We start from the raw sequence: 225,232 nt of genomic DNA on the forward strand, positions 1-225,232 counted from the left end.
GAGCTTCGGCGCATTGTCGGCCAACGCCAAGGAAGCACTGGGTCGCGGCGCAACCATCGCGGGGACCAGCACCACCACCGGCGACGGCGGCATGACCCCGGAAGAGCGTGGCCAGTCGCAGCATCTGGTCTACCAGTACCTGCCATCGCGTTACGGCATGAACCCCGACGATCTGCGCAAGGCCGATGCCATCGAAATCGTCCTGGGGCAGGGCGCCAAACCCGGTGGCGGCGGCATGTTGCTGGGCATGAAAGTCACCGAGCGCGTGGCCGGCATGCGCACTTTGCCGGTCGGCGTCGATCAGCGTTCTGCGTGCCGTCACCCGGACTGGACCGGCCCCGACGATCTGGCGATCAAGATTGCCGAGATTCGCGAGATCACCGACTGGGAAAAACCGATCTACGTCAAGATCGGTGCCAGCCGTCCTTACTATGACGTGAAACTCGCCGTGAAAGCCGGCGCCGACGTGATCGTACTCGACGGCATGCAGGGCGGTACGGCGGCGACTCAGGAAGTGTTCATCGAACACGTCGGCATTCCGATTCTGCCTGCCATCCCGCAGGCGGTTCAGGCATTGCAGGAAATGGGCATGCACCGCAAGGTGCAATTGATCGTTTCCGGCGGCATCCGCAACGGCGCCGACGTGGCCAAGGCCATGGCGCTGGGCGCTGATGCTGTGGCAATTGGTACAGCCGCGTTGATTGCCCTGGGCGATAACCATCCGCGGCTCGACGAAGAACTGAAAAAGATCGGCTCGGCAGCGGGTTACTACGACGACTGGCAGAACGGCCGCGACCCGGCGGGCATCACCACGCAGGACCCGGAACTGTCCAAACGTCTCGACCCGGTCGAAGGCGGGCGGCGTCTGGCCAACTACCTGCGCGTGCTCGTCCTCGAAGCCCAGACCATGGCCCGTGCGTGCGGTAAATCACACCTGCACAACCTCGACCCGGAAGACCTGGTGGCGCTGACCGTCGAATCAGCCGCCATGGCCCGAGTGCCCTTGGCCGGGACGTCGTGGATTCCGGGTTCTGGTTCTGGTTACTGATTCGATAACGTGCTTATCGACCGCGATGGCACCGGCTGACGCCATAACGTGCTTATCGACCGCGATGGCACCGACTGACGCCATAACGTGCTTTTCGAACGCGATGGCACCGACTGACGCCATAACGTGCTTTTCGATCACGATGGCACAGACGACGCAGAGTGCGACGTTAGTGACGGCTGAGTCCTGGCGCTGATCCGGGGGTAGCCTGGCAGGACGCCAGGCTAGCCGCACCGGACCATGGATGGTCCGTTGCGGCGACCCCCGGATCAGTGACAGGGCGAAGGAACCCGACGAAGTCGGGCCGGAAACAGGAGCGAGGGGGTTTGGTTACTTTGGCCCGTCAAAGTAACTCGCCGAGGGGCGAAAAGGTGACCTGAGTCGAACCTCAATGCATCTGAAGTCGCAGAACCGCTGTGTGACGCAGAGCGTCACGAACTGCATTACCACGCGGAGCGTGGGAACGAGAACCTTGGTGGTTTAAGCCCCGCTTTCGGGCTCATCGGACTTATATATAACGCCATTCGCGCAACGAGAGCTTGCCCCCAAAGAGGCCGAAGAGCCTCGCCTGTCTCGATGACCTTCCTTGCTGCCAGACACTTTCCATTCATTTGCGGGAGCTTTGAACATGGTCAATCGTCTACACGGCAAATCCCTTACAGCTTTACTCGCACTAGGCGCCTTTGCTCCGATTGCGCAGGCAACTGACGCCCCCGTACTGAACACCGGCAGCACGGCATGGATGATCACCGCAGCCGTGCTGGTGCTGTTCATGTGCCTTCCGGGGCTGGCACTGTTTTACGGCGGGCTGGTGCGGGCCAAGAACATGTTGTCGCTGTTCACCCAGTGCTTCGGCATTGCCGGAGTGGTCGGCGTACTGTGGTTCATCTACGGCTACAGCATGGTGGTGGATACCAGCAACATGGTCGAAGGGCAGGTGAGCTTCAACAGCTTTGTCGGCGGACTGAGCCGCGCGTTTCTGGCCGGCATGACTCCCGACAGCCTGGTCGGTGACATTCCGGAAGGCGTGTTTGTGACCTTCCAGATGACCTTCGCCATTATCACGCCTGCGCTGATTGCCGGAGCCTTTGCCGAACGCATGAAATTCTCGGCCGCGCTGCTGTTCATGGCGCTGTGGTTCACCCTGGTGTATGCGCCGGTGGCGCATATGGTCTGGGGCGGGGCAGGTGCACTGATGCACAACTGGGGCGTGCTGGACTTTGCCGGTGGCACCGCCGTGCACATCAATGCCGGTGTCGCGGCACTGGCGGCGTGTCTGGTGCTGGGCAAACGCAAGGGCTATCAGAATACCCCGATGCCTGCACACAACCTGAGCCTGACCATGGCTGGCGCGGCGATGCTTTGGGTCGGCTGGTTTGGTTTCAATATCGGCTCCGGTGGCGGCCTGAACGGCACCTCAGGCATCGTCATGCTCAACACGCAGGTGGGTGCCTGCGCCGGAATACTCGGCTGGATGTTCACCGAGTGGTTCAAGGTCGGCAAACCCAGCGCGCTGGGCCTGGCAAGCGGCGCGTTGGCGGGTCTGGTCGGCATCACCCCGGCGTGTGCCTACGTCGGAGTCGGCGGAGCACTGGCGATTGGCGTGCTGTGCGGGGTGTTCTGCTACCTGAGCGTGACCGTCCTGAAGAAACGCCTGGGTTACGACGACAGCCTCGACGTGTTCGGCCTGCACGGCATCGGCGGCATGATCGGTGCCGTGCTCACCGGCGTGTTCTGCGTGCCGGCAATGGGCGGGCTGGTGCCGGACGTGACCATGGGAGCCCAGGTGATTGCCCAGATCAAAGGCGTGTTGTTCACCACGGTATATTGCTTCGCAGTCAGCTGGATCATCCTTAAGGCCGTGCAGGCACTGATCGGCCTGCGTGCTCATGAATCAGTGGAGGAAATGGGTTTGGATCTGGCCGAGCATAATGAACGGGCTTATAACCATTGAAAGGGCTGTCGTGCCAATGTCATGTCTTGCCCGTAATCACTGCGCATAAAAACCGCCGTATGACGCAGAGCGTCACGAACTGCATTCCCACGCGGAGCATGGGAACGATCAATATTGTGGTCTGAGCAGCATTTTCAGTGCTCCTCAGACCATCTCAACACTCAACGAAACACCGGCACCACGTGCTTGATGAACAGCTCAAGTGATTTTTTCTTCTCGGCGTGCGGCAGACTGTTGTCGCACCAGAAGCTGAACTCGTCGACCCCCAGCTCCTGGTAATGACGGATGCGCGGGATGATCTCTTCCGGCGTGCCGATCATGGTGTTCTTGCGGATATTCTCCAGCTCGAACTCCGGACGCTCCTTGAATTTCTCTTCCGGGCTGGGCGCCAGAAAACCATTCACCGGCGTCTGCTTGTTGCCGAACCAGGCGTCGAAGGTGCGGTAGAACTTCGCGATGGCGGCAGCACCGGTTTTCCAGCCTTCAGGGTTGTCCGCAGCATGCACATGCGTGTGGCGCAACACCATCAGTTGTGGCCGAGGTACGTCAGGGTTATTGGCCAGCGCTGCTTCGAACTTGTTCTTCAGGTCGACGACTTCTTCGTCGCCCTTCATCAATGGTGTGACCATCACATTGCAGCCGTTCTGCACGGCGAAGTTATGCGAATCAGGATCGCGCGCAGCGATCCACATGGGTGGCGTGTTGATCGGCTTGGGCACGGAGGTCGAAGTCGGGAATTTCCAGATATCGCCGTCGTGGGCGTAGTCACCCTGCCACAGCGCACGCACCACCGGCACCATTTCGCGCAGCGCCTTGCCGCCTTCGGAGGCCGGCATGCCGCCCGCCATGCGGTCGAACTCCACTTGATAGGCGCCGCGTGCCAGGCCGACTTCCATGCGTCCGTTGCTGATCACATCCAGCAGCGCGCATTCTCCCGCCACCCGCAACGGATGCCAGAACGGCGCAATGATGGTGCCCGCGCCCAGATGAATGCGCGTGGTTCTGGCGGCCAGATACGCCAGCAGCGGCATCGGGCTCGGCGAGATGGTGTATTCCATCGCGTGGTGTTCGCCGATCCATACGGTGCTGAAACCGCCTTGCTCGGCCATCAGCGTCAGCTCGGTCAGGTCTTCGAAAAGCTGGCGATGACTGACACTTTCATCCCAGCGTTCCATGTGCACGAACAACGAAAACTTCATGACACTTACCTCGCTTAAATCCTGACGCCTGCACGGGCGTGGTGAGTTATTTCTGTCTGATGGTATACCGTAATACTTTACGTGCAAGCGTTTTTTGCGTCCGACGTGTTGGCTGAATGGCGCGGCAGCCGAAATGAAAAAGCGCCTCATGAGAGGCGCTTTCGGGCGTGGTGAATTCAGCCGGGGAGGTGCTTGATCAGGGCGAGATCAGCTGCAGGCTTCGGACTCGATATAGTCGGCTGTGGAGTCACGTATCACCGGTCCCATGCCGCTGATGGCCTGAGCCTGTTCCATGATCTCCAGGGTAGAGCCGGTGCCCACCAGGTTCACTGTGTGATTGGCGCAGTTGTAGACGCGCTTGGAGTAGATCACGCCCAGCAGACCTTCACGTCGAGTAACGACGACGCGCGCTTGGGCGCTGCCGCTTTTCTCCACCAGCGCGTGCTGCCCGGTCGGGTCATGGGGGACGTTTATGGTTTTGGCTTCGGCATGCGCCGACAGTGCGGGGATCATCAAGACCAGTAAAAAGGCATGCAGTTTCATCGGTGCTCCTGCGGATGAATACGGTTTCATTGGATCCAAAATTACCCTAGCCATTTGATTCTGGATAGCTGCGCGGTCAGCCTTCCGTCGGTTTGTTTCTGCGCAATTAAACGCTGCGTGAGTGAGTAACCCGGCCAGGTACTGTTGCTCTGGCAACAGCGTTTCGACAGCCTGCCGAAGTGCAAACAGTTGACGCTACTCTCCAGGCGCTGCAACCCTTTGATCTATAGTCATTTAACTGTCTGGCACGGTTGCTGCTCTGTGCTTCTGCAAGCCCGTTCGATTAATGCGCTCGGGAAGCCTGCAGTCAGAGGAGTGCCGATATGAGCCAATCTTCCATAAAATTTGCGTACTGGGTTCCGAACGTCAGCGGTGGGCTGGTCGTCAGCAAGATCGAACAGCGCACCAGCTGGACCATCGACTACAACCGCAAGCTGGCGCAGATCGCCGAGCAATCCGGTTTCGAATATGCGCTGACGCAAATTCGCTTCACCGCCGGTTACGGTGCGGAATTCCAGCATGAGTCCGTAGCGTTCAGCCATGCCCTGTTGGCGGCCACCGAAAAGCTCAAAGTCATTGCAGCAATATTGCCAGGACCGTGGACGCCCTCTGTGGCGGCCAAACAACTGGCAACCATTGATCAGCTCACCGCCGGGCGCGTGGCGGTCATTATTGTCAGCGGCTGGTTCAAGGGCGAGTTTCAGGCCATTGGTGAACCCTGGCTGGAGCACGACGAGCGCTATCGCCGTTCCGAAGAGTTCATTCGGGCCCTCAAGGGTATCTGGACCACCGACAATTTTACCTTCAAGGGCGACTTCTATCGCTTCCACGATTACACCCTCAAACCCAAGCCGATCCAGCGTCCTCATCCCGAGATCTTTCAGGGCGGCAGTTCACGTGCTGCGCGTGATATGGCGGCCCGGGTGTCAGACTGGTATTTCACCAATGGCAATACCGTCGAAGGCATCAAGGCCCAGGTCGATGACATTCGAGCCAAGGCTGCCGCGAACGGCCATTCGGTGAAAATCGGCGTCAATGCCTTCATCATTGCCCGGGACACCGAAGAAGAAGCGCGAGCGGTGCTGGCCGAAATTGTCGACAAGGCAGACCCGGAAGCCGTCAATGCGTTTGGTGATGCTGCGAAACAGGCCGGCAAGGCCAGCCCGGAAGGCGAGGGCAACTGGGCCAAATCCACCTTTCAGGATCTTGTGCAGTACAACGATGGCTTCAAGACCAATTTGATCGGCACGCCGCGTCAGATTGCCGAGCGCATCGTCGAGCTCAAGTCCGTTGGTGTCGATCTGGTACTTTCCGCATTTCTGCATTTCCAGGAAGAAGTCGCCTATTTCGGCGAGCACGTGCTGCCTTTAGTGCGCGAGCTGGAAGCTGCGGCACTGCGCAAACCTGTCGCCGAAACAGCATGAAGCCCGGCAAATACGTGCGTCCTGCCTTGCCCCTGTAAGCGAGCTTCGCTTCCAGCCCCTTCAGAAAACAGCCCTCCAGAAAATCAGGCACCACTGTGATCCAGTGCGTGCCTGTCTGCGTATGTTGAACCCCGATCAACCAATAGACCGCTGTACGTGGCATTATGATGCCACTCTCTGGCATGCTTCATTAATGCCAGGCCTTCAGGTACGGCCGAACGCTTGCCGACAATGGCAGTTGATAGCGAAAGGATTGTCGATGGCCCCTGAGCAATCAGGTCCGGTTTTCAGAAAAACCAGATGCACTGGTTCTCACCTGTTGTGGAGGCAAGTTTTGAAACGCGACCTTCGGCTTGCGTCATGGCTGATCTTCGTAGTGTGCGCCTGCGTGGTGATGTTGATGGCCTGGCAAGCATGGACCGCGCGCCGTAACACGCTGGAGAACATCCAGACCAGCACGATTAATCTGGCTGGGGCGCTGAGCACTTACACGGACGGCATTTTCAAACAAAGCGAGCTGATGCTGATCGGCCTGACGGAGCGTGTCGAAAGAGACGGTGCCGGGCCCGAGCAGATCGAGCGTCTCAGATGGGTCATTGCCCGTGAGATGGGCGCGTTGCCGCAAATCGGTACGGTTTCGCTGTACAACGCTGACGGTATTTGCACCTTTTCAACCAATCCCAAGGCGATTGGCGTCAACAGCACCCAGCGCGAGTTCTTTCAGCACCACCTGCAGACGCCTGACAAAGCACCTTACATCGGCCCGACGATTCGCAGTCGCGCCTCCGGCGAATGGGTCATATCGGTCAGCAGGCGCATCAACCACCCTGATTCGAGTTTTGCCGGGCTGATGGTCGTGACCATTGGTGTCGATCATCTGTTGAAGTTCTATTCGGATATTCAGGTCGGCAAAACCGGCATCATCAGCCTGACGTCGACGGCCGGGCAGTTGCGTGTGCGCTATCCGCACCTGGAAGCGGAAATAGGTCGTGACCTCTCATCGACGCCGATCTTTACTTCTGAGCGCAATCGACCCTCTGGCACCACTCAGTTTGTCTCCAGAATCGACGGCGTTGCGCGCTTTTATGCGTTCAAGCGCAGCGCCGTGTACCCGATTGTCACTGTCGTCGCGCTGGGCCAGAAAGAGGCCATGCTCGACTGGCTGGGCCAGACCAAACAGTCGATTCTGGTCATGCTGGTGCTGCTCGGGCTGGTGGTCGGCCTTGGCATCCGTCTGATAGGGCACATTCACAGCCGTATACGTGCGGAAGATCAGTTACTCGATTCTCAGGCAGCCCTCATCCAGTTGAATCAGCACCTGGAGTTCATAGCTTCGGAAGACAAGCTCACCGGGCTGGCCAATCGCAGAAGATTCGATCAGTTTCTGGAGGTTGAATTCAAGCGTGCCAGACGCGAGCGCAGCCTGCTCTCACTGATTCTGATCGATGCCGATCATTTCAAGCGCTACAACGATCATTACGGCCATCTGGCTGGTGACGAGTGCCTGGTGGCAATGGCCCGTGTGGTCGAACAATGCATCCGCCGCCCCGGTGATGTTGCTGCTCGTTATGGCGGTGAAGAGATCGCGGTGGTGCTGCCCGGCACTGACGAGTCGAGTGCTCGTCAGGTGGCCGAGAACATCCTGCAGGCTATCCGCGACGAGCAGATCGAGCATCCCGCCAGCCCGTTTGGCATCGTGACGGTCAGCCTCGGCGTTGCCACCTTCGTCGGCACGGATCGACAACTCGACCAGCGCAGCCTGATCGAACTTGCCGACCGTGCGCTGTATGCCGCCAAGTCACAAGGTCGCAACCGGGTGAATGTGGCGTCGGAAATCGCTACCAGCACACTGCCGGCCTGGACCCGCGTCAAGGCATCGGCGGACTCGCAAACCGGCAGCGGGCCAACGGCGGAGTGACGGGATTGAAGCCCGCCAGCCCGCTGACCACTCGTCGTTTATGGTTTCTCGGGTAGCTGTGCATCGCCACCAACCTGCTGTACGTGCGGCTTGCGGCGCAACACTGACAGGACCCAGACAAAAAATATCGGCACCAGAATCACGCCCAGCAGTGTAGCGCTGAGCATGCCGCCTATGACGCCGGTGCCGATCGCGCGCTGGCTCGCTGCGCCTGCGCCGGTCGCCAGCGTGAGCGGCACGACGCCAAGGATGAAGGCCAGCGATGTCATGACAATCGGCCGAAAGCGCAGTCGCGCAGCCTGAAGTGCCGCGTCACGTAGCGAATGGCCCTGATCCCACAGCTCCTTGGCGAACTCGACGATGAGAATCGCGTTTTTCGCTGCCAGCCCGATGATGGTGATCAACCCGACCTTGAAGTACACATCGTTGGGCATGCCGACCGCAGTCACTGCCAGCACGGAGCCCAGCGCACCGACGGGTACGATCAGCATCACCACCAGCGGAATCGCCCAGCTTTCATATAGCGCAACCAACAGCAGGAACACCACCAGCAGCGCCAGGCCGAACAGGCCGGCTGCCTGGCCGCTGGCGACTCGTTCCTGATAGGAGAGGCCGGTCCATTCATAGCCGATGCCTTGCGGCAGTTCGGAAACGATCCGCTCGATTTCCGCCATCGCCTCACCGGTACTGACCCCCGGTGCTGCATCGCCGGAAATCCTGAACGCGGGGTAGCCGTTGTAGCGGGCGATCTGCACCGGGCCTTGTTCCCAGTGCGTCGAAACGAACGCGCCCAGCGGCACCAGCGTGCCGCTGCTGTTGGGCACGTAGAGCTTGAGCACGCTTTCCGGGGTCATTCGCGAACTTTGTTCTGCCTGCACGACGACACGTTGCTGACGCCCGGCATTGGCGAAGTCGCTGATCACCGAGGAGCCGAATGCAGTGGACAACGCGTTGCTGATCGACTCGAAACTGACGCCAAGCGCACGGGCTTTTTCGCGGTCGATATTCAGGCGCAATTGCGGCGCTTCGGCCAGACCTTCCATCATCGCGTAGAGAATCTTCGGGTTGCCGTTGGCTTCGCCGAGCAGCTTGTCGCGTGCCGCCAGCAGGGCTTCGCGGCCCAGGCCTGCACGGTCCTGCAGGCGCAGCGAGAAGCCGCCCGAGGTGCCCAGGCCGTCAATGGGCGGAGGCGTCACCGCCATCACCGTACCGTCGGCGAGCCCGGCAAAATGCTGGTTGAACGCCGCCGCTTCTTCAGCTGCCGACTGGCCCTTGCCGCGCTCCGACCAGTCCTTCAGGGTCGGGAACGCAAGACCGGCGTTTTCACCCATGCCCGAGAAGCTGAAGCCCAGCAGCATGGTCACCGCGCCGGTTGCCTCGCGTGACAGCATGTAGTTTTCCAGCAGTTGCGCGGTGGCGTCGGTACGCGCCCGGGTCGCGCCGGGCGGCAGTTGCACGTCGATGATCAGGTAACCCTGATCTTCCACGGGCACAAAAGACTCCGGCAGACGCAGGTAGAAAAAGCCCAGCAGACCGACGATACCGACGTACAACAGCATGTAGCGGCCAGCGCGTTTGATCATGCTGGAACTGGCCCGCTCGTAACGGTCGGTGAATTTACCGAACAGCCGATTGAAGCCGCCGAAGAACCCACGCTTCTCACTGTGCCCGGCAGGAATCGGCTTGAGCAACGTGGCACACAGTGCCGGGGTAAAGGTCAGGGCCAGGAAACCCGAGAACAGAATCGACACGGCCAGCGACAGCGAGAACTGCTGGTAGATGACCCCGACCGAGCCACCCATGAACGCCAATGGCAGAAACACGGCGGCCAGTACCAGCGTGATACCGAAAATCGCGCCGGAGACCTGCTGCATTGCCTTGACCGTTGCGGCTGCCGGAGAAAGGCCTTCTTCGGCCATGATCCGCTCGACGTTTTCCACCACCACAATGGCGTCGTCGACCAGAATACCGATGGCCAGCACCATGCCGAACATGGTCATCATGTTCACCGAGAAGCCCATCAGGTACATGATCGCCAGGGTCCCGGCCAGACACACCGGCACCACAATGGTCGGGATCAGCGTGTAGCGAATGTTCTGCAGAAACAGGAACATCACCAGGAACACCAGCACCATGGCCTCGATCAGGGTGTAGATCACCTTGTCGATGGCCACGTCGACGAAGCGTGAGGTGTCGTACGGTATCGAAAACTCGACGCCTTCCGGGAAATTGACCGACAGCTCGGTGAGGCGCTGATTGACTGCCCGGGCGGTCTGGATCGCATTGGCACCTGGCGACAGTTGCACGGCACCGGCCACTGCACGTTGCCCGTTCAGGCGCGATTCAAAACTGTAATCCTGACTGCCGATGGCCACGCGTGCCACATCGGACAAATGCACCGTGGAGCCGTCTTCGTTGGCACGCAATACGATGCGGCCGAACTCCTCCGGGTTGTCCAGCGTGCCCTTGACCGCCAGTGTCGCGGTCAATTCCTGCAGTGATGAGCCCGGGCTGCTGCCGAAGCTGCCTGCGGGAACCTGCACGTTCTGCGCACGAATGGCCGCGTTCACGTCATCGATGGAGAGCCCGAAACCAACCAGCTTCTGCGGATCGATCCAGACCCGCATTGCGGCTTCGGCGGCGAAAAACTGTAACCGGCCGACGCCGTTCACCCGGCTGATTTCATTATTGACGTTGCGGGCCGCGTAGTCGGCCAGCGCGACCGTATCCTTGGTGGCCGAGCCGTCCTTGTAGTTCAGGGTAAAGATCAACAGGAAGCCGGAGCTGGCCTGTTCGACTTGCAGGCCCTGGCTGAGCACCGTCTGCGGCAGACGCGCTTCGGCTTTCTTGATACGGTTCTGGACTTCAACCTGTGCCAGGTCCGGGTTGGTGCCCGGTACGAATGTCACATTGATTTCAGCGCTGCCGGTCGAGTTGCTGGTCGACTCGTAATACAGCATGCCCTTGGCACCGTTCAGCTCTTCCTCGATGACGCTGGTCACCGAATCGACCAGCACTTTCGCGGATGCGCCGGGGTAAGTAGCGGTAATGGTGATCTGCGGCGGTGCCACATCAGGGTACTGCGCCACTGGCAAGGCGGGCAGGGCCATCAGGCCTGCCAGCAGAATGAACAGGGCCAGCACCCAGGCAAAGTTGGGTCGCTTGATAAAGAACAGAGACATGAACGGTGATCCTCGATCGCGCTGAAGGCGGCTTTATTGCGACTTGGATTGCGGCTGGGCGGAGGGCGATTTGGCGACGACCTTGTCACCGGAATTGAGCCCGGTCATGTTGCCGACGACAACCTGTTCACCTGCCTTCAGCCCCTCGGTGATCTGCCAGCGCGAATCCTGCATTGCGCCGGTTTTGACCGGGCGGACTTCGACCGTACCGTCCTGCGCAATCACCAGTACGCGAGCTGCGCCATCACTGGAGCGCTGAACGGCACGTTGCGGGACGAGAATGGCATTGGCATCGACCCGCTGCGGTGTGCGCACCCGCACATACATGCCCGGCAGCAACACGCCTTTGGGGTTCGCGAAGCGGGCGCGTAACGAAACCTGGCCGGTGGTCCGGTCTACTGCAACGTCGGTAAACAACAGGGTGCCAGTGCTTTGATAGTCAGTACCGTCGACGCTCAGCGACAGCGCGTCTTCGCCACCCTTGGGCAGGCGACCTTCCTGAATGGCCTCGCGCATTTGCAAGGCGTCGGCAACCGGCTGGGTGAAGTCGGCGTAGACCGGGTCGAGTTGCTGGATGGTTGCCAGCAGGGTGGTTTCGCCCTGACCGACCAGCGCGCCTTCAGTGACCATCGCGCGGCCGATGCGTCCTGAAATAGGCGCCTTGACCGTGGCATAGCCCAGGTTCAGCCTGGCGGTTTCGACATCTGCCTGAGCCGACTTTTTAGCGGCGATGGCGTTTTGCAGCGCAGAGCGGGCGGTGTCGAAGGTCTGACGGCTGACCGCTTCGATTTCGACCAGCGACTCGTAACGTTTGACCGTAGCTTGAGTTTCGAACAGTGTGGCTTCTGTGCGGGCCAGGTCGCCCTGAGCTTTGGACAGCGCGGCCTTGAACGGTGCCGGGTCGATCTGGAACAGCACCGCGCCCGCTTTCACATCGGCGCCTTCCTCGAAATTGCGCGTGAGCACGATACCGGCCACCCGGGCGCGTACCTGCGCCACACGAACCGGTTCGATACGGCCGGGCAGTTCATCAACGACCGTGAACGATTCGGCTTTGACGGCAATGGCCTCCACCTCTTTGGGTGCTGTCGATGCAGCGTGATCCTGCTGCTGTTTCTGCTCGCACCCGGCCAGACCCAACACTGCCAGTAGCGCTACCGCAGGCATGACACGCCAATCGCTCAAACCACTCATCGCTCACCCGGGCGCAGCCCATCAGACACTAAAGCCGCGAATGATCTACTGTGTAAGAGAGTGAGTCAACATTGACTCATGTGAGACTTTAGTGACTAATTGTGTATAGGCTTTGAGAACGCGGTAAGGTTTCTGCACAATGCGCCGCCTGCCACTTAACACGAGTTGAAGACGTACCCGATGGAATTACCTGCCGCTGACGACAAATTTCTGAAAGCCCTGGCCGTTGCGCTGGTTGACCATTCCAACGGTACGCTCAAGGATATTGCTCAAGCGGCTGGCGTCAGCAAGGCGACGCTCAACCGCTTCTGCGGCACCCGCGCCAACCTCGTGGAACTGTTGCTCAATCACGCCTCGGACCTGATGAACCAGATGGTCGCCGACGCGGATCTGCAGCATGCTCCGCCGCTGGAAGCGCTTCAACGACTGGTCGACAACCACCTCATGCACCGCGAAATGCTGGTCTTTCTGGTATTTCAGTGGCGCCCGGATTCGCTCGATGAAAGCAGCGGAGGGCGCCGCTGGTTGCCTTACTCCGACGCCCTCGATGCGTTTTTCCTGCGTGGTCAGCATGAAGGTCTGTTCCGGATCGACGTCAGTGCCGCCGTCCTTACCGAAATGTTCGCAGCGCTGCTCTCCGGGATGGTCGACGCCGAACGCCGCGGCCGTGTGGCTCGCGCCGGTATGGGCGCATTGGTGACGCAGTTTTTTCTGCACGGCGCGGCGGCACGCTAAGCAAGTCTGTGCAGACGTCAGAAATCATAGGCAATCTTGCTGTACCAGAATCCACCGCCCGGATAGAACGGTGAATTGCCGTACAGGTTGAGTCCGACGGCGGAGGGGATTGCATTCTTGTCCGGGCGCACATCGAAGATATTGGTGCCGCCAACACTGAGGGTGATGTTGTCGTAGAGGGTGTAGGACACATCCAGGTCGGTGATCCACTTGGCCCCGAAGCTGCGATCACCGCTTTCCAGCTGCTGGAGGGTCTTGACCTTGCCGTAACGGGTGGTTTGCAGATTCACGCCCAGGTCGCCCAGCGTCCATTTGCCGCCCAATACCCATTTGGTTTTCGGTTGAGCATCGGTCAGGTCGCCTTCGCGGGCCCGGCCGACCCAGGTCAGGCTGCCGCCAGGGTTGCTGCCCAAGCCCTGCAAGGCTGCCGGTGCGTCCTTGACGTCGGTGATAATGGTCTTGTTGTAGTTGAACCCGGCGCTCCAGCGCACGTTGCCCCATGCACCGTACTGGCTGGAATGGTCGAGGACGATGTCCAGGCCGCGGGTGCGGGTGTCAAACGCGTTGGTGTAATACGAAGTCCAGGTGCTGGTGTCCACACCTTGAGCCGCCAGGATGGGCGCCAGCGCTGGGCCGTACAGGCTTTCGGTACGGGCGATGCGGTCGTCGATCTCGATCCAGTAGGCGTCTGCGGTCAGGCTGGTGCGCGGTGCCGGTTGCCAGGTCACGCCGAACCCCAGATTGCGCGATTTCTCCGGGTCCAGGGTGGTCGCGCCGAGCGCCTGGGCCAGCGCCGAGTTGACCGGCGCGATGCGCGTCACGGCGGGCACTATGGTGCCATCCGGCGCAGCACCGACCCGGTTGTCCGAGATGCTGTAGCCGACCTGGGTCAGCGAGGGCGCACGAAAGCCCGTGCCGACGGTACCGCGTACGGCGAAGGTGTCGGTAAATTCGTAGCGCGAGTTGAGCTTGGCACTGACTGTGTTGCCCGAGTCATCGTCGAAATGCTCTGCACGCAGCGCCAGGTCGACAAACAAAGGTTCTATCGGGGTGATACCGAAATCGACGTAAGCTGCGTAGTTGTTGCGTTGCAGGCTGGTGGCATCCTGCGGCGAGATGACCGCTGCGGCCTGGGCGGCAATCGACGCCAGCTGTCCGGCCAGCGGGTTGGCCTGACCATTGGGCAGAGTAGCCGGAAAGCGATAGCCGCCCACCTGATAGGCCTGCGCGTCGCCGGAAAACGTCCGGAACCGTTCCCAGCGATGCTCAAGCCCTGCGGACACTTGCAGCGGCACGCCAAACAGCCCGTCGAACGCACGAGTGATGTCGACGTTGTTGACCCATTGTTCGAATCGGTAGGTCGCCAGGTCGTCGAACGACGTCGGCGAGGCCGGTCCCAGCGACGGGTTGATGGTCAGATCGCTGTACTGATGGTTGTTGTTGCGCCCGTATGTAGTGCTCAGGTCCCAGTTCCAGCCCAGCGCTTCACCCTTGGCGCCAATCAGGTACTGATAGTCGGTGTCGTCCAGATTGTTCAGCGGGTAGTAGCCGTCGGCAAACAGTTCGGGAACGTTGGCGTTGCTGTTGGGATAGCGGAAGTAGTTGTTGATGATGGCGTCGCGTTGTCCGTAAGTGCCGTAGGAATACAGCTTCATCTGATCATTCAGCGGCAGTTCGGCGTTGTAGGCCAGGTTGAACGCCTTGATCTGCGGGTCGCCATTCTTCACGCCGACCCGGTCCCACGTCGCCTCTCGAGGGTCGCCGGGAAAGTAGGCGTTATTGGTGGCTTTTTCGTTCCAGCTGGCATCGCCACGCTTGCGTGCGTCGGCCGAAAGATGCAGAAAGCCGCCGTCGCCCAGTTCGAAGCCGGTGTCCCCTTCGAACTTGGACACTTCGCCTTCGCCGCTGTACAGCTTGCCGTACGTCACCCCCAGATGGCCGCCATCGGAGCTGGATTTGAGAATCACGTTGATCACCCCGGCAATCGCATCCGAGCCGTATTGCGCTGCGGCGCTGTCCTTGAGCACCTCGATGCGCTCCACCGCGCTGATCGGGATCATGTCGATGTCCACCGAGTTCGCGCCGCTGCTGTCAGTCGAGCCATTGGCGGGCAGGGCGCTGTTATGGCGGCGTTTGCCATTGACCAGCACCAGTGTGTAGGCCGGTGCCAGGCTGCGGTTGGACAATGGGCGGATGGTCGAGTTATAGCCCGCGACGTTGGTGCCATAGTTGAACGAAGGCAGCAGTTTGGCGATGGCTTCGGTCAGGTCGGCGCGACCGGTTTTCAGTAGCTGATCGCTGGTTACGATATCGATCGGGGCCGGGCTTTCAGTCACTGTGCGCTGTGTACCGCGAACCCCGGTGGAAATCACCGTGACCTTGTCCAGCCGGGCCTCACGGTCGAGGGTTTCATCGGCGGCCTGAGCGGGGTTCATCAGGCCAAGGCCGACAAGCGCTATGCTTTTGATCAGCGGGTTGCGCAGGGCGTGGCGGGGAGCTTGAGCGGGTAAGGCCATGACGGAGTGATCCTTGGGCAATGCTGAGAAAGTCCTGGGCACCTCCACAAGGCAAGGGTCGGTTTGCTGGCGAATATAGGGTTATGAAAAGAGCCTGTGAAAGGCCTTTTGGTTATATGTTAATTATAAAAATATTGAATTATTTTTATTTATTATATGTTTTATATGCATTTAAAGCGTTGCGCACGGGTGTTCGGTAACAGTACTTGAGGGTGGTAAAGCTGCCTGTGCTGTTTTGTCGCACGACGTATTGCAGCCCATAAGCCCGACGTTTGCACGCCTGCTCATGGTTTGAAACAGGATTGGCGGTATTCCCTGTTGCCTTGGGGTGGTAAATTCGCCGCCTTTGAATGTGTCAGAACCCACGCGCCTAACCCTCCAGGGGACGCAAGACATGACGTACCAACCGACCCGCCGCGAGGTGGTCACAGGCCTATCGTTGCTGAGCCTTGGCCTGCTGACTGGCTGCGGCAATTCCAATGCCTTGCCGTTCAAGCACGGCAAAGACATGAGCAACGAGATAGTTGGCCGCAACTTCCGACTCAAGGATGCACAAGGCAACGTCAAGACCCTGTCGAGTTTTCGTGGCCTGATGCCGATGATCTTCTTCGGCTTCACCCAATGCCCGGCCATTTGCCCGACGGCACTGGCGCGAGCTGCACAGATCAGAAAGCTGATGGGCGAAGAGGGCAAGACCCTCCAGGTAGTGTTCATTACCCTCGACCCGGAGCGTGATACGCCCGAGGTGATCGACGCCTACGTGAAGGCTTTCGATCCGACCTTCGTCGCCCTGTCCGGTACGCTTGAAGAAACGGCCGCAACGGCAAAGGAGTTCGGCGTATTCTTCGAAAAGGTCCCGCTGGGCGACACCTACACGATCTCGCATACCGCCACCAGTTATGTCTACGACACCCGCGGCGTGCTGCGCCTGGGCTTGTCGCACAGGCTGTCCGCCCAACAATGCACTGAAGATCTGCTCACTTTGATGGAAGTATGCTGATGACCGTTCTGATTCGTAACGTCGCAAAGCCTCTGTTGCTGACCCTTTCTCTGCTGGGCCTGAGCGCTCAGGCGCTGGCCGAAACCAAAGTCGATGACGCCTGGGTGCGTGCCACCGTGCCGGGCCAGTCCGCCACGGGTGCGTTCATGCGCATCACCTCGGACAAGGACAGCAAGCTGGTCGACGTTGCATCACCCGTTGCGAAAACCGTGCAGATCCATGAGATGAGCATGAAAGGCGACGTGATGAGCATGCAGCGCGTCAACTCGGTCGACCTGCCGGCCGGCAAACCGGTGATGCTCGATTCCGACGGTTACCACGTGATGTTCATGGGTTTGGCCGCGCAGGTCAAAGAGGGCGACCAGGTGCCTCTGACCCTGACCGTGGAAGATGCCAAGGGCGTGAAAGAGTCGATTCAGGTCACCGCAGTCGCCAAGTCGCTGACCAGCGACGAGCACAGCGGGCATGGTGATCACAGCGGTCATTGAGCCTGATCTACCTGACGACTATCGTTCCTCACGCTCCAGCGTGGGAATGCCTCTTGTGACGCTCCGCGTCACAACTCTGCGCCGCACTGCAATTCAAGAGAGGACGCAGAGCGTCCAGAACGGCATGCGACGCGGAGCGTCGCACGATAGTTGATCTACCTGACGACTATCGTTCCTCACGCTCCAGCGTGGGAATGCCTCTCGTGACGCTCCGCGTCACAACTCTGCGTCGCACGATAATTGAGGTTATCGTTCCTCAGGCTCTCGCATCACGGTCTGCGCTGGTTCATATATTCATTTAAAGTCTAACCGGCGAACCAAATATTCTTTTCAGGAACAAGCCTCTTTCAGCGATGATTGCCTTGCCACATCAACTTTGGAAAGGTGACTGATACCAACAGAACCTGGATTTTTATCATGAAAATGCAGGAGTGTATCAATGGGCAATGTCCAGACCGCAGCCAGCGCACATGAAGTGCCCTGGCGCCAGACGCCGAGTGGCGACCTGGTCGATCTGGGGCGTCCTTTCCGTGCGCCTCTGGCGTTATCGCGGTTGCAAAGCACCCCCAAACCCATACTCGGACGACGCGAAGCCATTCTGCTGGGTGCACTGGCGCTGGTATTTCATGGCGCGGTCATCTACTGGTTGAGCCAGAACCCGACACCCGCATTGCCGGTCGTGCCGCCGGAAATTCCGCCGATGACCATCGAGTTCTCTCAGCCCGCGCCGCCGGTTGTGGAGACGCCGCCACCACCGCCCGAGCCTGTCGTGCAGCCTGTGGTCGAGCCGCCGCCCCCGGTCGAAGATGAACTGGCCGTCAAGCCGCCACCGCCCAAACCGATTCCAAAACCCAAGCCGCAGCCGCCCAAGCCGGTGGTCAAACCGGTTGTCAAGCCAGTGGCAAAACCGGTCGAGCAACCAGCCCCACCGGTGCCCGTGCCACCTGTCGCTGCACCTGCCGCTCCCGCACCGCCCGCGCCAAAACCGGTAACTCCGGCTTCTGCCAGCGCTGGCTATCTGCGCAACCCGGCACCGGAATACCCGTCGCTGGCAATGCGCCGCGGCTGGGAAGGCACCGTGCTGTTGCGCGTCCATGTATTGGCCAGCGGCAAGCCCGGCGAGATTCAGATACAGAAAAGCAGCGGCCGCGATCAATTGGATGACGCAGCGCTGGCAGCGGTGAAGCGCTGGAGCTTTGTGCCCGCCAAGCAGGGCGATGTCGCTCAGGACGGCTGGGTCAGCGTGCCCATTGATTTCAAGATCAAATAACGTTTCAAGTTCCAATAACCAGGACATTCGATTGACCCGGCGAGCTACCTGAACCAAAGGCGCATCGCGATACACCCAATGCCTTGTTCAGACTTCGTTCATAAAGAGAGCTGCGCCATGAACCTACTTGCTTCGCCTTTTGAATCCATCGAACACGCGGTCATCTGGCTGCTGGTGATCTTCTCCGTTGCCACTTGGGGTCTTGCTTTGCTCAAGGGCGTGCAGTTCTCGCGCCTGAAGTCCCAGGACCGCAAGTTCCACAAGCAATTCTGGGCTGCATCGAGCCTGGATTCGGCCGCGCAACTGGCCCAGGAACAGCCCGGCGCTGCTGCTCGTGTTGCGCTGGCCGGTTACGCCGCCATTCAGGTGCCGGACGGCGCGCAGGCTAACGACCTCAGTCATTCCATCAACCATCAGGACCGCCTTGAACGTGCCCTGCGTCAGCAGATCGTTCGGGAGCGCCGCTCGCTGGAGACCGGTCTGGCGATTCTCGCCAGTATTGGCAGCACCTCGCCGTTTATCGGCCTGTTCGGTACGGTCTGGGGCATTATGTCGGCGCTCAAGGGCATCAGTGCTGCCGGTTCGGCAAGCCTGGAAACCGTTGCTGGTCCGATCGGCGCAGCGCTGGTGGCAACCGGTGTCGGCATCGCCGTCGCCGTGCCTGCGGTGCTGGTCTACAACTACTTCCTGCGGCGCCTGAAGCTGACCGCTGCTGACCTGGATGACTTTGCCCACGACTTCTACAGCCTGGCGCAGAAGAGTGCATTCCGCGTGTTGCTGCATCCGGTCCTGAAGTCTGGCGCTACAGGCGGGCAGGCCGGGCAGAAAGTGAAGGAGGCGTCCTGAGATGGCTTTTTCCACACAAGATACCGATGAAGTGCTGAGCGAGATCAACGTCACGCCGCTGGTGGACGTGATGCTGGTACTGCTGGTGGTGTTCATCGTGACCGCGCCGCTGCTGACCAACTCGATCCCGATCAACCTGCCCAAGACCGAATCGGTTGCGCCAGTGGAGCAGAAAGACCCGCTGGTGGTGAGTATCGACGGGCAGGGCAAGCTGTTCATCAACAAGGATGAAATTCAACCAGATCTGTTGGAAACCAGCCTCAAGGCGGCCAAGGACAAGGCCCCTGACGTGCGCGTGCAGTTGCAGGCGGACAATGGCGTGAATTACGGCGAAGTGGCACGAGCCATGGCTTCCATCGAACGCGCAGGTATCACCAAGCTGTCGGTAATCACTGCCAAATAAGCGCTTTTTCGTCCATCAGCTTCATCAGTTTTGGGCCGCATCCTCAGGCAGGTGCGGCCTTTTTTTGTCCGCGTTTCAGGCATTTTTCAGTCTGGACACAAATGTAGATGCTTATTCTTTATTGATATTTAAAAATTTAAATCAATGTCATTAAGCTATAAAGCATCGGACCTCCGGAACACCAATCAGACACTGTAATGATCGCTACCGTCCGCCGCACGGATCGCTCGTTGTAACCAGAACAGAGTTTCTGGATCAAGGATTTTCAAGGGGTAGTGGTATGGGGAATTTCAAGCGGAGTGTATTGGCCACGGCGATTTTTTCAGCCAATTTGCTGAGCGTCGCAGGCATCAGTGCAAGCGCTCACGCTGCACAGGCAACAGATGAACAAAACAACCAAAGCGCATCCACCCTGGGCACGGTAATCGTTACCGGCACCAGGGCGCAGGAGCGCACGGCCAGTGCCTCGCTGTCGCCCATTGATGTGATTTCCGGTGACAGCCTGCGCAGTTCCGGCTCCAGCGAATTGGGCACGGTGCTGGCGCGCTTGATCCCTTCGATCAACTTTCCGCGGCCCAGCCTGGTGGACGGTGCCGAGCTGACCCGGCCGGCGCAATTGCGCGGGCTGTCGCCGGATCAGGTGCTGGTGCTGGTCAATGGCAAGCGCCGCCACACATCGGCCTTCGTCAACCTGGGTGGGGCGGTGGGACGCGGTTCGGCACCTGCCGACCTGAACGCCATTCCGCTGTCTGCCATTGACCACATCGAAGTGCTGCGCGACGGTGCTTCAGCGCGTTACGGTTCCGATGCGATTGCCGGGGTGATCAACATCATCCTCAAGAGCGCCGATCATGGCGGGTCGATTTCCAGCAAGTACGGACAGTACAAGAAGGGCGACGGGATTCAGCGTCAGGTGTCCGGTAACACGGGTTTCGCGCTGGGCGACAACGGCACGTTGAACCTGTCGGGTGAAGGCTCCAACAACGACTACACCAACCGTGCCGGTGATGATCTTCGTACTTCCAGCATAGGCTCCACGACTTACGGTCAGCAGGTGTTCCGTCAGGGTGAGCCGCAAACCCACGAGGGCAAGTTGCAATACAACGCCGAGTACAGCTTCAACGATGCAGCGGAGTTCTACAGCTTCGGGGGCTACAGCAAGCGCCGTGGTGAAACTGCCGCGTTTTATCGGCCGAGCAACGCCTCCAACAATATCGCTGCAATTTACCCCAACGGTTATCTGCCACTGATTAACGGCACTCTGGAAGACACCTCGCTGGTAGCGGGGTTACGCGGCGAACTGGCGGATGACTGGCACTACGACGTGTCTGCCAACTACGGGAAAAATACCTATGAACTGCGCACCAAAACCATCAATACGTCACTGGGCTTGAATACGCCGCGCTCCTTCGATAACGGCACGCTGACCAACGACCAGAAGCAACTGAGTTTCGACCTGTCGCGGGAATTCAGCGCGGCATGGCTGCCTTATCCGGTGTCGGTCGCGTTTGGCGCCGAATACCTGCGCCAGGGTTATCAGATCGAGGCAGGGCAGGCCGAGTCGTATTTTCAGACCGGCAGTTCCGGGCTGGGCGGTTTCCGTTCCGCCGATGCAGGCAGCTACTCGCGACACAACTTCGCCCAGTATCTGGATGTGGAAACCAACCTGACCGAGAAGCTCGGTGTGTCGGCTGCCGTTCGCCACGAGGACTACAGCGATTTTGGCTCCAACGTCAGCGGCTCGCTCTCTGCTCGTTATGACTTCACCCCGCAGGTGGCCTTGCGAGGCAGCGTGTCGACAGGCTTCCGCGCACCTTCACTGGCGCAGCAGAATTTCACCTTCACCTCGTCGCAACTGATTGGCAACACTGTTCAGGAAGCGGGCACGTTCCCGGCCGGCAGTAACGTTGCGCAACTGTTAGGCGCCGAAGACCTCAAGCCCGAAAAGTCGCGCAACTACAGCCTGGGCCTGGTGCTCCAGCCACTGGACAGCCTGACTGTGACCGCCGACGTCTATCGCATCGATATTCAGGATCGTATCTCGCTGTCCTCTAACCTGGTGCTCAACAACACGGCCATCAACTACCTGCGCAGCAATGGCGTGGGTGATATCAACTACACCAGCGCGCGCTATTTCACCAACGCCACAGACACCAGCACCGATGGTGTCGATCTGGTCGCCAATTACCGCTACCAGTTCGATAACGGCGTCCGTTGGAACAGCACAGTGGGCTACAACTACAACCACACTAAAGTCACCGACGTGAAAGCCAACCCGGCGATTCTCGATCAGTTAGGGGTGAATCTGGTTCGGGTGGATCGCAGGGAGCGTATCGGTCTGCTGGGTGACACCACCCCGCAGCACAAACTGACGCTGGGCAATGATCTGACGTTCGGTAACTGGGCACTGCATTCCAACCTGGTTCGCTACGGCGAGTTCACCAGCTACCAGGCCGACAAGGTCAACGATCAGACCTTCAGCGCTGCGTGGCTGCTGGACCTCGCAGTAGACTACACACTCAAGAACTGGGTCTTCACCCTGGGCGGCGATAACGTCACCGACAAGTACCCCGAAAAGCTCAACGACTTCTCGTCCAGCGGCGGCAACCTGGCTTACAGCACGTTCTCGCCTTACGGGTATAGCGGGGCGTTTTACTACGGCAAGGTGACGTACAACTGGTAATTTGCCGCTGATTCTCATGTCGATGCTGCGCGTTGGCATACAGCTCGTGACGCTTCGCGTCATATCTGTGCTGCAACACAACGGCATGTCTTGCCCGTAGTCACTGCACATAAATGAAAGCGCTTTTTTGTCGCGACGGCACTGACGACGCAGAGTGCGACGTTAGTGACGGCTGAGTCCTGACGCTGATCCGGGGGATGCGAGGCAGGACGCCGAGCAAGCCGCACCGGGCCAAGGATGGCCCGTTGCGGCGGCCCCCGGATCAGTGACAGGGCGAAGGAACCCGACGAAGTCGGGCCGGAAACAGGAGCGAGGACTTTGCTCACTTTGGTCCCTCAAAGTGAGGCGCCGAGGGGCGAAAAGGGGACTTGAGTCTTATCTGAATCTATCTGACCTCGCAGAACCTGTGTGACGCAGAGCGTCACAAAAATGCTCTGCGTTTCACTCTCAACTGCCCTGCAACGGGGTGGCATCCTGAAAGAAGTAATCCTTCCACGACGCTGGCTTGTTCTTGATCGCGCCGACGCGGTACAGAAACTCGGCCAGCGGGTAGGTGTTCTTCGGCGTGATGGTGAATTGAAACTCCGGCTGATCAATGATCTTCAACAGTTCGGCACGGTCGATCTTCGCCTTGGTGACGCGCAGGTAGATGTCGGCGGCAGCACCAATGTCTTTACTGACGAACGCTTCTGCCTCGGCCAGCGCTTCAATGAAGGCCTTGTAGGTTTTCGGGTTTTCGTTGCGAAATTTCTCGGTGGCGAACAGTACGGTGGGAGAGTTAGGCCCCAGCAGGTCATAGGTGTTGAGCACTACATGCACGTTGGGGTTTTTCAGTTCCTGATCCTGATAAGGCGGGTTGGAAAAGTGCCCGGTCAACTCGGTGCCGCCAGCGATCAGGCTGGCGGCGGCGTCCGGGTGCGGCAGGCTCAAGGTGTACTTGTCCAGGCGTGCGTATTCCTTGTCGCCCCAGAGTTTCGCGGCGGCGAACTGCAGGTAGCGTGACTGCACTGAAACACTGACTGCCGGCACCGCGATGCGGTCCTTTTCGGTGAAGTCGGCGATGGTTTTGACGTTGGGGTTATTGCTCACCAGGTAATAGGGGAAGTTGCCCAGCGACGCGACCGCCTTGACGTTCTGCCTGTCCTTGGTGCGGTCCCAGATGGTCAGCAACGGGCCAACCCCGGCACCGGCAACATCAATGGAGCCTGACAGCAGGGCATCGTTGACCGCCGAACCTCCGGACAGTTGGGTCCAGTCCACCTTGATCTCCAGGCCGTCTTGCTTGCCGTGTTTCTCGATCAATTGTTGATCGCGCACCACGTTTAGCAGCAGGTAGACGATGCCGAACTGCTCGGCAATGCGAATTTCGCCTTCAGCCTGTGCGCTGGCGGGCGCAACCAGCGTTCCGGTCAACAGCGCAGCACCAAGCCCGATGGCCGCTGCCAGGCGGCTGAAACGGGGTAGAAACAGGACAGGTTTTGACATGCATGGCTCCAAAACGGAAACGGAATTTTCTGGAGCATATCGCTATATAAAAATTTATTTAAATAACCTTACCGAATATCAATAGACCGCCTGATGCGCTTGGGAAACCTGTATGGCAGTCATTTTTAATATTCTTATTTTTTATAATTAGCTTAGAAGTAAATGTAATTTTTAATTGATTTGTAATGCGCCTAGTCTGGCTGGCCAGTCAGCAGTCACCAAGGAGCAACATTATGAGCAACGTCAGCGCTTTGCCACTCCAGCCAGGTACTACGCCGTCGGGTGGCGGCAGTGTGCGTGACAGGGTTTCGCCGCAGGAATGGGAAGTCCGGGTCAAGTTGGCGGCGGCCTATCGGCTGGCCGCGCTCAAGCGCTGGACCGACCATATCTATACACACTTCTCGGCGCGGGTACCGGGGCCGGACGAGCACTTTCTGATCAACGCGTTTGGCCTGTTGTTCGATGAAATCACCGCATCCAATCTGGTCAAGGTCGACATCGACGGCACGATTGTCGATGACCCGACAGGGCTGGGTATCAACTACGCCGGTTACGTGATTCACAGTGCCATTCACGCTGCGCGCCATGACCTGCAAGCGGTGCTGCACACCCACACCCGTGACGGTATCGCAGTGTCGGCGCAAAAGGACGGATTGCTGCCGATCTCCCAGCACTCCATTGCCTTCTCCGGGCGCGTGGCCTATCACGGTTACGAAGGCATTGCGCTGGACCTGAGCGAGCGTGAACGACTGGTCGCGGACCTGGGTGACAAGAGCGTGATGATCCTGCGCAATCACGGCTTGCTCACCGGCGGGGTGAGTGTAGAGCACGCATTCCAGCAGCTGCATGCCCTCGAGTACGCCTGCAATATCCAGATTGCAGCGCAGTCTGCCGGCAACGCAGAGCTGGTGTTTCCGCCCCGGGAGGTCATCGCCAAAGTGGAAGAGCAGGCCAAGGCCATCAAGGACGGTAATGGTCCGGGTGTCGCCCGACACTGGAATGCGCTGATCCGCGAGCTGGAGCGTAGCGGCACCGATTACCGGGACTGAGCCTGCAACACAGTGATGCGAGGCGCCTGGGGTTGGTGTAGTGTGCGCAGCCAAAACATGGGGCGCACACATGCAAGACCTGCTGAACGAAATCCTCGATGAAGTAAGACCCTTGCTTGGTCAGGGCAAGGTGGCCGATTACATTCCGGCGCTGGGCGGGGTGCGGCCTGATCAACTGGGCATTGCGGTGTACGGCAACGACGGCCAGGTGTTCAGCGCCGGTGATGCCGAAACGCAGTTTTCGATACAGAGTATTTCCAAGGTGTTCAGCCTGGTGCAGGCCATCGGGCACTCCGGTGAGGACATCTGGCAGCGCCTGGGGCACGAGCCCTCCGGCCAGCCGTTCAACTCGCTGGTGCAGCTGGAATTCGAACGGGGCAGGCCGCGCAACCCGTTCATCAACGCCGGCGCGCTGGTGATCTGCGACATCAATCAGGCACGGTTTGCGGCACCGTCGCTGTCAATGCGTGACTTCGTTCGACGCCTGTGCGGCAACCGGGCGATCACCTCCGATTCCAAAGTTGCGGAATCCGAATACCAGCACCGTTCGCGCAACGCCGCAGCGGCCTATCTGATGAAGTCATTCGACAATTTTCATGGCGATGTGGAAGACGTGCTGCGCAGCTATTTCCACCATTGCGCGCTGAGCATGAATTGCATTGATCTGGCCAAGGCGTTCGGTTTTCTGGCCAATCAGGGCTTCTGCACTCACAGTGGCGAGCAGATACTCACCGCGCGCCAGGCCACTCAGGTCAATTCGATCATGGCCACCAGCGGTCTTTACGATGAAGCCGGTAACTTTGCCTATCGCGTCGGCCTGCCAGGTAAGAGCGGAGTAGGGGGTGGTATCGTTGCGATTGTGCCGGAGCGCGCTTCGGTCTGTGTGTGGTCTCCGGAGTTGAACGCGGCGGGCAATTCCCTTGTCGGTATGGCTGCGCTGGAAAAACTCAGCGCGAGGATCGACTGGTCGGTGTTTTAAAGCCTTCTGAAGTGAACGGTGCGGTAAATCGCGAACCTGGCAGGAGTCATGGATTGAATCGAAGGCTAAGCAAATCGCTCATGCTGAGCGTCGGGCTGCTGGTGCTGGCAGGTTGTGGCACTCAGCGTGTGCAGGAACCTGAACTGAGCCCGGAACAGGCGCGTGCGCAGATCGTGCGCCTGATGCCTGCCACTGTTACGGATCGGCAGGCTTGGGCAACAGATATCCATGCCGCATTTGCCGCGCAGAAAATTCCGATGACCACCGAAAACCTGTGCTCGGTATTGGCTGTGACCGAACAGGAGTCAACCTTTCAGGTCGACCCTGCGGTGCCGGACATGGGCCGCATTGCCCGTGCCGAAATAAACCGCCGCGCGGCGCGCTTGCATATCCCCAATGCGTTGATAGCCACTGCATTGCGCGTACGTTCACCAGACGGCAAGACCTATGGCAAACGCCTCGATTCAGCCCGCACAGAGAAAGACCTCAGCGCGATCTTTGATGATTTCATCGGCATGGTACCGCTGGGCCAGGCACTGTTCGGCAATTTCAACCCGGTCAAGACCGGCGGCCCGATGCAGGTAAGCATCGCCTTTGCCGAGAAGCATGCGGAAGATTATCCCTACACGGTGGATGGCTCGATCCGACGCGAAGTCTTTACTCGCCGTGGCGGCATGTATTTCGGCATCGCTCATCTACTGGGTTACCCGGTGAACTACACCCAGTCCCTGTACCGCTTTGCCGATTTCAATGCCGGTTGGTACGCCAGTCGCAATGCCGCGTTTCAGAACGCGGTGAGTCGTGCGACCGGCATCGAGCTGGCGCTGGATGGCGATCTGATTCGTTTCGACTCCACCTCGCCAGGCTCCACCGAGCTGGCAGTGCGAACCCTGGCTGACCGGCTGGGCATGAACAAGTCACAGATATGGAACCAGCTCAAGCAGGGCGATACCCTGGAGTTCGAAGAGACCGATCTGTACAGCAAGGTGTTTGCACTGGCGGACAAGGCAGCAGGCAAGCCCTTGCCAAGAGCCATCCTGCCCGGCATCACCCTGAAAAGCCCGAAAATCACCCGCAACCTGACCACCGCCTGGTTCGCCGAGCGCGTCGACGACCGCCGCGAACGCTGCGTACAGCGCGCACCGAAGTGAGGGTGAGTCCGGAATAAGCGATCACACATCGATTATCGTTACCACGCTCCGCGTGGTAATGCAGTTCGTGACGCTCCGCGTCACACATTAGAGCCTTGACACCTGATTCAGGCCGTACGAGATGCAGGCCTGAGCTCCGGTTACGCCTGCTGTTTCACCAGACTGAAGATGTGCGACGCAGAGCGTCACGAACTGCATGCCAACGCGGAGCATTGGCACGATAGTCATCTCAAGGCTTTGTGTATAACGATGAGCGCTTCAGTGAACTGCCCCCTATATGTAAGGCTCTTCAGGATTTTTTAACGTATGCCGGTTTTCAAACGCTTCACGTCGTTCATGCAGCAGGCCTTACGGGCCATGCATCTGGTCTGGACCACGTCCCGAGCGCTCTCCGTTGGCTTGATCGTTGCCACGCTGGTGGCAGGCTTGCTGCCCGCGCTGGCCGCCTGGCTGGGGCAGCGGATTGTCGATGCGGTGGTCAGTGCCATGCAACTGCATGCCAGCACTGGCGAGGCTCCTTTATGGCCGGTGTTGCGTTATGTGTTGCTTGAGGCCGGTGTACTGGCCCTGCTGGCCGGTGCGCAACGCGGGCTGTCGGTGCAGCAGGCGCTGTTGCGGGTGTTGCTGGGGCAGAAGGTCAATACGTTGATTCTGGAGAAGGCCCAGACCCTGTCACTGTCGCAGTTCGAAGACTCGGAGTTTTACGACAAGCTCGTGCGCGTCCGGCGTGAAGCCTCGACACGGCCGCTGGCACTGGTGACCAAATCCCTGGGATTGCTGCAAAACCTCATTTCGCTGATCAGCTTTGCCGTACTGCTGGTGCATTTCTCGCCCTGGGCGTTGCTGATTCTGGTGCTCGGCGCATTGCCGGTGTTCTTTGCCGAGGCGCATTTTTCCGGCGACGCGTTCCGCCTGTTTACCCGGCGTGCTCCGGAAACCCGTCGGCAGAACTACATCGAAACACTGCTCTCCCACGAGGGCTACATCAAAGAGGTCAAGCTGTTCGGCTTCGCGCCGCTGCTGCTCAAACGATATCGCGACACCTTTGAACGGTTGTATGCCGAAGACCGCCGCTTGACCGTGCGCCGTGATGGCTGGGGCTTTCTGCTCGGCTTGCTGGGCACTGCTTCGTTCTATCTGGCGTACGCCTGGGTGGTGGTCGATGCGGTGCATGGGCGTATTACCCTGGGGCAGATGACCATGTACCTGGTGCTGTTCAAGCAAGGGCAGGCCGCTGTGAGCAGCAGCCTGAGTGCGATCAGTGGTTTGTACGAGGACGGGCTGTACCTCGCCGACCTGTACATTTACCTCGGTCAGCCGGTCACGCCGTCTGCTGGCAGCCTGACCCAGGGTGCACTGCCCGGCGATGGCATGCGTTTCGAGAACGTCAGCTTCACTTACCCTGGCACCAGCCGCGCAGCACTGGAAAACATCGATCTGCATCTTGCACCGGGTCGTAGCGTGGCGCTGGTGGGCGAGAACGGCTCGGGGAAGACCACCCTGATCAAGTTGCTGACGCGCCTTTATCAGCCCGACCAAGGACGCATTCTGCTGGATGGCAGCGATTTGCAGGAATGGGACGAAGACGCCCTGCGTTCACGCATCGGCGTGATTTTTCAGGACTTCATTCGCTATCAGTTTCTGGTCGGTGAAAACCTCGGGGTCGGCGATACCCAGGCCTTTCACGACGAAACCCGCTGGCGCGAAGCCGCTGCGCAAGGCATGGCAGCGCAGTTTATCGAACAGCTCGACAAGGGTTACGCCACACAATTGGGTCGCTGGTTCGCAGGCGGTCAGGAGCTGTCCGGCGGGCAGTGGCAGAAAATCGCGCTGTCACGCGCCTACATGCGTCGCGATGCCGATATTCTGATTCTCGATGAGCCCACTGCCGCGCTGGATGCCGGGGCAGAAGCTGCGGTATTCGAGCATTTTCGCGAGTACGCCAAGGGACGCATGACGCTGCTGATTTCCCACCGTTTTTCCAGTGTGCGCAACGCCGAACATATCGTCGTGCTGGAGCATGGGCGGGTGCTGGAGCGCGGTGATCACGACAGCCTGATTGCCGCGGCAGGGCGCTACGCCGCGCTGTTCGATCTGCAAGCGCAAGGCTATCGCTAGATAAAAAGTGTTGCAGTCAATGACCAGTCGGCGTTTTATGGGAGCCCTGTTTCAAGCTGTATCTTTTTGAATCAAACGGAGACATCGATGCAATTTCGTAAATTGGGCAAAACCGATCTGTCGGTCAGCGCGATCTGTCTGGGCACCATGACCTGGGGCGAGCAGAACACCCAGGATGAAGCATTCGAACAGATTCGTATGGCCAAGGATGCCAAGGTCAACTTCCTCGACACGGCAGAAATGTACCCGGTGCCGCCGCGTGGCGAGACGTATACCAAGACCGAAAGCATCATCGGCGAGTACTTCAAGAAGTACGCTGACCGCAACGACTGGGTACTGGCCAGCAAGGTCGCCGGTCCAGGTCGCATGGATCATATCCGCGATGGCAATCCGCGGCTTGACCGCAAGAACATCACTGCGGCGCTGGAAGCCAGCCTCAAGCGTCTTAATACCGATTATCTGGACCTGTACCAGCTGCACTGGCCGGATCGCAAGACCAACTTCTTCGGCGTGCTCGGTTACACCCACGACCCGGATGATCAGGCCGTCGAAATCGAAGAAACCCTGTCGGTACTGGGCGATCTGGTCAAGGCGGGCAAGATTCGCCACTTTGGCCTGTCCAACGAAACGCCGTGGGGCACCCAGCGTTTTCTGCACCTGGCCGAAACCCTTGACTTGCCGCGTGCTGTCTCGATCCAGAACCCCTACAACCTGCTTAATCGCACCTTTGAGGTCGGTCTGGCAGAGATCGCCATTCGCGAACAGATCGGCTTGCTGGCCTATTCGCCACTGGCGTTCGGTGTGTTGGCTGGCAAGTACCTGGACGGTGCACGTCCGGCCGATGGCCGCCTGACCCTGTTCGAGCGCTTCCAGCGCTACAACAACCCGCAGGCGGTCAGCGCCACCGCCAAATACGTCGCGCTGGCCCGCGAACACGGCCTGGACCCTTCGCAGATGGCGCTGGCCTACGTCACCAGCCGTCCGTTCGTAACCAGCAACATCATTGGTGCCACGAAACTGGATCAGCTGAAGATCAATCTGGAGAGCATCGACGTCACGCTGTCCGATGAGGTTATCGCCGGTATCGAAGCCATTCATACCGCTCAGCCCAACCCGGCCCCATAAGCCGAACTGAACTTACTTTCAGCCTCGTCAGTCAGCACTAGTACGCTTACTCCGAGGCTGAAATTCGATGCATATCTCACTCAAGCAACAAGTCGCAATCGTTACCGGCGCCAGCTCCGGTCTGGGCGCAGGTGCTGCGCGAGCGCTGGCGGACGCCGGTGCAGCGGTGGTGATCAATTACAACTCCAAGGCTGAACCTGCCGAGAAGCTGGCTGAAGAGATTCGTGCAGCGGGCGGTCGTGCCCTTGCTGTCGGCGCCGACGTGTCGAAAGAAGCAGACGTCGAGCGCCTGTTTGCGCAGACCATCGAGCACTTTGGCGCATTGGACATCCTGGTCGCCAACTCGGGCCTGCAAAAAGACGCAGCCATCGTCGACATGAGCCTGGAAGACTGGAACACAGTCATCAACGTCAACCTGACCGGGCAATTTCTCTGTGCCCGCGCTGCGTTGCGCCAGTTCATCAAGCAAGGCATGCGCCCTGATGTGTCACGGGCGATGGGCAAGATCATTCACATGAGTTCAGTGCACCAGCTGATTCCATGGGCCGGGCACGTCAATTACGCAGCGTCCAAGGGCGGCGTCGATCTGTTGATGCGCAGCATCGCTCAGGAAGTCGGCGAGCTGAAAATTCGCGTCAACAGCGTTGCGCCGGGTGCCATTCGCACGCCGATCAATGCCGACGCACGCAAGGGCGACGCCGAGAAGGAAATGCTCAAGCTGATCCCTTATGGCCGTATCGGTGAGCCCGAAGACGTCGCCAATGCCGTGCTCTGGCTGGCCTCCGATGCCTCGGATTATGTGCACGGCACCACCCTGTACATCGACGGCGGGATGACCCTCTATCCGGAGTTCCGTGGCAATGGCTGATTTTCCCCAAGAAGCGCAAAACCGTATCGAAGACCACGGCATCATTGGCGATATGCGCAGCGCCGCGCTGATCGCCGACACGGGCAGTATCGACTTCTGCTGCTGGCCGGATTTCGACAGTCCGTCGATTTTCACCGCGCTGCTGGATACGCCCGATGCCGGGATTTTTCAACTGGCACCTGACTTGCCGGACGCCAGAAGGCTGCAGATTTACCTGCCCGACACCAATGTCCTGCAAACCCGCTGGATTTCCGAGGACGCAGTGGTGGAAGTCACCGACCTTATGCCGATTGGTGAAGATCAGGACGATCTGCCGCGCATCGTGCGCAGGGTTCAAGTGCGTTTTGGCGAGGCCACGATTCGCATGCGCTGCCGGGTACGCATGGACTACAGCCGAGCTGAAACCACCGCGCGTATCGATGGCCAGGACATCTGTTTCGAGGCCGAAGGGCAGCCAGGCATGCGCCTGTCGGCCGCTACGCCGCTACAGCTGGAGCAGCAGGATGCTGTGGCCGAGTTTCACATGCACAAAGGCCAGACCATCGAGTTCATTCTTGGTGGTATCGATGACCCGAACGTGGCCGCAGGCAAATGCTCGCGCTATTTCGACGACACGCTGAAATTCTGGCGGCGCTGGGCCGGGCAATCGCAATACAAGGGCCGCTGGCGTGAAATGGTCACCCGCTCGGCGCTTGCGCTCAAGCTGCTGACCTCGCGCAAGCATGGTGGCATTGTTGCAGCCGCGACGTTCGGTCTGCCGGAAACCGAGGGCGGCGAGCGCAACTGGGACTACCGTTATACCTGGATCCGTGACGCTTCGTTCACCGTGTATGCCTTCATGCGTCTGGGCTACACCGACGAGGCCAATGCGTTCATGGGGTGGGTGCGCGGGCGGCTCGACGACTGCTGTGAGCAGACCGAGAAACTCGGCATTCTGTATGCCCTCGATGGCCACGCAGAATTGCCGGAAGACAATCTCGATCATTTGTCCGGCTACGGCGGTGCTCAGCCGGTACGCATCGGCAATGAGGCCTACAAGCAGGTTCAGCTGGATATCTATGGCGAACTGATGGACGCCGTCTACCTGGCCAACAAGTATGGCGACGCCATCTCGCACGACGGTTGGCAGCATGTCGTTCGCCAGGTCGACTACGTGTGCGAACACTGGAGCGACCGCGATGTGGGCATCTGGGAAATGCGCGGTGGCGATCAGCATTTTCTGCATTCGCGGCTGATGTGCTGGGTGGCACTGGACCGGGCACTGCGCCTGGCGTTCAAGCGCTCGCTGTCGGGGCCCTTCGAGCGCTGGACCAGGGTACGTGAAGAGATCCACAACGATATCTGGGAGAATTTCTGGAACGAAGACCTGGGCCACTTCGTGCAGCACAAGGGCAGCCGCAATCTGGATGCCTCAATGCTGCTGATGCCGCTGGTACGCTTTGTCGGTGCCAATGACCCGAAGTGGCTGGCGACGCTGGACGCCATCGAGGCAGCACTGGTGCGTGACGGGATGGTATTCCGCTATCGCAACGATGATGATCACGATGACGGACTGGCAGGCGAAGAGGGCGCATTCGTTGCCTGTTCGTTCTGGTACGTCGAATGTCTGGCCCGCGCCGGTCGGGTCGAGCAGGCGCATCTGGAGTTCGAACAATTGCTGCGTTACGCCAACCCGCTGGGCTTGTACGCCGAAGAATTCGACGCGCATGCTCATCATCTCGGTAACACACCGCAGGCCCTGAGCCATCTGGCGTTGATCAGTGCGGCCAGTTTTCTGGACCGCAAACTGGGCGGCGGGCAGGCGCTCTGGCAGCCTTGAGAGTGTGCGCGAACTGATCATGAATGAGAGTCAGAGGTTCATTCATGATCAGTTCGCCTGCAATGAATATCCTGCCGGCTGTTCTTCCAGCCGGTAGTTCTGTGTAAGCGTCCCGCAATAGCTCAACCGTGGTAGATAGACGCCGTTGCTGTTCAAGGCCGCTCGAATGGCAACGTTGTCGTCGCACATGGCCAGCCTGCGACCGCCAAGCAGCCCGATGGCTTGCCCGGAGCGCATGGCACCCATCGGTGTCCAGTCGGCGATGATCAACGCACCGTTGGGCACGACCTGTTCATAGGCGCGCACGAACTGCTCGGCAGAGCGGTCGCGCAGGTAAGGCACCATGAAATAACGGATATCGTCGCGGTAGGGCAGCTTCTCCTTATGCTCAGGAAAATGTATGACCCCGTTTGCGTAAAGTGAATACGCCAACAGAACCACTGTCGGCGAGGACAATACCGAGAGATTGAGCAAGGTGCTGCGTGTCACATTGTGTGGCAAAACCCGCCGCAGCTGAATCATGCCGATGATGCTCAGCATCGCCACGCCGGGTAGAAAAAAGGTGAAACGGTCGGTCACGTTATAGGAAATGGCAAAAACCAGATTCAACAGCGCCGCACTCCACAACAACCGCAGCCGACTCTCCTTGGGAAACAGCAGCAGCCCCGCCAACTGCGGCCCTATCAGTGACAGCAGCACCAGTATGGCTGCGTTCCTTTCCTCCAGGAGTTCGTCGAAACGCAACAGGCTGCCTTGCCACTCCGGCCCCGCAATGGTCGCGGACGCACCGGTCAGGTAACGTCGAGCAATATCCAGCAGGCCCAATCCGGTGTTCAGGTCATTGAACACCGCGACAGCCGCCGCTGCGAAGCCGAGCATGAAGCCGGGCAGGGTGATCAAAACGCGCGCTTTATACAGGTACAGCAGATACAGGTACAGCGGCAGCAGGACCACGAAGGTCAGTTGATGAGTCGAGGCCGCCATTCCAGTCAGCACGCCAATCATGAACAGCTTTTTCAGCGGCGTCAGACGGTTACTGTCATTGAACTGCAGCGTATAAGCCAGCAGTACGACCAGCGTGTGCAGCAGGTAAACCTCGGCTTTGGTCGACACCCAGAACACTCCGTGCGCCAATACCGTCGCTGCGCCAGCGAGTATGGCCTGACGTTGCCCGGCGCCGAGGCTTTGCGCCAGTCGATAGACGATCCATGCCAACGGCACGAGGAGTAACGAATTCAGCAGGCTGAGCGCGCGTGAGCCGAACAGTGTGAAGAATACCGAGTTGAGCAGTTGATAAAGCGGATGCTCCAGCGGTCCGAGCGACTGACTGAAATAATGGCCTTCGCGGGCGTTGGCCAGAAACATGCCATTGTCCATCCATTGCACCGGCCCGCTGGAGGCCAGAAAACTTGCGGCGATGGCGGCACCCAGCAGAAACAGGGGCATGGCAATCGAGGTGCGCGAATCGGGTGGCATTGAACAGCTCCTCCGTGAGGTGAACATAAGATGGCGGGTGCCTGTTTTACTGCCTCAAGGCTGACGCCCCGTTGGTGTTGCAGCGTTGAACCGGGAAAGCATCACGGCACCGATCGCCACCGCGAACCACAGGGTCGCCAGACGTATCAGCAGCGTGGCGGCAATCGCGTCAGCACCGGGCATGCCTTTGAACATCAGCAGCCCGACCATCACTGCTTCGGCACTGCCCAGGCCACCCGGCATGAAGCTCAACGCTCCGGCGAGCATTGCCAGTGCATAGGTGAACACGGCAAACGTCAGTGGGATCTGCGCGCCCATCCAGCCAAGCATCCAGTAAAACGCTAGTGCCTCGGCGCTCCAGGCAAGCAGACTGAGCAGGCTGGCGGTCAGCAACACTCTTCCGTGCAGGCATTGACAGGCGGCGAGCAGGATGTCGAACAGCTGCCGCCGCAGCCTGTGCAGTCGTGTGCTCTTCTCCGTCGGCAGCGCACCTCGCATGCGCTTCAGCAAATGACCCTGAGACAGCACCAGCAGCCCCGCCAGAACCAGCGCCAGGCCGATAAAAATCATGGGTTGCGCCTGCGGGTACCACGACAAACCGAACAGCGTCAGCAGCACGATGGCCAGCAGATCGGACAGGCGTTCGCTGAAAAATGCAGCAAAACTTTGTGGGTACGGTACGCCCAGCGGCCTCAGCAATACGCCACGCAGTGCTTCGCCGGCCTTGCCGGGCGTGGTTGTCAGGGCGAAGCCGGCCAGGTAGATCCGCAGGCTTTGCCGCCAGGAAAGCGGATGCCCCAGCACCTCAAGGTAAAGCTGCCAGCGTCCGAAGCGCAGCGCGTAGTTGATTGCCGACATCAGCAAGACCAAGCCAATGCCCTGCACCCCGACCTTGCCGGTTGCTGCGCTGACTGCCTGCCAGCCGCCCCACAGGGAAAATCCCAGATAGCCCAGTGCCGAGAAGACGACCGACAGCAGCACCGCCCGATAGCGCCAGCCTGACAGCAGCGGCATGTCGCTCAAAGGTCGAGCCTTTTGAATAATGGCTGTGGAATCGCGCGAATCACCCACATGATCCATGCCCAGAAGCCCGGCGCATAAAGGCTTGTAGACCGGCGTGCGATGCCCTTGACGATGCGCTCGGCAACAGCTGCCGGTTGCGCCACCAGCAAGGCAGGCAACGGCAGACCGTGGGTCATGGGCGTGTCGACAAAGCCTGGCTTGATGGTCACTACGTGTACGCCGAGCTTGAACATCCGCGCCTGCAACCCGTCGCAGAACGTCGAGACGGCAGCCTTGGCCGAGCCGTACAGGTAATTGGAAGGGCGTCCTCGATCACCTGCGACGGAGGAAAGCACCGCCAGCGTGCCGCAGCGCTGCACTTCGAAATGCCTGGCCAGCAGGGTCAGCAAGGCAATAACCGCTGCACCGTTGGTGATGAATTCCTGTATGGCCAGGCCTGCGTATTGTTCGCAGGCCTTCTGGTCGGGCAGGGTGCCGTGAGCCACCAGGACGATATCGATCTGCCCCAATGCAGCCAGACAGCCGGCCAGCATCGCCGGGTGCTCCGAAAAGTGCGTAACGTCCAGACGGTGTGTGTCGATACGTCCGGCACCGCGCGCCTTGAGATCGGCTGCATTGCTGTCGAGCTTCTCCATGTCGCGCGCCACCAGAAAAAAATCACAGCCCTGCGCGGCCCAGAGTCGGGCACAGGCGTGGGCGATGGCTGATGTCGCGCCGATGATCAGAATTTTTTTCATGGCATCACTCGTTTCCAGAAGCGGGACATCAAGGAGGGGTCACGCAGGGCTTCAAGTTGCTCCCAGGCTGGATAGGCCTGGCGGAAATCGCTCCCGGTCATGTGTGCATCTTTTGCCGGATATAGACGTCCACCCGCTTCACGGACAATGGCATCCAGGCGTGGGAACAGTGTTTCGGCCAGCTCGCGCGTCTGCGAAAAATCCAGTGCCAGCGAAGTACCCGGCATCGGGAAGGACAGCAGCCCCGGCGAAGCGATATCGCCGCAGCGCTTGAGTACCGCAAGGAATGAACCCCGGCCCGATGCAGCAATAGCATCGAGCAGCAGTTGCATGGCCTTGGGCGCGCAATGCTCGGGGATCACGCACTGGTATTGCTGAAACCCTTTGCGACCATAAAGACGATTCCAGTGCTGGATGCGATCCAGCGGGTAGAAGAACGCTTCGCACGCGCTGCGGTGGGCCTTGGCCTGTTGTGGATGGGCGTGCCAGTAGATCGAATTGAATGCACGCAAGGACAGATGGTTGACCAGTGAAAGCGGGGCAATGAACGGTATGCTCAGACGCTTGGGCGCATCGACCGTTAGCGACCCGTAACGAGCGTGGTCGCCGACGACGTACACGCCACGGCCGCTATTACTGCCTCGCGCCAGGCAATCAATCCAGGCCACGCTGTACTCGTGCTGCGCGTCCAGCTCGTGCGACAGGGTAAAAAATTCTGCCAGATTGGCGAAGCGCACCACCGTGCTGTTGATCTGACTGGTACGGATCGGCATCAATTGCAGCTCGACCCGACTGATAACGCCGGTCAAGCCCAGGCCGCCGATGCTGGCAGCGAAAAACAAAGGGTTTTCCACGGCCGAACAAACCATCGGCGGCTCGCCATGACGGATCAATTCGAAACGTATGACATGACAGCCGAAGGTGCCGCGCAGATGATGATTCTTGCCGTGCACATCGTTGGCAAGCGCGCCGCCTATCGTCACAAACTGCGTGCCCGGTGTGACCGGTAGAAACCAGCCGCGCGGGATTGCTGCCGCCAGCAGTTGTGACAGGGTCATGCCTGCTTCCAGTTGCACCACGCCGTTCTGCCAGTCTGCGGCAATGAAGCGATCCAGCTTGCGCATGTCCAGTACGTGACCACTGCTTGCCAGACAACTGTCGCCGTAGCTACGGCCGTTGCCGAACGGCAGGCTGGTGTGATGGTGCGCAAGTGTTTCTGAGATGTGCGCCGGCAAGCGATTTACCGCCTCACAGTCATGACCTTGCTGGGCAACCTGCGGGTAGCGCCCCCAGGAGTAGAGAGGCGCGCTCATGCGGCGATCCAGAACACCAGCAGGAACAGAAAACCGATCCCCTGGCTGATCCGGTCGCGGATTGCGAAAACTACCGGGTCCTCGTTCATCTGGCCGCGATGGGTGAGCATCCAGATCCGCGTGATCCAGAACAACAGCAACGGGCAGGCCAGCCAGATCACATGCGGATGCTGATACAGGGCAACCGTCGCGCCCTCATGGATGTAAAGCGCCAGGACCATTACCGCCAGATTGCCCGACGATGCACCCAGGGAGGCGATCATGTCCAGATCGCCCGGGTAGTAGCCGCGGCCGCGTGCCTTGACGGTCACATCGCACAGCCTCGCGTCGCGCAGTTCGGCATAGCGCTTGACCAGCGCGAGGCTGAGAAACAGAAACATTGAAAATGCCAGAATCCAGAACGTCAGCGGCAACTGAAACGCCGCTGCACCGGCCAGGATGCGCGTGGTGTAGAGCATCGCCAGAACAATGACGTCCACTGCCATGTGGCGCTTGAGGTAAAGCGAGTAGACCAGCGTCAGCAAGTAATAGGCAGCCAGCACCGCCGCAAATTGCCATGGCAACATGATTGCGGCCAGGGCGAAGGCTGCTGCGAGCAACAGCGGGATCACCAGCAGGCCGGACTCGATCGGCAACTGACCGCTGGCGAACGGGCGCTCGCGTTTGCTGCGATGGTGGCGGTCATCTGCCAGATCAAGCAGGTCATTGAGCAGGTAGACGCTTGATGCGCACAGCCCGAAACACAAAAATGCGAGCAATCCGTCGAGCAGCAATTGCATGCTCTGGACTTGGTGAGCGGCGAGCAGAGGCACAAAAAGCAGTGTGTTTTTCAGCCATTGGTGGAGGCGTAACGCCTTGCGCCACGCACTGCGTCGGGACGATGTGGATTTGATCACCTGTTCGACGTTTCCTTGTGCCCGCGCCGCGCGTTCCACACCTGCGAGCGGGCTGGCGACGATGGCCTTGCGTGAGACTTTCCAGATGCACAGGTCGTCCCGGGAATTACCGATGTAATCAAAACCGCCCTCACCATAATGGCTGACCAGCAAATCGCGTTTGCGATGGGCAGAAAGATTGGTTTTACCGTCCGAGGCCCAGACCTGATCAAACATTTGCAGGTGAGCTGCGATCTGGTTGGCAAGGGTTTCGTGAGAGGCCGTTGCCAGAATCACCCTGCGCCCGTGCTGCCGCTTGGCCTGGATATAAGCAATGACCGCAGCGTCGTAGGGCAGTAACGCAACGTCGATGTTGGTGCCCAGAGCCAGCCCTTGCTTTAGGAGCGCCTTGCCTTGTAACAGCCAGGTAAAAAGCCTGAATACCTGCAGTGGTCGGCCGCGGATAAAGGCCACCGCGGTTTCAAACAGCAAATCTGAACGCAGCAGCGTTCCATCGAGGTCGACAACCAGAGGTGTATCAACCTCAAGAGCTCTTCCTTGAGTGCCGGGCATGGACAGTTGCTCCTGTAAAAGTGAGCGCACTATGGAACAAAGCCGGACAATCGCCACATCAATAAAATTAAACGATATCCATCATTCAGCCGTGCCTGTGGCGTCAGAAAAATTAAGGGGCGGGCAACTATGACTGCATGAACGCTATTGATTCATTGATTGATCAACTCACGGAGTCTGGTGCGGAAACTGTAAAGTTAATGAGTCATTTCAAATAGCTGATTAACCCGGAGGACTCTATTCGCGCGTTGATACAAGGCGTTCGGCATAAGGTGGCAGAACGGGCGAGCCTGGACAAACATCGCGGTGACCACTTGTTCGGCATGGCGAGTCATAATGACGCCTTTGTTGACCGTCTGCCGGAGTCGTAATGACCCATCCCCTGTTGCGTGAGCTGATACCGTTGGTGTCCGACCTGTCCAGAGAACTGCCGGACGAAGAGCGTTATCGGCGTCTGCTGTGCTCGCTGCGCCACTGGTTGCCTTGCGACGCTACTGCACTGCTCAGGCTAGAGGGTGATGTGCTGATTCCGCTGGCGGTCGACGGCCTCAGTCCGGACACGCTCGGCCGTCGCTTCCGGGTCAGCGAGCATCCGCGCTTCGAGGCGTTGCTTGCGAGTGACGGGCCGCTGCGCTTTGCTGCCGATTGCGATTTACCGGACCCTTATGACGGGCTGGTCGACGGTCATGGTGCGCTGGAAGTGCATGATTGCCTGGGCTGCGTGCTGTCTGTTCAAGGGCGGCCCTGGGGGCTTATTACCCTGGATTCGCTGGACCCTTCCAGCTTTGGCAGCGTCGATCTGGATAACCTGCAGGCCTTTGCCAGTCTCGCAGCGGCAACGGTCATGGCGGGCGAGCGTATCAACCAGTTGGCGCGGGGCTTTGAAGATCAGCGTCAGTTGGCCGAGGTCTACAAGCGCGCTGCCGGTGGGCGAGCACCTCGCGAGCTGATTGGCCAGAGTGCGGTTCACCAGCGTATGCAGCAGGAGATTGAACTGGTCGGCAACAGCCCGCTGACGGTACTGGTCATGGGTGAAACCGGTGTCGGCAAGGAGTTGGTGGCCGAGTCCATCCATCTGCACTCGCCGCGGGCACACAAGCCGCTGATCAGCCTCAACTGCGCCGCGCTGCCTGAAATGCTGGTCGAGAGCGAATTGTTCGGGCATGTCAAAGGCGCTTTTTCCGGAGCGGTCAACGGGCGTAGCGGCAGGTTCGAGCTGGCGGATGGCGGCACGCTGTTCCTTGATGAGGTGGGTGAGCTGCCATTGTCGGTGCAGTCCAAGCTGTTGCGTGTGCTGCAAAGCGGTCAGTTGCAACGGGTCGGTTCTGATCAGGAACACCATGTGGATGTGCGCATCATCGCTGCCACCAATCGTGATCTGGCCGAGGAAGTGCGCTCCGGCCGGTTTCGGGCGGATCTCTATCATCGACTGAGCGTCTACCCGCTGCTCGTGCCAGCACTGCGCGAGCGCGGACGGGATGTGTTGCTGCTGGCCGGCTATTTTCTCGAGGAAAACCGTGTGCGCATGGGGCTGCGTGGGTTGCGCCTGAGCGCCGAGGCACAGCGGCTGCTACTCGCGCACCACTGGCCGGGTAACGTTCGTGAGCTGGAGCACCTGATCAGCCGGGCGGTGCTCAAGGCATTGTCTGCCCATCCGCAAAAGCCGCGCATCCTGACGGTCGAAGGGCCAGCGCTGGGTCTCGACGGCTCGGCGTCTGCCACGCCGCTACCCACGGCTGAAAAAGCCCTTTCAGCGGCTGTGCAGGGAGCAGGGCTGAAGGCGTCGGTGGATGCTTTTCAGCGTTCCTTGATTGTTGATTGTCTTGAACGACATCAAGGCCGTTGGGCAGAAGTGGCGCGCGATTTAGCGGTGGACAGAGCCAATCTCAATCGACTTGCCAGGCGCCTGGGTATTCGTTGATATATCCGAATGCGGATGTTCGTTGGTCGCCGACATTGAAAAAATAATGAATTTCTTTGCAGTGAATGCAGTCACCTATACTTCAAGCCACTGCTGAAAAAAGGATCAGGCTTTCAATGGCACTTCCAAAGCATTACCGCATTGATTATCTGCTGAACGGTTCGTTCAAGAGTTTTTATATACGCACCGAGAATATGGACAACGCTGAAGCATGGCACTGTGCAAGTGTCGACGCGGGCCTTGCGCGCATACCGAAATACCGTTTGGAGAAAGTCGCCAAAGTGTCCAAACCTTATGCTGAACACTTTGGTGTGACCAATGTGGAGTGGGCTCAGGCCTGAACCCCCTCCACGGTCAGGTCACTCAACGGTGGGCTATCTGCTCCAGCGCCAGATTGCGTGTACGTGGTCCGAACCGGCCAATGGTGATGATCACGATCAGCATGCTGCCAACAATGAACGCCAGTACGCCCGGTGTGCCGAAATGGTCGAGGAAAATCCCGATCAGCAGGCTGCTGAACACCGTTGACAGGCGGCTGAACGAGTAGCAAAAACCCACGGCACGTGCGCGGATGTTGGTCGGAAACAACTCACCCTGGTATGAGTGATAACTGAAGCTCAGCCATGCGTTGCAGAATGTGATCATGATTCCGCAGAAAATAAGGCCTGCTGCGCTGGTCTGGAAGGCAAACAGGCTGCCGAAGATCATTGCTCCCAACGCTGAGCCGACGATTTGCCATTTATTCTCGAAGCGGTTGGCAAATTTCACGAACAGTAAAGGGCCGAGCGGGTAGGCCAGCGTGATCACGAACGCATACCCCAGGCTGTGTGTAACACTCAGGCCCTGGCCAGAAAGCAGGGCGGGCAGCCAGTTGCCGAAGCCGAAGAAGCCAATCGCCTGGAAGATGTGAAATACGATCAGCATCAGTGCACGACGACGGTAAGGCGGTTGCCACATATCGGCGAAGCGGCCGTTGCCTGACAGCGCGACTTTCTCCGGTTCAGGTTCATCCAGCGGCTTGCCCTGGTCTTTGATACAACGTGCTTCAATTCCGTCCATGATCAGCTCGGCTTCGTCGAAACGCCCTTGCTGCGCCAGCCAGCGTGGTGATTCCGGCAGGGCTGAACGCAGCCACCAGACAAACAGCGCAAATACCGCGCCGCTAATCACCACCCAGCGCCATCCGGAAAAGCCGAAGGGTGCCTGAGGCACCAGCCACCACGACATCAGCGCCACGCTGGGAACTGACAGGAACTGGATGAAAAATGCGAAGGCGAACGCTGAGCTGCGTATACGTTTGGGCACCAGTTCCGATAGGTAGGTGTCGATGGTCACCAGCTCGACGCCCAGGCCGATGCCGACCACAAAGCGCATGCCTATCACGCCCAGGGCGGAGGTCTGCAGACCCATGATCACCGTGGCAATGGTGTACCAGATCAGCGCGAAGGTAAAAATTGCGCGGCGACCGTAACGGTCGGCAATCGGGCTGACCAGACTTGCACCGAAAAACAGGCCCAGAAAGGTCGCCGAGGCAAAGGCTGCCTGATCGGAAAAGCCGAACAGGCCCTGGCTTCCCGTGGCAAAGATCCCGTCGCGAATCAGACCGGGGCTGATGTAGGCCGTCTGAAACAGGTCGTAAAGCTCGAAAAAACCGGCGATAGACAGCAGGGCAACCAGTTTCCAGATAGTAGCAACCGCAGGCAGTCGATCAATGCGCGCCGAGATATACGCTGCCCGCAGCTGTTCGCTCTTGGGTGCACCTGTGCGAGGTGATGAGTTCATCGATGGCGATCCTGAGTTCTTGTAGAGGCCTGAATAGTACTCTTTACAATTTGTAATGAATGGTCTTTTAATGCGGTTAATGGACTCTAAAAGATTAATAATTGTTTAGTTGGTATGGTTTTTGAGTGTTTATACCGGTTTAGACAGGCTGTACGCCGTTGAGATAGCGTGTGATTAACCATGCAGCGCCAGCCTTGAAGACCAGCAAGCGTCAAAACAACAGGCATGAAGCCACCAAGCATGTATCAACATGTGTCGCAAAACCTTAGGATGAAGGTCTTGATTTTCTGCCTGTCGGGTTCCCGTGACGTACAAACTGCCCACCACTGCAACAGCCCCTTTCTGCCCCTCGGCGACCACTGACAGCGTGACCATCCCGCCGAATGCGTCCTTGCTGCGCAAGATGATGCTGTTCGTGGGACCCGGCCTGCTGGTTTCCATCGGTTACATGGACCCCGGCAACTGGGCGACGGCTATCGAGGCCGGGTCGCGCTTTGGCTATTCATTGTTGTTTGTGGTGGTGCTGGCCAGTCTGTCGGGAATGGTCTTGCAAAACCTCTGTTCCCGCCTTGGCATCGCCACCGGGCGTGATCTGGCGCAGCTGTCTGCTGCCCGCTACAGCCGTAATGTCGCCAAAGGCCAGTGGCTGCTGGCAGAGCTGTCGATTATCGCCACCGATCTGGCAGAGGTGCTGGGGGCGGCGTTGGCGTTTCATCTGTTGTTGGGCGTGTCGATCACCACCGGTGTAGCGCTGACCGCTTTCGATACCCTGATCGTGCTGGCCTTGCAGGGCGCCAATTTCCGGCGTCTGGAAGCTATCGTGCTGGGGTTGATTGCAACCATTGCCAGTTGTTTTGCCGTCGAGCTGTTTCTGATCAAGCCATTCTGGCCGGATGTGGTGGCGGGCCTGAAACCGAGCTGGGATGTACTGAGCAGCCAGGAGCCGCTGTATATCGCCATCGGTATTCTGGGTGCCACAGTCATGCCGCATAACCTTTATCTGCATTCGTCGGTGGTGCAGACCCGCGTCAATGGTGCTGATCTGGCCAGCAAAGCCACTGCCATTCGCTACGCCCGACTGGACACCATTGGTTCGCTGAGTCTCGCGTTGCTGATCAATGCGGCGATACTGATCCTCGCGGCTGCGGCGTTTCACAAGACCGGGCATACCGAAGTGGTCGAGATTCAGGACGCTTATCACTTGCTTGATCCATTGGTCGGCGGTGCCATTGCCAGTGTGCTGTTCGGCGTCGCCTTGCTGGCGGCAGGGCAGAGTTCGACGTTCACCGGGACCATCGCCGGGCAAGTGGTGCTCGAAGGCTTTCTGCAGGCCAAAATTCCCTGCTGGCAGCGCCGCTTGATTACTCGCGCACTGGCACTGATTCCGGCGCTGATCGGGGTGATCTGGCTGGGTGACAGTTCGGTCGGCAAGATGTTGGTGCTCAGCCAGGTGGTGCTGAGCCTGCAACTGCCGTTTGCGCTCTGGCCGCTGATTCGCTTTACCAGTGATCCGCAGCTGATGGGGCCGTTCGTCAACAGTCGACTGGTCAAGATTGCCGCCTGGGGCCTGTTCGGTCTGATCTCTGCCGCCAATCTGACGTTGCTGTGGTTCTGGGTGAGCTGAACTTGATCGCCGCAAGTCACTCTCAAACCTGACACCAATGTTCGCTGTCAGGGAGGCGGAAATGACCACAACCGATGAAAAGGGTGCAGTGTTCGAAACCGATTTGCCGGCCCGTCTGGACCGCTTGCCCTGGGGGCGGTTTCACACCTTGCTGGTTGTGGCGCTGGGTATCACCTGGTTGCTCGATGGCCTGGAAGTGACCCTTGCAGGCTCGGTGGCTGGTGCTCTGAAAGCCAGTCCTTCGCTCAACCTGACCAACAGTGACGTAGGCCTGGCGGGTGCCGCGTATATCGCCGGTGCCGTAATCGGCGCATTATTTTTTGGCTGGCTGGCGGACCGTCTCGGGCGTCGCAAACTGTTCTTCATCACCTTGCTGCTGTACGTCGGTGCCACGGCCGCCACGGCTTTTTCATTCAGTGTCTGGAGCTTCATGCTGTTTCGCTTTCTGACCGGTATGGGTATCGGTGGCGAGTACACCGCAATTAATTCGACCATTCAGGAATTTACCCCGGCGCGTTACCGGGGCTGGGTCGACCTGACCATCAATGGCACGTTCTGGCTGGGTGCTGCGCTGGGCGCGATTGGCTCGATTGTGTTGCTCGACCCGCAATGGGTAGGTGCCGAACTGGGCTGGCGCCTGTGTTTCGGGATTGGTGCGGTATTGGGCCTGCTGGTGCTGCTGATGCGTCTGTGGCTGCCGGAGAGCCCACGCTGGCTGTTGATTCACGGCCAGGCCGCGCAGGCGAAAAAGATCGTTGAGCAGATAGAGGCCGATCTTCAGCGCCAGGGCCATGTGCTGCCCGCGGTGCAGGGCAAACCCTTGCGCCTGCACGTGCGCGACCACACGCCATTGGGGGAGGTTGCCAGAACCTTGCTGGTGACGTTTCGCCAGCGTTCGCTGGTTGGCCTGACGCTGCTGACGGCCCAGGCTTTTTTCTACAATGCGATTTTCTTCACTTACGCGTTGGTCTTGACCGACTTCTATGGCGTGCCGTCCGAGCGCGTCGGTTGGTATGTGTTGCCGCTGGCGCTGGGTAATTTCTGCGGTCCGCTGCTGCTGGGCAGGTTGTTTGACGTGGTGGGGCGGCGGGTCATGATCAGCCTGACCTACGGTGTATCAGGCGTGCTGTTGGCGATCAGCGGCTATATGTTTGAGCAAGGTCTGCTGGACGTAACCCAGCAGGCCATTGCCTGGATGGTGATTTTCTTCTTTGCTTCGGCGGCGGCCAGCTCGGCCTACCTGACAGTGGCCGAAACCTTTCCGCTGGAAATCCGCGCATTGGCGATTGCGGTGTTCTACGCCTTCGGTACGGGGCTGGGCGGGATGATAGGCCCGACGTTGTTTGGTGAGTTGATAGAAACCGGCGAACGCAGCAATGTGCTGATCGGCTATCTGATCGGGGCAGGGTTGATGCTGTTCGCGGCGCTGGTGCAGTCGATATGGGGCGCAGCTGCCGAACGCAAGTCTCTGGAGGAAGTAGCGAGGCCGCTGTCGCAGGCTGGGGAAAGGTAGACGGTCAGTTACCGGAACACGCCACGAAGACCATCGACGGATGCGCGCAAGCCGAGGATCCGCTCATTGACCTCCTGCGCTTCGTGCGGGCGAGAAGTACGTTCCAGGTACAAAAGATGTCCGGCAAGATTGGCCGAGACGCGTTCAAGGTCGTCAGCGGTGCGCCTGACGTAGGCCTGGATGTCTTTCAGTTGTTCGACTTGCACGGATGGTTCCCCTATAGGTCGCATCCGAGCGCACTAAATGACTAAATGAATGGGGGCTGTGATGAACCCCCTCAATCGAATTATCGACCGCTACAGTAGCTTTCTTTAGCGTCGCAGGTAAATAAACAGCTAATAAATTTTTGCCCGCTGCCGCCCAGCCTAATCGTCTTCCTGATCGTCATGTTCCGAGTAGGAATCCAGCAACTCGGCCAATGCCAGGGTACGGTCCAGCCCGCTGCGGCTGGACATGATTTCGGCCACTGCCTGCGTGGCGGCAATTCTGGCAGCTTCGCGTTCGGCATCGGTGTTATTGGGCGTGGCGGCCTGCGCAGCCTCAATAATCGATTGCTCAAAGGTATTCATGGTGCTCGCTCGTGAAATTCAAGTGCCTGTGATACCGAGAATGACGGATTGTTTCAAGGCCGATCAATCACCTTCGTAAGGAAATTCTTCCAGGGTCTGCATCAGTGCGACACCCTGCGGCCCTTGAAGATTGTCCAGCACCCAGCAACTGCTGGCATTTTTAGTCAACAACAGACGAGTGGTCTGGCTGGTGACCGGCTGCTGCGGGGCGTCTTTGTAGCCCAGGTTGTAGGTCATCTCGACCACCGCCTGCTTGTCGGAGTTGGACACCAGCTTCCAGTCGATGGGCTTCTGCACATCGCCGTCCTGCGCGTCGGTCCAGGGGTTGGCGCTGACTGCGCACTGGTCACCGTTCTGGCAGGCCCAGTCCTTTTTCAGCAAGCCCAGCAAAGGCTTGGACAGGTAATCAGCCGAGCCTTTGCCACTGAGGTAGAAGTCCTGATGCTTTTCGTAGACCCAGCGCGCGGTATCGACCGGGGTCGCAGCAGGGCAGGCGGCCTGGGCCGTTGATGAAAGCAGGCAGGCGAAGGCAATGGCAACGGTTCTGGACATGGAGCAGGCTCGCAGAGAAGGTGGCAGTGATGTTACAGGCTGGCAACACTGCATTTGTAAGGCATGCGGGCAAAAAAGCAATGGTTTTAGGTGAAGCGGATGGCTGGAATAATATTTTGAGCAATTTCCTTCAATACGCTGTTCATTGCAGTCATTACCTTGAGCGGGTCATTTCTGATCATGTTCAAGGGGGTTTCCATGACTATGCTGATTTCCATGGCTGCGTTTGCACTGGCTTCGTCCATCACGCCGGGACCGGTCAACATTGTGGCGTTTAGTGCCGGTGCGCGCTATGGGGTCTGGCCGGGCATGCGCCACGTGCTGGGTGCAACGCTGGGCTTTACCCTATTGCTGCTGCTCATCGGTTTTGGCCTGTACGAAACCTTGCAGCAATGGCCATTTCTGACCCGAATCATTCAATGGTCCGGCGTGGCATTTCTGCTGTATATGGCGTTCCGGCTTGCAACCGGCAACGGTCAACTGAGCCTGGGCGATAAGGCAGTCGGTCCTTCGATGATACAAGGGGCGGTCATGCAATGGCTCAACCCCAAGGCATGGCTGGCATCGATAGCAGGCATGGGTGTTTTTGTTGTCAATGGCGAGGCCACGTTGATCTGGCAATTCGCAACCATCTATTGTGTGGTGTGTTACCTGTCACTGGGTTGCTGGGTCTTTGCCGGGAGTTTTCTGAGCAACTATTTGTGCAGCGCGGCAAGCGTACGTGTTTTCAACCGGATCATGGCGCTGTTATTGGCTGGCTGTGCGTTGTATCTGTTGATCTGACCCGTGCAATCACAACCGATACTGCCCCGGTGTCGCTGCCAGGTGTTTTTTAAACTCACGCTGAAAATGCGCTTGATCGGCAAAGCCGGTTTCCTGTGCAACGTCGGCAATCATCTTGCCGCTTTTCAACTGTGTTTGGGCGTGCTGAATACGGCGATTGAGCAAGTAGGCATGCGGCGTCAGGTGATATCGCTGCTCAAACGAGCGAATCAGGTATGACGCTGAGAGGTTGGCTGCAGCACAGATGTCGGCGAGTTTGATGGGCCGGGCAAAGTTGTCGTTGATGTACTCAGCGGCGCGCGTGACTCGGGGGGAGAGTTGGAGGAGCGGCGCTGGCGCAGCATCAAATGTCTCCAGCATCAGGGTGAAGAACGCTACCGCCGTGCAATGTTTTTGCAGCGTATCGGCTTTTGCGTCGGTCAGTGTCTGGTACAGCGCCGTCAATTTACCGAACAGTAGCGGATCGCTAGTGTGCGTATAGGGCAGGGGTTGAAAGCCGGATTCAGCGTTCAGCCCTATATCCTGCTGTATGTCGCCTAGCCAATGGCTGTCCACATAAAGCATCAGGTACGACCACGGCTGATTGTTGATCGGGTTGCAGGCATGCACATCTCCGGGGTTCATCAGGACCGCGGTGCCTGCCGTTACGCGCTGTGAGCTCTTTTCGTGCAAATAGGTGCTTTGCCCAGCGGTAATCGCGCCGATGGAAAAAGTCTCATGCGAATGCGGGGCATAGCAGACCAGCCGGCCATCTTCTACCGAGCGCGCCTCAATGAAAGGCAGACACTCATCGCGCCAGAAAAAGGGGGTTGCGGTCGAGTCGCTGGAGTGGATGGTGCTCATGCTGATATCCCGTCGGCAGAGCACCGAGGGTAGCTGAACTTATGTGCCAGCGCGATGCCGATGTGTCGCAGTGCGTTAAAAAGCACCGGCTAGTGCAAATGCTCTGCGTCGGCATGCGTATCGTGACGAGCTGCGTCACTCAGGCATGCTCACGCAGAGCGTAAAAAGCGAAGCGCGTAAGCCTTACTTCTTCACCGGCACGATATCCATGATGTTGCCGTTGACCTTCTGAAAGCGTACGTATTTATCATTGATCTTCACCCATTCGCTTTCCTTGGCTGGTGCTTCCAGGCCTTTGCTTTTCCAGTCTTTTACTTCCAGATCGCTGCGGCGATATTTTTCCGGTACGCGGGAACCGATTTCCAGTTCGTGCATATTGTCTTTGGATTCGGCTACTTTCGGGTCCGCCGTCTCTGCTGCGTGAGCGGGCAGGGTGACGGCGGAGAAGCAGCCGAGCAAGGTCATGCAGGCGATCAACGATTTGCTATTCATGTAAAGACTCCCAGTCTTTGGTATCAGGCGATGGCTTAATGCCTCGTAATAACTGGGACCCTCACGGTTGCAAATCATTCGATCGGGTTTGCCGCGCTTAGCCTTGCAGGGTCTTGGCGATGGTTGCAGAGAGCCTGGTGGTGGGGCGGCCGATCAGCGCACTCAACTGGTGACTGTCATCGAACAGCGCGCCTTTGGCTGCTGCCGCGTCGGAATCGGCCAGTAACTGCGCAACGAAGTCTGGCAAGCCTGCCTGGATCAGCGCGGCTTCGAATTCGGCTTGCGGCAGGTTGACGTAAGGCAGAGGCTGGCCGGCCTGCTTTGAAAGCTCGGCAGCGAACTCGGCAAGGGTGTAGGAATCGTCACCAGCCAGCTCGTACACGCGACCGCTCTGATCCTCGCCGGAGGTCAGCAGCACCGCCGCAGCTTCAGCGTAATCGAGGCGCGAAGCCGAACTGATGCGGCCCTCTTCGGCACAGCCCATGACCGCGCCATGGGCCAGTGCGCCTGGAATACCTGCGGTGTAGTTTTCGGTGTACCAGCCATTGCGCAGCAGGACATAAGGCAGCCCGCTGGCGCGCAGGTAGTCTTCGGTTTCGCGGTGCTCTCTGGCCAGGCCCAGTGCCGAGGCGTCTGCATGCAGAACACTGGTGTAAGCCAGCAGTTTGACCCCGACGCGTTTCGCCGCATCAATCACGGCCTTGTGCTGCGGCAGGCGCTGGCCCACTTCGCTGGAAGAAATCAGCAGCACCTTGTCTGCACCGGCAAACGCACTGTCCAGCGTCGACGGCTGCGAATAGTCGGCATGACGCACTTGAACGCCCTTTGCCGAGAGGTCACTGGCCTTTTCCGGGCTGCGGACTGCGGCAATGATCTGCCCGGCAGGTACACGAGTGAGCAGCTGTTCAATGACGATACGGCCAAGCTGGCCAGTGGCACCGGTGACAACGATCATGGAAGGATTCCTTGAATCAGGTTGAAAGGAAGCACCAGCATAGTCATGATGCTTACCTTTCGTAAGTACGTACAAAAAGGTAAGTGTCATGAGTGAATCTGCCTCGCATCCACAGTCTGAAACGGTCGAGTCCATGCTGGCCTTCGTTCGTCAGGGGCAGGTACTGGCCACCGACTGCCCTTCACGGGTAGTGCTCAACCATGTTTGCAGCCGTTGGGGCGTGCTGGTGCTGGTGGTTTTGCGCGGCGGCATGCATCGTTTCAGCGAGGTGCGGCGCAAAATTGGCGGGGTCAGCGAGAAAATGCTCGCGCAAACCCTGCAGCATCTGGAACAGGACGGCTTCGTCAGCCGCAAGTCACTGCCGGTGGTGCCGCCGCATGTTCAATACCGGCTGACCCCAATGGGCGAAGAAGTCGCCTTGCAGGTTGAAACACTCGCCACCTGGATCGAGACCAATCTGCCGCGCATCATGCAGGCCCGTGAGGCCGCGAACACGGTGCAGACCACGCTTGAATGAGCCGTTTCTGACAGATTTTTCATCCTGCGATTGTCGGCTCAATCGCCTGCAATCAGCCGCTTCTTGGTATGGTGCGCGCCGAAATCTTTATATACACGTTCAGTTGCGCCGTTTGCCCTTCACCGAGAAGCTGTAGAAATGCCCAATCCAATTCCCCTGAAAGACCACGAAAAAGAGACGCGGCTGGTCAATCAGCGCCTGATTGCCTGCGCGGTGCTGGTCGGCCTGCTGGCTGCCTGTCTGGTCGCGCGGATGTACTTCCTGCAAGTCACCGAGTTCGATTACCACTCGACCATTTCCGAAAACAACCGCGTGCATGTGTTGCCGATCCCGCCCGAGCGCGGTTTGATCTTTGACCGCAATGGCGAAGTGCTCGCTGACAATCGCCCCAGTTTCAACCTGACCCTGACCCGTGAGCGCGCCGGTGACTGGCACAAGGTGATCGATGAACTGATGACCCTGCTGGAGTTGCCCGACGAAGACCGGATTCTGTTCGACAAGGAACTGAAACAGGTTCGTCACCCGTTTGAGCCTGCGACCCTGCTGTATGAGCTGACCGAAGAGCAGATCGCCACACTCGCGGTCAATCAGTACCTGCTACCGGGCGTGGATGTGGCAGCGCAGTTCGTTCGTCACTACCCGCTGGGCGCGCACTTTGCCCATTCGATTGGCTATGTCGGGCGCATCAACGAAAAAGAAGCGTCGCACCTCGACAATGAATATCGCGGCACTCAATCCATCGGCAAGACCGGTATCGAGCGCTTCTACGAATCCGAGCTGCACGGCCACGTAGGCTACGAAGAGGTCGAAACCAACGCCCAGGGCCGCGTGCTGCGGGTGCTCAAACACACTGACCCGGTGCCGGGCAAGAACATCACCCTCACGCTGGACGCGCATTTGCAGGCCGCAGCGGAAAACGCTCTGGGTGATCGACGTGGTTCGGTGGTTGCGCTGGACCCGGAAACCGGCGAAGTGCTGGCGATGGTCAGCAAACCAAGCTTCGACCCCAACCTGTTCGTCACCGGCATCAGCTTCAAGCAGTACGCTGCGCTGCGCGATTCCATTGACCGGCCGCTGTTCAACCGGGTGCTGCGTGGCCTTTACGCGCCGGGCTCGACGGTCAAGCCGGAAGTAGCGATTGCCGGTCTCGACAGCGGTGTTGTCACGGCCTCGACCAAGGTCTTCGACCCCGGTTACTTCCAGCTGCCGGACTTTGACCACAAATACCGCAACTGGAACCACAGCGGCGATGGCTGGGTGGACATGGACACGGCGATCATGCGGTCTAATGACACCTACTTCTACACCGTCGCGCACAAGCTCGGCATCGACCGCCTGCACGACTACATGACCATGTTCGGCATCGGCCAAAAGGTCTCGCTGGACATGTTCGAGGAATCGGCCGGGCTGATGCCGTCCCGCGAATGGAAACGCGCTACACGCCGCCAGGCTTGGTTCCCGGGCGAAACGGTGATTCTCGGCATTGGCCAGGGCTACATGCAGGTCACGCCATTGCAACTGGCTCAGGCAACGTCACTGATTGCCAGCAAAGGCGTCTGGCATCGACCGCACCTGGCGATGGAAGTAGGCCACGACGTGCCGCTTGATGAGCACCCGATGCCAAACATCGTGCTGCGCGATCCCAACGAATGGAATCAGGTCAACACCGGCATGCAGATGGTCATGCACGATCCGCGCGGCATTGCGCGCGATGCCGCCAAGGGCGCGCAGTACCGCATCGCTGGCAAAAGCGGTACGGCGCAGGTGGTGGCGATCAAGCAGGGTGAGCGTTACAACCGTCTGAAGACGCTGGAGCGTAACCGTGACAACGCCTTGTTCGTCGGCTTCGCACCGGCCGATCATCCGAAGATCGTGGTGTCGGTGACCATCGAGAACGGCGAGGCGGGCGGTCGAGTCGCGGGCCCTGTGGTCCGGGAAATTCTCGATGCCTGGCTGCTCGACAGCGAGGGCAAGCTCAAACCGCAATACGCAGTCCCTGCCAAGGCGCCGGGCAACCCGCACGCCTGAATTGTTTGCCAAGGCAAACTGTCTGACCGAGCCCTGAACAGGGCTCAGGTTTTCTGAACTGTCGAGAATTCATCGGGTCGACCACAATAGGCGTGGCAGAGCGCTGCGCGCGTTTTACCGAATTCATTATTGCCTCGACAAGGAACCCCTAATGTCCAAGACCATCGCCGACCATCTTGCGCAAACCCTCGCAGCGGCAGGTGTTTCCCACATCTGGGGGGTGTCCGGTGACAGCCTCAACGGCCTGACCGACAGCCTGGAACGTACCGATTCGATTCGCTGGATGCACACCCGTCATGAAGAAGTCGCAGCCTTCGCCGCCGGTGCCCAAGCGGCATCCAGCGGCAAGCTTGCGGTCTGTGCAGGCAGCTGCGGACCGGGCAACCTGCACCTGATCAACGGCCTGTACGACTGCCATCGCAACCGCGTGCCGGTGCTGGCGATTGCTGCGCACATTCCTTCCTCGGAAATCGGCCTGGATTACTTTCAGGAAACTCACCCGCAGGAGCTGTTCAAGGAATGCAGCCACTTCGTCGAACTGGTCAGCAACCCCGAGCAGTTCCCGCGTGTGCTGGAACGTGCCATGCGTGCTGCGATCAGCCAGAAAGGTGTGGCGGTAATCGTCTTGCCGGGCGATGTGGCGCTCAGCGAATCCCCTGATGTAGCTGCGAAATGGATCGAGGCCACGCCGCCCACTGTCGTCCCAGCGGACAACGACTTGCAGTCGATGGCCGACATGCTCAATGACTCGAAAGCCGTGACCTTGCTGTGCGGTGCAGGCTGTGCGGGTGCTCACGAGCAGATCCTCGCACTGGCCGACACGCTGGGCGCTCCCATTGTTCATGCCTTGCGCGGCAAGCAGCACGTTGAGTACGACAACCCGTTCGACGTCGGCATGACCGGTCTGATTGGTTTCAGCTCCGGCTACCACGCCATGCTGTCCTGCGACACGCTGGTGATTCTCGGCAGCAGCTTCCCATATCGGAATTTCTACCCCGAAAAAGCCAACATCATCCAGATCGACCTCGACCCTACGCAGTTGGGTCGCCGTACGCCTGTGGCGCTCGGTCTGGTCGGCGGGGTACGGGAAACCCTCGACGCATTGCAGCCAAAACTCAAGCCGCACGCCGACCGCCGCTTCCTCGACAAGGCCCTCAAGCACTACGCCAAGGCCCGCGAAGAGCTTGACGAACTGGCCACGCCTACGCCAGACGGTACGCCTATTCACCCGCAGTACCTCACTCGGTTGGTCGACGAGCAAGCGGACGCTGATGCGATCTTTACCGTCGATGTAGGCACGCCAACGCTGTGGGCTGCGCGCTACCTGCACATGAACGGCAAACGCAGCCTGCTGGGCTCGTTCAACCACGGTTCGATGGCTAACGCCTTGCCTCAGGCTCTGGGCGCGAAGGCCGAGCACCCTGATCGTCAGGTGGTGGCGTTGTGTGGCGATGGCGGTCTGTCGATGCTGCTGGGCGACCTGCTGAGCATCCGCCAACTGAACCTGCCGATCAAAATGGTGGTGTTCAACAACAGCTCGCTGGGCTTTGTCGACATGGAAATGAAAGCCAGCGGCTATGTGCCGCACGGCACCGACCTGCATGAAACCAACTTCGCCGGTATCGCCTTGGGCGCAGGCATGCTCGGCCTGCGCGTGGAGAACGCCGAAGAGCTGCCTGCAGCGTTGCGCAAGGCGTTCGATCATCCAGGCCCGGTGCTGATCGACGTGGTCACTGCCAAGCAGGAGCTGGGCATCCCGCCGAAAATCAAACTGGCACAGGCCAAAGGCTTCAGCCTGTACATGATGCGCGCGATCATGAGCGGGCGCGGCAGTGAAGTGCTGGAACTGGCCAAGACCAACTTGCGCTAATAATCCGGGCAACGTGACAGGCGGAATCAGAAAAACCGCCTTCCTCTCGCCAGACACTGTGGTCATCTCATTTATAGGTGACCACGTTGTCTGGCGTTATGTTTTGCATCTTGGTTTATTGCCGTTAATGTTAATTGCACTTCTTGTGGATCCAAAATTCCCGCGCATTTTCGAATACTCGTCTTCATTAATCTTGTGGTGTGAATTGTCAAGATAAATAGTTTGGTAAAGCTCGGCTGCCCTCAGCCGAAACAATGGGACGGAAGCAAGACCGGCTAAGGCAGGCTAATTACCGAATCATCTCTGGCTATTAAAAAACGTCGAAAAATACAGAACGTTAGGCCTCGGATCGTCTTTATAGAACGTCTGCACGTCATGAGGTCTGCAATGCTTAGAAATGCTCCTTTGAGTATGAAACTGCTGCTTATTTTAATGTTTCCCCTGCTGGGCTTTCTTGCCTTCGCAGGTATTTTCGTCGCTGATAAAAGCGAGAACCTCAGCGATATGAGGCGCGCAGTGACGGCCACCAGTGCCGCACAGAAGCTCAGCAACGTCGTCACCACCATCCAGCGCGAGCGCGGTGCCAGTGGCGTGTTCCTGGGCAGTGGCGGCAAGTCCATGCAAGACAAATTGAAATCATTTCGTCAGGAAACCGACCAGGCGATGGGCGAGATGCGTGCGCAATCGACGGAGGGAATTCCCGGGCCGGAAAAAGTAAACCGCGCGCTGGATGACCTGATCGCGTTACGCCTCAAAGTCGATGCGCTGGCAATCAACAATACTGAATCCGGCACGCGTTTCACTGACATCATCAAAACGCTCATCGGGTTTACTTATTCGATGGAAGCGAGCATTGAAGACCCGCAAATACTGCGCGCCTTGAGTTCGCTCAATCAGTTCGTGGATATGAAAGAGCGCGCGGGTCGCGAACGGGTGTTGTTGGGCCTGGCTTTCAACCAGAATCGCTTCGACGCAGCGCTGTTATCACGCTTCAGTCGTAACCTTGGAGAGTTCTCCGGTTACTTCGAAGCCTTCCAGCGCTGGTCCCCGGAAGCATTCAAAACCAGGCTGAATGATGTTCTGCAACAACCAGGATCACTTGAAGTTGCCCGCCTGCAACGTCTGGGTTTCGATACACCCCTGGGCGACCCGCTCAACATCAAGCCCGAAGACTGGTTCAACCTTTCCACCAACCGCATAGACCTGATGGCCAGGGTTGAAGCGGAATTGGGTCAGACTGTCGTAGGCCTGGCCACCGATGCACGCAGCGCCGCTCAAAGCAGCCTTTACATAGCGGTTGCCACTGTCATCGTGATGCTGATCGTAGTGTTGTGGCTGGCGTCGGTGATCATCCGCAATATCAAGGTTGCAGTGGTCGACGTGAACCGCACGCTGGTTGCGCTATCCACCCGCGACCTGACCGCCAGAACCCGTTACACCGGTAAAGACGAGTTCGGCGAGATATCACGCAATCTGGACAACATGGCGCAACAGATCAGCGAGGTCATCCGCGAAATCGGCAGCGCTACCTCACAGGTCGCCACCGCCGCCGAGCAGTCTTCTGCGGTGGCGTTGCAGACCAGCCAGAACGTCGCGCAGCAGCGCCTGGGCACCGATCAGGTCGCCACAGCCATCAGCGAGATGAGCGCCACCGTCAAGGACGTTGCGCGCAGCACCACCGACGCGGCCGAGATGTCGCAGCGCGTCAATAACAGTACCGTGCAGGGCAAGACCGAGATCGACAACACCATCGGCCTGATTCAAGGGCTCTCGGTCCAGGCTGAAGAGACTTCACGAATCATTGACGAGCTCAAGGGCGAGAGCAACGCCATTTCCTCGGTGCTCGATGTCATCCGAGGCGTCGCCGACCAGACCAACCTGCTGGCCCTCAACGCAGCCATCGAAGCAGCGCGTGCGGGCGAACAAGGTCGCGGCTTTGCCGTGGTGGCCGACGAAGTGCGCAACCTGGCCAAAAAGACTCAGGACTCCACGGTCAGCATCCAGAACATGATCGCCAACCTGCAGTCCGGCTCCGAACGTGCTGCCGCGTCCATGCAGGAAACCCTGGGCAAGGCGCAAGAGGGCGCCAGCAACGTCGTACGCGCTGGCGAACTGCTGGAAGAAATCGCCGAAGGCATCGCGACCATCAGTGACCGCAACATCCAGGTTGCATCTGCTGCCGAAGAGCAAAGCCTGGTGGCCGAAGAAATCCACCGCAACGTGAATGACATCAACGCGCTGGTCATTCAGGTGAGTGCAGGTGCCGAGCAGACAGCAGTCACGAGTCGTGAACTGGCCAGGCTTGCTGAGCAGCAGCAGGGGCTGGTGGGACGCTTTAAAGTGAGCTGACGATAAGGGGTTTGTTGGGTGTTCAGAGGCCTGGGAGCGTTAGCTCTCGGGCTTTTTTGTAGTGGTCGTCGGGCGGCAGGAATTCGCGTGGCAGTTCTTGTGCGACGGCTTGGCTCGGCATGCTTTCGGGACTCAAAGAATATAAAGTGGACGGTCATCTTTTCGACATAAGTGGGTAATCGACACGCACGCCTACAATTTTAAAAAAAAGTTTATGTTCGACGCTGTTCACTACATGCTGCGCGTCATATTGTTAGTTGCCTGATCATATTAACCATGCCGGTGTTTCGTGCGTTAATGTCCTCAATCTGTCACATCGCTTCCCTACAGTAATATCAAATGTAAGGGAGTATTTTCGACGCGTTAGTTCACTGGCACATTGCCGTGTTCGCGCTGGTGAGTACGTCGGCGTGAGAATGCCCTGACCCTGTTTAGGTCAGAAGCTTTATTGATGCGTTACTTTCCGAGTCCACCCGTTTCGTCTTGATAGTGTGCGGATCCAATGCCCACTGCGAGACTTGGTTTATCCGTCCCACCTGAATAGTGGCTTGCCTATGAACGCGCAGTTTTTGATGGTTGTTCAGTTGATTGCAGGTGTAGGCATGCCGCAACGGATGTCTGACGCATGACGACGTATGGAACAACAATGGCACTGGCGGCGAGCGCCATGCTGAGCGCGAGTCTCGCGTTAGCTGCTTCTGCACCGGCCAGCGACGAGTCAGTCATTGCCGTCATCAAATTCGTGAAGCGTGAAGAAGGTCCTGGCTTGCGCTTTGACCCGGCAAGTTGTGCCACGTGCAGGCTGGTGGCAGACCCTTACTGGAACGCCGACAACCCGCGCGAGACGGTCATAGCGCTGAAAGTACCGCGTTCAAGGACGCTTGAACTGGGTTTCGACGGAGCGGTGGCGAATACCTCGCGCGTGATTCTGGAAAGTGGTGATATACCGTTCAGGCTCGATGGCGGACGTTTGTATGTGGTATTGCCGCCTCTGGCAGTGGATGCGATAACAGCATCCGAGGTCTCTACGCACATCGTTGAGCCGGGCATGGTCCTGCGCTTTGAACATGCCGACCCGGCACGCCGCGCGGGCCTTTACGTGCAGGACTCGTTTCCGTCCGTTCAGCGTGCTGCAGCCAACGTGCTGGAGTTCGCGCAGCGCGAGGCGGTACGTGATCTTGGGCTTGGCCAATACGTGCAAAGCCAGGGGCTGGGCAAAATCCAGATCATGGGCTTCGACACCAATGCCCCACACGGCCATGAAGATGCACCGCCCCATATGCACATGCACCTGCGCTGGCCCGCGAACACCGGCACGCAAATCGCTCACTACTACATCGGCACGGACGGTTTGCTGCTGCATAACATCGTGGGCGTGAAAGGTATCGATACCCCGGAAAGGCGCTTTGAGCGCGGCGAGTCATTTACCACGGTCGGCCCTGATGGTCGTCCGGTCTACACCCATCGCATCACGCCACAAGGCGCGCTGCAGATCGCTCGTCCGGATGGTGCAATGTGCCTGATCGAACCCGCCGGGGCAGAGGGGCAAGGCTTTGCGGGTGGCGCCAGCGTGACCTGTTCCACTGGGACCAAACGCATCGTCAACGTCGATGACGACCTGCACAGAGGTCGATTGAAAGTCAGCATCGACAGCATCGAGGAGATCTTCTACTACGACCCTGATACCGGCGCTCTGCTGTCCCCCACGCAAGCACCTCCCGCACCACCTTCGGTGTATGTGCAAGGGGTGTCAGTAAAGGACTGGTCATCGGAGCCATCTGACTAGGCTCCGGTAAACAAAGTGGCTGCACGCGTGAAGTTGTATTAACGAAATGTCACGCGGTAGCTCGAGCAAAATGACCATTTAAAGTCTGTTAAAGCCAGAAGAGTCGAGCACGACTCCGCCCGTTCCTTGCCTTTTTTTTGTCTTGCCTTCGCCCGTACAGCAGTTAATTCCATTCTGACCTTATGGGAGTCAACATTATGTTTTGCTTACCGAAAATAGTTCTACTGTGCACGGCGGTATTGATAGTAGCGCCCTCTATTGCATTGGCAGAGTACAACACTGACAAGATCGGCGGGATACTCAAAGATGCCCATAATGACCTTACGATTGTCTGCGCGCACCGGGGGCTGCACGGCACCGCCATCGGTACCAACTCTCACCCCGACTGGTTGCGTGATGTGCCTGAGAACTCGATTGCCTCCATTGAGCAGGCTGCCTCCAATGGAATCGAGTGTTCGGAAATCGATCTTCAGCTGGACCGGGCCGGGAATGTAATCGTCCTGCATGATACCAACCTCGGTCGGACCACCAATGCTTACACGACCGCGAATTCGACTGAATATGACCCTTACGGTCATGGCGGCTATAACCCGAACCTGTCGAATTACTTTGGAAACACCCTGAATCTTTCGCTTCGGCATCCCTCCTTGAATGGCTACAGCAACCAGAAACTGCCGTCTTTCGATGCCATTCTGGACGCGATCAAGCGCGACAAGATCGCGATGATCCTGTTGCTTGACGTCAAGAACATCGACGCGGCGAAAAAAGCCTGGCAGAGCGTGAAGACTCACAGTAACTGGTGGGGAACACCGGCCGAGCGTTGGGTGTACTTCAAAATGCCTGTCAACTCGATTGGCATGAACGCTGCCAGCTTCGAATCCAAAGGGATCATGAATGCCCAGAGCGAAGCTGGCCGTTTTCGCCTGATTCCGGTGTTCGGTGCAGACTTTATCGACACCAGCGGCGGGGCGGCCAATTCGCTGTTGAACTGGCAAAGCTATTACAACAAGGATTATGTCTATGCGACCGAGGTGCGCCTCAAGGAATATGACAGCACGCTCAGATTCCCGCTCAACAACATCATGAACAGCTACTATGCGATGAGAACCCAGCACGATGTAAAAACCATGGGTGCCTATCAGCCTGTGGCGGAAACCAAATACTATAGCTTCTTTGCCGCGGATGGCCATTGCTGTACGGAACCCAAGTACTGGCTCTGGAAGTCCCAGAAGGGCTATGGGCAGGAGACAGGCGACAACCGGACAAGCCTCAACTGGATCATGAACACCGCAGGCAAGAGTTTCAGCTACATCATTACCGACGATCCTGTTACCGCCGTGTCGGCGCTCAGAAATGATGGCCGTCGAAATACCAGCCTGATTTCAAACTGATTATTTAATGACGGTCTTGTTAACGAACATTTTTATCGCGCCGGCCGGACGCGCATGCCGTGTCCGGCCGACAGCGAGGGCGACACTCGTTTCGAAACATGCTCACACTAGATAGTGTGCTATCTAACGATTTTCCTGAAACGCAACATGAAATAATCTTACTGTTGTTTCGTCAACTAACTTCCCTCTCGTCACAATAAGTACATATAGAAAAGCGTAGCATCGGCACGCTTTTTAAAACCTTTTGAAAGCGGCGCGCCGTTATTTATTTCGTCCCGGATTGGTGATGTCATGCCCGCGTTACTTCTATCTCGTCGTCCGCCACAACCCTGTCGCGACGATCTGCTGCCCATGTTGCCAGCAGGCAGGTTCGATGCCCCGGCGGTGCCGTTACCGGCAATCGCTGTGCCGCGCATTGGCGTGGGTCATGTTGCCTTGGCATGCGTTATTGCACTGGCTGTCCATGCTGCGGGTTTTCTCTGGTTTCGCAACAGTGCGCCCGCGCAACCGTTACCGCCGATAACCCGGCCCATGCCAATCGCGATGCAAATGGTCGCCAGGCCCACGCCGCCTGCTCCAGCAACGCCCGCCGCAGCGGCTCCTGCGGTTGAGCAACCCACGGCACCGCCACCCGTTATACCGGCAGAGCCAGCCAAACCCCTGGCCGCCGCACCCAAGCCTGAGACACCACGTCCGCAGCCTGCCAAGCCACAGGCCAAGCCACAACAAAAAGCACAGCAACAGGTAGCCGAGAGGCAAGTGCCTGCTGCTGCGCCCCAATCGATACCGGCACAGCAGCCCATGCCTGCACCGCCAGCCAGCAGCGAACCGCCTGCCACGGCACCCATCGGCCGCGCCGGTTATCTGAACAATCCGCCACCCGTGTATCCGCCTGCGGCCGCCAAACGCCATCAGCAAGGCACCACACTGCTGCGCGTGCATGTGCTGGCCAGCGGTCGTCCGGACCAGATTGAGGTGGCTCAGTCCAGTGGTTTTTCGGCGCTGGACGATGCGGCCAAGGCGGCCGTTCGACAGTGGTCATTCACTCCTGCCAAGCGCGGCAACAGCCCGGTCGATGGCTGGGTCAACGTTCCGCTTGCCTTCACGCTCGCTCCTTGAGGCGCCTTACCATGACAATCGATTATTCAACACTGATTCAGCAAAGCTCCATGGGCATCCTGCTGTTGTTCTCATTGGCAACCTGGGCTGTGCTGCTGCTCAAAGCCTGGCAGCAGGGGAGGCTGAAAAACCAGAACAAGCGCTACACGCAGGCCTTCTGGGCAGCTCAGGATTTCGACGCAGCGCTGCACAGCGGTCCGCAGAAAAGCCAGTTGGCACGTCTTGCGCAAGTGACCACGCAAGCGCTTTCCGGCGGTCAGGACGGTCACGAACCGGCTGACAGCTGGAGCCGCCAGGAGCTGCTGGAGCGTAGCCTGCATCAACAGATTCACTCTGAGCGACGCAACCTTGAAAGCGGCATGATCGTGCTCGCCTCAATCGGCAGCACGGCTCCTTTTATCGGCCTGTTCGGTACGGTGTTCGGCATCATCCATGCCCTTCAGGCCATCAGTACCGCCAAGTCAGCGAGCATTGCCGTGGTCGCCGGGCCAATCGGCGAGGCCTTGATCGCCACAGGTATCGGCATTGCCGTGGCAGTACCGGCGGTACTTGCCTACAACTTTTTCAACCGCCGTCTGAAGCTCATGGTGGCCGATCTGGACGCCTTTGCAATCGATCTGCTGAACCGCGCCCAGCGCCATGCCTTCAGATTGAAAGGCGAGCGCGACGGTACTCGCAGCCTCAGCGGGGTTGCTTGAAATGGCCTTCTCCTCAAGCCAGGGCGACGACGCGATCAGCGATATCAACATTACGCCTCTGGTCGACGTGATGCTGGTGCTGCTGGTGGTGTTTATCGTGACCGCACCGTTATTGACCAATGCCATACCGCTTGATTTGCCGCAGACAGCGGCCACCGCGCCGCTGGACGACGCCAAACCAGTGGCCATCAGCATTGACGCCAAAGGCGGTTTGTTTGTCGACGACCAGCCTGTAGCCGAAGAGCAATTACCGGACGCCCTGCAGAATCTGCATACCAATGACCCCGACGTGGCGCTGACCCTGCGTGCCGACACGGCAACTGACTACGGACGCGTTGCCAGGGTTCTCGCCGATGTGCAGCGATCCGGCATAACGCGCCTGGCGGTAATCACCGAAAGCCCTTGATTCCGGCAATTCCGATTAATAGGCGCAGGGCCAGAGCCTGCCGACTTCTTACGCCTTCAGGAAACGTTTTCATGATCATGCTATCGACTACGCGTGCGTCACGTTTTCCCCTTCAACGACTGGTGTTACTGATCGGACTGCATGCACTTAGCCTGACGAGCTATGCGCAGGACAGCGCGACGCCGACAGACCCGGCGCAGGAGCCTGCCACCGGCGCAGCCGATACCACGCTCGGTACCGTTTCAGTGATTGGCCAAGGGGAAACGCGCCAGGTACAGCGTGTCGATGAAAAGGACATCAAGGCCTATTCAGCGGGCACCAACCCGATGAAGGTGCTCCAGCGTCTTGCCGGGGTAAGCTTTCAAGCCGGCGACCCGCTCGGGCGTGAAGAAAGCAGTCAGCGCATCAGTCTGCGTGGCTTCGACATGCATCATCTGGGCTACACACTGGATGGTGTGACGCTGGGCAACATGAGTTTCGCCAATTTCAACGGCCTGAGTATCACCCGCGCAATCATCGCGGAAAATATCGCCAAGAGTGAAGTCGCGGCCGGTATCGGTGCGCTGGGCACTGCCTCCAACAGCAACCTGGGCGGCACAATCGCGTTCACCAGTTCAAACCCCGAAAAGGAGTTTGGCGCGCGCCTTTCGCAAACCCTCGGCAGCTATGACACCACGCGCACGTATGTGCGCGTTGATACCGGCGAATACAACGGGCTGGCGGCTTATGTGTCAGGCGAAAAATACGATGCCGATGCCTGGAAAGGTCATGACAATCCGCAGGAATCCGACGCGCTCAACGCCAAGGTCACCTACGATTTCGACGCTAATCACCTGAGCTTCTATCACAGTACCTCAACGCACAACGAGGCCAACCTGCCTGCCATGTCGAGCAGCATGATCAGGCGTCTGGGGTACAACTGGAGTTACTACACGCCGGACTGGACCCGGGCTGTGAACGCCGCCAACGGTATTTTCACCGGCGGTGTCACCCGTGCAGCAGACGCGACCTATAACGGCAGCAGTTTGCGTGATGATGAACTGGACATCCTCAGTGGCAACTTTTCCCTCAGCGATGATCTGCTGCTGGATGCCACGGTTTATCACCACCACGACTCGGGGCGGGGCAACTCTTACTATCCATTCGTGTACACCAGTGGCAGCACGACCGTACCTACCAACTCCATTCGCAGCACGGTCTACGGTATCAACCGCTCGGGCTTCCAGACCTCGCTGACTTACTTTCTGGGTCAGCACGAAATTCAGGGTGGGTTCTGGATTCAGTCGAACAAGAATGACGTCTCCCGCTACCTGTTCGACCCGACCGGCACGGCACCGCAGAATCACATCGTGAGAACCAAGGGTTTGCCGCAGGTCGCGACCATTCTTTCTCAGGATTACAACGACCTGACTCGGCAATTCTATCTGCGCGACAGCTACACCTTGCTCGACGACCGCCTGAAACTCGAGTTCGGTGCCAAGAACACAGTCACTACCTCGACGGTGGAAGGCAAGGGTGGCGGTTACGCCAGTGGTTCGCTGGAGGCGCGAGACCGTTTCCTGCCGCAACTGGGTGCTACCTACAAGCTTGATGATCAGGATGAGGTGTTTACCTCCTACTCGGAAAACGTCGCCGCCTTCCCCAGTGGCGGCTACGGCCCGTTTTTCACCACTCAGACGGCAGTTGACGCGGCAGGCGGGTTCAAGAACCTCAAACCGGAAACCTCAAAGACGGTTGAAGTGGGTGTGCGCCGCAGCAACGCGCTTTATTCAACCTCGGCCGCGGTCTACAACACCCGGTTCGACAACCGCCTGGTGGCTATTACCAATTGCACCGGGATCGTGATCTGCCAGAACAGCGTGGCCAACGTCGGCTCGGTGACCAGCCGAGGCCTGGAGCTGACCTTCGCACTGACCCCGGACGAGAACTGGAGCTGGTCCAACACGGCGTCCTATAACCACAGCACCTACGACGATGATTATCAGAGCGGTACCAGCGAGGTGCATGTCAAAGGCAAGACGGTCGTCGACACGCCCAGGCTGATGTATTCAAGCAGTCTGGACTGGCATTGGCAGCAATGGAACGCGGGCCTGCAGGGCAGCTACATGAGCAAGCGTTATTACACCTACACCAACGACTCGAGCGTTGCAGGCTATTGGCTGGCCAACACCACGCTGGGCTACGACTTCGGCAAGTTGGGCGCGGTCAAGGACACCACCTTGTCGCTGAACGTAGTGAACCTGTTCGACAAGCGCTACATCTCGACTATCAACACGGACGCCAGTGCTGCGAGTGATCCCACTGGCGACTTGCAGATACTTCAGATAGGCAACCCGCGCAGTGCGTTCGTGACCATGGCGGTTCGCCTTTAACGCATCGTCCTGGAGGGCCCGCCCCCGAGGCTGAACCGCATGTGTGAGAGCCGAGCCGACCCCGCACGCTACCAGCGTGGGTTCACCTTGCTGGAGATGCTTGCCGCATTGACCCTTATGGCCATTTGCAGCACGGTCCTGCTGGTCGCCTTCGGCCAGAGCGCGCATTCCCTGTCGCAGGCCGAGCAGAGCGACCGCCTGACCGAAGCGGCCATGAGCGTGATGGATCAGGAAGCAGCAGGGCCGTTGGCTGACGGTATCCGCCAGGGCAGTCTGGGTGGCGGTATCGACTGGCAACTGAGCGTCGCCCGGCAACCGACACGTCAAGGCCAACTGCGCCTGTTTCGCCTGGACCTGACGGTAAGCGACGCCCGGCATCAGGCGCGTTTCAGTACCTTGAGACTGCGTCCGGCGACTGATCAGGTGCACCTGTGAATCCCCAACGATGGCGTGTGTGCATGATGCAGCAGCGTGGCATTGCATTGTTGGTGGTGCTTTGGGTCATGGCCTTGCTCAGCCTGCTGCTGGGGTCACTGGCCGGCTGGGTGCAACTGGAGAATCGCCAGGCGCTGCATCTTCGCCAGCACAGCCAGGCACTGCTGGCCGCAGAGGCTGGCGTCGAGCTGGCGGTGCAGGCCCTGGCTGACCCTGTGCAGCGCAAAAAGTGGGTCGCCGACGGACGTGAAATAGCCCTGACATTCGACGACACGCAGCTCTACGTCAGCCTGCACAGCGAGAACGGCAAGCTCTACCTGAACAACGCTCAAGCGGAAGACTTTTCCCGTCTGGCAATGGCATGCGGCGCGAGTCAGGCGCAAGCCAGTCAAATAGCCGGTGAACTCGAAGTTCGGCGAAATAACGGCCAGCCGCCGTTTCGCTTGCTTGAAGAAGTTCGGCAACTGCCGAGCATGACGCAAGCGCTGTACAGCAGGCTGTTGCCTGAAATCACGCTGTGGAGCGGCTTCGATCGGCCTGATCCGGCCTTCGCAAGCCCGCTGATGCGCATGGCACTCAATCTGCCAGCAGGAAACGCGGTAGGCGTCGATCCTGGGGAGGTGCTGGTGATCGAGAGCCGGGCGCAGAGGGCAGAGGGGTCTATGGCGCGGCTGCAGGTGACGGTGTTGTTGAATTCGATGGAGGGGCGAGGCAAGGCCTATACGGTGTTGCGGTGGGAGGAGTGAGGCGGGATTGCAGGCTGAGCAAGAGCCTTGAACATCCGTAATATCTGCCTGGAGCAGTGACTATTCAGTCAGGTTTTAACGTAACTACAAGCCCCTTATACAATTATGTAGTGCTATAAAATATTCACTACATAATCGTTGACGTACCCGTTTTCCTTTTGCATTATGCAGCTGTCTCCCCGATCGGGAGCGCTGCAAAAGGTGTACTGAACAGGCTCGGCAAGCCGTCGAGATGTTCCCGGATGTAGGCTGCCCACAAGGCAGATTGATGGAGCTGAACTGGCATTTGTCGTCGATATGGGCGAGAAGCTGGCGAAACGTCCTCATGATGCTTGTAATGGATCGATTGCTGATCCTGGGTCAGGTCTTTGGGTTTCGTGACTTCTTCTCTCTACGCTGATGCCGCTGTGTAGCGGCTCTTCATCAAGGCTACCTGCATGTCCTTGAGGGGCTGGAGCGGTATTCGACCAACACTTACGTGTGTTGCATTGATGACGCTCTGGCGCATGAACTTGATGTATCAATTATTGAACAGTCTACGAGCGAAGGAGCATCAACATGAATATCAACAAGCAACCGACTATTGATGAACTGGCTCGTCTGTTTGCAGCATGCAAAGACACGCTGGACAACCACATTGTATGGATTGCCGATTCGGGTGAGGTCCATGTCGACGCCATGTCGCCATTCACCCAGGAAGACGAATTCCGTGACGCTCATCCACAGATGCGCACTGCGCTGAAGATGTTTCGTCGCGGTCAGGGTTATGTCGGCAAAAAAGCGGCGGCCGACCGCACGTATGTGGAAAATACGTTGCAGACGCTGAAAGGCGAATGGCAGAAGAGCCGTCGGCAGGCGCACTCTCAGGTCGCCTGAATTCAAGGTGCGATGAGTATTGAGCCCTGAAGCCTGTTCCCGAACCTGATCGGGAACAGGCTTTTTTATTTTCAGCGCCCGAAAGGGTAATTGCCTTATTGGTTGTACAAAGTGTTTTTGCTGGTATAGATTCCGGCCATGAGTCAGTTATCTGGCTTCTCTCATTCCCGGCCTGCCGATGCTTTCATGGCAGCGCCTGCACCTGACATACACAGAGGTTGCCGATGCGTGCGCCACGATGGCTATGGTTGGTGATGTTGCTCAGCGCTGGCGCTTCGGCGGATTGGCGGGAGGCATTGCCCAATGCCCAGGTTGTCGGTGGCGGTGATCTCAGCCTGTTCGGCTTTCGTGTCTACACGGCCAGGTTGCTTAGTCCCGCCAAGCCCTTTGTAGCGGATGCGCCGCTGGCCCTTGAGCTGACTTACCATCGCGATATTGACCGCGAAGATCTGGTCGATGCCAGTATCGATGAGATCAAGCGTATTTCCGGGTCGAAGGTGAACGAACAGCAACTGGCGCAATGGCGTCAGCAAATGAACCAGTCATTTGTCGATGTTAAGCCGGGCATGAAGATTACCGGTGTGTACCTGCCTGGCCGCGAAGCGCGGTTTTATGTTGGCGACAAGCTCCAGCATGTGGTGCCCGACGAGCAGTTTGCCAAGGCTTTCTTTTCTATCTGGCTTGACCCGAAAACCCGTAACCCCGAACTTCGCGAGCAGTTGCTCGGCAGTACAGGCTCATGACCCATCAAGGAGGGCGCATGCTGAGAAAGTGGATGTTGATGTTGTTTGCGGGGCTTGTACTGAGCGGCTGCGGCGGTGTCCCGGTAACCCGTTACAGTCAGGAAGAGCCCAAGCTCGATCTGCGCCAGTACTTCACCGGGCGTGTCGAGGCCTGGGGAATGTTTCAAAAGCGCTCCGGTGAAGTCACCAAGCGCTTTACCGTGGTGATCGACGGGCACAGCGAAGGCGAAGTGCTGGTCATGCACGAGGCCTTCAGCTACAGCGATGGCACCAAACAGGTCCGGGAGTGGCGCTTGCGTCCCGATGGTCCGGGGCGCTGGAAGGGCACGGCAGGTGACGTGGTTGGCGAGGCCTATGGCGAAGTGTCAGGCAACAGCTTCCACTGGAACTATGTGCTCAGGTTGCCGGTGGATGGCACCGAGTATGACGTGAGCCTGGATGACTGGATGTACCTGATCGACAAGCAGACCATGGCCAATCGTTCTTCCATGACCAAACTGGGCGTGGAAGTCGGGCAGATCACTTTGTTCTTTCGCAAGTCGGGCAAATAAACCGCGCCTCATGAGCTGAGGCGTTATCCACCAGGGCGGCTGTCAGCCGCCCGTCATGTTCATGAAGCGCACCACCTGCACGCCATCGTCGTGGGTGAAGTTGTGGCTCCACGGCTTGAGCTGCATGGCGTCGATGATGGCTTTTTCGAGTTTTTCCGGCTGGCCTGGATTGGCGCGCAATACCGCCTTCAAATCCACGGAATGCTCGTTGCCCAGGCACAGCAGCAAGCGACCTTCGACCGTCAGACGCACGCGATTGCAGGTGCCGCAGAAGTTATGGCTGTGCGGTGAGATGAAGCCAATGCGAATGCCCGGCGCTTCGGCCAGACGCCAGTAGCGCGACGGCCCCTGGGTCGAGTCGGTGGAAGGCACCAGCGTGTAACGTTCGGCAATGCGCTCGCGAACCTGATCGCTGGAGTAAAAGGACTCGGCACGGCTGTGCTCGCTGATGATGCCCAGCGGCATCTCTTCGATGAACGAGACATCCAGGTTGCGATCGATGGCGAACGCCAGCAGGTCGTTGATCTCGTGATCATTGCGACCATGCATTACCACGCAGTTGAGCTTGGTGTGCACAAAACCGGCGGCATTGGCGGCGTCGATACCGGCAATGACCTTGTGCAGATCACCCGTGCGGGTCAGCTCGCGAAAACGTTGCGGGTCGAGGCTATCCAGGCTGATGTTCAAGCGCGTGACGCCGGCCTTGAACAGCGGGGCGGCCAGTTTGTCCAGTTGTGAACCGTTGGTGGTCATGCACAGTTCACGCAGGCCGGGCAGGGCGGCGATCTTTTCACACAGACCCACGACACCCGAGCGTACCAGTGGCTCACCACCGGTAAGACGAATTTTACGCGTACCCAGCGCCACGAAGCGCTCGGCTACCTGCAGAATTTCCTCCAGCGACAGAATCTGTTGCCGAGGCAAAAACGTCATCTCTTCGGCCATGCAGTACACGCAGCGGAAATCGCACCGGTCGGTAACCGACATGCGCAAATAATCGACTTTACGTGCAAAGCGGTCCATCAGGACGGGTTCTGACATTTCACCTTCTAAATGATCGAGAGAGCTGTATTCCAGGTTTGGAGGCCAGCGTGCTACAGGGGTTCAGCTCTTTTTGCAGGGTGCAGTATCCGGGCCTCGGCGCAGGCTGGCAAAGTGCCCAAGCCTGCTCACATATTAGCTGCACGCCTCAAGCTTTGCACTGGCGGCTATGCACCTGCTACATGGCCGCCACGCTACCGAGTCGAAATGCCGCAGTCCAATTGCTTCTTCCAATACCCTCATCGACCTCATCTATGGCCCTTTGCCGTAGCAGGCCTGTTAATCAGGGTTTGCGGCGGCGCTGCGCTCGTAGCGTTCCAGTAAAGGCTGGATGCTGATGCCGTGTACCAGAATGCTCAGCGCTACGACCGAAAGTGTCATGCCGATCACAACGTGGCCGACATCGTGTGCCAGACCGTGTGACAACGCAAAACACAGGTAATAAAGACTGCCGATCCCACGAATACCGAACCATCCAACCAGTGCTTTTTGTCGGACGTTGAGCAGGCGACGACTCACCAGCAACCAAACGCTGGCAGGACGAATCACGCAGAACAGCGCGATCCCCAGACCAATCGCGCGCCAGTCCCAGTACATTGCCAGCGCAGCGCCCAGCAGGGTGATCAGCAACACTTCCATCGCGCGTTCCACCAGGCTGCCGAACGCGAGCATATCGCCCATCATTACCCCGGCAGCCAGTTGCGAGTCGCTCATGTCTTCGCCCTGCGCTACTGTGCCCTGTTCGAGGGACGCAGTCATATGCCCCAGGACCGGTTGCGCGACATGCTCCGATGGCAGCTCTGAGCGCGTGACACGTACTTCAGCCTGACGCAGCCCGAATCCGGCGGCAAAGACCGAAAGAAAACCGAAGGCTCCCACACCTTGCGCGACCACGTAGGCCAGGGCGATCAATGCCAGCGCCAGAAAGTCATTGGGTGATGTGGTGCTGTCGGCGTTCTTGATGCGCAGAAAGATCATCAGATGGCCAACGCCGCGGCCCATGCCGTAACCAATCAACAAACCGGCCGGAACCGCCCAGATCAGGTCCTTGATCAGCCATCCCTGGACCCAGTCGCTCATTGCGCCCCCGGAACTCAGGTACAGCAAGGCAAAGATCACGAACGGAAACGCCGTCCCGTCGTTGAGGCCCGCTTCGCCGGACAGACCAAACCGCAGGCGATCCTGGTCCTGGGCGTTGTTCACCTGGACCATCCCGGCCAGTACCGGGTCGGTCGGCGACAGCATGGCACCGAGCAACAACGACACGCCCCAGTCCAGGCCGATAATGTAGTGCCCCGCGACCGTCACGCCAGCAATGGTCGCCAGCATCACTGGCCCGGCCAGCCAGTAGGCAGAGTGCCAGGCTTTGCCGCGCAGGGGCAGGCGCAACTTGATGCCCGTCCCGAACAGGGAAAACAGCACCGCCACCTCGGTCAGGCGCTCCAGCCATTCGTAGGATTTTTCGAAATCCAGATTGACGATATCCAGGCCCATCGGCCCGATGCCAAAGCCAAATCCCAGGCACACCGCTGACGTGGTGACCGGCATCCAGCGCAGGTACGAGGACGTGAGCGCCAATAGCATCAAGAGCACGCCAAGCACGCCCATGCAGACAATAAAACTCATAAAGAAAGAACCACCGTTAAATGCGCCCGAAGAAGAGGGCGTAACGGTGGGACTCTCTTGTGCGGTAATAAGTTGAAATAATTTGCCGGGCGGTGATCAGCCTGTGCTTGCCTGTAAACGGCACGGCCTTTCGACCTTGCCGCTTGCAGCTAGCGCTCGATACTGCGGCTCCAGCGTGCGTTCCACTCGGGGCGGATCTGGTTGACTTGATCCCAGTCGATGGTCACCGCTGTTTCCAGGTACTTCTCCATGGCCTCGACCTGCGCGCGCGTCTTCTCGGAGGTCGGGGTTTTCGGGTTTGACGGTATCTGATCGCCGAACTCCAGCGCAGGTGCCTGTGCTTCCGGTGTCAGCAGGTAGGCCGCCAGCTTCTGGGCCAGCTTTGGCTGGTTGTTATTGGCGATTGCACATTCAGCCACGTTCAACACCACGCCGCCTTCCTTGGGCGAGGCGTATTCCACAGGCACGCCCTTGATCTTCAAGGCGGTCACTTGCGTCGGCGTCAGCGGGAACAGCGCGGCTTCGTCGGTCTGTACCATTTCCGAGATCTTCGCCGAACTGGCGATGTATTCCAGCACGTTCGGTCCAATGGTCTTCGGCCAGGCCTTGAAGCCTGGCTCGACGTCTTTCTCGCTGCCGCCCTGGATACGGTTGAACATCAGAAAGCCATGCAGGCCGAAGGTCGAGGAGGCCAGTGACTGGAACACCACTTTGTCCTTGAAGCGTTTGTCGGCCAGGTCCATCCATGAGGTGGGCGCGCTCCAGCCCTTTTCCTTGAACATCCGCGTGTTGTAGGCCAGGCCGGTCACACCCAGGCTGACGGCTGCTGCCTGCTCCTTGATTTTCGCCTTGGCAGGCAGGTCAGCCAGGCTGGCGCTGGGCTGCAGGGTGTCGCACAGGCCCATGGAAATGGCTCGGTACATGATGCCGTCATCGAGAAAGATGACGTGCATCTGCGGGTTGTCTTTACTCGCCTGCACCTTGGCGAGGATGTCGGCCGAGGTGCCGGGCACGATCACCACCTTGACGTTGTTGGCCTTCTCGAAAGCGGGCAGCACCTGATCGGCATACAGGCGCTCCATGGTTCCGCCGTTCATGCCCAGGTACAGCGTGGTTTCGGCCTGGGCAGGCAACGACACGAGTGCGGCAGCCAAGGGCAGGCATGACAGGCCGGTGAGGGCGAGACGTTTGGTGCTTTTCATAGGGACGACCTTCCTCTGTGCAATGGGATGACGTTCGTAGCGGGTTCTATCGCAGTGGGTTGGGTAGCTGCCTGGCGGAAGCGGCCGATGGAAAAGGCCTCGAGCGAGATCGTTGAGGCACCGCCGCAGACCCATTCGGCCAGCGCTTCGCCCGCGGCCGGGCCGATCTGAAAGCCTGCCCCGGCAAAGCCGAAGCCGTGCAGCAGGCCTGGTCTTGTCAGGCTCGGGCCCAGCACCGGTTCGCGATCAGGCAGGTAGCCTTCAGTGCCGCTCCAGGTGCGAATGGCCTGGGCCCCGGCCAGTGGCGGGTAGAGTTCGACGGCGTTGCGCAGGATGTCGAGCACTGCCGCCTGTCCTGGTCTGGCGTGTGCCGGGCCGAGGGCAAAGCCTTGTCCGCCGCCCAGCACGCAATTGCCGCGTGCCACCTGCCGGGCATAGATGCCGCCGCCTTCGACACCGGTGCTGACGTCCATGAACATCGGCAGTGGTTCTGTCACCAGCATCGCCGGATGCCCTGAATACATCGGCACCGGTTCGTTGAATTGTGCCGCCAGCGCTCCGGCCCAGGCGCCCGCGCAATTAAGCAGCCAGGGGGCTCGCAGTGTCAGGCCGCTGTCGGTCGTGACGATGAAGGCGTTGCCGTCGTGACTGACTTCGCTGACCGGCGCCTGCTCGAATACCTGAGCGTTCGCTCGGCGAGCTGCGCTGGCAAAGGCGGGCGATACCAGACGCGGATTGGCGTGCCCGTCGTCGGCGCACAGCGATGCACCGACGGCGACATCGCCCGCCCAAGGGTAACGGGCGCGCAGTTGCTCTCGATCCAGCAGTTGCAAATCCAGCCCGAACCCCTGGCTGGCTTCGGCGTAGCTGCGCAGCGCATCCATGTCCAGCTCGCTGCGCGCCAGTTTGAGGTGGCCGGAGCGTTGGTATTCGCCGTCGATACCGATCAGCTCACGCAGGCCGCTCCAGATCTGATGCGCCCGTTGCGACAAGGGCAGTTGCGACAAGGGCCGGCCTTGACGGCGCACACCGCCATAATTGACGCCGCTGGAGTGTGAGCCGCAAAAGTCGCGCTCCAGCAGAGCCACACGCTTGCCCTTCAGTGCGAGCGCCAAGGCTGCCGACGAGCCGACAATGCCGCCGCCGATGACAATCGCATCGCTTTCAATCAGCGTGCTCATGGTTGTGTCTCCGCTGATTGCTTGTCCACGGGCAGCATCTCCAGGCCGAACGGCAGTGGCTTGATCGGAGCCTGGCCGCGTAAGCGGCCGACCTGCTCAAGGGGTCGGCCGCTCTCGCGGGCGATGATCTCGGCGGCTGCCAGGCCGCACATCCGGCCCTGACAGCGGCCCATGCCAACCCGGCACATGGCCTTGACCCGGTTGATCTCCCAATGACCGTCCTGCACGGTGGTGCGAATATCGCCCGCAGAGACTTCTTCACAGCGGCAGACAACAGTGTCATCCGCTACATTGGCGGCCCAGTCTTCGGGGAACGGGAAAGCGGTTTCCAGCCCGTGGCGGAAGCGTTCGATGCGTTGCAGTGCGGTTTGCAGGTCACTGATACGCACGGCGTCGACGGTGACACCGCTGTCGTGCAGCAGCCCGAGCGCGGCCAGTTCCCCGGCCATTTCCGCCGCATCTGCGCCCATGATTCCAGCACCGTCGCCTGCCAGATACACGCCTGGCACGCTGCTGCGCCCACAGTCATCGCGAGTGGGCAGCCACGCTCGGTTAAGCGGGCTCCAAGCGAACTCACAGCCGAGCAGGTCGGCCAGTTGTGTCTCGCTGCGCAGCGCATGGGCAAAGGCTACTGCGTCGCAGGCCAGGTGGCCCGGTTGGCCGTTGCGTTGCCAGTGAATGCCGTCTACGCGCTTGTCACCGTTGATGCGTGTGAGGTGTGCGCCCTGATGCACGGGAATGCCATGCGCACTCAGCCATGCGCGGTAATACAGGCCCTTGGCAAGGGTTGCCGGTTGGCCAAGCAGCGCAGGCAGCGCTTTGCATTGGGCTGAAAACGGCGCGCTGTCGAGCACCGCCAGCACGTTCGCGCCAGCCTTGGCATATTGATAGGCAACCAGATACAGCAAGGGGCCGCTGCCGCAAAACACCACGCGTTCGCCAATCGCACAACCCTGATATTTAAGTGCGATCTGCGCTGCACCCAGGCTATACACGCCGGGCAGTGTCCAGCCGGGCACTGGCAGAATGCGGTCGGTGGCACCTGTGGCGACAATCAGTCTGGTGAAGTCCAGGGTTGCGACGGTTCCGTTTTGCAGTGTATCGAGTTGATTGCCTTCGACGTTCCACACCAGCGTCTGCGGCCGGTAGTCGATCTGTGTTGTCAGTGCATCGAGTGTCTGATGCAGCGCAACGGCCTTGCCGCTTTCAAAGCCGTAAAGCGCCTTGGCCGAACGCTGGAAATTCTCTGGCTGGCGACGATAGATCTGCCCGCCGCCGCGCAGACCTTCGTCGATCAGGCAGGCTTTGACACCGTGCTCCAGCAGCGTCTGGGCGGCGCGAATCCCGGCTGGTCCGGCGCCGATAATGGCAACACGGTCATTGCTCATGGCCGTCGCCCCGGTTCACGAATAATCGCCTGGCCAGCTTCCAGCAGCGTCGAACAGGCACGCACCCGCTGGCCGTTGCCCAGTCTTACCCAGCAGTCCTGGCAGGCGCCCATCATGCAGAACCCGGCGCGCGGTTCGGCACTGAAGTCACTGCCGCGCAGGTGCTCGCTGGCGGTCAATACCGCGGTCAGCACGGTGTCGCCCAACAGACCATTGGCCGGTTGCCCATCGAGGGTGAAGGGCAGGACGGGGCGGTCATGTTCAGCCAGTCGTTTCAACAATGCCATAACGTGAAAGCTCCGGATCAGTGTTTGCCGACCAGCACCCGGTCCAGCCCATAGACCCGGTCGAGCAGGATCATGGTGGCGGCGGTGAGGGCGATGACCAGTGCCGATACGGCGGCCATCATCGGGTCGATGGATTCGGTGGCGTAAACGTACATGCGCACCGGCAGAGTCTGGGTAGCAGGCGAGGTGACGAAGATCGACAGCGTGACTTCATCGAAGCTGTTGATGAACGCCAGCAACCAGCCGCCTGCCACGCCGGGCAGGATCATCGGCAGGGTGATCTGCCGAAACAGGGTGAAACGGTTTGCGCCCAATGACTCGGCGGCGTGTTCGGCGCTGCGGTCGATACCGATCGCCGCCGCCAGCACCAGGCGCAGTACGTAAGGCGTGATGACCAGCACATGGGCGAAGATCAGCCAGGTGAAGCTGCCGTTTACGCCCATCAGCGCAAACAGGCGCAGCATCGCCACCCCCAGCACCAGGTGCGGAATGATGATCGGCGAAAGAAACAGCGCATTGAAAAAGTTGCGGCCCGGAAATGTATGGCGGGTGATCGCCAGCGCAGCAGGCACCGCGATCAACGTCGCCAGCGTTGCGGATACAAACGCCAGAATCAGACTGTTGTAGAACGAGTCGATAAAGTCGGCGCGTTCGAACACCGCCCTGAACCAGCGCAGCGAGAAGTCGGTAGTGGGCAGGCTCAGGGTGTTTTCCGGGGTAAACGCCACCAGGCACACCACCACCAGCGGGGCCATCATGAAGATCACTACCAGCGCATGAAACGACAGGGCCAAAGGACCGTTCTTGGACATGGATCATTCCCCCAGAGTTTTTTTGTAGCGGCCTTCGATCATGCGGTTCCAGGACAGCATGACCAGCAGGTTGACCAGCAGCAGCGCCACCGCCAGGGTCGCGCCCATCGGCCAGTTGAGCTCCGAGAGGTACTGGTCGTAGATCACCGTGGCGACCATCTTCAAACGTCGACCACCGAGCAGGCCGGGAATGGCAAACGAACTGGCGGCCAGACCAAAGACAATCAGCGAGCCGGACAGCACGCCCGGCATGACCTGCGGCAGGACGATCAGGCGCATGACTTTCGCCTGACTGGCACCCAGCGACAGCGCGGCCTGTTCTGCGGTGGGGTCGAGCTTTTGCAACGATGTCCAGACCGGAATGATCATGAACGGCAACATCACGTGGACCAGCGCGATGATCACGGCGAACGGGGTGTACAGCAGTTTCACCGGTCGACCGCCCATGAACTGGATGGCCTGATTGATCAGGCCATCCGCCCCCAGCAGCAGGCTCCAGCCGAAGGCCCGGACCACTACCGAGATCAGCAGCGGCGTGAGGATCAAAATCAGGAAGATCGAGCGCCACGGTGTGCCCATGCGGCTCAGAATGTAGGCCTCCGGCACGCCGATCAGCACGCAGAGCAACGTCACCAGCGCGCTGATCCAGAAGGTGCGCAGGAAGATTTCATAGAAATACGAGTCGGTGACCACGGCCGTGTAATTGGCCAGCGTATAGCTGTCGCTTTTCACCCCGACCTGATAGTCGAACACGTTGAACGACAGCAGCAGCGTCAGGCCCAGAGGCAGCACCAGCAAGCCGATATACAACGCCAGTGCCGGGGCTGACAGCCAATAGCCGCGGCTACCCTGGCGCATTTCGCTCATCAGACTCATGCGCGCACCTCGTCGGCGTCCAGCACGCGCAGCAATTCGGCTGGCCAATCCATGCCGACCGCAGCACCTTGTTCCAGCGGTGCCTGGCCGTCGTTGCGACGCACTACGGTTATTTCGCCGATGCCGGTCTGAATGCGATACAGCCACTGGCTGCCGAGAAAGTAACGCGTGACGATACGTCCCGACAGCCGTCCGCAGCCGGGTTCGACCAGATCAATTTTTTCTGGACGCAGGCTGAGGGTCAGCGTGCCATCGCCGGGTAGCAGGCGGATCTGCGGGTTGCCGCTGCTGTCCGGGTCACCCTGCAGCATATTGGCTTTGCCGACAAACCCCGAGATAAAGCGCGTGCGCGGGTGTTCGTAGAGTGTGTAGGGCTCGTCGATCTGCGTGATATGCCCGGCCTGCATGACCACTACCCGATCACTGATCGACAGGGCTTCGGCCTGATCGTGGGTAACCATCAGCGTGGTGATGCCCACTTCATTCTGAATACGGCGAATTTCGAACTGCATCTCTTCGCGCAGGTTGGCGTCCAGGTTGGACAGCGGTTCATCCAGAAGCAGCACCGGCGGCTCGATCACCAAGGCTCTGGCCAGCGCGACCCGCTGCCGTTGCCCACCAGACAGCTCGCGCGGGTAGCGCTCGGCATGCTGAGCGAGACGAACCAGCTCCAGCACCCGGGTGACACGCTGTTGCAGCTCGGCAGCAGGCACCTTGCGCATGCGCAGGCCAAACGCAACGTTGTTGGCCACGGTCATGTGCGGAAACAATGCATAGCTCTGAAATACAACGCCCAGACCCCGGCTGCTGGGCTTGGCATGGGTAATGTCGCGGCCGTCGAGCACTATGCGCCCGTCACTGACTTCAACGAAGCCGGCGATCATTTGCAGAGTGGTGGTCTTGCCACAGCCGGAAGGGCCGAGCAGTGAAACGAATTCGCCCTTGTCGACGGCCAGGTTGGTGGCAACGACCGCGTCTATGGAGCCGTAACGTTTGGAGAGACCTTCGAGCTGCAGAAATGCCATGCCTGCTTCCACCTTTGTGCATGCGCGCCGAGGCACGCGTTTGTCATGGGCAGATGCGAAATGAAGTCATGCAGTTCTGTGGACGTTGGTGCTCGCTCTGAGTCGGCTACCGATGATTGTTCAAATCGCCCCTGTGGACTGAGAGTAGGGCGAAGGCTAGGATGGGCTCAACTAGGAATTTCACTGAATAACATCTTTCTTTGAATTAATTCTTTTAGTGGAAAAATAGCGAGATATATTCATGAATAATTCCACTGATCGGAATACTGCTTCTGCAGAAGTGGGCGTCGGCGCTGTGTCGCGTCTGTTCGCCGTATTGCGTTGCCTGGGCGATTGCGACGAAGGCGGCGAGCGGGTCACGCAACTCGCCCAGCGTGTCGGGCTCTCGCAACCCACCACGCACCGCTTGCTGCGCAGCCTGATGGATGAAGGCATGGTCGAGCAGGACCTGCTCAGCAAGCGCTATCGGTTGAGCATCGAATTCTTTGCGCTGGCTGCCAAGGCGGGTAACACCGGCAATCTGCGCGACGTCGTGCGCCCCAGTCTGTTACGCCTGTCTGCATCGCTGGGCGACTCGCTGTTTCTGCTGGCACGCAGTGGTTTTGATGCGATCTGTCTGGACCGCAGCGAAGGCCCGTACCCGATCCGCACGTTCACCGGCGACATTGGCGGCCGCGTTGCGTTGGGTGTGGGGCAGGGCAGCCTGGCGATTCTCGCGTTTCTCCCCGAGGACGAGCGGGAAACGGTGATTGCCTACAACCTGCCACGGCTCAAGGATTTTCACCTGTATGACGAAGTGTTTCTGCGTTCAGAGGTCGAAAACGTGCGCCGCCTCGGCTACGCCGGCCGCAACACCGGCGCGTTACCGGGCATGGCCGGGCTGGCCGTGCCGATCCTGGACCGCAATGGTCGTGCAGTGGCTGCGCTCAGCGTGGCGACCATTTCCGACCGGCTGGGATCAGATCGCCTGATGACCGTGGTCGAACTGCTCAAGCGCGAAGCCACGGCCATCAGTGCCAGAATCAATCCCTTCGACCCTTCGCTACGACGGCCCAGTCAGGTATTCGGGCAGGCGGATTAGATCTTTTACTCTCTTTTTGGCGTTTTTTTGACGTATTTCTGACATTTATACCGACTGTCGCTGTTTTTAAAGAAAAATTGGCGCAAGCCGATGATGATCTCATAGAGCACACGTGCCGGGCTGTCTGGCTCGGTCGTAAGGGATGAGGCTCGTCATATTCTGCGTGCTGACGCAGACCCGCTTTTCTCCAGAGATCATCATGATGTCGAAATCCCTGAGGCTCCAAATCCTTGGCTTGCTTGGCGGCAGTCTTGTACTGGTGCTGATCATTGCGCTGGCCTGTTTCAACTTCCTGTCCGGTAACGTGCAGTCCTATCGCAGTCTTCTTGAAGGTCCGGTCCGTGCCTCGCAGTTGGTTGATGAGGCCAACCTGCAATTCAAGGTTCAGGTCCAGGAGTGGAAAAACGTTCTGTTGCGCGGCAAGGCATCGGCAGACCGCGACAAATTCTGGGGGCAATTCGAAGAGCAGGAACGCAAGGTACAAAGTACGTTGGGCCTGCTGGCAGAAATGGAAGGCACCGATCAATCGTTGAAAAGCCAGGTGCAGGCACTGCAGCAGGCGCACCGCACATTGGGCACTGCCTATCGCACTGGCCGTGATGCATTCATTGCGGCGGGCAACGATGCTTCTGCTGGCGACGCCGCAGTCAAAGGCGTAGACCGTCCGACGAGCGAGCAGATGGCCATCCTGGTTGATCAACTGCACAAGTCCAGCGATGCCCAGTCGGTTGCAATCAGTCAGCAAGCCGACCGCACGATCCTGACTGGTGCCGTTGTAATGCTCGTTTCTGCGCTGCTTGTAGGCCTGCTTGCCCTGTGGATTGTCAATCGCAATCTGGTTGCGCCGATTCGCATGCTTATCGAATACGTCGCCCAGTTGAGTGAAGGCAAGTTTGCTGCACGCGTTGACGTGACGCGCCAGGACGAACTCGGCCGTCTGGCCGTCGCAGCGAACACGCTGCGTGATTTTCTGGCAGATACTTTCAGCCGCCTCAAGCGCAGTACCACCGACCTCGATACAGCTGGCGGCGAGCTGAATGCCATTGCTGAGTTAATGGCTCAGGGCACTCACGAGCAATTTGAGCGTACCGATCAGGTCGCTACCGCGATGACCGAAATGTCCGCTACTGCCCAGGAAGTTGCCCGCCATGCGGCACATGCTGCACGGGCTGCGGATGAGGCTGACCAAAGCGCGCAGGACGGTGAGAAAGTCATGCAGTCGACCATCGCCACCATCACCCGGATGCGCAGTGAGATTTCCTCGACGGCCAATGTCATTCAGCGCCTTGAAACAGACAGTGGTCGTATCGGCAAGGTGCTTGAGGTGATTCGCGGGATCGCTGATCAGACCAATCTACTGGCGCTCAATGCCGCCATCGAGGCTGCGCGGGCAGGTGAAGCCGGGCGCGGTTTTGCCGTGGTGGCTGACGAAGTCCGGACATTGGCACAACGTACCGCCGTGTCCACGGCCGAGATCAATCAGATCATTAATTCGGTGCAGACCGGCGCAAGCGACGCGGTGCAGGCTATTCAGGGCGGTCAGGCGCGCAGCGAAGAGAGTGTCGAGCAGGTTACGCATGCCGGCGCGACACTGCAGCGCATTACCGTGGCAGTCGAGAATATTCGCGACATGAATCGCCAGATAGCGACTGCTGCCGAAGAGCAGACTTCTGTAGCAGAGGACATCTCGCGCAACCTGACTGAAATCACCGCAATCGCGGTGACCAATCAGGACAACGTCAAACGTACCCAGAACGCCAGCCATGAACTGAAAGGCCTTTCAACTGGCCTTAACGATGTGATCTCGCGCTTGAGCGCGTGATCCGCTTAACAGTGTTACCGCTCTCCGGTCATGGAGAGAGGTAACACTGCAGGTGTTATTTGTCAGTATAAACAGAGCATCAAGCGTTACGGGATTTACCCTGATGAGGTAGTAATACTAAAAGTATAGTCTCAACTGAAAAGTCTGACTATTGGTGGGTTTAAAGCACTATTAAAGGCGTTATGTGGCGTCAGGAGTTTTTGCACTAAACAGTAGTTTTTTATTTTTAAAATCATTAAAGTGATGTCGGGTCGCCATCATTTTTGCATGGTTCCCGCCCTACCGTTGTGACAGCAAGGGGATCTATAAAATGCCAATAAGAAATATAGGTTTGAACTTGAGGGCGCTTCTCAGCTTCGGCATTATTTGCCTGCTGCTTGCCGGGGTTGGCACGAACGCAGTCTTTAAAATGAACGGGTTACACCAGTCCGCCGACCAGTTGCAGACAGACTGGCTGCCCAGCGTCAGACAGGCTGGACGCATAGAGACGGCGGGCCTGTTGTATCGCCTCGACGCGCGACGTTTTGTGATGGATGACCAGCGGCAGTCGCCGGAGTCTGTCAATAAGCTGAACGGATTGAAGAACGCCTTACTGCAAACAGCCGACACTTACGGCTCGCTGGTGTCGAGCCCACAGGAAGAACAGGTCTGGAAACAAGTCAAAGCCGATGCACTGGCCTACAGCGACAAGATCGACCAGCTGGTTGAACTTAGCAAAAGCAAATCCGACAGCGAACTATTCGTATTTATCCGTGATGTTACCAGCCCGCAGGCGAAGGCCTTGCAATCATCTATAGAACAATTGATCGAAGTCAACGTCAAGGGTGCAGAACAATCAGGGGCCATAGCAGACAAAAACTATGAAAGTGGACTAACCGTCACCCTTACACTTGTTGTTCTGGCCGTGATTATTACCTTGATTGTTGCCACTTTATTCACCCGCAGCATCGCCAGACCCGTTCAGGCATTGCTCGACTCGACACGCAAAATCGCCGAGGGCGACTTGCGTACCACGGTGGAAGTCAACGGGGCCGATGAGCTGACCGAACTGCAAAAAGCCACCGCAACCATGCTCTCTAGCCTCAAGGGCACCATTCAGCACATTTCCGATGCTTCGGGCCTGCTGGCGTCGGCTGCTGAAGAAATGAGCTCCATCACTCAGGACTCCACACAAGGTATCCAACGCCAGACAATGGAAACCGAGCAGGCCGCCACGGCGGTCAACCAGATGACCGCAGCCATTGAAGAAGTTGCACGCAATGCGGTCGCTGCTTCGACCTCCACGCAAGCCTGCGAAAAGTCTGCGCAGACCGGCCAGGATTGCGTCGGCCAGACCATCGCTGCGCTGGAAAAACTCAGTACCACAGTGGACAAGACTGGAGTTGAAGTAGAAGGACTGGCCCATCAGGCGCAGGATATCGCCAAGGTGGTCGATGTCATCCGCGCGATTGCCGAGCAGACCAATCTGCTGGCGCTCAACGCCGCTATCGAAGCCGCCCGCGCGGGTGAGCAGGGTCGTGGATTTGCCGTGGTCGCCGATGAGGTCAGGGCGCTGGCCCATCGTACTCAGACGTCTACCCAGGAAATAGAACAGATGATCCAGGGTATACAGAAAAACTCCAGCGGTGCCGTCCAGTCGATGAAGCAGAGCAATGCGGAAACCGACGCGACGTTGCTGATCGCTCAGCAGGCTGGTGTTGCAATCAAGGAGATCACCACATCGATCAGCCACATCAATGAGCGCAACCTGATGATTGCAACGGCTTCGGAGCAGCAAGCGCATGTTGCCCGCTCTGTCGATGAGAACCTGGTGAGCATTCGCGATTTGTCAGTCCAGAGCTCTTCTGCCTCCAGCCAGACCTCCACAGCCAGTCAGGAGCTGTCCCGCCTGGCTGTGGATCTTAGTCGCCTGGTATCGAGGTTTTCAGTCTGATCCAAACTCGGTCCGAGCACGGGCCACTGTTTTGAAGGCTTGATTGAAAGTCGTTACGGTGTTCACGCCCACCCTGTGCGACTCAAGCCTTCAGCCTTGAACACCAAAGCCTTCAGGCCGCCATCGACCCGCGCATCCGGGAATTCCGGCGGGTTCTCCAGGCGTTGCTCGAAGCGCAGGCACGGTGCCTCGATTGCCGTGTGCTGAATCAGAAAGTCCGGCCCCAGTGCCGGATCGTTCATGCATGCCAGCACCGAACCGTCTTCATCCAGCAACTCTGGCAGACGGCGCAGGACTCGCTGGTAGTCCTTGTCGAGCATGAAGCTGCCTTTCTGGAAAGACGGCGGGTCAATGATGATCAGGTCGTAAGGGCCGGAGCGGGTGACTTTGGCCCATGACTTGAACAGGTCATGCCCGAGAAAGGTCACCCGGCCCAGATCCTGATCATTGAGCCGGTGATTCTCACGACCGCGATTCAATGCCGCGCGGGCCATGTCCAGGTTCACTACATGGTCTGCACCACCGGCAAGGGCGGCGACCGAGAAGCCGCAGGTGTAGGCGAACAGGTTCAGGATGCGCTTGCCCTTTGCTTGCGCCTGCACCCATTCGCGGCCATAGCGCATGTCCAGAAACAGACCGCTGTTCTGCTTCTTGCCGAAATCGACTTTATAACGCAGGCCATTTTCGGTGATCACCCATTCATCGACGACCTCGCCGGTCAGCCATTGCGTAGTGCTTTGCGGCAAATAGCGGTGTTGCAACAACAGGGTATGGGCCTGACTTTGTTGCCACTGCGGCGTTTCGATCAACTCGTTCAACAGCTGCGTCAGAGCTGCCAGTTCGGGCTCAAGAGGCTCTTTGAACAGCGAGACCAGCACCACGCCCTGCATCCAGTCGACGGTAATGTGCTCCAGCCCCGGCCATACGCGACCACGGCCATGAAACAGGCGGCGGGTTTCAGTCGGAACGTTGTTCAGGGCGGCGAGTAGATGCTGTTGCAGGATGGCGAGTGCTTCAGGGGTCATGACGAAGGTCGGTTATGAAAGGCGGCGTATGGTAAACGTATTTCAGCAGATGGGAATCGCAGGGTTCAGCGTGGCATGTATTGGCGTTGCCAGCGATGCGGGATTTTCAATGAAACCAGCCCCAGCAATGCCGACAGGCTGCCGCTGACCAACAGGGCATTGAGCCCCAGGCGTTGTTCAAGCATTGCGCCGATGACCGCCCCGATGAACATGCCAACCCACGGCACCAGTTGCACGCGCCAGCCATCCCGGCGCTCGCCCAGTATCCAGCGGCCCAGGCCACGCCCGAAACGCGACAGCGCGCCGGTTACGTAGGTCAGGCCGACCGGCAGTCCGTTGACCTGTTCCACGGCGGCGTTAAGCATGCCCATCGCCAGAATGGCCCAGATCAGTGCGAGCATATTGCTTTCCAGCGGCCATGCGGCTGCGGCACACAGCAGCGTGGCGATCCCCAGCAGCAGGGGCAGGGCGCGCCGACCGCCAAGCCGTGCAACGACGACGCCCAACGCATTGCCGGCAATAAAGGCGAAGATAACCAGCGCCAGGCGAAGGGTCACGCTCAGGTCGCCGGCACTGATCGCGACGGCAAGCCGGGTGGTGTTGCCACTCATGAACGAAACGAAGTCGCCGGTCGCCATGAAACCGATGGCATCGGTCATGCCGGCCAGTACCGACAGGCTTGCGACCAGACACATGCCAACCCGTCCACGCCATTTCTGCATGTGCAGGTGCCTGGGGCTGGCGCTGATTCTGGCGGGCTGTGGCAGCATCGAAGGCCCTCTGGACCGATGGAAGCGCGTCTGATCGTTGGTTCAGCGGTTCATAGTGGCTTGGCGCGTACGATTCGCTTGGCCCTTACCTCATCGGCATAGGCCTTGAGCTGATCGGCATCGCTGTAAAGGCGGTTGACCATCTGCAGCACTGCCGTAACGTCGACATCTTTCATTTGTGAGGCGAGTTTGAGAATTTCTTCCGCCGTGTTTTCCAGATTGGTTGCTGTCCCTTTCAAGTGCCGCTTCAGCTCCTGAGTCGACTTATTGAGCGCCATACGTGTTCCTGTGCCAAGACCTTGAATTCCATACCCGGAGCATGGCTTTTTCCGCGATAACAAGCAATCAGGCTTATGCCTGTCAGCCAGGGTTATCGGCCGATTCAAGGCGATCTGCAAGGCAGCTCGCTCAATCGTCGCGGGTCAGCACTTCCAGCAGCTCTATTTCAAACGTCAGGTCGGCACCCGGCTTGATGTGCGCGCCCATCGTTCTGTCGCCATAGGCCAGATGGGCAGGGACGAACAGTTTGCGTTTGCCGCCCACCTTCATCCCCATAAGGCCCTGATCCCAGCCCTTGATAACGCGTCCGGTGCCGATCACGCACTGAAACGGCTTGCCACGCTGGTGAGAGGAATCAAAGACAGTGCCGTCTTCGAGGGTTCCGGTGTAATGCGTGGTGATCAGCGCACCTTTGACCGCTTCCTTGCCTTCGCCGGGATGCAGGTCGGTAATCTGTAATTCTTTGCTCATTACAAGGCTTCCGTTTATAGCGCGCTCAATGAATGGCGCGAGCGTGCATTTTCGCAGCGCTTTCTCGCAGAAAAGCATGCCTGTGACAAGCGGGCGAAACGAAAACGGGGAAGCTTTCGCTTCCCCGTCGTATTCCGATTGTGTCGTTCGTCAGAGATTCTGCGAACTGACCACCATGGCCTGGGCGATATTCTCTTTCTGCTCCTGGGTGAAACCGTCCCAGATATTGGTCTTGGCGTAGTAACCCAGGCCAGCCAGGCAGTAAAGGCTAAGGGTCAGAACGATGACGATTGAAACAAAGGTCCAGCGGCCTTCGTCATCGTTTTCCCGAGTGAAGCTACGGGAATAGTTGTCCTCGGCGCTGCGGAAGAACAGCGCGGACGATAGGCGCTTGAGCCACTGGAACAAATGAACGACAACGATACGCAGCATGGGAAATCACCTCAAAGGTTAAAAGAAACGGGTCGTCCGCGATGCCGGTCACCGGCGTCGGGGTGCAAAAGCTGAAAACGAAAAAAGCCCGTCTATGACGGGCTTTCTTTTTATGATTCTGGTCAGAGGGCAGGGGATCGTGCATTCACACAAGTCGCGTTGGACACTGCGCAGGCCTGACGTTATTGCAACATTTTAAAACAAATGATTTGGGTGATCTACCCGGACACTGCCGTTGTCAGACAACTGGTCGTACCTGGAGGTGCGGCAAAACGTCGCTCCGGGTTGAGCGAGGCTTAGGAATACGCCGTGCTTTTGGTCAAGTCTTGTAATACTTATACAAAATACGAAACAGTTGTGTGTATTGTACGATCAACGCCCGTATTGATTTTCAGGACCGTATGAATACCCTCCAGGAGCCTCCGAGTTGCCTTCCCTTCACCGCTGATGGCTGGCCAGTGATATCCCATTCACCAGGCAGGCCGTTTGATTCGAACGCCGGTTTACCCTCTCTCTCTTGTTGCAATGGCCCCGACATGCCTGTGCATGGTCGCAAGGCACCTTTACGCATGGCAATTCATTGCAGTGCGTGGCCAGCTGTGGCCAACGATGAGTTTTCCCGCCATTTTTCTCGTGAGGCTGCATAACTACCATGGAATGGATCGCTGACCCCACGGCATGGCTTGGCCTGCTGACCCTCATCGTGCTGGAACTGGTGCTGGGTATCGATAACCTGGTGTTTATTGCCATTCTGGCGGACAAACTGCCCCCCGAACAACGCGACAAGGCGCGCGTCATCGGCCTGTCGCTGGCACTGATCATGCGCCTGGGCTTGCTGGCGAGCATCTCCTGGATGGTGACGCTGACCGAGCCGTTGTTCGAGATCTTCGACAAGACGTTCTCCGGTCGTGACCTGATCATGCTGTTTGGTGGTGTGTTCCTGTTGTTCAAGGCCACCATGGAACTGCACGAACGGCTGGAAGGCCATGTTGCCCAGCGCGCCGGTAACGCAGGCTATGCGTTGTTCTGGCCCATCGTTGCGCAGATTGTGGTACTCGACGCGGTGTTCTCGCTGGACGCCGTAATCACGGCCGTCGGCATGGTTGAGCACCTGTCGGTGATGATGATTGCTGTGATCTTCTCCATCGGCCTGATGATGATTGCCAGCAAGCCGCTGACCAAATTCGTCAACAGCCGCCCGACAGTGATCATGCTGTGTCTGGGCTTCCTGATGATGATTGGTTTCAGCCTGACCGCCGAGGGCCTTGGTTTCCACATTCCCAAGGGCTATCTGTACGCGGCCATCGGTTTCTCGATCCTCATCGAGGTGTTCAACCAGATCGCTCGCAAGCGCAGCAAGAAGTCTGCTCATGGCCACCTGCCGCGTCGCGAGCGGGCTGCCCATGCGGTGATGCGTCTGCTGGGCGGTCGCAAGCTGGAGTCTGGCGATGTCGATGAGGAAATCACCGACATGCTGGAAGGCGAAAGCAGCGAGCCGGTGTTTGACCGTCGTGAGCGGGTGATGATCAGCGGCGTACTGCAACTGGCTGAGCGTCCGATTCGCACGGTGATGACGCCAAGGGCCGAAATCGACTACATCGACCTGAAAGACGATGCCGAGAAAATCCGCCTGAAACTGATGCACTCGTCCTACTCGCGTCTGCCGTTGATTGGCGAGCGAGGCATCGATGAGCCGCTGGGCTTCGTGCACAAGAAAGAGCTGTTCAAGGAGTTGTTGTCCGGCAACGAGCCCGACCTGAAGCTGATGTCGCGCAAGGCAATCAACCTGCTGGAAAGCTTCAGCATCCTCAATGCCCTGGAACAGATGCGCAAGGAGTCGACGCACATCGCCTTTGTGGTCAACGAATTCGGTGATTTCATCGGCGTGTTGAGCATGACCGACATTCTGGAGTCCATCGCTGGCCAGCTGCCGGACGCCAGCGAAGTGGAAGGCCCGGACATCGTCAAGCAGGGCGAGGACTTCGTGGTATCGGGTGCCTTGAACCTGAGCCTGATTCGCGAACGCACCGGCTTCCAGGCCAAGGCCACTGAGGATTATCAGACCCTCGCCGGACTGGTCATGAGCCTGCTGGATCGCCTGCCGTCCACCGGCGATAGCCTGGACTGGCAGGGCTGGAACCTTCAGGTTGTCGGCGTGGAAGAGCGCCGGGTAACTCGGGTGTTGTTGCAGAAACAGCCTGAGGTCGGGGCTGGCAAATAAGCACGGAGCTGTAATAAAAAAACGGGGCCTTCTCATGGTGAGCAGGCCCCGTTTTCATGTGTGCGTCGCGCTTATTTGCGACGCGGACGCGACACCACAGATTCGATATTCTTGCGGCCGATCAGCTTGGGCTGCGCAGGCTCTTTGGCCATCGGCGCATCAGCCAGCCACTTGAACATCACCAGACAATCCACCAGCCCCAATCGGGCGTGACGATAAGCCTTGGGCAAACGCCCGACTGTCTCGAAACCCAGCTTGGCCCACAGCGCGACAGCTACGTCATTGCTGGCCACCACCGAATTGAACTGCATCGCCAAAAACCCGCTGTCGCGCGCCAGTTGCTGCGAATGCTCGCACATCAACCGCGCTACACCACGACCCCGCGCCGCATCCGTCACCATATAGCCGCAATTGCAGACATGATTCCCCGGACCTGCTGCATTGGCCTTCAAGTAGTAACTGCCCAGCAGCTGGCCGTCTTCCTCTGCAATCAGCGTGTGCAACGGCAGCTCCATCCACAGACTGCGGGCCTGCTCCTGAGTGACGGCAGGGTCGTAGGCGTAGGTTTCCTGAGCGGTGACGACAGCCTGAAAGGTGGGCCAGAAGCGCTCGAAGTCTTCCGGGGTCATGGGGCGGATCTGGATCATGGTGAGGCCTTGGTGGGTATGGCTTGAATTCCGGCGTGTACGTTAGCTTGGGTGTGCTACCACTTCCAGGCTTTTTCGGTGAACTCGGCGGTAGAGGGGAGCACTGTGTGGAGAAAATTCAGGTATTTGTTGAACAGTACTTCGTGCTGGAAACGGGCCTCAAAGCCTAGCGTGACGTCAGTGCGGTGCGTGATGATCATGAGGCGTTTACGGTCGACGGTTACAAAGTTGTACTCATCCCAGGGCAGGCTTTGTTCATGGTGAATGGGGTTTTCCCAGTTTAGTAGCTTGACGGCTGCGATACAGGCCATGGCTGCCGGGCCGATCAGGAAGAGCAGTGAGCCGGTGAGGGCGGCTATGAAGACGAATATCAGGATGACGGCTATGGCAATGCCCTTGAAGAAGGACGAGGCGAAGTCGGGGTAATGGAGGTAGTACTCCAGGTGGGCGCAGTTGGTTTTTATGGTGTAGTTGTAGATGGTTTTTTGGCGAACACCCAGAGCTATAATGTAAATTGCAGCGCCCGTTAGTGTAACTATTTGGTATAACGAATGCATTGGTTCTTTTGAGTAATAGCACCAGCCTGCCCATAAAATAAAAATCAGCATTGTGGCGCATAAGAAAATTACCCCAAGCTCAGCCAGCAAGGTTTCTTTTGGCGATCTTGCGATGGTTTTTATTGACCAGCTCAAGCTCTCTTTGTCCATGAAATACGGCGTATTATCTTGAGCTTTCTGAAGCTTGCTTGTTGTATTTTCATTTTTCTTTATGTGGGTTTCTGGTTCTTCATACTTGCTCATGTCGTATTATTCCGCAACTAAAATAGTTAAGGTGTCGATCCGGCTTGTCAATTTTACTTCCAGCTCGATGGTATTAAGTGCGTCGGCGGCCGTCCGGCCCTTGCTGTTCAGTTCAAGCTGAAATAAGTAGCCGGCCTTCTGCTGATCCGGCTCCTTAAGGTGATCATCGATCAGCACTGGCGCCGCATCCCTTATCAAGCTCCATGGCGCTTCAACAAATACCGCCATCAACAGATTGAAGCTATACCCCAGTTCATACCTAACCTTGCCAATGTCCTTGGCACTGAAGTCTCCATCCTGCGTAAGGTCCCGGTAAGTGAGTGCGGTATTGATGAAATTGAGCATGACCACGCCCCAGGTGATTGACCCGGCAATCCCTCCCAGTCCATCGATCCAGCGCTTGGCGATGGCTTTGCCGGACTTGAAGCGCAGATGAATCTCGTCCTGCAACCGCTGGTTTATGCAAGCGAGTAGCCATATAGGATGAATATCAGTGATCTCATTGTGCGGCCTTAATGGAGTGCTTATTGAGATCGGCAACGGGACTACCATTTCCAGGCTTTTTCCGTGAACTCGGTTGTTGGGGGGAGCACGGTGTGGAGAAAGCTCAGGTATTTGTTGAACAGTACTTCGTGCTGGAAACGGGCCTCAAAGCCTAGCGTGACGTCAGTGCGGTGCGTGATGATCATGAGGCGTTTACGGTCGACGGTTACAAAGTTGTACTCATCCCAGGGCAGGCTTTGTTCATGGTGAATGGGGTTTTCCCAGTTTAGTAGCTTGAGGGCTGCGATACAGGCCATGGCTGCCGGGCCGATCAGGAAGAGCAGTGAGCCGGTGAGGGCGGCTATGAAGATGAATATCAGGATGACGGCTATGGCAATGCCCTTGAAGAAGGACGAGGCGAAGTCGGGGTAATGGAGGTAGTACTCCAGGTGGGCGCAGTTGGTTTTTATGGTGTAGTTGTAGATGGTTTTTTGACGGATGAGCAGGCATATGAAATACGCAAGAATTCCAGCAAGCGCGAGTATAGTGCCCACTAATGAGTAAAGACTGTCTGAGAACATTATCCAGCCTCCCCACATGTAAAGTGTGCTTCCTATCACGTAGACGGCAATGAATATGGACTGAGTTATCATCATTTCTCTAGGCGATCTCGCAAGTGTTTTGATCTTCCAGTTCAGAACGTCTTTGTTTTTTGGCAGATACAAGGCTTTTTCTTGCTGGTTCATACAGGTGTACCCTCTGCTACTTCTAGGGTCAGCGTGCCGACACTGCTTGATGTCTTTACTTCAAGCTCCACAGCAGCCAAACCATCGATAGCTGTATCGCCTCTTGTGCCAAGCTCCATCTGAAACAGATAGCCTTGATCTTCCTCGCCAGGATGTATCAGATTGCTGGGGTACCAGATTTGCAGCTCAAGATAGGTTGCGTCCTTGTCGAGCGGCACCCAGGTTTCCCAGATGAGGTCTTCGTTTTCGGGCGGCATCAACGGGTAGGTGAAGTCTTCACTCGCCTTGCCAGCAGGCTTGTTGGTTAGCGTTCCGAACTGTTCGGCCTTCCTGAATTGCCCGTGGGCCAGAAAAGCTTCATGCAGAGGGTCGTCTATTTTTTCTACCGGTAGCACTCCCCATGGGCGCTTGCTGCTAATGACATTGAAGTGCACGGACTGCCCGCGCACTAGGTTGGGCAAGCGCACTTGTACTCCAGCGCCATTTTGTACCGCTACGCTGTAGTGATACTGGGTGCGATTAAGCAGGCGCTGGTTTATGCAATCGAGCAGCCAGATAGGGTGAATACCAGAGATCTCGTGGTTCGGCCTAAAGGGAGTGCTTATTGATGTCGCCAATGTGACTACCATTTCCAGGCTTTCTCCGAGAACTCAGTTGTCGGGGGTAGCGCGGTGTAGAGAAACGCGAGGTATTTGTTGAACAGCACCTCATGCTGGAATCGGGCCTCAAAGCCCAGTGTGACATCCGTGCGGTGCGTGACGATCATCAGGCGTTTACGGTCGACGGTTACAAAGTTGTACTCATCCCAGGGCAGGCTTTGTTCGTGATGAATGGGGTTTTCCCAGCTCAGCAGCTTGAGGGCTGCGATACAGGCCATGGCCACAGGGCCGATTAGGAAGAGTATTGAACCGGTGAAGATGGCTACGAACAGAAATAGCAAGATGACGGCTATGGCGATGCCTTTGAAAAGTAGTGAGGCGAAGTCGGGGTAGTGGAGGTAATACTCCAGGTCGGCACAGTTGGTTTTTATAGTGTAGTTGTAGATGGTTTTTTGGCGGACACCTAGGAGAATAAAGTAAACTGCTCCGCCGCTGGTACTCGCTACAATATAAATTGCTTGGAATGGATTTTTTGAATAAAATTCCCAACTTGCCCATAGGCCAAAGCTCAGTGTCGTCGCATAGATAAAAACCATTGCCAACTCAGCAAGAAGTATTTCTTTTGGCGGCCTTGCGATGGTTTTTATTGACCACTTCAAGATTTCCTTACCATTTTGATAATGTTTGGATATTTCACAAGCTTCTGATTGGCACGTGATGTTGTTGATTTTTTTTGGATTGATTGGGTGGGGTAGTTTCTTTGTCATACCTTACTCCGCTATTTCAAGTGTCAAGGCGCGGCTTCGGTCGAGCAATTTTACTCCCAGTTCCGCACTGGCCAAGCCGTCGACCTTGGTATCGCCCTCGCTATTTAGCTCGAGTTGATACAGGTAGCCGATGTCCTGCTGGCTAAATTTAATCAGGCTGTCGGAATACCATATTTGTAGTTCCAGATAGGTAGCTTCTTCCTCAAGGGGAATCCAGGTTTCCCAGATCAAGTCTTCACCTTCCGGGGGCATAAGCGGAAAGGTAAAATCCTCGTAAGCGTTTCGGGCCGCTTGATTGTCAAGTTTTCCAAAATGGCCAGATTGCTTGAACTGCCCTCGCTCCAGGAATGGCTGCTGCACCGGAGAATCTATTTTTTCCACGGGAAGCACACCCCATGGGCGTTTGCTACTGATGATATTGAAGTGCACTGATTGTCCGCGTACCGCGCTTGGCAAAAGAATCTGCACGCCAGCGCCGTCTTGCACGGGGGTGCTGTAGCAGTCACCTTTGCCAAGATAACGACTTTCAATGCGCGTGGTGGTTTTTACGTGAACCTGAGGGCTTAACTGGATTGTGAGGAGGGCAAGCCTTTCTTCGTGCTGGCCTCCTGCGTCCGTTGAGTATCGGGAGTCAATCGATTTGGACCAGCAGCATCTTCGCAACCACCAACCTATACTATCCTGCTTGAAGTAGTTTAAGGCCGTTGTAGCGAATAGGTACACTGCACCTATAAGCAGTAAAGTCAGACTAAACCACGGACTCATCGCCACAGCAGTGATGGTGATTGATGGAAAAAGCCCCGCAATTAATTGAATGGCACTGCCTGCTCCCATCATGAGCACTGATGCAAATTTTACCTGCATCGCTATCCTCTCTTCGGAAGTCTTGGCTTGCGTTAGGTCATTTTGGATATCCAAGACTTCTAAAGCAGCAGCCGCTACCCCAAACCCACCCATTGCCACCATCGAAACCCTGAACCCTCGTATTGCATCAGCCCAGGTTACATTTCCCTTGGCTTTCCAATACGCACTGGACCTGTCCAGAACCCCTACATTCTTGCCGTCAATCAGCACCGGCGTCGCATCCCTGATGACGCTCCATGGTGCTTCAACAAACACCGCCATCAACAGATTGAAGCTGTACCCCAGTCCATACGTAACCTTGCCAATATCCTTGGCACTGAAGTCTCCATCACGAGTAACGTCCCGGTAAGTGAGCGCGGTATTGATGAAATTGAACATGATCACACCCCAAGTGATCGAGCCCGCAGTGCCGCCGAGTCGGTCGGTCCAGCGTTTGGCTTGGGCCAGCCAGTCCTTGGCCAGGGTTTTGCCGGACTGGAAGTACTGGCGAATCTCGTCCTGCAGTAATTTGGCGTATTCGTTGTTCTGGAAGTCGAGCAGAGCGGGAATGCTCAGTTCGTGGACGCGCAGTTTCTGTTTATGGGCGTGCAGGTTGCGAGCGGTGCTTTGGCGTGTGTTGTAGGCATTCGGATATAGCCACCGGCGACGGGTATCGCTGATCTGCTTGTTGAGGACCTGCCACTCGCGTATCCACTGTTTGAGCTTGGTGAATACCTGTTGATCGACTGCAATACGCGCCTTCGAATCAAGCAAAATCTGGCCAATCAACAGGGTGCGAAGCAATGCTACGATGTTCTGCTGTTTGCCCAGAGCCATGCGGCTGTCGATGGGTACCCAGGCCAGCAGGATACTCTCGAGCGTTGCCTTGCCTGCGCCGCTGGCCAGTTCGCCGAGAGCCTTGAAGGTACCTTGAACAGGTTGCTTAAGCGCCTTCATCCACGGCTTGTCGGCAAAGCCCTGGTGATTGAGGGCGCCATTGAGTTCGCCAATGCGTGTGGCGAGGTTGGTGACGTCGCCGAGACCGTTTAATAGCGCGTCGGCCTCTTGGTGCAACGCCTGTTTGAGCGCGGGTGAGAAGCCGTAGCGCAAGCTGCCAAACAGCGTGCTGGCGTTGGCTTCCTGCTCGGCCAGCCAGGTGGTGGCTGCGCTGTCCTGGGCGTAAATGATCTGCAGGTTGAGCATGATCGTTTGCAGGTACAGCAGCTGTGTTGGGCGGGTCGTATCGATAAACAGCTTGAGCGGGTCTGTGCCGATATGTGTTGCCCAGAGCTGAAAATCGCGTTGCGTATCACGCACCTGCTGCAGCAGTGCATCTCCGCTTGGCAGATGCTGTTGAAGATACTGACGCGCGCTGGCCAGATCGACTTCGCGCCGCCATTTGTGGCGATCTTTCCAGGCCTGCGCGGCCTTTTCGGTAGGGACGCTGCCGTAACGTGCTTCGATCGATTTGCGCATGTCCAGGCTCTTGAACATGTCCGGCAGCAGCAGAAAATCTCCGGGAACGTTGCTGCTGCTGATCTGTGCCTCTTCAAGGATGCATTGCTCGAAGTACGCTTCGACCTCGCTCAGGTACCGGTGCGTGCGAGCCGCATTGCCGCGCACCGACGCTGGTAGTTTTTGCGGGTCGCTCTCGGCACCACACAGTCCGGAGACGGTCTGGGCGATCTGGATTTTGTGTTCGTGCCTGGCTTGCCAGTCGCGAAAAGCCGCCTGATCAGCGGCCAGTTGCATGCCCAGATCATTGAAAACGGCCAGCGGGTCATCAAGGGCGATGAGCAGGGAACTGTCCTGATCATCGACGCTGCCTTGCCAGAAAACGTCAGCACCCAGCGGTGTCCATAACGGATTGGTTTCTGCATCTTCCGCCAGCGGGCGAGCAGTGGGGATTGCCGAGTCAGCGAAACGGCCGTCGTCAGTGACATGGCCCTTGTCGATGTCCGCCACCGCCTCGGCGATACGGTTCAACGGCAGCGTGTCCGGCTCGGCCATGGTGATGCAGTAGCTGGCCAGATCCAGCGCTTTCATCCACAGCGCGCGGCTTGGGGCGCTGGAGCGCATGTGCTCGCAAACTCGCCATGTCCATTGCTGCGGGGAAAAGGCGATGTGCAGTGTGTTGCGTCTCGGGTAGAGCAGAAAGGGCTTGCCATCACTGGCGCCACTTCGCTTGTCACTGCCGATCTGCGCGTCCGTCCAGACAATGCGGCTCAGATGGCCGTTGTTTGCTGAGGCGACATATTCATGCAGCGTCCCGGCCGTTTCGTCGAACACATAGACGTAGCCGTCATACAGCTGGCGAAGGGTGTAGCTGCGTGTTTTCAGTGTCGGCATCAGCGCCCATTTGCCCTGTTTCGGCAACGGCTTCAGTTGCTCCGGCGTGACGTCGTAGCGGGAGCGATCCAGCGCGTAGCGCACCGGCACGATGGCGACGTTGGGTCCTCTGAACGGGCAAAGGCTGGTGGCTGTCGCCGGGGTTTTGGGGAACAGTGCGGCGCGTCGTTGCTGGTGTGTGCCGTGTTTATCTGTCATGCGGGGCATCCCTGTCGTTACGGACTTTTTGACGGTGTTCATCAAGCGCGGCTATGCGCAGTTCCGGGGCCAGGTGCTGATGCTCGGGGTATAAAGTCTGCCAGGAGGTGTAGTGACCTTGTGGCGAGTTGATGAAATCCAGACCCCAGTCGTGGCAGATGTCGGCCCATGTGGCTAATGCGTATTCACTGATAAGTCCCCACGCGAGCCCGCTGTCCAAAGCTTGATTCAGCCAGCTTTCGATCTGATCATCACTTTGCTTCACGAAGGCTTGCGGATCGTGAGCCTTGACCCAGTCATGAATGCGTTCTTCGAACAGCCATCGATAACAGCTTTCAAAGGCTTTCAACTGCGGATCGCACAGCAGAGTGAAGCCCTGCTGAGAGGTTTGTTGCGGACGTTGATTAACAAATGTGGTGATGGTTGAGCCGAGACTACGCTGCCAACTGCGTAAAGGGGATTGGACCCACAGTTGATCTATAGGCCCGAGCGTCGGGCTTAACTGTTCAGCTCCGTAGCTGGATAGCCAGTAATGCATCACCAGCGGATCTGCAAAACGCAGCAGACTTGAGTTACCCAGGTAATCGACCGGGTTCAGAAACTGCTGCAAATGCGCCGAGACGATTTTCAAAGGCGCATCGCTGAAAAAAATGCAGCCGTCGGCCCGCTGTTCAGGATGTTGGTGCCACTCTTCTATCAGTCTGGATGGATAAGGTGCGTGTACAAGTATCGGCCCTAGATCCATGACTCCAGCCCAACGTGTGCCCAGATACAGCGGAACGATCTCAAGATGCTCGTCACGCCGATAAAGCTGCTTTACGGCCCCAGACCGCAACATGCCATCAACCAACAGATAATTGGCATGATTCATTTGTTTGCCTTCTCGGCTGCTTGTGCGCATTCCTCACAAAATGGCGTGCGTTTTATCGCCTGTGTCTGTGCGGGAACCAGCATTTCACCTGAATCGCCCCCATCTGGCTGTACTGCCAAATCTGGCAAGAGCGGGGCCGCCTCCGAGCCTTTCCCAGGACTGCCTCCTGAGTTGAGCTTCACCTGCGAGCCGTTGACCGTCACGCCGCCGGCGTCGATTTTGATAAAGGAGCCACCGGCTTTGAAGGTGATCTCCAGCCCTGCTTCGATGATCAGCTTGTTACCGGCCTTGAGATGAATTTCCTGCCCGGCGTGTGCCAGTAATCCATCACTTACTCTGATGTGCTGTGTTCCACTCACCGTCAGGTGATCGTCCGCTTTGACTTCGGTCAGCCGGTTGCCATCGACAGTGCAATGCTCCTCAGCCTTGAACTCGCTGTAGCTGTTGCCCTCGACCCGGTCGTGTCGCTCATGACCGACTCTTATTTTCTGCTCGTGCTCGATGTTTTGGTCCCAGTCGCGCTGTGCATGGATGTAGATATGCTCCTGACCAGCCCGGTCTTCGATGCGTAGTTCGTTGGAGCCATTGCCGCCGGGGCTGCTCAGGGTTCTGAACACGCTGCGCGTCTGATGCGCAGGCAAGTCGTAGGGCGGGATGTGTTCGGCGTGGTACAGGCAACCGCTGATCAATGGCTGGTCAGGGTCGCCCTCCAGAAACGTCACCAGCACTTCCATGCCGACCCGCGGAATGGTCATGCCACCGTAGCGATTACCAGCCCAGCTGGACGACACGCGCAGCCAGCAACTGCTCTTGTCATCGCCGCCGCCTTCACGGTCCCAATGAAACTGCACCTTGACCCGGCCATGCCGGTCGCAGTGAATTTCCTGATCTTTCGGGCCAGTAACCACTGCAGTCTGACTGCCGAATATTCTCGGTTTGGGATGATGCAGAGGCGGGCGATACAAGGCCTGCCAGGGAGTAGCGAAAAAGGTATTGCGATAGCCCTGTTGAAAGTTGTCAGGGCTCTGGATTTTATGTGCGGACTCTTCAAGAACCTGAGGCTGGCGACCCTCGTGACGCACCTCAGTGAGCAACCACCGATCATTCCAGTCCTCGTTGGGGTGTCCATACAATGGCAGAAAATGACCGCTGACCAAGCGAGACTGATCGCTTTGACCTTCGCCCAGCCGGTAATCATGGCGGTGGCGTTCAAGGGCTCGATTCGCCCGTTGCAGACCCTGATCACGGTGGGTGAAACCGCCGGGGTAGTCATAGTCCTCAAGATCAGGCTGCGTAGTGATATCCGCCGAACCTTCCATCTTCAGAAGGGGTTTTTCAAAGTGGTAATCGCGTCGAGTGGTGCGGTTGACGCGGGTTTCCAGGCGCAGCTTGAAACGCTTTATGACCGGCTTATCGGCCACCAGGCCATTGTCCCGGCGATAGATCACCGAATCGAGTTTAGGAAATACCATCTGGTTATCGCCAAACACCAGTTGGTGCGCTGTGGGGCTGTGTTCGAAGTGATAGTGCAGACCTTCCTCTTCACACAGTCTCTGGACGAAATGCAGATCCGACTCGTTGTACTGCACGCAGTATTCCCGTTTGGCGTATTTGGTGCCGAGTTTGAAGCGGTAGTCATTGGTCAGCAGGTGATGTTCTTTCAGTACCTGCGCAATGATCTGCCGCACGGTGCGATTCTGGAAAATACGCTGATTGGTGCGATGCCTGAGCCGGGCCAGATGCGGGCGCAGGGTGATCGAGTAGTGCGTGAGGCGTGTGCCGGAGTCGCCTTGGGATACCTGATCAATCAAGCCATGAATGCCGCCAGCATCTGGCGCGAACTGCAGAAATGCAGGACGATTCAGCAGGTCTTCAAGGTCGAGCGACATGCGCTCGCTGACCAGCTCAAGCGTAAAGCAGAAGGGCTGGTTGATGGCCTCATGTCCGGTAAATGAAAGGATTTGAAAGTCATGCTCAAGGCCGTCGACGCTCAGGCTGAAGTAAGGTCGATCAGCGGGGTTCAGCGTCATATGGACCACCGTGCCTAGCCGGTTTATGAAAACCCCGCCGATCCTGTCGGACTGACGGGGCAGTGGAGTTAAGCCGACTTTGGACTTCTCCAGTCATCAGATCCGGTAGTAGTCGCCTTTACGTGATCCCAGGTTATTTTGCGATAGCTGAATTGAACGTCCTCGAGGTGTCCAAAGTGCGAGTTCTTTGGATCCTGGCAGTTGTGCATGTAAGACTTGATGTTGACGATGACCGCATCCTCAAGGGTGGTGGTGTAATAGTGTTCCTGCTTGCCATCGATAGACGTCCGGTACCACTTGATTTCGACTTTGCTCAGTGTTGAGCCCGAACAAAGGGCCTCCAGAAGCAATGGCGAGGTTTTGTCAAAAATTTTTGTGACACAAGCAGGCCCATGAATGCGTTGGCCAGCAGGCTGACCTGACTGCGTATCACAGGGTGTAATAATGTTATGGCTGAATGCCTGGATTATCGCTTCATCTTCATGGCCTTCCTGATAGACGTTGCCGACAGAGTCTGCTGTGAAAGCTCCTGCTGTCAGCGTTTTTTGATTGGCGTCTATGACAGTCATATAGGCGGGTGTAGGCATTAACGTCCTTCCTTGCAGTCGATGGCGCCTCACAAGCGAATCGGCTTGGAGATCGAAGCATTGCTATAACAAGTTACGTGCCAGGTATCTCTTAAGTCAGTAATGTCAGCTGGTTTGGCCATTTACAGGATATGCAGAAGACGCTTGTAGTGAGTTTTCTTCAAGTAAATTGTGCAAGCTTTTGCGCACCGTTATCATTTTTTTGCGCAGTTTTCCAAGCGGCTATCTAAAAATATTAATATTTTCATATGTGGTCTTTCTGTGTGGAGGGTCACATTTTTCGCACGTTCTCCTGACAAGGTTGTTGGCCGTTCAGTAGTCCCTTTCGGTGAATTTTAGATCGAATACATCTGTGAGTTCTGACAGGCATGTGGCAGCGTATCCGGTCAACGGATGATTAAAGCTATAAATATTTTGGTACATAAATTAATTGCTTCCTACATATTTGCTCTGCTCGGGTGTAAGAATTTTCCGAAAGTTTAATATCTTTCGGGTGTCTACTTGCTTGCTGGTTTTTATGGCGATAAAGTCTGCCTGGTTTTATGAGTGGCTGGAAAAGTTTTTCACAATGAAGTGCACGCTATGTGGGGGTGTGAGCAGTGGCCAGTAAAGACAAGCTCTCCATTCTATATCTGGATCTGGCTCGGCACCCTGTCGCGACGGGCGATTACGCAGGCGAAGACATTCGTTTTTCTACGGCATTTGAAGTCCTGGAGCGTGAGTTGGGCGGTGCGCAGGCTATTTTCGGGGAGGTGAACGTAGACTGGCTGCGGATCAGAGAGGGCTGTGAACATATTCTTTCAAACCACTCCAAAGACTTACGCGTCGCCAGCTGGCTGGCCTGGGCTCTATATGAATGCGAGTCTGTTATTGGGTTATCTGCGGGCCTGGGATTGATTCATTATTTGTGCAAAGAGCATTGGCTGCTTTTTCATCCCAGAAAGTTACGAACACGTTCGGCGAGCATGCAATGGCTCTTGCTAAAACTTGAAAAGGCACTGGGAGAAGATATTTCCATTACTCACCAGCTTCCTGAATTCCAGCAACTGCTCAGACAGCTTGATGGATTGGATGAAATATTCAATCTGTATCTGGGAAGTGATGCCCCGTTGTTGCTGCCGTTGAGAAGACGGCTCGCCCGTATGATTCTGCGCGCTGAGCAGGTTGAGAAAGAGCCTGTCAAGGTGGTGGAGCGAGTCAAGCAGGCTGCGGTTCAGTTATTTTCAAGTGACTCCGACATTGACAACGAGAGAGATGCTCAGCGAACTTTAAGTCTGCAAGAGAGTACCGTACGCAGCCTTTGCAGATGGTGGCTCAAGCAAAAAACTACAGACCCACGGGCTTTTCGCCTTGGTCGTTCGCAGGTCTGGTACGCGGTGGACAGTCTTCCTGAGAGAAACAGTGAGAAAATAACGCAGTTAAGGAGATTGCCGGCTGACAAGCTGAGTAATTACCAAGAGCGATTCGAACAGGGTCTTTACGCAGACCTTATTGTAGATATTGAAGCAAGTCTTGCAGGCTCGCCTTTTTGGTTTGATGGTCAGCGAATGGTCTGGAGCTGTCTGAAAGCTTTAGGTGGCGAAGCGGCAATGCGCGAGGTGGAGGTTCAATTTGCTTTGCTTTTAAATCGCGTTCCAGACCTTGTTGAACTTCGCTTTCACGATGGTGTGCCGTTTGCAGACGTGGAGACGTTACAGTGGATCGCCGCTTATATTCTGCTTCCCGAGGTCCATGTCAGTAACGCACATAGCAGCGAAATTCAGAATGACGTGTCAGAACAAAGTTCGTTGTACCAAGACGTCCTGCCTGTTTTGCAGAAAAAAGGGCTTAAGGCCGCTGTGCGATTGGTGAATGATCATTTGAACGGCGTAGAGGGTGGGCGAGAGCGATTTTTCTGCAAACTATGCATCGCACGTCTCTGTATAGATGCAAAAAAATACGAGTTGGCGAAGGTTCAACTTGAGTACCTTGATCAAGAACTTAAAATAGCACGCTTGCCGGTATGGGAACCCACGGTCTTCCTGGATGTATCGCGCTTGTTATATAGCTGTTATGAGCGAATTGCTCTGAACGATAAGGCAGCAGCGCGCAAAGAATTAATTTACCAGAGGCTGTGTCATTACGACCTTGAACGATTTATTGATAGCTAATGTACAGTTGAATGAATTGAGGGGAAATAAAATGGCCAGAGAAGGCTCTGTAGCGCCCAAAGAAAGGATTAACGTGACGTTCAAGCCTGCTGTTGGTGACGCGCAGGAAGAAATAGAGCTGCCGCTGAAGTTGCTGGTTCTTGGCGATTTCATACAACGCGCGGACGAGCGAAAGCTTGAAGAGCGTAAATCAATCAGTATCGACAAGAATAATTTCGATGATGTATTGGCGAAACAGGAGCTTGAACTGGTACTGAATGTGCCTGACCGCTTGCAGTGTGATAGCGGAGCTGACGAGCTGACTGTCAGCATCAAGGTCTCTTCGATGAAAGACTTCAACCCTGCCAGTCTCGTCGAACAGATTCCGGAGCTTAAAAAGCTGATGGAGCTCCGCAACGCCCTAATGGCGCTCAAGGGGCCGCTGGGGAACATGCCTTCTTTTCGCAAGGCCATCGAGCATGTCATTACGGATGAAACATCGCGTAAGAACGTGCTGGATGAGCTTGGCCTGGATGTCGCGTCGCAACGGTAATGTCGGATTTATTGTCAGGAATTAATATATGAACACAAAAGCCATACCGCAGCGCGACGCAAATGAGCTTCACCATGGAATTCTCGATCAGATTATTGCGCATACCCGATTAGAGCCTTGTGACGACGCCTATGGCATTGCCAAACGAGGGGTGGCAGCATTTATTGAAGAGTTGCTGAAGCCGCGTAATAACAACGAGCCTGTCAAAAAAGCGCTGGTTGATCGGATGATTACCGAGATTGACGTCAAGCTGAGTCGCCAGATGGACGAGATCATCCATCATGTAGAATTTCAGGCGTTGGAAGCTTCATGGCGTGGGTTGCAGTTACTGATTGATCGAACCGATTTTCGTGAAAATATAAAAATCGAGTTATTAAGCGTTTCCAAACAGGATCTTCTAGAGGATTTCGAAGATTCACCTGAAGTGGTTCAGTCGGGCCTCTATAAACACGTCTATACCGCTGAGTACGGCCAGTTTGGCGGTAATCCCGTTGGCGCAATCATCGCCAATTATTTCTTCTCGCCAAGCGCCCCTGATGTCAAAACCATGCAATACGTTTCAAGCGTTGCCTGTATGGCGCATGCACCTTTCATCGCTGCTGCGGGTGCCAATTTTTTCGGGCTTGAGCAGTTCACCGGTCTGCCTGACCTCAAGGATCTGAGCGATCATTTCGAAGGGCCGCAGTTCGCCAAATGGCAGAGCTTCCGGCAGCAAGAAGACGCTCGGTATCTTGCCTTGACCGTGCCGCGTTTCCTGCTGCGCAGTCCTTACGAGCCAGAGGAAAACCCGGTAAAAACGTTTGCCTACAAGGAAAACGTTGCTAATAGCCACGAGCACTATCTATGGGGAAATACGGCCTATGCATTTGCGACGAAGCTGACAGACAGTTTTGCCAAATTTCGTTGGTGTCCCAACATCATCGGGCCACTGAGTGGTGGTGCGGTGGAAGACCTTCCCTTGCACCGATTCCACAGCATGGGTGAAATCGAGACAAAGATTCCGACGGAGGTCCTGGTCTCTGATCGCCGAGAGTATGAACTCGCAGAAGAGGGGTTTATCGCGCTGACCATGCGCAAAGGAAGCGATAACGCCGCGTTCTTTTCCGCAAGTTCGGTGCAAAAGCCCAAGTTCTTTGGCAACCATTCGGAAGGCAAAATAGCCGAGCTTAATTACAGGCTGGGGACCCAGCTGCCCTACATGATGATTGTCAACCGCCTCGCGCACTACCTCAAGGTGTTGCAGCGAGAGCAGATCGGGTCCTGGAAAGAGCGAGCGGATCTGGAGAGTCAACTTAATAAATGGATTCGCCAGTACATTGCAGATCAGGAAAACCCGAGCGCGGAAGTGCGAGGAAGACGCCCGTTACGCTCAGCGCAAATTATTGTTAGCGACGTTGAAGGTGATCCTGGCTGGTACCGTGTCAGTTTGAATATCCGTCCTCATTTCAAATATATGGGTGCTGATTTTACTCTGTCGCTGGTCGGGAAAATGGAAAAGGAATAGGTAATGCCATGAGAGGCCTCGGTAGTCTTTTTGAACGCCTTGCCGAAGTGAGGTTACAGCCGCCAGGCTTTTCTGAGGAAGAACAGTTAACGGCATCGATAGCGACACATTTGTCGAACATGCTTGGCGCTCGTGCAGGAAGCGTGAAAATGCTACCTGATTATGGCTTGCCTGACTTGAATGACATGAGCATGAGCGCTCACGATATATTGAGGCAGTCCCGAGTGGCAATCGAGAAAGCTGTCAGGCTCTATGAGCCACGCTTGTCAGAGGTTTACGTTATGTCTGAAGGGCACTCGGAAAATAGGCTGACACTGCAATTTTTTATTGACGCAACTTTAAAAGCTGACGGCATTAAAAAGGCTGTTCGGTTTTCCGCAACTGTCAGCGAATTCGGGAAGGTGAGGGTGAGTTGAGTATGCCAAGTTATTCTCGCGAATCAGTTGCTTTCTGTTTCTTTACCTAAACTCCGTTATTCATTCATAAAACAAGATCCGGCGGGTGAACATTGTCATTTAACCATTACTATCAAGAGGAACTGATGGCCCTGCGTCAGTCGGGCCGGCAGTTTTCTGATCGCAATCCGGCATTGGCTTCTTTTTTGGGGCAGGCAGGTCAGGATCCTGACGTGGAACGGTTGCTTGAAGGGTTTGCTTTCCTGACGGGTCGTTTGCGTCAAAAACTCGATGATGATCTGCCTGAGTTGACTCATTCGCTTATGCAGTTGTTATGGCCTAATTATATGCGACCGATGCCGGCAGTGAGCATGTTGCAATTCGATCCGTTGATGGCTGTAGGGCCTGGCATAAGGGTCGAGCGCGATACCCCGGTAGAAAGTGAGCCCGTGAAGGGGCAGGTCTGTCAATTTCGTACCTGTTTTCCAACCGACATTCTTCCACTGAAGTTGGCGCATGTTTCCTACTCGGCCAGCGCGGAGGCGGCGACATTGACGTTGTCTCTGGAGATGACAGGTGACGGGCACCTGGGGGCGCTGGAGCTGAATAAGCTACGCCTGCACTTTGCAGGCGATCGCGCTATTAGCCAAGCGCTGTATCTTGGCCTCATGCGCAAACTGAAAAGCGTTAAGTTATTACTGTTGGATGAACAGGGCAAGCCGCTTCTGAATGGGGATGGCAAATCACATGAACTGAGCATTTCTGCAGATCAAGTACGGCCAGTGGGTTTTGCGGAAGATGAGTCATTGATCCCTTATCCGCTGAACACTTTTCGCGGTTATCGCTACCTGCAAGAGTACTTTTGCTTTCCGGAAAAATTCCTTTTTTCTGATATTGGCGGTCTTCAGATCATCACATCAGTGGGTGAAGATCTATTGAAAGTTGCTCGTGGCTTTCAGCTAATCTTTGAAATGCATGGCGAGGATATGCTGCACCTTCGGCCGAAGGTTGAACATATAAAATTATATTGCACACCCGTGGTCAACTTGTTCAAACAGGATGCACTCCCCATTTTGGCCGACGCACGACAGGATGAGTATCTGCTGATTCCTGCGCACTGCGGTCATGGCAAGTGCGGGGTTTACTCGGTTGATAGCGTCACCGGATGGCAGCCAGGAGGCAGGGGATATCAGAACTATGTGCCCTTTGAGTCCTTCGAACATGATCCGGCCGTCGATGTGCAGAGCAACGCCCCTTATTACAGCGTGCGTCATCGTGACTCCGTAGCGCATGGAGGGCTGGATACTTACCTGAGTTTCGATACGCGTGGCGACCGAGACAACGAAACGATCTCGATTGGATTGACCTGCACCAACCATAATCTTCCACAGCAGATCAGGGCCGGCGGGATATGCAAGCCGTGCGAAGGCACTCCAGACTTCCTGCGGTTCAGAAATATTACACCAGCAACTAAAAGCTATGCGCCGCCGATTGGACGTGACTTTCTATGGCGCGTCATTAGTAACATGTCGCTGAATTATCTGTCTCTGGCAAGTATCGAAGCTTTAAAGGTCATTATCGAGACCTACGACTTGCCGCGTTATTACGACAAGCAAGCGGAGAAGGTCAGTCAGCATTTGTTAAGTGGGCTGAAATCGATACGTCACCAGCACGTTGATCGCTTGCATGATGGCCGGCCGGTGCGAGGCATTAAAACCGAGCTGCTCATTGCCCCTGGCGCGCTTGCAGACGAAGCCAGTCTGTTTCTGTTTGCGTCAGTCCTAAACGAATTCTTTGCGCTTTATGCCAGTTTGAATTCTTTCCATGAACTGCATGTAAAAACCGCTCAGGGAGGTGGTTACGAATGGACGCCACGCATGGGGCAGCAGCCGCTGCTCTGACTACGCTCAGCCAGCATATACGGGAATATTCCGTGTATCAGGCGATACCTTTGATCCTCGGGGTTTTACGTGAAGTTCACCCGGATGCTGATGATGAGCAACTGCATGCTTTTCTTGAATTAAGGGCAAATCCCAGTCTTGGATTTCCCTGTAGCGACATAGAACGTCTGGATTTTTTTCATGAGCACACTGATCTGTATGTCCGGTTGTACCTCAACGTGATGAGCCTGGTCGGGTCCGGTTCACCGCTGCCGGCTTTCTATGCCGAGCAGGCGTTGGGGGAACGGGACAAGCCTAATGCCACTCGGGATTTCCTGGATATTTTTAATCATCGCCTGCAAAAACTGATGTTGCCTGTCTGGCGCAAGTACCGCTATCACGCGGTGTTTGCCAGTGGCGCAACCGATCCTTTTTCCGAACATCTCTTTGCATTGATCGGTTTACATGGCGCGCGCATTCGAGAAACAACCGAGTTGAACTGGAAGCGGCTGTTGCCCTATCTGGGGCTCTTGAGTCTGCGTGCTCATTCTGCCGCGTTGATCGAGTCGGTGCTTCGTTACTACTTCAAGCATGCCCGGATGTTCATCGAACAATGTGTCGAGCGAACGGTTGAGATCAGTCGTGCTGAGCTCAATTGCCTTGGCAAAGCCAACAACGAGCCAGGGCGGAATATGGTGCTGGGTGTTCGTGTTCCAGATCGGAGTGGCAAGTTTCGCATTCATATAAAACAGCTTGATTGGGAGCGCTTCCACGAATTTCTACCCGCCGGCCGGAGCTACCAACCGTTGGGCGCACTTGTGCGGTTCACGTTGCGCGATCCACTGGATTACGACGTTTGTCTCGAGCTTCTTAATTCGGATATCAGGGATCTGCGCATTGGCCAATCGAACACCTGCCACCTGGGTTGGACCAGTTGGCTCGGGCGCGAGCATGCCCAAGGGCTTGTGACGTTCAACAGACCGACTAATAAGGACTATTCATGATCGATGTAGACCTGCAGCAGCTCGTCAGAGCCCTTGATGCCCCTACACGCAGCGAGCTTGAGGGGGCCGCCGAACGTTGTGTTTCCAGAGGCAGTAGTAAAATTTCGGTTGAGGATCTGCTGGTTGCCCTGCTGGAACGGCCTGATGGAATGCTTGCGCGTGCGCTGCTGGAGGCCGATGTTGCAGCTGACGAATTTGCAGGCTTCCTTCGCCAGCCGATCGAGCAAAGTGCAATCCGTAACCCGGTATTCTCTGCCGAGCTTGTTCAGTGGCTTCAAGACGCACTGTTGATTTCCAATCTGGATTTGGGCGAAAGCCTCATTGACCAGGCTGCGTTGATTCTTGCCTTGCTGCGCAATCCTTCGCGCTATGCGGACCGTCCATACCAGCCGTTATTGGGCAGGATCAACATTGAACGCTTTCGCGATTACGCCCTTGCCCAGCAATCACCGGACGTAGCAAAGCCAGCCCTGAATCAAAGTGAATCGCTACTTGCACGTTTCACTCATAACCTGACGCAGCAGGCCCGAGAGGGTTTGCTGGATCCCGTACTATGTCGTGATGACTGCTTGCGCCAGATGGTCGACATACTGGCTCGTCGACGCAAGAACAATCCGATTGTGGTGGGCGAGGCGGGTGTCGGCAAAACCGCAGTTGTCGAGGGACTGGCGCTGCGGATCGTTCATGGTGAAGTGCCTGATCTGTTGAAGAATGTCGAGCTACTGTCGCTGGATATGGGGTTGCTCCAGGCGGGCGCCAGTATCAAGGGTGAGTTCGAGCGTCGTTTGAAGGGGGTCATTGAGGAAGTCCAGTCTTCACTCAGGCCTGTCATTCTGTTCATTGACGAAGCCCACACGCTCATCGGGGCCGGTGTTCAGGCCGGAGGGTCGGATGCGGCCAACCTGTTGAAGCCTGCGCTGGCACGCGGGGAGCTGCGTACCATTGCAGCGACAACGTGGGCCGAATACAGACAATATTTCGAAAAGGATCCGGCGCTTGCACGTCGCTTTCAACCGGTCCGCGTAATGGAACCCACGGTGGAGCAGGCCATCACCATTCTGCGTGGGCTCGCGCCGTTATATGAACGCAGTCATGGCGTCTATCTGCGCGATGACGCTGTGGTTGCCGCTGCCCGGCTTTCGGCCCGCTACCTTTCCGGGCGTCAGTTGCCGGATAAGGCAGTTGACCTGCTCGATACAGCGTGTGCTCGTGTGCGAATCGGTCTGGTTGCCGTGCCTGAACGTCTTGAGCATCTGCGAGCTGAACTTGCTCGGCAACGAAGGCATTTCGAGGCAATACAGCGTGATGCCAATGCCGGGTTGTCGGTTGATGAAAGCTTGCTGAATACGCTGGTTTCTGACCTGTCACTAATGCAGAGCGACGCGGATGCGCTTGAGCGCAGGTGGGTTGATCAACTCGCAGCCGTCAAGCGGCTCATTGATCTGCGCAGTCAACTGGCCGACCGAAAAGTACAGCAGGCAGGCGAGGGTAGCGACTCTCAATACACGCAGGCGCTGGAGTCCGAGTTGACTGAGGTCCGACAGGCCCTGATCGATACGCAAGTGAATGAGCGTCTGGTGAGCTTTGAAGTGTGCCCCAGACTGATCGCAGAAGTGGTGAGTGCCTGGACTGGAATTCCGGTGTCGCGATTGGCTCAGGAACACAGTGAACGGATTGACCGTTTCTCTTCAGAACTACGTTTGCGCATCAGGGGCCAGGAGCAGGCGATGCAGACCATCGAGAAATCGGTGAGGGCATCGGCTGCCGGTTTGAATACACCCGGTGCCCCAACCGGAGTATTTCTTCTGGTAGGGCCCAGCGGCGTCGGCAAGACCGAAACAGCTATTGTTCTGGCTGACCTGCTGTATGGCGGCGAGCGTTTTCTCACGACGATCAACATGTCCGAGTTTCAGGAAAAACATACCGTTTCCCGTTTGATCGGCGCACCGCCGGGCTACGTCGGTTATGGCGAGGGAGGCATGTTGACTGACGCTGTTCGACAGAAGCCTTACTCGGTGATTCTGCTTGATGAGGTGGAGAAGGCGGACCCGGATGTACTGAATCTGTTCTATCAGATCTTCGATAAAGGCGTAGCCAACGACGGAGAGGGCCGGGAAATCAATTTTCGCAACACACTCATTCTGATGACCTCCAACCTCGGCGCCGAGGTGATCCATGCCAACTGCCACGAGAGCACACTCCCTGATGCCAAACAGCTGGCGATGCGCCTAGAGCCAGTACTCAGCGCACATTTCAAACCGGCATTGCTGGCCAGAATGCGCGTTGTGCCTTACTACCCCATCACGGGTGTAGCGCTTCGTGAACTGGTCGAACTAAAGCTGAGTCGCCTTGGAGAGAGAGTTGAATCCCGTGGCCTCACCTTCAGCTACTCGCAGAGTCTGGTTTGTCATCTACTGGAGCATTGCACACAAAGCCACAGCGGCGCCCGACTGATCGATCAGTTACTCGAGTCCTCCCTGACCCCGTTGATAGCGGACCGTTTGCTCAGCGCCATGAGCAGCGGTAAAGCCTTGTGCAGAGTTCATGCGACGCTGGACAGCTCAGGCGGAGTTGTCTGTGAATTCGAATAACTATGGGCTTACAGGACGTAGCGCTGCCCTGGGCCGAACAACCCATCTTCTGGGCAAGATTCTCGACAGCACCTGCACTGTATTGCTTACTGGCGAGACCGGAACGGGCAAGGAGGTCGTGTCTCGTGCTATCCACGAGTATGGACCTCGCCGTTCCAACGCATTTGTTGTACAGAATTGCGCTGCGTTTCCCGAAGCTCTTCTGGAAAGCGAGCTGTTTGGCTATTGCAAAGGGGCGTTTACCGGCGCTGATCGTGATCGACCTGGCCTGTTCGATGTTGCTCATGGCGGCACGCTTCTACTCGACGAAATTGGCGATATGCCGATGCTGCTGCAAGCAAAGCTACTGCGAGTGTTACAGGAAGGAGAGATTCGGCCGCTGGGCGCCAACAAGGTTCGCAAGGTCGATGTGCGAATCATTGCCGCTACTCATCGCGATTTGCCAACGCTCATTGCAGAAGGGCGTTTTCGTGAAGACCTTTACTACCGTCTGGCACAGTTTCCCATTGAGCTTCCTCCGTTACGTCAACGCGTGGGTGATACAGAAATATTGGCCCGGCATTTTTCCGATAAGGCATGCCAGCACTCACAACGAGATCCGGTGCAATGGTCGCGGGCTGCCGTGACTGCTTTATCGGGATACGCCTTTCCGGGCAACGTTCGACAGTTGAAGGGGTTCGTCGAGCGGGCAGTGTTGTTATGCGAAGACGGTGAGTTGAAACCGGAACACTTTCCCATCCCCGCCAACCCGATAAGCAATCCGACTTGCCTTTCGCTACGTGAGCGCATCGAACAGTTCGAACGCGACGTACTGCTTGAGTGTTTGCGCGATTGTAACGGCAACCGGAGTCGTGCAGCACGCACTCTCGGGGTGTCACGACGCACGCTGCTTTATCGCCTGGCGCATTTGAAGATCGGTGCTGCTCACGGACGGCCTGATTAACTGCTGAATCACCACGATTGCCTAACTCATTATCTGGGACCTTTTTCCAATGAACGTTCATTGTCGGCGCTCTGCGCCTTTTATGCTCGCTGCGATGATTTGCCTTGGAGGGTGCACTGGCCATTTCAAGTTCAGCGATGATCAATACCGGGCTTTGGGCAGCCCAGAACCCACCAGCCGAAACGAAGTAGCAGACGAATCGAGTGTGGGGCTCCTGGACATTGCCCACCCCCGTGTCAGCGCATTCTATGGGCGTGAGCTGTTATGAGCCGCCGTTCGGTTGTATCGCTGCCTCCATCAGGATTTACAGGGCTGAATTCAATGAGTCTTCACGTTAGCCGAGTCAAACGGTCACTGTTGTTACTGCTGTTACTCATGCTCAACGGTTGTTCAGCTCTCTCACCGTACTCAACGCAAACCCGTATGGATATTCGACTGAATGCAGACAATCAGCTTAACCCTGATGTCAATGGCAGGCCCTCGCCGATTGTTCTCAAGGTCCTGGAACTCAGGCGTCCGGTGACCTTCGAGAATATGGATTTCTTTTCGCTTTACCAACGGACTGCTCAGGCACTCGGGCAAGACCTGATTGCAAGCGAAGAGTTTGAACTTCGTCCAGGCGAGAGTATTGAACTGAAGCTGAAACTGGATCAAGGCAGTCGTTACATCGGTGTACTGGCTGCCTATCGAAATTTGCCGGAAACCCAATGGCGTCACGTGATCAAGGTTCACCCCGAACAGCAGAATCGAGCCGTTTTCGTACTGGGTGAATCCGGCCTTCAACGGGCAGATAGCCAGACAGGCACAGGAAATCCGACATGAACGCGCACAAGGTTATCTGGCAGGAAGGCATGTTGCTGCGGCCGCAGCACTTTCAACATAACGATCGTTACTACGACCATCAATTGCGGGTTCGCACTCAGTTGGCGGGCACCTACAACTGGGGGTTCACAGCCCTTGAAATTGATCCGCACTTTTTGGGCTCGGGACAGATCGTACTTGCTCAGGCCTCGGGCATCCTGCCGGACGGTAGCGTGTTCGACATACGCGACCGTAACAGTCCATTGGCGCTGGATATTCCTGCAAACACTTCAAACATGCCGGTGTACATAGCGCTGCCGACAATGGCGGGCAATTGCATTGAGGCACGCAGCCATGAACAGGCGGAAGTGATCGCACGCTTTACAGCCTACGCAACGGATGTCCTGGATTCGAACGCCGGAGCAGACTGTTCCACTTCGGTGTTTTGCGCGCGCCCGGAATTTCGTCTGTTAGTGGGAGAGCCTCGGGGAGAGCACGCCTACACCCTGCTCAAGTTGGGTCATATTCTTATCTGCAGCCCTGACAAGGCAATAACGCTGGACACCGGTTTTTCACCGGCTTTCATCAGCGCCAGTGGTTCACGCTACTTGATGTCGTGCCTCAAGGAGGTTGTAGGTCTGCTGCAGCATCGAGGCGACATCATCGCCGAGCGCATCGGTACATACGGCCAGGCGCGTGGTGCAGAGACGGGCGATTTCATGATGTTGCAACTGATCAACCGCAATGCGTTGGTACTTCAACACTATCTCGATACCCGGCAGGTGCACCCCGAAGAACTGTATCGGGCGCTATTGTCTCTTTTTGGCGAGTTGTCGACGTTCGGCGATGAAAGCAGACGTCCTCGACTGGAGGGCAGCTATCAGCACAGTGATCAGGGCGCAACGTTCAAACGTTTAATGTTTGCCATTCGACAAATGCTGTCGATGGTTATCGAGCAGCACGCGCAGGAGCTTGAGTTGCAGCCCAGACAGTACGGCGTTCTGGTATCGCCTCGGGTGGATCGTGAGTTGCTGGGGGATGCCTCATTTGTCATTGCCGCTCGTGCTGATTGCGATACCGAAGAGCTGCGTGGGCGACTGCCTTCGCACCTCAAAGTAGGCTCTGTGGAAAGTATTCGCGAACTGGTGAGTCTGCACTTGCCGGGTATGCGGCTCAGGCCGCTGCCTGTGGCTCCGCGGCAAATACCGTTTCACGCTGCAAAAGCCTATTTCATTCTCGATATCGATGACCGGGACCAAAGCGGAATTAATAAGTCAGGGGGATTTGCTTTCCATGTATCAGGTGAATTTCCGGGGCTTGAGTTGCAGTTCTGGGCGATCAGAAATTGAGCAGGGTGATGGATATGCAAAGCAGTCGCGAAGACCATGCCGTTACCTATGGCCGGGACAATGTCTGGCCGGGTGATGACATGTTCACGAGTCCCCACGATGCGAATCTTTTCGAAGGTCTGCAGGAACGGTTGATCAACAACCCCCGGCAGGTATCCGAAAAGCGGGTCAGTATCCATGTCAATCCACTGGTTGCTGCCGCGAGCGAACTGCTGGCTCAGGTGTCCAGGCTGTCTGCAGCCGAAGGCTTTGGCGATATTGCACTGCTGAACGTACAGCTGTCGGACCAGATCAAGCTGTTCGAGGCCGTGGGCCGGCGAAACGCTATAGAAAATGATCAGCTGTTGGCTGCGCGCTATGTGCTGTGTACGGTCGTGGATGAAGCTGTGTTGAACACGCCCTGGGGCAGCAAGAGTGACTGGTCGAAGATCAGTCTGCTGAGCCGTTTTCACAAGGAGACATTTGGCGGCGAAAAATTCTTTCAACTCCTCGAAAAGCTTTCTGCCAATCCGTTCAAGCATCTGCCCATGCTCGAGCTGATGTACCTGTGTCTGGCGCTCGGGTTCGAGGGGAAATACCGCTCGCACCGCCTTAATGGCCATGAACTGGAAGACATCCGCGACAGCCTTTATCGGCAGATAAGGCATGTGAGAGGCGACGTGTCCCGAACGCTTTCACCTCGCTGGCAGGGCGCACCATCCAGGGCTTCTGAACGGCTGCGTGTCGTACCGGTATGGCTGGTCGTGCTGTTCACCGTTATCAGCCTGGCTGTGCTGTATTGCGGATTTACCTGGGTACTCGGCGAGCAGCGTGAGGTCGTACTCAAATCCTATCAGTCAGCATATCTGGCAGCGCTTGAGCTCCGATCTTGAAATGAGAAATGCAATGAAAACCCTGCTCAAAAAATTCATCGCGCTGCTGTGCAGTACCTGGGCCTGGTCGCTGCTGTTGGTGCTTGTGCTGGCTGTCTGTATCTGGATATTCGGGCCACTGCTGGCGGTGGCGGATAACAGGTTTTGGGAGAGCCCCATTGCGCGTCTCGTATCGATCAGTGTGTTGTTTCTGGTTTGGGGGCTCGGGATTGTCTTCAACAACTGGCGCGTTGGTTTGCAGAAAAAACAAGCGCAAGGCAGTCATGCAGGTCAAGAACTTCTGCGTAAGTCTGTCGCCGTTGAAAAAGAGCACCTGGAGCTTGTCAGTCGTTTCAAGGATGCCCTGCGCGTGCTCAAGGATTCTGCGCTGTATGGCGAATTGGGTGCCCGGGGTCGAGTCGAGCTGCCCTGGTATGCACTGATCGGCCCGCAGGGCAGCGGCAAGACCAGCCTGCTGGATTTTTCCGGACTCGACTTTCCCCTCGACAGGGTCGGGCGAAAACTGACGCACGACACGAGCAGCACCAGCAGTTGTGGCTGGTATTTTACCGAGCAGGCTATTTTGCTGGATACATCGGGCCGCTATCTTGACCAGCCTGTACCCGAGGTCGACGGCAGCGCCTGGATGACCCTTCTGGGGTTGTTACGGGGCCGTCACCGCGTACAGCCGCTCAGCGGTGTGCTGGTGACATTGCCAGTGGACATTTTGGTTGACGAGCGTGACAAGCGTCTGGAGAAAATGGCTGAAGATGTGCGCGCGCGCCTGGACGAAGTTTTTCAGCAGCTGCATGTTGATGTACCGGTTTATCTGATACTGACCAAGGCCGATTCGATAGCAGGTTTCGATGATTTTTTTGATCAACTGTCCCGCGAGGAAAGTGAGCAGGTCCTTGGGGGCACATTTCAAAACGGTCAGAGTGGCACTGATAGCGGTGTTCTCATTCAGGAGTTTGAAACGTTGCTGCAACGGCTTGGCAGCCAGGTCATTACCCGCATTCATCAGGAACGAGACAGCCAGCGCCGCGGCAAAATGCTTGAATTCCCCAACTTGCTTGGAGGTATCGCACACAGACTGGGTGTTTTTGTCGAACTCGCGTTCTCCGGAAATCGCTATCAGCGCGCCAGTCACCTTCGTGGGTTCTATCTGACCCGTGCGCCGCAACTTGCTCAGAGCTCCCAAAGAGCTGATGGGGAGGGTGGTACCGGATTACAGGTTCCACAACCTGGAAAAGCACGGTTCATTCACGATCTGTTGCGACATGTGATTTTCCCTGAGTCCGATCTCGCTGTGCTCAACAAGGAAGCACGCGGAAAGATTCTTTGGCGTCAGAGGGCAGTGTATTGCGCTGCGCTATTGTTTTTGTCTGGGTTTGGTGTGCTATGGGCGACCGGTTTCAGTGCTAACCACGACCGGCTGGAACGGCTTCGTATTCTGGGTGAGCAGTGGGCGCAACAACGTTCATCGCTCACCGCCGAGGATGATCTACTGACAGTCCTTGATAGCCTGAACACCCTTTATCAGGCCGCTCAAGTCTTTCCGGACCGCAGTGATGTCACTCTGTATGAGCGCAACGGTCTTTATCAGGGCGAGCCTGCAAATGATGTGCTTTTACGCGCTTATCATGCCCAGTTGCAGGGTCAGTTGCTGCCTCGAGTGGCGCGGATGTTTGAAGCCCGCATAATGGCCAGCCTGCAGGATCGCGAGCAGTTACTGGACAACTTGCGCGCCTATCTGATGCTGGTTCAGCGTGAACACCGGATACCTTCTGCGCTGAAGGAGCGGGTGGCGACCGACTGGTCAATTCGTTATGTCGGGCATGCACAGGCTCAGGACGAGTTGAATCAGCATTTTGGGCGTTTGCTCGAACAGTCTTTTGCCTATCCGCTAAACGACGCATTAGTGGCGCAGGCTCGGCAGGTGCTGCGTAACGAATCCTTCGCCAACGTGGTTTATCGGGTATTGCGTGAAAAAGCGCGTGTACTTCCGGACTACAGCCTTGGCCACCACACCGGCCCTCAGGCAAAGCATTTGGCTGGTACTGACTATCGGATTCCCGGGCTCTATACACGCCAGGGCTACGAGCAGTATTTCGTTACCCGTGGTACAGCCGTGGTAACTGAAATCATGCGTGACAACTGGGTCCTGGGTGAAAGTGAACAGTACAACGCACATCAGTTGCGAGCATTGATGGTCGAACTGGAAAAATTGTACTTTCGTGATTATGCCGATCATTGGGCCGAAGCGATCGGTCGGGTTTCGCTGCAGCCCTTTGAAGGAGCCAGCCAGGCTGCCGTGCAACTGGCCGGGCTGACGGCAGCGCATTCGCCTTTGCTGCAGTTGCTTGTCGAGGTGCGTGACAACACACTTTTCCCGGTCCTTGCAGACAGTCTCGGTGCTATGAAAACCGAGGCTGAAAAGATTGCACCGGGCCCTGTGGCGCTCACCCAGGTTGCCGCGATTGGCGATACGTTGCAGCAGACGGTGACCGATAGCCTGCCCACAACGGCGAAGCAATCATTGCAGCGTCGCTTCGATCCTTTGCACCGCTTGCTGGATGCCGAAAATGGTCCTGCCGCCGATCTGATTACAGCATTGAACGCCATCAATGAATTGCAGATGCAAATGGCCGCATTGGCTCGCTCCGGTCAGCCTGAACTGGCGGCCTACGAGGTGGCAAAGGGACGAATGTCCGGGCAGCGAGACGCCTTGAGCAATCTGCGCAATGCCGCGACTGTGTTACCCCAGCCTCTGGGCGGCTGGTTGAACGCGTTGGCTGAGGATACCTGGAGCTTTGTGCTGTATCAGTCTCACCATTACCTCAACCAACGCTACAAGGCAGAGCTTTACAGTTTCTATGAACAGTCTCTCGCCAAACGCTATCCGTTCCATGCGCACAGCAGCAGTGATGTGGCGCTTAATGATTTTCGCGAGTTCTTCGGCGCGCAGGGCATAGCCGAGCGCTTCTTCGATAGCTACCTGAAGCCCTTCGTCAGTGGCGATCCTGGCCGTTATCGACTGCGCACGATTGACGGCCACAGTCTGCCGATGAGTCGTGCCTATCTGGATCAGATGGCGGGTGTTTATAAAATCCGCAGTAGCTTCTTTGCTCACCGAACGCAGGAACCGCAGGTGCAATTCACTCTTGAACCTCACACCCTCGACCCTGCTGTACGCCGCGCCGAGTTCCGCTTGGGTGATCAGTCACTTGAGTATCGTCACGGCCCCATCGTACCGATGCTATTCAGGTGGCCCGCTGATACTGAGGATGGACGTACAAGTCTGGTGATGGAAGGCATGGTCGGCCGGCCGCTGGGCATCGAAAAGAATAGCGGCCCATGGTCATTGTTCCGCCTCTTTGACCTGATGCAGACCGAGCCCCTGAAGGGCCGTGATGTTCTTGTGCTCAAGGCCGATGTCGGTGGCATGCGTGCGAACTATCTGTTGTCGAGCCAGCGTGCGCCCAATCCGTTCGATATGAGTGTATTACGTGATTTTCGTATGCCTGCTCAGCTTTGATGACATCCGAAAGCGAACTCGCACTCGACGCCGATCTGACCTGTCAGTCAACCAATTGCACCAGCTCAGGCTCCATCGAATTCGCGCCCATCTCAAGCAGCGCCAGCGTCACCGGCAACTTGAAACGCCGCCGCCCGGCGCTGCCCGGGTTCAGATACAGCGTGTCGCCGCGCCAATCGATAAGGGGTTTATGTGAGTGGCCGGTAACGACCAGCTTCACGCTTTCATCCAGCAGCGCCGGAACGTCAGCGATGTCGTGGACCAGCAGGGTTTGCCAGCCTTCGATGTCGAAGCGCAGGTGATCGGCGATGTTTTTTGCCCACTCGGCGTTCACGTCGTTGTTGCCGCGCACGATGTGCAGCGGGGCGATGGCGCTGAGTTGGTCGACGATGTCCTGGCTGCCAATGTCACCGGCATGGATGATGGCTTCGCAGCCCTCAAGCGCCGTAATGGCTTCAGGACGAAGCAGTCCGTGGGTGTCGGAAATCACGCCAACTTTCATCAGGGGCCTCGGGTCAGGAGCGGGGTAGGGAGGCAGTGTAACCCTTTGAGTTCGAATGGTTGATGGGGGACTGTGGCCTGCGACGCTCAGGAAGTACCCGCGCGTCGCAACCTCAATACCTTGTCAGGCCTGACCAACCTTGATCACCACCTTGCCAAACGCGCCTCTGGCCAAATGCTCATATGCCTCGCGAGCTTGCTCAAACGGGTAAGCGTGATCGATTACCGGACGAATCTTGTGCTCGTTAAGAAAGGCGTTCATCCGGTCAAACGACGAGCGAGGTGCTACGGCGATACCGCGAAAGGTAGTCTGGCGGAAAATCATCGGCATCAGGTTCAGCGCCGAAGTCTGGCCGGTCAGAAAACCGATCTGCGCGATGCGCCCGCCCGCTTTGGTGGCCGCAATTGACTGATTGATGCCGTCGCCACCGGCTACGTCCAGTAACAGGTCCACACCCTTGCCGTCGGTGAGCTTCACTACTTCGTCTGCCCACTCGGGATGGGTTCGATAGTTCACTCCGGCGACAGCGCCCAGCTTCTTCACCGCTTGCAGATTATCGTCCTTGCTGGAAGTCGCGATGACCTTGGCACCCAGGGCTGTCGCGATCTGCACAGCGAAGATCGATACGCCGCCTGAGCCCTGTACAAGGACAGTTTGCCCGGCTTCGATCTGACCGAAGTCAACCAGTGCGTACCAGGCCGTCAATGCGGCAATCGGCAATGTGGCGGCTTCTTCATCTGACATGGCATCCGGTGCACGTACGGCACTGTCTTCATGGATGATCATGTATTCAGCCAGGCCGCCCGGCAAAGGCGAGCCGAAGCAGTAATCCGGTTCGTCCGGGCCTGGCGGGCCGTCGATCCAGCGCGAGTAGAGGTGCGAGTTCACGCGATCACCTACTGCAAAGCGACTGACGCCTTCGCCTACCGCCACGACAGTACCGGCTGCATCGCTGACCGGAATCAATGGCTTGGGTACGCGATGCGGTTCGTAGATACCGTCGACGATGGCCTTGTCGCGAAAGTTGAGGGATACCGCACCGACTTTCACTAGCAGTTCACCTGCTTTGGGAACCGGCGTTTCAGCTTCTCCGAGCACCAGATTGTCGAGCCCGAAGTCTTTTAACAGCCACGCTTTCATTCAATGTCTCCAGCAATCATGTGTGGGCTCACAGAGGCGATTGCCTTGTGGGCGCTGAAGTCATTGTTGGTAAAACGCTGGTGCAGATAAATGGGCGCAAATCGACAGGATTGTTATCCTGTCAGGCAACAATGGCTCGGTATATGTTCCGGGGGATTCGTCGGTGGACCTTTTACAGTCAATGCAGGTGTTCGCGAAACTTGCCGAGCTGGGCAGTTTTACTAAAGTGGCGGAGGCCACGCAGATAGGGCGTCCCCATGTGACCCGGATCATTCAGGATCTTGAAGCGTCGCTGGATGTCCGGCTGTTTCAACGTACGACCCGCAGCGTAAAACTCACTGCGGAAGGTCAGCGTTTTTACGAGCGCGTGAAGAACAATCTGGCTGATCTTGCCGAAACTACTTCCATGTTCGACCGAAACGGCTCGACCCTGAGGGGGCGGCTTCGGATTGATATCCCGGCGGCATTCAGCCAGCGTAGTTTCATGGAGAGCCTGAAAGGCTTTACCCAGGCATTCCCCGACATCGAGCTGGCACTGGGAGTAACGGACCGCACGGTGGACCTGGTCGCAGAGGGTATCGACTGCGCGCTGCGCATCGGGGAGCTGCCCGATTCAAGTCTGGTGGTCCGGGAAATTGGCAAGGCCACGATGGTCACCTGCGCCGCGCCGTCCTACCTGCAAGCCTTCGGCACGCCGGAAACGCTGGACGAGCTGGCAGGTCATTGCGGTGTCAGCTTTCTGTCTGGTCAGAGCAACCGGCCGTTACCCTGGCATTTCTCGTTGAATGGCGACGACTTTCCTGTTCCGCCGCGTGGTGGCATTACTGTCAACGAGTCCAACGCTTATGTGCAGTGCGGCCTTGCAGGGTTCGGTATTCTTCAGGCTCCGGGCATTACCGTTGAGTCGTTTCTGGCCAGCGGAGAGCTGGTCGAAGTGCTTGAAGCGTTTCGCCCGTTGCCGCGCCCGGTTTCTGTGCTGTACCCGAGCCGTACACACCTTGCGCCGCAGGTGCAGGCATTCGTCACCTGGCTGAAAAAGCATTTTCCGAAACTTCATCCTCGTTGGTTTGAAGTTCGCTAAATACGTGTAGCAGAGTAGAGAAGCGCCTCCTTGCAAAGGCGCTCCTGGCCAAGCGGGATTAATTACGCTCAAGCGCCAACACCAGCCGCTCCAGCCCGATGCCGAACCCGGCACCTTCCCTATAGGCTCCGCCGCCAACCACCTGTTGCTGTGCGCCCAGGCGTGAGCAACGTACCTCGAAGCCGTTGCCGTTCAGGTAGTAACTCAGGCCGCGTTTGACGGCGGTATTGAGTTCATAGTCCAGGCCCAGCGAATCCAGAAAACCGGTGCAGATGGCTTGGCTGCGTTGCGAGGCTTGCTGCGGTGACGGGCCGAGAATTTCCAGCCCCAACTGGGTGAACTCGCGGTAGCGTCCGGCTTGCGGTCGCTCATAGCGATAACAACGCGCGACGTAGAAAAACAGTGCTTCGCGTCGCCCGTTGAGCAGAGCTTCACTGCGCTCCTGAAACAGAGCCGTTGCTTCCGGGATCAGGCAACAGGCGCGTCCGGCCTTGTCGTTGAACGCCCACATCTGGCTGATAATCTCGCTGCCGCCTGCTTTTTCGATAAAAGTGTCCTGACCCCATAACGCGGGGACTATCGCTTCCTCAGCGCCCGCTTCGATGAAGATAGCTCCGGAAGCGGCTTTCTGTTTCACGCAGGGTTGCGGCTTCTGTTCCGGTCACGATGCGGGTTCCGCGTAGTATGGTCATGGTGGTGATCTCCGTTGTTTTCCAGGTATTTGGTTTGTGGGCAGGTAATAGACAGGCAACAAAAAAGGCGCCTTGGGCGCCTTGGTCTGTTTCACTGATGGGTCAGAACGTGGGTCTATGTCTGGCCAATCGATGAGCACGAGCAACCGCGGCACCTGAGGTGGGGCCGTGAGGGTGATGTCGGTTGCTTTGAGAAAATTGATTCATGGCTGATCCTTGCATGCTTTCAGCTATCGCTCAAGCAGTAGCTTCAGGGGTGGTGCCTCGGGATACATTTTTGCCACCGCCGTGAGCAGTCAAACTATCCCAGACTGGCTCAGATGCAACGTTCTGGCCCTGATGTTTCTTCGACGGGTTCCACGGTTCGTTGTGCCTGATAATGTGAAGTCAGCAGTGACGAAAAACACGAGAGATGTGGTGACCCTAAATCGTGCCTACGCCGAGTTTCTGAGTACTACGGATTTCAAATTTACCCCGCCAGACCGCGTAAACCGTAGGACAAGCCGCTAGGTGAGCCGCACCCTAAGAGCGTCAGCTTGAAACGCCGGCGCTGCTGAAAGAACCATTCGATACATGGCTTGGTTTGATGATGGATGTCGAAAATAGCGAGCGTGAGAACAGAAAGGTTGGGCGTTTGCTAAAGAACGCGCGGCGTCGTGAGAATGAAGCCACAATAGACAGCATTGAATTCAAGGCGTCTCGGGGCATAGACCGGAATACGTTCATGACTTGGCTCGCTTGCGCACTCAGAAACGAAGCCTGCCGCCTTGTGCGAGCGAAGCTGAATCGCACTGCCACGAAGCTTTTTGAAGAGACGTCACTTTCTTACGCTGACCACACCATGCCCAAACTACGTCGGCAATTTATCCGCGCAGAGTTATTAATCATAGATGATTTGGGCATCGGTGGCATTGGCGCCCAGCTCGGCCCGTTCCTCCTGGATGCTATCGACCAGCAGTAACAGAACGGTTCATTGTTGATCGCAAGTCAGTACCCTATGGGAAAATGGTATGACCTGTTCTCTGACCTCGCGATTGCCGATGCAATGCTTGACCGTATCGCTCACAAGTCCCACATCATCGAACTGAAAGGCATTGGAATCTAACAGCCCAGAGATGATCCAGACGGGTTGTGTAGATGGGGCTTAGCCTCTGGATGCTTCATACCTCAGTCTGGAGTTACGGGAATATGTCCAGGGTGTACGGTGCCTCGGCCCCATTTTACGTTGACCTGATCCATCAGGGCTTTATGAGACGCGGCGGCTGTAGGTTGGCGAAAATATCAGGTGTGTACTCTTCTGGTTTGCGCCACTGACAAAGCCAGTGGCGCAAGCCAGCCTATTAATTATTTGACGTTACGGCTTGGCAACGTACCAGACTTGGTTGACGCCGTCACCGGTTGTATCCCCTGGCTTGGTATCTTTGACCCAGCTGTAAAGGGGCATGCCTTTGTATGCCCATTGTTTTGTGCCATCGTCTCGAGTGACGACAGAGTAATCATGACCCGCTTTCGCATCTGCGGATACCGGTAAAGGTGGCCAGTTTGCAGCGCATGGCCCATTGCAGACCGACTTGCCCGAGGTGTCCTTACCGAAGGTATAAAGAGTCATGCCTTTCGCATCTACGAGTACTTTTCCCTTATCCGTTTCAGCAACCTTGACTGGCGCATCAGCGAACGCCGAACCCGACATGCAGCAGGCGGCAACAGCGACGGTGAGAATCATCTTTTTGAACATACGTATTTCCTTTGGTTTTTTAATTTTTAGAAGACTCACCTGCTATTGGAAACAGCAAGCGATCAGACAGTAGACGAGCCACAAACAGTTTTATTCGACTCCGTAGAAAAAACGTCCCGATATCATTTTTTTGCTGGAATCCTGAGCTCCCCCGACCCTGTGCTTTACTCAATTTAGTAAAGCGACGCTCACGGTCAAGCATCACTAGCTCATCTCAATGAGCGACGGCGATTCATCATCCAGAACTCATCGCGTTCACGCATTATTATTCACTTGGTCGTGGAGTATCAGCAGGCCTCCATGAAGACCTGCGCTGTTCAATCAGTCGGGCTTTAGCGTCGACACCACCTTGTTGCTGGCGAGATCGACTGTGGAGATACTCAAGTCCTCATTGAGGACATACGCTTTCGACTTGTCTTTGGTGAAGACAATGGCCTGGCGGGGTGCCTTCAAACCGGTCACAGTGGTGGTCACTTTCAGTGTTTTGGTGTCGATCACTGAAAGGCTGTTGTCACCGAGGTTACCCGAGTAGACGTGCAGCCCGTCTGGAGTCAGGGCTGCGCCGTAGGGGTCTTTGCCCACCATGACGGTGGTTGTGATGGCGCGTTTTTGAGTGTCGACAACTGCGATGCTGTTACTGCCGCTGTTAGCCGCGTACAGCGTATTGCCGTCCGCCGATATGGAGATGGCGCGCAACTTGTTGAAGCCAGTGATCTCACCTTCGATCGTATTGGTCTTGCTGTCGACCAGGGTAATCTTGTCGCCAAGAAAGTTGGTGACATAGACGGTTTTGCCGTCAGGGCTTACTCGGATGCCTTGGCGCGGTTGGGAGAAGCCAGGTACTACAGCTACTGGTCGCTGGTGATCAAGGTCTATGACCGACAGCGTGCTGGCCGCCTCATTGTTGACGTACAGCAGGCTTCCGTCCTTGCTGAGTGTGGTACCAAAAGCACCTGCGCCCAACGGAATATCTGCGATCACTTTCAAAGTCTTGGTGTCAATCTTGCGCACGACCCCCAAACTGCTGTCGGAGAGGTAGAACACATCGCCAGTTGGCGAAAACACAATATTTCGCGGCGTGACGTAGCCGGTGAGAACCTGGCGAACCTTACCGGTTTTCAAATCATAAACCACTACATCTGGACGCTGACTGTAAGAGACCACCGCCGTCGTTTCATCAGGGCTGACAGCCAGCGAGTTGTTGTGAATATCGCCGTCGAACGTCCAGCGATCTTCCGCGGCCAACGCGCTCATCGTTGTGGCCAACGCAACACCCAACGTCAGGGCTGTGACGGTTTTCTTTATCACATTCATCAGGGTTTCCTCATAAGGGTAAGCAAGGCATCCACTCGCGCCTTGGCAGATACAACTCGTTCATCGCTGCAGGACGATGAGTTGACCTTATGCGTCTTTTATAAATTCCGGAAACAACTTGTTTTGGTAGCTCTTACCTGTTTTATAAATAGATCTGGCTATTTCTGGCTCACGAATTGACTGCAGTTTTCCCAGAATCGCTCAAGCCCAGGCGAGATGTATTTGGCCCGGTGGCGGATCAGAAAAAAACGTCGGGTCAGTGCAGGCAAGGCGTGCGGCAGCTCAACCAGGACTTCAGAGGCCAGTAGATCCCGGACGACCCAGCGGGATAGGCAACTGATGCCGATGCCTTGTGCGAGGGTATGCTTGATAGACTCTGAACTGCCGATCTGGCGCGTTTCAGAGAGATCGTGCAGATGACGCAGCAGCAATTGCTCGACTTCTTCGCGGGTACCAGAACCTGGCTCGCGCAGTAGCCATTCAGCAGTACGAAGGTCATCAAGTGTGACCTGCTGCTTTAGTGCCAATGGGTGCCGTTGGCCTGCGACAATAAGCAGCTCATCAACAAGCCAAGGCTCGGCACTGAGTTCGGGGAGGTGGCAAGGCCCCTCGATCAGGCCCATATCAATCTCGAAATCAGCGACTCTTCTTGCGATAGCCATGCTGTTGGCCATGTCGACATCGACCCTCAAATGTGATGCTGATTGACGCAGCTCACCGAGAATCAATGGCAGAACATAATTGCCTATCGTGGTACTGCATCCTACCCGCAAGCGTGTTTTCAGCCCGGCATGGCCTGGTAAGAAACTGGCCTCTATCTGTTGTGCATTCTCAAGCATCCTTCTGGCTTGAGGCAGTAAGGCATGGCCGTTATCGTTCAGCACTAAACGCTTGCCCACACGGTCGAACAGCCTGGTATCCAAGGCGTTTTCCAACTCGTTGAGTGCGGCGCTGGTTGCAGATTGGGACAGTGACACCGAAATGGCTGCGCTGGTGGTGCTACCGTGCTGCGCGACAGCGCAGAAAATTTGTAGCTGACGTAGGCTAAGCTTCAAGGGATCTACCTTCTTAATAGGTAATATAAACCTATACTATCCGTTTTTAGCGCTATGCCCATCAAGCTACACTCCAACCATGTCATATTGAACGCACACTGACGCGGGAGCGCGAAAATGAGTGATACACGACTCGCATCTATAATGGGCGGCAGCCATCCACTGGCGGCTTTGTCCAATCCACGAGAAGCGATCCGGCAGTTCACACCCAACTGGTTCGCCGCCACGATGGGCACCGGGATTCTTGCTCTGGCTCTGGGCCAACTGCCCTTCATTGCGCAGTGGCCCAAAGCGTTAGGGGAAGCCTTGTGGTTTTTTAATATCGTGCTGTTTTGCCTGTTTACGCTGATGTACGCGAGCCGTTGGGTGTTGTTCTTCGATGAGGCCAAACAGATTTTCGGCCACTCTACTGTATCGATGTTTTTTGGAACCATCCCCATGGGATTGGCGACCATCATCAACGGTTTTCTCCTTTATGGTTTGCCACGTTGGGGGGATGGGGTAGTTGCTTTAGCCGAAGTGTTGTGGTGGATCGATGTCGCCATGGCATTGGCCTGCGGGGTGCTGATCCCGTACATGATGTTTACTCGCCAGCAGCACAGCATCGATCAGATGACAGCGGTATGGCTGCTACCAGTAGTTGCGGCTGAGGTAGCTGCCGCCAGTGGCGGTCTATTGGCTCCGCACCTCGCTGACGCGAGCGCACAATTCACCATGCTCATCACCAGCTACGTGCTGTGGGCCTACTCGGTCCCCGTAGCCTTGAGTATCCTGGTGATCCTGTTACTGCGCATGGCGCTGCACAAACTACCTCATGAAAGCATGGCAGCATCGAGCTGGCTGTCTTTAGGGCCGATCGGTACCGGGGCTTTGGGGATGTTGGTGCTGGGCAACGATGCTCCAGCGATCTTTGCTGCTCATGGAATGGCAAGCATCGGCGGTGTAGCCGAGGGCATTGGTTTGATCGGTGGTGTGCTGTTCTGGGGGCTGGGATTGTGGTGGATGGTATTGGCGCTGCTAATTACCGGGCGCTACTTCAGGGAGGGTATCCCCTTCAACCTCGGCTGGTGGGGCTTCACCTTTCCGTTGGGGGTGTACGCCGTAACAACCCTCAAATTGGGCTCTATGCTGCACCTCACGTTCTTTAGCTTCTTTGGTGTGGTGCTGGTGTTGATGCTGACAGTCATGTGGATGATCGTCGCGGCCAAAACGCTGGCGGGTGCCTATCGCGGCAACTTGTTCGTCTCGCCGTGTATCGCCTCGCTGAACAAGGCGAGCAAGACCTGAGCAAATACACCTACGCATCCTGTCCACGGTTTACGTAAGCATCATGTGCACTGGTCAAGTCCATGCAATTGACCCCATAACGCGGGCACTATCGCTTCCTCAGCTGAAGATAGCTCCGGAAGCGGTTTTCTGTTTCACGCAGGGTTGCGGCTTCTGTTCCGGTCACGATGCGGGTTCCGCGTAGCATGGTCATGGTCATGGTGGTGATCTCCGTTGTTTTCCAGGTATTTGGTTTGCAGGCGGGTAATAGACAGGCAACAAAAAAGGCGCCGTGGGCGCCTTGGTCTGTTTCACTGATGGGTCAGAACGTGGGTCTATGTCTGGCCAATCGATGAGCACAAGCAACCGCGGCACCTGAGGTGGGGCCGTGAGGGTTATGTCGGTTACTGCCAGGAAATTGATTCATGGCTGATCCTTGCATGCTTTCAGCTATCGCTCAATCAGTAGCTTCAGGGGCACGGCTCACCTCAGCCGCGCCATGCTCAAGGCATCGACGAATACGCCATCGCGCACGGCGTAGTTGCGCAGGCGTCCTTCCTGTTCAAAACCGTACTTGCGATAAAGGCCTTGTGCTGCCTCATTGTCGGCAAACACGGTCAGTTCTACCCGGTGCAGGTTCATCCAGTTGTCTGCGATGTCCAGCGCCGCCGCCAGCAGTTTCGAGCCGATGCCCTTGCCTTGCCAGGCAGACGCTACGCCCATGCCTATAGCGCCGACATGGCTTTGTCGGCTGCGCGAGTATTGTTCCAGGCCGAGGCTGCCGATCACTTCGCCGCCACTGAGCGCGACCAGCTTCACATGTCGCTCTGTGCTGGCTGCCAGGCGTTTGCGCCACACTTCGATGGATTGATAAGGCATTTGCAGCACCTGACGACAGACTGCAGGCTCGCTGTAGAGCGCAGTGACGCCTTCAAGGTGGGTTTCGGCCATGCGCTGAATGAGGATTTGCGGGGCAGGGGCGTGCACGTTGATTCATTCCTTGAACTGTCAGTGGCTGGCCAGTGTAAGGCGCAGGCAAGGTGTGCGGCCAGTCTGCTCAATAAGGTGTTGCGCAGATTTTTCCATAAGTGTACCGTTGTGTTCACTTATGAAGAGGGTCGCATCATGTTAGCCACTTCGGTCGTTCAGCTGTCCCAGGAGCCCATCAAGCCAGGTATTGGCACGCGTATTTTCAACAGCAAGCAGGAGCTGCTGTCGGGTCAATTCGCCGGGGAAATCCGGGAACTGCTGGAGCAGCGAGGTGTGCTGGTGTTTCCGCAGATTGATTTTTCCGATACAGAGCAGATCGCTTTCACCCGCACGCTGGGCACTTTCTGTCCGGAAGCCAGTGATGGCCAGAACATCACCAAGATCAGCCTTGATGTCAAAGAGAACCCGGCAGGCGCTGAGTTTCTCAAGGGCTCGCTCTACTGGCATATCGACGGTACGAGCAGCGATGTGCCCATCCTGGCATCGTTGCTGTCTTGCAAGGTGCCCGCCAGTTGGGGAGGCAACACCGGTTTCTGTAATACCTATGCGGCTTACGAAGCGTTATCGAGCGCTGATAAACAACGTTACGAAAGCTTACGAGTAATTCACGCGCCATGGGCATCGTTACTCTATTACAATCCCGAGCCTGGCCTTGCGATGCTCAAGGCCATGCAGGCTATCGGCGAGAAGGAGTTGCCGCTGGTCTGGAGGCACCGGTCCGGTCGCAAGTCGCTGATTCTGGGATGCACTGCGCAGCAGGTCGTTGGCGTCAGCCTGGCGCAAAGCGCGCAGATTCTGGTCGGTCTTCGCGAGTGGGCCACAGCCGAGGCGTTCAGTTATAGCCATGCGTGGAAGGCAGGTGATCTGGTGATATGGGACAACACCGGCACCATGCACCGTGCGGAAGCTTACGACCCCGCGTGCGGGCGAATGATGCACCGCACCAAGTTGCAGGGCGAAGAGCCTTTCGAGTGATCTGCCGGGCCCGACACACGGGTGACGCCGTAGCTGTTATATCGAGTTGCTCATTGTGAGCTGAATCGTTTTGCCGGATTGGAGAAACGAGAATGTGCAGACCTAAAGAGCCCATTGCGGGCGTATTTCTACTGTTGGTTCTGGCTGCTGGAGGCTGGGTGGCTCAGGAGCCATTTCCTCATTTCGGGATTGATCTGCCTGCCGAGGCGTTATTGGAAGGGGAGCGCCCGGTCAAACCTGTGTCGCCCCGACACCGAACGCAATTTGATGAAAGCCAGTTCAGTAGCGCCATGCTTGAACTCGTGCCGATGTATGCGACCGTAGAGTAATCCTAAGGCTGTGTACGAAAAGTCGGCCAGCGAGGCCACTTTTTGTACAGAGCCTGCTTGAAGCGCTCAGGCCGCCCGTTTGCCCAGCAACTTCAGGCGTTTCAGCCAGCCATCTTTCTTGCCGGTCGTCCGGACCTGAACGATTTCCGGCATGTCGCGCAACTTCACCCAGATATCCCCACGCCATTGCAGCGTACCCAGGGTTGTGCCCTGCCACTGCATTTGGCAGTGAGTGGGGCCGTCGTTATTGATATCAAAGGCGCGGGCGCTCAGTGCGGGCAGCACGTCTTGTGTCAGCCAGCGTCGCAGGGCGCGGTTTTCCGGGATGTAATGGTGAATCAACAGGGCGAATACCGCAGACTCGCTGATCAGCAGGCATTTTTGCCATTCGCCGTGGGTCAACAACCATGCGGTGCGGCGTTGATCGGCGTCGAGCTTGCGGGTGTTGCGCTCGTCCAGACGCTTGCCCATCAGGCGGGCGATATCTTCCAGCGGGAACCAGGCTTCTGCTTGCATGACAACAGCGCGCAACATGCGACGGTGGCGCAGGAAGAGGGTGGGTTCGTGGTTTTCGGTGCAGGGAAGAAGGGGGAATGGGAGATCCATCGCGGCAAAGCTCCTTTCATGAAAGTGAGCCGCCTGCACATCACTGGACGAAATGGGTGGCGGCTGTGCGAAGGTTAGCGAACCGGCACCTCACAACGCCGGCAGACCCTGGAGTCTCCGACGCACAGCCGCCATAACAGTTGCTTCAAATGCACTGAGGCTGGAAGCATACATAAGCTAGCTGTGAGGTATTCGGATCGCTAAATCCGGCCGCTGATTTTGCAGCGACGGCGCACCTTAAATCCTCGATACAGCCCGCGCAAGCAACTGAAGTCTTCTCGGAAACTTCACACAGGGCGAAGAGATTTTTCAGTCGAGCGGCTTCATCCTTTCCTGCAAAATCAACGCTTCGTCCGCATGAAACGTGTTTTTCACCCGCATCAAGCGGCAGCTACATCAGTCTGTTTCGCTGATGTTGGCGAAGAAAATACAGCCGATCAATCTGGCAAACAGAGTCAGTGTTTCCGCCAGATCGGGGTCGTCAAACAACGTCACGTCGGAGTCGAGCGCACATAGCGCTCCGTACAACTGTCCGTTCGGAAGATGGATCGGCACGCCTGCATAACTCTCGATGGCGTAGCGCTTTACTACCGGCCGGTTCGCGTAGCGGCCGTTTTTGCTGATCTGCGGTACGAACAACGCTTCGGGGTTGACGCAAAACTCACTGCACAGCGTGGTCTCCAGTTTGAACACGTCCCCATCGTCGATGCCCAGGTCAGTCGGGTCGTATACAGAACAGGCGATCCAGTCCGCGTCGGTGAACTTTGCGATACTTGCAAAGCGCATGCCTGTCAGTCGGGTGACCAGCCTTAAAATGTTGGTCGTTGCCTCTATTTCGGCAATCGCAGAACGTTCCTCTGTGGTCAGGCCGTCTCGAGAAGCTGTCAACTCCAGACTCATGCAATTCTCCGAAATACTCGATGTGTAGGTACAGCGGCCCATGCTAACCGACTGGCGTGAAAGGCCATACGGGTTATTTGACGAGCCGATGTTTATTTTCGAGCATGAATTTTGACGCCAACTTTTAAAGTTTGAAGCTGCCCCGCCGACAACTGTGGGTTGTATCAATGGCAAGGACAAGCCGCTTATAACCCCCACAATGACCAGACAAGAGCAATTTACGGTGAACACTATGCTGAACAATATTTCTGTAAGGTCCAAGCTTGTGCTCGGGTTTGCCTTGGTCATTGTGCTGACCGTGCTGATTGCACTCACAGGCTGGTCGGGGATCAGTTCGCTGAGCGAACGAAGCGAGAGGATTGCCGATATCGGCAAGCTGAGCACGCTGACCCGTGATGTCCGTATAGCCCGCCTGGCTTATACGCTCAACTACGATGCCGAGCGCGCCAGCAACTGGCTGAAAGCTATCGATAGTCTCGAAAACCATGTGAAATATGCGCAGAAGGTTTTCGACTCTCCGCTCAACACCCCTCTGGTAAATGCTTCTGCTGAAGGGATGAAAGATTATCGTGTCCACTACGACAATCTGATGCAGGCCACTGCCGCCCGCGAGGCGACCCGTTCAGTGTTTGGCCAGTACGCTGATGCAGCCGCCGATGATTTGCAAAAGCTGAACGCCATTGCCCGATCCGATGACGGCAGTGCCTCGCAGCGCGACGACATTATTCAGGCGATGACGTTGTTTCAGAAAATGCGCTTCGACTTGCGTGGTTACACCTATTCCCTGAAAACCGAGAACCGGGCACCGGCGGAAGCGTCGATGAACGCGGTGATTAATTTTGTTAAAAATCTGAAAGGCTTCGACGGCCAGGCAGCGACGATCAAGCACCTTGTGGACGCGCTGCTCGGCTATCAGAACACGTTGACTCAGTTCACCGCGGCGCAGGAGAAGATCGATCAGGCACAGGCGGGGATCACTAAAACTATCGCCATTCTGTTTGATTCCGCCGACAAGCTGTCGGCAAATCAGGTCAACCTGAGAATAGAAGACGTGGGCGAGGCCAAGACCCTTCTGTCTGTCTGGCTGATTGCAGCATTGATCATGAGCGCCTTGGCGGCCTGGGTGATCACTCGCCTGATCGTCGGCCCGTTGCTGGACACACTGAAGCTGGCCGAGCGTGTGGCGGATGGCGATTTGACGTACAACCAGCCGGTCACGCGCAAGGATGAACTGGGCTTGTTGCAAGGCAGCATGCTGCGCATGACCAGCAACCTGCGCGAGCTGATTGGCGGCCTGCGCGATGGCGTGACACAAATCGCCAGCGCTGCCGAACAGCTTTCGGCCGTCACAGAGCAGACCAGTGCCGGGGTGAACAGCCAGAAGAGCGAAACGGATCAGGTTGCCACTGCAATGCACGAAATGTCTGCGACTGTTCAGGAGGTCGCGCGCAACGCAGAGCAGGCTTCCCATGCGGCGGTTAATGCTTCGAAGGAAGCCCGTGATGGCGAAGGTGTGGTTTCCAAGGCGGTTGCCCAGATCGAGAAACTCGCGACTGAAGTCAAACACTCCAAATCTGCAATGGACGAGCTCAAGAGCGAAAGCAACAAAATTGGCGGCGTTCTGGACGTGATCAAGGCGGTTGCCGAGCAGACCAATCTGTTGGCCCTCAATGCGGCCATTGAAGCGGCGCGTGCAGGTGAAGCCGGACGAGGCTTTGCGGTGGTGGCTGACGAAGTCAGAAGCCTGGCCCAGCGCACCCAGACATCGACGGAAGAAATCGCCGCGTTGATCAGTGGCCTGCACAGCCGTACATCGCAGGTGGCTACGATCCTCGACAACAGCCAGGCCCTGACTGAAAACAGTGTCGAGCTGACGCGCAATGCTGGCGTTTCCATCAATAACATGACCCAGGCGATCTCGACCATCGAGACGATGAATCACCAGATTGCCGCTGCCGCCGAAGAGCAGAGTGCGGTTGCCGAAGAGATCAACCGCAGCGTTCTGAACGTGCGCGACATTTCCGAGCAAACGGCGTCCGCCAGTGAAGAGACCGCGGCTTCCAGCGTCGAGCTGGCGCGCCTGGGTGTGCATCTGCAGAGCATGGTCAGCCGCTTCAAGGTCTGACTGTCAGCCCCGACAAACTCCCTCCGGTGTGGTCGGCAATGCCACGCACCGGAATCGGTTCGATGATAGTTGGGCGGTAAGTGCTTACCGCCCCCAGAGCCCGATCGCGTACTCCACAAAACTTCTCACTTTAGGCAGCCGATAACGATCCTGCACATACAGCAGGTTCATCGGTCGTCTGGGCAAGTGATAGCCCGGCAGCAGTGCAACCAGCCGGCCTTCCTGCAAGTCTCGCTGAACCAGCGCATCCGGTAGCATCACTACACCCATTCCAGCGCACGCCGCCTGATAAAGACCGGCAGAAGTGTTGGCAACCATCGAGCCGTCGACATCCACCAGCACTTCGCCTTCGGGGCCGGTCATACGCCATTGGGTGCCAGCCGTGCGCCACTCGTCTCCTGCCGGGTAGGAGAACGCCAGGCAATTGTGCGCACCAAGGTCCTCGGGGTGCGCAGGCGCTCCATTGCGAGCCAGATAACTCGGCGCAGCGCAGATGGTCAGGGTGTAGTCCTGCATGGGGCGCGCAATCAGCGGCGAGGACTGCGGGATGTTTCCCAAGCGTATGGCGATATCGAAACCATGGTCGATCATGTCCAGACGCTGGTTGGTCAGCACCAGATCAAGTTTGACCTCGGGAAAGCGCAGCGAGAACCCGGCAAGGGCCGGGGCCAGCACTTCCGAACCGAACGTCAGCGGCGCGGTGATGCGCAACGTGCCGCTGGGATCGCCTTGGGCCTGCTCGGCCAATTGCTCGGACTCGGCCACCAGCCCCAGTACTTCAAGACAACGCTCGTAATATGCGGTGCCGAATTCCGTCAAGCGCTGACGGCGGGTGGTGCGCTGCAACAGGCTGACGCCAAGGCGCTGTTCCAGTGCGCGCAGGTGGTTGCCAACCATCGTGGTAGAAATCGAACACGCCTGCGCTGCCGCCGTCAGGCTGCCTGCTTCGACCACCTTTACGTACACACGCATCGCCTGAAACAAATCCATTATCAAGCCCTACTTTAAAATGATTGAAGTATTTGGCTGTTTATCCATAAGGAGTGGTTAACGATACTGCAAAAACCGAAACATACCCAAGGAGCTTCACGTCATGACCACTGCCTGCCTGATGAGCACTTACCAACCTCTGGCCCTGAGTTTCACCCGTGGCCTGGGTACGCGTCTGTGGGACCAGAACGGGCGCCAATACCTGGATGCAGTGGCGGGCGTGGCAGTGACCAATGTCGGCCACTCGCATCCGCTGCTGGTTGAGGCCATTCGGGATCAGGCGGGCTTGCTGTTGCACACTTCCAATCTTTACCACATTGACTGGCAGCAGCGTCTGGCGCAGAAATTGAGCGTTTTATCGGGGCTGGACCGGGTGTTTTTCAACAACTCCGGTGCCGAGGCCAACGAGACTGCGCTGAAGCTGGCGCGCCTGCACGGCTGGCACAAGTACATCGAGCGGCCTTTGGTGGTGGTTATGGAGAACGCCTTTCACGGCCGCACGCTGGGCACACTGTCGGCCAGTGACGGACCGGCTGTGCGCCTGGGCTTCAGTACCTTGCCGGGGGATTACATCAAAGTACCCTTTGGCGATCTGGCTGCGTTTGACAAGGTCTGCGTGACTTACGGGCACCGCATCGCCGCCGTACTGGTGGAGCCGATTCAAGGCGAAGGCGGCGCACAGGTCGCGCCAGCCGGGTATCTCAAGGCGCTGAGGGAGCGCTGCACGCGGCGTGACTGGCTGTTGATGCTCGACGAAATCCAGACCGGCATGGGGCGGACCGGCAAGTGGTTTGCCTTTCAGCACGAAGGCATCGTGCCGGACGTCATGACCCTGGCCAAGGGTTTGGGCAACGGTGTGCCGATAGGAGCCTGTCTGGCAAGGGGCAGGGCGGCGCAATTGTTCACCCCCGGCAGCCACGGCAGTACGTTCGGCGGTAACCCGCTGGCCTGTCGGGTCGGTTGCACGGTGATCGACATCATCGAACAGCAGGCACTGGTGAAAAACGCTGCGCTGCAAGGCCGCCACTTGCTTGAGCGGCTGCGCAACGTGCTTGGTGCTCACCCGCAGGTGCTGGAGATTCGTGGGCTGGGGCTGATGATCGGTATCGAATTGCGGCAGGCCATACCCGAGTTGACCCGGATCGCGGCTGAGGAATACGGCCTGTTGATCAACGTCACGCGCGGTAAGGTCATCCGTCTTCTGCCGCCATTGGTGCTGAACGCTGCCGAGGTGGAACAGATCGTTCAAGGCCTGCTGGCGAGCCTCGACAGCGCCCTTTACAAATCGCTTGAGCGCTCTGCCTGAAGCAAGGGATTAAGGAAAAGGACTACATCGGGCTGTACCGGGATGACCCATATGCGGTAGAACAGTCCAGCATCGCGTATGTCTGCGCGCGATGGCTACCCAATGGATTTGAAAGGAGCCCACCATGTTAATCCGGTCCCTGACCCTCGCCACCCTGCTTGTCGCTGCCGGTACAGCGCTTGCCGCTGACAGCGATGGCCCTTTGGCCCAGGAGCGCGGCAAGTCGCGCCCGCTGATCATCATCGCACCGAGCCCGGCTGATCCGGCGCTGAGCCACCTCAAGGACGCGCTGAAGGAGTCTGCCAATCATAAAGACTTCACAGAGCGCAATATGGTGCTGTTCACGGTGGTGAACACCATCGGCGAGCGTGACGGCAAGAGCATGGACCCCCAGTCGACCATGGCCTTGATTCGTGAATTGAAGCTGGGCGCGGGTGTCGGCACCAAGGTCATTCTGGTGGGCAAGGACGGCGAGAAAAAGATCGACAAGACTATCGGCAAGTCAGAGTCGATAGACCTGAAAGAGATTTTCGCCACCGTTGACCAGATGCCAATGCGCGAGAAAGAGGCATCCGCGCCGCCACCAGAACCGGAAGCCAAGCCTGCACCGGCGGAAAAACCGGCCAAGCCAGTCAAGGGCGGGGCACCTGGCAAGACGCTGGATGACTGAGTGACCGGCGCAGCGCGCGGTGATCGCGCGCTGCGCCTGGTGTGCCGTTCAGCTCACTCGCCGCGAATGTACTGCTCAAGCTGCTGAATGAGACTGGCCTGTTCGGCAATGGCTTCCTTCACCAGGTCGCCGATCGACAGCAGGCCCAGCAACTGGCCGTCTTCCACGACCGGCAGATGGCGCAGATGGCTGTCGGTCATGATCCCCATGCACGCTTCGACGCTCTGTTGCGAGTCGACGGTAATGACTTTGCTGCTCATGATTTCTCTGACCGGCGTGCCTACCGAGGAGCGCCCCTTGAGGATTACCTTGCGTGCATAGTCGCGCTCACTGACGACGCCGACCACCACGTTGCCCTCGACCACCGGCAGCGCACCGATGTTCTTTTCCGCCATCAGCTTGAGCGCATCCAGCACCATTTGGTCCGGGCCAATGGTATGCACTTGCTGGTTTTGCAGGTCTTTCAATTTCAGTAGTTGGGCGACGGTTTTCATGCTGCTCTCCGTGATCGGGACCTGTAAGACTGTAGTGCATTTTCAGGCGCACTACAGAATCGTGCAGCGCGCAGAGTCGAGCAACAAATAAATAGGGATAAGGGGCATAGACGCAATTAATTGACGGCACCTGAAAATGGCCTGAATTCGACTGCCGACCGCGCGCTTGACCTCACAGCCAAGTAGAATCAACGGTTTCGCCATGCGGTCGAGGTAGCAGCGTTGGATTTACAGCAGGGCTTCATCCTGAGTCGGCACTGGCAAGATACGCCCGCCGGGACCGAGGTCGACTTCTGGTTGGCCACCGATCAGGGGCCTCGCCATATTCGCCTGCCTTGCCAGCCCTCTGTCGCCTTTATTCCTGCCGAGCAGGGCGAGCGTGCGCGTTCGCTGTTGCGTACCGAGCGCGGGGTGCAATTGCGTCCGCTGGAGCTTTGCGATTTTCGCCATCGACCTGTGCTTGGTGTGTATTGCCAGCAGCACCGCCAGTTGATGAACATCGAAAAACTGCTGCGCAGAGGCAATGTCGACGTTTACGAGGCGGACATTCGCCCGCCCGAGCGCTACCTGATGGAGCGCTTCATCACCGCGCCGGTGCAATTCAGCGGTACGCCGAATGCCGAGGGCGTGCTTTGCGACGCGCAGATCAAGCCGGCCCCCGATTACCGTCCCAACCTGAAGCTGGCGTCGCTCGATATCGAAACCACGGCGCGTGGCGAGCTGTATTCGATTGCGCTGGAGGGCTGTGGCCAGCGCCAGGTTTACATGTTGGGGCCACCCAATGGTGGCGACGAGGTGCTGGATTTTCAGCTCGATTATTGCGATACCCGCGCGCAGCTGCTGGAGTGCCTGAATGGCTGGCTGGCGCTGCACGACCCTGACGCAATCATCGGCTGGAACGTTGTGCAGTTCGACCTGCGGGTTCTGCATGAACATGCCCAGCGTCTGCAAGTGCCGTTGCGACTCGGGCGTGGCGGTGAAGCAATGGGCTGGCGCGAGCATGGCAGCCGTAACAATCATTTTTTTGCCGAGGTCAGCGGGCGGCTGATCATCGACGGGATCGAGGCCTTGCGTTCCGCGACCTGGAGCTTTCCGTCGTTCAGTCTCGAGAATGTCGCGCAGACCCTGCTGGGCGAGGGCAAGGCCATTGATACGCCTTACCAGCGCATGGACGAAATCAACCGCATGTTCGCCGAGGACAAGCCTGCGCTGGCGCGTTACAACATCAAGGATTGCGAGCTGGTGACGCGCATCTTCGCCAAGACCCAGTTGCTGACCTTTCTGCTCGAACGCGCCACCGTAACGGGCCTGCCCGCTGACCGCAGCGGTGGTTCGGTGGCCGCGTTCTGCCATCTGTACATTCCGCTGATGCACCGCCAGGGCTTCGTCGCGCCCAATCTGGGCGAACGCATGCCGGAGGCAAGCCCTGGTGGTTTTGTGATGGATTCCCAGCCTGGGCTTTATGAATCGGTGCTGGTGCTGGACTACAAGAGCCTTTATCCGTCGATCATTCGCACCTTTCTCATCGACCCGGTGGGGTTGATCGAAGGCATGCGTCATCCCGAGGACAGCGCGTCGGTGCCAGGCTTTCGCGGCGCGCGCTTTTCCCGCACTCGCCATAGCCTGCCAGCGATAGTGGAACGTGTGTGGCAAGGTCGTGAGGCCGCCAAGCGCGAGCAGAATGCGCCGTTGTCCCAGGCTCTGAAAATCATCATGAATGCCTTCTACGGCGTGCTGGGTTCGAGCGGCTGCCGGTTCTTCGATCCGCGGCTGGCCTCATCAATCACCTTGCGCGGGCATGAAATCATGCTCAAGACCCGCGACCTGATCCAGGCACAGGGCTATACCGTGATTTATGGCGACACCGACTCGACGTTTGTCTGGCTGGGCCGTCCTCATGGGCAGGAAGAAGCGGCAAGTATCGGCAAGACGCTGGTGCAAGAGGTCAACCAGTGGTGGCGCGAGCATCTGCACAATGAATATGGCTTGCACAGTGCGCTGGAGCTGCAATACGAAACACATTTCCGCCGCTTCCTGATGCCAACCGTGCGCGGCGCGGAGGAGGGCAGCAAGAAACGCTACGCCGGACTGGTCACTCGCGCTGACGGTTCCGAGGAGATGGTCTACAAGGGCCTGGAAACCGTGCGCACCGACTGGTCGCCGCTGGCTCAGCAGTTTCAACAGGAGCTGTACCTGCGCATCTTCAAGCGCCAGCCGTATCAGGATTATGTTCGTGACTACGTGCAGCGCACCCTGTCAGGCGAGCTGGATGACCTGTTGATCTACCGCAAGCGCCTGCGTCGCAAGCTCGATGATTATCAGCGCAACGTGCCGCCCCACGTGCGCGCCGCGAGGCTCGCCGATGAATACAACGATCAGCAGGGTCGTCCGCGTCAATACCAGAGCGGCGGCTGGATCAGCTACGTGATGACCACCGCCGGACCGGAACCTCTTGAGATTCGTCACGCGCCGATTGACTACGATCATTACGTTACGCGCCAGTTACAACCACTGGCGGATGCGATCCTGCCGTTTGTCGACGACGATTTCAGCACGTTGATCGGCGGGCAATTAGGCTTGTTCTAACGCGCACCGAGCTGCTCGGCGATCCACGGCAGTACCTGCTCGCATGAGGCGTCGATCTTCATTTCAAGCAATTCGTCTGCGCGGGTCTTGCCGTGGTTGATGGCGAAGACCGGTTTGCCCTGTTCGACCATTGCCTTGCACAGACGGAACGCCGACCAGGCCATCAATGACGTGCCGACCACCAGCAAGCCTTCCGCCTGCTCGACACTCGACGTTGCCTTGGCAGCGGTCTGCGGCGCGACGTTCTCACCAAAGAACACAACGTCCGGCTTGAGTCTGTCGCCGTCGCAATGCGGGCAGCGGGGCACACTGAAACCGGCCTCGAAAGCCGGGTCCAGCAGGGTGTCGCCATCGGGTGCCTGTTTGGCATCAACGCCGAGCAGATAGGGGTTTTGCTCGAGCATCTGCTCTTGAATATCCGCCCGCTCGCTGCGTTGCTGACAATCCAGGCACAGCACGCGGTGCAGGCTGCCGTGCAGTTCGATGACGTCCTGGCTTCCGGCCTGACTGTGCAGTGCATCGACGTTCTGGGTGATCAGCCCGCTGATGGCATTTTCAGCCTGCAACGCAGCCAGTGCACGATGCGCGGCATTGGCCTGCGCCGCACGAATACGCGGCCAGCCCAGCATCGCCCGCGCCCAGTAACGTTGGCGCGCAGCGGGGTTGCCGACAAACTCCTGATACATCATCGGCTGTTTGCCACGCCGCACGCCGTCCTTGTCGCGATAGTCCGGAATGCCGGACGCAGTGCTGATGCCTGCGCCGGTGACGACCAGAAAGGACTTGTCGGTCATTGTCTCGCAAAGTGTTTCGAGCTGACTGTGGGTTGTAGTGTCCAGCATCTTCAAACCTCGAATGACCCGTATTGTCCGGACCTGTGCCTGCGAGATTAGCAGGCAGGTGCGAGCTGTGAGCGGCCAAGGCGGGCGTTGGTTCAATAGACCGTTGTCCACCTGGGGGCACACGTGGCAACCTTGGTTCTTTAACGTCTTGCCAAGGAAGCTCAAATGCGCTCGTTTCATTTCAAACAGCTGGATGTGTTCAGCGATCAGCCTTTGCTCGGTAATCCGCTGGCGGTGGTGCTGGGCGCGGACGGGCTGAGTGATGAACAGATGGCCGCCTTTGCACGCTGGACCAACCTGAGTGAAACCACGTTTCTGCTCAAACCGACAGACCCGCGCGCCGACTATCGTGTTCGTATTTTCACGACCTTTAGAGAGCTTTCGTTTGCAGGTCACCCCACTCTGGGCAGTTGCCATGCCTGGCTCGAAAGCGGTGGTGCAGCGCAGGGTGAGGAAATTATCCAGGAGTGCGGGATCGGTCTGGTGCGCATTCGTCGCGAGGGCCGCGGGCTGGCATTCACTGCGCCGCCTTTGTTGCGTTCGGGCACCGTAGACCCTGAATTGATCGAGCAGATCCGCCTCGGTATGAAGCTGGGGGCGGGCGAGATTCTGGATGCGCGCTGGGTAGATAACGGCCCGGGTTGGGTCGCCTTCCGGCTGGCAGATCGCGCCAGTGTTCTGAGGTTGCAGCCGGATTACACACTATTGAGCGGCCTGAAACTCGGCGTCGTTGCGCCATGGGACCCGGCAGTCGATGGTGATGAGGCGCAGTTTGAAGTGCGCGCTTTTGTACCGGGCGACGGCGTGGTGGAAGACCCGGTGACCGGCAGCCTCAATGCCGGAATCGCTCGCTGGTTTCTGGAAGAGGGGCTGGCACCGGACCATTACATCGTCAGCCAGGGTGCCGCGCTCAGCCGCAAGGGACGAGTCTCCATTCAGCGTGTAGGTGAAGATATCTGGGTGGGCGGCTCTACGGTTACCTGTATTGAAGGGCGCGTTTCGCTTTAGGCGCTCATCGTCATAAACAACACTTGAAGAGCTCGGAATACCGGGTAACAAGAGCCCGAGAGCGAAAGACTCAATCCCTGTGCGCAATCTTTTTGCCACGTCGGGCGGCGATATCGCTGGCCTGGCCGTCGCGTTGTTTGCCAGTCCGGGCCTGGGTGATCAGCGCTGGAATCAAAGGGCCTTCGGGCAGGTTCTTCCAGAAGCGCGAAGGGAAGTGGCCTTCCATGACTTTGGGGTTCAGACGTGCAGGGTTGAAGATGTGACTGTAATAGGTGAGCCACAACTCGCCATGCGGGTCTTCGACCTGCCGGGCCATGGTCTGCCACGCTTCAGGGCAGCGGCGCTCGTGGATCAGCTGCTTGCCGTCGTAATACACGCCGTCCTGGGGAGTCGCGATCATCCAGCGGTGCTGGCCCATGCGGCCGATGAAATGCTCACTGGCACTGAGCAGAATGTCGTGCGCTGGCTCATGCCAGGCCACGTACTGCGGGCGCATGATGGCCACGTCATCAGCGACAGGCGGCAAGGCGACAAAACGTAGAAACGCGTGCAGATGATGCGCCTCACGTCTGACCGACTTGAGACGACGGTGCAGCTCGCTGCCGAGTTTGTCGCCGGCCATCATGGCCGTGCGATCACCGTGGGTGACGCGCCACAGCACTTCGTACAACAGGCTCCAGCGCTGATCGCCCCGGTAGCGCGAGGCGCTTTCCAGCAGTTGCACCAATTCCAGCGGAACCCGGGCCTGAAAGGGGCCCTGTTCCTGCGGGTATTCTTCTTCGCTGCCAAACAGGTCGGCGGCGTCCGGTGACTTCCAGCTGACCTGGCTGGGGTCGATCTCATGGCTCAGCAGCCAGCGCGCTTGTAGCCGCCAAGTGCCGAACAGGTCGTCGCAGTCCAGACAGATCATCCCCACAGCCCCATTTGCTGAGGCTGCGGCCGGTCACGCAACTGGTGATGCAGAAATTCGCTGGTGGTTTCCGCATGCGGCGGGTGGTAATCGCTGGTAATGATAAACGGCTTGGCCTTGGCCAGTATGCAGCGCATGCGGGTGAGGTCTTCGTAGCGGATACGCCGCTGCCTGCGCAGCTCGACCAGCCGCTGGGTGGTACGAATGCCGATGCCTGGCACCCGGGCAATCAGCGCCGCGTCGGCCTTGTTCAGGTCCAGCGGAAACACCTGCCGGTTGCCCAGCGCCCAGGCCAGCTTGGGGTCAATGTCCAGCGCCAGGTCACCGGGGCCGCTGAGCAATTCACCTGCAGTAAAACCGTAGCCGCGCAAAAGGAAGTCGGCCTGGTACAGCCGGTGCTCGCGCATCAGCGGCGGTGCCGCCAGGGGAACGCTGTTGGGGCTGTTGGGGATCGGGCTGAACGCTGAATAGTAGACCCGGCGCAGTTTGAAGTTGCTGTACAGCGATTGCGCGCTGTGCAGGATGGTGCTGTCGTCGGTAGCGTCGGCACCGACGATCATTTGCGTACTTTGCCCGGCCGGGGCAAAGCGCGGCGCTCGCGGCTCGTTGCGCACGGTTTGCTCGCCGGTGTAAATGGTCTGCATGGCCTGTTTGATCGACGCGACGTCTTTTTCCGGTGCAAGGGTTTGCAGGCTCAGGTCGGTCGGCAGCTCGATATTGACGCTGAGGCGGTCGGCATAGCGACCGGCTTTTTCGATCAGCGCCGGATCGGCGTCGGGGATGGTCTTGAGGTGGATATAACCGCGAAACTCGTGCACTTCGCGCAACAGCCGGGCGACCTCGACCAGTTGCTCCATGGTGTAATCCGCAGAGCGGATGATCCCGGAACTCAAAAACAGCCCACTGACGCAATTGCGACGGTAGAAGTCCAGCGTCAGGGTGACCACTTCTTCGGGTGTGAAGCGCGCACGAGGCACGTCGCTGGAGCGGCGGTTGACGCAGTATTGGCAGTCGTAAAAGCAGAAATTGGTCAACAGGATTTTCAGCAGCGACACGCAACGCCCATCCGGCGTATAGCTATGGCAGATGCCCATGCCGTTGGTGGAACCCAGCCCGGATTTGTCCTGCGAGCTGCGCTTGGGTGCTCCACTGCTGGCGCACGACGCATCGTACTTGGCGGCGTCCGCCAGAATGCTGAGCTTGTCGATAAGCTGCATGAAGTGCCCCTTTACTGTTTGCATGTACAGTATAGGGTCGGCTGCAGCTCGACAAGTACCGTACAGCGGGCCTGCACGTATCGCTATGGGTTAACGATTTTCAGCGATAGTGAAGTCTTGTCCGGACGGGCGCACTCAAGGATGAATGTTATTTAATAACATTTACGTGATCGGTATGTAATACTGTAACAAATAGTTGCAGGTTACTTTCGCGTGAAAACTCCTTTTGCCTCGATAGCAGGCTCCGTGCTGGCCCAATCGGCCTGGAAGCGGGTCCTGTTTTCTCTTGCGGTGCTGATATTGCTCTGGCTGGCCATCGGCTGGTCGGTGGCCATTCCATGAGTGCAGCCATTGCTCTGGAAAACCTTACTGTGGCCTATGAGCGCCGCCCGGCGGTGCACCACATCAGCGGGCGTTTCGAAGCGGGCAGCCTGACGGCCATCGTCGGCCCGAACGGGGCGGGTAAATCGACCTTGATCAAGGCCATCGCCGGCACCATGAAGCCCGCTCAGGGGCGCGTCGACCGTGGCCGCCTGGCGACCCGCACGATAGGCTACTTACCCCAGGCCGCAGAAATCGATCGCAGTTTTCCGCTGAGCGTCGCCGATACCGTTTCGATGGGGGCCTGGCACAGCATCGGGCCGTTTCGCAGCCTGACACGCAATCATGCACGACTGACCGGGGAAGCGCTGAGCACGGTCGGCCTGGAGGGCTTTGAAGGGCGCAGCGTCGGTTCGTTGTCATCCGGCCAGTTCCAGCGGGTGCTGTTTGCCCGACTGCTGCTACAGGACGCTTCGGTGATTCTGCTGGACGAGCCATTCACCGCCATCGACGCACGCACCACTCGTGATCTGCTGGAACTGGTGCGCGCCTGGCACGGGCAGGGACGCACAGTGATCGCGGTCCTGCACGATATCGAACAGGTGCGTCAGCACTTTCCGCAAACCCTGCTGATGGCCCGCGAAGCCATTGCCTGGGGCGAAACCTCGCAAGTGCTCAGCGCCGCCAACCTGCGCAAGGCGCGCAACATGGCCGAGTACTGGAGCCCGGACGCCTTGCTGTGTGATAGCGAGGACGAGCGCTCATGATGCTCTATAGCCTGGTCGTCGAGCCTTTTATCGAATTCGGTTTCATGCGCCGCGCGCTGGTGGCGTGCCTGGCGCTGGGGATTGGTTCCGGGCCGGTGGGCGTGCTGTTGATGCTGCGCCGTATGAGTCTGGTGGGCGATGCCATGAGCCATGCGGTGCTGCCCGGCGCGGCGGTGGGCTTCATGGTCGCCGGGCTGTCGTTGCCCGCGATGGGCTTCGGCGGGCTGATCGCCGGGCTGGCAGTGGCCTTGCTTTCAGGGCTGGTGAGTCGGTTGACCTCGCTGCGTGAAGACGCCAGCTTTGCCAGCTTTTACCTGACCTCTCTGGCGGCCGGGGTGCTGATCGTTTCGCTGCATGGCTCCAGTGTCGACCTGCTGCATGTACTGTTCGGCACCATTCTGGCCATCGATGACACGGCTATCTACATGGTCGGCAGCATCGCTTCCTTCACGCTGATTCTGTTGGCAGTGATCTATCGCCCATTGGTGCTGGAATGCTTCGATCCGGGCTTCCTGCGTGCGGTCGGCGGACGCGGCTCGCTGTACCACGTGTTGTTCCTGCTGCTGGTGGTGCTGAACCTGGTCGCAGGTTTTCAGGCGCTGGGCACCTTGATGGCCGTGGGCATGATGATGCTGCCGGCAACCGCGGCTCGTTTCTGGACCAACTCGCTGAGTGGCCTGATGGTGATTTCGACACTCCTGGCGACCTTGTCAGGCCTGATCGGCCTGATCGTTTCCTACCACCTTGGCGTCGCCTCGGGCCCGGCCATCGTGCTTACCGCCAGTGCGTTCTACGGCCTTTCCCTGTTGTTCGGGCGCACGGGCATCGTGCGCCGGCTGTTTCCCAAACCTCACCTGGCTAACTGAAAAGGTACGTCATGAAACGATTGATGGTGTTGAGTTCCATAGCTGCACTGGCGCTGTCTGCATTCGCCAGCCTGGCCCAGGCCAAACCGCTGGAAGCCGTCGCGTCGTTCACGGTCATCGCGGACATGGTCAGTACGGTCGGCGGCGACCGTGTTCACGTAAAGTCCCTGATCGGCCCGAACGGCGATCCGCATGTCTACGAGCCAACCCCAGGTGATGCCCAGGCGTTGAAAAATGCCGACCTGGCGTTTGTCAGTGGCCTGCATCTGGAAGGCTGGATGGATCGTCTCATCAAAGCGTCGGGCTACAAGGGCAAGCCGGTAGTGCTCTCTGAAGGGATCAAGACCCGCAGCATGGACGAAGACGGCAAGCGCATTGTCGACCCGCACGCCTGGAACAGCGCCGCCAACGGGGTGATTTATGTGCGTAACATTATCGCCGCGCTGAAGAAAGCCGACCCGGACGGGGCCAGCGAGTATCAGGCCAATGGCGATCGCTACATCGTCGAGCTGCAGCAACTGGACATTTACGCCCGCGATCAGATTCAGTCGATTCCGGCCGCCAAGCGCAAGATCCTCACCTCTCATGACGCGTTCGGCTACTTTGGCGATGCCTATGGCGTAACCTTCCTGTCACCGTTGGGCTTGTCTACCGAATCGGAAGCGTCGGCAGCTGATGTCTCGAAACTGATTCGTCAGATCAAGGCCGAGCATGTCAGTGCCTACTTCTTCGAAAACTCCAGCGACCCGCGTCTGGTCAAGCAGATTGCCGAAGCCAGTGGTGCCCAGCCAGGCGGCGAGTTGTATGTTGAAGCCTTGTCGCCAGCCGATGGCCCTGCGTCGACCTACGCCAAGATGTTCCGTTACAACGTCGACACCCTGACTGCGGCAATGAAGCGCAATCAGTAACCTTGAGAGTCGCCAGCCCCTGGGTTTCAGGGGCTGGGCGACTTTCAACCAACGTCACTAGTTATTGAGAAACTTGAACACGGTGGTCTGGGTATAGGTTTTGCCTGGGTCCAGTCGTGTGCTGGGGAATTTCGGCTGATTGGGCGCATCAGGATAGTGCTGGGTCTCCAGGGTAAAGGCACCCCAGTGCGGGTAGACCTTGCCCGCCTTGCCGTGAATGCTGCCGTCCAGGAAGTTGCCGGTATACAGTTGTACGCCTGGCTCGGTAGTGAACAGCTGCAACCTGCGGCCTGATTGCGGGTCGCTGACCTCGGCGGCCAGTTTCTTCACATCACCCTTAGTGTCGAGTACCCAGTTGAAATCAAAGCCGCCTTGCTTGGGTTCGGCATATTTCAACTGTTGGTGATCATCCTTGATGTGCTTGCCGAACGCGGTGGGCTTGAGGAAGTCCATCGGCGTGCCTGCGACGGCAGGCAGTTCGCCGGTCGGGATCAGCTTGTCGTTGACCGGTGTGTAGTGCGAAGCGTGCAGGGTGGCGACCTGTTTGAGGACATCACCACTGCCTGCACCCGCCAGGTTGAAATAGCTGTGGTTGGTCAGGTTCAGCACAGTCGGCTTGTCAGTGGTGGCGCGGTAGTCAATCTTCAGCTCGTTTTGCTCATTCAGGCTGTAAGTGACTTCGGTTTTCAACGTGCCCGGAAAGCCCATCTCGCCATCCGGCGACACGTAGGTCAGCTTCACACCGACCGAATCACCGGTCTTGGTTTCTTCTGCCTTCCAGAGTCGTTTGTCAAAACCCTGAGTGCCGCCGTGCAGGGCATTGGTCTTGTCGTTGAGCGGGACCTGGTAGGTCTTGCCATCCAGGCTGAACTTGCCGCCTGCCAGGCGGTTGCCGAATCGGCCTATGGTCGCGCCGAAGTAAACCGTGCCGTTGTTCTGGTAGCCCTGAACATCGTCGAAGCCCAGGACGATGTCCTCGACCTTTCCGGCCTTGTCAGGCACCAGCAGCGACTGCAGCGTCGCGCCGTAGGTGATGATGCTGGCCTGCACGCCGTGACTGTTGCGCAGGGTGAATTTCTCGACGGCAGTGCCGTCGGGCAGTTGGCCGAAAGTGCTGTGTTCGCTGGAGAGTGCCGCGGCCTGTGCAGTCAAGGTGCTGATCATCAAGGACAGTCCAAGGGTGCTGAGGAGAGCATGTGTTTTCATCTGATCTGCCTGCTTTTATTGTTATTGGTAAGACTATTTGATCGGATTAAAGCCGATGCATGGATTTATAGCCTATAAAATGCCACTTGAAAAATAAATTGTAATACTATTTAGTAGTGCCAGCTTCACTGAGGCGCGGTGCCCGTGGCGGTCGATCCGCTGGGTGCCTGCGAAACAGGTCGACTGGGCACGCAGGTTGGACAAGACTGCGACGCAAACATCCAAAAAGTGCCTTTACAACAATAACAAAGGACATTTTTCATGAACTGGTTGCCCGTTTCCGAGCACCGTTTCAAGCTGGCCGAGGGCTCCTTCTGGGACGCCGCAGAGCAGGCCTTGTACTGGGTCGACATTGCCGGTTTTCTGGCTTGTCGGCTGGTTGCCGGGGAGTATCGCCAATGGCGCATGCCCGAGCCGGTCTCTGCGTTTATACCGACCGAGCAGGGCGACGCACTGGTGACTCTGGCCAGCGGTGTGTATCGCCTGGACCTCAAATCCGAAAAAACCTCACTGGCGTTGTTCTGCGTGGCAGACCCGACCCCTGGCAATCGCGCCAACGAGGCCCGTTGCGACGCGCGCGGCCGCCTGTGGCTGGGCAGCATGCAAAACAATATCGATGCCGAAGGCAAAGACGTACCTTTGGTTCGTCGTTCAGGCGGGCTGTTCCGGGTTGAACCCGACGCCCGCGTGACGCGTTTGCTGGACGGGCAGGGCATCGTCAATACCCTGCTTTGGAATACCGACGGCAGCGTGCTGTACAGCGCCGATACCCTCGACGAAGTGATCTACCAATACCCTGTGCTGGAAGATGGCTTGCTGGGACCACGTCAGGTATGGGCGGCCGAGCAGAGCCAGGGTTCGCCCGACGGCTCGGCAATGGATGCCGAAGGTTATGTCTGGAACGCGCGCTGGGGAGGCAGTTGCCTGATCCGCTTTGCCCCCGACGGCAGTGTCGACCGGGTTATCGAGCTGCCCGTCAGCCATCCCACCAGTTGCGTGTTCGGTGGTCCTGACCTGGAGACGCTGTATGTCACCAGTGCAGCGCCTGCCGATGCTCATGGGCGGTTCGATGGCGCGGTACTGATGGCGCATGTCGGCGTCAAAGGAACGCTGTGTCAGCGCTTCAGCGCTTGAAAAAAGTGCCGCGCCGTCGCCTTTTCTGCAGCGGCGTCGCGATGGGAAATGCAGGAGTGACATTCGGTTACATAGCGGTCATTCATTATATGGTATGACTATTTAATCGGTTCTCGGACGCTCCCGCGTTTGCAACCGCCACCTCGCTGAACGCTGTAGCTATTCAATAAAAATAAGGAGTTAGCTATGTTGAGTCGTCACGGGATTCGTTCCCTGTGCTGTGCCGCCGTCACCACCGCCATTCTGGGCATGAGTGGCATCACCTCCGCTGCTGATGAAGTCAAAATCGGCTTTCTGGTCAAGCAGGCTGAAGAGCCTTGGTTCCAGACCGAATGGGCGTTTGCTGAAAAGGCAGGCAAGGAGCATGGTTTTACCGTGCTCAAGATTGCCGTGCCAGACGGTGAAAAGACTCTTTCCGCTATCGACAGCCTGGCCGCCAACGGTGCCAAGGGCTTTGTGATCTGCCCGCCTGATGTCTCTCTGGGCCCTGCAATCGTGGCCAAGGCCAAGGCGCTCGGTTTGAAAGTCATGGCCGTGGACGATCGTTTTGTCGACGCCAAAGGCAACTTCATGGAGGACGTGCCATATCTGGGCATGGCAGCCTTTGAAGTGGGCCAGAAGCAAGGTGCCGCCATGGCCACCGAAGCGAAGAACCGCAAGTGGGATGAGGGCGGGTGGAAAGGCACCTACGCGATCATCAACACTTACAACGAGCTGGACACCGGCAAGAAACGCACTGACGGTTCGGTGAAGGCGCTTGAAGAGGCCGGTTTGCCGAAAGATCACATCCTGTTCACCGCGCAGAAAACCCTTGATGTACCGGGCAGCATGGACGCCACCAACTCGGCGCTGCCAAAACTGCCGGGCGATGCGAAAAACCTGATCATCGGCGGCATGAACGACAACACTGTGCTGGGTGGCGTACGCGCGACGGCGAGCAATGGTTTCAGCGCGAAAAACGTTATCGGGATCGGCATCAACGGCACCGATGCCATTGATGAACTGAAGAAAAAAGAGAGTGGCTTCTTTGGCTCCATGCTGCCAAGCCCGGACAAGGAAGGCTACAACACCGCGCTGTATATGTATAAGTGGGTCACCGAGGGCGTCGAACCGCCTAAATATACCGCTATGGACGATGTGACACTGATCACCCGCGCCAACTTCCAGGAAGTATTGACCAAGATCGGTCTGTGGAAGTGAGTTGACTGAGGGGCCTGATGTTCAGGCCCCTCACACGTGCGAGGAGGTTGGTTTCATGCCACAGGCTATCGAGCAAACATCCATAAACGGTGCCTTGCGCTTCAATGGCATCGGCAAGGTTTTCCCCGGCGTAAAGGCGCTTTCGGACATCAGTTTCGAAGCGCGCCCCGGCAGTGTTCACGCCTTGATGGGAGAGAACGGTGCCGGTAAATCCACGCTGCTGAAAATCCTCGGCGGCTCTTATCAGCCCAATAGCGGCACCTTGCAGATCGGTGAGCAGAGCTACCAGTTCAAATCCACCGCCGAGAGCATTGCGGCGGGTGTGGCGGTGATTCACCAGGAGTTGCATCTGGTGCCGGAAATGACTGTCGCCGAGAACCTGCTGCTTGGGCACATGCCCAATCGTTTCGGTTTGATCAATCGTGGCGCGATGTACCGTCGGGCAGGCGAGTTGCTCAAAGGCCTGGCTGACGAAATCGACCCGCGCACTCGCCTGGGTGATCTTTCACTGGGCCAGCGGCAATTGGTGGAAATCGCCAAGGCCATGTCACGCAATGCGCACGTCATCGCCTTTGACGAACCCACCAGCAGCCTGTCGGCACGTGAAATTGACCGGTTGATGGCGATCATCGTGCGGCTGCGCGACGAGGGGCGGGTGATTCTTTACGTATCCCATCGCATGGAAGAAATCTTCCGTGTCTGTGATGCCGTAACGGTATTCAAGGACGGTCGGTTTGTAAAAACCTTCGAGCAGATGGCCGATCTGGATCATGACCGGCTGGTGACCTGCATGGTCGGCCGGGATATTCAGGACATCTACAACTACCGTCCGCGTCAGCATCAAGGGCCCAGCCTGCGAGTGACCGGGTTACTGGGGCCGGGGTTGCACGAACCGGTGAGTTTTGCCGTAGAGAAGGGTGAAGTGCTGGGGTTCTTTGGGCTGGTGGGCGCCGGGCGTACCGAGCTGTTCCGTCTGCTGTCGGGTCTGACACGCAGCACGGCAGGCACGTTGCAGCTGGACGGCAAGCCATTGACGCTCAAGTCCCCGCGTGACTCGATCGAAGCGGGCATTCTGCTCTGCCCGGAGGACCGCAAAAAGGAAGGTATCGTGCCGCTGTCCAGCGTCGCGGAGAACATCAACATCGGTGCACGACCCCGGCATGTAAATCTTGGCTGCCTGATCCAGGGCCGCTGGGAGCGCGAAAACGCGCGCAGCCAGATCAAGTCGATGAACGTCAAGACACCATCGCCCGAGCAACAGATCATGTTCCTCTCCGGCGGCAATCAGCAGAAGGCGATTCTCGGTCGCTGGCTGTCGATGCCGATGAAGGTCCTGTTGCTGGACGAGCCCACCCGCGGGATAGACGTCGGTGCCAAGTCCGAGATCTACGAGATCATTCACGACCTGGCCGCCGACGGGATTGCGGTCATCGTGGTGTCCAGTGACCTGATGGAAGTCATGGGTATTTCCGACCGCATTCTGGTGATGAGCGAAGGCGCGATCACCGGTGAACTCAACCGCGATGAGGCTGATGAATCGCGACTCCTGCAATTGGCTCTGCCTCGTACGCGCAGCTGATAACCGGTCCCCTGACCATGAACAATAAGAAAGAGGTGCATATGTCTACCGAATCCAGCCTGCAGGCTCCCCGTCAGGGCATGAACCTGCGTCGTTTTGCCGATGACTGGGTGATGCTCCTGGCTGCCGTGGGAATCTTCCTGCTGTGCGCCGTGTTCATCGACAACTTCATGTCACCGCTGAACATGCGGGGGCTAGGCCTTGCGATTTCCACCGTAGGCATTGCTGCCTGCACCATGCTCTTCTGTCTGGCGTCCGGGCACTTCGACCTGTCGGTCGGTTCGGTGCTGGCCTGTTCCGGGGTGATCGCCGGGATTGTTATCCGCGACACCGACAGCGTGTTTCTCGGTGTTTCTGCCGCGCTGGCGCTGGGGCTGGTGGTTGGCCTGATCAATGGCATCGTGATTGCCAAGCTGCGCATCAATGCCCTGATCACGACTCTGGCGACCATGCAGATCGTGCGCGGCCTTGCGTATATCTTCTCCAACGGCAAGGCCGTCGGCGTCTCCAACGAGGATTTCTTCATCTTCGGCAACGGCCAGATATATGGCGTGCCAGTGCCGATCCTGATCACCATCGCCTGCTTCATATTCTTCGGCTGGTTGCTCAACTACACCACCTACGGGCGCAACACCATGGCCATCGGTGGCAACCAGGAAGCTGCATTGCTGGCGGGTGTGCATGTTGATCGCACCAAGATCATCATCTTCGCGGTTCACGGGCTTGTCGGGGCACTGGCTGGCGTGGTGCTGGCTTCGCGTATGACCTCGGGGCAGCCAATGATCGGTCAGGGTTTCGAGCTGACCATCATCTCGGCTTGCGTACTGGGCGGTGTTTCGCTGAGCGGCGGCATCGGCATGATCCGCCATGTAATCGCTGGTGTGCTGATTCTGGCGATCATCGAGAATGCAATGAACCTGAAGAATATCGATACGTTCTACCAATACGTGATTCGCGGCACGATTCTGTTGCTGGCGGTGATCATTGACCGACTGAAACGTCGCTGAACCTGTTGGCCGCTGTTATGGCGTTGCTGTTTAGTCGCGAGGGCATGAGCGACATGGATCGAGATGCAAGTAGCGGCTGAGTTCAGGGGGCTGATCACTTGCAGAGTGGACAGGTAACAACGGTATTGTTCTATAACAGTGCAGCCGCAAAGTGACTACTTTGCGGCTGTTTTTAACCGGTGCTTTTAGCCGCGAGGCGGGCAAGGGAGGCCGGTATCGTCACAGGCGTTGTTGATACGGAAGCCGTTTTTCAGCCTCGTCGCTACTTGCAGTGGTGCAGATGTGGTGCGGGTGGCTTCAGTCTTGCCGGCCTCTTGCACGAGCGCGTGTTTGCCATCGACAGCTGGTGCGGTTTGTATACCGGTGGCGGCAAATGCCGTGCCCTGCAGGCCGATGATTGCAATGGTTGTCACAACGAGAGCTTTCAATGCGGACTTTGCTGTTACTCGGTTCATGATGTTTTCTCTGCGTGGCTTAATGATGGGGTGGCTACAAATAACTGCATTAAAGTTGCTGAATAGCAGGTTGTTGGCCACGTGAATAATGTCTATTTTTTTTATGACGGTAAGGCTGTTTTTTTGCCTGTGAAAAAAATTTAACTTAGCGTGCTTATTAATAGTGTCGCACCGTTAATCTCATGATGTTTCTCATGCCATTCATGACGCTGAAGTTATAGAGGCTTGCTGTCGAATTTACCGGTACTGCACTAGCCGAGTCCGGAAATCCAGCTCCGCTCTGGTGCCTAGCGTCGGCATCGACTCCAGGGTCAGCGTCCACCGAAATCGTTCGCAGATGCGCCGCACCAGAAAAAGCCCCAGGCCTTTCCCGGTGCCCGCTCTGGTCGAGTTTCTCAGCAGAGACAGGTAGTGGAGGGACGCCTGCGCAGTGTCGAAGCCCCCTCCAGCGGGAACATGCAGCCTTATCAACTGCACTGGGTCCGCGATCCTGGGCTCAAAGCGAATTTGGCGGTCGCTTGCAACGGCCAGAAAGCTGCAGCATCAGCGGCCGAGCTCATCGTGATAGTGGCGAGCCCTGCGCTGGGGTTGCGCACAGCCAACGTACACCTTGCCCACGTTGAAGGTTCGTCTGTGTTGGGAACAGATTCAAAGGCCTATTACCGCAAGCAGATAGGTATGTTCAAGAAGATTCTCGGAGTGGGATCTTCTGTTTTATGGTCGCCGATCGTTGCGCTTGCAGCGCTGATCCGACCGACCCTCTCGCTACTCCCCATCGGCCATATCGGCGGTCGGCAATGGGCGGCACGCAATGCCATCTTCGCAGCTCAAACCATCATGCTTGGCGCAGCCGCGAAGGGCATCGATACGTGCCCGATGGAAGGATTTTCAGGTGCGAAAGTTGCCAAACTTCTCAAGCTGCCACGTGGTGCCGTCATACCGCTGGTTATCGCTCTTGGCTATCGAGCAGACGATGCGAGAATCGAAGAGCGGTGGCGCAATCCGATTTCAGACATCGTCGTTACACACTGAAGTAGAGCCTTAATCACGCGCGTGGCATGCATCATAAATGCCGTTCAGCGTGGGTGTGAAACCAGCACTGAGTTGCCTAGCCGGGTGAGCCCATAAAGCGCGGCTCCGACAGCGAGCATCATGCCGGCACGCAGCCAGGTTTCAGGGCCTTACTGGGTCAGCAAAAGCAGGCAGGAAAGGATCGCCAATAGCGGAATCACCCAATGAACCTGAAAATGGCCGGCGTCGACCTTGTCGCGCTTTAGCACCAGAACCGCAATATTGACGCTGAGAAACACGAACAGCAGCAACAGCACCACGGTTTCAGCGAGCGTCGTCAGGGTGCTGGTAAACGACAGCGCGATGGCAACCACTGTTGTTGCGAAAATGGCCACGCCGGGTGTGCGCCGTTGAGGCAGAACCGAGCCCATCACAGCGGGCAACAGCCCTTCACGAGCCATCCCGAAGGTCAGTCTGCTGGCCATGATCATGGTCAGCAGTGCGCCATTGGCAACCGCAATCAGCGCGATCACCGCGAACCATGGGGCAGGTATCCCCAGCCCCGACGCACTGACCACGTCCATCAACGGGGCCTGCGAAGCCTTCAACTGTTCGACGGGCAGCACCATGGCCGCGCCCACGCCGACCAGCATGTAAACCACGCCTGCAATAAGCAAGGCACCGAACAGCGCCCGTGGATAAACCCTACGCACATCCTTGATCTCTTCGGCCAGGTTGGCAGACGTCTCAAAGCCCACAAATGAATAAAATGCCAGCAACGATGCGGCAAGAATCGCGGTGGCCGGTGAGTTCGTGTCCAGTTCGAATACACGTTGCGGCACACCATTGCCCTGACTGACGAACCAGACTGCGGCCGCAATCACCATCGCCAGCCCGCTCAGCTCAATCAGGGTCATTACCAGATTGGCCGACAACGACTCCTTGATGCCACGCGCATTCAACAGCGCGACAATCACCAGAAAGCCCACACATACCCACTGCGCGGGCCAGCTTACCAACGCCTGGAAGTAGTCGCCGGCAAACGCGACTGCCAGCCCGGCAGCACTGGTGACGCCTGCCGCCACCATCGAAAAGCCGACCAGAAACGACAGCAGCGGTTTGCCGAAGGCTTTTTCGGCATACACCGCTGCACCGCCCGCACGAGGGTATTTGGTCACCAGTTCCGCATAGGACGCAGCGGTCAGCAAGGCGAAGCACAGGGCAATCAGCAGGGGTGCCCAGATGGCTCCGCCGACACGTCCGGCGATAGTGCCTGCCAATGCATAGACGCCGGCCCCCAGCACGTCACCGAGGATGAACAGTGTCAGCATCGGCGCCGTGATTGCCCGGCGCAGCGATGGAGTTTCGGGAGGAGTGGCCATGGTGAAAGAATCCTTTCTCGGCAGGTATAAGAGTTGTGTAAGGGAAGATCGTAAGGGTGAGGGTAAATTCAACGTGATCGCAAAAGGCCCGGATCAGCGGTGTTTTTTGCCGGAACAGGTATTTGAATAACCCCCTGCATTTGAAAGTGCAGCATGAACCAAGAGGTTTTTTCAGGGTCTTATCCGGGCCTTGAAATTCATGGCATGCCTTTTACTTTTCGAGTCTGTCTTCATGCCTGAATCGCACCGTTATTTCTGGCGCATGTGCCTGTACTTAGTGCTTCTGCTGCCCATGTACGCCAGCCATGCCAGTGCCAGTGACGAGCGACAGCTGGTCCAGGCCATCAACGATTTTCGTGGGCAACCTCAGCGCTGCGAAGCACGGATGACAAAAATCTCCAGAGCGCTGACGCTCAACGCCAGCGTAGCGTTGCCGATCAATTTCGCTGGAAGTTCACGCGATGCGCTCAAGGCATCCGGTTATCAGGCGGTCACCGTCCGGACCATACGACTTGCTGGCGCTCAGGGCGCCGGTGAAGCGTTCGGCATGCTCGAAAAACGCTATTGCGGCGCTTTGCTTGACCCGCAATACGCCGACATCGGTATCACTCGCGAGCGGGGCGATTGGCGTGTGGTATTGGCAAAACCGTTGATCGACGAAAGCCTGGAAGATGCACGTTCGGCTGGCCGCATACTTCTGGCGCAGGTCAATGCCGCGCGTGCCAAGCCGCGCATGTGTGGCAAGCAGCCGTTTCCTTCGGCCAGACCGCTGAGCTGGAACACGACCCTGGAAATGGCTGCACAGGGGCACAGCCAGTCGATGGCCAGCGAGAATTACTTCACGCATCGCGGCTTTGATAACGACTCACCGGCAGATCGCGCCCGTGCAGCAGGTTACGGCGGACGGCAGATCGGTGAAAACATCGCAGCAGGGCAGAGCACCGTCAGCAAGGCAATGGCCAGCTGGCTGGCCAGCCCGGGACATTGCGCCAACCTGATGAACCCGATGTTTACCGAGGTCGGCGCGGCCTACGCGACGGCTACCAACGCGGATTACGGTGTGTACTGGACAATGCTGTTCGGCGCTCCCTGATCAACCGAAAAGCCGCCTGAACGGCGGCTTGTCGAACATGCATGAATGGCTCAGACCTTCGAGCCGCTCCAGCGCGGTGCTTCTCTCAATTCGTCACGCTTCTGTTGATCCGGCGATTTGTGTGGCTCGCCGTATTCAACGTGTAACGTGTCATCAAGGCGGTTGGTGGAAGAGCCGCCTTCCTGCGGCGTTTCGTCGAAATGCTTCCACTCGGCACTCTGGAAGCGGAACAGGCTGTCGTCTTCAGGCGCTTCGCGTTCGCGATAGTGGTGGATCGAGTAGTGTGCATATTCGACCTTGTCGCCCCAGTCGGACTGCAGCAAACCGTCTGCCGCCAGATCGCGATACCAGTCGTTTTCCTTTTCGGATGCTTTCTGCTTTTTGTTATGGTCGACGAAATAGCCAATGATCCCGCCGACGACAGCAATCACAACGCCGACGAGGAAGAATGGCCCGGCCAGCGCGGTGGCCGCCGCGCCGCCTGCACCCACCAGCGCCGCGGTTCCCAGTACGCCGGCTGACGCGCCGAAGGCACCGCCGGCAATTTGCAGGCCGCCTGCGGCCTGAGCCAGCTTGTCACCTGACTTCACGCCGTCCTTGATGGTGAATGCACCCAGTACGATATCGGCAAAACCACCAGCCAGATCCGTTGCAGGCCCCAGCACTTTGACGACCGAGCCTGCGATTTTATTGGCAGTTCCAGAGGGCAGCTTGGCCCCTGAAGCCTGCACGGCATCATCCAGCCGCTGGGTGATGCCGCCCATGGCCTGGCGTTCCGCTTCTGCACCGCCAGCCATGTCGCCCAGCGTCGAATTGAGCCGATATTCATCAGTCGCATCCAGTGCGGTGCGGATCTCGCTCAGTTTGCTTGCGGAAATGCCGCTGACCCTGACTTCCTTGGCCTTGCCAAAGCTTTCCTTGCCCCAGATCTCCGGTAACGTCTTGTCCAGCCCCAGCATGTCCACCAGGCCGCCTTTGCCCATCAGGTCGCCAACCTGATCAGCCAGACGTACAAAATGGCTGGCACCACCGGCAAAGCTCAGAAAGTCCTTGGCAATGCCCAGGCGCTGAATCGGTGTCTCGCCTAGCTTGCCGCCGTTGCCGACCAGTTGATAAATCGCCGAGAACAGCGACACGCCTGCTGCAACGGAGCCCATGACGCCTTTGCTATTGAGCGTATTGAAGATTTCGCCCAGTTTGCCGCGATCAGCGACCGGAATGTAGGGTTTGGAAAGGGCTGTCTTGATGTCTGCTTCGCTGACCTTGCCGTTTTTCTGATAGGCATCACCGACCTCCTTGAGCGCTTTGGCGATGTCTGCCGGCTTGGCGTTGCCAACGACACCTTCCTGAAGGAATTTCTCGAAGGTGGGCTGCAGGAAGCGCGGCATATCGACCAGAAAGCCCTTGAGCTCTGCCTTGAGCAGACCGAACAGGTCCTTGGTGGCGAGGGCGTTATTCTCGTCGCTTATCTTCGACGGGTCGGCGACCAGATCGTTGAGATCGCTGGTCAAACCATCGGCCTGAATAGACTGTGCCGCCTTGCTGGCACCTTCTGGATCGACCAGAGCAAGTGAGGACAGGGTGTCGCTCAGGTCTTTCTGCGCCTCCTGGCCAAGGCCCTGCTTTTTCAGGTCCTTGAGGTAAAGTACGTAATCGGGATTGGCGGTGAGGTCGAGCAGCTTCTGCTTGATTTCGTCCTTGTTGGGCACTTTGCCCAGTGCATCGGTCATCTTGCTCTGGTAGTCCTGCTGCACGGTCGGATCAGAGAACAGTGTGGTCAGTTGTTCTTGCAGCTTGCCGCCATCAATGATGTCGTGCATGTCGGCCGAACTGAGTTGGGTCTGTTTGCTGTCGAATTCGCGCCAGGTGCCGCCGAAGGCGCCTTTGGCCTCTTCATAACCGGTCAGGCCGCGACCGTTGTCATAAGCAGCCTGCGCCTCGATTGCCCTGACCAGTTTTGCGCGTGGGTCATCCTTGGCAATATCCCCTTTGTTCACACCGTCGCGGTATTGGTCGAGCAGTTCCTTGGTCGCCAGTTCGCCGACGTTCAGCTCTTCGGAATTCTCATCATCCTTATCGGCTTTCACGCCGGTTTTCTGCCCCATCAGATCCAGCTCTGAAACGGGCGACAGGTTATGTCGACTGCGGGTTTCACCAATATTGCCGGTGCCCAGCTCATTCCATTTTTCCACCACATCATCGTACAACTGCGGGCTGGCATCCCTGGAGACGATGAACTTGCCATCGCTGTTCTCGAAACGAATCAGACCCGCGCCCAATTCGTCCGGTGAACCGATGGTTATGTCCTGATTCTTCAAAAAGTCATGAGGCTCAGCCAACGTGTAACCTTCTTCCCGGCTGCTGTTGATCTTGTTCCAGGCGTCATGGAGGGTGGTTACTTTGTCGAATAGTTCAGGGGTCAAGGCTTCAGTGACGACAATCCGCTCACCGCTCTGATTCTGATAGCTGATCTGGCTTCCTTCCTGGCCAGACACCCAAGTGAACTGTGTAATGTCGTTCAAGCTGGGAATGGGGGTGTTGCGGTCAGCAAGAATCTGCCCTTCGTTGACTGCTGTTTCCATCGCAGTTCTTTTTTGCGGGTCCGACACTATGGTTTGCAGCGCTGCCAGATAATCGAACAACTTCGGATTGTCGTCACGGGTGACCACGACCTTCTCTCCGTTGTGCTCGTAACGGATAGTGTCCGGGCCGACCTCATTCAACGGGCCGACGGTGGTGCCGAATACGGGTGGCCATACTTCGTTGTCACCCGCCCTGCGATAACCTTGCGCTTCGCTCGTGTTCAGCCCGGTCAGGGTATTGAAAGCGTCTTTGGCCGCACTGTACAGCTCAGGATTGTCGCTCTTGGCCACGACGATTTTATTGCCGTCACGGTCGACATAACGCATCACGCCTGGCCCGACTTCATCCACCGGGCCGACCACTGCAAAGCCTGCAATGTTTTCCGGCGGCTTTTCGTCCGCACCTGCCACCCTGTAGCCTTCCCGCTGACTGCTGCCTACGCCGGATAGCGATTTGAAATCCGACGCCACCTGTTTGAAGAGTTCCGGGTTCTGTTGCTGCGAAACGATGACCTTGCTGCCATCGGCGGCTTCATAGCGAATCAGCCCCGGCCCCATTTCGTCCGGTGCTCCGATACGGGCATAGCCGCTCAGCGTCGCTGGCGCGGCAGCATCAGCCTTGGCCGGGGAGTAGCCAGCAGCCACACTGGCCCTGAAGCCTGCCACTCGGGGTTGGTCTTCGACGACCTGACGATAGAGCTCCGGGCTGGTGGATTTGCTTACCAGTACCTGATCGCCTTCCTGGGTGACGTAGCGCACGGTGTCAGCCGCCACAGTGCCGGGCTTTTCTATCGATGCGTAACTGCCCAGCGCAGGTGCCTTTTCGTCTGCGCCCGCCGGCCGGTATTGGCCGCCATTGCGGTTGCTGGTCTGCAGCACCTGGTTGAATCGCGTTCGGGCATTCGCGCCCGGTGCGGGGGGCGGAAGAGGGCCAGGCGCCGGGCTGATCGTGGACGTCGACATAGCATATAACTCCTGTTGTTAACCGCTGGACGTGGAGCAGGCGACTCAATAACTGAGTGCCGCGAGGCAAACGAAACCCTGTGTTCAACGACGAACTCTTTATTCGCGTGAATAGTTTGAACGGCGTCTCGTTTTCAAATCAAAAGAACAGGGCTTATGGGCCGACACTATCATTCCGACAAGTGAAGTGGCGGATCGGTAATCTCTTTTCACAACAATTCACACGCGTCGATAAATAATAAAGGCCCTGGCGAACACCCCGTAAACGTTGGAGCCCCGTCTCGTGGTACATAAAAAATTAATATCACCAGAAATAAACCAGAAATAAATATCACTTTGATATCACTGTTGGTTTGCGGTATTAATTTGTTGTGAAATCTGATTTCACAACGTTTCACAGCATCGAACAAGTTTCGCTGATTACTATTAATTGGCAACGCGGCAAATAGCGTAGTGTCTCTGCATTGCTGTTGTGTAATGGCACATTGACCTGTTCTTGAGCCGGTTGTTAATCCGCAGATAGATCCCTACTCGAAGCAAGGAGAAACAACATGAGTTCGACTCCACCCGTAAGCTCCGGCAATTCAGACGCAGCAATCGAAAAAATGTCGGCGACCTTTGATATGGCTATCGAGAAATCGGCCAAGATCACTGAAATCTCCACTGCCAAGAAAGCAGAGCTGGATGCTACCAAGCAACGTCCACAGAACTGACGTTGTCATGCAGGCAGCGCTACAGCTGCCTGCATTCACTGCGCATCGAAATTCTTCCGATCGACAGTTTTGCCCGGCTTTGACATGCCGTTTCCGGTAGATCACACGGTGGTGACTCGATCATGACAGCCTTGATCTCATTGAGCGGAACGCCCGACGCTTCTGTGCAAGAAAGCGGCGTAGCCCGGCTCGAAATTCTTCATGGTTTGCATCAGGGCGTTTCGCTGCTCCTGGACAATCCTGTCTATGTGATTGGCAGTGCCGCCCCGGCCGACCTTGTGCTGGGCGATGCTGATGTGGCCGAGCAACATGTTCGTCTGCGATTCTCCGTTGAATACGTCGCAATAGAAGCCTTGGGCGGCGATGTGACGGTTTTCGATAGCCTTGGCCAACGTCGGGTTGTCAACGTCGGCCACGGTCAACGAATCTCCTTGCCTGTCGAGTTGCTGGTCGGACAGAGCAGGTTGTGCTTGCGCAGCACACGAAGTGCCCGAGCCATCCCCGCTGTGTCCCGCCGCCTGGTGCTGCTTAAATGGCCAGCACTGGCTGCACTTTTGTTGCTGGTGACATGTGCCACTGCATTTGCCTTTCGTGCACCTGCCGAGTCGGCCCGGCACTCCATTGCAGATCCCGTCCCTGGTTCGTCAGTGCCCGGCAAGAACGCCCCTACACTTAGCCAGGCTAGAAGCTGGCTCGAGGGCGCGTTGCAGGACGCCAGGCTCACGCAATTGCGGGTTGAGGAACAGGGCGGGCAGCTCAGTGTCGAGGGCGCTTTTCCCGCTGCCCAAAAAAGCAGCTGGCTGCAGATTCAACAGGCCTTTGACACTCGGTTTGGCCAGCATATTGTCTTGACGCCCAACGTGCAGGCAAGCGCGGCGTTTGCGGCACCTCGCGTGCGCTTTCAGGCGGTGTGGTTCGGTCGCAATCCCTACGTGATCGATGAGCATGGCAAGCGTGTTTATCCCGGCGCACTGTTACCTGACAACTGGAGGCTGGAGAGCATTGAGGGCAATCAGGTCCGTCTTGTGCGCGGTGATGAAAGGTTTGCCTTCACTTTATGAAAGTCGATCTGCGGCCCGTAGCGCCGCCTTCAGCCGATTCTTTGCCCGCAGTCGAGCGCGTTGCTCCGGCGCAGCCGCGTCAGGGAACCCGTTTCGAAGCGCTGCTTGATCAGCGCGAGCGCAAGGTTCGTCGTTCGTTGCGTGGCGAGCTGGAGCAGACCGGGCAGGCTTCTGGTGTCAATGCGCAGCTTTTTGGTACGGCCCGTTCGCTACAAGTACTGCGCTATGTGCTGGACGAAGTGTTACCGGCACTGGACGCCGAACCGGAGATCCGCGAGCTCGCCGAAGACGTGATTCGTGAAGAAATCGACATGCGGCTGCTATTGGAACAGCAGCGCGCCGAGGTGCAGTCATGAGCATCAGTCAGGATCGCGAATGCATAGAGTTGCTCCATGGAATGGGTGATCTGTACCGGCGCAGCGGCCAGCCACAACGTGCACTGGTGATGTTGCTGATTGCGATACAGCTGGCACCGACGAACAGCGCGCTGCTGCACAGCCTGGTGCTGGCGTTCACCGACAGCGGAGACACCGACCGGGCCATTGCGGCACTGGACAGGCTGGTCGAGCAGCAAGGCGAGAGCGCCGCGCTGCTTCTGTTGCGTAGCCGCGCGTTGTGGAAGGCCGGCCGCAAGGACGACGCGCGGCATTGCTTCAGACGCTACCTGGAAGCCCGGAGGGCTGCGCAATGACCCTCATGAATGCTCTGAATCGCTTGGCGGTAACTGCGTCTAAACGCACAGATGTGATCATCGTTGCGTTCATGCTGATGGCTATCGCAATGATGATCATTCCGATGCCGACCTATCTGGTGGACGCGCTGATTGGAGTCAACATCGCCCTGAGCCTGCTGATTCTCATCGTCGCGTTCTACATCAACCACTCGGTGGAGTTTTCCGCGCTGCCGCCGCTGATCCTGCTCAGCACGCTGTTTCGTTTGTCGCTCTCGATCACCACCACTCGCCTGATTCTGCTGGACGGCAATGCCGGTCATATCGTCAAGGCGTTCGGTGATTTCGTGATTGCCGGTCAGGTCGTTGTGGGGCTGGTCGTATTTCTGATCATTACGGTTGCCCAGTTCGTGGTCATTACCAAAGGCGCTGAGCGGGTCGCCGAAGTCGCTGCGCGTTTCACCCTGGATGCGATGCCCGGCAAGCAGATGAGCATTGATAACGACTTGCGCAACGGTGACATCGACCAGTTCGAGGCCAGACGTCGTCGTTCACGCCTGGAGCGTGAAAGCCAGATGTTCGGAGCCATGGACGGCGCCATGAAGTTCGTCAAGGGTGATGCCATTGCCGGGTTGGTGATTCTGTTCGTCAACCTGCTGGGCGGCATGATGATCGGCATGGTCCAGCGCGGTATGCCGTTCGCCGAAGCCGCGCATGTCTATTCGTTACTGACCGTCGGTGACGGCCTCATCGCGCAGATCCCGGCACTGTTGATTTCTGTAGCCGCAGGGACCGTGGTGACCCGCGTCAACAGCGACGGCGAAGAGCGTGACCTGGGCACCGAGATTGTCAGGCAACTGAGCGCCAGCCATCGTGCGCTGGGTCTGACTGCGCTGATCCTGCTGGGCGTAGGCATGCTGCCGGGGTTTCCATTGCTGGTGTTTGTCGGTCTGGCCGCCGTACTGGGCGGCAGTGCGTTTGTGCTCTGGCGCCGGGATCGTCGTGCTGCCCGGTCACTGGTCAAGGACGAGCTGCCAGAGTATGAAACGATGGCCGAGCCCGGTGCTTCCTCTGGCGCTTCCGGGGCTTCGAACGGTGCTGCGGAAGATGCCTTGGAAAGCGCCGAGCGGCCACGCGATAGCCAGGTGCTGTTGAGTATCGGAACCGGACTGGCTGAGGCCGCCCCGTTGCAGCCCCTGCGTCAGCGTATCGAAGCGTTGTGTCACGACATTCGCATCGATCTGGGTGTCGAGGTGCCGCTGCCCGAGGTTTATCTGGACCGCAGCCTGCCAGTCGATGGCTTTCAGGTCGAGCTTGAAGGTGTACCCGTCAGTGAGGGCGAATTCAGCGGCAAGGCGCTTCTGCTGCAGGACGATCCGGTGCATGCACAACTGGTTTCTGTCGAAATCTTTGAAGCGCCTTCGCCGATCGGTTCCCGTCCCGGCCGCTGGGCAGGGCGTGAGCATGCGGAACGTTTGCAGGATGCCGGTATTGGTTTTCTGTTCGCCGATGAAGTGTTGCGCGAAGTACTGGACCGTATGTTGCGCCGTTATGCCGCCGACTTTCTGGGTATTCAGGAAACCCGCCTGATGCTGGAACAGCTTGAGGGTAAGTACGGTGAGCTGATCAAGGAAGTGCTGCGCATTCTACCGCTGCAGCGTATCGCAGAGGCCTTGCGTTTGCTGGTCTCTGAAGGGGTATCGATACGCAATCGTCGCGGCCTGCTGGAGTCGATGGTGGAGTGGGGCAGTATTGAATCTGACGCGGGCAGACTGACCGAGCATCTGCGCGCAGGACTTGCGCGGCAGATCAGTCATCAGTATGCCGATCGCAACCGGGTGATCAGCGCCTTTGTACTGGCACCTGCGCTCGAAGAACAACTGCGCGCCACGCTGGCTCGCCAGGAAAAGAGTCGTGATTCGCTGCCCGATGACATCGGCCGGACCGTACTGGTACAGCTGCGTCGCCTGTGCGACATGCTGCCGGAACATGATTCGACGGTGTTGCTTGTGCATTCGGAGCTGCGTCGGTGCATGCGCCGTCTCATCGTGCGCGGCGAGCTGCAACTGGCGGTTCTGTCTTTTCGCGAGCTAGCCAGTGAATACAACCTTCAAGCGGTCGGCACTGTCAGCCTGACCGATGTCCTTGCACGCCCGGCATCCAGGGCCGGTGCTGCCACTCCTCTGGCGACTGCCTCATGACCTCAGTAAGCGTAATCCGGATGTTTCTCGTGGGTGTGGGCGCGTTGCTCATGGCCACAGGTTCGTTTGCCGAAAACATTGCCAAAGGAGCCAAAGGCACAGTCGATCTGGCCATCGGTGAAGGCCGCGTTCTGCATTTTTCAGCCCCCGTGGACTCGGTGATGGTGGCCGAGCCGGGTATTGCCGACTTGCAGGTGGTGTCACCCGGCGTCATATACGTGTTCGGCAAGGCCGCAGGGCAGACCAGTCTGATTGCCCTGGACAGTGGGGGCCGGGAGACCGCTGCGTTGAGTCTGGCGGTAAGCAGCGGCACTGCTGCTGTGACACGCCCGCTCAAGGCGTTGCACCCGCAGAGTCAGGCGCGGATCAATGCCTCCGGCAGCCGGGTGATTGCCAGTGGCTCCGTGCAGGATGTCGGTGAAGCAACCGATCTTAATGCCTTGCTGAGCACCGAGGGGCAGAACTTTCAGTCGACGGTAAACAGTGCCACTTACGCAGGGTCGGCCCAGGTGAATATCCGCGTGCGTTTCGCCGAAGTCTCGCGCTCCGAGCTGTTGCGCTATGGCGTGAACTGGAATGCCTTGTTCAATAACGGCACTTTTTCATTCGGTCTGCTGACGGGGGGCGCTTTGGCCGCCGATGCAGCGGGCGGCGCGTCGAACGTGATCAGCGCCGGGCTTGCGTCGGGCAATGTCAACATCGACGCGATGCTGGAGGCGCTGCAAAGCAACGGTGTGCTCGAAGTTCTGGCCGAGCCGAACATTACCGCCATGACCGGGCAGACTGCGAGCTTTCTGGCTGGCGGTGAAGTGGCGGTGCCGGTGCCGGTCAACCGTGAAGTGGTCGGTATCGAATACAAGCCTTACGGCGTGTCGTTGCTGTTCAGCCCGACGCTGCTGCCCAACGGGCGCATTGCGTTGCAGGTGCGTCCCGAGGTCAGCAGCCTGATGAGTACCACCACACTGGACGTTAACGGCTATCAGGTGCCGTCGTTCAGGGTACGACGTGCCGACACTCGTGTGGAAGTCGGCAGTGGTCAGACGTTTGCCATCGCCGGGCTGTTCCAGCGTGAAAGCAGCCAGGACATGGACAAGGTGCCGATGCTGGGCGACATGCCGATTCTGGGCAATCTGTTCCGCTCCAAGCGCTTTCAGCGCAACGAAACCGAACTGGTGATTCTGATCACTCCATATCTGGTCGAGCCGGTCAAGGATCGCGTGGTGGCGACGCCGCTGGACAAACAGCGCGCCGCCAGTACCGCGTCGGCAGGTCCGCGCAGTGGTGGCGCATTCGGCTTTTACATGAACTGAAAGGGAATGGCCATGAACCTTATCTGCGCTATGTCACGCCCGCCGGTTCTGATGCTTTTATGTCTGCTGGCAGGCTGCAAGACCCACCTCGACCCAGTGAGCTATTCACCGGATTATGCGGCGATCACCCGTGCCGATGGCCGTGTGGAGCTGGTGCCCCAGGCCTGTGTGCAACCAGCTGCACAGGACGAGATCGGAGTAGGTGAGGATTTTCAGCCGTTGTTGCCGCCGGGCTGTGCCAGCAACCTGATTCTGCTGCAAATGGTCGAGCAGCGCGCAGATGTCATGCACGGCCGTAACACCGGGCCTGTCATGGCTGCACCGGTCGGGCGCGCCGCGCAGGTTTACATCGACGGGTATGACCGCGAAGAGCTGCGTCGGCGTCAGGCGGAGCAACAGGCCAGCACCGACACACAGGAGGCCCGATGACCTCAGTTAGCGTCAATCAGCCCCAGTTCACGAGCCTGCTCGGTGCGGTCCGGTATGGCCTTGACGCGCCGGGCTTCGGCGATCAGCTTGCCGCGTTCGGCCTTGGGGATGTCGTCGAAGGTCATGTTTTTGAGATCTTTCTCTTTTCCGGCCAGGACCATGACCAGCAGCTGGTTGCGTTGATGCCGGGGTTGCGCAAGGGGCGACTGGCTGACGCTGCGGATGGTCTCCAGGGCCTTTTGGTCGTCATCGCCCAGAGCGTATGCCAGAGCCAGATTACATCGGGTGTCGAGGTCGTTCGGGGCCAGGCGCAGGCTGGTGCCGAAGGCGCTTTGAGCGGCGTCGGCCTGACCACTCAGAATGTGCGCGATGCCCAGACGGTTCCAGGCCTGTGGCTGCTGCAACGCATTGGCGGCCTGGGTCAGCGCAGCGATTGCGCGTTCCAGCTTGCCCTGACGCAACTGCGCAGTACCCAGGCCCAGCAGCGCATCCGGGTCGTCGGCTTTCAGCTCAAGCGCCCGTTGATAAGCACGCTCTGCGCCACGCGTGTCGTTGCTGACGAGCAGGGCTGCACCGAGTTTGCGCCACGCCTCGACACCCGCTTCGGGCTGCTGCGTGGCGCGCTGGTAGAACGACGCTGCCGTCGTCGAGTCGCCGCGTTTCTCCAGGTCGGCGGCCAGTTGCATGAAGCGCTCGTAGCTGGCGTCGGATTTGGGCTGAGTCGAACACGCCGCCAGACTCAGGCAGCCGAGCAACAACAACGTGGGGACGGAACGAGGTGGCATGGGCAGGGCTCTTGTGAAAGGGGGCGGGGCGAGGCGTTTCAGCCATCGACAGCCTTTGAGGACGAGCGCCATTTTATAGCCCCTGCGCTGAATAGCGACCGTTTTCTGAAGCCTGTCTGCCAGCGGCCGTCGCATTGTCACGGAGGGCGTCATGAAGCACTTCAGGGCTGACCCGCCAGTTTCAAAATTGCTGATGCTGATCCTGCTGTGCCTGTTATCCGGTGTGCTTAAGGCCGCCTCGGAACGTCAGCCAGACTGGTTCTCAGAGCCTTACGCCTACGTGCTGGTCGACCAGGATATTCGCGGTGCGCTGACTGAGTTCGGTCAGCACCTTGGCCTGATCGTGGTGTTTTCCGAGAAGGTCCGGGGCAACGCAAGAGGCACGGTACGTGGCGAGGATGCCGGTGAGTTTCTCACCCGCTTGTGCGATGCGAATCAACTGAGCTGGTACTTCGACGGCAACGTACTGCACATCGCCGGTGCCGATGAGGTCGCCACCCGTGTGTTCGACCTGCAAGGGCCGCGGCTTGAAGAGTTGCAGCGTTATATGGCGCGGCTGGAAGTGTCCGGCCAGCCGATGTCCAGCCGCGTCAGCCCCGATAGCGACAGCCTTTTTGTTTCAGGGCCGCCAGCCTGGCTGGCGCAGATTCAGCACCATGTGGATCGTCAACCTGCCGCCGAAATCGCGCCTGTAGTGCGTGAACGCGGCGTGCGGGTGTTTCGTGGCGGTGTCGTCACTCAAGTCGCTACCGACCGTCAGTAAACCGAAGAAGGAGCACTACCCATGTCCATCAACGCCGTAGACAGCAATGTAGACATCAATGTTTCCAGTCAGGAATCGCGCTTCAACGCCGCCGTCGAAAACGCCGAGCAGGCTGCCAGCGACAGTGAGTTCAACGATGCCCTGATTACCCAGGCGGTCACCATTGGCGGGCAGTTCATTATCATGCCGCGCGCTCAGGAAATGCTCAACGAAGCCCAATCTGACGACGACTCTGAATAGGTTCCGACCATGACCGTCAATCCAGCTGCATCACCGGCGGCGGCTGCCTTGCCTTCGCCGGGAGGAGGCGGGGTTCCGCAGGCTTCCCAGAACCTCTTCGAACACATGGCCGAGACTTCCAAAGGCATGCCGCAGGGCGCCAGCCCGCATCAGATCGGTAGCAACCTGATGGAGCGACTGGATGGTTTTATTGACCGCTCGCGGCAGTTCTCAGAGCGGGCCGATGCGCTGACCCAGGGTAATGCGCTGCAGTCCGCCAATCATGCTCCGAGCCCAGCCAGCAGCGCTGCTCAGGCGCCGGGCAAGGTAGGTGAGCCGCAGGTCGATCGCATCGTCCAGTCGCTTGGACGGATGTTCGATTACTCCATCGAAACCCAGATGGTGGTACGCGGGGCAACCCAGATATCCGGTTCTGCCAACACCCTTCTAAAAGGTCAATGAACCATGTCCAAACGCCGCCGTGTTTTGCGCCTGTTGATAGTGGCAACGCTTGCCAGCCTGTTGCAGGCCTGCGATATCGATCTTTACACCAACCTCGGCGAGCGTGAGGCCAACGCCATGCTGGCGGTGCTGTTGCGTGATGGCATCCCGGCGTCACGCAAGGTTCAGGACAACGGTCAGCTCAAGGTGATGGTCGACGAAAAGCGCTTTGCCCAGGCGATGGCGGCGTTGGACGACGCAGGCCTGCCAGGGCAGAGCTTTTCCAATATGGGAGAGATTTTCAAAGGCAATGGCCTGGTGTCCTCGCCGGTGCAGGAGCGCGCGCAGATGGTGTATGCGCTGAGCGAGGAGCTGTCCCATACCGTTTCGCAGATCGATGGCATTCTGTCCGCGCGGGTGCATGTCGTGCTGCCTGACAATGATTTACTCAAACGGGTGATTTCGCCGTCCTCGGCATCGGTGCTGGTCCGTTTTGACCCGCGAACCGACATCAATGTGCTGATCCCGCAGATCAAGACGCTGGTTGCCAACGGTATCTCCGGTCTGGGCTACGACGGTGTTTCAGTCACGGCGATCAAAGCAGTCATTCCCGACAAGGCCAGTGCCCAGCCGCAGTTGGGCAGTTTTCTGGGCCTGTGGATGCTTGAAGATGACCTGCCAGCGGCACGCTGGCTGTTTGGCACTCTGCTGCTGGTTGCGTTGGTGCTTGCCGGACTGCTGGGCCGACAGTTCTGGCAGCGACGCCGGGGCGAGGGCTCATACGTGTTGAGTGAAGCGTCATGAACACGGCGCTGACCAGCCAGTGGCACGCACTGGCCGAACGTCCCTTGGTCTTTGTCCGCGAGCGCTGTCTGGCCGAATGCCTTGAACGTGACGTTGATGCGGCCCGACTTGCAGCGTTACGCGCTTCACCGCGCTTTACCGCACGCCTTGAACAATTGCTGACCGGACATTTCAAGCTACAGCCGCTGGCGCAGCTGGACCTGCCTGCGGAACAGGATCTGGCTGTACTGCTGCTGAGCGAAAGCGATTTTTCGCATTTGCCACGCCTGTGTGGTGCGGTCTGGCACGCGGCAACGCTGAGTCAGGAAATTCGTGGCGAAGTGGTCAGCGAGTACCGTCGTCTGCTGGGTAACGACACATTCTCGCTGGCCCTCACTCATCGGCATCTGGCCGGTGCGGCCAATCTATTGCGTGCACCTGCCGAGTTGCTCCAGGCCATCGATCGCGATGGCGCTGCCTGTGTGGCCGCCTGGCTGCAGTCCTGTCCTGCACAACTGCAGGCCTGGTTGCGGCTGCGGCTGGCTGAACCTGTGCACGCTGCACAAGATGATGCAAAACAGGTGACGGTGGTGCAAACCGTTGCTCGACACCTGACGGAGATCAGCAGCCATGAGTGATCTGCCAACACGACCAGGCTCCCGGGTGTTGCGTGCTGCGGACGCCGCTCGCTGGATCGACGGATTTGCCTTCATCGAAGCCGCACATGAAGAGGCACGTTGCGTGCGGGAAAACAGCGCGCAATGGCTCGAACAGGCTCGCGCCGAAGGCTTCGAGCATGCCAGACAGGAGGGCGCCGAACGGGCCGCTGCATTGCTGGCACAGACCAGCGTCGATGTCGACCGCTACCTTGCCGGGCTGGAAACCTCGCTGGCTGAACTGGCACTGGGTATCGCCCGACAGGTACTGGGAGAGATTGACGAGCGCGAGCGGCTGTTGCGCTGTACTGCGCACGCGTTGGCAGCGTTTCGTCAGGATCAGGCGTTGACTCTGCATGTGCCCGGCGCTGAAGTCGAAGGTCTGCGCCAGCACCTGGCCCACGCGCCGCTGCCCCTGCATTCGCTGAGTATCGAAGGCGATGATCAGCTTGATGCAGGGCAGGCGCGGCTGGATGGCCCGGCGGGGTCCGTGGAGCTCGGGCTGGAGGCCCAGCTGGATAATCTGCGCCGTGCGCTGTTGCCGCTGGCAGAAGGTGATTCGCGATGACTGAGGCCCTGACGACGCTGCTGCCCAACCTCGGTTTGCGCTTGCAATTCGCCCAGCCCAGGCCCATGCGTGGGACGCTGCGCAGTATTCGTGGCGTGTTGCTGCGCGCCAGCGTCGCCGGCGTAGGCATTGGAGAGTTATGTGTGCTGCGCGATCCGGGTAACGGCCGAGAGCTGTCGGCGGAAGTTATCGGCTTCGATGAAGATGACGCGATCCTGTCGCCTATCGGCTCGATGGAGGGCCTTTCGACGCGCACCCAGATCATCGCCACAGGCCAGGCGCTCGGCGTGCAGGTTGGCGATGCCTTGCTGGGTCGTGTGATCAGCCCTATGGGCGAGTTTCTCGACGGACCTGCGCCGACTGCCACGCTCGGGATGCAGCATTATCCATTGCATGCAGAACCTCCGGCGCCCTTCAGCCGCCAGCGAATCGTCAAGCCACTGTCATTGGGCATACGAGCTATCGACAGCCTGCTGACCCTTGGCCAGGGGCAACGCATGGGTATTTTCGGTGAGCCGGGGGTGGGCAAGTCTTCCTTGTTGGCGAGTATCGTTCGCAATAGCGATGCCGACGTGATCGTCATCGGGCTGATCGGCGAGCGTGGCCGTGAAGTACGCGAACTGCTTGAAGGGCAACTTGATGCCACGGCCCGGGCACGTACCGTGGCGGTGGTTGCCACCTCTGACCGGCCTGCCGCCGAGCGGGTCAGGGCGGCTTACGTAGCGACCACTCTGGCTGAGTATCACCGTGATCAGGGGCGCAATGTGCTCTTGTTGATGGACAGCCTGACCCGTTTTGCCCGTGCCCAGCGCGAAATTGGTCTGGCAGTGGGGGAGCCGCCGACCCGGCGCGGTTATCCGCCTTCTTTTTTCTCGGCATTGCCGCGCCTGCTGGAGCGCGCCGGCCCTGGCCCGCAGGGCAGCATCACGGCGCTTTACACCGTGTTGACCGAAGGTGATGCGGCCATGGACCCGGTGGCCGAGGAGACTCGCTCAATTCTTGATGGCCATATCGTGCTGAGCGCCGAACTGGCGCAGCGCGATCACTTTCCGGCAATCGATGTTTTACGCAGTCGCAGCCGCTTGATGGACCACATTGCGACTGCCGAACACAGGCAACTGGCATCACGGCTGCGTGAGTTGATTGCCCGTCGTCAGGAAATCGAACTGTTGATTCAGGTGGGTGAGTACGCGGCTGGCAGTGACCCGATAGCCGACGAGGCCATCGCCCGCCATTCGCCGATTGAGGCATTTCTGCGTCAGCCGCCCTCCGAACATGACAGCCTTGCGCAAACTCTGGCTCGCCTGCGCAAGGTGCTGGCATGAGCCCGTTTTTCGATTCGGCTCCTGATTCGCTCTACGACTCGACGCCGATTGGTCTTTGCTATGGAAAAAAACGATGAAGAAGGCAGACCTGTACAGCCTGCAAGCCTTGCGTCTGTTGCGTGAGCAGCGCGCTGCCGCTCATCTTGGCGCTCAACGGGAGCGCTGCCGTGATAGCCACACCGAGCTGGATCAGGCTCGGGAAAAGTTACGCCTGCACCGGGAACAACTGGCTCAGGAGGCCGAGCAGGCGGTCGGCCAGCTCAGCGAGGGCCTGTCGGTCAGCGAGTGGAAGGTCGTTCAGGAGCGCTTGAAGCAACTGCATGACGAACGCAAGGCATTGCAGGCCGATGCCGATAATGCGGTGTTGAACCTTGAGACTGAAGAGCAGGCACGCAAGCGGCTCAGGCAGGCGCACCTTGAACAGCTGAAAAAGTCCCGAGCCTGGCAGAACCTCGTCGAACAGCGCATGCGCAACGATGCGCGGGCCAGTGAGCAGCGCGATGAGGCCGATCAGGCAGACCTGCCCGTCAAAGGATCCCCACCTGGAGACGAGCGATGACGGTGTGCGTACAGCCAATGCCTTTGCCTCCAGGCATTGGTTCAGTCCGAAGCCGGCTTGCCCGGTTCGATGCTGATCTGCTGAGTTTGCATAACCTGTTGCATCGCCAGACAGCACCGTGGCGGATCGTCCTTGGGCAGCGCCCCATGCACGTGAGCCTGGCCAGCGAGGGTGGCGAGTGTCGCCGGCCGGTGAGGGTGGCAATCAGGTTCGGACAGGCCTGCTTCGAACTTGTCGTTCCGTCGCGTCTTTTCGAGCTGTCAGGGCTGGGCTGGCTGCCAGGTGCGTCAGTCGATACCCAGACCGACACCTTGTTACTGGAGCAGGCCTGGCTGAGCTGGATCGAGCCTCTGGAAGCATTATCGGGCGAGCCTGTTCAGGTGCTCCCGTGGCCTGCACATCCGCTCGAAAATCCACTCAGGCTCGCGTTGGAAGTGCGGCCTGATGAGGGGCAGGCACAGACGCTGGAAATACATTTGAATGCTGACAGCGCCCGGCACGTCATCGCGCTGCTCGACCGTAACGCCGTTACAAGACCGCAGCCGCTTGATGCATTGGTGCTCACGTTGAGTGTCGAGGCCGGGCAGGCGCCATTAACCACCACAGAGCTGCACAGTCTGGTGCCGGGCGATGTGGTCATGCTCGACACCCTGGCCGACACGCAGGTGCTGCTGCGGCTGGGCAAGCGCTACCAGACGGTTGCCAGGCACCAGGGTGAAACCCTCGAATGGCTGGGTCCTCTGCGGACCGTCAGTCCCCATTACGTCTCCCACACTTTCAACAGGAACGATTCGATGAGTGAAATGACCGACGGTTCCGATCTGGATACTTCGCTGGACGAATTGCCGCTTACGCTGGTCTGCCAACTGGGCAGCGTTGAACTGACGCTGGCGCAACTTCGCGAGATGGCGCCGGGCAGCCTGTTGCCGCTGGCCGGTTCGAGGCACGATGAGGTGGACCTGATGGTCAATGGCCGCCGTATAGGCCGTGGCGAGTTGGTGAGTATCGGCGACGGTCTGGGTGTGCGACTGCTGGGTTTCACTGCCTCATGAACGGTTACCAGCCGAACCTGATCGAAATCATTCTGGTCGTCGCTACTATCGGTTTGATTCCTCTGGCCGTCGTGACGCTGACGGGATTCATGAAGATATCCGTGGTGCTGTTTCTGATCCGCAATGCGCTGGGCGTGCAGCAGACGCCGCCCAATCTGGTGCTTTACGGCATTGCGCTGATTCTGTCGGTGTACGTGACCACGCCGCTGATCGGCGACATGTACCGGGAGGTGCAAGGCCGCGATCTGAGCCTGCAGAATGTCCAGCAACTGGAGGAACTCGGCAGCGCCTTGCGCCCGCCATTACAGGCGCACCTTTCGAAGTTCGCCAATGAAAGCGAACGCGGTTTTTTCGTCCAGGCCACCGAAACCATATGGTCGCCCGAGGCGCGAGCCGATCTGCGCGATGACGATCTTGTCGTGCTGATTCCGGCGTTCGTCAGTTCTGAACTGACCCGTGCCTTCGAGATCGGTTTTCTGCTCTATATCCCGTTTCTGGTCGTCGACCTGTTGGTCTCCAATGTGCTCATGGCGATGGGCATGTCGATGGTCTCGCCCACCTTGATTTCAATCCCGTTGAAGATTTTTCTGTTTGTGGCGCTCAGTGGCTGGTCAAGACTGATGCACGGTCTGATCCTGAGCTACGGAGGCTGACGCCGTGGGCCAGGATGTTTTTCTCTCGCTGATGAACAAGGCGCTGATGACTGTCTTGCTGCTCTCCGCTCCGGCGTTGATCGTGGCCATTGTCGTCGGCCTCAGTGTGGGCCTGTTACAGGCACTGACCCAGATCCAGGACCAGACACTGCCGCAAGTGGTCAAGCTGGTAGCGGTATTGCTGGTGATCGTGTTTGTCGGGCCGTTGCTGGCCGGGCAGGTGGCAGAGCTGGGCAATCAGGTGCTGGACAACTTTCCCTTGTGGACCCGATGAGTCGTCATGGGCGCTGATCTGACCAATGCGTTCATCGAAATCGCTTATCCGGTGATCAGTTCCGCATCGCTGGCAGCTTCGCGGGCGATGGGTGTGGTGATCATTACCCCGGCATTCAATCGTCTGGGCCTGACCGGCATGATTCGTGGCTGCGTGGCAGTGGCGATCTCGGTGCCGATGATCTTGCCGGTGTTCTCGGCGTTCACTTCTATGCCCGAGCACAGCGGTTTTTTCCTCGCGGGGCTGATGATCAAGGAGTTGCTGATCGGGCTGCTGATCGGCCTGTTGTTCGGCATACCGTTCTGGGCTGCCGAGGTGGCTGGCGAACTGATCGACCTGCAACGGGGTTCGACCATGGAGCAGCTGGTCGACCCTTTGGGGCAGGGGGAAGCGAGCGTGATGGCCACGCTGCTGACCGTCATGCTCATTACACTGTTTTTCATGTCGGGCGGCTTTATTCTGATGGTCGATGGTTACTACCACAGCTATCAGCTCTGGCCAGTCACCGAGTTCACGCCGTTGTTCAGCAGCGCTGCCCTGACCTCCATTCTGGCCATTCTCGACCAGGTGATGCGCATTGGTGTGCTGATGGTCGCGCCCTTGCTGATTGCGATGCTGATCACTGATCTAATGCTCGCGTACCTGTCGCGCATGGCACCCAGCCTGCATATTTTTGACCTTTCATTGCCGGTCAAGAACCTGTTTTTTGCGGTGTTGATGGTGGTTTATATCGGGTTTCTGATTCCGGTCATGATTGACCAGCTGGCGCAATTTCGAGGAACGGTCGAGGTTCTGAAAACGCTGGCCAGCGAGGGCCCGGGATGAGTGAGTCGAGCGAGGAAAAAAGCCAGCCGGCCTCGGACAAGAAGCTGCGCGACGCTCGCAAGAAGGGGCAGGTTGCCAAGAGCCAGGACCTGGTGTCGGGCATGGTCATCCTGCTGTGTACCTTGTGCATCTCGGTGCTGCTGCCCAAGGCACGTGCGCAGGTCGAGGCACTGATAGATCTGAGCGCACTGATCTATATCGAGCCGTTTGCAGAGGTCTGGCCACGGCTGCTCGATCACGCCGAGCAGATTGTCATCGGCATTACAGTGCCAGTGGTAGCCGTGACTGTCGGCGCGGTGATCCTGACCAACATCGTGACCATGCGCGGCGTGGTGTTTTCGATCGAGCCGATTCAGCCGGATATCAAACGTATCAACCCGACCGAGGGTTTCAAGCGCATTTTCGCCGTGCGCAACCTGATCGAGTTTTTGAAGGGACTGGTCAAGGTTGTGTTACTGGCACTGGCATTCTACGTCGTCGGCCGCCAGGCGCTTCAGGCCCTGATGGAGTCATCGCGATGCGGCGAAGGCTGTATCGAGTCGACGTTCTATCTGGTCCTCAAACCACTGGTATTCACCGTGCTTGCAGCGTTTCTGCTGGTCGGCGCGGTAGACGTGCTGATGCAACGCTGGCTGTTCGGCCGTGAAATGAAAATGAGCCATAGCGAGCAGAAACGCGAGCGCAAAGATATTGATGGCGACCCCATGATCAAGCGCGAACGCCAGCGTCAGCGTCGCGAAATGCAGGCACTGGCCACAAAGCTTGGGTTGGGGCGCGCCTCCTTGATGATTGGCGACAGCGGAGGTTGGGTGGTGGGCGTACGCTATGTGCGCGGTGAGACACCGGTGCCGATAGTGGTCTGTCGTGCCTCGTCACAGGATTCGAGCACCTTGCTGGCAGAGGCCTTGTCGCTGGGCATTGCCCGCTGGCCCGACGCAAGTCTCGCCGAAATGATCGCCCGGCGCAGCGTAGCTGGTGATCCGGTGCCGGAAAATACGTTTCAGGCAGTGGCCGATGCGCTGGTGGCGCAGCGGCTGATCTGACGCCTGACGCCGTATTTCAATGTACCGCCGGGCAATGGCGAGGGGCTGGTGTACCGGGCGCGATTTTCAGGCGGTTGAGGTCTGCGTTGATGCGCCAGGCCCAGAAATGTGTACCGTCCTGCCGAGCGATGTCCAGCGCCTGGGTCAGCATCTTGCGTACCTCTTCCAGCGCATGAGTGTGTGGCTGACTGAGCATCAGCTGTGCCTTGACTCTCATGATCTCCGGCAAATACCAACGATCATGGTGTTCAACAGCGTTGATGTGAATTTCATCCAGCGTTTCCAGCGCAAGGGGTTCAAGCCGCAGTGCGGCCAGACCTGATACGTACTCGGTGTGCAGCATCGAACACAGCGGCGTTTCCACATGGTTGCGCAGCTGTTGAAGGGCTTCTCCCAGCAATGGCACGCCTGCTGCCGGGTTGCCTTCACGGATCAGCAGGATACTCTCGTAGCAACTGGTCAACTGACGCCAGATATGCAGCGGTTGCCGTTCGCTGCTTTTTTTAAGCACATCCAGAAAGTGACGTGTCTTGTGCAGCGTGCCTGCAATCAGCGTTGCGGGTATCGCACTGATGGCCAGGGTATACCAGAGCGTTGCGGGGTGACTCAGGGCAATGGCCTGCTTCACGTTGGTGTCCAGGGCAACCATCGCCTGGCCGGTATTGCCAACCAGCAACTGTACCTGGGCACGCAATGATTGTGCGGCAATTCGCTGGTCGAAATGCATGTCGATGATATGTGACGAAGCAGACCTTGAAGCGCCCAGAGCTTCTTCGATCGCCTGCCCGGCGGTTTTCATATCGCCCATGTAAAACGCGCTGGTGGCGCGCATTCGCCTGCCCAGCAACTGGCAGTCGGCGATTCTGTAATCCTTGCCCAGCGCGAGGAATCGCAAGGCTACCTCTTGAGCCTCGCGGTGCCTGTTGCTACAGGTGTGGTCGTTCCATTGGCCCCACAAAGCGCGCAGGCGATACTCGGAGTCGTTGAGCACTTCGGCATCCTCACTGACCTGTTGCCAGACCTCGCGCATTTTCTGCCCGGCGCCGTAGGTAAGCATCAAAATACTGCCGGACATGGTCAACAAGCGCATACGCTGACGACGATCCATCTGCGCCTTTTCTTCGACGTGACGCGGTGTACCGAGGCTGACCCAGTCCTGGTACTCGCGCACCAGCGACAGCCTGAGCCACAGGGGTGAGCTGCTCAGGGTCAGTTCTACACCAAGTTGTCGATCACCCGCGGCCGAAAAGGCCCAGGTCAGTGCTGCGCGAATGGTGTCGATCTCTGCGGCGTAGCGTTGGGTCCAGACGTCTTGTGTCAGCTGATCGAGATCGATTCTGGCCTGGTTGAGCAGGCGCAGTGCCCACTGGGCGTGGGCGCGGCACAAACGCGGCACATCATCGAGCTGAACGAGCTTGTCATGAGCATACAGACGCGTGGTTTCCAACAGTCGAAAGCGCTTGCCCTGGCTGTGGTCAAAGGTTCCGAGCAGGGATTTTTCGAGCAGGCTTTCCAGCATCGGTAGCGTCATGCGTACATCCGGCAAGCCGATATTGACGATTGCCATGACGCCATCAAGCGTGAACGAGCCATTGAAAATGGACAGTTGACGCAGGAGTGCCTGCTCGTGCCCGGTGAGCATGCCGTAGGTCCAGTCCAGCGTGGCGCTTAGCGAACGCTGACGCGGTAACGCGGTGCGCAGTCCGGTCATCTGCAAGCGAAAACTCCCGTCCAGCAGCCCGACCAGATCGGCAATGCCGAATGTCCTGACGCGTGCAGCGGCCAGCTCGATTGCCAACGGATTGCCGTCCAGTTTGCGGCAGATGGCTGCGACCGCTCCGGTATCGCTGTCAGTCAACACAAATGCGGGGTCCTGCTCTCGGGCACGTGTGACAAACAGTTCCACACCCGAGTAGGCAATGGCAGTCTCGGCGCTGATAGTCTGGTTTTCGTCCGGTACTTGCAGGGGGCTGAGTTCATGCACCCATTCGCCTTGTACGCGTAAGGGCTCACGGCTGGTGACCACTACGCAGCACAGTGGGGCATTGGCCAATAATGTTTCTACGGCAGAGGCGGTTTCATCAAGTACATGCTCGCAGTTGTCCAGTACCAGCAATTGCGGCCGCTTTGCCAGTGAGGGCGGGATGTCACGCAGCGGCTGTTCGTTTTCAGTGCTTAAACCCAGGGCGAAGGCAATCCTGCCCACGACAGGCTGAGCGCAGCTGACCGGTGTAAGGTCGACGAACGCGGTGCTCAACGAGGCATGTGCAGCCAGGCTATCAGCCAGCGCCAGCGCCACGGTGGTCTTGCCCACGCCGCCAGGACCTGTCAAGGTCAGCAAGCGACGCTCCAGCGTCAGTTCATGCAGCTGCCGGATCAGCGCGTCACGGCCAAGCACCTGGCGCTTTATCGCCGGTGCCGCAGCAAATGTGTCCTTTGCAGGTGCAGGTAGTGCAGGAGCGGTTGCTGGTTGCACGCTCACCGGTGCGCTGAATCGATAACCCCTGCCTGGCACGGTGACGATATAAGTGAAATCGTCCTGCTCTTCCAGCGCTCTGCGCAACGTCACGATCTGCGCGCGCAGGTTGCATTCTTCCACCACTGCCTTTGGCCAGGCCAGTGCCAGCAATTCGGCCTTTTCCAGCAGTTCGCCGGGGCGTGTTGCGAATGCCACCAGCAGAGACATGGCGCGACTGCCCAGCGGTACCGGCTGCGAGTGCCTGAACAACAGCTGCTGCTGCGGGTGCAGCACAAAAGAGCCGAAGCGGATAGCTTCCTGCCCCTGGAGAGCGTCACGTGTTCTGATATCGACCGTTGTACCCGGGCCGCCTGTTTCAAAATCCATGCTTAGACCTGTATCAGAAGTAACAGCCGTGCTACCGCACCTTGCAGGAGCATGAGGTATTGATCTGTAAACGGTTTTTTTGATCTGCTTACATCCCGTAACGTCAGCTCGGTGAGCTTGACGCGCCTGTTCGGGTGGGACGCTGAATCTTAATTAGCTGATGTGACCGTTTAGTTAGCCATGCATAAACCACGCCCGTAGTAATGGACATCATTTGCCGGTCAACCCGAGTACCGTCTGTCGACTGAGCGATAATTTTCTACAACCCTCATAAAGCGTCTCGGTGAGTTCGACGACTTCGGGCCCTGGACGGTTGAGATATTCATGCGAAAAACCGGCAATGTGCTGTATTGACCCTGCCTTCAAGCTGTATGGCTTGTCAGCGTGTCATCAGAAGTAAACCGTCTTGTTACCCGTAACGCGTTGCGTAATGAGGTCGCTGAGATAACTGTTCGAGGTAACTTTCCGGTCTGTGTCATCCCTTCTTAACGCAAGTTCGATTTAATCGCGTGTGATAGCGGATGCCTGGTCTTTGATCAGGTCCCGTGCCTCTGCCTTTTAGTCAGGCCCAGCTCGCACCAGTCTGACTCATGGCGCAGCTCGCTCTTTTGCGCGGGCAGCAGTTGTCGCTGTGATTTTTCTGGTGACCAATGGAAGGATAAAGACAATGACCTCCGTCAGCAAAATCACCACTGAAAAGCCAAAAGACCCGGTAGACGCCAAGGCCTGGGAGCAGGCCGTGCAGCAGTCCAGGGATGCCGGTATCCAGTGGGAGTTACCTTCAGATGACAAGCGCTCTGCACAGGAAATCATTGACGACAACCCGTTGCTCAAAAGTCTGGGCGGACGAGGCGACCGTGGCGAAGCCAAAGAGAACCTGATCGCTCAGGTGGGCGATTACACCAAGGATGCGAGCGCCGCATTCCGGGCTGTGCAACTGCTTGAACACATTGAGACCTTTGACGCCAATGGTAACCGTCTGGCCAGCAACGACATCGGCAATAATCGCATCGACGGGTATACCAGCAGCAGCGACGCGAAGCATGGCAGCGAAGCTGGTCGTTTGAAGGATTTCGGCAAGTTCGGTTTTTCCAGTCTGAAAGGCAAACTGCATGAGGTGCGATCCCCGGCTGACGACCCTGCCATCCGTGAGCAGGCCGAGAAACTGGGCATTCAGTGGGAGCGACCGAAAGGTGACGAGCGCGACGCGCAGGCCATAATCGACAGTGACCCGTTGTTGAAAAATCTGGGTAACCAGAGTGACGTCAAGGACATGCTCAAGGAGCAGGTCGGCGATTTCGAGCGCGATGCCGACGCAGCCTATCGCGCGACCCAGGTGCTGGCTCACATCGAACAGTTCGATGGCAACGGCGTGCGGATTGTCGGTAGCGATGTAGCGAACGGTAGCATTAACGGTTTCACCAAGAGTGGCGAGGCGAAGAACGGTACTGAAGCCGGTCGCCTGCAGGACTTTGGCAAGGACGGGTTTGCAAGCCTCAAGGGCGAGATGACCAATGTGTCATCAGCGGGTGACAACAAGGAAGCACGTGAACAGGCCGAGAAACTCGGTTTTTTGTGGGAGTTGCCCAAGGATGACAAGCGTTCGGCCGAAGAGATCATCGACGCTAATCCGTTGTTGAAGAATCTGGGCAACCAGAGCGGCGTCAAGGACATGCTCAAGGAGCGGGTCGGCGATTTCGAAAAAGATGCCAATGCCGCGTTTCGTGCGGCCCAGGTGCTTGACCGGGTGACCCTGTACAACGAGAAGGGCGAGGCTCAGTCAGGTGGCCAGGTGTTCAACAGCAGCATTGATGGCTTCACCAAGGGCGCCGAGGCAAAGCATGGCACCGAGGCCGGACGGTTGCAGGATTTTGGCAAGCTGGGCTTCGCCGCGCTCCCCGAGCTGAAAAAGACCGAGGAGATCGGTAGTTACAAGGACTTTCTCAAGGCCAACCCTGACGCCGATGAGGCTTCAAAGCAGATCGCCAGATATGCGGCGATCATCGACGAAAATTACGACGCGATCAAAGGCAAGACCGGCTCTTCGGATTTCAACGCTGAAGCACTGACAGCCTACAAAGAGAAAAACCCTCAGTTGAGTGATGAGGTCAAGGAAGCGTTGGACTTCTGGTCGCAGCCCGGTGCCTTTGCGTTGCTCGACAATGCGAAGAGTCCCCTGGAGCAGGGCACAGATGGCAAGGCCAGCCGCGGTGACATTCAGGCCTTCATCAAGACAGCTTCGCCGAAGGACGTCGGGGCGGTAGGTACATTGCTGGAAGCCGTTGCCGAAGGCAATCTGCTGGACAAGGTCAACACCGACCCGCTCAACAAGGATGTGTTCGATAACCCGCAAAATTACAGCGCAGAGCAGAAGGCTGCGGTACTTCAGGAACTCAAGGCTGCACAGAGTCTGATCGTGCAGGGCAGCGGTGCCGGGATGTGGAAGGACGACAAATCCAAGGTCCAGATTGCCAACAATGTACGCAGTCATCCCGATGCGCAGAAGCTGCTCGATGATGTCAACAAACATGTAGCGATGCTTGAAAAGGATGCCGCAGTAGTCAAGTTCTATAACGAGAATGCCACCAGCGAGGCAAGCAAGGTGCTGGAGGGCAGCGACGGGCTCAAGCGCGCGCTGCAAAGTACTTACGACAACGATATCAAGACCGGTGCTGCGCTGGACAAGCTGTGGGACGCCAATACCAAGGATGGCAAGACCGACCAGCAGACAGCGCTTGCTCAGTTCTACAGCTCGGCGCAAAGCGTTCAGGGCGCGCTGGGTTTCAGCAAACCGGGCGAAATTCAGGAAGCAGTGCAGAAATTCTCGCATAACAAGGATTTCGAGGCTTTCTATGAAAAATCGCTGGTGTCCGGTGAGCGCCTCAAAGAGCTGTTGAAAACTGAAAGCTTTGAAGTGGCGACCAGCCAGTTCAGCATGGAAGTGGCGATGTACAACGCCGCGCTGAACCCAGAGTTCACGGGTAAATACGACGACAAGCTGACAGAGAACTACACCGCGATTGCTCAGGAGAACGTCTTCAACGATGCCAGCTTTGAGGACCTGAAAAAAGCATTCGGCAAGGAAGGCAGTGAAGCGCTGGATGAGGAGAAGGTCAAGGCGCTGATCGACGAGATCAGCAAGAGCAACCCCGAACTGCTGATGAATGCCGATGGCAAACCCGCTACGTCTGACCAGATTCTTGGCGTTTTCAGGGGCAATTGGGATTTGCTGCGTCAGGGCACCAAGTCCATTTCCGAGCTGGGCCTGTTCAGCGATAACTCGTCGATAAAGGCCGCTTCCGGTGCCGGAGTCCTGCATGGCGTCAGCGGCCTGTTCATGGCCGGTATCACCATCGCCAAAGGCGCAAATGGCGCGGGGGCCCTGACTGATCGGCAAATCGTCGACATCACTACCGGCTCGGTACAAAGCGCAACGTTGCTGGTCGAGGGCGGCATCAAGAACGTCACGACCATGTTCAAGGACATCAAGGACGTACTGGAGCCGGACGTTTACAAGGACATCACGACTAACCTGTCGAAACTGGAAAACGCCGCGAAGGGGCTCGGTGGACTTGCCGGTGTGGCTGCGGGTGCTTACGGCATCTTTGATGGAGTGAAGTCGATCAGAAGAGGCGAGCTGGTTGCCGGTGGCATGAGCATCACTGCCGGATCTCTCGGCGCTATGGCAGGTCTGGCATCTGCAGCTGAAGGCGCTGCGGGCGTTCTGCAACTGACGGGCAGCGTGGTCCGTGCCTTGCCGCTGCTCGCTGGCAGCCTTGGCATTGCCGCGGCCGGCGTGGGTGCTCTGGCGCTGCTGATTCCCGGTCTGATCGAGGAGGGCAAGCAGGAAACGCGCGTTGACCGCTTCTCCGATCACCTCAGGGACTACCTGACCCAGTACGAGATCGACGGCGTCGAGAATGGCGACATCTATGATGTGCCGGACAGCGAGTGGCCGGGCCCAGAGGAAACCACGATCGCTTCGTGATGTGAACAGGCTGGGGCAACCCGGCCTGTTTTTTTATGCGAGTCCCTGCCTGCTTCAATCAGTTTTTCATTTCGGCCTCACACATTTCAAACATCTGGAGCCTGATCATGGCGACATTCGCGCTCTGCGAAACACGCCTCCATTGATCATCCAGGTAGACACAATGAACAAACTGCCCCAGATAACCCTGGCGTTCTGGATCATGAAGATCTGCGCGACCACACTTGGCGAAACGGCGGGCGACTTATTGTCGATGACGCTTGATGTCGGGTATGCGATCAGCTCTCTGATACTGATAAGCCTGTTTGTAGCCACGCTCGTGACACAGCTCGCCGCAAAGCGTTATCACCCGATGCTTTACTGGTTGGTCATTCTTTCCACCAGTACCGCAGGCACCACGATGTCGGACTTCATGGACCGGACACTCGGGCTTGGCTACGCAACGGGTTCTGCAATCCTGATTACCCTGCTGATGGCCATTTTTTGCGCGTGGTATGTCAGCGAGAAATCGTTGTCGGTAGACAGAGTCTCGACGCTGAAAGGTGAGCTTTTTTACTGGTTCGCGATTCTCATCTCCAACACGCTGGGCACAGCGCTCGGCGATTATCTGGCCGACGACTCGGGGCTCGGCTTTGCCGGAGGTGCGGTGCTGATCGGTTCTGCGATAGCGTTGGTCGTTGTCCTGCATTTCACCACCAGACTGTCCTCGATCATGCTTTTCTGGATCGCCTTTGTGTTGACGAGGCCATTCGGGGCGACGTTGGGCGATGTGCTGACCAAGCCCTACGAGAAGGGCGGACTGGATTTCGGCACGGTAGGGTCGTCCGCCGTGTTGCTCGCGGTGTTGCTGGTGCTGGTGGTGGCGGCGACTTACCGCGAGCGTAAACCTTCGCCAGCCGATAACAGGCTGATTGAGAGCGGACCTGGTCAGGCCTGAAGCAGTTCGCTCAAGGCCTCATTCAACTGCTCTGCACTGAACGGTTTGGCGACGCAGCGCCGGTCAACCCATACCTCGGGAATGCCCAGTCGCCCATACCCTGAGCAAAACATGAAAGGTATGCCGCGATGGGCAATGGCCGCTGCGATCGGGAATGAGTTACCGCCGATGATATTGATATCCAGAATGGCCAGGTCGTAGTCGCCGTTGCGCGCGTATTCAATGCCTTCGCCAAGCGAACTGGCGTGGTAAGCGGTAGCGAACCCCAGGTCCTCAAGCATCATTTCCATGAGCATTGCGAGCATTGTTTCGTCCTCGACCAGCAGCACTTTGGGGAGCGAGGTCTGGTCGTCTGATTCTGAACTCATAAGCTGCTTTCCGGTTTGTCTGGCCACGGGATCAGCATCGACCAGATGATGCCTGTGCTGGCGAACCGAATGTCGGCCTTGCCTTTGAGTTCCCGCTCGATACTGCGGCGTATCAAGCGAAAGCCAAAGCCTTTCACTGTGCTTGCGGCAACGGGCGCGCCGCCCGTTTCCTTCCATTCAATCTTCAGCGTGGGAGGGTTGTGCCCGGCGTCCAGGGTGGAGCTCACCGTCACCTGACCTGCCGCTGATGAAAGTGCACCATGCTGCACCGCGTTAGTCATCAGTTCGTGCAGAACCATTGAGAGCGTCAATGAAAAACGCGGCTCCAGAGTGACCGGATCGCCTGTGAAGCTGATCTTGTACGTCCCTGCGTTTACCGCTTGAAGCTGCTCGATCAGGTCGACCAGTTCCGTGGATATCCACTCTGCCCGGGCCAGCGCATCATGCGCCTGGCTCAGTGCAAACAGACGTGCATCGAAGCTTTTGCGAAAGGACTCCAGTGAGGCAGAGCTGTTGACCGTGAGAGAGGCGATGGCCTGAACGGTTGCCAGGGTGTTTTTGACCCGATGGTTCAGTTCGTTCAGCAGCCCCGCGCGGGTCAGGCGATCTTCCAGTTGCTGGCGCTCCAGTTTGCTGGAGATCGATTGCGCCAGTCGATGAGTCGTGCCGCTCTGTTTTAAAAACGTCGCCTCGCCAATGACATCCTGCCCCTCATGCCTAGGCAGCGTGAAGGAAAATACACTTCCCGAATCGAGTGAGCTTTCGGCCCACAAGCGTCCACCGTGGGCGGTGATAATACCCTGGCATATATAAAGACCCAGGCCGTTGCCTCGCGGGTTGCCTTCCTTGACAGACCAATAGCGCTGGAAAATATAGGGCAAGTGTTCCGCCGGGATACCTATCCCGTCATCACTGACCTTGAACAGGACTTCATTTTCACTGGCGACCGCATCGATGTTGATTCGGCCACCTTTGGGGGTGAACTTGATGGCGTTGCCGACCAGATTGGAAAGCACCTGAAAGATTCGCTCCGGATCCGCATTGATGACCAGGCCCTGCGCGGCGGTGCAATTGAGCTCGATATTCTTTTCAGTGGTCAGCATGACCAGAAGGCTGCACGCCTCTTCAAGCAGGCTGGTGACACCCAGCGGCAAGCGCGAAAGCTGATAACGGCCCGCTTCTATCTGTGCGGTATCGAGCAAGTCTTCAAGAAGACTGTTCATGCGGGTTGTCGCTTTCTCGATGGTGCCCAGTGCGCGTCGGATGTTGCGGTTTTCAGCGTGCGTATCGCCGACTGCCCATCGCTGCATCATGCCGCACTGCATGATGATGATCGACATCGGGTTGCGCAGGTCATGGGACACCACCGCGACCAGTTCATCGCGCAAACGCACCGCCTCCTTTTCGCGCTGGACCTGGCGCTCGAGGTCGTTCTCCAGTGCTGAGCGGCGTATGTCTTCGGCACCATAAAGATCGCCCCGCGACCAGGGGCTGGCGATGCCTGTTACCTGCTGTTCCCATACGTCGAAAGACTGTCTTGGGTGCAGGCGATGGGGGGCGGAGCCCTCCGGGCTGGTACTCACATGATGGGCCGGGTTACCGCTCCAGTTCATTGTCGAGGTGAGTTGGGCACGAAACCACATGACCGCGTTATCAATCGGCTTGGGCAATGTAAAGGCTATGACGCCGCTCGCGACGTCTCTATAGGCGGCGCTTTCGGGATACTCCTTGTGCATGGAGTTGGTATGAAAAACGCCCAGCCCCTGCAAGCCTGTCGCGCGCTGCGCCGACTGCTGGCGTGCCAGGCCTGTGTCCCGAATCCAGAGGTACAGCGCGTGCACCTGCTCGGTGGCAGGGCACACGCCGAACAGGTGAACCCGGTCGTCAATCAGAACCGCGGCGCCGTCTGCCAGCGTCAAGGACTGAAGCAGCTCGGGTCGGCTCACCAGCCCGTCGAGGATGTCATGGTCGGCACGACTCATTGCATCTGCCAGTTGCCCGAGCAGGGCAACTTTCTCTTCCCGTTCGCGCCGGATATCCGTTGCGACAATTGCGGAAATTTTCACCGACAACAGTTGCCCGATCATTGCACAGGCATCGCGCAGCTCTCTGGACACCAGCAGCGGTTCAGGATGCCCGCAGGCGATAAGACCCCAAAGTTCGCCTCCGTCCAGCAGCGAGATGCTCATCGATGAGCGCACGCCCATGTTCTTGAGGTATTCGCAGTGAACAGGGGACACGCTGCGCAGCGTCGAGAAGCCCAGATCGAGTGGCTGACCTGTTGCCGGTCGCAGTGTCGGTATCAGGGGGACCGGAACGTAGGTTGCGTCTGGAATCACCCGAATCCAGTTCAGACGATACAGTTCTCGCGCCTGGGCAGGAATATCCGAGCCTGGGAAGTTCAAACCACTGTAACTGGGCAGCAGCCCGGTCAACGCCTGGGCAACGACTTTGCCATGCCCCTCGGGCTCGAACCGGTAAATCATCACCCGGTCATAACCGGTAAGTGCCTGAATCTCGTGAACACTGATATCGAACAGCGTTTCCAGCGTGGTCGCTGCCTGCAGGTTGCGCAACACACGGGTAATGATTCTGGACTGTTCGTGGCCGGCTTCGACGAAGGGTTCCAGTTCGATAATCAGCACGTCATCGCTACGGTGCAGCGAAGCACTGTAGTGAGCGCTTCCCAGCGTCAGTCGTATCGGATCAATGTGTGGGATAGCAGGGTGGTGGTACGCGTTTTCGATAATCGTCGCCTGCTCGGGCGATAACAGCACTGACAGAGGCCTGCCCAGCAACGCTTCGCTGTCCAGCCCAAGCTCGTTTGCGCAGTTGGCGCTGACTTGCTCGATACACAGCGGGTTGCCTGCAACGCTGAGTAATACGCCATGGGGCTGAATTGCGCCGGGGACCCGAATTGGTTCACTGGCACACTCGGCGAGCGCAGCTTCAAGCGCTGCATCAGGACTTGCATCCAGAATGGGCTCGATCATTTGCGTGAACTCCATAGGGTATTTCAACCGGAAACAGCCTGCCGCCGCCTTGGTACGACATGCAGTCGTCAGGCACAAAGAGCGATTCGGACAGGTTTTTGTCAGCAGCAACAAGACTTTGAACGGCCAGCGGCCCGGGTGGACAGCGCAAGAAATGCGAGGTTGCCGCGAAGGTGCGGCGTGGAGACCTGAATAAGGCAGCCCTGCTGATGCAAGCCAGAGAGTGTAGGAAGCTTGCCACCATAACAGGTGCCAAGAGGATGCGTGGTTTTAACTGTTTTTTCGGCCAGCAGGTGCCAATTACAAAAAAGCCCCGCCAGACAATGTCTGGCGGGGCTTTGCTTCAAGCTGTGAAAGCCTTAGAGCGCCATGTCACTGGCTGGATTGCTTTTCGCTGGCTGGGCAGCAGGTGCAGGTGTTGGAGCATTACCTGTCTTGTTCACCGGCGGCGGTGGAGTCAGCTGCAGGACTTCGGCTGTGTAAGCCCATTCCTCGGCAACGCGATCCGGGTTGTTGTTCAGCTTGGTGCCGTAGCTAGGCACGATCTGGTGCAGTTTTGCCTGCCATTCCGGAGTCGCTACCTTGTCCTTGAAGACTTTCTCAAGCACGCCCAGCATGATCGGCGCTGCAGTCGAAGCACCTGGCGATGCGCCCAGCAGACCGGCGATGGAGCCGTCCTTGGAAGCAACGATTTCGGTACCCAGCTTCAGAACGCCGCCTTTTTCTTCGTCACGCTTGATGATCTGTACGCGCTGACCGGCTTGCATCAGGCGCCAGTCTTCTTTCTTGGCGTTCGGGAAGTACTGCTGCAGGGCAGCGAAGCGATCGTCGTCAGACATCATCACCTGACCGGCGAGGTATTCGATCAGCGGGTACTGTTCGATACCAACGCGAGTCATCGGCCACACGTTATGCGTGGTGGTGCTGGTCAGCAGGTCGAAGTAGGAGCCGTTTTTCAGGAACTTGGTCGAGAACGTTGCGAATGGGCCAAACAGGATTACGCGCTTGCCATCCAGAACACGGGTGTCCAGGTGCGGAACCGACATGGGTGGCGCGCCAGTCGACGCGATACCGTAGGCCTTGCCCATGTGCTGCATGGCCAGAGTCTGGTTGTCGGTGACAAGCCACGAACCGCCGACCGGGAAGCCTCCGTATTCCTTGGCTTCAGGAATACCGGATTCCTGCAGCAGGTGCAGGGCAGCACCGCCAGCGCCGATGAACAGGAACTTGGTGTCGGTCTCGGTAACAGTACCGTCTTTCAGGTTCTTGTACTTGACGCGCCAGGTGCCGTCGTCGTTGTGATTGATGTCTTCGACTTCGCTCGACAACTGCAGATTGAAATTCTGCTTGGCTTTCAGATTGGCGACGAACTGGCGGGTGATCTCGCCGAAGTTGACGTCGGTGCCGATCGGGCTCCAGGTCACGGCCAGCTTCTGCGCCGGGTCACGACCTTCCATCATCAATGGAACCCACTTCTTGATCTGCTCGTGGTCTTCGGAGTACTGCATGCCGCTGAACAGCGGGCTGGCCTGCAATGCTGCGTAACGCTTGCGCAGGAACTGGATGTTGTTGTCGCCCCACACAAAGCTCATGTGCGGCGTGGAGTTGATGAACGAACGCGGGTTCTTCAGAACGCCGGTCTTGACCTGCCACGACCAGAACTGACGGGAAATCTGGAACGCTTCGTTGATCTCGATGGCCTTGGAGATGTCAACGTTGCCGTTCTTGTCTTCCGGGGTGTAGTTCAGCTCGGCCAGGGCCGAGTGGCCGGTACCAGCGTTGTTCCAGCCGTTGGAGCTTTCTTCGGCCACGCCATCGAGGCGCTCGACCATTTCCATCGACCAGCTCGGCTCCAGCTCGTTGAGCCAGACCGCAAGCGTTGCACTCATGATGCCGCCGCCGACGAGCAATACGTCGACTTTCTTGGTTTCAGCCGCCTGCACGGGCATCAGGCCCATGGAAATGGCCAGACCCAGCAGGGCCGTGTTCACTTTTTTAAACATTCTGTCATCCATCTGATAAACGCCATCCGCCGACTACTCCTGAAGAAACGGCCTGTCACATGCATCGAAACCTGCGACAAACGCTCGCACCCACAGGGACTAGAGGTGGACATACAAGGCCAATATAATACCGCTCGAGACCTCAATTTATGTCCTGCTGCGCTGACTTCTTATCATCATTGGATTCAGCGTCATGAGTGACATTTGCTCTGTTGGTGTGCGGCGGCGCCCGGGAATGTTCTCCCTTCGGCACCCTCCATAAAACACACCCGGTCAGCCTGTTCACGGAGTCTGAGACGCCGCATCGGGGCATGAAGGCACGCCTGATGTGCAATTTAATGCACGCGTGCCGCGACATTCCCAAGGTGGCATACCGGCAAAGACGCGGCATTTTCGCATAATGTGCACCTCGGTTGCGAGATGCCATCATCAAATCGGGCGCGAATGCCTTGATTTAGACGCTTCGCAGCCTGCCCCCCCTCTATATCGTCGTTTATGCGCGGGTCTTTAGCCGCTTGCCAGAATGTGGCAATCCGCTGGTCTTACCCCGTCGCCCACATACATTTTTACCTGCCGCACTGCATTCATGAGCCAGTTTCACAAGGGTTTGTGGATTTGCCTGGCTAATCAGCATCCCGACCACCTGCTAGTGTCAATACACGGCTGTGGTGTGTGGTGGCTGCAATCTCCGGATACAGACGCCCGTCAAACAGTTGGAACTTTACCTGCGCTGGCCAGTTAAACACTTAACCGGTGATAGCGTTTTGGCTCTGATCACCCATGAAAGCCCGATGAAAGATCAAGGCAGCACGCCGTGAGCAGGAGTACGCCCAGGCCGCTGACCAGACAATAACGCCCGTCGCTTTACAGCAGCGTCGGCTATTACCGAGTGACCCTGATGAGTGAACCCAAGAAGCACAAGGATTCTGCTGTGGACAGCAGTGCCGTGCAGCCTTCGCGCCGCAACTTTTTGAAGTTCGGTGCTTCCGGCATTGCTGCGGCCACGCTGTCTACCTGGATACCCGCCGACGGCATGCTGCAGGCAGCCCCGGTGGCTCCTGTAGTCGAAGACAGTGACGCGCCCGCAGCGGGCGAGCAGCGCATCCAGTTGAAGGTCAATGGCCAGGTTCATACCCTGAACGTTCCGGCCAACGCCGTTCTGCTCGACGTGCTGCGTGACCGCCTGCAACTGACGGGCACCAAAAAAGGCTGCGACCATGGCCAGTGCGGTGCTTGCACGCTGTTGGTCAATGGCGTGGCGATCAATTCCTGCTTGTCCATTGCCGTCCAGCATCAGGGCGACAGCATCACCACCATCGAAGGCCTGGCCGAGAACGGCAAGCTGCACCCGGTACAGGAAGCCTTCTGGGAACACGATGCCTATCAATGCGGTTATTGCACGTCTGGACAGATAATGAGCGCGGTCGCGATTCTCCAGGACCCGAACATCCCTTCCGATGACGCCAGCGTCAGAGAAGCCATGAGCGGCAATATCTGCCGCTGCGGTGCCTACAAGAACATTCTCTCGGCCGTGCAGTCTGCGCGTTCGAAGATGGGAGGAGCTGCCTGATGCGAACGTTCGATTACGCTCGGGCTGCATCGCCCGCGCAGGCATTCAGCACTGCGTCGGGTGAGGGGCAGCGCTTCTATCTGGCAGGCGGCACCACGTTGCTTGATCTGGTCAAGCTGGATGTGATGCAACCGCAGCAACTGGTGGACATCAATCATCTGGCGTTGAAACAGGTCGAGTCGCTGCCCGATGGGCGTCTGCGCATCGGCGCGCTGGTGAGCAACACTGATCTGGCCAGGCATCCACTGGTGCAGCAGCGCTATCCGGTGTTGTCTGAAGCGATTCTGGCAGGTGCTTCGACCCAGTTGCGCAATAAGGCCACCACCGCTGGCAATGTCATGCAGCGGGTGCGCTGCCCATATTTCCGCGATGGTATTTCAGCCTGCAACAAGCGCCAGCCGGGCTCCGGTTGTGCAGCTATCGGCGGCATGAACCGCAGTGTGCATGCGGTGCTGGGTACCAGCGATCACTGCATTGCAACGCATCCTTCGGACATGTGCGTCGGCATGGCGGCCATCGGCGGGCAGGTAACCGTTCAGGGGGCCAATGGCTCGCGAGATATTCCTTTTGCCGACTTTCATCTGCTGCCCGGTGATACGCCGCAGCGTGAAACTGCGCTGGCGGCCCACGAGCTGATCACCCACGTGACGCTGGATGCACCGCTGGCAGGTGGTCGTTCTTCTTATCTCAAGCTGCGCGACCGTACCTCTTACCAGTTTGCCCTGGCGTCCAGTGCAGTGATTCTGGTGATGGACGGCAAGCGAATCACCGATGCGCGTATCGCGCTGGGTGGCGTGGGTACCAAGCCGTGGCGGGCCGTGGAGGCTGAACGTGCACTGATCGGTCAGCGTGCCGACATGGACACCTTTGCGCGGGTCGCAGCGCTGGCCATGAAGGGCTCACGGGCCTATGAACATAACGCCTTCAAGATCCCGCTGGGTCAGCAGGTCATCGTCCGCAATCTTCGTGACCTCACGGCGTAGGAATCTCTCATGAGCGAAAACATCATTGGTGTGCCGCAGCGTCGTATCGACGGCGGCAAGAAAGTCAGCGGTCAGGCGCGCTACGCCGCTGACCACCCGATGGGCAAGATGCTGTATGCCTATGGCGTCTACAGCACGATTGCCAACGGGCGAGTGGTTGCCGTGAAGGATCAACAGGCCAAGGCGATGCCTGGCGTGGTCGACATCTTCCATCATGGCAATTTTCCTGCTTTGCACCGTACCCCGAACACCAAGCTGAGCTTTGCCAAAATGCTCTCGGCGAGCAAGGCGGACGAGCACCGCCTGCCGTTCGAAGATGACCGTATCTATTACCCCGGGCAGTTTGTGGCGCTGGTGGTTGCCGAGAGCTACGAGCAGGCGAGGGCGGCTGCCTACCGCGTGACGGTCGAGTACGACGAGCGCCCGGCGGTCAAGGACCTTGACGAAGGCATGCGTGTCAACGGTGCCCGTGACGGCGGTGCCGGGCACAACCGGGGTAAGCCGGACAGCGCGTTTGACAGTGCAAAAGTCAAAGTCGATCAGACTTACACCACGCCGGTTGAAGTGCATAACCCGATGGAGATGCACGCCAGCACAGCGTGGTGGCAGGACGGCAAGCTGTTTGTCTACGAGAGCACTCAGGGCGTGGTCAACCACCGCAACCTGCTGGCCAACGTTTTCGACCTTTCGCCTGATCGCGTTGAAGTGCGTGCACCGTTCATAGGCTCGGGCTTTGGCGGCAAGCTGTGGCCGTGGCCGCATTCGGTCGCGGCGTGCGCGGCGGCCAAAGTCACCGGGCGCCCTGTGCAGTTGGTGTTGCCGCGTGCGCAGATGTTCACCACAGTGGGCCATCGTCCGGAGACCCGCCAGCGCTTGCGTCTGGCCACCGATGCCAGCGGCAGGCTGGTGTCGATCCGTCACGAGTCGTTCAACAACACCTCGATGCTGGATGACTACACCGAAAACTGCGGTGGCGTGACCAAAAGTCTGTATGCCTGCGACAACGTGCTGGTCAGCCACAAGATCAGCTCTATCAACCGGGGTACGCCAACCTCCATGCGCGCGCCGGGTGCGGCACCGGGCCTGTTTGCACTGGAGTCGGCCATTGATGAGATGGCCCTGGCCAGTGGCATGGACCCGCTGGCATTTCGCAAGCTGAACCTGGCCGACAAGGATCAGAGCGTCGGCTTGCCGTGGTCCAGCAATCACTTGCCGGAAGCCATCGACAAAGCCGCCGAGCGATTCGGCTGGCACGCGCGCAAGGCCGACATTGGCTCAATGCGCGAAGGCGATGAAATCATTGGTTACGGCATGGGCGCCTGCAACTGGGAGGCCTATCAGGTGCCTACCGATGCGCGAGTCGTTCTGCGCTCTGACGGTACGGCGCTGGCCCAGTGTGGCTTGCAGGACATCGGCACCGGCACCTACACCATCGTGGCGCAGACCGTCAGCCAGTTGACCGGCATTCCCGTTGAGCGTGTTGAAGTAGAGCTGGGCAGTTCGTCATTCCCGGCCGGCCCCGTTTCCGGTGGTTCATGGGTGACGGCCAGCGTAATGCCGGCGATTGCCGGGGCCACGCGTGAAGCGTTGCAGAAGCTGCGTCAGTACGCTGTCAGCAAGGATGCGGTGTTCGCCGGGCAGGACGCCGAGTCGATCAAGGTCGAAAACGGGCAACTGGTGATCGGCGAACAGCGCGCCAGCTTTGTCGATGTGCTGAAGGGGCAGCGCCTGTCGCGCGCTGAGGGTAATTTTCAAAGTGGCATGCCTGAGGCGGGCAAGTATTCCTTCCGCTCGTTCGGTGTGCATTTCGTCGAGGTGCGCTGGGACCCTGGAATTTCCAGCCTGCGCGTGTCTCGGGTAGTCAGCGCCATCGATGTGGGCAAGGTCATCAACCCGCTGACAGCACGCAATCAGGTGGAAGGCGCAATCGTGATGGGAATTGGTATGACGTTGTTCGAGGCCGGTGAATATGACCCGCGCAGTGGCATGCCGGTCAATAACAACTATGCCGAGTACGTAGTGCCGGTGCATGCGGATCAGCCGGATATCGACGTCTTGCTGCTCGATTATCCGGACTACAACCTGGGTGAGTTTGGCGCGCGGGGCATCGGCGAGATCGGTGTGACCGGGCTTGCAGCTGCCGTGGCCAATGCGGTGTATCACGCGACCGGCAAACGGGTGCGTAGCCTGCCGATCAGCAAGGAAAAACTGATGGCGGGGTTGTAGCAATGAAACAGCTCGATTTGCAGGTAGTGCAACAGGCTCGTGACTGGCTGGCTGGCGGCAAAGCCGTCTGGCTGTGCACGGTTCTCTCCACATTCGGCTCGGCCCCGCGCGGGCCCGGGGCGATGCTGGTGGCGTTGAGCAGCGGTGAGCACCGCGGTTCCCTGTCTGGCGGCTGTGTGGAGGAGGACTTTCTCGAGCGGGTCGCTGCAGGGCAGTTTCAGCCGGTTAATCAGGTGGTCCGCTACGGCGACGGCGGTTTTGTGCCAACGCGGGCCTTGCCGTGCGGTGGTGTGCTGGATGTGTTGATCGAGTTCATTGCACCTAGCCCGCAAGCCGATGCACATCTGGGGGCTATCGAGCAGGCGCTCGCTGGACGTGAGCTGGTCAGCAGGCACGTGCAGTTGGGCGGTGGGCAGAGAGAAATCGGGCCTGCAACGATGGGCGAGGCGCGGGTGCAGGTGGACGGCGAACGCATCAGCATTCGTATGGGGGCGGTGTATCGCGTGCTGCTTGCCGGGCTATCGCCGGTGGCGGAGTTCTGCGCCAGTTTTGCCGTCGCGATGGGCTATGAAGTCATCGTCTGTGACCCGCGTGTCGAGGTCACCTCAGGGTTTTCGATGCCGGGTGTCGAGGTGCGCGGTGTATTGCCTGCGGTGTTCATTGCCGAAGGTGGCTGTCACAGTTCGACGGCGGTACTGGCGTTGACCCATGATCCGAAACTGGACGATCTGAGCATGCTCGAAGCCGTACGCACCGAGGCGTTCTACATAGGTGCAATGGGTTCTATGCGCACCAGCAGCAAACGTCTGGAGCGTCTGGGCCGGATCGGCGGGCTGGATGCCAGGGTGCTGGAGAGAATCCATGCCCCCATCGGCCTGAACCTGGGCAGCAAGACGCCTTCCGAAATCGCTATTGCGGTGATGGCTGACATCCTGCGCGTGGCCAACGGTGTCAGTCGTGCCGAGGTTTAAGGTATTGCGCACAGGCTTGCGCCAGCGCTGACGGTGTGTCGGCGTCGCGCAGAATGCCAGGGTCATCGCAATTCAGTACGTCACACACCTCCGGGTTGTTCATGATCAGGGCCTTAGCGCCCTGATCGCCTTTCAGCGTCAGCAGTGCCGGCCAGAACTGCCGACCAATGATCACCGGATGGCCGCGCTGGCCGCCATGCATTGGCACCGCAATGCGCTGAGGACTGGCCAGTGCGGCCAGTTCGCGCAGGGTCTGCGGCGTTATCCAGGGCATGTCTGCAAGCAGAATGGCGACGGCTTCGGCAGCGGAGTCCATTACGGCGGCAATGCCGCTGGCGAGACTGTGGCCCATGCCCAGGTCGGCATGTTCGCTGCGGATGATTGTTACGTGTGCGGGAATACCCAGTGCTTCAGCGTCATCGTCGGCACGCAGTACCAGCCCCACGTTGCTGAATTCTCTTCCGGCGTTTTCAAGACTTGCGGTCAGCAAAGTACGTCCACAGGGCAATGCAGCCTGTCGTTTATCGCCACCAAAACGCCTGCTTCGGCCTGCCGCCAGTACCAGGGCGAACACTTTGGGGTTCTGGCTGTCTATGCTGCTCAATCCGATGCCTTATGAGTCGTGAGAGGGTTCGCGTGCAGCCACACCATGCAGTACGGCTGGCGTACGCAGAATGCCTTATTTCGCTGTTCTGCCGGTAGCGGTACGAATCATGTTTTCGAGGGTTTCAAGTGGACAATCACATTCGTCCTGTCGAGCTGGAAAAAGCCTACCGTCTGCTCAATCACGGCCCGACTGTGCTGGTGTCCTCCAGTCATGAAGGCACTCACAACGTCATGGCTGCGGCCTGGGCCTGTGCGCTGGATTTCTCGCCGCCCAAGGTGACACTGGTGATCGACAAGATGACCAAAACCCGCGGGCTGGTGGAGAAGAGCGGTTATTTTGCGTTGCAGGTGCCCAATCTGGATCAATTGCAGATGACCTTCGACGTCGGCACCCAGAGCAAGGTCTTCACCCCGGACAAGCTTGATAAAGCCAATGTCGACCTGTTTCTGATTGAAGATCATGTCACGCCGCTGGTTGTCGGTTGCTCTGCCTGGCTGATCTGCAAGGTCATCCCGGAGCCGCACAATCAACAGACCTACGACCTGTTCATTGGCGAAGTCATCGGCGCGTGGGCTGACACCCGTGTGTTCAACGACGGGCACTGGGAATTCGAAAAGGCCGACCCGAAATGGCGCAGCCTTCATTACGTGGCGGGCGGGCATTTCTATACGATTGGTGAGCCTGCGGTGGTGGAAACGGGCGAGGAATGATCGCGATGTCTGGCCCTGACGATCTCCACTGGCCGTAAAGGCCTCTTCGTGAGCAAGCTCACTCCCACACAAGCACACTCATCGTTCCCGTGGGAGCAAGCTTGCTCGCGAAGGCGGACTGACTGCTCCGCAAATAGTCAGCGGCTGCACCAGCCTTTTTCATGAGCAAGCACACACCGCCTCCGTGGGAGCGAGCTTGCTCGCGAAGGCGGACCGACTGATCAGCAGACATTCAGCGGCTGCACCAGCCTTTTCATGAGCAAGCACACACCGCCTCTGTGGGAGCGAGCTTGCTCGCGAAGGCGGACTGACTGATCAGCAGACATTCAGCGGCCTTCGCGAGCAACGCGGATGGTCGCCCCGGTCGCTCCCGTAACGGCTGTGTACCTGCTGAACCCTCAGTGACGATCCCGCCATACGGTCTGTGCATTGCAGAACTCGCGTACACCGAAGTGCGAGAGTTCACGGCCAAAGCCGCTTTTCTTAACGCCGCCAAACGTCACGCGTGGGTCTGAAGCGCTGTAGCCGTTGATGAATACACCGCCGGTTTCCAGTTCTTCGGTCATGCGTTCTGCCAACTGCAGATCACGCGTGTAGACCGTCGCGGTCAGGCCGAATTCGCTGTCATTGGCCAGCTCCAGAGCGTGCTGCGCGTCGCGGGCGGTAATGATCGATGCTACCGGGCCGAACAGCTCCTGTCTGAAGGAAGTCATCTGGTCGGTCACGTCGCCCAGTACGGTCGGCTCGTAGTAGTTGCCTTGGCCATCAGCCTTCTTGCCGCCCAGCAACAGCGTCGCGCCTTCGGCAAGAGTGTCCTGAACCTGAGCATCCAGTTCATCGCGCAGATCAAAGCGTGCCATCGGACCAATGTAGGTCTCGCTGGACAACGGATCGCCGATCACCAACTGGCGAGTCTGCTCAACGAACCTGCGCGTGAATTCCTCGACCACACCTTGCTCGATGATCAAACGCTTGGCCGCCGCACAGACCTGCCCAGTGTTCTGGAAACGACCGATGACAGCCGCTTTCACAGCCTGATCCAGGTCCGCGTCATTGAGCACGATGAACGGGTCGGAACCGCCCAGCTCCAGCACGCACTTCTTGAGCGCCGCACCGGCTTGAGCACCAATGGCCTGGCCCGCGCGAACACTGCCGGTCAGCGTGACGGCTGCAATGCGCGGGTCGGCAATGGCCTTCGAGACGCCCTCGGCGGTGACGTTGATGACTTCAAACACGCCCTCCGGAAAACCGGCACGCTTGAAAGCTTCCAGCATCAGGTAAGCGCAACCCATAACGTTGGGTGCATGCTTGAGCACGTAGGTATTACCCGCCAGCAATGTTGGAATTGCGCCGCGCAAGACTTGCCAGATCGGGAAATTCCACGGCATCACCGCGAGAACAGTGCCCAGCGGACGGTACTCGATGCGTGCCTTGTCATGCTCGACCTGAGTCGCTTCGGCCACCAGCATTGCCGGGCCTTGCGCCGCATACCAATCGCATAACTGTGCGCATTTCTCGACTTCGCCCCTGGCCTGCGCCACGGGCTTGCCCATTTCCCGGCTGATCATCTGTGCAATGTTTTCGGCGTCGTCGCGCAGGGCCTGGCCCATTGCGATGATCAGTTGCGCACGTTGCTGGACGGGCGTGCGCTTCCAGCCTGCAAAACCGGCAGCCGCACGCGACAGGCTGCGATCCAGTGTGGCGGCGGATTCGAAGGCGTAGTGGCCGATCTGTTCGCCTGAGGCGGGGTTGATCGAGATTGCGTGGGTATTGCTGGTGACAGTAGTCATTGCGCCATCCTGTTGAGGTGGGAAGTGGGACCAGAATATAGGCGTGCAATGCTTTCTAAAACTGAATAATAATGAGCGTATCGTTCATGATTGGAGAATGAAATGGATCTGGTTCAGCTGGAGATGTTCAAGGCGGTGGCTGAACACGGCAGCATCAGCGCCGCTGCGCAGCATATTCATCGCGTGCCCTCGAACCTGACGACGCGTATCAAACAGCTGGAGCAGGATCTGGGCGTAGACCTGTTCATTCGCGAAAAACACCGTTTGCGACTGTCGCCTGCCGGCTGGAATTTTCTCGATTACACGCGGCGCATACTGGACCTGGTACAGGAAGCGCGGCTGGCGGTTTCCGGCGAAGAACCACAAGGGCCTTTTTCACTGGGCTCGCTGGAAAGCACGGCGGCCGTGAGGATTCCTGCGCTGCTGGCGGTCTACAACCAGCAAAACGCCAAGGTCGAACTGGACCTGTCCACCGGGCCGTCCGGCACCATGATCGACGGTGTGCTTGCCGGGCGCCTGGTTGCTGCGTTTGTCGACGGGCCGGTGCTGCATCCATCGCTCGAGGGTGTGCCGGTATTCGAAGAGGAAATGGTCATCATCGCGCCACTCAACCATGCGCCGGTCAAGCGCGGGCGGGATGTGAGCGGTGAAAGCATCTACGCGTTTCGTGCCAACTGCTCGTACCGGCACCACTTCGAACGCTGGTTTACCGAGGACGCCGCAGTGCCGGGCAAGATCCACGAAATGGAGTCTTACCACGGCATGCTGGCCTGCGTCAGCGCCGGTGCCGGGTTGGCGCTGATGCCACGCAGCATGCTGGAAAGCATGCCCGGTTGTGCCACAGTCAGTGTCTGGCCGTTGTCCGAAAAGTTTCGTTACCTGCACACCTGGCTGATCTGGCGTCGAGGCACCGTATCGCGCAGCCTGACTCGCTTCGTGGAGTTGCTGGAAGAACAGGCCAGACCGCCGCAAGCCGGATGAGGTAACGTCGGCAGTTACTGCGCGGCAGATACCCGTCCGGCAATCGCTGCACCCACTTCCTGGGTCGAACACTTGCCGCCCAGGTCCGGTGTGACGTCGCCACTGGCAATCACTTGCTCGATAGCGGTGATGATCTCGTCATGAGCCGCTGCGAAGCGTTCATCGCCCTGGCCGAGGAATTCCAGCATCAGCGCGCCGGACCAGATCATCGCAATCGGGTTGGCGATGTTCTTGCCGAAGATGTCGGGTGCCGAGCCGTGCACCGGTTCGAACAGCGAGGGGAAATTACGCTCCGGGTTGAGGTTGGCCGACGGCGCAATGCCGATGGTGCCAGCACACGCCGGGCCGAGGTCGCTGAGGATGTCACCGAACAGGTTGGATGCCACCACCACGTCGAAGCGCTCGGGTTGCAGCACGAAGCGCGCGCACAGAATATCGATGTGTTGCTTGTCCCAGCTGATGTCCGGGTACTGACTGGCCATCGCCTCGGTGCGCTTGTCCCAATAGGGCATGCTGATCGCCATGCCGTTGGATTTGGTCGCGGACGTTACGTGCTTGCGCTCGCGTTTGCTGGCCATCTCGAAAGCGAACCTGAGAATACGGTCGACACCGCGACGGGTGAACACGGATTCCTGCAACACGAACTCGTTTTCGGTGTTTTCAAACATGATCCCGCCCAGCGACGAGTATTCGCCTTCGGTATTTTCCCGCACCACGATGAAATCAATGTCGCCCGGTTCGCGATTGGCCAGCGGGCAGGGCACGCCGGGAAACAGCCGCACCGGACGGATGTTGGCGTACTGGTCGAACTCGCGGCGAAACTTGAGCAGTGAGCCCCAGAGGGAGATGTGGTCTGGCACTTTTTCCGGCCAGCCCACGGCACCGAAAAAGATCGAATCGAAGCCTTTGAGCTGTTCAAACCAGTCGTCCGGCATCATCTTGCCGTGCTTCAGGTAGTAATCGCAGCTGGCCCATTCGAAGTATTCGAACTCCAGCTCCAGACCGTGCTTCGCGGCGGCAGCCTGAACCACACGTACGCCTTCGGGCAGTACTTCAAGGCCGATGCCGTCACCGGCGATGGCAGCAATACGCAGTTTCTTGTTGTGCATGTCGGGCACTCTTGTCGGGCGGTTTGTCAGGGATGAGTCACACAGGCCATCCATGCTATAAGCACATGATATAAAGATAATCAGTTGATTAATGGATTGAGAAAACACGAATCGTGAATTATCCAAACCTTGATGACCTGAACGTGTTCATCCACGTTGCTCGACGCTCGAGCTTCGTGGGTGCCGCCAATGAGCTGGGCATGTCCGCTGCTTATGTCAGCAAGCGGGTCAAACTGCTGGAGCAGAATATGGGCGTGGTGCTGTTGCACCGCTCAACGCGGCAAGTATCGATCACTGAAGACGGCGAGCGAGTCTATGAGTGGGCCAAGGGCCTTCTGGAGTCTGTGCAGCAGATGGGCGACGAAGTTGCCGCGCTGCACGGCGAGCCCAGTGGCTTGCTGCGAGTGGTCAGCAGCCAGGGCTTCGGTCGCCGTTTCGTAGCGCCTGCCTTGTCAGAGCTGGCGGCGCTTTATCCGAAGCTGGATATACGTCTGGATATTCAGGACCGGCTGGTCGACCTGATCGAGGAGGGCGTCGACCTGGACATCCGCGTCGGCAACGAAATTGCCCCGCATCTGCGTGCAAGGCACCTGGCCAGTAACTGGCGCGTGTTGTGCGCAAGCCCCGCTTACCTGAAACATCACGGGGCGCCACTGAGCATCGGTGAGCTGGCCAACCATGATTGCCTGGTGATCAAGGAGCGCGACCGGCCGTTCGGCATCTGGCATCTCAACGGGCCGCAAGGCGCTGAAACCGTCAAGGTGACCGGCAGCCTTTCCAGCAACCACGGCGAAATCGCCCGCCAGTGGTGCCTGGACGGGCGCGGCGTGTTGCTGCGTTCGCTTTGGGATGTACGTACTGATCTGGCCGAAGGCCGGTTGATTCAGGTGCTGCCGGAATACCGCCAGGACGCGGACATCTGGGCGGTTCATACCTCACCGCTGATGAGTTCGGCCAAGGTCCGCGTCACGGTGGAGTTTCTGCGTGACTACCTCGCTTTGCATCCGTCACCGGCGAACCACTGACGCGTGCCTACCGGCGTCAGTGCGCCCCCGCTGCCTTGTTCAGGTCGCTGTCCGTCCATTCGGTGTAGATACACGCGTCGGCAGCGGCCCAGCGCACCCGCACCGGGTCGCCAGCCCGGAGCAGCATGCCGGTCGCTGAAAGCGCTTTGACAGTCATGACAGTGCCGCCTGTGGTGACCACCGAACAGGTCTGGCTCTCGCCGAGAAAAAGCACCTCAGTGACCTTGGCACTTACTTCGTTCCAGCCTGCTTCAAGTGGTATGTCAGCAGCTTGTTCAACGCTCAGCGCCTGGGCTTTCTCCGGGCGAACCATCAGCAGAACGTCCTGATCGGTCTTCAGGCCCGGGGTCAGGCGAATCGCCAGCGCAAGGCCTTCAAACGTTGCCACGGCGTTGCCCTGTGCCTTGAGCCTGAGGAAGTTCGAGTTGCCGAGAAACGACGCAACGAAGGCATTTGGCGGGTCCTGATACAGGTCATAACCCGAACCCAGACCGACGATTTTGCCGTGGCTGAAAATCGCGATGCGCTGGGACAGGCGCATGGCTTCTTCCTGATCATGAGTCACATAGACGATGGTGATGCCCAGCCGACGATGCAACTGACGCAGTTCGTCCTGCAGGTCTTCACGCAGCTTCTTGTCCAGTGCGCCCAGCGGCTCGTCCATCAGCAGGATGCGTGGCTCGTAGACCAGCGCTCTGGCAATGGCGACTCGTTGCTGCTGGCCACCGGACAGTTGCGAAGGGCGGCGGTGAGCGAACTCTTCCAGCTGGACGAGTTTGAGCATCGCATCGACTTTCTTCTCGCGCTCAGCCGCAGGCAACTTGCGGATCGCCAGCGGAAAAGCAATGTTGTCGCGTACCGACAGGTGCGGGAATAGCGAGTAGCGCTGAAACACCATGCCGATGTCGCGCTTGTGCGGCGGCACATTGACCAGCGATTTGCCACTGACCAGAATCTCGCCCGAACTGGGCGTCTCGAAACCGGCGAGCATTGACAGCGTGGTGCTTTTGCCCGAGCCACTGGAACCGAGAAAGGTCAGGAATTCGCCGTCCTGAATATCCAGGGAAATGTTGTCGACAGCGGCGAAATCACCGTAGTGCTTGTTCAGGTTGCACAGGCTGACCAGCGTTTTCTGATCCTGATGGGCGGGGTCTTTGATCACGGCACTCATGAAGTACTCCTGGCTTCGTTGCGGCGACGCAGGGTCGCGGCGATGAACATGATCAGCACCGACAGGGCGATCAGCAGCGTTGAGGCAACAGCGATGACCGGCGTCAGGTCCTGACGCAGGGTGGTCCACATTTTTACGGGAAGGGTTTGCAGGGTCGGGCTGGCCATCATCACACTCAGCACCACTTCGTCCCACGAGACCAGAAACGCGAACAGCGCGCCAGCCATCATGCCCGGACGAATGCCGGGAAAGGTCACTTTGTAGATCGCCTGCAGGCGTGACGCGCCACAGATTACCGCGGCATCTTCAATGGACTGATCGAACAGTTTCAGCGAGTTGATGATCGAGATGATGGTGAACGGCAAGGCGACGATCACATGGCTGACGACGAAGGAAAACAATGTGCCGGTGTAACCGAGTTTGAGAAACAGGGCGTACACGGCAACAGCGATAATCACCAGCGGCACAATCATCGGCAAGGTGAAGATGCCGTACAGAAAATCGCGCCCGGGGAAACGGCCGCGCACCAGCGCGAAAGCGGTGGGCAGGCCCAGCGCCACCGAGGCAATGGTGGTCAGAATCGCGACCTTGAGGCTGGACATGGCGGCGGCCATCCAGTCCGGGTTGGAGAAAAACTGCTGATACCACTTCAGTGTCCAGCCGGGTGGCGGAAATACCAGCCACTGTGATGAACCGAATGACAGCAGGACGATGAACAGGATCGGCAGCAACAGAAACAGCGCGATCAGGCCAGTGGTCAGGTACAGACCCGTACGCAGGCCGGGGCTCATGGCATTGGGTGTCAGGAGCATGGCGGTTTACCTCGCGTTACTGGCACCGACCGGGGATTCCGGCTGGAGCTTCAGGTAGAAGTAGAACAGCACCAGCGTAATCAGCACCAGCAACGCAGCGGCGGCACTGGCCAGCCCCCAGTTGAGGAACGACTGCACCTGCTGGACGATGAATTCGGGCAGCATCATGTTCTGCGCGCCACCCAGCAGCGCCGGGGTAACGTAGTAACCGAGCGACATGACAAACACCATCAGCCCCCCGGAAAACAGTCCCGGACGGCACAGCGGCAGGAATACCCTGAAGAAGTTGGTCCATGGGCTGGCACCGCAGATCGAGCCGGCCTGCAACACCATCGGATCGATGGCCTGCATGGTCGCCTGCAACGGCAGGACAATGAACGGAATCATGATGTAGCTCATGCCGATCACCACACCGGTCAGGTTGTGCACCATTTCCAATGGCTGATCGATAATGCCCATCGCCATCAGCGCCTTGTTGACCACCCCGGACGCCTGCAACAGCACCAGCCACGAGTAGGTGCGTGCCAGCAGACTGGTCCACATCGACAACAGCACAATGTTCAGAATCCAGCGTCCCCAGCCACGCGGTACCAGGGTGATGACCCAGGCCAGCGGGAAGCCCAGCAGCAGGCTGAACAAGGTCACCAGACCGGCGACGGAAAAGGTATTGAGCAGCACCCGCGAGTAAGCCGAGTTGGCGAACAGTTGTTCGTAGTTGCCAAGGCCCGGCACCGGCTCAAGCACACCGCGCAGCAGCAGGCCGATCAGCGGAGCGAAGAAAAACAGTCCGAGAAAGATCAGCGCCGGAAGCAGATTGCGGCTGCCACGCCAGCGCTGAGCGAGGGAAGGGGATCGCTGCATGCTCGTCGCCTTGTCGTGTGCCGCGCCGGCGGTGCGCGGAGCACCACCGGCCGGGATGGGTTGACGAGGAGCGACCGCTGTCATTTTTACTTGACCAGCCATTCGTTCCACCGTGTCGCAATGTCTGCGCCATTTTTGGCCCAGTATGCGAAGTCGAGAGTGATTTGATCGGCAACATGGGCGGTCGGCAGGTTAGGTGCCAGTGTTGAGTCCAGGCGTGCAACGCTCTGAGTGTTTACCGGGGCATAGGCACTGAGGTTGGAGAAGTCTGCCTGGCCTTTGGCGCTGGTTGCATTGGCGATGAACTTCATCGCGGCATCCTTGTTTTTTGCGCCTTTTGGCACGACCAGAAAATCAGCCATGACCAGGTTTTGTTTCCAGCTCACACCCACCGGTGCGCCGTCCTGTTGCAGGGCATAGACCCGGCCGTTCCACATCTGGCCCATCGACACTTCGCCAGAGGCCAGCAGTTGCTGTGACTGCGCGCCGCCGCCCCACCAGACAATATCCTTCTTGATGGTGTCGAGTTTCTTGAAGGCGCGGTCGAGGTCCAGCGGGTAGAGCTTGTCAGGTGCCACGCCGTCGGCCAGCAGGGCCAGCTCAAGCACGCCAGGGCTTGGCCACTTATACAGCGAGCGTTTGCCGGGGTAGGTTTTGGTGTCGAACATGGCGGCCCAGTCGACGGGTGGTTTGGCGCCCACTTTGCTTTCGTTGTAGCCGAGCACGAAGGAGAAGAAGAACGAACCGGCACCGTGGTCGGTGACAAAGCGCTTGTCGATCTCGTCGCGTTTGATGGTGTTGAAGTCCAGAGGCTCCAGCAGGCCTTCGCTGGCGGCACGCAGGGCAAAGTCGGCTTCGACATCGACAACGTCCCACTGAACGTTACCGCTTTCGACCATGGCTTTGAGTTTGCCGTAGTCGGTGGGACCGTCCTGCACGACGGTGATGCCGCTGGCCTTGCTGAACGGAGCTGCCCAGGCTTCTTTCTGGAAGTCCTGAGTGGAACCGCCCCAGCTCACGAAGTTGACGCTCTCGGCGGCGCTCGCGGCGACACTCGAGAGAGCCAGCACGCTGGCCGCCAGAACTGCTGCTGCACGTTTGTTCAACACCATTTTCACGCCCTCATTTGTTGTGTTTTGAGCGGGCTTTTCTTGCCCGCGTAATCGGGAGCAGTAGGTCCAATGGGCCTTGAAACCTGGTACAGGTCAGGTGCTGTTATTAGTGCTGTCCCTTGCCGGGCGCGCCTGACCAATTCGTGTGTTTATGGAATGTCATATTATGGTATTCCAAACTTTCTGCAAGCGTTTTGCCCTGTCAAAATGCCTTCATCGGATGTTTTTACGGTAAACCCATGCGGCTGCCGAGCGCAGGCAGTGGGGCGTGCCCGCGGTACTTTTGTCGGTCAGCCGGGAAACGGAATATTTTCAATCACTTCCAGATCGTAGCCGGTCAAACCTGCGTATTTCAGTGGCGGGCCGAGGTGGCGCAGCTTGCCGACACCCAGATCCTGCAATATCTGAGCGCCAGTACCGACCTCGGAATAGATACGCGATTGCGAGCGGGTGTATTGGCGCGGCTGCTGGGTAAGTTGCGGAATTCGCTCCAGCAACGCTTGTGAGGATTCGTGATTGGCCAGCACCACCACCACGCCGCGACCTTCCTGCGCCACCCGTTGCAGCGCAGCCCAGAGCGTCCAGTTCGACGGGCCGGTGTATTCGGCACCGACCAGGTCGCGCAACGGGTCGACCACATGCACGCGCACCAGAGTAGGGTCGTCGCGGCGGATATCACCCATCACCATGGCCATGTGTACGCCACCTTCGATACGGTCTTCGTAGCTGAACAGGCGGAAGGTGCCGTGTACCGTGGGCAGGTCGCGCTCGCCGATCCTGACGATGGTGTGCTCGGTGCTCAGCCGGTAATGGATCAGATCGGCGATGGTGCCAATACGAATGCCGTGTTTCTCGGCGAACAGTTCCAGGTCTGGTCGCCTTGCCATGCTGCCGTCGTCATTCATGACTTCGACAATGACCGACGCAGGCGTAAAGCCAGCCATCCTGGCCAGGTCGCAACCCGCCTCAGTGTGGCCGGCGCGGGTCAGTACGCCGCCGTCACGCGCGCGCAACGGGAAGATATGACCCGGCTGCACCAGGTCCTCCGGTACTGCGTGCGGGTTGACGGCGGCCTGAACGGTACGCGCACGATCTGCCGCGCTGATGCCAGTGGTCACGCCCGTTGTCGCTTCGATAGACACCGTGAACGCGGTGGTGAAGACACTGCCGTTGCTCGGCACCATTTGCTCCAGGCCCAGACGCTGACAGTGCTCATCGGTCAGCGTCAGGCAAATCAGCCCGCGTGCTTCCCGGGCCATAAAGCTGATTGCCTGTGCTGAACAGCAATCGGCGGCAAGCAGCAGATCGCCTTCGTTTTCCCGGTCTTCGTCATCAACCAGCAAAACCATCTTGCCCAGGCGGTAGTCTTCAATGATGTCTTCGATGCGGTCGAATGCCATGTTCAGTATCCCGGTTTTATGGGTAGATGAATCGTGGTATACCATAAGACAGAATATTTCACAGATTCCCCATCATTGAAACAGTGAGATCACGATGAAGGCCTATTGGATTGCACACGTCGATGTAACCGACCCTCAGCAGTACAGTGAATACACCCAGCGTGCCCCGGCAGCGTTCGTGCTGTTTGGTGGCAAATTTCTGGCGAGGGGCGGGCGTTCCGAAGCGCTGGAAGGGCGTGAGACGCCACAACGCACGGTGATTATCGAATTCGAGTCGTACGAACAGGCGGTTGCCTGCTATCACTCGCCGCAATACCAGAACGCCATGAGCCATCGTCAGGGCGCAGCCAAGGCCGAAATCGTGATAATCGAGGGGCAGCCTTGAGCAGCAGTCAAAATCCAGGTGTGGCCCGGACTGCTTCGCCTGGAGCTGTGCTTAACGAATAAAATGCACCTTGCCGGTGTCGTCGTTGCCGATGTAGATGCCATACACCCCCGCCTGACGCTCTTCGATATAGCGTTCCAGTATCTGGCGGATGGCGGGGTAATAGATGCTGTCCCACGGGATGTCTTCAGGGGCGAAGAATTGGTAGTCCAGGGTTTCCGGGCCGAACTGGCCGGTGACTTCCAGGGCGATGGCACGGAACACGATGTAGACTTCGCTGATCCGCGGCACGCTGAAGATGGAATAGGGCGAGACGATTTCGGCACGCACCCCGGTTTCTTCCCAGACCTCACGCAGCGCCGCCTGCTCGGTGGTTTCGCCGCTTTCCATGAACCCGGCAGGCAGTGTCCAGGTACCGGGGCGCGGCGGGATGGCGCGTTGGCACAGCAGATATTTGCCTTCCTGCTCGATGATGCAGCCGGCAATGATCTTCGGGTTGACGTAATGAATGTACTGACAACCGCCGCATATCAACCGCGTGTGCGTATCGCCTTCGGGGACGCGCTGAGCCAGGTCAGCACATCCGCATTGAGGGCAGAAGCGCGGTGTGGCCATTTCAGCGCCCTATGCGGGGTTCTTTGAGTGCCACGGGCGCGATGATTTCGCGGACTTTGGTGTCTTCGTCCTGCTTGGATTTCAAATATTCCAGTGCCACGCGTGCGGCGTTGCGCACGTGATCGACCGAAGCCTGATGCGCGGCCATCGGGTCGCCGCTCTTGATGGCCTCGACCATCAGTTCCATTTCCTTGTTGCTCGCACCGCGGCGGTTTTCCTGGGAGACCGAGGTGGCGCGCAAGTAGCTGATGCGCGCCTGCAACTGACGCAGCTGTGTTGCGGCGACGTGATTACCGGAGCCTTCCAGTAGCACGTCATAGAAACCCTGAACCGAATCGATCACTTGCTGCAGCTCGCCTTCCTTGAGCGCCTGGCGATTTTCCTCCAGGGCTTTTTCCAGGGCGCGAATGTCCTTGGGCTTGGCGCGCAGGGTGAACAGCTGAACAATCAGGCCCTCCAGTACGCACCGTAGCTCGTAGATATCGCACGCGTCTGCCAGGGTGATAATGGCAACGCGCGGGCCCTTGGCATCGGCGAACTCGACCAGGCCTTCGGATTCCAGATGGCGCAGCGCCTCGCGTACCGAGGTGCGGCTGACGCCCAGACGGTCACACAGATCACGCTCGACCAGACGATCGCCCGGCAGCAGCTGAAAATTCATGATCGCGCTGCGCAGCTTGTCCAGCACAATCTCCCGCAGGGTGACGGGGTTGCGGTTGACCTTGAAGGTGTCATCGAGTGGCAGGCGTTTCATCGGGTGTGCTCGGAATGGGGCTGTCAAAGTAAAAACGTGACTGGAAACCGTGGCTGGAAACAAAGTCTCGCTCATGTCGGCAGCCCACGAACCACGCGGGCTGCTGCATGGCCCGGACGGATGAACCCGGGTCGCGGCCGAGTTTATCACGCCGATGCCTGCAACCACCAAAACCGCCCGGCGCAGCCTCAGACGATGGCTGGCAGTGCGCCCATCTTGCCGCGGTGATAAACCATTGGTGTGACTGGTACAGCGGGCAGGATCAGGTTTTTCACTGCGCCGACAATGATTGCATGATCGCCACCGTCGTATTCGCGCCACAGCTCGCATTCAATGATAGCGGTTGCCTTGCCCAGCAGCGGGTTGCCCAGCTCGCTCAAGTGCCACTCGATGCCTTTGGTCTTGTCCTTGCCCTTGCTGGCGAACGCATAGGCTTCGACCTGCTGGTCGGCAGACAGCAAGTGGATGGCGAATTTTTTGCTGTCGCGCAGCACCGGGTAAGTGTCCGATGCGTAGTTGGGGCAAAACAGCACCAGCGCCGGGTCGATGGACAGCGCGCTGAACGCACTGGCGGTGATACCGACCAGATTGCCCTCGGGGTCCAGCGTGGTAACAATTGTGACGCCTGAAGGGAATGACGCCATGACTTCTTTGTAGATACTCGGTTCGATCATCGCAGCGGCCTCGTTAACGCATGACAAATGGATCAGGCATGGGCGCCTGCGAAAGGTTGATCCACACCGTTTTCAATTCGGTGTAGGCCAGTACGGAGTCTATCCCGCTCTCGCGGCCGTAGCCGCTGTTTTTGAAACCGCCGATAGGCGCCATGGCTGACACGGCACGATAGGTATTGACCCAGATGATACCTGAGCGAATATCCCGCGCCAGCCGATGCGCGCGGCCCAGGTCACGAGTCCAGATTCCGGCGGCGAGGCCGAACTGTGAGTCGTTGGCAATGGCCAGCGCTTCGGCTTCGTCCTTGAAGCGAATTACCGAGGCCACCGGGCCGAACACTTCTTCCTGCATGATTTTCATCGAGTTGCGGTCGCATTCGAACAGCGTAGGTTCATAGAACCAGCCTTTGCTGTCCAGCTTCGGACGCTTGCCGCCCAGACGCAGGCGTGCACCTTCGGCCAGCGCGTCCGCCACCAGGCTTTCTACCACGGCCAGTTGCTGGGCCGTGGCCATCGGACCCATTTCGGTGGTTTCATCCTGCGGATTGCCGATCCTGATACGACTGGCGCGCTCGGCCAGGCGTTCGACGAATTCATCGTAGATTTCGTCCTGCACCAGCAGTCGCGAGCCGGACACACAGCTTTGCCCGGACGCCGCATAGATGCCTGCGACTGCACCATTGATGGCGCTGTCCAGATCGGCGTCGGCGAAAATGATATTCGGTGATTTTCCGCCGAGCTCCAGTGACAGTTTGGCGAAATTCTCGGCGCTGCTGCGTACCACGTGGCGAGCCGTGGCCGCGCCACCGGTAAAGGCAATCTTGCGCACCAGTGGGTGGCGGGTCAGGGCTGCGCCTGTGGTCGGGCCGTAACCGGTGATGACGTTGACCACACCGGGCGGGATACCCGCTTCAAGCGCCAGACGCGCCAGCTCAAGCACGGTTGCCGAGGCGTGTTCCGATGGCTTGAGGACGATGGTATTGCCCGCCGCCAGCGCCGGGGCCAGCTTGATGGCGGTCAGGTACAACGGGCTGTTCCACGGAATGATTCCGGCGACCACGCCCATCGGTTCATGCACGGTGTAGGCGAACAGGTCCGGCTTGTCGAGGGGCAGGGTGCCGCCCTCGAGCTTGTCAGCCAGCCCGGCGGTGTAATGAAAGAACTCCGGCAGGTAGCTGACTTGACCGCGGGTTTCGCGAATCAGCTTGCCATTGTCGCGGCTTTCCAGCTGTGCCAATTGCTCTTTGTTTTCGGCAATCAGGTCGCCCAGTTTGCGCAGCAGCTTGCCGCGTGCCGTGGCGGTAAGGCCACGCCACGCTGGGCCCTCGAAGGCTTTCTGAGCGGACTGCACGGCCCGTTCGACATCGGCTTCGTGGGCGTCGGGCAGTTGCGCCCACGGTTCAGCCAGCGCCGGGTTGAGGCTGTCGAAAGTCTTGCCGGACAACGCATCGACCCATTGGCCGTCGATGCACATCTGAAAGCGGGTAAGGCTCATGCAACTATCCCCTTGATCGAGTTGTGGGCAGTCGCCAATTTGTCTAGGCCGGTTTTTTCAAAGAAGTCGAGTAACACCTGGTTGACCAGGCGCGGCGACTCAACCGGCATCATATGGCGTTGATCGGGCAGTATCGCGACTTCGGCACCGCTGATGCGCATGGCCAGTTCGCGGGCCATTTCCGGTGTTGATCCAGGGTCAAGTTCGCCAGTGGCAATCAGGGTCGGTGCGCGAATATCGCCCAGATCTTCGGCGCGGTACATATCCTGAGTAGCAAACAGCTTGTAGGTAGTCAGGTAGCCTTGCGGATCGTTACTGGCCAGATTCTGCCGAATGGCCGCAATCTGTGCCGGGTTGGCCGCCTGATACTCACGGCTGAACCAGCGTGACAAAGCCTCGCCTGCGTTGGCGTCCGGCCCGTGCTCGGCTGCCTGGCTGGTGCGCGCAATGACGCCTGCACGCTGTTCAGGGCTGCGGTTGAACACGCTGTTGAGAATCACCAACCCGGCGAGAAGCTGCGGAAACTCCAGCGCGAACGCCCTTGCCACCAGCCCGCCCATCGAGAAACCGACGACCGTCGCCTGAGGCAGTTGCAAATGCTCCAGTAACTCACGCAGTTGCTCGGCATAGCCCGGAAGGCCAGTGTCCGGGTCCGGACGCGGGCTGGCGCCATGGCCGAGCATGTCATAAGCGATTACCTGATAATTCGTGGCCAGGCCAACGATCTGGCCGCCCCACATTTCCTTGTTCAGGCCCACCCCGTGAATCAACACCACGGGGTGACCTTGGCCGGTAGCCAGATAGCTGGTACCCGCCGGGGTGTGTTCAGCGGTGAGCTGAATCATGGACCGCTCCTGCGCAGGGGTTAAGAAAATTGATCGCAGCTTTTTTGGATTACTGAGCCTTTTCGGCGGCCAGTTCTTCCAGGTCGATATAGCGATTGCCGATCCGCGGGTGCAGCCGTCCGCCGTTGGCGGCACCAAGGACCACGATGATTTCATCGGCACGGGGCGAATCTTCGATGTGCATCTCCAGCGTGATGTAGTGCGAGCGCAGGCCTTCATCATCCTTGTGCATCATCGGAATCTGGATGGACGTGCCTGGGCCACCGCGCTTGTTGGTAAAGCTCAGGTAGCTCTTGGCCTTGACCGCTTCGCGGTAGTGGTTGCCAAAGCGCAGGGTATGGATCACGGCTGAAGCGTGTTCGATTTCGCCGTCCGCGCCGACCACCGCAGCCTTGCCATAGGCCTCGATTTTTTCTGCACCGCCAATCGCATCAGTGAGGCGCTTGACCATCAGTTCACCCAGATCCGAGCAGTTGGCACGAATCTCCGGTTTCAGGTCTTCGACGAATCCGCGGCCCAGCCACGGATTCTTGATCACCACCGCCAGGCCAATCATGGTGACCGGTTTGTCGGTGGCCTTGCCGCCTTCGATAAAGGTTTCTTCGGTGTAATTGACGATTTTGCGAATTTCAAAGCTCATGAACGACTCCCGGATCGAGTGCTGTTGTATTTCGTATGATGGTATACCATAAGACTGGGCGTGCAAATGCTTTATTTGCGGCTCGCACCGGTCATTGCCGGTCGGCTGATCTGGTGCAAAAGCGTAGGTGCAAACAGCTCTGTGTCGGCCTTGTCGGCGACCACTCGTCAGGTGTGAAGGCAATCGCTTTGAACATGACTGTTTCTCTCGTGACAGACATTCGGTGAGTCATAAAAAGCTCAATCGAATTTTCACTTCAGGAGAGCCCCACTATGAAAGCCATCGTCTATAGCGGTCCGCGTGACGTCAGTGTCAAAAACGTACCGGATGCAAAGATAGAGAAGCCAACGGACGCTCTTATTAGAGTGACCTCCACGAATATCTGCGGCTCGGACCTACACATGTACGAAGGCCGTACGTCGTTCGAGACCGGGCGTATCTTTGGTCATGAAAACATGGGCCAGGTCATCGAGATCGGCGCAGGCGTCGACCGCATCAAGGTGGGCGACTGGGTGTGTCTGCCGTTCAATATTGGCTGCGGCTTTTGTGAAAACTGTGAAAAGGGTCTGACGGGTTATTGCCTGACCGCCAACCCCGGCAGCGCTGGCGCGGCCTATGGGTTTGCCGACATGGGCGACCACGAAGGCGGGCAGGCCGAGTTGCTGCGCGTGCCTTATGCAGACTTCAACTGCCTGCTGCTACCCGAAGACGCCGCCGAGCGCGAAGACGATTACGTAATGCTCTCGGATATTTTCCCTACCGGCTGGCATGCCACTGAATTGGCGGGCTTGCTGCCGGGCGAAAGTGTTGCCATTTACGGTGCCGGTCCGGTTGGTCTGATGGCTGCGCACTCGGCAATGATCAAGGGTGCTTCGCAAGTCTTCGTGGTCGACAACCACCCGGATCGCCTGGCGCTTGCTGCGAAAATGGGCGCGACGCCGATCAATTCGCTGGAGCAGGGTGCGGTGGATCAGATTCTCAACCTTACCAATGGCAAAGGCACCGACCGCGGTTGCGAGTGCGTGGGTTATCAGTGTTGCGACCGTCATGGTCATGAGGCCAATCACGTCACCATGAACAACCTCGTGGCCTCGACCAAGGCCACTGGCGGTATCGGTGTCGTGGGTGTTTTCGTGCCACAGGACCCGGGCGCGCATAACGATCTGGCGAAAGAAGGCAAAATGGCCTTCGACTTCGGCTCGTTCTGGTTCAAAGGCCAGCAGATTCGCACCGGGCAGGCCAACGTCAAGGCCTACAACCGCCGTCTGGCCGAGCTGATCCACCATGATCGGGCCAAGCCTTCGCAGATCATTTCCCATCGTCTGAAACTTGAGGAAGGTCCTGCGGCCTACCAGCATTTCGACGCGCGTGATGAAGGCTGGACCAAGGTGGTTCTCAAGCCGGGTGCTTGATTGCCGCAGCGGATCAACCCCCTTGTCGCGTGTGGCGGTGCCCGGCGACAAGGGGCAGCACTATTTTTTATTCAGTCAGTTTTTATTGAGCCAGGGAGATTTATTCAGATGAACGAAGAATACCCAAAGCCGCCGTTTGCCAGTCAGCCGCAAGAGGTTCCGGGGTTGCAGGGCAAGATGGACCCCTATCCCGATTGCGGTGAAAAAAGCTACAAGGGCTCCGGGCGTCTGCAGGGCAAGATTGCATTGATCACCGGTGCCGACAGCGGCATCGGTCGCGCTGTTGCCATAGCCTTTGCACGAGAAGGCGCGCAGGTTGCAATCTCGTACCTGAACGAGCATGAAGACGCGGAAGAAACCAAGCGCTGGGTCGAAGAGGCCGGTATGAAGTGTCTGCTGTTGCCGGGTGATCTGGCTCAGAAGCAACAGTGCGAAGACATCGTAAGCAAGACGGTGGCTGAATTCGGCCGTATCGATGTGCTGGTCAACAACGCCGCATTCCAGATGAATCACGAAACGCTGGAAGAAATCTCTGACGAAGAGTGGGTCAAGACCTTCGATATCAACATCACTGCGATGTTTCGTATCTGCAAGGCCGCGGTTCCGCATATGCCGCGGGGTGGCTCGATCATCAATACCAGTTCGGTCAATTCGGACATGCCCAAGCCGACGCTGCTGGCATACGCGACCACCAAGGGCGCGATTGCCAACTTCACCGGTGGTCTGGCGCAGTTGCTGGGTGACAAGGGTATCCGCGTGAACAGCGTGGCCCCCGGCCCGATCTGGACCCCGCTGATCCCGGCGACCATGACCGACGAAGACGTCAAGAGCTTCGGCAGCGAGACACCGCTAGGCCGTCCAGGTCAGCCGGTGGAAGTGTCGCCCATCTACGTGCTGCTGGCCTCGGATGAAGCCAGCTACATCTCCGGCTCGCGTTATGCAGTGACGGGCGGCAAGCCGATTCTGTAAATTCATGAAACGTTTGCGCGGTTGAAACGGTGCCTTGGCGGGTGCCGTTTCTGAAGCATCAGGCACGTTATTTCAGCCGCGACTCATTTCCCGTGAGAAGGGCGGACACATGTCCTCCCAGGTTTGAATAGCCGTCAAAGTCTGTCAGTCAGCTGAACAGGTCGACCTGTTGCAGGAAATTTCAAGGCGCTAGCGGTGTCCATGTAAGACACCCCGTGTTCAGGCAGTTGTTGATGAAGTTCTCCAGATTCTCCCAGTCCCTTTCAAAATGGGCGGGCAGCCCGGCCACCTTTGCTTCAGCCGTCGTGCTGATCTGCCTCTGGGCATTCACTGGTCCGTGGTTTCACTACAACGATACCTGGCAGTTGATCATCAATACGTCGACTACCATCATTACCTTCCTTATGGTGTTCTTGATCCAGAACACGCAGAACCGTGACAACGATGTCCTGCACCTGAAAGTCGACGAGCTGTTGCGCGTGACCAAGGATGCGCAGAACTCGTTGCTGAACCTCGACGGCCTCACGCAGAAGGACCTCAGGGCCCTGCGCAAGAAATACGAGGCCATGGGCGGCGAGCACGTTATCGACGCCCCTCTACCGATGGCCGGGGCCGAACAGCGAATCTGATCGCTCAGCCACGCCGGTTTTTTCAACTACCTATGGAGATTTTTCATGTATCCAGACGTACAGCTTTATATCGATGGTCAATGGCGCGCAAGCCGCGACAATCGCACGTTGTCAGTCATCAACCCGGCGACGGGCGAGGCGCTGGGCACTGTGGCGCATGCCGGTATCGCCGACCTTGACGAAGCTCTGGCGGCGGCCGAGCGTGGCTTTGCCACCTGGCGTGCCACCTCGGCTTATGATCGCTACAAGCTGATGCAGAAAGCGGCAAACCTGATTCGTGAGCGCGCGGACGGCATCGCCCGAATCATGACGCAGGAGCAGGGCAAGCCCTTGGCCGAAGCGCGCATGGAAACCCTGTCGGCGGCTGACATCATCGACTGGCTGGCCGAAGAAGGGCGTCGCAGTTATGGTCGTCTCGTGCCGTCGCGGGGCGTGTCCATCGAACAGAAAGTCATCAAGGAGCCGGTCGGCCCGGTCGCTGCGTTCACTCCCTGGAATTTCCCGATCAACCAGGTGGTGCGCAAGTTGTCCTCGGCACTGGCTGCGGGCTGCTCGATCATCGTCAAGGCCCCGGAAGAAACGCCAGCGTCGCCTGCCGAGCTGATTCGCGCTTTCGCCGATGCCGGTGTGCCGGCTGGCGTCATCGGTCTGGTCTATGGTGATCCGGCAGAAATTTCCGGCTACCTGATCCCGCATCCGGTCATTCGCAAGGTCACGTTCACTGGCTCTACGCCGGTCGGCAAGCAACTGGCCGCATTGGCTGGCAAGCACATGAAGCGGGCAACCATGGAACTGGGTGGTCATGCACCGGCGCTGGTGTTCGATGATGCGGATATCGACCTCGCCGCTCGCGTGCTGGCCACCGCCAAGTTCCGTAACGCCGGGCAGGTCTGCGTGTCGCCGACCAGGATTCTGGTGCAGCGCAAGGTACTCGACGCGTTCACCGAGAAATTCGTTGGCCTGACTCGCGAAATCAAGGTGGGTAACGGTCTGGAGGCGGGCACCACCATGGGCCCTGTGGCCAATGATCGACGTATTCCTGCGCTGGTCGATCTGATCGATGACGCGGTGCGTGGTGGTGCGACGCTGTCTGCCGGTGGCAAGGCTGTCGAGGGGGCGGGCTATTTCTTCGAGCCGACCGTGTTGAGTGGCCTGAAGCCGCAGATGCGCATCATGAATGAGGAGCCTTTCGGCCCTGTCGCGTTGCTGGTGCCTTTCGACACGCTAGAGGAGGCGATTGCCGAGTCAAACCGCGTGCCGTTCGGGCTGGCATCCTATGCCTTCACCACGTCGATGAAGACTGCGCAAGCGCTGAGTACCTTTATCGAAGCGGGGATGCTGTCGATCAATCATCAGGGCATCGGCTTGCCGGAAGTCCCGTTCGGCGGGATCAAGGATTCCGGTTACGGTTCCGAAGGCGGCACCGAGGCCATTGAGGCTTACCTGAACACCAAGCTGGTCACTCAGTACAACTGAGTGCGCAACGGGTAAATAAAAACGGTCGCGATGTGCAAGCATCGCGACCGTTTTTTTGGCGCACGTACCCGTCAGTCTTTGGCTTGAATACCGGTCTGTCTCATCACCAGATTCTTTTCTTTCTTGTACTGCAGGGCAACTTCAGGTGCCGGGCCGCTCTGGCCGGTTTCCATCCACTTGCGTATACGGCTGGCGTCGGCGAAGTGGGTGTACTTACCGAAAGCATCGAGAATAACCACGGAAACCGGACGGTTGGCCATGCTGGTCAGCAGCACAAGGCAGTGGCCGGCCTGATTGGTAAAGCCGGTCTTGGTCAGCTTGATATCCCAGTTGTCCTTGCGCACCAGGTGGTCGGTGTTGCTGAAACCCAGGGTGTAGGTCGGTTTGCGGAAGGTCACGGTCTTCTGCTCGGTGGTGCTCAGTTCACTGAGCATCGGGTATTTGCGTGCCGCCATCACCAGCTTGGTGAGGTCGCGTGCGGTCGATACGTTATAAACCGACAGGCCGGTAGGTTCGACATAGGCTGTATGTTTCATGCCCAGCGCCTTGGCCTTGGCATTCATCGCCAGAATGAACGCGGGATAACCACCGGGATAGCTGTGCGCCAGGCTCGCCGCAGCGCGGTTTTCCGACGACATCAGGGTGATCAGCAACATGTCGCGGCGGTTCATTTCGCTGCCGAGTTTAACCCGGGAGAAGACACCTTTCATTTCCGGGGTCTGGGAGATATTGACCGGTATGACTTCGTCCATCGATTGTTTGGCATCAAGGACTACCATCGCGGTCATCAGTTTGGTGACCGAGGCAATGGGCACAATCACGTCCGGGTTGCTGGAGTACAGGACCTTGTCGGTTTGCAGGTCGATGACCATTGCGCTGCCTGAGGCGAGGTGCAGATTGGAAGGATCACGATTCAGAACAGCGGATTCGTTTGCCAGCGTGGTAGTGGAAAGCGCCGGGCCGGTAAGTACAAATAATAGGCCCAGAAGAGACAGACGAATTTTCAAGAGCAAGGCTCACTCGATAAAGGTGGTAATGGAAGGTATCGCGTCAAAACGCTGCATTTTATGAGCAGACTTTGCGGTATGTCGATGGGTGTCGTAGGGCGTTTCATTAATAAATGCAGGAAATGGGATTTCGTTAAGTTGCGGTTAAGTGGCTTTTTGCTTTCAAAGCTGTTTAAAACCGAACCACAATTGAATAGTCGTGGTGTGAAAGGCCTGCACCGATTAGCATTCCATGCCATTCAGGTCACCGATTCAAGGAGTCATGCAATGCTCAAGGGGTTTGTCAGCAAGGATTACGCGGTACTGGTGATCATCGCTTCGCTGGTTGTCATCCTGCTGCTGGGTGTCGGCTTTACATCGCGCCCCAGTGACTGGGCAGGCTGGATGCAGGCCATCGGCCTGATCGTGGGCTTGATGGTTGCCGTGGCTGTACCCGCCATTCAGCGCAAGCAGGAAGCGGAGCAGGCTCGCAAGCAGATACGCGACCGCGAAGTAGGCTATGCCCGGCGCATGCAGTATCTGTGTGGCGAATTGAGCGAATTGCAGGGCCGTATCAGTCTCAATCTGACGCATCTACGCGCCACTGACCGGCACAGCTTGAAATACACGTTGCAGGATTACCTGCATCGTTTGTTCGAGTCTCACAAACAGGACCTGAACGATGATCGCGTGGTGCTGGCTCACGAGTTGCGTCAGGTTGCCAATGACCTGATCGATGAACTCGACAGTGGTCGTACCGATCGTGTGGTGTTCATGGCACTGGAAAAGCGCCTGCAGAAGCTGGCGCATCGTTGTCAGGTCAATGCCGCTATGGCCGAGCGCGGCTGAGGCGGATCGTCTGCTTTCCCTGGCTCAAAAAAAGCCCGCCTTCAAAGAGGCGGGCAAGGGGATGTGCGGAGCAACGCACGAGGTTCGCAGAAAAAATCAGCTGTTGAGGGGCTGGCACTGCATTTGCCGGGACAACTCTTCGGCGACAGGCAAAGACGCCAGAGGGCCGCTGACCGGCTCGCCATCCTGAATCAGGTACCAGCAGGCCAGCAGACCTCGCTCTCTGAGTGGCGCTGGAACTGCACTTCCGACGACGGACATGATGTGTACCTTGGTCATAACTGCCTCCTCAATCCATGCCGCTACTGTAGAGGCTGATCGGGAAAGGTAGAAATCGACACTCTCAATAGTGGTCATTGATAACAACGAGGGTCGGGCACATTGCATTGGCAGGGGATAGTGTGAGCACACCAATGAAAAACCCGCCTGAAGAGGCGGGTTTTTTGTTCGATTACCAGCGGCCGCGTGGCGGGTAGTAATAGCCCGGGCCTGGTGGTGGCCCGTAGCGATGGTAGTAGCCTGGCGGTGGAGGCGGTGGGTAGCGCTCGACAACCTGGTAGACCGGGGCCGGCTGATAATAGACCGGTGGTGGTGCGTAGTAGACCGGCTGTTGTTGCACATAAACCGGCTCGCGCTCTACGTACACGGTTCTATCGCGACTTGAAGATACCGCCGCCCCGACAACGGCAGCGCCTACGATAGCACCTACCACGGCAGGGCCACCCCAGCCACGGTCAGCATTCGCCTGGCCAGCAAGGGCCAGGGCACCTACAAACAAGGCGATCTTGGGGATTTGACGAATCATGATTGTTCCTCGCTCTCAACCCGTTGTCGCGCGCCTGCATCACTCTCAAGCACTGCCACGGGATAACACTATGACATCGAAATTGTAAGAATCTGCGAAAGTGCTGAGTAAATTTTATGTAAGGTGTGCGGCGCGTGTCCTCGCGTTCACTGGTGCGTAGCATACGCTTTTATCGAATATTCAAGCCATTACCGTCTGGAGGAAACCCGTATGCCCATTACTGCAAACAGAGACACATTGTTGTGCATGTCCATGGCCGCCCGTCCCGGCAACTTTGGTGTGCGTTTCCACAATCATCTTTATCAGCAGTTGGGCCTTAACTTCTATTACAAGACCTTCTCACCCAATGACCTTGCCGCTGCCGTGGCGGGTATCCGGTCGCTGGGGATACGTGGCAGTGCGGTTTCGATGCCATTCAAGGAAGCCTGCATTGAACTGGTCGACGAACTTGATGCTTCCGCCGCCGCCATCCAGTCGATCAATACCATCGTCAACACCGACGGGCATTTGAAGGCGTTCAATACGGATTACATCGCGGTTGCGCAACTCATGGAGAGCCACGCCGTCCCTCGCAGCGCATTTGCCCTGCGCGGCAGCGGGGGCATGGCCAAGGCGGTTGCGTTCGCGTTGCGCGATGCGGGTTTCACCGATGGGCTGATCGTGGCCCGCAATGAGCAGGCCGGTCGACGCCTGGCCGAGGCGTGTGGCTTTCGCTGGCAGGCGGAGCTGGGAAGCGTGCGACCACCTTTGCTGGTCAACGTCACGCCGCTAGGCATGCAAGGTGCCCAGGCTGACGAGTTGTCGTTTGACTTGCAGGCCATCGATGCGGCCGAGACGATTTTCGATGTGGTGGCCACCCCGGCCGAAACGCCGCTGATCCAGGCTGCCCGCCGCCTGGGCAAGCGCGTCGTGAGCGGCGATGAAGTCGCGGCGATCCAGGCACTGGAGCAGTTTGTGCTGTATACCGGCGTCCGCCCGACCGATGAGCAGTATCAACAGGCTGCGGCGTTCGCCAGAGCCGGATAGTGGTGGCCTGCGCACAGAGTCGGACGGGGGCGGGCATCACTCCAGTCTGGCAAGACGCTCTTCAAGGGCTGCGACGCGTGCTTCCAGCTCATCAAGACGCTGGCTGGCAGCCGGGTTTGCTGCGTTACGCTCAGGCGCTTGCTGGCGGGCTGCAAGCAGCTCCTGCAGATCCTCCGGATCGCCCAGCAGGTGCATGTAACGATCTTCCCGTTGGCCGGACTGACGGGGTACGAGCATCGCCAGGCCTCTGGCGATGAGCCGTTCCAGTTGATGGACGAGTTGCTCGCTGTCCTCGAAATCGTGCATGCGGTGACTGCGCGTGAGCAGTTCGCTGACGGTCTGCGGGCCGCGCAGCAGCAATAAGCCGGTCAGTATCACCTGCGCAGGGACCAGCTCAACGGTCTTGTCGACCCGGTGCTCCCAGCGATCAGCGCGACTGCCCATAACCAGGCGCGTCAGGCCGCGGCTCTCAAGAGCGCGCAGGCTCTGACCGACCTGGCCTTGAGTCAGGTTCATGACCGGATCGCGACTGGTCTTCTGGTTGCAGGCAAGCACCAGTGCATTAAGGGTCAGCGGGTAGGTTTCCGGGTTGGTCGCCTGTTTCTCGATCAGGCAGCCTAGAACACGCACTTCAGTGCTGTTGAGTTGCAGGGCCTCGGCATTCGGGGAGGATTCGGAGGAGGGCGATTCAATGGACATGACGCTTCCCTGAGTGATGGCGGTGGATCAGCGTAGGGCGTGGCGCACATTATTGCCAGTGTCTGTTGCGCTGATCTGCAGGGTCGCTGAAAAGTGTCACGGTGCTTGCCGTCAGGTGGGTCTATAATTGCGCCTTTCTCAATCAGGATATGTCATGTCTATCTCCCTGTACGCCGCTTCCATTCCTGTCTTTCAGCAAATGCTCAATGCGCTGAGCGATGTTCTGACCAAGGCCGAAGCCTACGCGACCGAGAAGAAAATCCAGCCGCCAGCGCTGCTGCAGGCGCGTCTGTTCCCGGACATGTTGCCTTTTACCCGTCAGGTGCAGATTGCCGTCGATTTTGCCAAGGGTGCTTCGGCCCGCCTGGCAGGCGTCGAGATCCCGCAATACGATGACACCGAAACCACCTTCGCCGAACTGCAGGCACTGCTTGCCAAGACGCTCGCGTTCATCGGCAGCATCACGCCCGAGCAGGTCGACGGCAAGGAAGGTATCGAAATCGTCCTGCGCCCCGGCACCGAAAAGGAAAAGCGTCTGAACGGTCAGGCTTATCTGCTCAGCTACGCCTTGCCGCAGTTCTTCTTCCACGTCACCACCGCTTACGACCTGCTGCGCCATAACGGCGTTGAAATCGGCAAGCGCGACTTCATGGGCAAGTTCTGATTCTGAAACGTGCGGGGCTGAAGCCTCGCTGATGTTCTCGTCCCTCGGCGTTATGCGCAAATCCAACTGACTATCATGCCAATGCTCCGCATTGGCATGCATTGGCTGACGCAGAGCGTCACGAAATGCATTACCACGCGGAGTGGGAGCGAAAGTTGTCGGGGTGTCAGCCCTGTTTTTCGGGCTGTAGTGTTGTTCTGGAGTATTCATGTTGTTGCCCATACTTCTGTTGTCGGCCGCCGGTTTTACCGTGCTGACCACAGAATTCGTCATTGTCGGTCTTTTGCCTGCGGTTGCCCGCGATCTGGATGTCACGGTCTCGCAAGCGGGGCTGCTGGTCACCCTGTTCGCATTCACGGTTGCAGCGTTCGGTCCCTTTCTGACTGCCTACTTCTCGCGTTTCGAGCGCAAGCGTCTGTTTATAAGCATCCTTGTGCTGTTCGGCTTTTCAAATGTACTGGCAGCGCTGGCACCCAATATTGCCGTGATGGGGCTGGCGCGGCTGATTCCTGCGTTGGGGCTGCCTGTGTTCTGGGCACTGGCCAGTGAGACCGCCGTGGACATCGTCGGGCCGCAGTTCGCTGGTCGGGCGATTGCCAGAATCGGTTTCGGCATTGTTTGCGCCACTGTGTTCGGCATTCCCATAGGCACTTTGATTTCCGATGCTTTCGGCTGGCGCAGTGCGTTTCTCGTGCTGGCCTGTCTGGCATTTGCCAAGGCACTGTTGCTGGCGGTCTATCTGCCACGGACGGCGGCGAAGAAAAACCCGGTGTCGATCCTCAACCAGTTCGGCATTTTGCGCAGCCGGATGATGCAGGGGCATGTGCTGCTGTCGGTACTGGTATTCAGCGGCATGTTTACCGCCTACACCTATCTGGCGGACATGCTGGAGCGTCTCGCCGGGTTCGACGGCAGCCTGGTGGGCTGGTGCCTGATGGGGTTTGGCGCGGTCGGCTTGCTCGGAAACTCGCTGGGCGGGCGCATGGTTGACCGGCATCCGCTGATTGCCAGCCTGGTATTCTGCGCCTTCATGGTAGTCGGCATGGTCGCTGTGGTGCCCAGCATTCATTCGGTGTTCGCCTTACCAGTCGCGCTGGCAATATGGGGTATCACCCAGGCCGCCTTGTTTCTGGTCAGCCATGTCCGGTTGATCAAGGCCGCACCGCAAGCACCTGCGTTCGCTGCGTCACTGAACATCGCCGGAGCAAACCTTGGCATCGGCATCGGGGCGATGATCGGCGGCAGGGTCATTGATCATCTCGGTCTGGGTAACGTCGGTTTCGCCGCCGCTGGCATTATCGTTCTTGCGATTGTGCTGGCAGTGCTGCTGATCAGACGTGATCCCGGCCCGCTTGCCGCCTAACCTGCGTCGGTAAACAGCTGGTTTCGTGCGCTTTCGGCGATGGCGACAACGCCGGGGTGTTTGACCTTGCGCTCCACGGTGATGGCGTAGAATGATTCGGTCACCGCATCGGTGTGGCCTATCACTTGTACGCCATACTGGCTCTGCACCTCATCGGCGATGACGCTGGGCGCAACAAAGACACCGCTGCCGGATTTGCCAAACGCCTTCATCAACGCGCTGTCATCAAACTCGCCGATGATACGCGGCTGGATGCTCTGTTCGGCAAACCAGCGCATCAGCCTGCCGCGAACGACGGTTTCCTGGCCTGGAATCAACAGCGGCGCACCGTGCATGCACTGTGGAAAGCCACTTCCGATACGTTCTGCCACTTCACGAGTCGCAAAAAAACTGACCCCGCATTCTCCCAGTTTCTGGCTGTAGCCCTTGATATCCAGGTGCTGCGGCATGGGGCTGTCGGAGATCACCAGGTCCAGACGCTGGATTGCCAGGTCTGCCAGCAGCCTTTCCAGTTTGTCTTCCCGGCAGGTGATGCGAATGGACTCGCTGAGGTTCATGGTCGGGGCAATCAGCCGGTACACGATGGACTTGGGCACCACGTCAGCCACGCCGATGCGCAGCAGCAATTGCTGTTCATCGGGCTGCGAGCGCAGCAGGTTTTCCAGATCATTGCCCAACTGAAACATCTGTTCGGCGTAAGGCAGGGCCAGGCGACCCGCTTCAGTCATTTCAAGTTGCCGGCCTACGCGCTGGAACAGATCGACACCCAGGGACGCCTCCAGCAGGCTGATCTGCCCGCTGACGGTCTGCGCGGTGAGATTCAACTGCTCGCAGGCGCGCACGATGCTCCCGGTTTTGGCTACCACCCAGAAGTAATGAAGCTGACGGTAATTGAGCATGATTTCTGCCGATTCGGTAAAATCGAAGTATAAGTTTTATAAAATCGAATTTTCCGTATGTTTCAAAATGTCTAGAATCCGTTTCCAACGCCGGGCTGAACACGTCGCCCAGCCTTGCTTACCGAGGAAGCCATGAATAAACCCCTTTACGCTGCACTGCTGGGCTGCTCGCTGCTGGTAATGGCAGGATGCGATCAGATAGAGTCATCCACCAAGCATGTGGTGAATGCTGCAGCCGACACTGCAAAACAGGCGATTGACGAAACCCATCAAGCCGCAACCAAGGCGATTGATGAGGCAAAACAGGAACTTTCGGTGCAGCAGCCACCACAAAGCTCGGCTGAAACCGAAAGCAAGACCGATAAATAAATCTGACTTACAACTAATATTGGCTCAGGCAGGGCAGTGATCTATGGAATACCTATTGGAACTCGCAACAAGTCCGGCAGCCTGGATCGCGCTGGCAACACTGGTGGTCATGGAAGTCGTATTGGGTATCGATAACCTGATCTTCATCTCGATCATCACCAACAAGCTCCCTGAGCACCAACGAGAAAAGGCGCGCAAACTGGGTATCGGTATGGCGCTGGTGATGCGCCTGGGCTTGCTCAGCACCGTGGCGTACATCGTGCAACTGACAGAGCCGGTATTCGAGGTGTTCGGTCAGGCGTTCTCGTGGAAGGACATGATCCTGATCGCCGGTGGCCTGTTCCTGGTCTGGAAAGCGACGACGGAAATTCACCACAGCATGGACGTCAAGACCGAGGAAGAGAAAGCCCTGGGTTCGGTCGTGGCATTGAGCATGAGCGCGGCCATCGTGCAGATCCTTATGCTGGATCTGGTGTTCTCCATCGACAGTATCATCACTGCCGTGGGCATGACCGAACACTTGCCGATCATGGTCATTGCTGTAATCACTGCCGTCGTCGTGATGCTTGTTGCTGCAAACCCGCTGGCGAAGTTCATCAACGAAAACCCGACGGTGGTCATGCTGGCCCTGGGCTTCCTGATCATGATCGGTATGACGCTGATCGCCGAAGGCTTTGGCGCTCATGTGCCCAAGGGCTACATCTACGCTGCCATGACCTTCTCGGCAGCCATTGAAGGCCTGAACATGCTGGTACGCAGAGCAAGACGCAAAAAGGCTGCTGCTCAGGTTTCCGCGCACTGATAGCAGGCCAGGCTGAAAAAAAGGTCGACCCGGGTAAACCGGGTCGACCTTTTTGCATTTTCACTGCCGACAACTGTATCCGAGCGGCACAACGAACTATCAGCTGGCCACAGCAGCGGGTACTTTGACAGCCTTTACCAGGCTCGGCCGTTTTGCCGCAGGTAGCGCTGCACTGCGCGGCTGGTGATGGCGACGGGATATGCGCATCACGCCCCACAGCATGGCGCTGGCTACGGCAAGCCACGAAGCGAGCAGCATCACGATTGTCAGTTCCAGGCTCATAAGTGCCTCCACATTCCTGCTTTTGTTGCGGTCTTGATAACTGACAGTCTAGTACGAGGCATGTTTCGGTTAATTGACCAGTGGCGCATGGCTATGAACTATTTTCTCCATTCGGCCCGATGAGCCGCAGTGCCTGACTATACCCTGAACTCCCAGAGCTCTATGATCGGTGTCCAGGCCGGGTCGTGGGTTGCCCGGCATCAGTTGAAGCGAGTGAACATCTTGTCGGTCTCTTTCTATTCCGGTACTGCCGGTGCATTACGTTCATGGCTGGTTTTAGCCTTGCTCATGGGTCTTGTCGGCTGTTCTTCAATGGTCACGCCCGAGATGAAACGCCTTCCGGACCGGGTCGAACTGACGTCGGTGCCGTTCTTCCGGGGTAACGCCTACCAGAGCGGGCCAATGGTGCTGGCAAGCATGCTGGCCAACCAACAGGTACAGACCACGCCCGGCTTGCTCGACAAGCCGCTGCAACTGCCAGGTGCCGAAGACCGCCTCGAACAGAATATTCAGAAGGTTGCGCGGGAATACGGCTTCATGGTCTATCCGCTTGATGGTCAATTACAGGACCTGCTGACTCAGGTGTCGGCGGGCTATCCGGTTATGCTGCGCTTTGCCCAGGGTTCTGCACTGTGGAAAGGCCCGCGTTATGCCGTGTTGATCGGTTACAACCGGGTAAAGGAGACCGTGTTGTTGAATGCGGGCATGGATCGTCGCTATTCAATGAGTTTCAGCAGCTTCACATCGGCGTGGAAAGAGGCCGGCAGTTGGGCGGTGCTGGTTCAGTCGCCCCGGCAGCTGCCCGCCAATGTCGATCAGCAGCGCTGGTTGCAGGCTACTGAAGCTTTATCGAAGTCCGGACAGGAGCAGGCGGCGGGCGAGGCGAAACGAACGCTGGCACGCGGCGTTAAATGAAATAAACGCGGCACAAACAAAAACGGCACCGATAAGGTGCCGTTTTACTGTCAGCGAAGTCAAAAACCCAGCCGGTCACGCAGGCTGTAATACCAGGCGCCCAACGCAGTAAGCGGTGTGCGCAATATCTGCCCGCCAGGGAAAGGGTAGTGGGGCAGGTCGGCGAACGCATCAAAGCGCTCTGCCTGACCGCGCAACGCCTCGGCCAGTACCTTGCCGGCCAGATGCGTGTAAGTCACGCCATGTCCACTGCAACCCTGCGAGTAATAGATGTTGTCGCCAAGTCTGCCAACCTGGGGCAGACGAGACAGGGTCAGCAGGAAGTTGCCGGTCCATGCGTAGTCGATTTTCACATCCTTGAGCTGCGGAAATGCCTTGAGCATCTTCGGCCGGATGATGGCTTCGATGTTGGCCGGATCTCTGGCACCGTAGACCACGCCGCCGCCGAAGATAAGGCGTTTGTCGGCGCTGAGGCGGTAGTAATCCAGCAGGTAATTGCAATCCTCGACGCAGTAATCCTGCGGCAGAAGTGTTTTAGCCAGTTCATCACTCAGCGGCTCTGTGGTGATCACCTGAGTGCCACAAGGCATCGACTTGGCAGCCAGTTCCGGAACCAGGTTGCCCAGATAGGCGTTGCCAGCCACGATGATGAATTTCGCGCGGACCTTGCCTTGCGCGGTATGGACCACAGGGTTGGCACCGCGCTCGATGCGAATGGCCGCCGACTGCTCGTAAATCGTGCCGCCCAGGGTTTCGACCGCAGCCGCTTCACCCAGCGCCAGATTGAGCGGGTGAATATGGCCGCCGGTCATGTCCAGCAGCCCGCCGATGTATTGATCACAGGCAACGACTTCGTTGATCCGGCGCTTGTCCATCAGCTCAAGGCCGGTGTGGCCGTAACGCTCCCACAGTCGTTGTTGGGCTTCCAGATGCGCCAGTTGCTTGCCTGTCAGCGCTGCAAATACACCGCCATCCTTCAGGTCGCACTGAATACCGTAGCGGGAAACCCGATCGCGAATGATGGATGCGCCCTCAAAGGCCATCTGCCCCAGCAACTGCGCCTGGTTTGGCCCGACGGTTCGCTCGATCACATCAATGTCACGGCTGTAGCTATTGACGATCTGCCCACCATTACGCCCAGACGCGCCAAAGCCGACTTTTGCCGCTTCCAGCACCGTGACCCGGAATCCATTCTCCAGCAGGAACAGCGCACTCGACAGGCCTGTATAGCCAGCGCCGATGACGCACACGTCGGTCTCGACTTCACCCTGCAACGCCGGGCGTTCCGGGGCTGCATTGGCTGAAGCGGCATAGTAGGACTGCGGATAGGGCGTATTTGCCATCCTGAGACTCCGTTTAATATTCTTGACGATGTGGCGATCGTACCCGAGAACCAAAAGCTCTGCCAGCAACAGGCAAAAAGAGTCACTTCCCGTCAACGGGTAAAAAACGCTGTAATTCATAGGCTTAGAGAAAAAACAGATTGACAGGTATCTGAATATCCGTAGAATGCGGACCCACAGCAGGCACGTAGCTCAGTTGGTTAGAGCACCACCTTGACATGGTGGGGGTCGTTGGTTCGAGTCCAATCGCGCCTACCAGATAAAATCCGCTCTGCTGGGCGGTAAGAAAAGGGTCAGCCGAAAGGCTGGCCCTTTTTTTGTCTCTGGGTGCTGAACCCCAGGGTAAAAATTTCGCGTATTCAGAGAGTTACTGCAAAAAAGAATTTGACAGGCATTCGAATATCCGTAGAATGCCGACCCACAGCAGGCACGTAGCTCAGTTGGTTAGAGCACCACCTTGACATGGTGGGGGTCGTTGGTTCGAGTCCAATC

Annotated in this window: 195 protein-coding genes, 1 tRNA gene and 8 pseudogenes (1 of these 204 only partly in view); 117 read left to right on the forward strand and 87 right to left on the reverse strand. The window is 58.0% G+C overall.

Going from position 1 to position 225,232, the window contains the following annotated elements:
- Positions 1 to 1,048, forward strand: partial view of an FMN-binding glutamate synthase family protein gene (locus tag RYC17_RS03140; RefSeq protein WP_003423978.1) — the 3' portion only. 293 nt of this gene lie to the left of the window's left edge; the window shows 1,048 of its 1,341 coding nt (coding positions 294–1,341); the start codon falls outside the window, past its left edge; its stop codon occupies positions 1,046 to 1,048.
- 628 nt (positions 1,049 to 1,676) lie between these two features.
- Positions 1,677 to 3,002 carry an ammonium transporter gene (locus RYC17_RS03145; protein ID WP_316902525.1) on the forward strand — a complete coding sequence of 442 codons (1,326 nt, stop codon included), beginning with the start codon at positions 1,677 to 1,679 and terminating at the stop codon, positions 3,000 to 3,002.
- 161 nt (positions 3,003 to 3,163) lie between these two features.
- On the opposite strand, the gene RYC17_RS03150 is transcribed toward RYC17_RS03145, so the two are convergent.
- Positions 3,164 to 4,201 (reverse strand): LLM class flavin-dependent oxidoreductase, encoded by a 1,038-nt coding sequence (locus tag RYC17_RS03150; RefSeq protein ID WP_004660551.1) that lies wholly within the window; start codon positions 4,199 to 4,201, stop codon positions 3,164 to 3,166.
- 207 nt (positions 4,202 to 4,408) lie between these two features.
- Positions 4,409 to 4,744, reverse strand: coding sequence for a hypothetical protein (locus RYC17_RS03155; protein ID WP_058401113.1), 336 nt, complete (start codon positions 4,742 to 4,744; stop codon positions 4,409 to 4,411).
- A gap of 323 nt (positions 4,745 to 5,067) precedes the next feature.
- On the opposite strand from RYC17_RS03155, the gene sfnG reads away from it, so the two are divergent.
- Positions 5,068 to 6,168, forward strand: coding sequence for a dimethylsulfone monooxygenase SfnG (gene sfnG, locus RYC17_RS03160; protein ID WP_316902526.1), 1,101 nt, complete (start codon positions 5,068 to 5,070; stop codon positions 6,166 to 6,168).
- 334 nt (positions 6,169 to 6,502) lie between these two features.
- On the forward strand, positions 6,503 to 8,086 hold the full coding sequence (locus RYC17_RS03165) for a sensor domain-containing diguanylate cyclase (protein WP_058401114.1): 1,584 nt from the start codon (positions 6,503 to 6,505) through the stop codon (positions 8,084 to 8,086).
- A 38-nt stretch (positions 8,087 to 8,124) separates the two neighbouring features.
- On the opposite strand, the gene RYC17_RS03170 is transcribed toward RYC17_RS03165, so the two are convergent.
- Both RYC17_RS03170 and RYC17_RS03175 read right to left on the reverse strand, forming a co-directional pair.
- Positions 8,125 to 11,268 carry an efflux RND transporter permease subunit gene (locus RYC17_RS03170; RefSeq protein WP_122258607.1) on the reverse strand — a complete coding sequence of 1,048 codons (3,144 nt, stop codon included), beginning with the start codon at positions 11,266 to 11,268 and terminating at the stop codon, positions 8,125 to 8,127.
- Positions 11,269 to 11,301: 33 nt separating this feature from the next.
- Positions 11,302 to 12,462, reverse strand: a complete 1,161-nt coding sequence (locus RYC17_RS03175; RefSeq protein WP_122258606.1) for an efflux RND transporter periplasmic adaptor subunit — start codon at positions 12,460 to 12,462, stop codon at positions 11,302 to 11,304.
- A gap of 180 nt (positions 12,463 to 12,642) precedes the next feature.
- Between RYC17_RS03175 and RYC17_RS03180 the strand changes: the two genes are divergently transcribed.
- On the forward strand, positions 12,643 to 13,197 hold the full coding sequence (locus tag RYC17_RS03180) for a TetR/AcrR family transcriptional regulator (RefSeq protein WP_005779656.1): 555 nt from the start codon (positions 12,643 to 12,645) through the stop codon (positions 13,195 to 13,197).
- A gap of 17 nt (positions 13,198 to 13,214) precedes the next feature.
- Here RYC17_RS03180 and RYC17_RS03185 read toward each other — a convergent pair whose 3' ends face one another.
- Positions 13,215 to 15,713 (reverse strand): TonB-dependent receptor, encoded by a 2,499-nt coding sequence (locus RYC17_RS03185; protein ID WP_316902527.1) that lies wholly within the window; start codon positions 15,711 to 15,713, stop codon positions 13,215 to 13,217.
- Between the two features lie 394 nt (positions 15,714 to 16,107).
- Here RYC17_RS03185 and RYC17_RS03190 point away from each other — a divergent pair, with 394 nt between their 5' ends.
- The 6 genes from RYC17_RS03190 to RYC17_RS03215 all read left to right on the forward strand — a co-directional run bounded on the left by RYC17_RS03190 (position 16,108) and on the right by RYC17_RS03215 (position 22,403).
- Positions 16,108 to 16,713: an SCO family protein gene (locus RYC17_RS03190; protein ID WP_004658527.1), complete on the forward strand. Its 606-nt coding sequence runs from the start codon at positions 16,108 to 16,110 to the stop codon at positions 16,711 to 16,713.
- Positions 16,707 to 17,201 (forward strand): copper chaperone PCu(A)C, encoded by a 495-nt coding sequence (locus tag RYC17_RS03195; protein WP_316902528.1) that lies wholly within the window; start codon positions 16,707 to 16,709, stop codon positions 17,199 to 17,201. The genes RYC17_RS03190 and RYC17_RS03195 overlap by 7 nt, the downstream gene beginning before the upstream one ends.
- Positions 17,202 to 17,640: 439 nt before the next feature.
- Complete coding sequence (locus RYC17_RS03200) at positions 17,641 to 18,471, forward strand: energy transducer TonB (protein WP_122258185.1); 831 nt, start codon at positions 17,641 to 17,643, stop codon at positions 18,469 to 18,471.
- 117 nt (positions 18,472 to 18,588) lie between these two features.
- Positions 18,589 to 19,317 (forward strand): MotA/TolQ/ExbB proton channel family protein, encoded by a 729-nt coding sequence (locus RYC17_RS03205; RefSeq protein ID WP_057420663.1) that lies wholly within the window; start codon positions 18,589 to 18,591, stop codon positions 19,315 to 19,317.
- A 1-nt stretch (position 19,318) separates the two neighbouring features.
- A complete protein-coding gene (locus tag RYC17_RS03210; RefSeq protein WP_002553831.1) occupies positions 19,319 to 19,720 on the forward strand; it encodes an ExbD/TolR family protein in 402 nt (133 codons plus the stop codon).
- A gap of 280 nt (positions 19,721 to 20,000) precedes the next feature.
- On the forward strand, positions 20,001 to 22,403 hold the full coding sequence (locus tag RYC17_RS03215; protein WP_122258186.1) for a TonB-dependent receptor plug domain-containing protein: 2,403 nt from the start codon (positions 20,001 to 20,003) through the stop codon (positions 22,401 to 22,403).
- Between the two features lie 447 nt (positions 22,404 to 22,850).
- On the opposite strand, the gene RYC17_RS03220 is transcribed toward RYC17_RS03215, so the two are convergent.
- A complete protein-coding gene (locus tag RYC17_RS03220; protein WP_122281157.1) occupies positions 22,851 to 23,888 on the reverse strand; it encodes an ABC transporter substrate-binding protein in 1,038 nt (345 codons plus the stop codon).
- 233 nt (positions 23,889 to 24,121) lie between these two features.
- On the opposite strand from RYC17_RS03220, the gene RYC17_RS03225 reads away from it, so the two are divergent.
- The 7 genes from RYC17_RS03225 to RYC17_RS03255 all read left to right on the forward strand — a co-directional run bounded on the left by RYC17_RS03225 (position 24,122) and on the right by RYC17_RS03255 (position 32,997).
- The gene (locus RYC17_RS03225; protein WP_002553828.1) at positions 24,122 to 24,937 is read left to right on the forward strand and encodes a class II aldolase/adducin family protein; all 816 of its coding nucleotides are present in this window, start codon (positions 24,122 to 24,124) and stop codon (positions 24,935 to 24,937) included.
- Positions 24,938 to 25,007: 70 nt separating this feature from the next.
- Entirely contained in the window at positions 25,008 to 25,916 is a 909-nt protein-coding gene (gene glsB, locus RYC17_RS03230; protein ID WP_002553827.1) for a glutaminase B, read from the forward strand.
- 80 nt (positions 25,917 to 25,996) lie between these two features.
- Positions 25,997 to 27,067 (forward strand): DUF1615 domain-containing protein, encoded by a 1,071-nt coding sequence (locus RYC17_RS03235; RefSeq protein ID WP_004658518.1) that lies wholly within the window; start codon positions 25,997 to 25,999, stop codon positions 27,065 to 27,067.
- A 306-nt stretch (positions 27,068 to 27,373) separates the two neighbouring features.
- Positions 27,374 to 29,185, forward strand: coding sequence for an ABC transporter ATP-binding protein (locus tag RYC17_RS03240; RefSeq protein ID WP_122258188.1), 1,812 nt, complete (start codon positions 27,374 to 27,376; stop codon positions 29,183 to 29,185).
- 87 nt (positions 29,186 to 29,272) lie between these two features.
- Complete coding sequence (locus tag RYC17_RS03245) at positions 29,273 to 30,310, forward strand: NADP(H)-dependent aldo-keto reductase (protein ID WP_058401124.1); 1,038 nt, start codon at positions 29,273 to 29,275, stop codon at positions 30,308 to 30,310.
- A 67-nt stretch (positions 30,311 to 30,377) separates the two neighbouring features.
- Complete coding sequence (locus RYC17_RS03250) at positions 30,378 to 31,178, forward strand: SDR family oxidoreductase (protein ID WP_005733527.1); 801 nt, start codon at positions 30,378 to 30,380, stop codon at positions 31,176 to 31,178.
- Positions 31,171 to 32,997 (forward strand): glycoside hydrolase family 15 protein, encoded by a 1,827-nt coding sequence (locus RYC17_RS03255; RefSeq protein ID WP_122258189.1) that lies wholly within the window; start codon positions 31,171 to 31,173, stop codon positions 32,995 to 32,997. Before RYC17_RS03250 ends, RYC17_RS03255 begins: the two co-directional genes overlap by 8 nt.
- Before the next feature lie 48 nt (positions 32,998 to 33,045).
- Here RYC17_RS03255 and RYC17_RS03260 read toward each other — a convergent pair whose 3' ends face one another.
- From RYC17_RS03260 to RYC17_RS03280, 5 genes are read right to left on the reverse strand one after another with little or no spacing between them, the layout of a single operon-like run.
- Positions 33,046 to 34,473, reverse strand: a complete 1,428-nt coding sequence (locus RYC17_RS03260; RefSeq protein WP_316887100.1) for a DUF2723 domain-containing protein — start codon at positions 34,471 to 34,473, stop codon at positions 33,046 to 33,048.
- Between the two features lie 54 nt (positions 34,474 to 34,527).
- A complete protein-coding gene (locus tag RYC17_RS03265) occupies positions 34,528 to 35,496 on the reverse strand; it encodes a YbhN family protein (RefSeq protein ID WP_122258191.1) in 969 nt (322 codons plus the stop codon).
- Positions 35,493 to 36,233 (reverse strand): SDR family oxidoreductase, encoded by a 741-nt coding sequence (locus tag RYC17_RS03270; protein WP_122258192.1) that lies wholly within the window; start codon positions 36,231 to 36,233, stop codon positions 35,493 to 35,495. The genes RYC17_RS03265 and RYC17_RS03270 overlap by 4 nt, the downstream gene beginning before the upstream one ends.
- Positions 36,230 to 37,546: an FAD-binding oxidoreductase gene (locus RYC17_RS03275; RefSeq protein WP_316887099.1), complete on the reverse strand. Its 1,317-nt coding sequence runs from the start codon at positions 37,544 to 37,546 to the stop codon at positions 36,230 to 36,232. Before RYC17_RS03275 ends, RYC17_RS03270 begins: the two co-directional genes overlap by 4 nt.
- Positions 37,543 to 38,994, reverse strand: a complete 1,452-nt coding sequence (locus RYC17_RS03280) for a UbiA family prenyltransferase (RefSeq protein ID WP_316887098.1) — start codon at positions 38,992 to 38,994, stop codon at positions 37,543 to 37,545. The genes RYC17_RS03275 and RYC17_RS03280 overlap by 4 nt, the downstream gene beginning before the upstream one ends.
- Before the next feature lie 370 nt (positions 38,995 to 39,364).
- On the opposite strand from RYC17_RS03280, the gene norR reads away from it, so the two are divergent.
- Entirely contained in the window at positions 39,365 to 40,915 is a 1,551-nt protein-coding gene (norR, locus tag RYC17_RS03285) for a nitric oxide reductase transcriptional regulator NorR (protein ID WP_316887097.1), read from the forward strand.
- Positions 40,916 to 41,031: 116 nt separating this feature from the next.
- The gene (locus RYC17_RS03290) at positions 41,032 to 41,256 is read left to right on the forward strand and encodes a DUF6555 family protein (RefSeq protein WP_004658504.1); all 225 of its coding nucleotides are present in this window, start codon (positions 41,032 to 41,034) and stop codon (positions 41,254 to 41,256) included.
- Between the two features lie 22 nt (positions 41,257 to 41,278).
- On the opposite strand, the gene RYC17_RS03295 is transcribed toward RYC17_RS03290, so the two are convergent.
- Positions 41,279 to 42,697 (reverse strand): MFS transporter, encoded by a 1,419-nt coding sequence (locus tag RYC17_RS03295; RefSeq protein WP_316902529.1) that lies wholly within the window; start codon positions 42,695 to 42,697, stop codon positions 41,279 to 41,281.
- A 316-nt stretch (positions 42,698 to 43,013) separates the two neighbouring features.
- Between RYC17_RS03295 and RYC17_RS03300 the strand changes: the two genes are divergently transcribed.
- A complete protein-coding gene (locus tag RYC17_RS03300; RefSeq protein ID WP_161796148.1) occupies positions 43,014 to 44,321 on the forward strand; it encodes an Nramp family divalent metal transporter in 1,308 nt (435 codons plus the stop codon).
- Between the two features lie 61 nt (positions 44,322 to 44,382).
- Positions 44,383 to 45,834, forward strand: a complete 1,452-nt coding sequence (locus RYC17_RS03305; RefSeq protein WP_058401134.1) for an MFS transporter — start codon at positions 44,383 to 44,385, stop codon at positions 45,832 to 45,834.
- An 8-nt stretch (positions 45,835 to 45,842) separates the two neighbouring features.
- Here RYC17_RS03305 and RYC17_RS03310 read toward each other — a convergent pair whose 3' ends face one another.
- From RYC17_RS03310 to RYC17_RS03320, 3 genes are all read right to left on the reverse strand, one after another.
- A complete protein-coding gene (locus RYC17_RS03310; protein ID WP_058401135.1) occupies positions 45,843 to 46,040 on the reverse strand; it encodes a hypothetical protein in 198 nt (65 codons plus the stop codon).
- 159 nt (positions 46,041 to 46,199) lie between these two features.
- Positions 46,200 to 46,403, reverse strand: a complete 204-nt coding sequence (locus RYC17_RS03315; RefSeq protein ID WP_002553810.1) for a hypothetical protein — start codon at positions 46,401 to 46,403, stop codon at positions 46,200 to 46,202.
- A 63-nt stretch (positions 46,404 to 46,466) separates the two neighbouring features.
- Positions 46,467 to 46,955: a DUF3828 domain-containing protein gene (locus RYC17_RS03320; RefSeq protein ID WP_005733540.1), complete on the reverse strand. Its 489-nt coding sequence runs from the start codon at positions 46,953 to 46,955 to the stop codon at positions 46,467 to 46,469.
- A gap of 198 nt (positions 46,956 to 47,153) precedes the next feature.
- Here RYC17_RS03320 and RYC17_RS03325 point away from each other — a divergent pair, with 198 nt between their 5' ends.
- Positions 47,154 to 47,738, forward strand: coding sequence for a LysE family translocator (locus tag RYC17_RS03325; RefSeq protein ID WP_316887095.1), 585 nt, complete (start codon positions 47,154 to 47,156; stop codon positions 47,736 to 47,738).
- 9 nt (positions 47,739 to 47,747) lie between these two features.
- On the opposite strand, the gene RYC17_RS03330 is transcribed toward RYC17_RS03325, so the two are convergent.
- The 3 genes from RYC17_RS03330 to RYC17_RS03340 form a co-directional block, all read right to left on the reverse strand.
- Positions 47,748 to 48,581 (reverse strand): AraC family transcriptional regulator, encoded by an 834-nt coding sequence (locus RYC17_RS03330; RefSeq protein WP_058401137.1) that lies wholly within the window; start codon positions 48,579 to 48,581, stop codon positions 47,748 to 47,750.
- A gap of 183 nt (positions 48,582 to 48,764) precedes the next feature.
- Positions 48,765 to 49,073, reverse strand: a complete 309-nt coding sequence (locus RYC17_RS03335; protein WP_057404684.1) for an RcnB family protein — start codon at positions 49,071 to 49,073, stop codon at positions 48,765 to 48,767.
- A 97-nt stretch (positions 49,074 to 49,170) separates the two neighbouring features.
- Positions 49,171 to 50,028: an SDR family oxidoreductase gene (locus RYC17_RS03340; protein ID WP_058401138.1), complete on the reverse strand. Its 858-nt coding sequence runs from the start codon at positions 50,026 to 50,028 to the stop codon at positions 49,171 to 49,173.
- An 88-nt stretch (positions 50,029 to 50,116) separates the two neighbouring features.
- On the opposite strand from RYC17_RS03340, the gene RYC17_RS03345 reads away from it, so the two are divergent.
- From RYC17_RS03345 to RYC17_RS03415, 15 genes are all read left to right on the forward strand, one after another.
- Positions 50,117 to 50,545, forward strand: coding sequence for a winged helix-turn-helix transcriptional regulator (locus RYC17_RS03345; RefSeq protein ID WP_058401139.1), 429 nt, complete (start codon positions 50,117 to 50,119; stop codon positions 50,543 to 50,545).
- Between the two features lie 138 nt (positions 50,546 to 50,683).
- On the forward strand, positions 50,684 to 52,573 hold the full coding sequence (mrdA, locus tag RYC17_RS03350; protein WP_044322311.1) for a penicillin-binding protein 2: 1,890 nt from the start codon (positions 50,684 to 50,686) through the stop codon (positions 52,571 to 52,573).
- A 151-nt stretch (positions 52,574 to 52,724) separates the two neighbouring features.
- Positions 52,725 to 54,443: a ubiquinone-dependent pyruvate dehydrogenase gene (poxB, locus tag RYC17_RS03355; protein WP_316902530.1), complete on the forward strand. Its 1,719-nt coding sequence runs from the start codon at positions 52,725 to 52,727 to the stop codon at positions 54,441 to 54,443.
- 432 nt (positions 54,444 to 54,875) lie between these two features.
- Positions 54,876 to 56,792 carry a methyl-accepting chemotaxis protein gene (locus RYC17_RS03360; protein ID WP_058401164.1) on the forward strand — a complete coding sequence of 639 codons (1,917 nt, stop codon included), beginning with the start codon at positions 54,876 to 54,878 and terminating at the stop codon, positions 56,790 to 56,792.
- A 646-nt stretch (positions 56,793 to 57,438) separates the two neighbouring features.
- The gene (locus tag RYC17_RS03365; RefSeq protein WP_058401141.1) at positions 57,439 to 58,578 is read left to right on the forward strand and encodes a hypothetical protein; all 1,140 of its coding nucleotides are present in this window, start codon (positions 57,439 to 57,441) and stop codon (positions 58,576 to 58,578) included.
- Positions 58,579 to 58,760: 182 nt separating this feature from the next.
- The gene (locus tag RYC17_RS03370; protein ID WP_227447928.1) at positions 58,761 to 59,969 is read left to right on the forward strand and encodes a glycerophosphodiester phosphodiesterase; all 1,209 of its coding nucleotides are present in this window, start codon (positions 58,761 to 58,763) and stop codon (positions 59,967 to 59,969) included.
- 291 nt (positions 59,970 to 60,260) lie between these two features.
- Positions 60,261 to 61,088, forward strand: coding sequence for an energy transducer TonB (locus RYC17_RS03375; RefSeq protein ID WP_058408434.1), 828 nt, complete (start codon positions 60,261 to 60,263; stop codon positions 61,086 to 61,088).
- Positions 61,089 to 61,099: 11 nt separating this feature from the next.
- Complete coding sequence (locus RYC17_RS03380; RefSeq protein WP_058401143.1) at positions 61,100 to 61,786, forward strand: MotA/TolQ/ExbB proton channel family protein; 687 nt, start codon at positions 61,100 to 61,102, stop codon at positions 61,784 to 61,786.
- Between the two features lies 1 nt (position 61,787).
- Complete coding sequence (locus RYC17_RS03385; RefSeq protein ID WP_058401144.1) at positions 61,788 to 62,192, forward strand: ExbD/TolR family protein; 405 nt, start codon at positions 61,788 to 61,790, stop codon at positions 62,190 to 62,192.
- Positions 62,193 to 62,263: 71 nt separating this feature from the next.
- The gene (locus RYC17_RS03390) at positions 62,264 to 64,564 is read left to right on the forward strand and encodes a TonB-dependent receptor (RefSeq protein ID WP_058401145.1); all 2,301 of its coding nucleotides are present in this window, start codon (positions 62,264 to 62,266) and stop codon (positions 64,562 to 64,564) included.
- A 39-nt stretch (positions 64,565 to 64,603) separates the two neighbouring features.
- Positions 64,604 to 64,999, forward strand: a complete 396-nt coding sequence (locus RYC17_RS03395; RefSeq protein ID WP_122258204.1) for a prepilin-type N-terminal cleavage/methylation domain-containing protein — start codon at positions 64,604 to 64,606, stop codon at positions 64,997 to 64,999.
- 23 nt (positions 65,000 to 65,022) lie between these two features.
- Positions 65,023 to 65,745 carry a general secretion pathway protein GspK gene (locus RYC17_RS03400; protein WP_122258205.1) on the forward strand — a complete coding sequence of 241 codons (723 nt, stop codon included), beginning with the start codon at positions 65,023 to 65,025 and terminating at the stop codon, positions 65,743 to 65,745.
- A gap of 558 nt (positions 65,746 to 66,303) precedes the next feature.
- The gene (locus tag RYC17_RS03405; protein WP_122258206.1) at positions 66,304 to 66,621 is read left to right on the forward strand and encodes a hypothetical protein; all 318 of its coding nucleotides are present in this window, start codon (positions 66,304 to 66,306) and stop codon (positions 66,619 to 66,621) included.
- 224 nt (positions 66,622 to 66,845) lie between these two features.
- Positions 66,846 to 67,364 carry a chalcone isomerase family protein gene (locus tag RYC17_RS03410; RefSeq protein WP_058401149.1) on the forward strand — a complete coding sequence of 173 codons (519 nt, stop codon included), beginning with the start codon at positions 66,846 to 66,848 and terminating at the stop codon, positions 67,362 to 67,364.
- A gap of 17 nt (positions 67,365 to 67,381) precedes the next feature.
- Positions 67,382 to 67,915: a DUF3833 domain-containing protein gene (locus tag RYC17_RS03415; RefSeq protein WP_005783065.1), complete on the forward strand. Its 534-nt coding sequence runs from the start codon at positions 67,382 to 67,384 to the stop codon at positions 67,913 to 67,915.
- 42 nt (positions 67,916 to 67,957) lie between these two features.
- On the opposite strand, the gene moaA is transcribed toward RYC17_RS03415, so the two are convergent.
- From moaA to RYC17_RS03460, 9 genes are all read right to left on the reverse strand, one after another.
- Positions 67,958 to 68,956 (reverse strand): GTP 3',8-cyclase MoaA, encoded by a 999-nt coding sequence (gene moaA, locus RYC17_RS03420; protein WP_058401150.1) that lies wholly within the window; start codon positions 68,954 to 68,956, stop codon positions 67,958 to 67,960.
- Between the two features lie 279 nt (positions 68,957 to 69,235).
- Positions 69,236 to 70,582, reverse strand: coding sequence for a cation:proton antiporter (locus tag RYC17_RS03425; protein ID WP_032701915.1), 1,347 nt, complete (start codon positions 70,580 to 70,582; stop codon positions 69,236 to 69,238).
- A gap of 149 nt (positions 70,583 to 70,731) precedes the next feature.
- Positions 70,732 to 71,784, reverse strand: coding sequence for an ABC transporter substrate-binding protein (locus RYC17_RS03430; protein WP_316887091.1), 1,053 nt, complete (start codon positions 71,782 to 71,784; stop codon positions 70,732 to 70,734).
- Complete coding sequence (locus RYC17_RS03435) at positions 71,781 to 72,965, reverse strand: FAD-dependent oxidoreductase (protein WP_316887090.1); 1,185 nt, start codon at positions 72,963 to 72,965, stop codon at positions 71,781 to 71,783. The genes RYC17_RS03430 and RYC17_RS03435 overlap by 4 nt, the downstream gene beginning before the upstream one ends.
- A complete protein-coding gene (locus RYC17_RS03440) occupies positions 72,962 to 74,353 on the reverse strand; it encodes an FAD/NAD(P)-binding oxidoreductase (protein ID WP_316887089.1) in 1,392 nt (463 codons plus the stop codon). Before RYC17_RS03440 ends, RYC17_RS03435 begins: the two co-directional genes overlap by 4 nt.
- Entirely contained in the window at positions 74,350 to 74,640 is a 291-nt protein-coding gene (locus tag RYC17_RS03445; RefSeq protein ID WP_002553787.1) for a (2Fe-2S)-binding protein, read from the reverse strand. Before RYC17_RS03445 ends, RYC17_RS03440 begins: the two co-directional genes overlap by 4 nt.
- Positions 74,641 to 74,657: 17 nt before the next feature.
- Positions 74,658 to 75,452, reverse strand: coding sequence for an ABC transporter permease (locus tag RYC17_RS03450; protein ID WP_058408428.1), 795 nt, complete (start codon positions 75,450 to 75,452; stop codon positions 74,658 to 74,660).
- Between the two features lie 3 nt (positions 75,453 to 75,455).
- Positions 75,456 to 76,328, reverse strand: coding sequence for an ABC transporter permease (locus RYC17_RS03455; RefSeq protein WP_122281167.1), 873 nt, complete (start codon positions 76,326 to 76,328; stop codon positions 75,456 to 75,458).
- Positions 76,325 to 77,353, reverse strand: a complete 1,029-nt coding sequence (locus RYC17_RS03460) for an ABC transporter ATP-binding protein (RefSeq protein WP_058408426.1) — start codon at positions 77,351 to 77,353, stop codon at positions 76,325 to 76,327. The genes RYC17_RS03455 and RYC17_RS03460 overlap by 4 nt, the downstream gene beginning before the upstream one ends.
- Before the next feature lie 241 nt (positions 77,354 to 77,594).
- On the opposite strand from RYC17_RS03460, the gene RYC17_RS03465 reads away from it, so the two are divergent.
- The 3 genes from RYC17_RS03465 to RYC17_RS03475 all read left to right on the forward strand — a co-directional run bounded on the left by RYC17_RS03465 (position 77,595) and on the right by RYC17_RS03475 (position 82,189).
- Entirely contained in the window at positions 77,595 to 78,434 is an 840-nt protein-coding gene (locus RYC17_RS03465) for an IclR family transcriptional regulator (protein ID WP_122281168.1), read from the forward strand.
- Positions 78,435 to 78,636: 202 nt separating this feature from the next.
- Positions 78,637 to 80,256, forward strand: coding sequence for a methyl-accepting chemotaxis protein (locus RYC17_RS03470; RefSeq protein WP_316887458.1), 1,620 nt, complete (start codon positions 78,637 to 78,639; stop codon positions 80,254 to 80,256).
- Between the two features lie 310 nt (positions 80,257 to 80,566).
- Entirely contained in the window at positions 80,567 to 82,189 is a 1,623-nt protein-coding gene (locus tag RYC17_RS03475) for a methyl-accepting chemotaxis protein (RefSeq protein ID WP_316887088.1), read from the forward strand.
- A gap of 62 nt (positions 82,190 to 82,251) precedes the next feature.
- Here the strand turns inward: RYC17_RS03475 and RYC17_RS03480 are convergent, their stop codons facing one another.
- From RYC17_RS03480 to RYC17_RS03500, 5 genes are all read right to left on the reverse strand, one after another.
- Entirely contained in the window at positions 82,252 to 83,214 is a 963-nt protein-coding gene (locus RYC17_RS03480) for a class I SAM-dependent methyltransferase (protein ID WP_005783041.1), read from the reverse strand.
- Positions 83,215 to 83,279: 65 nt separating this feature from the next.
- A complete protein-coding gene (locus tag RYC17_RS03485) occupies positions 83,280 to 83,984 on the reverse strand; it encodes a YoaK family protein (RefSeq protein ID WP_316902531.1) in 705 nt (234 codons plus the stop codon).
- Positions 83,985 to 84,034: 50 nt separating this feature from the next.
- On the reverse strand, positions 84,035 to 84,262 hold the full coding sequence (locus tag RYC17_RS03490; RefSeq protein WP_002553778.1) for a hypothetical protein: 228 nt from the start codon (positions 84,260 to 84,262) through the stop codon (positions 84,035 to 84,037).
- A gap of 130 nt (positions 84,263 to 84,392) precedes the next feature.
- Positions 84,393 to 84,734 carry an FKBP-type peptidyl-prolyl cis-trans isomerase gene (locus RYC17_RS03495; RefSeq protein WP_002553777.1) on the reverse strand — a complete coding sequence of 114 codons (342 nt, stop codon included), beginning with the start codon at positions 84,732 to 84,734 and terminating at the stop codon, positions 84,393 to 84,395.
- A 150-nt stretch (positions 84,735 to 84,884) separates the two neighbouring features.
- Positions 84,885 to 85,166 (reverse strand): hypothetical protein, encoded by a 282-nt coding sequence (locus RYC17_RS03500; RefSeq protein ID WP_002553776.1) that lies wholly within the window; start codon positions 85,164 to 85,166, stop codon positions 84,885 to 84,887.
- Positions 85,167 to 85,818: 652 nt separating this feature from the next.
- Between RYC17_RS03500 and RYC17_RS03505 the strand changes: the two genes are divergently transcribed.
- On the forward strand, positions 85,819 to 87,387 hold the full coding sequence (locus RYC17_RS03505; protein WP_057403377.1) for a TerC family protein: 1,569 nt from the start codon (positions 85,819 to 85,821) through the stop codon (positions 87,385 to 87,387).
- 71 nt (positions 87,388 to 87,458) lie between these two features.
- Here RYC17_RS03505 and RYC17_RS03510 read toward each other — a convergent pair whose 3' ends face one another.
- From RYC17_RS03510 to RYC17_RS03555, 10 genes and pseudogenes are all read right to left on the reverse strand, one after another.
- A complete protein-coding gene (locus RYC17_RS03510; protein WP_058401163.1) occupies positions 87,459 to 88,034 on the reverse strand; it encodes a GNAT family N-acetyltransferase in 576 nt (191 codons plus the stop codon).
- Positions 88,035 to 88,090: 56 nt separating this feature from the next.
- Positions 88,091 to 88,834 (reverse strand): permease, encoded by a 744-nt coding sequence (locus RYC17_RS03515; protein ID WP_371875217.1) that lies wholly within the window; start codon positions 88,832 to 88,834, stop codon positions 88,091 to 88,093.
- Positions 88,835 to 88,999: 165 nt separating this feature from the next.
- Positions 89,000 to 89,287: pseudogene (locus RYC17_RS03520) on the reverse strand (hypothetical protein); the annotation flags it as partial.
- Between the two features lie 92 nt (positions 89,288 to 89,379).
- On the reverse strand, positions 89,380 to 90,063 hold the full coding sequence (locus tag RYC17_RS03525) for a permease (RefSeq protein WP_122258214.1): 684 nt from the start codon (positions 90,061 to 90,063) through the stop codon (positions 89,380 to 89,382).
- Positions 90,060 to 90,566: pseudogene (locus RYC17_RS03530) on the reverse strand (hypothetical protein); the annotation flags it as partial. The pseudogene RYC17_RS03530 and the gene RYC17_RS03525, both read right to left, overlap by 4 nt.
- A 119-nt stretch (positions 90,567 to 90,685) precedes the next feature.
- On the reverse strand, positions 90,686 to 91,429 hold the full coding sequence (locus RYC17_RS03535) for a permease (RefSeq protein ID WP_316902532.1): 744 nt from the start codon (positions 91,427 to 91,429) through the stop codon (positions 90,686 to 90,688).
- A gap of 3 nt (positions 91,430 to 91,432) precedes the next feature.
- A complete protein-coding gene (locus RYC17_RS03540; protein ID WP_316902574.1) occupies positions 91,433 to 94,819 on the reverse strand; it encodes a toxin VasX in 3,387 nt (1,128 codons plus the stop codon).
- Positions 94,809 to 95,690 (reverse strand): DUF4123 domain-containing protein, encoded by an 882-nt coding sequence (locus RYC17_RS03545; RefSeq protein ID WP_316902533.1) that lies wholly within the window; start codon positions 95,688 to 95,690, stop codon positions 94,809 to 94,811. The genes RYC17_RS03540 and RYC17_RS03545 overlap by 11 nt, the downstream gene beginning before the upstream one ends.
- A complete protein-coding gene (gene tssI, locus RYC17_RS03550; protein WP_316902534.1) occupies positions 95,687 to 97,720 on the reverse strand; it encodes a type VI secretion system tip protein TssI/VgrG in 2,034 nt (677 codons plus the stop codon). Before tssI ends, RYC17_RS03545 begins: the two co-directional genes overlap by 4 nt.
- Positions 97,721 to 97,788: 68 nt before the next feature.
- Positions 97,789 to 98,307 carry an Hcp family type VI secretion system effector gene (locus RYC17_RS03555; protein ID WP_058401377.1) on the reverse strand — a complete coding sequence of 173 codons (519 nt, stop codon included), beginning with the start codon at positions 98,305 to 98,307 and terminating at the stop codon, positions 97,789 to 97,791.
- Positions 98,308 to 98,906: 599 nt separating this feature from the next.
- On the opposite strand from RYC17_RS03555, the gene tssA reads away from it, so the two are divergent.
- The 12 genes and pseudogenes from tssA (at position 98,907) to tssM (ending at position 115,845) form a co-directional block, all read left to right on the forward strand.
- On the forward strand, positions 98,907 to 100,457 hold the full coding sequence (gene tssA, locus RYC17_RS03560) for a type VI secretion system protein TssA (protein ID WP_058401378.1): 1,551 nt from the start codon (positions 98,907 to 98,909) through the stop codon (positions 100,455 to 100,457).
- Between the two features lie 31 nt (positions 100,458 to 100,488).
- Positions 100,489 to 100,989, forward strand: coding sequence for a type VI secretion system contractile sheath small subunit (gene tssB / locus RYC17_RS03565; RefSeq protein WP_058401379.1), 501 nt, complete (start codon positions 100,489 to 100,491; stop codon positions 100,987 to 100,989).
- A 28-nt stretch (positions 100,990 to 101,017) separates the two neighbouring features.
- Complete coding sequence (gene tssC, locus RYC17_RS03570; protein WP_058401380.1) at positions 101,018 to 102,493, forward strand: type VI secretion system contractile sheath large subunit; 1,476 nt, start codon at positions 101,018 to 101,020, stop codon at positions 102,491 to 102,493.
- A gap of 8 nt (positions 102,494 to 102,501) precedes the next feature.
- Positions 102,502 to 102,909: a type VI secretion system baseplate subunit TssE gene (gene tssE / locus RYC17_RS03575; RefSeq protein WP_058401381.1), complete on the forward strand. Its 408-nt coding sequence runs from the start codon at positions 102,502 to 102,504 to the stop codon at positions 102,907 to 102,909.
- Positions 102,910 to 103,001: 92 nt separating this feature from the next.
- A complete protein-coding gene (gene tssF / locus RYC17_RS03580) occupies positions 103,002 to 104,789 on the forward strand; it encodes a type VI secretion system baseplate subunit TssF (RefSeq protein WP_058401382.1) in 1,788 nt (595 codons plus the stop codon).
- On the forward strand, positions 104,753 to 105,772 hold the full coding sequence (tssG, locus tag RYC17_RS03585; protein ID WP_058401383.1) for a type VI secretion system baseplate subunit TssG: 1,020 nt from the start codon (positions 104,753 to 104,755) through the stop codon (positions 105,770 to 105,772). Before tssF ends, tssG begins: the two co-directional genes overlap by 37 nt.
- Positions 105,769 to 108,363: a type VI secretion system ATPase TssH gene (gene tssH, locus RYC17_RS03590; RefSeq protein WP_316902535.1), complete on the forward strand. Its 2,595-nt coding sequence runs from the start codon at positions 105,769 to 105,771 to the stop codon at positions 108,361 to 108,363. The genes tssG and tssH overlap by 4 nt, the downstream gene beginning before the upstream one ends.
- A 1-nt stretch (position 108,364) precedes the next feature.
- Positions 108,365 to 109,306 (forward strand): annotated as a pseudogene (locus RYC17_RS03595) (sigma-54 interaction domain-containing protein); the annotation flags it as partial.
- A 321-nt stretch (positions 109,307 to 109,627) separates the two neighbouring features.
- Positions 109,628 to 110,128: a type VI secretion system lipoprotein TssJ gene (tssJ, locus tag RYC17_RS03600; RefSeq protein ID WP_122258458.1), complete on the forward strand. Its 501-nt coding sequence runs from the start codon at positions 109,628 to 109,630 to the stop codon at positions 110,126 to 110,128.
- Entirely contained in the window at positions 110,125 to 111,456 is a 1,332-nt protein-coding gene (tssK, locus tag RYC17_RS03605; RefSeq protein ID WP_122258457.1) for a type VI secretion system baseplate subunit TssK, read from the forward strand. Before tssJ ends, tssK begins: the two co-directional genes overlap by 4 nt.
- Before the next feature lie 8 nt (positions 111,457 to 111,464).
- Positions 111,465 to 112,328 (forward strand): type IVB secretion system protein IcmH/DotU, encoded by an 864-nt coding sequence (gene icmH, locus RYC17_RS03610; RefSeq protein WP_219171456.1) that lies wholly within the window; start codon positions 111,465 to 111,467, stop codon positions 112,326 to 112,328.
- A 13-nt stretch (positions 112,329 to 112,341) separates the two neighbouring features.
- Complete coding sequence (tssM, locus tag RYC17_RS03615; protein ID WP_316902536.1) at positions 112,342 to 115,845, forward strand: type VI secretion system membrane subunit TssM; 3,504 nt, start codon at positions 112,342 to 112,344, stop codon at positions 115,843 to 115,845.
- A 43-nt stretch (positions 115,846 to 115,888) separates the two neighbouring features.
- On the opposite strand, the gene RYC17_RS03620 is transcribed toward tssM, so the two are convergent.
- Positions 115,889 to 116,347: a metallophosphoesterase family protein gene (locus RYC17_RS03620; protein ID WP_122258454.1), complete on the reverse strand. Its 459-nt coding sequence runs from the start codon at positions 116,345 to 116,347 to the stop codon at positions 115,889 to 115,891.
- 123 nt (positions 116,348 to 116,470) lie between these two features.
- The gene (locus RYC17_RS03625; protein WP_122258453.1) at positions 116,471 to 117,487 is read right to left on the reverse strand and encodes a zinc-dependent alcohol dehydrogenase family protein; all 1,017 of its coding nucleotides are present in this window, start codon (positions 117,485 to 117,487) and stop codon (positions 116,471 to 116,473) included.
- A 181-nt stretch (positions 117,488 to 117,668) separates the two neighbouring features.
- Between RYC17_RS03625 and RYC17_RS03630 the strand changes: the two genes are divergently transcribed.
- A complete protein-coding gene (locus tag RYC17_RS03630; RefSeq protein ID WP_122258452.1) occupies positions 117,669 to 118,568 on the forward strand; it encodes a LysR family transcriptional regulator in 900 nt (299 codons plus the stop codon).
- A gap of 58 nt (positions 118,569 to 118,626) precedes the next feature.
- Here the strand turns inward: RYC17_RS03630 and RYC17_RS03635 are convergent, their stop codons facing one another.
- Positions 118,627 to 119,205 carry an ATP phosphoribosyltransferase regulatory subunit gene (locus RYC17_RS03635; protein ID WP_219171462.1) on the reverse strand — a complete coding sequence of 193 codons (579 nt, stop codon included), beginning with the start codon at positions 119,203 to 119,205 and terminating at the stop codon, positions 118,627 to 118,629.
- A 779-nt stretch (positions 119,206 to 119,984) separates the two neighbouring features.
- Between RYC17_RS03635 and RYC17_RS03640 the strand changes: the two are divergent.
- Positions 119,985 to 120,365 (forward strand): annotated as a pseudogene (locus RYC17_RS03640) (ATP-binding protein).
- Between the two features lie 249 nt (positions 120,366 to 120,614).
- Here RYC17_RS03640 and RYC17_RS03645 read toward each other — a convergent pair.
- From RYC17_RS03645 to RYC17_RS03655, 3 genes are all read right to left on the reverse strand, one after another.
- A complete protein-coding gene (locus RYC17_RS03645; RefSeq protein WP_316902537.1) occupies positions 120,615 to 120,995 on the reverse strand; it encodes a hypothetical protein in 381 nt (126 codons plus the stop codon).
- A gap of 321 nt (positions 120,996 to 121,316) precedes the next feature.
- Positions 121,317 to 122,309: a beta-propeller fold lactonase family protein gene (locus RYC17_RS03650; protein WP_219171465.1), complete on the reverse strand. Its 993-nt coding sequence runs from the start codon at positions 122,307 to 122,309 to the stop codon at positions 121,317 to 121,319.
- Positions 122,310 to 122,467: 158 nt separating this feature from the next.
- On the reverse strand, positions 122,468 to 123,364 hold the full coding sequence (locus RYC17_RS03655) for a LysR family transcriptional regulator (RefSeq protein WP_219171466.1): 897 nt from the start codon (positions 123,362 to 123,364) through the stop codon (positions 122,468 to 122,470).
- A 117-nt stretch (positions 123,365 to 123,481) separates the two neighbouring features.
- Between RYC17_RS03655 and RYC17_RS03660 the strand changes: the two genes are divergently transcribed.
- Complete coding sequence (locus RYC17_RS03660) at positions 123,482 to 124,651, forward strand: TDT family transporter (protein ID WP_058402560.1); 1,170 nt, start codon at positions 123,482 to 123,484, stop codon at positions 124,649 to 124,651.
- Positions 124,652 to 125,113: 462 nt separating this feature from the next.
- Here RYC17_RS03660 and RYC17_RS03665 read toward each other — a convergent pair whose 3' ends face one another.
- Positions 125,114 to 125,617, reverse strand: coding sequence for a GNAT family N-acetyltransferase (locus RYC17_RS03665; protein ID WP_122281390.1), 504 nt, complete (start codon positions 125,615 to 125,617; stop codon positions 125,114 to 125,116).
- 138 nt (positions 125,618 to 125,755) lie between these two features.
- Between RYC17_RS03665 and RYC17_RS03670 the strand changes: the two genes are divergently transcribed.
- A complete protein-coding gene (locus RYC17_RS03670; protein WP_219171467.1) occupies positions 125,756 to 126,595 on the forward strand; it encodes a TauD/TfdA dioxygenase family protein in 840 nt (279 codons plus the stop codon).
- Between the two features lie 92 nt (positions 126,596 to 126,687).
- On the forward strand, positions 126,688 to 126,924 hold the full coding sequence (locus tag RYC17_RS03675) for a hypothetical protein (protein WP_054077285.1): 237 nt from the start codon (positions 126,688 to 126,690) through the stop codon (positions 126,922 to 126,924).
- A 66-nt stretch (positions 126,925 to 126,990) separates the two neighbouring features.
- On the opposite strand, the gene RYC17_RS03680 is transcribed toward RYC17_RS03675, so the two are convergent.
- Together RYC17_RS03680 and RYC17_RS03685 are read right to left on the reverse strand one after the other, a co-directional pair.
- Positions 126,991 to 127,530 carry a Bro-N domain-containing protein gene (locus tag RYC17_RS03680; protein WP_058401394.1) on the reverse strand — a complete coding sequence of 180 codons (540 nt, stop codon included), beginning with the start codon at positions 127,528 to 127,530 and terminating at the stop codon, positions 126,991 to 126,993.
- A gap of 396 nt (positions 127,531 to 127,926) precedes the next feature.
- A complete protein-coding gene (locus RYC17_RS03685; RefSeq protein WP_057402324.1) occupies positions 127,927 to 128,430 on the reverse strand; it encodes a GAF domain-containing protein in 504 nt (167 codons plus the stop codon).
- A gap of 232 nt (positions 128,431 to 128,662) precedes the next feature.
- On the opposite strand from RYC17_RS03685, the pseudogene RYC17_RS26885 reads away from it, so the two are divergent.
- Both RYC17_RS26885 and RYC17_RS26890 read left to right on the forward strand, forming a co-directional pair.
- A pseudogene (locus tag RYC17_RS26885) lies at positions 128,663 to 129,700 on the forward strand (methyl-accepting chemotaxis protein); the annotation flags it as partial.
- Between the two features lie 255 nt (positions 129,701 to 129,955).
- Positions 129,956 to 130,555 (forward strand): annotated as a pseudogene (locus RYC17_RS26890) (methyl-accepting chemotaxis protein); the annotation flags it as partial.
- Between the two features lie 84 nt (positions 130,556 to 130,639).
- Here the strand turns inward: RYC17_RS26890 and RYC17_RS03695 are convergent.
- On the reverse strand, positions 130,640 to 131,545 hold the full coding sequence (locus tag RYC17_RS03695) for a LysR substrate-binding domain-containing protein (protein ID WP_058407526.1): 906 nt from the start codon (positions 131,543 to 131,545) through the stop codon (positions 130,640 to 130,642).
- A gap of 103 nt (positions 131,546 to 131,648) precedes the next feature.
- Here RYC17_RS03695 and RYC17_RS03700 point away from each other — a divergent pair, with 103 nt between their 5' ends.
- Together RYC17_RS03700 and RYC17_RS03705 are read left to right on the forward strand one after the other, a co-directional pair.
- A complete protein-coding gene (locus RYC17_RS03700) occupies positions 131,649 to 132,851 on the forward strand; it encodes an aspartate aminotransferase family protein (protein ID WP_058407525.1) in 1,203 nt (400 codons plus the stop codon).
- A gap of 124 nt (positions 132,852 to 132,975) precedes the next feature.
- Positions 132,976 to 133,521, forward strand: coding sequence for a DUF4174 domain-containing protein (locus RYC17_RS03705; RefSeq protein ID WP_057402320.1), 546 nt, complete (start codon positions 132,976 to 132,978; stop codon positions 133,519 to 133,521).
- Positions 133,522 to 133,574: 53 nt separating this feature from the next.
- Here RYC17_RS03705 and RYC17_RS03710 read toward each other — a convergent pair whose 3' ends face one another.
- Positions 133,575 to 134,015 (reverse strand): CBS domain-containing protein, encoded by a 441-nt coding sequence (locus RYC17_RS03710; RefSeq protein WP_057402319.1) that lies wholly within the window; start codon positions 134,013 to 134,015, stop codon positions 133,575 to 133,577.
- Positions 134,016 to 134,237: 222 nt separating this feature from the next.
- Here RYC17_RS03710 and RYC17_RS03715 point away from each other — a divergent pair, with 222 nt between their 5' ends.
- The gene (locus RYC17_RS03715) at positions 134,238 to 136,601 is read left to right on the forward strand and encodes a DNA polymerase II (RefSeq protein WP_219171472.1); all 2,364 of its coding nucleotides are present in this window, start codon (positions 134,238 to 134,240) and stop codon (positions 136,599 to 136,601) included.
- Here RYC17_RS03715 and RYC17_RS03720 read toward each other — a convergent pair.
- Positions 136,598 to 137,443, reverse strand: a complete 846-nt coding sequence (locus tag RYC17_RS03720; RefSeq protein WP_219171473.1) for an NAD-dependent protein deacetylase — start codon at positions 137,441 to 137,443, stop codon at positions 136,598 to 136,600. The genes RYC17_RS03715 and RYC17_RS03720 overlap by 4 nt on opposite strands.
- A gap of 165 nt (positions 137,444 to 137,608) precedes the next feature.
- Here RYC17_RS03720 and RYC17_RS03725 point away from each other — a divergent pair, with 165 nt between their 5' ends.
- A complete protein-coding gene (locus RYC17_RS03725; protein WP_058407522.1) occupies positions 137,609 to 138,451 on the forward strand; it encodes a PhzF family phenazine biosynthesis protein in 843 nt (280 codons plus the stop codon).
- Between the two features lie 70 nt (positions 138,452 to 138,521).
- On the opposite strand, the gene RYC17_RS03730 is transcribed toward RYC17_RS03725, so the two are convergent.
- The gene (locus RYC17_RS03730) at positions 138,522 to 139,361 is read right to left on the reverse strand and encodes a TIGR03915 family putative DNA repair protein (protein ID WP_219171474.1); all 840 of its coding nucleotides are present in this window, start codon (positions 139,359 to 139,361) and stop codon (positions 138,522 to 138,524) included.
- Complete coding sequence (locus RYC17_RS03735; protein ID WP_219171476.1) at positions 139,358 to 140,578, reverse strand: putative DNA modification/repair radical SAM protein; 1,221 nt, start codon at positions 140,576 to 140,578, stop codon at positions 139,358 to 139,360. The genes RYC17_RS03730 and RYC17_RS03735 overlap by 4 nt, the downstream gene beginning before the upstream one ends.
- A gap of 213 nt (positions 140,579 to 140,791) precedes the next feature.
- Between RYC17_RS03735 and RYC17_RS03740 the strand changes: the two genes are divergently transcribed.
- Genes RYC17_RS03740 through RYC17_RS03755 form a run of 4 tightly spaced genes read left to right on the forward strand, consistent with a single transcriptional unit; the run spans position 140,792 to position 143,440 of the window.
- Complete coding sequence (locus tag RYC17_RS03740; RefSeq protein ID WP_002553552.1) at positions 140,792 to 140,920, forward strand: hypothetical protein; 129 nt, start codon at positions 140,792 to 140,794, stop codon at positions 140,918 to 140,920.
- On the forward strand, positions 140,917 to 141,666 hold the full coding sequence (gene aztA / locus RYC17_RS03745; protein ID WP_005733071.1) for a zinc ABC transporter ATP-binding protein AztA: 750 nt from the start codon (positions 140,917 to 140,919) through the stop codon (positions 141,664 to 141,666). Before RYC17_RS03740 ends, aztA begins: the two co-directional genes overlap by 4 nt.
- The gene (locus tag RYC17_RS03750; RefSeq protein ID WP_002553554.1) at positions 141,663 to 142,532 is read left to right on the forward strand and encodes a metal ABC transporter permease; all 870 of its coding nucleotides are present in this window, start codon (positions 141,663 to 141,665) and stop codon (positions 142,530 to 142,532) included. Before aztA ends, RYC17_RS03750 begins: the two co-directional genes overlap by 4 nt.
- 11 nt (positions 142,533 to 142,543) lie before the next feature.
- Positions 142,544 to 143,440 (forward strand): metal ABC transporter substrate-binding protein, encoded by an 897-nt coding sequence (locus RYC17_RS03755; RefSeq protein ID WP_058407520.1) that lies wholly within the window; start codon positions 142,544 to 142,546, stop codon positions 143,438 to 143,440.
- 57 nt (positions 143,441 to 143,497) lie between these two features.
- Here RYC17_RS03755 and RYC17_RS03760 read toward each other — a convergent pair whose 3' ends face one another.
- Complete coding sequence (locus tag RYC17_RS03760) at positions 143,498 to 144,646, reverse strand: aldose epimerase family protein (RefSeq protein ID WP_058407519.1); 1,149 nt, start codon at positions 144,644 to 144,646, stop codon at positions 143,498 to 143,500.
- A 261-nt stretch (positions 144,647 to 144,907) separates the two neighbouring features.
- On the opposite strand from RYC17_RS03760, the gene RYC17_RS03765 reads away from it, so the two are divergent.
- The 4 genes from RYC17_RS03765 to araH all read left to right on the forward strand — a co-directional run bounded on the left by RYC17_RS03765 (position 144,908) and on the right by araH (position 149,566).
- Positions 144,908 to 145,780, forward strand: a complete 873-nt coding sequence (locus RYC17_RS03765; protein ID WP_058407518.1) for an SMP-30/gluconolactonase/LRE family protein — start codon at positions 144,908 to 144,910, stop codon at positions 145,778 to 145,780.
- A 186-nt stretch (positions 145,781 to 145,966) separates the two neighbouring features.
- Positions 145,967 to 146,980, forward strand: coding sequence for a substrate-binding domain-containing protein (locus RYC17_RS03770; RefSeq protein WP_003410036.1), 1,014 nt, complete (start codon positions 145,967 to 145,969; stop codon positions 146,978 to 146,980).
- A 55-nt stretch (positions 146,981 to 147,035) separates the two neighbouring features.
- Positions 147,036 to 148,559 (forward strand): L-arabinose ABC transporter ATP-binding protein AraG, encoded by a 1,524-nt coding sequence (gene araG / locus RYC17_RS03775; RefSeq protein ID WP_316902538.1) that lies wholly within the window; start codon positions 147,036 to 147,038, stop codon positions 148,557 to 148,559.
- 41 nt (positions 148,560 to 148,600) lie between these two features.
- Positions 148,601 to 149,566: an L-arabinose ABC transporter permease AraH gene (gene araH / locus RYC17_RS03780; protein WP_004664988.1), complete on the forward strand. Its 966-nt coding sequence runs from the start codon at positions 148,601 to 148,603 to the stop codon at positions 149,564 to 149,566.
- A 185-nt stretch (positions 149,567 to 149,751) separates the two neighbouring features.
- Here the strand turns inward: araH and RYC17_RS03785 are convergent, their stop codons facing one another.
- Positions 149,752 to 149,994, reverse strand: a complete 243-nt coding sequence (locus tag RYC17_RS03785; protein WP_057403681.1) for a hypothetical protein — start codon at positions 149,992 to 149,994, stop codon at positions 149,752 to 149,754.
- 264 nt (positions 149,995 to 150,258) lie between these two features.
- Positions 150,259 to 150,471 (reverse strand): annotated as a pseudogene (locus RYC17_RS03790) (ATP-binding protein); the annotation flags it as partial.
- Between the two features lie 6 nt (positions 150,472 to 150,477).
- On the opposite strand from RYC17_RS03790, the gene RYC17_RS03795 reads away from it, so the two are divergent.
- Positions 150,478 to 151,053, forward strand: a complete 576-nt coding sequence (locus RYC17_RS03795; protein ID WP_316902539.1) for a nitroreductase family protein — start codon at positions 150,478 to 150,480, stop codon at positions 151,051 to 151,053.
- Positions 151,054 to 151,097: 44 nt separating this feature from the next.
- On the opposite strand, the pseudogene RYC17_RS03800 reads toward RYC17_RS03795, so the two are convergent.
- Positions 151,098 to 152,414, reverse strand: a pseudogene (locus RYC17_RS03800) (APC family permease).
- 232 nt (positions 152,415 to 152,646) lie between these two features.
- On the opposite strand from RYC17_RS03800, the gene RYC17_RS03805 reads away from it, so the two are divergent.
- Positions 152,647 to 153,507: a CAP domain-containing protein gene (locus RYC17_RS03805; RefSeq protein WP_410478448.1), complete on the forward strand. Its 861-nt coding sequence runs from the start codon at positions 152,647 to 152,649 to the stop codon at positions 153,505 to 153,507.
- Between the two features lie 50 nt (positions 153,508 to 153,557).
- On the opposite strand, the gene RYC17_RS03810 is transcribed toward RYC17_RS03805, so the two are convergent.
- The gene (locus RYC17_RS03810; protein ID WP_316902541.1) at positions 153,558 to 157,052 is read right to left on the reverse strand and encodes a hypothetical protein; all 3,495 of its coding nucleotides are present in this window, start codon (positions 157,050 to 157,052) and stop codon (positions 153,558 to 153,560) included.
- A 551-nt stretch (positions 157,053 to 157,603) separates the two neighbouring features.
- Here RYC17_RS03810 and RYC17_RS03815 point away from each other — a divergent pair.
- The 7 genes from RYC17_RS03815 (at position 157,604) to RYC17_RS03845 (ending at position 163,436) form a co-directional block, all read left to right on the forward strand.
- Positions 157,604 to 157,765, forward strand: a complete 162-nt coding sequence (locus RYC17_RS03815; protein ID WP_003377029.1) for a hypothetical protein — start codon at positions 157,604 to 157,606, stop codon at positions 157,763 to 157,765.
- A 122-nt stretch (positions 157,766 to 157,887) separates the two neighbouring features.
- Positions 157,888 to 158,826 (forward strand): FHA domain-containing protein, encoded by a 939-nt coding sequence (locus tag RYC17_RS03820; RefSeq protein WP_316902542.1) that lies wholly within the window; start codon positions 157,888 to 157,890, stop codon positions 158,824 to 158,826.
- Positions 158,823 to 159,182, forward strand: coding sequence for a hypothetical protein (locus RYC17_RS03825; protein ID WP_004660832.1), 360 nt, complete (start codon positions 158,823 to 158,825; stop codon positions 159,180 to 159,182). The genes RYC17_RS03820 and RYC17_RS03825 overlap by 4 nt, the downstream gene beginning before the upstream one ends.
- Entirely contained in the window at positions 159,179 to 159,517 is a 339-nt protein-coding gene (locus RYC17_RS03830) for a tetratricopeptide repeat protein (protein WP_316902543.1), read from the forward strand. The genes RYC17_RS03825 and RYC17_RS03830 overlap by 4 nt, the downstream gene beginning before the upstream one ends.
- On the forward strand, positions 159,514 to 161,697 hold the full coding sequence (gene sctV, locus RYC17_RS03835; protein WP_316902544.1) for a type III secretion system export apparatus subunit SctV: 2,184 nt from the start codon (positions 159,514 to 159,516) through the stop codon (positions 161,695 to 161,697). Before RYC17_RS03830 ends, sctV begins: the two co-directional genes overlap by 4 nt.
- Entirely contained in the window at positions 161,694 to 163,007 is a 1,314-nt protein-coding gene (locus tag RYC17_RS03840; protein WP_230018466.1) for a type II and III secretion system protein family protein, read from the forward strand. Before sctV ends, RYC17_RS03840 begins: the two co-directional genes overlap by 4 nt.
- A gap of 12 nt (positions 163,008 to 163,019) precedes the next feature.
- Positions 163,020 to 163,436: a hypothetical protein gene (locus RYC17_RS03845; protein ID WP_054072669.1), complete on the forward strand. Its 417-nt coding sequence runs from the start codon at positions 163,020 to 163,022 to the stop codon at positions 163,434 to 163,436.
- A gap of 2 nt (positions 163,437 to 163,438) precedes the next feature.
- On the opposite strand, the gene RYC17_RS03850 is transcribed toward RYC17_RS03845, so the two are convergent.
- Positions 163,439 to 164,221, reverse strand: a complete 783-nt coding sequence (locus tag RYC17_RS03850; RefSeq protein WP_230018468.1) for a tetratricopeptide repeat protein — start codon at positions 164,219 to 164,221, stop codon at positions 163,439 to 163,441.
- Between the two features lie 151 nt (positions 164,222 to 164,372).
- On the opposite strand from RYC17_RS03850, the gene RYC17_RS03855 reads away from it, so the two are divergent.
- The 13 genes from RYC17_RS03855 (at position 164,373) to RYC17_RS03915 (ending at position 173,382) form a co-directional block, all read left to right on the forward strand.
- Complete coding sequence (locus RYC17_RS03855) at positions 164,373 to 164,984, forward strand: type III secretion protein (protein ID WP_230018469.1); 612 nt, start codon at positions 164,373 to 164,375, stop codon at positions 164,982 to 164,984.
- Positions 164,985 to 165,005: 21 nt separating this feature from the next.
- Positions 165,006 to 165,224, forward strand: coding sequence for a hypothetical protein (locus RYC17_RS03860; protein WP_002553572.1), 219 nt, complete (start codon positions 165,006 to 165,008; stop codon positions 165,222 to 165,224).
- Positions 165,225 to 165,233: 9 nt separating this feature from the next.
- Positions 165,234 to 165,665: a hypothetical protein gene (locus RYC17_RS03865; RefSeq protein ID WP_058407503.1), complete on the forward strand. Its 432-nt coding sequence runs from the start codon at positions 165,234 to 165,236 to the stop codon at positions 165,663 to 165,665.
- Positions 165,666 to 165,668: 3 nt separating this feature from the next.
- Positions 165,669 to 166,448, forward strand: coding sequence for a type III secretion system inner membrane ring lipoprotein SctJ (sctJ, locus tag RYC17_RS03870; protein ID WP_057412399.1), 780 nt, complete (start codon positions 165,669 to 165,671; stop codon positions 166,446 to 166,448).
- A complete protein-coding gene (locus tag RYC17_RS03875; protein ID WP_122281369.1) occupies positions 166,445 to 167,065 on the forward strand; it encodes a type III secretion protein in 621 nt (206 codons plus the stop codon). The genes sctJ and RYC17_RS03875 overlap by 4 nt, the downstream gene beginning before the upstream one ends.
- Positions 167,058 to 167,651 carry a FliH/SctL family protein gene (locus RYC17_RS03880; RefSeq protein WP_122281368.1) on the forward strand — a complete coding sequence of 198 codons (594 nt, stop codon included), beginning with the start codon at positions 167,058 to 167,060 and terminating at the stop codon, positions 167,649 to 167,651. Before RYC17_RS03875 ends, RYC17_RS03880 begins: the two co-directional genes overlap by 8 nt.
- Positions 167,648 to 168,976 (forward strand): FliI/YscN family ATPase, encoded by a 1,329-nt coding sequence (locus RYC17_RS03885; RefSeq protein ID WP_005743516.1) that lies wholly within the window; start codon positions 167,648 to 167,650, stop codon positions 168,974 to 168,976. Before RYC17_RS03880 ends, RYC17_RS03885 begins: the two co-directional genes overlap by 4 nt.
- A gap of 73 nt (positions 168,977 to 169,049) precedes the next feature.
- Positions 169,050 to 169,535, forward strand: coding sequence for a hypothetical protein (locus RYC17_RS03890; RefSeq protein ID WP_057401729.1), 486 nt, complete (start codon positions 169,050 to 169,052; stop codon positions 169,533 to 169,535).
- Positions 169,532 to 170,587: a type III secretion system cytoplasmic ring protein SctQ gene (sctQ, locus tag RYC17_RS03895; protein ID WP_058401418.1), complete on the forward strand. Its 1,056-nt coding sequence runs from the start codon at positions 169,532 to 169,534 to the stop codon at positions 170,585 to 170,587. The genes RYC17_RS03890 and sctQ overlap by 4 nt, the downstream gene beginning before the upstream one ends.
- On the forward strand, positions 170,584 to 171,240 hold the full coding sequence (gene sctR, locus RYC17_RS03900; protein ID WP_004658168.1) for a type III secretion system export apparatus subunit SctR: 657 nt from the start codon (positions 170,584 to 170,586) through the stop codon (positions 171,238 to 171,240). Before sctQ ends, sctR begins: the two co-directional genes overlap by 4 nt.
- Positions 171,241 to 171,244: 4 nt before the next feature.
- A complete protein-coding gene (sctS, locus tag RYC17_RS03905; protein WP_002553581.1) occupies positions 171,245 to 171,514 on the forward strand; it encodes a type III secretion system export apparatus subunit SctS in 270 nt (89 codons plus the stop codon).
- 6 nt (positions 171,515 to 171,520) lie between these two features.
- Positions 171,521 to 172,339 carry a type III secretion system export apparatus subunit SctT gene (sctT, locus tag RYC17_RS03910; RefSeq protein ID WP_004643252.1) on the forward strand — a complete coding sequence of 273 codons (819 nt, stop codon included), beginning with the start codon at positions 171,521 to 171,523 and terminating at the stop codon, positions 172,337 to 172,339.
- Positions 172,336 to 173,382 carry an EscU/YscU/HrcU family type III secretion system export apparatus switch protein gene (locus tag RYC17_RS03915; protein WP_230018471.1) on the forward strand — a complete coding sequence of 349 codons (1,047 nt, stop codon included), beginning with the start codon at positions 172,336 to 172,338 and terminating at the stop codon, positions 173,380 to 173,382. The genes sctT and RYC17_RS03915 overlap by 4 nt, the downstream gene beginning before the upstream one ends.
- Before the next feature lie 16 nt (positions 173,383 to 173,398).
- On the opposite strand, the gene RYC17_RS03920 is transcribed toward RYC17_RS03915, so the two are convergent.
- Positions 173,399 to 176,227 carry an ATP-binding protein gene (locus RYC17_RS03920; RefSeq protein ID WP_230018478.1) on the reverse strand — a complete coding sequence of 943 codons (2,829 nt, stop codon included), beginning with the start codon at positions 176,225 to 176,227 and terminating at the stop codon, positions 173,399 to 173,401.
- A gap of 667 nt (positions 176,228 to 176,894) precedes the next feature.
- Here RYC17_RS03920 and RYC17_RS03925 point away from each other — a divergent pair.
- Positions 176,895 to 180,215, forward strand: coding sequence for a type III effector HrpK domain-containing protein (locus RYC17_RS03925; protein ID WP_316902545.1), 3,321 nt, complete (start codon positions 176,895 to 176,897; stop codon positions 180,213 to 180,215).
- 163 nt (positions 180,216 to 180,378) lie between these two features.
- Positions 180,379 to 181,152, forward strand: coding sequence for a hypothetical protein (locus tag RYC17_RS03930; protein ID WP_058407495.1), 774 nt, complete (start codon positions 180,379 to 180,381; stop codon positions 181,150 to 181,152).
- Here the strand turns inward: RYC17_RS03930 and RYC17_RS03935 are convergent.
- From RYC17_RS03935 to mqo, 3 genes are all read right to left on the reverse strand, one after another.
- Entirely contained in the window at positions 181,143 to 181,520 is a 378-nt protein-coding gene (locus RYC17_RS03935; protein WP_057430892.1) for a response regulator, read from the reverse strand. The two genes, RYC17_RS03930 and RYC17_RS03935, sit on opposite strands and share 10 nt — an antisense overlap.
- Positions 181,517 to 184,513, reverse strand: coding sequence for an ATP-binding protein (locus RYC17_RS03940; protein WP_316902546.1), 2,997 nt, complete (start codon positions 184,511 to 184,513; stop codon positions 181,517 to 181,519). Before RYC17_RS03940 ends, RYC17_RS03935 begins: the two co-directional genes overlap by 4 nt.
- A 359-nt stretch (positions 184,514 to 184,872) precedes the next feature.
- The gene (gene mqo / locus RYC17_RS03945) at positions 184,873 to 186,516 is read right to left on the reverse strand and encodes a malate dehydrogenase (quinone) (protein WP_058401565.1); all 1,644 of its coding nucleotides are present in this window, start codon (positions 186,514 to 186,516) and stop codon (positions 184,873 to 184,875) included.
- Positions 186,517 to 187,414: 898 nt separating this feature from the next.
- On the opposite strand from mqo, the gene RYC17_RS03950 reads away from it, so the two are divergent.
- Genes RYC17_RS03950 through RYC17_RS03965 form a run of 4 tightly spaced genes read left to right on the forward strand, consistent with a single transcriptional unit; the run spans position 187,415 to position 192,266 of the window.
- On the forward strand, positions 187,415 to 188,086 hold the full coding sequence (locus RYC17_RS03950) for a (2Fe-2S)-binding protein (protein WP_058401423.1): 672 nt from the start codon (positions 187,415 to 187,417) through the stop codon (positions 188,084 to 188,086).
- Positions 188,086 to 189,069, forward strand: a complete 984-nt coding sequence (locus RYC17_RS03955; protein ID WP_005777643.1) for an FAD binding domain-containing protein — start codon at positions 188,086 to 188,088, stop codon at positions 189,067 to 189,069. The genes RYC17_RS03950 and RYC17_RS03955 overlap by 1 nt, the downstream gene beginning before the upstream one ends.
- 9 nt (positions 189,070 to 189,078) lie before the next feature.
- Entirely contained in the window at positions 189,079 to 191,295 is a 2,217-nt protein-coding gene (locus RYC17_RS03960; protein ID WP_122258425.1) for a xanthine dehydrogenase family protein molybdopterin-binding subunit, read from the forward strand.
- 2 nt (positions 191,296 to 191,297) lie between these two features.
- A complete protein-coding gene (locus RYC17_RS03965) occupies positions 191,298 to 192,266 on the forward strand; it encodes an XdhC family protein (protein WP_058401426.1) in 969 nt (322 codons plus the stop codon).
- Here the strand turns inward: RYC17_RS03965 and RYC17_RS03970 are convergent.
- Entirely contained in the window at positions 192,247 to 192,870 is a 624-nt protein-coding gene (locus RYC17_RS03970) for a nucleotidyltransferase family protein (protein ID WP_316902547.1), read from the reverse strand. The genes RYC17_RS03965 and RYC17_RS03970 overlap by 20 nt on opposite strands.
- 128 nt (positions 192,871 to 192,998) lie before the next feature.
- Here RYC17_RS03970 and RYC17_RS03975 point away from each other — a divergent pair, with 128 nt between their 5' ends.
- Entirely contained in the window at positions 192,999 to 193,583 is a 585-nt protein-coding gene (locus RYC17_RS03975; protein ID WP_316902548.1) for a flavin reductase family protein, read from the forward strand.
- 398 nt (positions 193,584 to 193,981) lie between these two features.
- Here the strand turns inward: RYC17_RS03975 and RYC17_RS03980 are convergent, their stop codons facing one another.
- Positions 193,982 to 195,373 (reverse strand): aldehyde dehydrogenase family protein, encoded by a 1,392-nt coding sequence (locus RYC17_RS03980; RefSeq protein ID WP_316902549.1) that lies wholly within the window; start codon positions 195,371 to 195,373, stop codon positions 193,982 to 193,984.
- A gap of 102 nt (positions 195,374 to 195,475) precedes the next feature.
- Here RYC17_RS03980 and ptrR point away from each other — a divergent pair, with 102 nt between their 5' ends.
- On the forward strand, positions 195,476 to 196,354 hold the full coding sequence (gene ptrR, locus RYC17_RS03985; protein WP_004658151.1) for a putrescine utilization regulator PtrR: 879 nt from the start codon (positions 195,476 to 195,478) through the stop codon (positions 196,352 to 196,354).
- 14 nt (positions 196,355 to 196,368) lie between these two features.
- On the opposite strand, the gene RYC17_RS03990 is transcribed toward ptrR, so the two are convergent.
- A complete protein-coding gene (locus RYC17_RS03990) occupies positions 196,369 to 197,463 on the reverse strand; it encodes a tartrate dehydrogenase (RefSeq protein WP_316889109.1) in 1,095 nt (364 codons plus the stop codon).
- A 113-nt stretch (positions 197,464 to 197,576) separates the two neighbouring features.
- Here RYC17_RS03990 and RYC17_RS03995 point away from each other — a divergent pair, with 113 nt between their 5' ends.
- Positions 197,577 to 198,488 carry a LysR substrate-binding domain-containing protein gene (locus RYC17_RS03995; protein ID WP_316889108.1) on the forward strand — a complete coding sequence of 304 codons (912 nt, stop codon included), beginning with the start codon at positions 197,577 to 197,579 and terminating at the stop codon, positions 198,486 to 198,488.
- Positions 198,489 to 198,504: 16 nt separating this feature from the next.
- Here the strand turns inward: RYC17_RS03995 and RYC17_RS04000 are convergent, their stop codons facing one another.
- The 5 genes from RYC17_RS04000 to ribBA form a co-directional block, all read right to left on the reverse strand.
- The gene (locus RYC17_RS04000) at positions 198,505 to 199,659 is read right to left on the reverse strand and encodes an ABC transporter ATP-binding protein (protein ID WP_219171520.1); all 1,155 of its coding nucleotides are present in this window, start codon (positions 199,657 to 199,659) and stop codon (positions 198,505 to 198,507) included.
- Complete coding sequence (locus RYC17_RS04005) at positions 199,656 to 200,471, reverse strand: ABC transporter permease (RefSeq protein ID WP_316902550.1); 816 nt, start codon at positions 200,469 to 200,471, stop codon at positions 199,656 to 199,658. Before RYC17_RS04005 ends, RYC17_RS04000 begins: the two co-directional genes overlap by 4 nt.
- A gap of 6 nt (positions 200,472 to 200,477) precedes the next feature.
- Positions 200,478 to 201,434 (reverse strand): ABC transporter permease, encoded by a 957-nt coding sequence (locus RYC17_RS04010; protein WP_005743539.1) that lies wholly within the window; start codon positions 201,432 to 201,434, stop codon positions 200,478 to 200,480.
- The gene (locus tag RYC17_RS04015; RefSeq protein ID WP_219171521.1) at positions 201,419 to 202,444 is read right to left on the reverse strand and encodes an ABC transporter substrate-binding protein; all 1,026 of its coding nucleotides are present in this window, start codon (positions 202,442 to 202,444) and stop codon (positions 201,419 to 201,421) included. Before RYC17_RS04015 ends, RYC17_RS04010 begins: the two co-directional genes overlap by 16 nt.
- A 290-nt stretch (positions 202,445 to 202,734) precedes the next feature.
- Positions 202,735 to 203,844, reverse strand: coding sequence for a bifunctional 3,4-dihydroxy-2-butanone-4-phosphate synthase/GTP cyclohydrolase II (ribBA, locus tag RYC17_RS04020; protein WP_316902551.1), 1,110 nt, complete (start codon positions 203,842 to 203,844; stop codon positions 202,735 to 202,737).
- Between the two features lie 94 nt (positions 203,845 to 203,938).
- Between ribBA and RYC17_RS04025 the strand changes: the two genes are divergently transcribed.
- Complete coding sequence (locus tag RYC17_RS04025; RefSeq protein WP_122258939.1) at positions 203,939 to 204,229, forward strand: DUF1330 domain-containing protein; 291 nt, start codon at positions 203,939 to 203,941, stop codon at positions 204,227 to 204,229.
- A gap of 51 nt (positions 204,230 to 204,280) precedes the next feature.
- Here the strand turns inward: RYC17_RS04025 and RYC17_RS04030 are convergent, their stop codons facing one another.
- The 6 genes from RYC17_RS04030 to RYC17_RS04055 all read right to left on the reverse strand — a co-directional run bounded on the left by RYC17_RS04030 (position 204,281) and on the right by RYC17_RS04055 (position 209,252).
- Entirely contained in the window at positions 204,281 to 204,844 is a 564-nt protein-coding gene (locus tag RYC17_RS04030) for an NUDIX hydrolase (RefSeq protein ID WP_122258938.1), read from the reverse strand.
- Between the two features lies 1 nt (position 204,845).
- Positions 204,846 to 205,598, reverse strand: a complete 753-nt coding sequence (locus tag RYC17_RS04035) for a GntR family transcriptional regulator (RefSeq protein WP_002553605.1) — start codon at positions 205,596 to 205,598, stop codon at positions 204,846 to 204,848.
- Between the two features lie 188 nt (positions 205,599 to 205,786).
- The gene (locus tag RYC17_RS04040; protein ID WP_002553606.1) at positions 205,787 to 206,272 is read right to left on the reverse strand and encodes a flavin reductase family protein; all 486 of its coding nucleotides are present in this window, start codon (positions 206,270 to 206,272) and stop codon (positions 205,787 to 205,789) included.
- Positions 206,273 to 206,285: 13 nt separating this feature from the next.
- Complete coding sequence (locus tag RYC17_RS04045) at positions 206,286 to 207,767, reverse strand: aldehyde dehydrogenase (RefSeq protein ID WP_122281351.1); 1,482 nt, start codon at positions 207,765 to 207,767, stop codon at positions 206,286 to 206,288.
- Positions 207,764 to 208,612, reverse strand: coding sequence for an alpha/beta fold hydrolase (locus tag RYC17_RS04050; protein WP_005733397.1), 849 nt, complete (start codon positions 208,610 to 208,612; stop codon positions 207,764 to 207,766). Before RYC17_RS04050 ends, RYC17_RS04045 begins: the two co-directional genes overlap by 4 nt.
- 49 nt (positions 208,613 to 208,661) lie before the next feature.
- Positions 208,662 to 209,252 carry an amino acid synthesis family protein gene (locus tag RYC17_RS04055; RefSeq protein WP_316902552.1) on the reverse strand — a complete coding sequence of 197 codons (591 nt, stop codon included), beginning with the start codon at positions 209,250 to 209,252 and terminating at the stop codon, positions 208,662 to 208,664.
- A gap of 272 nt (positions 209,253 to 209,524) precedes the next feature.
- Between RYC17_RS04055 and RYC17_RS04060 the strand changes: the two genes are divergently transcribed.
- The 4 genes from RYC17_RS04060 (at position 209,525) to RYC17_RS04075 (ending at position 213,738) form a co-directional block, all read left to right on the forward strand.
- The gene (locus RYC17_RS04060) at positions 209,525 to 210,664 is read left to right on the forward strand and encodes a glutathione-independent formaldehyde dehydrogenase (protein ID WP_058401440.1); all 1,140 of its coding nucleotides are present in this window, start codon (positions 209,525 to 209,527) and stop codon (positions 210,662 to 210,664) included.
- Positions 210,665 to 210,772: 108 nt separating this feature from the next.
- Positions 210,773 to 211,633, forward strand: coding sequence for a glucose 1-dehydrogenase (locus RYC17_RS04065; RefSeq protein WP_005743546.1), 861 nt, complete (start codon positions 210,773 to 210,775; stop codon positions 211,631 to 211,633).
- A 233-nt stretch (positions 211,634 to 211,866) separates the two neighbouring features.
- A complete protein-coding gene (locus RYC17_RS04070) occupies positions 211,867 to 212,262 on the forward strand; it encodes a low affinity iron permease family protein (RefSeq protein ID WP_316902553.1) in 396 nt (131 codons plus the stop codon).
- A 45-nt stretch (positions 212,263 to 212,307) separates the two neighbouring features.
- A complete protein-coding gene (locus RYC17_RS04075) occupies positions 212,308 to 213,738 on the forward strand; it encodes an NAD-dependent succinate-semialdehyde dehydrogenase (RefSeq protein ID WP_058396989.1) in 1,431 nt (476 codons plus the stop codon).
- 71 nt (positions 213,739 to 213,809) lie between these two features.
- On the opposite strand, the gene pbpG is transcribed toward RYC17_RS04075, so the two are convergent.
- Positions 213,810 to 214,745 (reverse strand): D-alanyl-D-alanine endopeptidase, encoded by a 936-nt coding sequence (gene pbpG, locus RYC17_RS04080; RefSeq protein ID WP_002553614.1) that lies wholly within the window; start codon positions 214,743 to 214,745, stop codon positions 213,810 to 213,812.
- A 267-nt stretch (positions 214,746 to 215,012) separates the two neighbouring features.
- Here pbpG and RYC17_RS04085 point away from each other — a divergent pair, with 267 nt between their 5' ends.
- Entirely contained in the window at positions 215,013 to 215,573 is a 561-nt protein-coding gene (locus tag RYC17_RS04085) for a hypothetical protein (RefSeq protein ID WP_057442399.1), read from the forward strand.
- Positions 215,574 to 215,669: 96 nt separating this feature from the next.
- Here the strand turns inward: RYC17_RS04085 and RYC17_RS04090 are convergent, their stop codons facing one another.
- Complete coding sequence (locus RYC17_RS04090; RefSeq protein WP_005743550.1) at positions 215,670 to 215,852, reverse strand: hypothetical protein; 183 nt, start codon at positions 215,850 to 215,852, stop codon at positions 215,670 to 215,672.
- 172 nt (positions 215,853 to 216,024) lie between these two features.
- Positions 216,025 to 216,378 (reverse strand): hypothetical protein, encoded by a 354-nt coding sequence (locus RYC17_RS04095; RefSeq protein ID WP_058401443.1) that lies wholly within the window; start codon positions 216,376 to 216,378, stop codon positions 216,025 to 216,027.
- Positions 216,379 to 216,588: 210 nt separating this feature from the next.
- On the opposite strand from RYC17_RS04095, the gene RYC17_RS04100 reads away from it, so the two are divergent.
- Entirely contained in the window at positions 216,589 to 217,404 is an 816-nt protein-coding gene (locus RYC17_RS04100) for a shikimate 5-dehydrogenase (protein WP_219171531.1), read from the forward strand.
- Positions 217,405 to 217,440: 36 nt separating this feature from the next.
- Here the strand turns inward: RYC17_RS04100 and RYC17_RS04105 are convergent, their stop codons facing one another.
- The gene (locus tag RYC17_RS04105; protein WP_316902554.1) at positions 217,441 to 218,103 is read right to left on the reverse strand and encodes a YceH family protein; all 663 of its coding nucleotides are present in this window, start codon (positions 218,101 to 218,103) and stop codon (positions 217,441 to 217,443) included.
- A gap of 154 nt (positions 218,104 to 218,257) precedes the next feature.
- On the opposite strand from RYC17_RS04105, the gene RYC17_RS04110 reads away from it, so the two are divergent.
- Positions 218,258 to 218,767 (forward strand): DUF1993 family protein, encoded by a 510-nt coding sequence (locus RYC17_RS04110; protein ID WP_002553619.1) that lies wholly within the window; start codon positions 218,258 to 218,260, stop codon positions 218,765 to 218,767.
- Positions 218,768 to 218,975: 208 nt separating this feature from the next.
- Positions 218,976 to 220,130 carry an MFS transporter gene (locus tag RYC17_RS04115; RefSeq protein ID WP_316902555.1) on the forward strand — a complete coding sequence of 385 codons (1,155 nt, stop codon included), beginning with the start codon at positions 218,976 to 218,978 and terminating at the stop codon, positions 220,128 to 220,130.
- Here the strand turns inward: RYC17_RS04115 and nhaR are convergent.
- A complete protein-coding gene (gene nhaR, locus RYC17_RS04120) occupies positions 220,127 to 221,029 on the reverse strand; it encodes a transcriptional activator NhaR (protein WP_058401447.1) in 903 nt (300 codons plus the stop codon). The genes RYC17_RS04115 and nhaR overlap by 4 nt on opposite strands.
- 132 nt (positions 221,030 to 221,161) lie before the next feature.
- Between nhaR and RYC17_RS04125 the strand changes: the two genes are divergently transcribed.
- Complete coding sequence (locus RYC17_RS04125) at positions 221,162 to 221,398, forward strand: hypothetical protein (protein WP_057422018.1); 237 nt, start codon at positions 221,162 to 221,164, stop codon at positions 221,396 to 221,398.
- 43 nt (positions 221,399 to 221,441) lie between these two features.
- Positions 221,442 to 222,200, forward strand: a complete 759-nt coding sequence (locus tag RYC17_RS04130; RefSeq protein WP_058401449.1) for a TerC family protein — start codon at positions 221,442 to 221,444, stop codon at positions 222,198 to 222,200.
- Positions 222,201 to 222,299: 99 nt separating this feature from the next.
- Here RYC17_RS04130 and RYC17_RS04135 read toward each other — a convergent pair whose 3' ends face one another.
- Positions 222,300 to 222,482 (reverse strand): hypothetical protein, encoded by a 183-nt coding sequence (locus RYC17_RS04135; protein ID WP_219171535.1) that lies wholly within the window; start codon positions 222,480 to 222,482, stop codon positions 222,300 to 222,302.
- Between the two features lie 219 nt (positions 222,483 to 222,701).
- Here RYC17_RS04135 and RYC17_RS04140 point away from each other — a divergent pair, with 219 nt between their 5' ends.
- The gene (locus RYC17_RS04140) at positions 222,702 to 223,397 is read left to right on the forward strand and encodes a peptidase C39 family protein (RefSeq protein WP_219171753.1); all 696 of its coding nucleotides are present in this window, start codon (positions 222,702 to 222,704) and stop codon (positions 223,395 to 223,397) included.
- A gap of 59 nt (positions 223,398 to 223,456) precedes the next feature.
- Here the strand turns inward: RYC17_RS04140 and RYC17_RS04145 are convergent, their stop codons facing one another.
- On the reverse strand, positions 223,457 to 224,740 hold the full coding sequence (locus tag RYC17_RS04145) for an NAD(P)/FAD-dependent oxidoreductase (RefSeq protein WP_219171536.1): 1,284 nt from the start codon (positions 224,738 to 224,740) through the stop codon (positions 223,457 to 223,459).
- 181 nt (positions 224,741 to 224,921) lie between these two features.
- On the opposite strand from RYC17_RS04145, the gene RYC17_RS04150 reads away from it, so the two are divergent.
- Positions 224,922 to 224,998, forward strand: a tRNA-Val gene (locus tag RYC17_RS04150).
- Positions 224,999 to 225,232: the final 234 nt, after the last annotated feature.

It is taken from the genome of Pseudomonas syringae group sp. J248-6 (genome assembly GCF_032586995.1).
GTDB lineage: Bacteria > Pseudomonadota > Gammaproteobacteria > Pseudomonadales > Pseudomonadaceae > Aquipseudomonas > Aquipseudomonas amygdali.

Excerpts from the sequence above, each read along its gene's own strand:
- RYC17_RS03145 (WP_316902525.1), top strand. The coding sequence starts at position 1,677 with ATGGTCAATCGTCTACACGGCAAATCCCTTACAGCTTTACTCGCACTA.
- RYC17_RS03150 (WP_004660551.1), bottom strand. The coding sequence starts at position 4,201 with ATGAAGTTTTCGTTGTTCGTGCACATGGAACGCTGGGATGAAAGTGTC.
- RYC17_RS03155 (WP_058401113.1), bottom strand. The coding sequence starts at position 4,744 with ATGAAACTGCATGCCTTTTTACTGGTCTTGATGATCCCCGCACTGTCG.
- sfnG (WP_316902526.1), top strand. The coding sequence starts at position 5,068 with ATGAGCCAATCTTCCATAAAATTTGCGTACTGGGTTCCGAACGTCAGC.
- RYC17_RS03170 (WP_122258607.1), bottom strand. The coding sequence starts at position 11,268 with ATGTCTCTGTTCTTTATCAAGCGACCCAACTTTGCCTGGGTGCTGGCC.
- RYC17_RS03175 (WP_122258606.1), bottom strand. The coding sequence starts at position 12,462 with ATGAGTGGTTTGAGCGATTGGCGTGTCATGCCTGCGGTAGCGCTACTG.
- RYC17_RS03180 (WP_005779656.1), top strand. The coding sequence starts at position 12,643 with ATGGAATTACCTGCCGCTGACGACAAATTTCTGAAAGCCCTGGCCGTT.
- RYC17_RS03185 (WP_316902527.1), bottom strand. The coding sequence starts at position 15,713 with ATGGCCTTACCCGCTCAAGCTCCCCGCCACGCCCTGCGCAACCCGCTG.
- RYC17_RS03190 (WP_004658527.1), top strand. The coding sequence starts at position 16,108 with ATGACGTACCAACCGACCCGCCGCGAGGTGGTCACAGGCCTATCGTTG.
- RYC17_RS03195 (WP_316902528.1), top strand. The coding sequence starts at position 16,707 with ATGCTGATGACCGTTCTGATTCGTAACGTCGCAAAGCCTCTGTTGCTG.
- RYC17_RS03200 (WP_122258185.1), top strand. The coding sequence starts at position 17,641 with ATGGGCAATGTCCAGACCGCAGCCAGCGCACATGAAGTGCCCTGGCGC.
- RYC17_RS03205 (WP_057420663.1), top strand. The coding sequence starts at position 18,589 with ATGAACCTACTTGCTTCGCCTTTTGAATCCATCGAACACGCGGTCATC.
- RYC17_RS03210 (WP_002553831.1), top strand. The coding sequence starts at position 19,319 with ATGGCTTTTTCCACACAAGATACCGATGAAGTGCTGAGCGAGATCAAC.
- RYC17_RS03215 (WP_122258186.1), top strand. The coding sequence starts at position 20,001 with ATGGGGAATTTCAAGCGGAGTGTATTGGCCACGGCGATTTTTTCAGCC.
- RYC17_RS03220 (WP_122281157.1), bottom strand. The coding sequence starts at position 23,888 with ATGTCAAAACCTGTCCTGTTTCTACCCCGTTTCAGCCGCCTGGCAGCG.
- RYC17_RS03225 (WP_002553828.1), top strand. The coding sequence starts at position 24,122 with ATGAGCAACGTCAGCGCTTTGCCACTCCAGCCAGGTACTACGCCGTCG.
- glsB (WP_002553827.1), top strand. The coding sequence starts at position 25,008 with ATGCAAGACCTGCTGAACGAAATCCTCGATGAAGTAAGACCCTTGCTT.
- RYC17_RS03235 (WP_004658518.1), top strand. The coding sequence starts at position 25,997 with ATGCTGAGCGTCGGGCTGCTGGTGCTGGCAGGTTGTGGCACTCAGCGT.
- RYC17_RS03240 (WP_122258188.1), top strand. The coding sequence starts at position 27,374 with ATGCCGGTTTTCAAACGCTTCACGTCGTTCATGCAGCAGGCCTTACGG.
- RYC17_RS03245 (WP_058401124.1), top strand. The coding sequence starts at position 29,273 with ATGCAATTTCGTAAATTGGGCAAAACCGATCTGTCGGTCAGCGCGATC.
- RYC17_RS03250 (WP_005733527.1), top strand. The coding sequence starts at position 30,378 with ATGCATATCTCACTCAAGCAACAAGTCGCAATCGTTACCGGCGCCAGC.
- RYC17_RS03255 (WP_122258189.1), top strand. The coding sequence starts at position 31,171 with ATGGCTGATTTTCCCCAAGAAGCGCAAAACCGTATCGAAGACCACGGC.
- RYC17_RS03260 (WP_316887100.1), bottom strand. The coding sequence starts at position 34,473 with ATGCCACCCGATTCGCGCACCTCGATTGCCATGCCCCTGTTTCTGCTG.
- RYC17_RS03270 (WP_122258192.1), bottom strand. The coding sequence starts at position 36,233 with ATGAAAAAAATTCTGATCATCGGCGCGACATCAGCCATCGCCCACGCC.
- RYC17_RS03275 (WP_316887099.1), bottom strand. The coding sequence starts at position 37,546 with ATGAGCGCGCCTCTCTACTCCTGGGGGCGCTACCCGCAGGTTGCCCAG.
- RYC17_RS03280 (WP_316887098.1), bottom strand. The coding sequence starts at position 38,994 with ATGCCCGGCACTCAAGGAAGAGCTCTTGAGGTTGATACACCTCTGGTT.
- norR (WP_316887097.1), top strand. The coding sequence starts at position 39,365 with ATGACCCATCCCCTGTTGCGTGAGCTGATACCGTTGGTGTCCGACCTG.
- RYC17_RS03290 (WP_004658504.1), top strand. The coding sequence starts at position 41,032 with ATGGCACTTCCAAAGCATTACCGCATTGATTATCTGCTGAACGGTTCG.
- RYC17_RS03295 (WP_316902529.1), bottom strand. The coding sequence starts at position 42,697 with ATGAACTCATCACCTCGCACAGGTGCACCCAAGAGCGAACAGCTGCGG.
- RYC17_RS03305 (WP_058401134.1), top strand. The coding sequence starts at position 44,383 with ATGACCACAACCGATGAAAAGGGTGCAGTGTTCGAAACCGATTTGCCG.
- RYC17_RS03315 (WP_002553810.1), bottom strand. The coding sequence starts at position 46,403 with ATGAATACCTTTGAGCAATCGATTATTGAGGCTGCGCAGGCCGCCACG.
- RYC17_RS03320 (WP_005733540.1), bottom strand. The coding sequence starts at position 46,955 with ATGTCCAGAACCGTTGCCATTGCCTTCGCCTGCCTGCTTTCATCAACG.
- RYC17_RS03325 (WP_316887095.1), top strand. The coding sequence starts at position 47,154 with ATGACTATGCTGATTTCCATGGCTGCGTTTGCACTGGCTTCGTCCATC.
- RYC17_RS03330 (WP_058401137.1), bottom strand. The coding sequence starts at position 48,581 with ATGAGCACCATCCACTCCAGCGACTCGACCGCAACCCCCTTTTTCTGG.
- RYC17_RS03335 (WP_057404684.1), bottom strand. The coding sequence starts at position 49,073 with ATGAATAGCAAATCGTTGATCGCCTGCATGACCTTGCTCGGCTGCTTC.
- RYC17_RS03340 (WP_058401138.1), bottom strand. The coding sequence starts at position 50,028 with ATGATCGTTGTCACCGGTGCCACTGGCCAGCTTGGCCGTATCGTCATT.
- RYC17_RS03345 (WP_058401139.1), top strand. The coding sequence starts at position 50,117 with ATGAGTGAATCTGCCTCGCATCCACAGTCTGAAACGGTCGAGTCCATG.
- mrdA (WP_044322311.1), top strand. The coding sequence starts at position 50,684 with ATGCCCAATCCAATTCCCCTGAAAGACCACGAAAAAGAGACGCGGCTG.
- poxB (WP_316902530.1), top strand. The coding sequence starts at position 52,725 with ATGTCCAAGACCATCGCCGACCATCTTGCGCAAACCCTCGCAGCGGCA.
- RYC17_RS03360 (WP_058401164.1), top strand. The coding sequence starts at position 54,876 with ATGTTTCCCCTGCTGGGCTTTCTTGCCTTCGCAGGTATTTTCGTCGCT.
- RYC17_RS03365 (WP_058401141.1), top strand. The coding sequence starts at position 57,439 with ATGGCACTGGCGGCGAGCGCCATGCTGAGCGCGAGTCTCGCGTTAGCT.
- RYC17_RS03370 (WP_227447928.1), top strand. The coding sequence starts at position 58,761 with ATGGGAGTCAACATTATGTTTTGCTTACCGAAAATAGTTCTACTGTGC.
- RYC17_RS03375 (WP_058408434.1), top strand. The coding sequence starts at position 60,261 with ATGCCCGCGTTACTTCTATCTCGTCGTCCGCCACAACCCTGTCGCGAC.
- RYC17_RS03380 (WP_058401143.1), top strand. The coding sequence starts at position 61,100 with ATGACAATCGATTATTCAACACTGATTCAGCAAAGCTCCATGGGCATC.
- RYC17_RS03385 (WP_058401144.1), top strand. The coding sequence starts at position 61,788 with ATGGCCTTCTCCTCAAGCCAGGGCGACGACGCGATCAGCGATATCAAC.
- RYC17_RS03390 (WP_058401145.1), top strand. The coding sequence starts at position 62,264 with ATGATCATGCTATCGACTACGCGTGCGTCACGTTTTCCCCTTCAACGA.
- RYC17_RS03395 (WP_122258204.1), top strand. The coding sequence starts at position 64,604 with ATGTGTGAGAGCCGAGCCGACCCCGCACGCTACCAGCGTGGGTTCACC.
- RYC17_RS03400 (WP_122258205.1), top strand. The coding sequence starts at position 65,023 with ATGATGCAGCAGCGTGGCATTGCATTGTTGGTGGTGCTTTGGGTCATG.
- RYC17_RS03405 (WP_122258206.1), top strand. The coding sequence starts at position 66,304 with ATGAATATCAACAAGCAACCGACTATTGATGAACTGGCTCGTCTGTTT.
- RYC17_RS03410 (WP_058401149.1), top strand. The coding sequence starts at position 66,846 with ATGCGTGCGCCACGATGGCTATGGTTGGTGATGTTGCTCAGCGCTGGC.
- RYC17_RS03415 (WP_005783065.1), top strand. The coding sequence starts at position 67,382 with ATGCTGAGAAAGTGGATGTTGATGTTGTTTGCGGGGCTTGTACTGAGC.
- moaA (WP_058401150.1), bottom strand. The coding sequence starts at position 68,956 with ATGTCAGAACCCGTCCTGATGGACCGCTTTGCACGTAAAGTCGATTAT.
- RYC17_RS03425 (WP_032701915.1), bottom strand. The coding sequence starts at position 70,582 with ATGAGTTTTATTGTCTGCATGGGCGTGCTTGGCGTGCTCTTGATGCTA.
- RYC17_RS03430 (WP_316887091.1), bottom strand. The coding sequence starts at position 71,784 with ATGAAAAGCACCAAACGTCTCGCCCTCACCGGCCTGTCATGCCTGCCC.
- RYC17_RS03435 (WP_316887090.1), bottom strand. The coding sequence starts at position 72,965 with ATGAGCACGCTGATTGAAAGCGATGCGATTGTCATCGGCGGCGGCATT.
- RYC17_RS03440 (WP_316887089.1), bottom strand. The coding sequence starts at position 74,353 with ATGAGCAATGACCGTGTTGCCATTATCGGCGCCGGACCAGCCGGGATT.
- RYC17_RS03445 (WP_002553787.1), bottom strand. The coding sequence starts at position 74,640 with ATGGCATTGTTGAAACGACTGGCTGAACATGACCGCCCCGTCCTGCCC.
- RYC17_RS03450 (WP_058408428.1), bottom strand. The coding sequence starts at position 75,452 with ATGTCCAAGAACGGTCCTTTGGCCCTGTCGTTTCATGCGCTGGTAGTG.
- RYC17_RS03455 (WP_122281167.1), bottom strand. The coding sequence starts at position 76,328 with ATGAGTCTGATGAGCGAAATGCGCCAGGGTAGCCGCGGCTATTGGCTG.
- RYC17_RS03460 (WP_058408426.1), bottom strand. The coding sequence starts at position 77,353 with ATGGCATTTCTGCAGCTCGAAGGTCTCTCCAAACGTTACGGCTCCATA.
- RYC17_RS03465 (WP_122281168.1), top strand. The coding sequence starts at position 77,595 with ATGAATAATTCCACTGATCGGAATACTGCTTCTGCAGAAGTGGGCGTC.
- RYC17_RS03470 (WP_316887458.1), top strand. The coding sequence starts at position 78,637 with ATGTCGAAATCCCTGAGGCTCCAAATCCTTGGCTTGCTTGGCGGCAGT.
- RYC17_RS03475 (WP_316887088.1), top strand. The coding sequence starts at position 80,567 with ATGCCAATAAGAAATATAGGTTTGAACTTGAGGGCGCTTCTCAGCTTC.
- RYC17_RS03480 (WP_005783041.1), bottom strand. The coding sequence starts at position 83,214 with ATGACCCCTGAAGCACTCGCCATCCTGCAACAGCATCTACTCGCCGCC.
- RYC17_RS03485 (WP_316902531.1), bottom strand. The coding sequence starts at position 83,984 with ATGCTGCCACAGCCCGCCAGAATCAGCGCCAGCCCCAGGCACCTGCAC.
- RYC17_RS03490 (WP_002553778.1), bottom strand. The coding sequence starts at position 84,262 with ATGGCGCTCAATAAGTCGACTCAGGAGCTGAAGCGGCACTTGAAAGGG.
- RYC17_RS03495 (WP_002553777.1), bottom strand. The coding sequence starts at position 84,734 with ATGAGCAAAGAATTACAGATTACCGACCTGCATCCCGGCGAAGGCAAG.
- RYC17_RS03500 (WP_002553776.1), bottom strand. The coding sequence starts at position 85,166 with ATGCTGCGTATCGTTGTCGTTCATTTGTTCCAGTGGCTCAAGCGCCTA.
- RYC17_RS03505 (WP_057403377.1), top strand. The coding sequence starts at position 85,819 with ATGGAATGGATCGCTGACCCCACGGCATGGCTTGGCCTGCTGACCCTC.
- RYC17_RS03510 (WP_058401163.1), bottom strand. The coding sequence starts at position 88,034 with ATGATCCAGATCCGCCCCATGACCCCGGAAGACTTCGAGCGCTTCTGG.
- RYC17_RS03515 (WP_371875217.1), bottom strand. The coding sequence starts at position 88,834 with ATGAGCAAGTATGAAGAACCAGAAACCCACATAAAGAAAAATGAAAAT.
- RYC17_RS03525 (WP_122258214.1), bottom strand. The coding sequence starts at position 90,063 with ATGAACCAGCAAGAAAAAGCCTTGTATCTGCCAAAAAACAAAGACGTT.
- RYC17_RS03535 (WP_316902532.1), bottom strand. The coding sequence starts at position 91,429 with ATGACAAAGAAACTACCCCACCCAATCAATCCAAAAAAAATCAACAAC.
- RYC17_RS03540 (WP_316902574.1), bottom strand. The coding sequence starts at position 94,819 with ATGACAGATAAACACGGCACACACCAGCAACGACGCGCCGCACTGTTC.
- RYC17_RS03545 (WP_316902533.1), bottom strand. The coding sequence starts at position 95,690 with ATGAATCATGCCAATTATCTGTTGGTTGATGGCATGTTGCGGTCTGGG.
- tssI (WP_316902534.1), bottom strand. The coding sequence starts at position 97,720 with ATGACGCTGAACCCCGCTGATCGACCTTACTTCAGCCTGAGCGTCGAC.
- RYC17_RS03555 (WP_058401377.1), bottom strand. The coding sequence starts at position 98,307 with ATGCCTACACCCGCCTATATGACTGTCATAGACGCCAATCAAAAAACG.
- tssB (WP_058401379.1), top strand. The coding sequence starts at position 100,489 with ATGGCCAGAGAAGGCTCTGTAGCGCCCAAAGAAAGGATTAACGTGACG.
- tssC (WP_058401380.1), top strand. The coding sequence starts at position 101,018 with ATGAACACAAAAGCCATACCGCAGCGCGACGCAAATGAGCTTCACCAT.
- tssE (WP_058401381.1), top strand. The coding sequence starts at position 102,502 with ATGAGAGGCCTCGGTAGTCTTTTTGAACGCCTTGCCGAAGTGAGGTTA.
- tssG (WP_058401383.1), top strand. The coding sequence starts at position 104,753 with ATGGACGCCACGCATGGGGCAGCAGCCGCTGCTCTGACTACGCTCAGC.
- tssH (WP_316902535.1), top strand. The coding sequence starts at position 105,769 with ATGATCGATGTAGACCTGCAGCAGCTCGTCAGAGCCCTTGATGCCCCT.
- tssJ (WP_122258458.1), top strand. The coding sequence starts at position 109,628 with ATGAGTCTTCACGTTAGCCGAGTCAAACGGTCACTGTTGTTACTGCTG.
- tssK (WP_122258457.1), top strand. The coding sequence starts at position 110,125 with ATGAACGCGCACAAGGTTATCTGGCAGGAAGGCATGTTGCTGCGGCCG.
- icmH (WP_219171456.1), top strand. The coding sequence starts at position 111,465 with ATGGATATGCAAAGCAGTCGCGAAGACCATGCCGTTACCTATGGCCGG.
- tssM (WP_316902536.1), top strand. The coding sequence starts at position 112,342 with ATGAAAACCCTGCTCAAAAAATTCATCGCGCTGCTGTGCAGTACCTGG.
- RYC17_RS03620 (WP_122258454.1), bottom strand. The coding sequence starts at position 116,347 with ATGAAAGTTGGCGTGATTTCCGACACCCACGGACTGCTTCGTCCTGAA.
- RYC17_RS03625 (WP_122258453.1), bottom strand. The coding sequence starts at position 117,487 with ATGAAAGCGTGGCTGTTAAAAGACTTCGGGCTCGACAATCTGGTGCTC.
- RYC17_RS03630 (WP_122258452.1), top strand. The coding sequence starts at position 117,669 with ATGCAGGTGTTCGCGAAACTTGCCGAGCTGGGCAGTTTTACTAAAGTG.
- RYC17_RS03645 (WP_316902537.1), bottom strand. The coding sequence starts at position 120,995 with ATGTTCAAAAAGATGATTCTCACCGTCGCTGTTGCCGCCTGCTGCATG.
- RYC17_RS03650 (WP_219171465.1), bottom strand. The coding sequence starts at position 122,309 with ATGAATGTGATAAAGAAAACCGTCACAGCCCTGACGTTGGGTGTTGCG.
- RYC17_RS03660 (WP_058402560.1), top strand. The coding sequence starts at position 123,482 with ATGAGTGATACACGACTCGCATCTATAATGGGCGGCAGCCATCCACTG.
- RYC17_RS03670 (WP_219171467.1), top strand. The coding sequence starts at position 125,756 with ATGTTAGCCACTTCGGTCGTTCAGCTGTCCCAGGAGCCCATCAAGCCA.
- RYC17_RS03675 (WP_054077285.1), top strand. The coding sequence starts at position 126,688 with ATGTGCAGACCTAAAGAGCCCATTGCGGGCGTATTTCTACTGTTGGTT.
- RYC17_RS03680 (WP_058401394.1), bottom strand. The coding sequence starts at position 127,530 with ATGGATCTCCCATTCCCCCTTCTTCCCTGCACCGAAAACCACGAACCC.
- RYC17_RS03685 (WP_057402324.1), bottom strand. The coding sequence starts at position 128,430 with ATGAGTCTGGAGTTGACAGCTTCTCGAGACGGCCTGACCACAGAGGAA.
- RYC17_RS03695 (WP_058407526.1), bottom strand. The coding sequence starts at position 131,545 with ATGGATTTGTTTCAGGCGATGCGTGTGTACGTAAAGGTGGTCGAAGCA.
- RYC17_RS03700 (WP_058407525.1), top strand. The coding sequence starts at position 131,649 with ATGACCACTGCCTGCCTGATGAGCACTTACCAACCTCTGGCCCTGAGT.
- RYC17_RS03705 (WP_057402320.1), top strand. The coding sequence starts at position 132,976 with ATGTTAATCCGGTCCCTGACCCTCGCCACCCTGCTTGTCGCTGCCGGT.
- RYC17_RS03710 (WP_057402319.1), bottom strand. The coding sequence starts at position 134,015 with ATGAAAACCGTCGCCCAACTACTGAAATTGAAAGACCTGCAAAACCAG.
- RYC17_RS03720 (WP_219171473.1), bottom strand. The coding sequence starts at position 137,443 with ATGCTGGACACTACAACCCACAGTCAGCTCGAAACACTTTGCGAGACA.
- RYC17_RS03725 (WP_058407522.1), top strand. The coding sequence starts at position 137,609 with ATGCGCTCGTTTCATTTCAAACAGCTGGATGTGTTCAGCGATCAGCCT.
- RYC17_RS03730 (WP_219171474.1), bottom strand. The coding sequence starts at position 139,361 with ATGATCTGTCTGGACTGCGACGACCTGTTCGGCACTTGGCGGCTACAA.
- RYC17_RS03735 (WP_219171476.1), bottom strand. The coding sequence starts at position 140,578 with ATGCAGCTTATCGACAAGCTCAGCATTCTGGCGGACGCCGCCAAGTAC.
- aztA (WP_005733071.1), top strand. The coding sequence starts at position 140,917 with ATGAGTGCAGCCATTGCTCTGGAAAACCTTACTGTGGCCTATGAGCGC.
- RYC17_RS03750 (WP_002553554.1), top strand. The coding sequence starts at position 141,663 with ATGATGCTCTATAGCCTGGTCGTCGAGCCTTTTATCGAATTCGGTTTC.
- RYC17_RS03755 (WP_058407520.1), top strand. The coding sequence starts at position 142,544 with ATGAAACGATTGATGGTGTTGAGTTCCATAGCTGCACTGGCGCTGTCT.
- RYC17_RS03760 (WP_058407519.1), bottom strand. The coding sequence starts at position 144,646 with ATGAAAACACATGCTCTCCTCAGCACCCTTGGACTGTCCTTGATGATC.
- RYC17_RS03765 (WP_058407518.1), top strand. The coding sequence starts at position 144,908 with ATGAACTGGTTGCCCGTTTCCGAGCACCGTTTCAAGCTGGCCGAGGGC.
- RYC17_RS03770 (WP_003410036.1), top strand. The coding sequence starts at position 145,967 with ATGTTGAGTCGTCACGGGATTCGTTCCCTGTGCTGTGCCGCCGTCACC.
- araG (WP_316902538.1), top strand. The coding sequence starts at position 147,036 with ATGCCACAGGCTATCGAGCAAACATCCATAAACGGTGCCTTGCGCTTC.
- araH (WP_004664988.1), top strand. The coding sequence starts at position 148,601 with ATGTCTACCGAATCCAGCCTGCAGGCTCCCCGTCAGGGCATGAACCTG.
- RYC17_RS03795 (WP_316902539.1), top strand. The coding sequence starts at position 150,478 with ATGCAGCCTTATCAACTGCACTGGGTCCGCGATCCTGGGCTCAAAGCG.
- RYC17_RS03805 (WP_410478448.1), top strand. The coding sequence starts at position 152,647 with ATGCCTGAATCGCACCGTTATTTCTGGCGCATGTGCCTGTACTTAGTG.
- RYC17_RS03810 (WP_316902541.1), bottom strand. The coding sequence starts at position 157,052 with ATGTCGACGTCCACGATCAGCCCGGCGCCTGGCCCTCTTCCGCCCCCC.
- RYC17_RS03815 (WP_003377029.1), top strand. The coding sequence starts at position 157,604 with ATGAGTTCGACTCCACCCGTAAGCTCCGGCAATTCAGACGCAGCAATC.
- RYC17_RS03820 (WP_316902542.1), top strand. The coding sequence starts at position 157,888 with ATGACAGCCTTGATCTCATTGAGCGGAACGCCCGACGCTTCTGTGCAA.
- RYC17_RS03825 (WP_004660832.1), top strand. The coding sequence starts at position 158,823 with ATGAAAGTCGATCTGCGGCCCGTAGCGCCGCCTTCAGCCGATTCTTTG.
- RYC17_RS03830 (WP_316902543.1), top strand. The coding sequence starts at position 159,179 with ATGAGCATCAGTCAGGATCGCGAATGCATAGAGTTGCTCCATGGAATG.
- sctV (WP_316902544.1), top strand. The coding sequence starts at position 159,514 with ATGACCCTCATGAATGCTCTGAATCGCTTGGCGGTAACTGCGTCTAAA.
- RYC17_RS03840 (WP_230018466.1), top strand. The coding sequence starts at position 161,694 with ATGACCTCAGTAAGCGTAATCCGGATGTTTCTCGTGGGTGTGGGCGCG.
- RYC17_RS03845 (WP_054072669.1), top strand. The coding sequence starts at position 163,020 with ATGAACCTTATCTGCGCTATGTCACGCCCGCCGGTTCTGATGCTTTTA.
- RYC17_RS03850 (WP_230018468.1), bottom strand. The coding sequence starts at position 164,221 with ATGCCACCTCGTTCCGTCCCCACGTTGTTGTTGCTCGGCTGCCTGAGT.
- RYC17_RS03855 (WP_230018469.1), top strand. The coding sequence starts at position 164,373 with ATGAAGCACTTCAGGGCTGACCCGCCAGTTTCAAAATTGCTGATGCTG.
- RYC17_RS03860 (WP_002553572.1), top strand. The coding sequence starts at position 165,006 with ATGTCCATCAACGCCGTAGACAGCAATGTAGACATCAATGTTTCCAGT.
- RYC17_RS03865 (WP_058407503.1), top strand. The coding sequence starts at position 165,234 with ATGACCGTCAATCCAGCTGCATCACCGGCGGCGGCTGCCTTGCCTTCG.
- sctJ (WP_057412399.1), top strand. The coding sequence starts at position 165,669 with ATGTCCAAACGCCGCCGTGTTTTGCGCCTGTTGATAGTGGCAACGCTT.
- RYC17_RS03875 (WP_122281369.1), top strand. The coding sequence starts at position 166,445 with ATGAACACGGCGCTGACCAGCCAGTGGCACGCACTGGCCGAACGTCCC.
- RYC17_RS03880 (WP_122281368.1), top strand. The coding sequence starts at position 167,058 with ATGAGTGATCTGCCAACACGACCAGGCTCCCGGGTGTTGCGTGCTGCG.
- RYC17_RS03885 (WP_005743516.1), top strand. The coding sequence starts at position 167,648 with ATGACTGAGGCCCTGACGACGCTGCTGCCCAACCTCGGTTTGCGCTTG.
- RYC17_RS03890 (WP_057401729.1), top strand. The coding sequence starts at position 169,050 with ATGAAGAAGGCAGACCTGTACAGCCTGCAAGCCTTGCGTCTGTTGCGT.
- sctQ (WP_058401418.1), top strand. The coding sequence starts at position 169,532 with ATGACGGTGTGCGTACAGCCAATGCCTTTGCCTCCAGGCATTGGTTCA.
- sctR (WP_004658168.1), top strand. The coding sequence starts at position 170,584 with ATGAACGGTTACCAGCCGAACCTGATCGAAATCATTCTGGTCGTCGCT.
- sctT (WP_004643252.1), top strand. The coding sequence starts at position 171,521 with ATGGGCGCTGATCTGACCAATGCGTTCATCGAAATCGCTTATCCGGTG.
- RYC17_RS03915 (WP_230018471.1), top strand. The coding sequence starts at position 172,336 with ATGAGTGAGTCGAGCGAGGAAAAAAGCCAGCCGGCCTCGGACAAGAAG.
- RYC17_RS03920 (WP_230018478.1), bottom strand. The coding sequence starts at position 176,227 with ATGGATTTTGAAACAGGCGGCCCGGGTACAACGGTCGATATCAGAACA.
- RYC17_RS03925 (WP_316902545.1), top strand. The coding sequence starts at position 176,895 with ATGACCTCCGTCAGCAAAATCACCACTGAAAAGCCAAAAGACCCGGTA.
- RYC17_RS03930 (WP_058407495.1), top strand. The coding sequence starts at position 180,379 with ATGAACAAACTGCCCCAGATAACCCTGGCGTTCTGGATCATGAAGATC.
- RYC17_RS03935 (WP_057430892.1), bottom strand. The coding sequence starts at position 181,520 with ATGAGTTCAGAATCAGACGACCAGACCTCGCTCCCCAAAGTGCTGCTG.
- RYC17_RS03940 (WP_316902546.1), bottom strand. The coding sequence starts at position 184,513 with ATGATCGAGCCCATTCTGGATGCAAGTCCTGATGCAGCGCTTGAAGCT.
- mqo (WP_058401565.1), bottom strand. The coding sequence starts at position 186,516 with ATGTTTAAAAAAGTGAACACGGCCCTGCTGGGTCTGGCCATTTCCATG.
- RYC17_RS03950 (WP_058401423.1), top strand. The coding sequence starts at position 187,415 with ATGAGTGAACCCAAGAAGCACAAGGATTCTGCTGTGGACAGCAGTGCC.
- RYC17_RS03955 (WP_005777643.1), top strand. The coding sequence starts at position 188,086 with ATGCGAACGTTCGATTACGCTCGGGCTGCATCGCCCGCGCAGGCATTC.
- RYC17_RS03960 (WP_122258425.1), top strand. The coding sequence starts at position 189,079 with ATGAGCGAAAACATCATTGGTGTGCCGCAGCGTCGTATCGACGGCGGC.
- RYC17_RS03965 (WP_058401426.1), top strand. The coding sequence starts at position 191,298 with ATGAAACAGCTCGATTTGCAGGTAGTGCAACAGGCTCGTGACTGGCTG.
- RYC17_RS03980 (WP_316902549.1), bottom strand. The coding sequence starts at position 195,373 with ATGACTACTGTCACCAGCAATACCCACGCAATCTCGATCAACCCCGCC.
- ptrR (WP_004658151.1), top strand. The coding sequence starts at position 195,476 with ATGGATCTGGTTCAGCTGGAGATGTTCAAGGCGGTGGCTGAACACGGC.
- RYC17_RS03990 (WP_316889109.1), bottom strand. The coding sequence starts at position 197,463 with ATGCACAACAAGAAACTGCGTATTGCTGCCATCGCCGGTGACGGCATC.
- RYC17_RS04000 (WP_219171520.1), bottom strand. The coding sequence starts at position 199,659 with ATGAGTGCCGTGATCAAAGACCCCGCCCATCAGGATCAGAAAACGCTG.
- RYC17_RS04005 (WP_316902550.1), bottom strand. The coding sequence starts at position 200,471 with ATGCTCCTGACACCCAATGCCATGAGCCCCGGCCTGCGTACGGGTCTG.
- RYC17_RS04010 (WP_005743539.1), bottom strand. The coding sequence starts at position 201,434 with ATGGCTGGTCAAGTAAAAATGACAGCGGTCGCTCCTCGTCAACCCATC.
- RYC17_RS04015 (WP_219171521.1), bottom strand. The coding sequence starts at position 202,444 with ATGGTGTTGAACAAACGTGCAGCAGCAGTTCTGGCGGCCAGCGTGCTG.
- ribBA (WP_316902551.1), bottom strand. The coding sequence starts at position 203,844 with ATGGCATTCGACCGCATCGAAGACATCATTGAAGACTACCGCCTGGGC.
- RYC17_RS04025 (WP_122258939.1), top strand. The coding sequence starts at position 203,939 with ATGAAGGCCTATTGGATTGCACACGTCGATGTAACCGACCCTCAGCAG.
- RYC17_RS04030 (WP_122258938.1), bottom strand. The coding sequence starts at position 204,844 with ATGGCCACACCGCGCTTCTGCCCTCAATGCGGATGTGCTGACCTGGCT.
- RYC17_RS04035 (WP_002553605.1), bottom strand. The coding sequence starts at position 205,598 with ATGAAACGCCTGCCACTCGATGACACCTTCAAGGTCAACCGCAACCCC.
- RYC17_RS04040 (WP_002553606.1), bottom strand. The coding sequence starts at position 206,272 with ATGATCGAACCGAGTATCTACAAAGAAGTCATGGCGTCATTCCCTTCA.
- RYC17_RS04045 (WP_122281351.1), bottom strand. The coding sequence starts at position 207,767 with ATGAGCCTTACCCGCTTTCAGATGTGCATCGACGGCCAATGGGTCGAT.
- RYC17_RS04050 (WP_005733397.1), bottom strand. The coding sequence starts at position 208,612 with ATGATTCAGCTCACCGCTGAACACACCCCGGCGGGTACCAGCTATCTG.
- RYC17_RS04055 (WP_316902552.1), bottom strand. The coding sequence starts at position 209,252 with ATGAGCTTTGAAATTCGCAAAATCGTCAATTACACCGAAGAAACCTTT.
- RYC17_RS04060 (WP_058401440.1), top strand. The coding sequence starts at position 209,525 with ATGAAAGCCATCGTCTATAGCGGTCCGCGTGACGTCAGTGTCAAAAAC.
- RYC17_RS04065 (WP_005743546.1), top strand. The coding sequence starts at position 210,773 with ATGAACGAAGAATACCCAAAGCCGCCGTTTGCCAGTCAGCCGCAAGAG.
- RYC17_RS04070 (WP_316902553.1), top strand. The coding sequence starts at position 211,867 with ATGAAGTTCTCCAGATTCTCCCAGTCCCTTTCAAAATGGGCGGGCAGC.
- RYC17_RS04075 (WP_058396989.1), top strand. The coding sequence starts at position 212,308 with ATGTATCCAGACGTACAGCTTTATATCGATGGTCAATGGCGCGCAAGC.
- RYC17_RS04085 (WP_057442399.1), top strand. The coding sequence starts at position 215,013 with ATGCTCAAGGGGTTTGTCAGCAAGGATTACGCGGTACTGGTGATCATC.
- RYC17_RS04090 (WP_005743550.1), bottom strand. The coding sequence starts at position 215,852 with ATGACCAAGGTACACATCATGTCCGTCGTCGGAAGTGCAGTTCCAGCG.
- RYC17_RS04095 (WP_058401443.1), bottom strand. The coding sequence starts at position 216,378 with ATGATTCGTCAAATCCCCAAGATCGCCTTGTTTGTAGGTGCCCTGGCC.
- RYC17_RS04100 (WP_219171531.1), top strand. The coding sequence starts at position 216,589 with ATGCCCATTACTGCAAACAGAGACACATTGTTGTGCATGTCCATGGCC.
- RYC17_RS04105 (WP_316902554.1), bottom strand. The coding sequence starts at position 218,103 with ATGTCCATTGAATCGCCCTCCTCCGAATCCTCCCCGAATGCCGAGGCC.
- RYC17_RS04110 (WP_002553619.1), top strand. The coding sequence starts at position 218,258 with ATGTCTATCTCCCTGTACGCCGCTTCCATTCCTGTCTTTCAGCAAATG.
- RYC17_RS04115 (WP_316902555.1), top strand. The coding sequence starts at position 218,976 with ATGTTGTTGCCCATACTTCTGTTGTCGGCCGCCGGTTTTACCGTGCTG.
- nhaR (WP_058401447.1), bottom strand. The coding sequence starts at position 221,029 with ATGCTCAATTACCGTCAGCTTCATTACTTCTGGGTGGTAGCCAAAACC.
- RYC17_RS04125 (WP_057422018.1), top strand. The coding sequence starts at position 221,162 with ATGAATAAACCCCTTTACGCTGCACTGCTGGGCTGCTCGCTGCTGGTA.
- RYC17_RS04130 (WP_058401449.1), top strand. The coding sequence starts at position 221,442 with ATGGAATACCTATTGGAACTCGCAACAAGTCCGGCAGCCTGGATCGCG.
- RYC17_RS04135 (WP_219171535.1), bottom strand. The coding sequence starts at position 222,482 with ATGAGCCTGGAACTGACAATCGTGATGCTGCTCGCTTCGTGGCTTGCC.
- RYC17_RS04145 (WP_219171536.1), bottom strand. The coding sequence starts at position 224,740 with ATGGCAAATACGCCCTATCCGCAGTCCTACTATGCCGCTTCAGCCAAT.